The sequence below is a fragment of the Flavobacterium frigoritolerans genome, from assembly GCF_025847275.1.
Taxonomy (GTDB): Bacteria; Bacteroidota; Bacteroidia; order Flavobacteriales; family Flavobacteriaceae; genus Flavobacterium; species Flavobacterium frigoritolerans.
Window position 1 is genome coordinate 288358 of the sequence record NZ_JAOZEV010000002.1, and the last position, 185453, is coordinate 473810.

Annotated in this window: 148 protein-coding genes, 2 tRNA genes and 3 riboswitches (1 of these 153 running past the window's edge); of the genes, 73 read left to right on the plus strand and 77 right to left on the minus strand. The window is 32.3% G+C overall.

What is annotated here, in order from left to right; all coding sequences use genetic code 11:
* Positions 1-749 carry the 5' portion of a DMT family transporter gene (locus tag OIU80_RS03915; protein ID WP_264285744.1) on the minus strand. Its footprint begins 118 nt before the window's first position, so the window shows 749 of its 867 coding nt (coding positions 1-749); the start codon lies at positions 747-749; its stop codon lies off the left edge, out of view.
* 104 nt (positions 750-853) lie between these two features.
* On the opposite strand from OIU80_RS03915, the gene OIU80_RS03920 reads away from it, so the two are divergent.
* A complete protein-coding gene (locus tag OIU80_RS03920) occupies positions 854-1231 on the plus strand; it encodes a heavy-metal-associated domain-containing protein (protein ID WP_264285745.1) in 378 nt (125 codons plus the stop codon).
* 72 nt (positions 1232-1303) lie between these two features.
* Here the strand turns inward: OIU80_RS03920 and gldD are convergent, their stop codons facing one another.
* The 4 genes from gldD to mutY are packed head-to-tail and all read right to left on the minus strand — an operon-like array spanning position 1304 to position 4716.
* On the minus strand, positions 1304-1867 hold the full coding sequence (gldD, locus tag OIU80_RS03925; RefSeq protein ID WP_264285746.1) for a gliding motility lipoprotein GldD: 564 nt from the start codon (positions 1865-1867) through the stop codon (positions 1304-1306).
* A 5-nt stretch (positions 1868-1872) separates the two neighbouring features.
* Positions 1873-3168, minus strand: coding sequence for a gliding motility-associated protein GldE (locus OIU80_RS03930; protein WP_264285747.1), 1296 nt, complete (start codon positions 3166-3168; stop codon positions 1873-1875).
* A gap of 23 nt (positions 3169-3191) precedes the next feature.
* Entirely contained in the window at positions 3192-3632 is a 441-nt protein-coding gene (locus OIU80_RS03935; protein ID WP_129539872.1) for a single-stranded DNA-binding protein, read from the minus strand.
* A 49-nt stretch (positions 3633-3681) separates the two neighbouring features.
* Entirely contained in the window at positions 3682-4716 is a 1035-nt protein-coding gene (mutY, locus tag OIU80_RS03940) for an A/G-specific adenine glycosylase (RefSeq protein ID WP_264285891.1), read from the minus strand.
* Between the two features lie 131 nt (positions 4717-4847).
* Here mutY and OIU80_RS03945 point away from each other — a divergent pair, with 131 nt between their 5' ends.
* The 3 genes from OIU80_RS03945 to OIU80_RS03955 all read left to right on the plus strand — a co-directional run bounded on the left by OIU80_RS03945 (position 4848) and on the right by OIU80_RS03955 (position 8017).
* Entirely contained in the window at positions 4848-5138 is a 291-nt protein-coding gene (locus tag OIU80_RS03945; RefSeq protein WP_039112429.1) for an HU family DNA-binding protein, read from the plus strand.
* A gap of 389 nt (positions 5139-5527) precedes the next feature.
* The gene (locus OIU80_RS03950) at positions 5528-7072 is read left to right on the plus strand and encodes an Rne/Rng family ribonuclease (protein ID WP_039112430.1); all 1545 of its coding nucleotides are present in this window, start codon (positions 5528-5530) and stop codon (positions 7070-7072) included.
* A gap of 144 nt (positions 7073-7216) precedes the next feature.
* A complete protein-coding gene (locus OIU80_RS03955; RefSeq protein WP_264285748.1) occupies positions 7217-8017 on the plus strand; it encodes a hypothetical protein in 801 nt (266 codons plus the stop codon).
* A gap of 6 nt (positions 8018-8023) precedes the next feature.
* Here the strand turns inward: OIU80_RS03955 and pbpC are convergent, their stop codons facing one another.
* The 5 genes from pbpC to OIU80_RS03980 form a co-directional block, all read right to left on the minus strand.
* Positions 8024-10399 carry a penicillin-binding protein 1C gene (gene pbpC / locus OIU80_RS03960; RefSeq protein WP_264285749.1) on the minus strand — a complete coding sequence of 792 codons (2376 nt, stop codon included), beginning with the start codon at positions 10397-10399 and terminating at the stop codon, positions 8024-8026.
* Positions 10400-10548: 149 nt separating this feature from the next.
* Positions 10549-11139, minus strand: coding sequence for a transposase (locus OIU80_RS03965; protein WP_264285750.1), 591 nt, complete (start codon positions 11137-11139; stop codon positions 10549-10551).
* A 165-nt stretch (positions 11140-11304) separates the two neighbouring features.
* Positions 11305-16980, minus strand: coding sequence for an alpha-2-macroglobulin family protein (locus OIU80_RS03970; RefSeq protein ID WP_264285751.1), 5676 nt, complete (start codon positions 16978-16980; stop codon positions 11305-11307).
* A gap of 249 nt (positions 16981-17229) precedes the next feature.
* Positions 17230-17862: a hypothetical protein gene (locus OIU80_RS03975; protein ID WP_264285752.1), complete on the minus strand. Its 633-nt coding sequence runs from the start codon at positions 17860-17862 to the stop codon at positions 17230-17232.
* A 35-nt stretch (positions 17863-17897) separates the two neighbouring features.
* Entirely contained in the window at positions 17898-18341 is a 444-nt protein-coding gene (locus OIU80_RS03980; protein ID WP_264285753.1) for a nucleoside deaminase, read from the minus strand.
* A 38-nt stretch (positions 18342-18379) separates the two neighbouring features.
* Between OIU80_RS03980 and OIU80_RS03985 the strand changes: the two genes are divergently transcribed.
* Together OIU80_RS03985 and OIU80_RS03990 are read left to right on the plus strand one after the other, a co-directional pair.
* Positions 18380-20161, plus strand: a complete 1782-nt coding sequence (locus OIU80_RS03985) for a 1-deoxy-D-xylulose-5-phosphate synthase (RefSeq protein WP_264285754.1) — start codon at positions 18380-18382, stop codon at positions 20159-20161.
* A gap of 39 nt (positions 20162-20200) precedes the next feature.
* Entirely contained in the window at positions 20201-21196 is a 996-nt protein-coding gene (locus OIU80_RS03990) for a DUF3078 domain-containing protein (RefSeq protein WP_264285755.1), read from the plus strand.
* Between the two features lie 3 nt (positions 21197-21199).
* Here OIU80_RS03990 and OIU80_RS03995 read toward each other — a convergent pair whose 3' ends face one another.
* Positions 21200-22546 carry a deoxyguanosinetriphosphate triphosphohydrolase gene (locus tag OIU80_RS03995; protein ID WP_264285756.1) on the minus strand — a complete coding sequence of 449 codons (1347 nt, stop codon included), beginning with the start codon at positions 22544-22546 and terminating at the stop codon, positions 21200-21202.
* A 78-nt stretch (positions 22547-22624) separates the two neighbouring features.
* On the minus strand, positions 22625-23086 hold the full coding sequence (locus OIU80_RS04000) for an Lrp/AsnC family transcriptional regulator (RefSeq protein WP_264285757.1): 462 nt from the start codon (positions 23084-23086) through the stop codon (positions 22625-22627).
* Between the two features lie 157 nt (positions 23087-23243).
* Between OIU80_RS04000 and metE the strand changes: the two genes are divergently transcribed.
* The 5 genes from metE (at position 23244) to OIU80_RS04025 (ending at position 28676) form a co-directional block, all read left to right on the plus strand.
* Entirely contained in the window at positions 23244-25568 is a 2325-nt protein-coding gene (gene metE / locus OIU80_RS04005; protein WP_264285758.1) for a 5-methyltetrahydropteroyltriglutamate--homocysteine S-methyltransferase, read from the plus strand.
* A gap of 167 nt (positions 25569-25735) precedes the next feature.
* Entirely contained in the window at positions 25736-26149 is a 414-nt protein-coding gene (locus OIU80_RS04010) for a helix-turn-helix domain-containing protein (RefSeq protein WP_264285759.1), read from the plus strand.
* A 267-nt stretch (positions 26150-26416) separates the two neighbouring features.
* Positions 26417-27172 carry a hypothetical protein gene (locus tag OIU80_RS04015; RefSeq protein ID WP_264285760.1) on the plus strand — a complete coding sequence of 252 codons (756 nt, stop codon included), beginning with the start codon at positions 26417-26419 and terminating at the stop codon, positions 27170-27172.
* Positions 27173-27946 carry a toxin-antitoxin system YwqK family antitoxin gene (locus OIU80_RS04020; protein WP_264285761.1) on the plus strand — a complete coding sequence of 258 codons (774 nt, stop codon included), beginning with the start codon at positions 27173-27175 and terminating at the stop codon, positions 27944-27946.
* A gap of 61 nt (positions 27947-28007) precedes the next feature.
* Positions 28008-28676: a hypothetical protein gene (locus OIU80_RS04025; protein WP_264285762.1), complete on the plus strand. Its 669-nt coding sequence runs from the start codon at positions 28008-28010 to the stop codon at positions 28674-28676.
* 105 nt (positions 28677-28781) lie between these two features.
* On the opposite strand, the gene OIU80_RS04030 is transcribed toward OIU80_RS04025, so the two are convergent.
* Positions 28782-29360 carry a porin family protein gene (locus OIU80_RS04030; protein WP_264285763.1) on the minus strand — a complete coding sequence of 193 codons (579 nt, stop codon included), beginning with the start codon at positions 29358-29360 and terminating at the stop codon, positions 28782-28784.
* Positions 29361-29568: 208 nt separating this feature from the next.
* The gene (locus OIU80_RS04035; RefSeq protein WP_264285764.1) at positions 29569-30150 is read right to left on the minus strand and encodes a porin family protein; all 582 of its coding nucleotides are present in this window, start codon (positions 30148-30150) and stop codon (positions 29569-29571) included.
* A 146-nt stretch (positions 30151-30296) separates the two neighbouring features.
* Between OIU80_RS04035 and gldA the strand changes: the two genes are divergently transcribed.
* Positions 30297-31193 carry a gliding motility-associated ABC transporter ATP-binding subunit GldA gene (gene gldA, locus OIU80_RS04040; RefSeq protein ID WP_264285765.1) on the plus strand — a complete coding sequence of 299 codons (897 nt, stop codon included), beginning with the start codon at positions 30297-30299 and terminating at the stop codon, positions 31191-31193.
* A gap of 551 nt (positions 31194-31744) precedes the next feature.
* Positions 31745-33859, plus strand: a complete 2115-nt coding sequence (locus OIU80_RS04045) for a TonB-dependent receptor domain-containing protein (protein WP_264285766.1) — start codon at positions 31745-31747, stop codon at positions 33857-33859.
* A 351-nt stretch (positions 33860-34210) separates the two neighbouring features.
* Here OIU80_RS04045 and OIU80_RS04050 read toward each other — a convergent pair whose 3' ends face one another.
* The 18 genes from OIU80_RS04050 to OIU80_RS04135 all read right to left on the minus strand — a co-directional run bounded on the left by OIU80_RS04050 (position 34211) and on the right by OIU80_RS04135 (position 58477).
* Positions 34211-35383 (minus strand): PepSY-associated TM helix domain-containing protein, encoded by a 1173-nt coding sequence (locus OIU80_RS04050; RefSeq protein ID WP_264285767.1) that lies wholly within the window; start codon positions 35381-35383, stop codon positions 34211-34213.
* 111 nt (positions 35384-35494) lie between these two features.
* Positions 35495-36739, minus strand: a complete 1245-nt coding sequence (locus OIU80_RS04055) for a DUF4374 domain-containing protein (RefSeq protein ID WP_264285768.1) — start codon at positions 36737-36739, stop codon at positions 35495-35497.
* A 43-nt stretch (positions 36740-36782) separates the two neighbouring features.
* A complete protein-coding gene (locus OIU80_RS04060; protein WP_264285769.1) occupies positions 36783-39140 on the minus strand; it encodes a TonB-dependent receptor in 2358 nt (785 codons plus the stop codon).
* Between the two features lie 318 nt (positions 39141-39458).
* Entirely contained in the window at positions 39459-40868 is a 1410-nt protein-coding gene (locus tag OIU80_RS04065) for a pyridoxal phosphate-dependent decarboxylase family protein (RefSeq protein WP_264285770.1), read from the minus strand.
* 218 nt (positions 40869-41086) lie between these two features.
* A complete protein-coding gene (locus OIU80_RS04070) occupies positions 41087-42310 on the minus strand; it encodes a dicarboxylate/amino acid:cation symporter (protein WP_264285771.1) in 1224 nt (407 codons plus the stop codon).
* 76 nt (positions 42311-42386) lie between these two features.
* Positions 42387-43040 carry a class I SAM-dependent methyltransferase gene (locus OIU80_RS04075; RefSeq protein ID WP_264285772.1) on the minus strand — a complete coding sequence of 218 codons (654 nt, stop codon included), beginning with the start codon at positions 43038-43040 and terminating at the stop codon, positions 42387-42389.
* 235 nt (positions 43041-43275) lie between these two features.
* Positions 43276-44232: a methylenetetrahydrofolate reductase [NAD(P)H] gene (metF, locus tag OIU80_RS04080; RefSeq protein ID WP_264285773.1), complete on the minus strand. Its 957-nt coding sequence runs from the start codon at positions 44230-44232 to the stop codon at positions 43276-43278.
* 78 nt (positions 44233-44310) lie between these two features.
* Positions 44311-46986, minus strand: coding sequence for a methionine synthase (metH, locus tag OIU80_RS04085; RefSeq protein ID WP_264285774.1), 2676 nt, complete (start codon positions 46984-46986; stop codon positions 44311-44313).
* Positions 46987-47271: 285 nt separating this feature from the next.
* A complete protein-coding gene (locus tag OIU80_RS04090) occupies positions 47272-47766 on the minus strand; it encodes a hypothetical protein (RefSeq protein ID WP_264285775.1) in 495 nt (164 codons plus the stop codon).
* Positions 47767-47896: 130 nt separating this feature from the next.
* Positions 47897-48901, minus strand: coding sequence for a homocysteine S-methyltransferase family protein (locus OIU80_RS04095; protein ID WP_264285776.1), 1005 nt, complete (start codon positions 48899-48901; stop codon positions 47897-47899).
* 321 nt (positions 48902-49222) lie between these two features.
* A riboswitch (SAM riboswitch) is annotated at positions 49223-49335 on the minus strand.
* Between the two features lie 392 nt (positions 49336-49727).
* A complete protein-coding gene (locus OIU80_RS04100; protein ID WP_264285777.1) occupies positions 49728-50780 on the minus strand; it encodes an NAD(P)/FAD-dependent oxidoreductase in 1053 nt (350 codons plus the stop codon).
* Positions 50781-50883: 103 nt separating this feature from the next.
* Positions 50884-51465: a precorrin-2 dehydrogenase/sirohydrochlorin ferrochelatase family protein gene (locus OIU80_RS04105; protein WP_264285778.1), complete on the minus strand. Its 582-nt coding sequence runs from the start codon at positions 51463-51465 to the stop codon at positions 50884-50886.
* A complete protein-coding gene (gene cobA / locus OIU80_RS04110; protein ID WP_264285779.1) occupies positions 51465-52241 on the minus strand; it encodes a uroporphyrinogen-III C-methyltransferase in 777 nt (258 codons plus the stop codon). Before cobA ends, OIU80_RS04105 begins: the two co-directional genes overlap by 1 nt.
* A complete protein-coding gene (locus OIU80_RS04115) occupies positions 52234-54324 on the minus strand; it encodes a HEPN domain-containing protein (RefSeq protein WP_264285780.1) in 2091 nt (696 codons plus the stop codon). The genes cobA and OIU80_RS04115 overlap by 8 nt, the downstream gene beginning before the upstream one ends.
* A 126-nt stretch (positions 54325-54450) precedes the next feature.
* Positions 54451-55695, minus strand: a complete 1245-nt coding sequence (locus tag OIU80_RS04120) for a sulfate adenylyltransferase subunit 1 (protein ID WP_264285781.1) — start codon at positions 55693-55695, stop codon at positions 54451-54453.
* Positions 55696-55839: 144 nt separating this feature from the next.
* Positions 55840-56739 carry a sulfate adenylyltransferase subunit CysD gene (gene cysD / locus OIU80_RS04125; protein ID WP_264285782.1) on the minus strand — a complete coding sequence of 300 codons (900 nt, stop codon included), beginning with the start codon at positions 56737-56739 and terminating at the stop codon, positions 55840-55842.
* Between the two features lie 100 nt (positions 56740-56839).
* The gene (locus OIU80_RS04130; protein WP_264285783.1) at positions 56840-57550 is read right to left on the minus strand and encodes a phosphoadenylyl-sulfate reductase; all 711 of its coding nucleotides are present in this window, start codon (positions 57548-57550) and stop codon (positions 56840-56842) included.
* 24 nt (positions 57551-57574) lie between these two features.
* The gene (locus tag OIU80_RS04135; protein WP_264285784.1) at positions 57575-58477 is read right to left on the minus strand and encodes a sulfite exporter TauE/SafE family protein; all 903 of its coding nucleotides are present in this window, start codon (positions 58475-58477) and stop codon (positions 57575-57577) included.
* 282 nt (positions 58478-58759) lie between these two features.
* On the opposite strand from OIU80_RS04135, the gene OIU80_RS04140 reads away from it, so the two are divergent.
* Positions 58760-59542: a sulfite exporter TauE/SafE family protein gene (locus OIU80_RS04140; RefSeq protein ID WP_264285785.1), complete on the plus strand. Its 783-nt coding sequence runs from the start codon at positions 58760-58762 to the stop codon at positions 59540-59542.
* Positions 59543-59644: 102 nt separating this feature from the next.
* Here OIU80_RS04140 and OIU80_RS04145 read toward each other — a convergent pair whose 3' ends face one another.
* The 12 genes from OIU80_RS04145 to OIU80_RS04200 all read right to left on the minus strand — a co-directional run bounded on the left by OIU80_RS04145 (position 59645) and on the right by OIU80_RS04200 (position 74010).
* Positions 59645-60055 (minus strand): RrF2 family transcriptional regulator, encoded by a 411-nt coding sequence (locus tag OIU80_RS04145; protein WP_035619819.1) that lies wholly within the window; start codon positions 60053-60055, stop codon positions 59645-59647.
* 212 nt (positions 60056-60267) lie between these two features.
* The gene (locus OIU80_RS04150; RefSeq protein ID WP_264285786.1) at positions 60268-61440 is read right to left on the minus strand and encodes a trans-sulfuration enzyme family protein; all 1173 of its coding nucleotides are present in this window, start codon (positions 61438-61440) and stop codon (positions 60268-60270) included.
* 163 nt (positions 61441-61603) lie between these two features.
* Positions 61604-62029, minus strand: a complete 426-nt coding sequence (locus tag OIU80_RS04155) for an OsmC family protein (protein WP_264285787.1) — start codon at positions 62027-62029, stop codon at positions 61604-61606.
* A 16-nt stretch (positions 62030-62045) separates the two neighbouring features.
* A complete protein-coding gene (locus tag OIU80_RS04160) occupies positions 62046-62681 on the minus strand; it encodes a LysE family translocator (protein WP_264285788.1) in 636 nt (211 codons plus the stop codon).
* A 105-nt stretch (positions 62682-62786) separates the two neighbouring features.
* Positions 62787-63344, minus strand: a complete 558-nt coding sequence (locus OIU80_RS04165; RefSeq protein ID WP_264285789.1) for a hypothetical protein — start codon at positions 63342-63344, stop codon at positions 62787-62789.
* 34 nt (positions 63345-63378) lie between these two features.
* A complete protein-coding gene (thrA, locus tag OIU80_RS04170; protein ID WP_264285790.1) occupies positions 63379-65793 on the minus strand; it encodes a bifunctional aspartate kinase/homoserine dehydrogenase I in 2415 nt (804 codons plus the stop codon).
* Between the two features lie 27 nt (positions 65794-65820).
* Positions 65821-66783 (minus strand): alpha/beta fold hydrolase, encoded by a 963-nt coding sequence (locus OIU80_RS04175; protein WP_264285791.1) that lies wholly within the window; start codon positions 66781-66783, stop codon positions 65821-65823.
* 80 nt (positions 66784-66863) lie between these two features.
* Positions 66864-66971, minus strand: a riboswitch (SAM riboswitch).
* 188 nt (positions 66972-67159) lie between these two features.
* Positions 67160-67363, minus strand: coding sequence for a hypothetical protein (locus OIU80_RS04180; RefSeq protein ID WP_264285792.1), 204 nt, complete (start codon positions 67361-67363; stop codon positions 67160-67162).
* A 652-nt stretch (positions 67364-68015) separates the two neighbouring features.
* Positions 68016-69116 (minus strand): homoserine dehydrogenase family protein, encoded by a 1101-nt coding sequence (locus OIU80_RS04185; protein ID WP_264285793.1) that lies wholly within the window; start codon positions 69114-69116, stop codon positions 68016-68018.
* 126 nt (positions 69117-69242) lie between these two features.
* Positions 69243-70535, minus strand: coding sequence for an O-acetylhomoserine aminocarboxypropyltransferase/cysteine synthase family protein (locus OIU80_RS04190; RefSeq protein ID WP_264285794.1), 1293 nt, complete (start codon positions 70533-70535; stop codon positions 69243-69245).
* 62 nt (positions 70536-70597) lie between these two features.
* Entirely contained in the window at positions 70598-70786 is a 189-nt protein-coding gene (locus OIU80_RS04195) for a hypothetical protein (RefSeq protein ID WP_264285795.1), read from the minus strand.
* A gap of 377 nt (positions 70787-71163) precedes the next feature.
* Complete coding sequence (locus OIU80_RS04200) at positions 71164-74010, minus strand: TonB-dependent receptor plug domain-containing protein (RefSeq protein ID WP_264285796.1); 2847 nt, start codon at positions 74008-74010, stop codon at positions 71164-71166.
* 541 nt (positions 74011-74551) lie between these two features.
* On the opposite strand from OIU80_RS04200, the gene metK reads away from it, so the two are divergent.
* Both metK and OIU80_RS04210 read left to right on the plus strand, forming a co-directional pair.
* Positions 74552-75802: a methionine adenosyltransferase gene (gene metK / locus OIU80_RS04205; protein ID WP_129539910.1), complete on the plus strand. Its 1251-nt coding sequence runs from the start codon at positions 74552-74554 to the stop codon at positions 75800-75802.
* A 140-nt stretch (positions 75803-75942) separates the two neighbouring features.
* Entirely contained in the window at positions 75943-77718 is a 1776-nt protein-coding gene (locus OIU80_RS04210) for a DUF4153 domain-containing protein (protein WP_264285797.1), read from the plus strand.
* A gap of 67 nt (positions 77719-77785) precedes the next feature.
* Here OIU80_RS04210 and OIU80_RS04215 read toward each other — a convergent pair whose 3' ends face one another.
* Positions 77786-79990: a hypothetical protein gene (locus tag OIU80_RS04215; protein WP_264285798.1), complete on the minus strand. Its 2205-nt coding sequence runs from the start codon at positions 79988-79990 to the stop codon at positions 77786-77788.
* Between the two features lie 345 nt (positions 79991-80335).
* Here OIU80_RS04215 and OIU80_RS04220 point away from each other — a divergent pair, with 345 nt between their 5' ends.
* Both OIU80_RS04220 and OIU80_RS04225 read left to right on the plus strand, forming a co-directional pair.
* Positions 80336-81139: a hypothetical protein gene (locus OIU80_RS04220; RefSeq protein WP_264285799.1), complete on the plus strand. Its 804-nt coding sequence runs from the start codon at positions 80336-80338 to the stop codon at positions 81137-81139.
* Complete coding sequence (locus OIU80_RS04225) at positions 81139-81753, plus strand: deoxynucleoside kinase (protein ID WP_129539912.1); 615 nt, start codon at positions 81139-81141, stop codon at positions 81751-81753. Before OIU80_RS04220 ends, OIU80_RS04225 begins: the two co-directional genes overlap by 1 nt.
* A 312-nt stretch (positions 81754-82065) precedes the next feature.
* On the opposite strand, the gene OIU80_RS04230 is transcribed toward OIU80_RS04225, so the two are convergent.
* The 6 genes from OIU80_RS04230 to OIU80_RS04255 all read right to left on the minus strand — a co-directional run bounded on the left by OIU80_RS04230 (position 82066) and on the right by OIU80_RS04255 (position 90679).
* A complete protein-coding gene (locus tag OIU80_RS04230) occupies positions 82066-84621 on the minus strand; it encodes a sodium-translocating pyrophosphatase (RefSeq protein WP_264285800.1) in 2556 nt (851 codons plus the stop codon).
* A 111-nt stretch (positions 84622-84732) separates the two neighbouring features.
* Positions 84733-85263 (minus strand): inorganic diphosphatase, encoded by a 531-nt coding sequence (locus tag OIU80_RS04235; protein ID WP_195737094.1) that lies wholly within the window; start codon positions 85261-85263, stop codon positions 84733-84735.
* Between the two features lie 110 nt (positions 85264-85373).
* Positions 85374-85973: a DNA-3-methyladenine glycosylase family protein gene (locus OIU80_RS04240; RefSeq protein ID WP_264285801.1), complete on the minus strand. Its 600-nt coding sequence runs from the start codon at positions 85971-85973 to the stop codon at positions 85374-85376.
* 54 nt (positions 85974-86027) lie between these two features.
* The gene (locus tag OIU80_RS04245; protein ID WP_264285802.1) at positions 86028-87080 is read right to left on the minus strand and encodes an acyltransferase; all 1053 of its coding nucleotides are present in this window, start codon (positions 87078-87080) and stop codon (positions 86028-86030) included.
* Between the two features lie 48 nt (positions 87081-87128).
* Positions 87129-89630 (minus strand): DUF5686 and carboxypeptidase-like regulatory domain-containing protein, encoded by a 2502-nt coding sequence (locus OIU80_RS04250; RefSeq protein ID WP_264285803.1) that lies wholly within the window; start codon positions 89628-89630, stop codon positions 87129-87131.
* 68 nt (positions 89631-89698) lie between these two features.
* Entirely contained in the window at positions 89699-90679 is a 981-nt protein-coding gene (locus OIU80_RS04255) for a pyruvate dehydrogenase complex E1 component subunit beta (RefSeq protein WP_264285804.1), read from the minus strand.
* Between the two features lie 473 nt (positions 90680-91152).
* Here OIU80_RS04255 and OIU80_RS04260 point away from each other — a divergent pair, with 473 nt between their 5' ends.
* The 8 genes from OIU80_RS04260 (at position 91153) to porT (ending at position 97670) form a co-directional block, all read left to right on the plus strand.
* The gene (locus OIU80_RS04260; protein ID WP_264285805.1) at positions 91153-91899 is read left to right on the plus strand and encodes an electron transfer flavoprotein subunit beta/FixA family protein; all 747 of its coding nucleotides are present in this window, start codon (positions 91153-91155) and stop codon (positions 91897-91899) included.
* A gap of 73 nt (positions 91900-91972) precedes the next feature.
* On the plus strand, positions 91973-92941 hold the full coding sequence (locus tag OIU80_RS04265; RefSeq protein ID WP_264285806.1) for an electron transfer flavoprotein subunit alpha/FixB family protein: 969 nt from the start codon (positions 91973-91975) through the stop codon (positions 92939-92941).
* Between the two features lie 164 nt (positions 92942-93105).
* A complete protein-coding gene (locus OIU80_RS04270) occupies positions 93106-93735 on the plus strand; it encodes a bifunctional nuclease family protein (protein ID WP_039112487.1) in 630 nt (209 codons plus the stop codon).
* A 69-nt stretch (positions 93736-93804) separates the two neighbouring features.
* A complete protein-coding gene (locus OIU80_RS04275) occupies positions 93805-94656 on the plus strand; it encodes a thymidylate synthase (RefSeq protein ID WP_264285807.1) in 852 nt (283 codons plus the stop codon).
* A gap of 157 nt (positions 94657-94813) precedes the next feature.
* Positions 94814-95152: a 2TM domain-containing protein gene (locus OIU80_RS04280; RefSeq protein WP_264285808.1), complete on the plus strand. Its 339-nt coding sequence runs from the start codon at positions 94814-94816 to the stop codon at positions 95150-95152.
* Positions 95153-95163: 11 nt separating this feature from the next.
* Positions 95164-95646, plus strand: coding sequence for a dihydrofolate reductase (locus tag OIU80_RS04285; RefSeq protein ID WP_264285809.1), 483 nt, complete (start codon positions 95164-95166; stop codon positions 95644-95646).
* A gap of 580 nt (positions 95647-96226) precedes the next feature.
* Positions 96227-96958: a bifunctional demethylmenaquinone methyltransferase/2-methoxy-6-polyprenyl-1,4-benzoquinol methylase UbiE gene (ubiE, locus tag OIU80_RS04290; RefSeq protein WP_264285810.1), complete on the plus strand. Its 732-nt coding sequence runs from the start codon at positions 96227-96229 to the stop codon at positions 96956-96958.
* A gap of 1 nt (position 96959) precedes the next feature.
* Positions 96960-97670, plus strand: a complete 711-nt coding sequence (gene porT, locus OIU80_RS04295) for a type IX secretion/gliding motility protein PorT/SprT (RefSeq protein WP_264285811.1) — start codon at positions 96960-96962, stop codon at positions 97668-97670.
* A 9-nt stretch (positions 97671-97679) separates the two neighbouring features.
* Here the strand turns inward: porT and OIU80_RS04300 are convergent, their stop codons facing one another.
* Positions 97680-98408, minus strand: a complete 729-nt coding sequence (locus OIU80_RS04300) for an RNA methyltransferase (protein WP_264285812.1) — start codon at positions 98406-98408, stop codon at positions 97680-97682.
* Between the two features lie 37 nt (positions 98409-98445).
* On the opposite strand from OIU80_RS04300, the gene tamL reads away from it, so the two are divergent.
* The 3 genes from tamL (at position 98446) to accD (ending at position 103094) form a co-directional block, all read left to right on the plus strand.
* Positions 98446-100998 (plus strand): translocation and assembly module lipoprotein TamL, encoded by a 2553-nt coding sequence (gene tamL, locus OIU80_RS04305; protein WP_264285813.1) that lies wholly within the window; start codon positions 98446-98448, stop codon positions 100996-100998.
* Between the two features lie 60 nt (positions 100999-101058).
* Positions 101059-102126, plus strand: a complete 1068-nt coding sequence (gene fbaA, locus OIU80_RS04310) for a class II fructose-bisphosphate aldolase (RefSeq protein WP_264285814.1) — start codon at positions 101059-101061, stop codon at positions 102124-102126.
* Positions 102127-102239: 113 nt separating this feature from the next.
* Positions 102240-103094 (plus strand): acetyl-CoA carboxylase, carboxyltransferase subunit beta, encoded by an 855-nt coding sequence (gene accD / locus OIU80_RS04315; RefSeq protein WP_264285815.1) that lies wholly within the window; start codon positions 102240-102242, stop codon positions 103092-103094.
* Between the two features lie 1248 nt (positions 103095-104342).
* Here the strand turns inward: accD and OIU80_RS04320 are convergent.
* Together OIU80_RS04320 and tssD are read right to left on the minus strand one after the other, a co-directional pair.
* Positions 104343-104999, minus strand: coding sequence for a hypothetical protein (locus OIU80_RS04320; protein ID WP_264285816.1), 657 nt, complete (start codon positions 104997-104999; stop codon positions 104343-104345).
* A gap of 5 nt (positions 105000-105004) precedes the next feature.
* On the minus strand, positions 105005-106297 hold the full coding sequence (gene tssD, locus OIU80_RS04325; protein ID WP_264285817.1) for a type VI secretion system tube protein TssD: 1293 nt from the start codon (positions 106295-106297) through the stop codon (positions 105005-105007).
* Between the two features lie 486 nt (positions 106298-106783).
* Here tssD and OIU80_RS04330 point away from each other — a divergent pair, with 486 nt between their 5' ends.
* A complete protein-coding gene (locus OIU80_RS04330) occupies positions 106784-107176 on the plus strand; it encodes a helix-turn-helix domain-containing protein (protein ID WP_264285818.1) in 393 nt (130 codons plus the stop codon).
* A 276-nt stretch (positions 107177-107452) separates the two neighbouring features.
* On the opposite strand, the gene OIU80_RS04335 is transcribed toward OIU80_RS04330, so the two are convergent.
* Positions 107453-108703: an ABC transporter permease gene (locus OIU80_RS04335; protein WP_264285819.1), complete on the minus strand. Its 1251-nt coding sequence runs from the start codon at positions 108701-108703 to the stop codon at positions 107453-107455.
* A gap of 164 nt (positions 108704-108867) precedes the next feature.
* On the opposite strand from OIU80_RS04335, the gene purH reads away from it, so the two are divergent.
* The 6 genes from purH to rodA all read left to right on the plus strand — a co-directional run bounded on the left by purH (position 108868) and on the right by rodA (position 116111).
* A complete protein-coding gene (gene purH / locus OIU80_RS04340; protein ID WP_264285820.1) occupies positions 108868-110394 on the plus strand; it encodes a bifunctional phosphoribosylaminoimidazolecarboxamide formyltransferase/IMP cyclohydrolase in 1527 nt (508 codons plus the stop codon).
* A gap of 54 nt (positions 110395-110448) precedes the next feature.
* Positions 110449-111477, plus strand: a complete 1029-nt coding sequence (locus OIU80_RS04345; protein ID WP_026983887.1) for a rod shape-determining protein — start codon at positions 110449-110451, stop codon at positions 111475-111477.
* 107 nt (positions 111478-111584) lie between these two features.
* Positions 111585-112409, plus strand: coding sequence for a rod shape-determining protein MreC (mreC, locus tag OIU80_RS04350; protein WP_264285821.1), 825 nt, complete (start codon positions 111585-111587; stop codon positions 112407-112409).
* Positions 112402-112908 (plus strand): rod shape-determining protein MreD, encoded by a 507-nt coding sequence (locus OIU80_RS04355; RefSeq protein WP_264285822.1) that lies wholly within the window; start codon positions 112402-112404, stop codon positions 112906-112908. The genes mreC and OIU80_RS04355 overlap by 8 nt, the downstream gene beginning before the upstream one ends.
* Positions 112905-114857 carry a penicillin-binding protein 2 gene (gene mrdA, locus OIU80_RS04360; RefSeq protein WP_264285823.1) on the plus strand — a complete coding sequence of 651 codons (1953 nt, stop codon included), beginning with the start codon at positions 112905-112907 and terminating at the stop codon, positions 114855-114857. The genes OIU80_RS04355 and mrdA overlap by 4 nt, the downstream gene beginning before the upstream one ends.
* A gap of 18 nt (positions 114858-114875) precedes the next feature.
* Positions 114876-116111 carry a rod shape-determining protein RodA gene (gene rodA, locus OIU80_RS04365; protein WP_264285824.1) on the plus strand — a complete coding sequence of 412 codons (1236 nt, stop codon included), beginning with the start codon at positions 114876-114878 and terminating at the stop codon, positions 116109-116111.
* A gap of 16 nt (positions 116112-116127) precedes the next feature.
* Here the strand turns inward: rodA and OIU80_RS04370 are convergent, their stop codons facing one another.
* Together OIU80_RS04370 and OIU80_RS04375 are read right to left on the minus strand one after the other, a co-directional pair.
* Positions 116128-116952, minus strand: a complete 825-nt coding sequence (locus tag OIU80_RS04370; RefSeq protein WP_264285892.1) for a DNA/RNA non-specific endonuclease — start codon at positions 116950-116952, stop codon at positions 116128-116130.
* Positions 116953-117126: 174 nt separating this feature from the next.
* Entirely contained in the window at positions 117127-119316 is a 2190-nt protein-coding gene (locus tag OIU80_RS04375) for a carboxy terminal-processing peptidase (protein WP_264285825.1), read from the minus strand.
* 213 nt (positions 119317-119529) lie between these two features.
* On the opposite strand from OIU80_RS04375, the gene surE reads away from it, so the two are divergent.
* The 5 genes from surE to OIU80_RS04400 all read left to right on the plus strand — a co-directional run bounded on the left by surE (position 119530) and on the right by OIU80_RS04400 (position 124565).
* Entirely contained in the window at positions 119530-120309 is a 780-nt protein-coding gene (gene surE, locus OIU80_RS04380; protein WP_264285826.1) for a 5'/3'-nucleotidase SurE, read from the plus strand.
* The gene (locus OIU80_RS04385; RefSeq protein WP_264285827.1) at positions 120302-120595 is read left to right on the plus strand and encodes a hypothetical protein; all 294 of its coding nucleotides are present in this window, start codon (positions 120302-120304) and stop codon (positions 120593-120595) included. The genes surE and OIU80_RS04385 overlap by 8 nt, the downstream gene beginning before the upstream one ends.
* An 80-nt stretch (positions 120596-120675) precedes the next feature.
* A complete protein-coding gene (lpxB, locus tag OIU80_RS04390; protein WP_264285828.1) occupies positions 120676-121791 on the plus strand; it encodes a lipid-A-disaccharide synthase in 1116 nt (371 codons plus the stop codon).
* 24 nt (positions 121792-121815) lie between these two features.
* Positions 121816-122298, plus strand: coding sequence for a C40 family peptidase (locus tag OIU80_RS04395; protein WP_264285829.1), 483 nt, complete (start codon positions 121816-121818; stop codon positions 122296-122298).
* A 239-nt stretch (positions 122299-122537) separates the two neighbouring features.
* Entirely contained in the window at positions 122538-124565 is a 2028-nt protein-coding gene (locus OIU80_RS04400; protein ID WP_264285830.1) for a ComEC/Rec2 family competence protein, read from the plus strand.
* A 173-nt stretch (positions 124566-124738) separates the two neighbouring features.
* Here OIU80_RS04400 and OIU80_RS04405 read toward each other — a convergent pair whose 3' ends face one another.
* The 6 genes from OIU80_RS04405 to OIU80_RS04430 form a co-directional block, all read right to left on the minus strand.
* Positions 124739-125194 carry a thioredoxin family protein gene (locus OIU80_RS04405; RefSeq protein ID WP_264285831.1) on the minus strand — a complete coding sequence of 152 codons (456 nt, stop codon included), beginning with the start codon at positions 125192-125194 and terminating at the stop codon, positions 124739-124741.
* A 255-nt stretch (positions 125195-125449) separates the two neighbouring features.
* On the minus strand, positions 125450-125917 hold the full coding sequence (locus tag OIU80_RS04410; protein ID WP_264285832.1) for a thioredoxin family protein: 468 nt from the start codon (positions 125915-125917) through the stop codon (positions 125450-125452).
* Positions 125918-125972: 55 nt separating this feature from the next.
* Positions 125973-127457, minus strand: coding sequence for a peptide MFS transporter (locus OIU80_RS04415; protein ID WP_264285833.1), 1485 nt, complete (start codon positions 127455-127457; stop codon positions 125973-125975).
* A gap of 14 nt (positions 127458-127471) precedes the next feature.
* The gene (locus tag OIU80_RS04420; protein ID WP_264285834.1) at positions 127472-129130 is read right to left on the minus strand and encodes a peptide MFS transporter; all 1659 of its coding nucleotides are present in this window, start codon (positions 129128-129130) and stop codon (positions 127472-127474) included.
* A gap of 76 nt (positions 129131-129206) precedes the next feature.
* On the minus strand, positions 129207-130883 hold the full coding sequence (locus OIU80_RS04425) for a peptide MFS transporter (RefSeq protein ID WP_264285835.1): 1677 nt from the start codon (positions 130881-130883) through the stop codon (positions 129207-129209).
* A gap of 37 nt (positions 130884-130920) precedes the next feature.
* On the minus strand, positions 130921-133089 hold the full coding sequence (locus tag OIU80_RS04430; protein WP_264285836.1) for a S9 family peptidase: 2169 nt from the start codon (positions 133087-133089) through the stop codon (positions 130921-130923).
* A gap of 181 nt (positions 133090-133270) precedes the next feature.
* On the opposite strand from OIU80_RS04430, the gene OIU80_RS04435 reads away from it, so the two are divergent.
* Positions 133271-134587 carry a hydroxymethylglutaryl-CoA reductase, degradative gene (locus OIU80_RS04435; RefSeq protein WP_264285837.1) on the plus strand — a complete coding sequence of 439 codons (1317 nt, stop codon included), beginning with the start codon at positions 133271-133273 and terminating at the stop codon, positions 134585-134587.
* A 91-nt stretch (positions 134588-134678) separates the two neighbouring features.
* Positions 134679-135596, plus strand: coding sequence for a GYDIA family GHMP kinase (locus OIU80_RS04440; RefSeq protein WP_264285838.1), 918 nt, complete (start codon positions 134679-134681; stop codon positions 135594-135596).
* A gap of 379 nt (positions 135597-135975) precedes the next feature.
* Here OIU80_RS04440 and OIU80_RS04445 read toward each other — a convergent pair whose 3' ends face one another.
* From OIU80_RS04445 to OIU80_RS04470, 6 genes are all read right to left on the minus strand, one after another.
* Complete coding sequence (locus OIU80_RS04445) at positions 135976-138075, minus strand: peptidylprolyl isomerase (RefSeq protein ID WP_264285839.1); 2100 nt, start codon at positions 138073-138075, stop codon at positions 135976-135978.
* Positions 138076-138183: 108 nt separating this feature from the next.
* Entirely contained in the window at positions 138184-139443 is a 1260-nt protein-coding gene (locus OIU80_RS04450; protein WP_264285840.1) for a hemolysin family protein, read from the minus strand.
* 5 nt (positions 139444-139448) lie between these two features.
* Positions 139449-139640, minus strand: coding sequence for a hypothetical protein (locus OIU80_RS04455; RefSeq protein WP_264285841.1), 192 nt, complete (start codon positions 139638-139640; stop codon positions 139449-139451).
* Positions 139641-139652: 12 nt separating this feature from the next.
* Positions 139653-140207 (minus strand): LPS export ABC transporter periplasmic protein LptC, encoded by a 555-nt coding sequence (gene lptC, locus OIU80_RS04460; RefSeq protein ID WP_264285842.1) that lies wholly within the window; start codon positions 140205-140207, stop codon positions 139653-139655.
* A 47-nt stretch (positions 140208-140254) separates the two neighbouring features.
* Positions 140255-141508 (minus strand): hypothetical protein, encoded by a 1254-nt coding sequence (locus tag OIU80_RS04465; RefSeq protein ID WP_264285843.1) that lies wholly within the window; start codon positions 141506-141508, stop codon positions 140255-140257.
* Positions 141501-142235, minus strand: coding sequence for a type III pantothenate kinase (locus OIU80_RS04470; protein WP_264285844.1), 735 nt, complete (start codon positions 142233-142235; stop codon positions 141501-141503). Before OIU80_RS04470 ends, OIU80_RS04465 begins: the two co-directional genes overlap by 8 nt.
* A gap of 99 nt (positions 142236-142334) precedes the next feature.
* On the opposite strand from OIU80_RS04470, the gene OIU80_RS04475 reads away from it, so the two are divergent.
* Positions 142335-142407: transfer RNA gene (locus OIU80_RS04475), tRNA-Phe, on the plus strand.
* Positions 142408-142522: 115 nt separating this feature from the next.
* Positions 142523-142595: transfer RNA gene (locus tag OIU80_RS04480), tRNA-Phe, on the plus strand.
* A 212-nt stretch (positions 142596-142807) separates the two neighbouring features.
* Here OIU80_RS04480 and OIU80_RS04485 read toward each other — a convergent pair.
* Complete coding sequence (locus OIU80_RS04485) at positions 142808-144127, minus strand: DUF5074 domain-containing protein (RefSeq protein WP_264285845.1); 1320 nt, start codon at positions 144125-144127, stop codon at positions 142808-142810.
* 320 nt (positions 144128-144447) lie between these two features.
* Positions 144448-144639, minus strand: a riboswitch (cobalamin riboswitch).
* Positions 144640-144881: 242 nt separating this feature from the next.
* Between OIU80_RS04485 and OIU80_RS04490 the strand changes: the two genes are divergently transcribed.
* Positions 144882-146375, plus strand: coding sequence for an MFS transporter (locus OIU80_RS04490; RefSeq protein ID WP_264285846.1), 1494 nt, complete (start codon positions 144882-144884; stop codon positions 146373-146375).
* Positions 146376-146385: 10 nt separating this feature from the next.
* Positions 146386-146610 carry a DUF6814 family protein gene (locus tag OIU80_RS04495; protein ID WP_264285847.1) on the plus strand — a complete coding sequence of 75 codons (225 nt, stop codon included), beginning with the start codon at positions 146386-146388 and terminating at the stop codon, positions 146608-146610.
* 80 nt (positions 146611-146690) lie between these two features.
* On the opposite strand, the gene OIU80_RS04500 is transcribed toward OIU80_RS04495, so the two are convergent.
* The 4 genes from OIU80_RS04500 to OIU80_RS04515 all read right to left on the minus strand — a co-directional run bounded on the left by OIU80_RS04500 (position 146691) and on the right by OIU80_RS04515 (position 155612).
* Positions 146691-149570, minus strand: a complete 2880-nt coding sequence (locus OIU80_RS04500; protein WP_264285848.1) for an alpha-amylase family glycosyl hydrolase — start codon at positions 149568-149570, stop codon at positions 146691-146693.
* A gap of 79 nt (positions 149571-149649) precedes the next feature.
* The gene (locus OIU80_RS04505) at positions 149650-150738 is read right to left on the minus strand and encodes a SusE domain-containing protein (protein WP_264285849.1); all 1089 of its coding nucleotides are present in this window, start codon (positions 150736-150738) and stop codon (positions 149650-149652) included.
* 20 nt (positions 150739-150758) lie between these two features.
* On the minus strand, positions 150759-152600 hold the full coding sequence (locus OIU80_RS04510; protein ID WP_264285850.1) for a RagB/SusD family nutrient uptake outer membrane protein: 1842 nt from the start codon (positions 152598-152600) through the stop codon (positions 150759-150761).
* A gap of 36 nt (positions 152601-152636) precedes the next feature.
* Positions 152637-155612, minus strand: a complete 2976-nt coding sequence (locus OIU80_RS04515) for a SusC/RagA family TonB-linked outer membrane protein (protein WP_264285851.1) — start codon at positions 155610-155612, stop codon at positions 152637-152639.
* A gap of 237 nt (positions 155613-155849) precedes the next feature.
* Here OIU80_RS04515 and OIU80_RS04520 point away from each other — a divergent pair, with 237 nt between their 5' ends.
* The 9 genes from OIU80_RS04520 (at position 155850) to OIU80_RS04560 (ending at position 169071) form a co-directional block, all read left to right on the plus strand.
* Complete coding sequence (locus OIU80_RS04520; protein WP_264285852.1) at positions 155850-156881, plus strand: LacI family DNA-binding transcriptional regulator; 1032 nt, start codon at positions 155850-155852, stop codon at positions 156879-156881.
* A 176-nt stretch (positions 156882-157057) separates the two neighbouring features.
* Complete coding sequence (locus OIU80_RS04525; RefSeq protein ID WP_264285853.1) at positions 157058-158407, plus strand: MFS transporter; 1350 nt, start codon at positions 157058-157060, stop codon at positions 158405-158407.
* Positions 158408-158514: 107 nt separating this feature from the next.
* A complete protein-coding gene (gene pgmB / locus OIU80_RS04530; RefSeq protein WP_264285854.1) occupies positions 158515-159168 on the plus strand; it encodes a beta-phosphoglucomutase in 654 nt (217 codons plus the stop codon).
* A 239-nt stretch (positions 159169-159407) separates the two neighbouring features.
* Positions 159408-161708: a glycoside hydrolase family 65 protein gene (locus tag OIU80_RS04535; RefSeq protein WP_264285855.1), complete on the plus strand. Its 2301-nt coding sequence runs from the start codon at positions 159408-159410 to the stop codon at positions 161706-161708.
* Between the two features lie 47 nt (positions 161709-161755).
* Positions 161756-163870, plus strand: coding sequence for a glycoside hydrolase family 97 protein (locus OIU80_RS04540; protein ID WP_264285856.1), 2115 nt, complete (start codon positions 161756-161758; stop codon positions 163868-163870).
* A 224-nt stretch (positions 163871-164094) separates the two neighbouring features.
* Entirely contained in the window at positions 164095-165960 is a 1866-nt protein-coding gene (locus OIU80_RS04545; RefSeq protein ID WP_264285857.1) for a glycoside hydrolase family 13 protein, read from the plus strand.
* Between the two features lie 256 nt (positions 165961-166216).
* Entirely contained in the window at positions 166217-166894 is a 678-nt protein-coding gene (locus OIU80_RS04550; protein WP_264285858.1) for a glycerophosphodiester phosphodiesterase, read from the plus strand.
* Between the two features lie 72 nt (positions 166895-166966).
* The gene (locus OIU80_RS04555) at positions 166967-168175 is read left to right on the plus strand and encodes a BaiN/RdsA family NAD(P)/FAD-dependent oxidoreductase (RefSeq protein ID WP_264285859.1); all 1209 of its coding nucleotides are present in this window, start codon (positions 166967-166969) and stop codon (positions 168173-168175) included.
* Positions 168176-168324: 149 nt separating this feature from the next.
* Positions 168325-169071, plus strand: a complete 747-nt coding sequence (locus OIU80_RS04560) for a hypothetical protein (RefSeq protein ID WP_264285860.1) — start codon at positions 168325-168327, stop codon at positions 169069-169071.
* Between the two features lie 54 nt (positions 169072-169125).
* On the opposite strand, the gene OIU80_RS04565 is transcribed toward OIU80_RS04560, so the two are convergent.
* Positions 169126-169602, minus strand: a complete 477-nt coding sequence (locus OIU80_RS04565) for a TspO/MBR family protein (protein WP_264285861.1) — start codon at positions 169600-169602, stop codon at positions 169126-169128.
* Between the two features lie 106 nt (positions 169603-169708).
* On the opposite strand from OIU80_RS04565, the gene OIU80_RS04570 reads away from it, so the two are divergent.
* The 6 genes from OIU80_RS04570 (at position 169709) to OIU80_RS04595 (ending at position 174725) form a co-directional block, all read left to right on the plus strand.
* On the plus strand, positions 169709-170791 hold the full coding sequence (locus OIU80_RS04570; protein ID WP_264285862.1) for a diphosphomevalonate/mevalonate 3,5-bisphosphate decarboxylase family protein: 1083 nt from the start codon (positions 169709-169711) through the stop codon (positions 170789-170791).
* A gap of 30 nt (positions 170792-170821) precedes the next feature.
* Positions 170822-171055 carry a hypothetical protein gene (locus OIU80_RS04575; protein ID WP_264285863.1) on the plus strand — a complete coding sequence of 78 codons (234 nt, stop codon included), beginning with the start codon at positions 170822-170824 and terminating at the stop codon, positions 171053-171055.
* The gene (locus tag OIU80_RS04580) at positions 171042-171344 is read left to right on the plus strand and encodes a type II toxin-antitoxin system RelE/ParE family toxin (RefSeq protein ID WP_264285864.1); all 303 of its coding nucleotides are present in this window, start codon (positions 171042-171044) and stop codon (positions 171342-171344) included. Before OIU80_RS04575 ends, OIU80_RS04580 begins: the two co-directional genes overlap by 14 nt.
* A 4-nt stretch (positions 171345-171348) precedes the next feature.
* Positions 171349-172287: a mevalonate kinase family protein gene (locus OIU80_RS04585; RefSeq protein ID WP_264285865.1), complete on the plus strand. Its 939-nt coding sequence runs from the start codon at positions 171349-171351 to the stop codon at positions 172285-172287.
* A 434-nt stretch (positions 172288-172721) separates the two neighbouring features.
* Positions 172722-173678, plus strand: a complete 957-nt coding sequence (locus tag OIU80_RS04590) for a geranylgeranylglycerol-phosphate geranylgeranyltransferase (RefSeq protein ID WP_264285866.1) — start codon at positions 172722-172724, stop codon at positions 173676-173678.
* Positions 173679-173816: 138 nt separating this feature from the next.
* Positions 173817-174725, plus strand: a complete 909-nt coding sequence (locus OIU80_RS04595) for a pseudouridine synthase (RefSeq protein ID WP_264285867.1) — start codon at positions 173817-173819, stop codon at positions 174723-174725.
* An 88-nt stretch (positions 174726-174813) separates the two neighbouring features.
* On the opposite strand, the gene OIU80_RS04600 is transcribed toward OIU80_RS04595, so the two are convergent.
* The gene (locus tag OIU80_RS04600) at positions 174814-175413 is read right to left on the minus strand and encodes a DUF937 domain-containing protein (protein ID WP_264285868.1); all 600 of its coding nucleotides are present in this window, start codon (positions 175411-175413) and stop codon (positions 174814-174816) included.
* 519 nt (positions 175414-175932) lie between these two features.
* Between OIU80_RS04600 and OIU80_RS04605 the strand changes: the two genes are divergently transcribed.
* The 11 genes from OIU80_RS04605 to OIU80_RS04655 all read left to right on the plus strand — a co-directional run bounded on the left by OIU80_RS04605 (position 175933) and on the right by OIU80_RS04655 (position 184265).
* Positions 175933-176508: a TerD family protein gene (locus OIU80_RS04605; RefSeq protein WP_264285869.1), complete on the plus strand. Its 576-nt coding sequence runs from the start codon at positions 175933-175935 to the stop codon at positions 176506-176508.
* A 132-nt stretch (positions 176509-176640) separates the two neighbouring features.
* Complete coding sequence (locus tag OIU80_RS04610) at positions 176641-177303, plus strand: HAD family hydrolase (RefSeq protein WP_264285870.1); 663 nt, start codon at positions 176641-176643, stop codon at positions 177301-177303.
* A 5-nt stretch (positions 177304-177308) separates the two neighbouring features.
* Positions 177309-178115, plus strand: a complete 807-nt coding sequence (locus OIU80_RS04615) for a phosphoribosyltransferase family protein (protein ID WP_264285871.1) — start codon at positions 177309-177311, stop codon at positions 178113-178115.
* A gap of 3 nt (positions 178116-178118) precedes the next feature.
* Complete coding sequence (locus OIU80_RS04620; RefSeq protein WP_264285872.1) at positions 178119-178673, plus strand: TerD family protein; 555 nt, start codon at positions 178119-178121, stop codon at positions 178671-178673.
* 4 nt (positions 178674-178677) lie between these two features.
* Positions 178678-179286, plus strand: coding sequence for a TerD family protein (locus OIU80_RS04625; protein WP_264285873.1), 609 nt, complete (start codon positions 178678-178680; stop codon positions 179284-179286).
* A gap of 6 nt (positions 179287-179292) precedes the next feature.
* Positions 179293-180381, plus strand: coding sequence for a toxic anion resistance protein (locus tag OIU80_RS04630; protein ID WP_264285874.1), 1089 nt, complete (start codon positions 179293-179295; stop codon positions 180379-180381).
* A gap of 22 nt (positions 180382-180403) precedes the next feature.
* Positions 180404-181369, plus strand: a complete 966-nt coding sequence (locus OIU80_RS04635) for a hypothetical protein (RefSeq protein ID WP_264285875.1) — start codon at positions 180404-180406, stop codon at positions 181367-181369.
* A gap of 9 nt (positions 181370-181378) precedes the next feature.
* Entirely contained in the window at positions 181379-181930 is a 552-nt protein-coding gene (locus OIU80_RS04640) for a TerD family protein (protein WP_264285876.1), read from the plus strand.
* A gap of 7 nt (positions 181931-181937) precedes the next feature.
* Positions 181938-182597 (plus strand): TerD family protein, encoded by a 660-nt coding sequence (locus OIU80_RS04645; protein WP_264285877.1) that lies wholly within the window; start codon positions 181938-181940, stop codon positions 182595-182597.
* 216 nt (positions 182598-182813) lie between these two features.
* On the plus strand, positions 182814-183812 hold the full coding sequence (locus OIU80_RS04650; RefSeq protein WP_264285878.1) for a TerC/Alx family metal homeostasis membrane protein: 999 nt from the start codon (positions 182814-182816) through the stop codon (positions 183810-183812).
* A 234-nt stretch (positions 183813-184046) separates the two neighbouring features.
* A complete protein-coding gene (locus tag OIU80_RS04655; RefSeq protein ID WP_264285879.1) occupies positions 184047-184265 on the plus strand; it encodes a hypothetical protein in 219 nt (72 codons plus the stop codon).
* Positions 184266-184589: 324 nt separating this feature from the next.
* Here OIU80_RS04655 and OIU80_RS04660 read toward each other — a convergent pair whose 3' ends face one another.
* Positions 184590-185210, minus strand: coding sequence for a DUF2306 domain-containing protein (locus OIU80_RS04660; RefSeq protein ID WP_264285880.1), 621 nt, complete (start codon positions 185208-185210; stop codon positions 184590-184592).
* Positions 185211-185453 lie beyond the last annotated feature (243 nt).

The window sequence follows — 185453 nt, forward strand, 5'->3', positions numbered from 1 at the left end:
TAGGTCACTGAAGTTGCAAATACAGGAGATGACATTTGTATCAATTTAAAAAACAAGACATTTGCAATACCCGTTCCCACTACTCCAAGGATAATTATAAATAAAATAGAACATTGGACTTTTTCATCATACATCACTTCATGAAATCCTGTGAAACTCAGAATCACAATTGCTGGAACCAATAATACTGCAAAATTCCCTGTAGTAATGCTCAACGAATTCAAATCAGACAAATACCTCTTAATCAAATTTACATTTATTGCATAACAAAGCGAAGCTATCACAACTAAAATAGCATAATAATAGTTTTGTTCCGGATGACTCATTGCTCCATTAAAAACCAAAAGCAAACACCCTATTAAACCAATAAAAACACCCAAGATTTGCCGCCTCTGAAATTGAATTCCAAAAACAACTGCTCCTATTATTAATGTATTTAATGGTGTAAGCGAGTTTAAAATTGCCGTAATCGAGCTATCGATTTGAGTCTCGGCAATTGCAAAAAGGTAAGCAGGCGTGAATGTTCCAAAAATCGAGGTCAACACGATGAACTTCCATTGTTGTTTTGAAATTTTAGCCAGACTTTTAAACCCAACCAATAACAAAAATAAGGATGCAAAGATAATTCGCAAAGAACCCAATTGAATCGCAGTTAAACCTATTAATCCTTTTTTTATCAAAATAAAAGAACTTCCCCAAACCAAGGCCAATCCTATTAAATATACCCACTTTAATTGTTTCAAACCCATACCGCCTTTTTTGTAGCAAAATTGTAATAATTTTATGAATTCTCCATTCGTTTTTTATTAATTTTGCAAACAAATCCTGTTGTAAACTATTAAAACAAAACAATATGAAAATCGTAAAATCAATCGCAGCTTTAGCAATTGCCAGCCTTTTATTTATAAGCTGTAAAAAGAATGAAACAGAAGTTAAAGAAGTAGCCACAACTGAAACTGCTACTCCAAAAGAACATAAAGAAATTGCAGCTCAAAATGTACAAACCGCAAGTTTTAATATCGAAGGCATGACATGTGCAATGGGATGTGCAAAAACTATCGAAAGCGAATTAGCTGACCTAGATGGTGTACAAGATGCAAAAGTAGATTTTGAGAAAAAAACTGCTACTGTAACTTTTGACAAAACTATTCAAAATCCAGAAAACTTAACTAAAATTGTTCAGGCTACCGGAGACGGAAAAACATATAAGGTTTTAAATATGAAATCGTAATTCCAACGATTTTTACCATAAAAAAAAAGAGCATTCATAACGAATGCTCTTTTTTTTATAACTCTATTTTTTCTACTTCCACTTAATCGTTTCCATTAAATGCTGCATATCATTCTTAATATAACTTGCTGCTGGCATAATTGAATCAAAATTTGGCTTGGCATAAAAATAAACCGAACCTGTCACAAAATGTTTAATACTGTCTGTAATGTAAAATTGAGAGTTTGTAGCTGCATTTCCATCAACTTGATAAAACATACCGTATGCTTTTTTATCAGGATTTAAATACGGCTGTTCCAATATATCGTCAGCTTTTATAACATGCTCATAAGTTAATTTTTGAGCATCTTTCAACAATTTATTAATATCGTTATTTACTGGTTTGTAAGTAAGATAAATAGTTGCCTTCATTTTCGGGTATGAAATCATGAATCCACAATCTTTTTCACCTTTTATAACAGCATCCGCATTAATCTCAAAAGCAAATGGACATTGGTTTTCAAAATTTACATATTTAGCTTCTGCATAATCCAGCCTTAAATAACTCGCAGGTTTAGGCACAACATCATCTTTACAACTTACTACAGTCAACGTTATTATAAAAAGGACAGTTATGGCAATTGATTTTTTAAGCATTTTTGTTATTCTATTGTTACTTTTATTTGTTTTATTCTCTTACTATCAACCGATTCTATTGTAAAAATACAATTCTGGAAAGCTATTTTTTGATTCTTCTTTGGAAAGTTCCCTATGATTTCCAGAATAAAACCACCTAATGTTTCGGCTTCTCCTTTTTGTATTTCAAATAAGTCTTCATCAACATCTATAATTCTATAAAAGTCTTTAAGATTTATCTTTCCTTCAAACAGGTAATTCTTATCATCAATTTGAGAAAAATTAATATGTTCATCATCAAACTCATCACTAATATCTCCCACTATTTCTTCAATCACATCTTCTAAAGAAACTAATCCCGAAGTTCCACCATATTCATCAACAACAATTGCTAAATGGCTTTTCATACTCTGAAAATCTTTCAACAAGTTATCCAGCTTCTTATTCTCTGGTACAAAAAACGGCTCACGAATAAGTGTAGCCCAATCAAAATCTTTTTTATCTATATATGGAAGCAAATCTTTAACAAACAAAACTCCTTCAATCTGATCAATATTATCTCGATAAACCGGAATTCTAGAATATCCCTTCTCAATGATCTTAGGATATATAGCTTCAAAAGACTCTGAGATCTCTAATGCAAAAATATCAATTCTCGGACTCATTACCTGCTTTGTATCAGTATTTCCAAAAGAAACAATCCCTTCTAATATCTTTTGTTCTTCAGTTGAAGTATCTTCAGAATCAGTAAGCTCTAAAGCTTGAGATAATTGCCCTACTGAAAAACTAGTTTTTTGCTTCCCTAATTTATTATGCAAGTAAATAGTTGCTGAACGCATTGGCAAACTTATTGGGGAAAGCAATTTATCCAACAAAGCCAGCGGATACGCTACACGTTGTGCAAATTTAAGATTATTACGACTCGCATAAACTTTTGGCAAAATTTCACCAAACAACAATATTAAGGATGTAACCAAAATTACTTCCAGAATAAACTTTAACACTGGAGAAATCACTGCTCCAAAAATATCTCTACCCACAAAAGAGAATAGAATAACAACTCCAATATTAATAAAATTATTGGCTACAAGAAGTGTCGCTAAAAGTTTTTTGGGTTTGTCCAAAAGATTAGAGATAATTCTTCCTTTGGACGTGTTTTGCTGTAATGCCTCATCAATATCTTTTTGAGACAGCGAAAAAAATGCTACTTCGGCGCCAGAAACTATGGCCGAACAAAAAAGTAAAATAAAAATTCCAAGAGAACCAACAATCAGGTTGGTATCTAAGATGTTTGCAATGTGTAAACTGGGCTCTGGGTCCAAATTAAAAAGAATTAGTTAAACAATCAAAATGGCAAATCATTTATAGGTAAGCCATCATTCGAAGCGTCAAAGTTAGTGTTTTTTGAGGATTCTGAAGAAGGATTCTGCTTCTGCCCCTCAGTCTCTTTTTTGGTCGTCAAGAAAGTAAACTCGGTTACCTGAATTTCAGTTGTATGTTTCGTTGAACCATCTTCAGCTTGCCATTGGCGCGACTTTATCCGACCTTCGATATATATCTTATCTCCTTTTGACAAATATTTTTCACAAATCTCTGCGGCTTTATTACGCACTACCAGATTATGCCACTCTGTCGAAGTGATTTTCTCATTGGTAGTCTTATTTATATAAACCTCATTAGTTGCCAATTGAAATCGCCCTATGCAATTTCCACCATCAAAATAATGCATTTTTACATCGTCACCTAAATGACCTATCAACATCACTTTATTTAATGTTCCGTTCATGACTTACTATAGTATTTCTATCAAAGATACATTTTTTTGGAAACTTATTTTATTCTGTTTCGATAAAATTATGAATCACAATCGGAAATGGATATGTTTTTAAATCCTGAGCATTAATCCCATTTAAAATTGTCCCTTTTAGCTTTATCTTCCAAAATTTAATATACAAATGCTGATGCGACAATTTATGGATAATACTTTTCGGATTGCATTCTTCTATACCTATAACAGAGTACTCCTTAAAAAAATCATCCTTTATATGCATCGAAACAAAATCGAAGTTTTTTTCAGCATCAGTCTCTAATAATGGAAACTCATACAAATTATGCCAGATTCCTTTAGCAGTTCGTTTTTGTAAAACAGTATTACCAACTTCATCTTCAACAACCAGATAATTAAAGTAACGCATAGTCACTTTCAGTTTTTTAGATTTTACTGGCAATTCATTTACTTTCTTCTTCTGCAAAGCCGCACAACTATCATTAAACACACAAACCAAACAATTTGGGCTTTTAGGCACACATTGTAACGCTCCAAACTCCATTATTGCCTGATTAAAAATCGCAGGATTATCTTTTGGCATTAGTTCATAAGCCAAAGCAGTAAATTCTTTTTTAGCCGATGCTGCAGCAATATCAGTTTCTATATCAAAGTAACGCGACAAAACACGAAATACATTTCCGTCGACAACAGGTACTGCTTCGTTATAAGAAAAAGAAGCAATTGCCGCTGCCGTATACTCACCTACTCCTTTTAGTTTTAATAAATCAACATAACTCCCAGGAAAGACTCCATTTAATTCATTGGCTATAAATTGTGCTGTTTGATGTAGATTTCTAGCACGAGAATAATACCCTAATCCCTGCCAAAGTTTCAAAACTTGCTCTTCTTCGGCATTAGCAAGATCAAAAACAGTAGGAAATGTTTTTGTAAAAGACAAAAAATAAGGCATTCCTTGGGCTACTCTTGTCTGTTGAAGCATTATTTCTGATAGCCAAATAGGGTAAGAATCGGTAGTATTTCGCCATGGCAAATCGCGTTTATTTTGTAAATACCATTTTATCAATCGTTTAGAAAAACTCATCATTAAATATTAGACAACAAAAGTAAAAGTTTATGTAATTAAAATTTAACGAATTAGCTTGAATATTTGTTTTTTTAATTCCTATATTTGCAAACTCAAAAAATAGTATACCATTATAAATAGGAAAGAAAATGACGAAAGCAGATATCGTAGCGAAAATTTCAGAAAAATTAGGTCTTGAAAAAGGTGATGTTCAAGCAACTGTAGAGACTTTTATGAATGAAGTAAAAACTTCATTAGAAACTGGAGACAATGTTTATTTAAGAGGTTTTGGTAGTTTTATTGTAAAAACCAGAGCTGAAAAAACTGGAAGAAACATTTCTAAAAATACCACTATTAAAATTCCGGCACATAACATTCCTGCGTTCAAACCTGCAAAAGTTTTTGTAGAAGGAGTAAAAATAAATAACGAAGCAAAATAATACTATTAATTAATCATAAAATCGATCAGATATGCCAAGTGGTAAAAAAAGAAAGAGACATAAGGTAGCAACTCACAAACGTAAAAAAAGAGCGAGAGCTAACCGTCACAAGAAGAAAAAGTAGTTTTAAACTACTTTTTTCTTTTTAAACGTTCATTGAAATTGGAGTTTATTCTCAGCACCCAGATACAGTGTGCAGCTTAAAACTGCCCACTAATACTGGAAACTGTTTACTAAAATTCCCCCGGGTTCAATACCTGTTAAAAATATTGTTTAATCCATCTGTAAATAAGATTTTAGATTTTAGGTTTTAGACTCTAGATTTTTTTTAAAATCTATACTCTTCTCTCTCTTCTCTACTTTCTGAAAAAACAGATAAAAATTTACAAATGAATAAAGAATTAATCATTAGATCAAGTTCTGATTTCGTAGATTTTGCCTTATTAAAAGATGGAAAACTAATTGAATTACACAAGGAAGAAGAGAAAAGCAATTTTCAAGTTGGTGATATTTTTATAGCCAAAATACGAAAACCAGTTGCTGGACTTAATGCCGCTTTTGTAAATGTTGGCTTTGAAAAAGATGCCTTTTTACATTATCACGATTTAGGACCTAACTTAGCTTCCCAACTGAAATTCATAAAACTTGTAAGCGCAGGTAAATTAAAAGATTTCTCCCTAAAAACCTTTCAGTTTGAAAAAGAGATTGATAAAGACGGCACCATTACTGATATTTTAAGTGCTAATCAATCTGTTTTAGTACAAGTTGTAAAAGAACCAATATCTACTAAAGGTCCAAGAATTAGTGCAGAACTATCTTTGGCTGGACGTTTTATTGTTTTAGTTCCTTTTTCTGATCGTGTTTCTATTTCACAGAAAATAGAAGACAAAAAAGAAAAGGATCGCTTAAAAAAACTTGTATTATCGATCAAACCTAAAGGATTTGGTGTTATTGTTCGCACAGTAGCCGAAGGCAAAAACGTAGCCGAATTAGAAAAAGATTTGCAGAACCTGCTTAGCAGATGGACTGCAATGTGTAAAAAATTACCAACTGCTCATCATCCATCCAAGGTATTAGGAGAACTCAATAGAGCTTCTTCAATATTAAGAGATGTATTTAATGATACCTTTAGTGGTATTCAAATTGATGATGAAGAGTTGTACCATCAAACGAAGGATTATCTGCAAGAAATTGCACCTTCAAAACAATCGATTGTTAAGTTTTATCAATCAAATGATACTCCAATTTTCGAGAAATACAATATAGAGAGACAAATCAAAACTTCTTTTGGAAGAACTGTTTCCATGAGCAAAGGGGCTTATCTTATTATCGAACATACCGAAGCTTTACACGTTATAGACGTAAATAGCGGAAACCGTTCTAATAAAGCCACTAATCAAGAAGACACCGCCATGGAAGTTAATATGATTGCTGCTGCCGAAATCGCCAGACAATTGCGTTTGCGTGATATGGGTGGAATAATCGTAGTTGATTTTATTGATATGTCGAATCCTGAAAATAGGAAAGTCTTGTTCGACTTCTTGCGAGAAGAAATGAGCGACGATAAAGCAAAACATAAAATCTTACCGCCTAGCAAATTTGGATTAGTTCAAATTACAAGACAAAGAGTAAGACCCGAAGTAAACATTAAAACTAGAGAAGAAGATCCTAACAATGAAAATGGCGAAATTGAAGCGCCAATTTTAATCATTGATAAAATATCATCTGATTTAGACAGACTTTTAAAAACCCACAAAAAAGTTGTGCTTAATACACATCCATTTGTGGCAGCATACCTCTGTAAAGGTTTTCCATCAATACGTTCAAAATGGTTTTTTGAACATAAAAAATGGGTGAAAATCATACCTCGTGACGCTTACACGTACTTAGAATACCATTTCTATGATAAAGATGGAAATGTTATTAAAGAATAAAACAAGAAACCGCTTTTCGAAAGATTAGCGGTTTTTTTGTACCTATAAATCAAAGATTAAAATATTTATAATTACGTACTGACCCAACAAATTAAAGTGTTTTACTTACTTTTGAATCGTATCTAAAATGATAAAAACATTCAAATGCTTCCAACAAAACACCTACATACTTTTATAAAGAAGATTAACGCATATTCCTTTTTAATTGTTTTTATTTTATTTGCATCAAAAGTATCAGCACAAAATGACACCATTTATTTTGACCAAAACTGGAAAAAATCCAACAAAGAAACTGCTCTTTATTACAGAATCAAACCCATAAAAATAAAAACTAAAAGTGCTGTAGGATACAAAATAACAAACACAGACTCTCTTTATGTAATCAATGATTACTATTTAAAAAGCAATAAAATACAATTTCAAGGCTACTCCAAAGATTCCGAAGGCGAGTATTTGGTTGGTAATGCCAAATGGTATAATGAAAATGACGATAAATCAGAGACGAGAGTCTTCGATTACAAACCAAATAATTATACTCCTAAATTTAGAATTCCTGAATGGCCAATCCTTTACCTAGGCTATTCTATTGCTAGCAAAAGCCAATTTACTGGCGGATTGGAATTTTGTTTAGATTGCAAAGAAGAAAATAAACTCCTTCTAGGTTTAGGATACGGAATTACTAGTTATAATGGCAAATATTATGGCTTACCAGATATACATTTATCTTATAACATTCAGAAATCCATTTTTATAAAAGCTGGAGGATCTGATAAAAATGCGTATGCACTAGCTGGTCTTACTTTTTTAAATATGATAGATTTAGGTTTTGGTTATTCAGCACCTTTTGATAGCGAAAAAATACCTGTAATTAAAGGTTTTACTTTTGGGCTTACTTTTAGATTTACCAATAACAAAAATGTTTATGGTCGTTTAAGAATGTTTTAATCGTATTTATTCCGTTACAACCTCAACTCTTCGTTTTATTTCGTTTCCAAATTCGTCTACAACAGTAACATAATGAAAACCTGCTGTCATTACAATTGGTTTTTCATGAAAAACTTTAGTAACTCCTTTGTACACATTATCTACATACCAAAACAATTGACTTTCTCTTTGTGAATAAGCTACTTTAAAAATTACTGGTTGCACTTCACTATTGAAATTTTTAGTCAAATAAATTTTACTATTCGCTTTAGGATAAATGAAATCCATAGAAGCGGTTTGAGTGCCTGCACAATTATCTCTGAATGGAGGTAACGGCATATATTCGATATGCTTACTTTTATAATACCATGCCATTACAGGAGGCAGAACAAACCAATTTTTTACAATTATATTTTCAATACTTTCACAACTACTATTTACCTGAAATTTTTCGGTTTGGTCTAAATGTACTGTTTTATGATACGGACAAATTGAAGTTGTTTTCCCTTTTAGTGTAACCCATTGTTTTATTTTTGGACAGCCTTCTTTTGCTAAATATCCACTTAAACGACAAACTTCAACCTCATCCAAATCCCTGTATGGAGTAGCAAACCATTTTTGCCTTGGTAATAAATTAAACACATCAAATAAAATTGGCGCTGCACTTGTAACTCCTGTTAATGTTGGTCTTCCCTCTCCTGTTGCATTTCCTACCCAAATTCCAACTACATATCTTGAATTTGTTCCTATTGCCCAAGCATCACGATTACCGAAACTTGTGCCTGTTTTCCAAGCTATCTTAAGCGAGCTATCATAAAACTTCCAGGCTTCATCCCCTTCTGGTCTATTCACCTCTTCCATAGCGTTATACGTTAGCCAAATCGAACCTGCGCCTAATATATTCTTCTGAGTGCTTTCGTCTCCAAAATCAGGCTCAAAATCGTTTTCATAATTTAGCTCTGTAAATTCATTTGTTCGGTACTTACCATTACTTTTATTAAAATAATTTACTGTCGATGACATCCCCGCATAACTACGGCACAAATCCCATAGATTACTTTCGGCACCACCAAGAATAAGCGACAATCCGTAATGATCTGGCGGTTTAGAAATATTTCTTAGTTTGAATTTTTGCAGTTCTTCATAAAACTTATTCACTCCAAAATCCTGTAACATCAATACCGAAGGAATATTAAGCGACCTAGATAAAGCCCGATGTGCTGGCACTGCCCCATCAAATGTTAGGTTGAAATTTTGAGGCGTATAACCCGCAATTTGCGTCGGTACATCGGCAACTAAAGTATTAGGTAATAATTCGCCATCATCGAGCATTGCAGCATACAATAATGGCTTCAAAATACTTCCTGTACTTCTTGGAGCGTCTATAATATCAACATCTTTTTGATGATCGCTATTTGTTGGAGAATTACCAACATAACTTATCACGTTTCTATTAGAAACATCTATTACCAAAATAGCCAAATTACTAACCTCATTCTGCTTGTATTGATTGTAATAGTATTTTGCGATTTGATTTACTCTATTTTGCAAATCAAACCCTATTGTAGTTTTTACTCGAGCTCCTTCTTGATTTTTAGCGACACGTTGCAATAAATGTGGTGCTATTTGTGGCAAATCATATGGCTTTCTAGGCAAAGGCTCTTCTATCGAAAGTTCATAAGTTTGCCTATCAATAATTCCTTCCTGATTGAGCTTACGCAGAAGGCGATTCCGTTTCTCTAATAATTTTATCTGATTCTTTCCTGGGTAAATTAGACTCGGAGCATTTGGCAAAACTGCCAAAGTTGCATTTTCTGCCCATGATAACTGATTTGATTTCACTCCAAAATACCTCCACGAAGCCATTTCTAATCCTACAACATTCCCTCCAAAAGGAGCATGTGCCGCATATAATTCTAGTATTTCATCTTTAGAATATCCTAACTCTAATCTTGTTGCAAGAACAACTTCAACGAGTTTTTCAAAATAGGTTCTCCCTTTTCCCTTTCTTGATAATCGAATTACTTGTTGTGTAAGAGTACTTCCTCCCCTAACAACTTTACCTGCTTTCCTGTTTTGCTTAATCGCATTGACCATAGCAACGGGATTAAAACCAGGATGTTTATAGAAATATTCATCTTCAAAATAAACAATACATTTCTTGAATTTATCTGGAACACTATCCTGAGCCGGAAAACGCCATTGTCCGTCACGAGCAATCTTTGCTCCCAGTAATTCTCCTTCCTTACTCTCAATAACAGTAGAATACGGTTCCTGAAACAAAGTTCGTGGCAATGAAAAATAATAAATCACCACTAACAAAAATGCTAGTAGTGATTTTATTTCATTCTGTTTAATCCAATTTATAACGCGTTGAAGCAACGCTTTCAATTTATTTTTCAAGGTAATCTTGTCGTTTTTTTATATCCTAACAGGTTTCCAAAACCTGTTAGGTATGTTTTTTTTAGTTCTTAATATTAAAATACTTCCATGATTAAAGTTATAACCTAACAAGTTTCTAAAATATGTTAGAAGAGAGAAAATTATCTTGTTTACTCATCCATTTTATCAACATCATTAATTACTCCCTCGTAAATAATTTTTCTTTCATCATGAGAAAACTTAAAATTTTCTATCCCTCCAAATAATTCAAGAATAAAATCCCTATCAATATTTGACAACTTATTAGATAGATAAGAACGATATAAAGAATGCAAATAAGATTCAAAATCCTTTGCAAATTTATGCTTAACAGGATTCAGATGAACATATATGATTAATTGCTTTAAATAGGCTTCATTTTCTATTCTATTTCTTTGCAAATGCTCTTGAAACAAACTACCAGTCCTACCATAACCTTTATTTATACTTTTAGAATAAGAATTAAACAAATTCGAAAAAGGCAAATGTAATTTATCTTTAAATTTCTCAGGCAATTCCTTTTCATCTTTAATTCTCAATACTATGTGAAAATGATTTTTAAGCAAACAATAAGCATAAATATCCGCAATAGGCAAAAGATATTTTTTTACTTTTTCTAGAAAGTAATTATTATTCTTTTCTTCAATAAAAATATTCTCTTTATTATTCCCCCTATTGTATATATGATAATATTGACCTGATTCGAAAATATCTTTATCCATTACTAGTTTTACTTTTTCATAATCCCTTTTTATATCCTAACACGTTTCTAAAACCTGTTAGGCATCTTTAACTATCTTCAATTTTATATTTTTTTTATTCTAGACCCTTCATATAATACCTAACAGGTTTTAGAAACCTGTTAGGATACGAAATCCAGCATAAGCCTATTTCACCACTTCAACCCAAAACCCTTTAGTTCTTGCTAAGAATGTATTATCATACATTGCTTCACATTGTAATCCTGGCAAATAATAATTACCTAAATATGATGCATTCAACAAAATTTTAAACACTTTGGTTTCACCAGCTTTTAGCCCAAAATAGAAATTAGTTCTATCATCACGAATATCAATATAATCAGCGACATTATTGGTTGCATCTCCATAATCGGTAAAACGGGTATTTACAATTTCAAATCCTGAAGGCAAAATTTGTGTCAATGCCACATTTTCGACACGCTCGTTTCTTTGGCTTCTAACTGTTACCTCAGCAATAAACTCTGTTCCTTGCGTAATTCTTGAAACATTGATGACTCCACCTTTTCTGTTTTTGAAAACTATACCAGCCGAAACATCGCTCTGAACTACATTTTCCTGTCCTATTGGTAAAATTCCAGTATTTAATACGCGAACATAAATCGTATTCTTCTTATTGTTTTTTAAAGTGATACTGTTTGTACCTGTTTTGACTACTAAACTTCTGTCGGCAACTGTTTTTGAAGTTTTTATAACTTGACTTTTTCCATCTTTACTAAACTGTACATCTATTCCTTTTACTCCGTTGTTCAATGAGAATTGAGACATTGCATATAAAGAATAAGCCGTTGTTTGCGTGCTCATCCATTGGTCACTCGCCATACTCTTAGCTAATTTTGTAGCCATTGTGAATGCTTTTTGTTTCTGTCCTAGCAACAACATTGTTTCCAGAGCCATTGCACGATTTCTATCGCTTGAACCATAATAGTAATAATTATAATTTGACGATTCATCATCAATCTTACTAATTAATAACAAACTCGAAGCGGCGCTTTTTTGCCCTGCTAAAACATAAGCTGCAGCCAATCGTAACTTACTTTCGTTAGAAATCCCCTTGGTTTCACGCAATCTATTCATCGAAGATAGATCTGACGAACCTGCCAAAGCCAATGTGTACAAACGATACGCTTGTGCCATATCATTTCCGTAACGTGGCTCAAATCGCCATTGTTTGGCTTCTTTTTGTTGATATGACAACCATTTTGATTTAAAATTGATAGGTAATACAAATCCTTTCTTTTCTGCCTCAATCATGAAATGTCCTGCGTATGAAGTTCCCCAATCATCGGCAATTGAATTTCCTTGCCAATATGGAAGCCCTCCATTTGCCAATTGAAAACTTCCCAATCTCGTAATTCCTGCTGTAACATTCTTTTGAATAAGCTGTTGGCGTGTTGCATCAATATCAGCAACATCATTCAAAAATAATTGCGGAAATACCGATGAAGTTGTTTGCTCTACACATCCATGCGGATACTGAATAAGAAACTGTAATCTTCCGTTTAAATTAATCGTTGGCATCGACGACACTTCCAATTTTGCTTTATTACTTCCTGAAACTCCAAATGTTTTCCATACAATAGTCTTAGAGCTATTTGGTTCCAAAATTACATCTGTAAAAGTATTCGTTACAGGATTTGGATTCGTCATATCTATTTCGACATCATAAACTGATTTCTCTTTTCCTGATGTAGCGATAACTTGTACTTTGGCAATTCCTGTTGCACCTCCAACTTCTAGATTAAAATAAGCCATTTTTTCGTCTGGCTGTGTAAATGTCAATCTTTGCGCTGGGCTTCCTACAACTCTTAATCCATTGCTTGTTTTTATTTGTACAGTAACGTTTTTGATGTTTTTTTCCATTGCAAAAATCGTAACAGGAATTGTTACTTTTTCTGATGGAGAAATTTTTCTAGGCAATGAAGCTAATACCATTAACGGACTACGTACAGGAGTTGCTTTTTCGACACTTCCGTATGCACTTGTGTTCGCATCACCGGCAACTACCATTGTTCTTACTGAGCCAATATATTTTGGCAATTTTACTTGGTGTGTTTTCGTTTCTCCTTTTCCTAATTTAAATGGTCCGAGATAAACAACTACTGGCTTAAAACGATTGGCTTTCTTCGCTTTTCCTCCACCTAAATCCTGATCTCCACCAATACTAAAAATTTGATTTACTTTACCTCCATACGCTCCAATTACATCATCATAAACATCCCATGTTTTTACTCCTAAAGCTTCTCTAACATAAAAACTATCCCAAGCATTTGGTGTTTTAAAACGAGTTAAATCAAGCAACCCTTCATCGACAACTGCAATTGTGTAAGTCATTTCTTTCCCTGATTTCTCGCTTACTTTTATAGGAAACGTTTGTTCTGGTTTTAGCACATCTGGCATCGAAATGCTGGGAGCAAGAATCGTAGTTTTATCAATTACTTCGATTGGAACGATTCCGTACATACGAATTGGCGAATCATTTTTGGTCGATGCATGCGGTTGCAAAAGTGTAATATTAAAATATACATTGGGTGCCATCGCTCCCGTAATAGGAACTTCGACTTTAGTTTCTCCTTTTTGGGTTTTTACCCAAAGTGTCTGTACTACTTTCGAACCATTTTCTATAGAGACCAAAGCACGACCACCTTCACTCGAAGGGAAAGATATTTGTGCTTTTTCGCCTACAGCATAATTCTTTTTATCTGTAGAAAAAACAAGCATATTTGCTGTAGATGCATCTGTGTTTCTTGTTTTTCCAGACCATATTGGCCAATCAATATTTACAGTTAATGCCGATGCGTGTCCGCCAACTTCATCCGAAACACGTATTAAGTAACGTCCCCATTCTTCATCGGTCAATGCAAACTGAAAACTTCCTTTTCCGCTAGAATCCGTATTTACAACAAATGTTTTATATGATGTTGTAGCGTTCGACGAATTATAATTGGATAAATTATCACTCGAAGCATCCCACCACCAGCGCCATTCTGTTTTATATACTTTTACTTCTAAGTTTCGTACTGATTTTGGTCTTCCATTTTCATCAACAGTAACAATATCAAATCGGTTTTGCTTACGGGTTTCTAGCATTCCGTATTTAGTAGGTTCAGGCGATTTTACTCCTACATAAGTATTGTAAGGCGAATATGTTGTTGAGATAACATCGGTACTAAAATCTCCACCTTCTTCATAGACTTTTGTAATAAAAGCTGCTCTTAACATTCCTGGTGCCTGCCCTTGTAACTTAGGCTCAATATTTACAGTTGCTCTTCCGTTGGCATCTAGCTTCCCTGAAAAGATATTAATTTCCTCTGTACTAAATTGACGTACCAAATCATCAAAAACATATTTCTCATAGCCTTTAAAAGTTGTGCTTTGCTGAGAAAATTTTGCCTGCATTTCTACATTCAGATTTTTAGCAATAGCACCATGAAGCCATGTAACTTCAAGATTACTTGTATTTGGGTAAGATGAAGACAATATTGCTCTTCTGAAAGTATTCTTAATTTTTAAACGATTCGGTTTAATCGTTTCAATTTTTATACTCTTGTAATATTTAGCCCCACCTACGCTTACCATAGCTTCCCAATTTCCTGTAGGTGCTTCTGCATCTGTAGGAACTGTAAACGCATAATGGTTTAGGTCATTCGATTTCTGAACAGTTTGATACGTAACTTTTCCGTTAGGATCAGTTAATCTAAATTTTATCGGATGTGCTTTTGGTAATTTATTTGCTGCATCATTAAATATAAATGATAAATACAAATTATCCCCTGGGCGCCAAACTCCACGCTCCCCATAAATATATCCTTTTAGTCCTTTCTGCAAGGTTTCGCCCGCTACATCAAAATTACTTACCGACAATGAATTTCCATCATCCAATTTTACATAAGTCGATTGCGTTCCTAAAGTAACAATAGCAAAATAGGCAAATTTATCTAACTGAAAAGAAGCAATTCCTTCACTGCTTGTTGTTCCTGTTGTTAGTTTCTGTTGCTGAAAACTATACAAATCTACTCTTGCATTCGAAACTGGTTCTGTGGTGATTATGTTATTTACTACAAATAAATAGGATTTGTTCTCTCCTCGTTTGGCTATTACTCCAAGATCTGAAGCTAAAATATTAGTTCCAATTTTTGCATTATAATAATAGGAACCTGTACAAGGATCTTGACTTTCTCTCCATTCATAATCATCGTAATAATAGTCATCGTATGAATTACCACTGTAGTTTACATCATTCTCATCTACCTCTTCTTCTTCAGTTTGATCTGTATCTGGTTCGCTAGTTTCGCATTTATATAATGAGTATGCTTTTTTATACGAGAACTCGACTCTATAAATTGCCCCTGGTTCTGGCGTTATAATTTTGGATAAATCCAAAGCATATGTATTCCACTTAGTTGGATTAATTAAAGTATTTTCTTTAAGATTAATTGTTGTTTTAGCAACAGGTTGCGCCACTCTTTTTAAGTTTTGAGCTCCGTTTAATTCATTGTTCTGAAGAAACTGTAAGATATTATTTTTATATATCTTATATACTTTTACATCTACCGCACTAAGATTTACCGCTTCAAAATTTAATTTCAAATTATTAGAACTTGGTAAAATCGTTCCGTTTTTTATAAACTTAATATTTGGTTTTATCTGATCGAAAGAAATCTTCTCCGTGTAATTTTCGCTCATCTTTCGACCATACTGACTTTCGATTCCTTGGAAAACTTCCAACAATAGTTCGCCAGTAACCGTTTGATCAGATACTGGCTCCGATTCTGGTTCTTCTACTACTTCTTGTACAGCTACAGCAGCACTATCTACTGATACACTTGTAGAATCTACAGCAACACTTGCTGTATCAACAACTGCAACAGCAACCTCATGTACCACTTCCTGAACCGGTTTTTCATTACTAAAATAAACTTTTAACGTATTTCCTTGTGTTGAGAATTTCAGGTTATTGGTGTTTTGTATGGCAACCAATCCTTTAAAATCCTGCCCTTTCTCTAATGGTTCTGAGAAATTAATTAATACCGATTGATTGTTTTCATCTGGAATTTCGACTTTTATAATTTTAAACTCGTTTATTGATGTAATCGGAAAATCCATTTTTCCTTTTTGTTCAATGTCAAAATCATTTCCATCATAAGAAATCTCAAGATTACTTTCTTCTGGTAAACGCTGAATACTATCAATGATAAACTTAAATTCTTTTCCAGAACTTGCCGCTTTATCAAATTTGATAGTAAGATTTTTTCCGTTATGACTCGCTAAAACTAGTTTTTTTGCTGTTTCTAAATCTATAACGTCAGCCGTTTTTAATACACAATTTAGGTATTGATATTCTTTGCTATACGATTGAACATCTAGCGTATTAACAATAAAATCCTGTTTGACTGTTTTAACGGTAAAATTGAATTTAGACAAATCTTTATCATCATCTCCTTTTTTAGGAAGCGTAATTAGTTTATCTAAATTTAGGGTTACCTGATATTCGGTTCCAGCTTTTAACTTCTTTTCGGGAATAAAGGCAATTGTATTACTCGAAAGTGCGACAACTTTACCATCGACACTTGGAGAAATATCAAATAAATTATTGTCTAAAACCTCATTGATTTTCCATTCTTTTTTTTCAAAAGCCAAAACAACGCGTATATCCGATTGAGACGAAACTATCCCGCCTGTAAAACTCGTTATATACTCTTTGAATAATGAAAAATCAGAATTAAAATCAGAAGCAGATTTTCTGCCACAACTCTGAAAAATAAAAAACACAATCAACACGTAAACTAATCCTCTTGTTTTCAATTGAGTATCAAATTAATGGTTACAAAATAATATAACATATAAAGATTATACCATTTCACAATCAAATTTACGATTGATTAAATGCTCTTTATATGTAATAAAAGTACTGTAAATTTTAATTACTTTTTAGAAGAAAATTCAGTAATGCTAATTATTTTTGCCTTTTAGCAAAAAATGATTTATTAAATGTGAAGCTCAATCAATGATTACGTTATTATTAAGATTCTGGCAAAGACTCCTCAATCATTTTTAAAATTCTACTCCAAGCTTAGACAATACATCATCTAATTCCGTAAAATGTTCTTCTGTATTTGCAGCATAAAACAATTGGTTATTAGCCATAATTACAATTACATCATCCTCATAATTACCATAAAAGTTTATTCCTTCTAGCCATTGCCTGAATGAAACTCCTTTATTTCGGAAATTTTCGATAACAAAATCCAATTCATGTTGTTCTAATTCATAAAATGTGTTACATGGAAATCTCAATGCATAACAAGCCTGAAGCAACGCCATTGCAGTAAAAAATTCCGTTAAGGTTTCTGTTTCCAAATTCCATTCTTTTTCATCTGTACTCCCGAAAACTGGCGGATTAGGTTTTGACAAATCCTCTTTATGAATTCCCCAAACACATGATTTCTGATTTTCGGAATAAAATATCAAATAATCATTCTGTTTATAATATTGAAATCGCTCTGGTATAATTAATAAATCTTGGGTTTGATTTAAGCTTTGAATCTTACCTAATTCACTATAGTAATCAACAAATACTTCAGGAAGTTGCCCGAAGATATTTTTAACAATTTGAATTTCATCATTAGTAAAACCATTAGGTTCTGTAATATGAAATAGCTTTTTTATTATTGAAAAATCAGTCATAATAACTTTTTAATAAGAATGAAACTGCGATAAAATTATTTTCGCCTTTTAGCAAAAAAACGTTTCATTAAATCCGAAGCTTCATTTGCCATAACTCCACGAACAACAACAGTTTTAGGATGTAGTTGTGTTCCCATTTTTTCGTAACCACGATGTTCATCGCTTGCTCCGAAAACAATTTTAGAAATCTGACTCCAATATAAAGCACCAGCACACATCTGGCAAGGTTCCAGCGTTACGTAAAGCGTACAGTCTTTTAGATATTTTCCGCCTAAAAAATTAGCTGCAGCTGTTATTGCCTGCATTTCGGCATGAGCCGTAACATCATTTAGTAATTCAGTTAAATTATGGCTTCTTGCAATGACTTTATTATCAATTACAATTATGGCTCCAACAGGAATTTCATCTTTATCAAATGCCATTTCAGCTTCCTGCAAAGCCTTTTTCATAAAATACTCGTCGGTGAAAATATCTATCATAAAACAAAAATAAGAATTCAATTCGTACATTTGCTTTTATGTCAGTCAATTTACTTCCCAACATATATAATCCCGCCGATTTACGCTTACTTTCCGAAGCGCAACTCCCTCAAGTTGCTCAGGAATTACGTGATTTTATTATTGATATTGTTTCTGTAAAAGAAGGACATTTGGGTGCAAGCCTTGGTGTTACTGAACTTACTATTGCACTGCACTATGTATTTAATACTCCCGACGATTTATTGGTTTGGGATGTAGGTCATCAAGCTTACGGACATAAAATATTGACTGAAAGGAGAGAAATTTTCCATACCAATCGCCAGCTTAACGGAATTTCAGGTTTCCCTAAAAGAGCCGAAAGCAATTATGATACTTTTGGCGTAGGCCACTCTTCTACTTCTATCTCGGCAGCTTTAGGAATGGCAATTGCTTCTAACTTAAAGGATAATTTCAACAAACATCATATTGCTGTAATTGGCGATGCTTCAATTGCATCTGGAATGGCTTTTGAAGGCTTGAATCATGCTGGTGTGACTGATGCTAATTTATTGGTAATCTTAAACGATAATGCCATCGGGATTGACCCAAGTGTAGGTGCGCTGAAAAAATATCTTACTGCTGTAAAAGAAGGAAAAAATCCGAAGAAGAACAACATGATCAAATCATTGAATTTTGATTATTCGGGTCCTATTGATGGTCATGATATCTTTGCTTTGATTAAAGAATTAAAACGTTTAAAAAACATAAAAGGCCCTAAATTTCTGCATATTGTTACGACCAAAGGGAAAGGATTACAACAAGCCGAGGAAAATCAGGTTCAATATCACGCTCCTGGAAAATTTAATGCTTCAACTGGAGAAATCATTCCTAAAATTGAAGATAATCTTCCGCCAAAATACCAAGATGTATTTGGGTTAACTATTTTAGATTTGGCTCAAAAAAACGAAAATATCGTTGGTATCACGCCTGCAATGCCTTCAGGAAGTTCTCTTAAATTTATGATGGATGCTTTTCCTAAACGCGCCTTTGATGTAGGGATTGCCGAACAACATGCGGTAACACTTGCTGCTGGTATGGCTACTCAGGGAATGATTGTTTATTGCAATATCTATTCTACTTTTTTGCAACGTGCTTACGACCAAATTATACACGATGTAGCATTACAAGATTTACCTGTTATCTTTTGTCTCGACAGAGCTGGTTTAGTTGGAGAAGATGGCGCAACTCATCATGGCGTTTTTGATATTGCTTATTTGCGTTGCATTCCTAATATGATAATTTATGCTCCTTTAAATGAGATAGCCTTACAAAACATTTTATATACTGCACAACTGGGATTGAATCATCCTATTGCTATTCGGTATCCTAGAGGTCGCGGCGTAATTACCGATTGGCAAAAGAATTATTTTAAGAATTATGCTACAATCGAAATTGGAACTGCAACTTGCCTTAAAGAGGGTAGCAAAACCGCTGTTTTGTCTTCTGGAACTATTGGAAATAATGTAATAACTGCTTTAGAAAATAGTAGTAATTCAAACACTATTGCTCACTACGACTTCCCATTTATCAAACCATTAGACGACAAATTATTACATTCCATTTTTGAAAGATTTACAACTATAATTACTATTGAAGACGGTGCTATAAATGGTGGTTTTGGAACTGCAATTTTAGAGTTTTCGGCTCTTCATAATTACAATGCTAAAATAAGAACATTAGGAATTCCTGACACTTTTATTGAACATGGAACTGTTACCGAATTGCAACAATTATGCAATATTGACGTTAAAAGTTTAGAAAATCTTTTTTCTCTTGGTTAAAAAGAATTATTTTGCAGACCCAAAACAAAAAATGCCATAATGAAATTATCCCATTTACCTTTTTTAGTACTTTTTTTATTTTGTTCATCTAAAAATTTCGCTCAGAAATCTTTAATTCAAACTCAATTAACGCCAGTAATTCAAACTCAGTTACCAGATGTACATTCTAACTGGACTAAAAAGAACAAATTAGGATTTGATATTACACAAATTGCTTTTGTTAACTGGAGTGCTGGGGGAACCAGCTCTATTTCGGGGCTTTTTAAAGGTGAATTTTCAAGAGTATACGTAAAAGACAATCACAAATGGGCAAATGAACTTCTTTTAAAATATGGTTTAAATAAACAAGATGGAATCGAATTACGTAAAACCGATGATGCCTTTCAGTTTAACTCTACTTATGGTTTTAGAAGAGATACGTTGTCAAATTGGTATTACTCAGCAAAATTTAATTTAAACTCTCAATTTACCAATGGATATTCTTATCCAAACACTGACATTCCTATTTCCAAGCTTTTTGCTCCAGCTTACGTATTCTTAGGAGCAGGGGCTGAAAACGCTAATAAACAAAAAAATCGTACTTTTTATTTCTCACCGATTACTTTAAAGACTACATTAGTTTTAGACCAAACTTTAGCAAACCAAGGAGCCTTTGGTGTTAGAAAAGCCATTTATATTGATGATCCTCTAGATCCTAACAATAAGATTCTTGTTGATGAAGGTCAAAAAATAAAAGCTGAATTTGGTATTTTACTTACTGCTTATTCGAAAAACGAGATTTTCAAAAATATATTTTTCGAAAACCGTCTAAGCCTTTATACCGATTACCTCAACAGATTCGGAAACATCGACATCGATTATGACACTCGCTTAGATCTTGTTGTAAATCAATATGTAAAAGCGAATGTTGGCGTACACTTTGTTTATGATGACGACATCAAATCTAAAAAAGAAATTGCTGGAGTACAAGTTACACAAGGACCAAAAGCACAATTAAAACAGGTTTTAGGTGTTGGTGTTGTATACGCCTTTTAACAACTAAGTTGTCTTTCTTCCATTTATAGTTTCAAACAATTCTAAGGCATTTCCATCGGTTAATAATGAAACATAATGGCATATATGCAGTAATCTTTCATATAATCCTTCTTTTTCTAAATGGTGTTTCTCTGGCAACATCTTTAAAATTAAAGTATCATAGTTTGATGTTTTTCCGTCGTATTTATTATTAAAAGCTGTTATAAATTTATCCAGAAGTGTTTGGATGATTTGATAACCAACTATTTCTTTTTCAATCACTTCACGACTTTGATATATATTTTGAACACTAAGATTTATAATATCGTTCATTTGTGCTTTATATTGACTTTTATCCATTAATGCGTAAGGAAATTTACCCGCAAGGATGGCTTCTTCATTATCAATAAAAACTTTAACTGCATCATTTATCAAGCTTCCAATTGCTAGAGCACGTAAATAACTAATTCTATCTTCTTTAGTCGTTAACGTTTTATATTTGGCAACACCAATATTGTCTTTCACCAATTTTATCAGATATTCTAAAGCATAATCCTCTGAAACTAATCCTAGATTTATTCCATCTTCAAAATCAATAATAGTATAGCAAATATCATCGGCAGCTTCTACTAAATAAGCTAGAGGATGCCTTTCAAAACCAATATCGTTTCCTGATTTATTAGGTAACATACCCATATCAACAGCTACCTTATTAAAAAAGTCTTTATCTGTCTGGAAGAAACCGTATTTTTTATCAGCTATATTATTAGTCGGTTTTTTGGGTAAACTTTCTTTCGGGTATTTCATAAACGCTCCTAATGTAGCATATGAAATTCTGAGTCCTCCTTCTATTCCTGGTCGACTTGCTGTTAGTACAGAAAACCCATTGGCATTACCTTCAAAATCTATTAAATCCTGCCATTCTTTATCCGACAAATGCTCTTTGTATTGTTGTCCTTTTCCTATAGAGAAATATTCACCAATTGCTTTTTCTCCCGAATGTCCAAAAGGAGGATTCCCAATATCGTGTGCCAAAGATGCAGCTGCAACTATAGCACCAAAATCGTTCATATGGTATCCGTGAACTTCTTTTAGATATGGATATTTTTCGATTATTTTTTTTCCTACCAAACGCCCTATTGAACGCCCTACAACCGAAACCTCTAAGCTGTGCGTTAATCGGGTGTGCACAAAATCTGTTTTAGAAAGCGGAATCACCTGCGTTTTATCTTGTAAACTTCTAAACGCCGACGAAAATATTATTCGATCATAATCTACTTCAAATCCCAATCGCGTATCATCTTGTTCTACACGTAATCTTTTGCTAGTATCGCCTTGGCGTTTGAGTGATAAAAGTTGTTCCCAGTTCATTGTGATTTTAGATTGAAGATTAACGATTTTAGGTTATGAAAGGCAAAAATACATTTTTATTTTAGGACTTTGCACTGATTAAAACTCTAATGCGGTACTGTGTTTAATTTCTCCCATTACAAAAATACTGTTTGTATTGCCTATGTTTTCGATGGTAGATAATTTATTCATTACAAAATCCTGATAACTAGCCATATCCTGAACAAGGATTTTTAGCATAAAATCATAATCTCCAGCAATATTATAACACTCTATAATTTCGGGAAGCGCAACAATATCTTTCACAAAATTGCTCCCTACATTTCTTGCATGTTCTTTTAATCGAACGTTACAAAAGACGGTCATACCACAATTCATTTTTTTCTTATCTAACAGAGCAACATATTTGGTAATATATCCATCTCTTTCCAATCTTTTTATGCGCTCATAAACAGGTGTAACAGTCAGGAATAATTTGCTTGCTAGGTCTTTTGTATTGATATTTGAGTTTTCCTGAAGGTGTCTCAGGATCTCTAAATCGGTTTTATCTAAATTTTCCATAGTAATTTTTACGGCTAAAGTTCGTTTTAAAACAATTAATCAGTATTATAATCTTCAAAAATCAACTTAATAAAGTTTATTTACTTAAATAAAAACCAAATATAAGTTTTAAAAACCAATACAATAAATTTGTTCAGTAAAAAATACTGAAACAAAAATGAAAACAAATAATTTAGGTTATCCTCGAATTGGCAGCAACAGAGAATTAAAAAAAGCTAGTGAATTATACTGGGCAGGGCAACTTTCGGCTGAAGAACTTTTGGCTGTCGGAAAGAACATCCGTAAAGAAAACTGGCAATTACAGGCTGAATCTGGTATTGATTTAATTCCGTCAAATGATTTCTCATTTTACGATCAGGTTCTGGATTTAACATTGACATTAGGAGCAATTCCTGAACGTTACAATGATTTTGCAAAAACCAATTCTTCTATCGATTTGTATTTTGCAATGGCAAGAGGTTCTCAAAAAAAAGGACAAGATGTTGTTGCTATGGAAATGACAAAATGGTTTGACACCAATTACCATTATATTGTTCCTGAATTTACAAAAAACCAAAAGTTTACTCTATTTTCAGAAAAAATAATCAACGAGTTTAAAGAAGCTAATGATTTAGGTATTGCTACAAAACCTGTACTTATAGGCCCTATCTCTTACTTGCTTTTAGGGAAAGAGAAAGAAGAAGGCTTTCACCGAATTGATCTTATTGAATCATTACTTCCTGTATATTTTGAAATTTTCAAAAAACTAGAAGCCGAAAACGCAACTTATATTCAATTAGACGAGCCTTTCTTGGCTTTAAACTTAACTGATAAAGAAAGAAACGTTTTCACGAAAGTATATACCGAAATCAACAACCGTTTCCCGAATATCAAAATCATTCTTGCCAATTACTTCGATTGCTTTGGCGAAAACTTAGCTACAGCATTGGCTCTGCCTGTTGATACCTTGCACTTAGACTTAGTTCGTTGTCCTTTACAACTAGATGATATTTTAGAATCGAAACAATTATCTCCAAACGCAAATCTTTCACTTGGTTTAGTAGATGGGAGAAATATCTGGAAAAATGACTTTAAAAATTCATTAGCAATTATTGAAAAAGCGGTAACAGCTCTTGGCGAAAACAGAATATTAATCGCTCCATCTTGTTCATTAATTCATAGTCCTTGCGATTTAGAATTAGAAACAAACAATGAGACTCTTACTCCCGAAATTAAACAATGGCTGGCTTTTGCCAAACAAAAAATACAAGAAGTCGTTTTATTGAAACAGTTTGCTACCAAAGAAATAGATACTATAAACTCTATTCAATTTGCAGAAAATAATTTGGCAAACGAAAACAGAAAAACATCAAAATTAATCCATAACGAATCGGTTAAAAATCGTGTAGCAAACATTGCTGCTGGTGATGATAAACGTAAAAACACTTTTGCTATTCGTCGTGAGAAGCAAATCGATGCTTTAAATCTTCCTTTGTTTCCAACTACTACAATTGGATCATTTCCGCAAACTCCTGAAGTGAGAAGCTGGAGAGCAAAATTCAAAAAAGGCGAATTAACGCAACAACAATACGATGATTTAATAAAGAAAGAAACGGAAGAAACAATTCGTTTTCAAGAAGAAACCGGAATCGATGTTCTTGTTCATGGTGAATTTGAACGTAATGATATGGTGGAATATTTTGGCGAGCAATTGGCTGGTTTTACATTTACTAAAAATGGTTGGGTACAAAGTTATGGTAGCCGCTGTGTGAAACCTCCTGTAATTTATGGGGACGTTTCTAGACCAAAACCAATGACTGTAAAATGGTCGAAATATGCCCAATCGCTAACTTCTAAATGGCTAAAAGGGATGTTAACCGGACCTGTAACAATTCTGCAATGGTCATTTGTTCGTAATGACCAACCGCGTTCTCAAACCTGCACACAAATTGCATTGGCAATAAGAGATGAAGTTGTAGATCTTGAAGATGCTGGAATAAAAATCATCCAAATTGACGAACCTGCTATTCGTGAAGGATTGCCATTACGCAAAGAAGAATGGGCTACTTACTTGGATTGGGCCGTTAAAGCATTCCGAATTTCGGCTAGTGGCGTTAAAGACGATACTCAAATTCATACACATATGTGTTACAGCGAATTCAATGATATTATCCAAAATATTGCCGATATGGATGCCGATGTAATCACTATCGAATGTTCGCGTTCGCAAATGGAATTACTTGATGCTTTTGCTGATTTTAAATATCCTAACGAAATAGGTCCTGGAGTTTATGACATTCACTCCCCACGCGTTCCTTCTAGCCAAGAAATGGTGAAATTATTAGAAAAGGCTTCGGCAGTTATTCCTGTAAACCAACTTTGGGTTAATCCTGATTGTGGTTTAAAAACCCGTCATTGGGATGAAACAAAAAAAGCATTGATTGAGATGGTTGCTGCAGCTCAGGAAATGAGAGCAGCCGTGGAAACCGAAATAAGCTTATAATTTTTGTTTAGCTATATTTTTTTTTATGTCAATTATGTGAAGTCGATGCTCTTGTAGTTATGAGTTAGTTTTCGACTTCACTTATGTTGGCTTTATTTTTTGAAGTAGAAAATTTATATAATTATTATCTATTTTTTTATAACTTGACTTTTTATTATCTTTGAACTATGAGCACAGCAACAAAACCAAGACATATTGGCAGAAATATAAGCCGAATTAGAGAACTTCGAGGTATAAAACAAGAAGCGCTAGCAGATGCAATTGGCGTTAGCCAACAATCTGTATCTAATATTGAATCAAGCGAAACTGTAGATAAAGAAAAACTTGTCGAAATTGCAAAAGCTCTTGGTGTAACTGTAGAGGCAATCAAAAACTTTTCAGAAGAAGGTGTTATAAATTATTTTAATAACTTTAATGATAATATTGTTACCACTGGAAGTATTTTTGCAAATAATTGTACCTTCAATCCTTTAGATAAATTAATTGAAGCTTACCAAGAAAACAAAAATCTTTACGAACGTTTGTTACAAGCTGAAAAAGAAAAAATTGAATATTTAGAAAATTCACTAAAAGGAAAATAGCCTTTTACAAAAAATATATTAATTCCAAAAAAGAGACTCTAGAGTCTCTTTTTTGTTTTATAAGATTAATTGTAGTTGCAAGTCTCAAAAGACATTTTGTATTAATTAAGATGCTTTTGTATTTTATTAATTTACATGTTCTCTTTGGGTATATCCGAGTAAACAGGTTAACTGCTTCCTAAACAAATAAGGTGAATATTTATTGTAAGTAAGACAATTTATATGTATTATTACACCAAAAGATGTAATAACCTACAAATAAGTATTGTGTTTAGAAATTTTGACAACTTTAATAATTTAGCAAAAGAGGATGATCTTGGGCAGTATTTTTCATATTCGGCCTATAACAACGATTTATTACAATTAGCTGATTTTTATGGACGAACTCCATTTGATTGGTACAGAAATAAAAATACTGGTCAAATAATTTGGCTTGACGGACGTGCTCAAATTGACCACTATTCTAATTTAGGACATACCTGGGGAAAGACGTTTATTAATGGTAATCGAATATTATTAGATGGAGACACCAAACTAATAACTTATAACGGAAAAGTTATTCATGATTTCAGTAAAAAGTCATTTAGTTTTGGAGAAATTCCAAAATCATTCCGTTTTGGAGGAATTGCATTTTCTGACAGAGGAAACAATCAAGATCCAAGCTCCTTGCGCCGAGGCACGAGAGATGCTACATGGATTGATTTTAGAGGTGCTTTTGAAGCTCTTACTATTATAATGGGATTTGAAAGAAGAGGTAGCATTTCAAAAGGAAAAGGAACTAATGGAGGAAAACCAACAAAGGAAAACAAAACTGATGATTTTATTACTGCAACCGATCATAGTGCGAATGCTATAAAGGCAGGGAAATCTACATATGAAGAGGCAGGCAAGAAAAGAGATAATACAACTCCAGCCTCTGCTCAAAAAACAGAATATATTCAAATATTTAATAATCCCAATGACCCGAATAAAAATGAATATATGAGAAGAGATATTTATGAAAAACAACAAAAAAAGAAATAAATGAAAAATAAAATAATACTAGTCGTAATTTCTGTTACACTTTTTGGGGTACTACTATTTCATTTTTGTTTTAAAGATGATAGAGTACATACTTTAAAGCAATATTTCCCAGATACAAAAACAACAGATATATCAGAATATATTATTAGAAATGGAGATACTATTTTTGAAGGCAAGTACTCACGATACAATAAAAAAGGAATAAAAATAGCAGAAGGTCAATTCATAGATAATGAGCCAAATGGTATCTGTTCTTACTATTACGATGATGGTAAAATAGAATCCACTCACTATAAAGAAAATAGTAAAATCACTTTAGAAAGTACTTTTTATGACACAATAGGATTGATAAATAAATATGTTATGTATAATGATTTTGGAAAATCTTGCTTTATTATCAGCTATGATGAAAAAGGAGTGAGGGAATATAGAGGATATCCAATATTAGAAGTATATCAATATAAGTTTACTCATAAAAAACAATATAATATTAAAACTGAGCAGCTGTTAAGAGTTGGTGATACCTTAAAATATCAATATTTACTAGCTAATTTACCGAATACCAAACGTAGTTTTAAAGTGGAAAATATGAGTATCGATGATAGAGATATTAAAAGAACCACAAAACATAACGCGCCAACAAGGGTTAATGTGGAAGAAATTTTAATAAAAAAAGGAACAAATACAATTAGAGCAATTGTTAAATACGAATTTGTAGATAAAATTACTCCTGTTTTTAATGACACACTTACTTTTGATGTAAATGTGAACTAATTAATATCGCACAATCAGTACAGAATAGAAGAAATATTTAAGAATCTTAATAAAAGAAATAATGAAAAAGAAATATATGATAGTAGTGTTCAATGTGATACTTGGTTTGATCGTCCTATTTTTTTATTCTAATTATAAAAAAGCTTACACATTAAAAGAATATTCTCCTGATATAAAACATGAAAAAGAGATATCTGAATATGTTATTAAAAATGGAGAGTCTGTTTTGCATGACAAATTAGTGCGTTATAATGAAAAAGGAAATGAAGTCGTTGAAGAAAGGATTGATAACTTTCCATCAGGAAAAATTATGCGTTATACATCATACGATGATTCAGGCATACAAGCTTTTACTATTCTTTATGATGAAAAAGGAAATGTCGAAAACTTTAAAGGACATCCATTAATAGAAACCTATCAAAATAAAATAGCAAGCAAAAGACGACTTAAAGAAGATGTTAATCAATATTTGAAAGTTGGAGACACCTTAAAACATCATTATTTAATAGCAAATATACCTAATGCTAAACGTACTTTAAAGATTGAAAATATAGATAATACAAACGCTAAACGGACATTAAAGAAAACATCTCAGATAGGCATTGAAGTAAAAGAAGTATTAATTAAAAAGGGAATTAATACAATACAAACAGTTGTTAATTATAAATTTAATGATAAAGAAAAAACTTCCATTACTTATACAGAATCTTTTGAGGTTGAGGTTCATTAAGCAAAACTCATTCGTAGAGCTGTTCATTTGAACACATTTAAGTCTTGAAAAATAAAAAAAGCACCCTAATTTGGGTGCTTTTTAAAATTGAGAACCAATCTAAAATTAGAAGTTTTTAGAAATTCCGATATTAACAGTTTTACCAAAATTAAAGTAGAATTTACGAACATCAGTACCATTAATCTCATAATCAAATGTTTCATAGCCTAAACCACCAATACTGAAGTTTAAACCAAAACCTTTTTTCATATTGATAAAAAGAGCTGGAGTTATTCCAACATAAATTCCATCAGCTTTATATTTTTTAGTAATTGCGCCATCATAAGTTTTTGTTTGCTGGTTCTGAAAACCTGCTCCTAAATCAGCAAATACAGAAAAAGTTTGGCTTAATGGCACAGAATAACGTACAAATGCTCCATATTTAAATTCTTTGTATTTACCAACTGATTCACCGTTAGTTTCTTTTGAAGATGATACTGCAAATTCTCCTCCTATAGTCCAATTATCATTAAATTGATACCCAATTTTAGGAGAAAAACTAAATAGATCAGACTTCCTTTTAACCAAATCATTATCTGCAGTTTGAGAAGAATACCCAATGTTTCCACCAACTAAGATTGTTCCCTTTTGGGCATTTGCAAAGCTAAATGTAGCTAATGCAAGAATAAGTAGCATTTTTTTCATATTAATGTTTATTAAGTTATTACAGCTACTCAACAACAAAAATACCATCATTTAACCTCAACAGGTTTAATAACAATTTGTTAAAAAAACACATTAAATAAAGCTTTTGAAATCATGGTTTAATAACATAAGAAACGAAAACGTTACTTCTAAGCACAAAAAAAGCACCCTAATTTGGGTGCTTTTAAAATTGAAAACTAATCTAAGATTAGAAGTTTTTAGAAATTCCAATACCAACTTCTCTACCGAAATTAAAGAAGAAATTACTAACATCAGGACCGTTGTTATCGTAGCTTAATGTTTCGTAACCTAAACCACCGATATTGAAGTTTAAACCAAAACCGTTTTTCATGTTAATGAAAAGAGCTGGAGTAATACCTACGTACATACCATCAGCTTTAGATTTTGAATAAGCATTTCCAGGACCGTATTCTTTATTTTTAGCATTTTGAAAACCTGCACCCATATCAGCAAAAACAGAAAAAGTTGCACTTAATGGCACAGAATAACGTACAAATGCTCCTATTTTGAAAGCATTGTTTTTTTCTTCTGTAATTCCATTGTCTTCATTAGATGATGCTACAGTAAATTCACCCCCAACTGTCCAGTTATCGTTAAATTGGTAACCTACTTTAGGAGAAAAGCTAAAAGTATTTGTTTTTTCTTCACTAAATTTGAATTCTGATTTTTCAGAAGTGTACGAGATGTTTCCACCAACTAAGATTGATCCTTTTTGAGCATTTGCAAAGCTAAAAGTAGCTAATGCAAGAATAAGTAAAAATTTTTTCATTTTATTTGTTTGTTTAATTTGATATTCCTTTAACAATAACGGTGCCGCTGCTGTTGAGCTTTAAGTTTTTTTTATGATTTCTTTAAAAGACAAAAATTTAGTAATCAAGCAGATTTCTGTTTACTTTTGCAACAAATAAAAAAGTCATGTCGATAGAAGTAAACAGCATATCAAAAAGTTACGGCACTCAAAAAGCATTAGACGAAATCTCATTTTCGATTAAAAAGGGTGAAATCGTTGGGTTTCTTGGTCCTAACGGGGCTGGAAAATCAACTTTGATGAAAATCTTAACTACTTACTTACTAGCCGATTCGGGTACAGCACTTGTAAACGGTCATGATGTCATGACTGATACCAAGGCAGTGCAATTATCTATTGGTTATTTACCAGAGCATAATCCATTGTATTTGGATTTGTATGTTCGTGAGTATTTGGCTTTTAATGCCGATGTTTATAAAGTGGCGAAATTCCGTATCGAAGAAGTTATCCAACTGACAGGGCTGTCAGCCGAAAGTCATAAAAAAATAGGACAATTGTCTAAAGGATATCGTCAGCGTGTAGGGTTAGCAAATGCTCTATTACACAATCCTGATGTTTTAATTCTTGACGAACCAACAACTGGTCTGGATCCTAATCAGTTAATAGAAATCAGAAACGTAATTAAGAATGTAGGTGAAAATAAAACGGTTTTTTTATCGACACATATTATGCAAGAAGTAGAAGCAATTTGTGACAGAGTTATTATCATTAACAACGGAAAAATTGTTACTGACAAAAAACTAGACAAATTAATTTCTGAAGATAAAGAACAAATTATTGAAGTAGAGTTTGATTATCAGGTAGAAGAACAATTACTTGCCAAACTAGAAAACATTAGTTCATATAAAAATACGCATGACATGATTTGGGAACTGACATTTGTCACTGAAAAAGATATGCGCCCTGCTATTTTTGACTTTGCAACTGCCAATGGTTTAAAAACATTACAGCTTAATCAAAAAAATAAAAACCTAGAGGCTGTTTTTAGAGAAATCACTAAATAAGTCTACGGTATCAGTATTCGGTTTACATTTCAACAATAATAAATTTGTTCACTTATAAAAAATCCAATTCTTTCTATTGTATAGAGCGAATTGGATTTTTTTATTAAACAAAATCACCCTAAACCAAGCTCTTTTGGGTATTCTTACCTTAATATCATTCTCAAAAAGAATTAAAAACAGGAGTTTTACTGCGGTTTAATACTTGGTAGTAACTAATTACCAATAGATTATCATTTACAATAAAATTTAAATTATTTTTATTTAGACTTGTTATAAATAATACTATATTTGAAGTTTAAAAATTTAAATAATATACAATCATGTTTTTATTTTATTCATCAAAAATCTCCTCCTCTGCACATTCAAGTAACTTATTTTATCTTGAAAAAAAATACTCCGATGAAATTTGCTAAAATGGATTTCATTTCAATTAAAATCTCAGTTTGTTTATTTCAGATTTCATTTTTTAAACAAAGATTACTATAGTCCAACTGTACTTTAGGCTTAATTCAAAAGCCATTTTATTATTCCCATAAATTAAAACAAATAATATGAAAAATATTATAACATCCCTTATGCTTGCATTTTCTGTTTATGCCTATTCGCAAACAGAAAAAGAAAAAGATAGTATTATCGAAACATCAGTAAATGCATTAGATGAAATTATAATTGTAAAAAGGAAAGTTCTTTATACTCAAAAATCAGATCGCATGGTCTTTAATGTTGAGAACAGCATTGTTGCTGAAGGCGGAACTGCTTTAGATGTACTAATGCGTGCTCCAGGTGTTGTAGTGTCTCAGGATGGAGAATTATCTATTAGAGGACAACAAGGTGTCGGCGTTATGATTAATGGCAAACTAACGCAGCTTTCACAAAAAGAACTTGCTAATTATTTAAAATCAACAACCTCATCTAATATTAAACAAATAGAAGTAATTACTAATCCTTCGTCTAAATATGATGCAACTGGTAAAGCGGGAATGATTAATATTATATTAAAAAAACCAAGTACTTCTGGAATAAAAGGAACCGTATTCTCTAGTTACGGAAGAGGTCGAAAAAACAGAACAAACTCTGGTATGAGTTTAAGCTACAACAAAGACAAATTTGGTGTTTTTGGTAATTATAGTTATACTTTTAGAGGCGAAGAAGAACGTAAAAAATTTGAACAAATTCAACACAAAGACATTAGCATACAGGAAGTTGCAACAACAAATTACCAACATTCGACAACAAGCGAACCTCTTACTTCAAACAATTTTAAAATTGGAACTTCATATGAAGTTTCTTCAAAAACAAATTTGGAAGTTTCGCTTGACGCAAAAATTGGTCGCTACCAAAATATTGCCAATGGTGGAAATGCTTTATTTAATAACTTAAATCAATTAGAATTTGATGCTTTAACCTATAATGATAGCAAGGAAAAGTGGTTTGATTATACCTATGCTTTTTCGGGGGTTCATAAATTTAATACTGAGGGTAAAAATATGACCTTTGATTTTGAATATGAGACATCAAAATTTAGATCTAATCAATTTCAAAGTGCACAAAATTTAATCGCTGGCGCTCCAATTAATGACAGAAGAGGATATATCCCTTCACATTTAAAAGTTTTTACTGGTAAAGTAGATTTCACAAACCCTATAAAAGAAAAGCAAACTCTGGAATGGGGATTTAAAGCAAGTATAAAGAATAATGACAATCCCTCAGTTTATGAGTACTATAATAATCAATGGATAATTGATCTTAATTCGACAAATCATTTTGTATACGATGAACAGATTTATGCCGCTTACGCTAACTATAAATACAAACTAGAGAATCTTAGTATTCAAGGAGGGGTAAGAACAGAATATACTGCGATTGATATTAACCAAAAAACGCTGAATGAAAATCATAAAGATGATTACTTAAAATGGTTTCCTAGTCTTGCATTAAAATACGAAATGAACAGTAATCATTCAGTACACGCTTCTTATAGCAAGAGAATCAACAGACCAAGTCAGTTTGATTTAAATCCATTCCGTTTTTATGATGACTCGTTTAATTATTCACAAGGTAATCCTGATCTGGTTCCAGAAATTACTCACTCAACAGAAATAGGCTACTCTTGGAAAAGTGCATTTATGGCTTCTGTGTATTTTAACCAAACCAAAGACGTTTTTACAGAAATTTATGTTTATAATCCTGCAGATAATACAACGGTAACTTCTCAAATCAATGCCAAAAAATCTTTTAATTATGGTGTAAATATTACCAATACAACCGATATTTATAAATGGTGGTCTGTAAATACGCTGATGAATGTTTTTGAGAATAGATTTGAAGGAAACATGATTAATACAAATACAATTGACCCAATAGTAACATTAAATTTAAATGTTCAAAACTCATTTACAATTACTGACACTTGGAAAGCTGAGGCCAATGCGCAGTATCAATCAAAATCGAATGTTGGAATTTATGAGAGAGATAGTTTCTTTGATTTTAGCATCGGATTATCAAAACAGGTTCTTGCTAACAAAGGCAGTATAAAGTTTAATGTTACCGATATTTTTAATACTAATAAATACAATATCAATTCGGTTATCGGACAAACCAGTATTGACAAAAGATATAATCTTGATAGCCGTGTAGCAACAATTTCCTTTACTTACAGAATTTAATGCTTTAAATCTTTAGTTCCACCTCTTATTTTTGTTTACTTGATGTACTATAGCCTGCTTGTTTAAGCAGGCTATATCTGTTTTTATTCGATAGTAATGAATATTTAAATTGTTCCTTGCAATTAATTCCAACATACTAATGTCAGACTGAGCGGAGTCGAAGTCCCGCAAAGTGATTCAGCAAATGAGACTTCGACTCCGCTCAGTCTGACAATCGAACTTTACTCATCAAAACAATCATATTGGTTTTGGATTGATTCTTTATTTATTTGTTAAACATAAAAAAGTCTTTTGAAGAATGGGAACTCTTTCAAAAGACTTTAACTAACTAAAATATGTAAATGGGTAATATTAAATCTTAACTGTAGGTTTTTGCTTTTTTTTCCTTCCCCACCAAATATAAAAACCTGTAACTGGTAAACTGGCACATATTAAACTACCAGCGAAATATAAAATCTTAGTTGACATTCCTCCTATAGTTCCTATATGTAAACTATAATTAGATCGCATAAGCCATTTTGAGAAACGTTCGTCATCAATATACTTTTGTGAATTTGGCTTTAATTCCAATGTTTGTTGATCAAAGTATAAATCCCTCCAAACTCCTTTATTCATATCTGTGCAAGCATAAAAATCATCTTCTGGCTCATCTGGAAAATGAATGATTACTGCTTCTTTATTTTCTTTGGCAATTTCCTTGCGTACTTTGTTCCAGATAAAATCGGCTGTCGCGAGTTTGTCTAATTGCTTTTGGGACAAAGTATCTTTTTTAACAGCAACAACTTGTTCCTTTTTGTCTTTTTCATCAGCCCAACCTCCACTTATCCAGTAAGTGCTTGATCTGACCCATTGAAAACTCATAATTAATCCTGTAAAAGAAATAAGTAATGCCAATATAATAGTGTAAAACCCCATTACATTATGCAAATCATAATTTATCCGTTTAAACTTCGCACTCCATTTTATCTTAAAACTAGCATCTCTAGTTGTTTTGTTCCATTTTTTTGGAAACCAAAGAACAAGTCCACTTATAAGCAAAAAGAAGAAAATTAGCGTTCCCCAAGCCGTAACTTGCGAACCAACATCTCTATCTAACCATAAATAACGATGTCCTTCATCCATGATGTGAAAAAAGTCTTCGTGATCTACCATTCCTGTAATAGCTCCGTTATATGGATTTACATATATCAAAGAATCTGATTCGACATCAACTTTAATCGTTTTATCTAAACCATTGTACCATAAACCATGAATTTCTTTATTAGGCAATGCTTTACTAACTGCTTCATATATCTTAGAAGGTGGTAGTACTTTTTCTGATTCTTGCGCTTCGACATTTAACCAAGGAGATGTTGCATGTTTGATTTCTTGTTCAAAAACCAAAATACAACCTGTAATTCCCATTATAAACACCACAATTCCAGAAGCGAGTCCCAACCATAAATGCAACCAAGCATTAATTTTACTGAAACGTGATTTCCCTTTATTTGGTGGCTTATTTGTACGGCGTTTAATAGTAGTCATTTGGCATTATAATTTAATAGTAATGGTATGTTATGGGCAAAAAAGGTCTATATATAAATGGCTTGAGGAATTACTTTATTAAAAATAATTCTCAAGCCATTAAAAATTGTATTAGTATGTAAGTTTTCCAATTGCAGGCAAGTAAAGCCCCTCTTTAAGAAGCGCACCAGCTTTGGCATTACCAGTTGCGATATCTATTTGGTAAACACGAGCTTCTTTACCTGTAACAAAACTTTTGTATGCTTTTCCATCTTCTACAAACATACTCCCTAGTCCAAAAAACTCATCTCCACCATGATCAGGTAAACCTGTAACTGGTAAAACAGTTTTGGTAGCTAAATCAAGAATAGCCGATTTAAAAATTGGTTTGCTGTCAAGAAAACTATAAACTGGACTATTCGGATCAACATCGTTAGGAATATAAGATATAAAAACTTTCTCCCCTACTAATGGATATGCTGCAATGACTTTACCTTTAAGTGTACTTGTTTCAATGTTAAAGAAATAGTTTGCATCAAACTTGTCTTCTCCTTTTTTAATACGTAACACTCCCGAAGAAACTGCTGTAACAGGATAACCACCAGCACGAGCATTAGATGAAAATGTAAAAATATCCCCAGATTCTGTTTGTACAATTCCTGTATTAGTGTAATAAAGACCAATCGCAGCTGTTCTAGTATCTTTTATTGTAGTTACATATTCCAAAGATGGGTATTTATAAACTCTTACAATAGCATCAGATGATAATACTTTATTTGTTCCATCAGTAACATCTTTAATATATACAGGCACAAAAAGTTTATCACCAGAAACTGCTGCTCCTGTTGGCCAATACAAGATTTTTTTGTTTTCAGAGCTAACCGCAAAGTCGTTAAACTTACGACCATCGATTGAAACCGTTTTAGGATTATAAATCATAAGCTCATAATCTGAAGAACTACCATCCCAAGTAGCGCCAATATTAATCATTCTTTTATCATCTGTGTAACCAACAACATAAGATGATTCTAAAGCAAGTTTGTCTCCAGCCACTAATTTCCCTGTATTATTAAGATGGAATGAAACCGACCCTTCATCTTCTGTGCTTAAGGCAAAAAAAGTATTAGCTACAGGAAAACAACTTCCTCCAAATTCAATACCAACTCCTTTTGCACTAATTTCTCCAGTCATTAATCGATCTACAGAATTAAAATCTAATATATACTGTGTATAATCTGCCAACCAATAAGAAGCAACATATTTGGAATTAGTTGTGTTAGGCTCTTGAACTGGAGCAGCATCATCACTACTACAAGAAAAAGTAGCTAACGACAGCATTGCTAAAGCAAAGCCTTTTTGAAATTTGTTTATAAACATGATTTATAATTATTTAAGGGTTATTATTAAAGTTTAATTTTTGTTATTGAATGAAGTATCTCAACTTAACTGAAAAAGCACGACCTGGCTTTTGAACTTTAAAGTAGTCGTATACCTTAACATCTGTAATATTTCTACACTCAAAAGCAACGTTGTATTTTCCGTTTAAAAAGGAATAAGAAGCCATTATATTTTGAGTAAACTGCTCTGGAATGGCTTTTTTAGTTTCAAGTCCCCCTAAAACGGGCCAGGTCAAATAAAAAGCATCTAAATAATTTGCACTAACATTAAGAGTAAGTCTGTCGTGTTTATATTTAATATTTTTGAATGAAAAAGCTAAATCAGCATTACCAAAAAAGATAGGTACATTTGGTAATTGTGCATTATATAGTGCATCTGGAACCTCCAAATCTTCTCTTTTAATAAATTTATTTGTATTTACTTGCTTTTGATAGGTCGCATTTACTTCAAAAGTTAATAAATCATCATATCCATAGCGAAGCACTCCATCAATACCTGTAACACGAACACTTTGTAAATTTTTGTAACTAGATGTATTTCCAACACGAGTTATCTGTATAAAATCTTTAGCATTTCTGTATATTAAGCTACTTTCGGCTCCAAAATGATGTTTGTTTTTTTGAGTAATTAAAACAAGTCCAAAATTTACATTATCACTACTCTCAGGGGTTAATCCTGTATTACTAGTAATTGTTACCCCTCCATCTCCATACATTTCGGCTGACGAAGGCAAACGATAAGCATGCTCATAAGATGCTTTTGTTTGTAATTTATCCGTTAGATGGTAGGTAGCTGTAGCTCCATAACCATAATTTGTTGATGATGTCGATTCAGTTTCGCCCTTATTAGCTGTACTCGTACGAAAACCAAACATCTTACCAAAAGCCGAAGCTGAAAATCGATTTTCAAAACCACTTACATTATATACCAGACCTAAAATATTTTTATCAAAGGATGGCTCACCTAAATCAATAACTTCTTTATATTCTTCTGTTTCTTTACGCTTATAGCCCGTGTATGTATGATTAAATGCAACAGATTGATGATCATCAATTTCATATTTTATATTAGTTATTGCCAATAAATTCCTCTCATCATATAGATAAAATGTTTTTCTGTCACTTAATTCTCCTTTATCACTAGCTCCTCCAAAATTTCTATAAGTGTAATTTCCTGCCCAGTCATAAACTCTTGAAGAAGTATCAATTGTACGGTTATTTACTAAACTATATGTTGTATTAAAATTTAAAGACAGCCCTTTAGTAAAAAGATTATCTTTCTTGTATTTCAAAGAAGATATAAAAGCCTCCCCGTCCTTAAAAGCCTGACCTGCAACTTTGTCCATTGTTCTTCCTTGTTGGATTTCTTTCTTGTTTCCAGACATTACAAAACCAACAAGTAAATAATCGGCAAATGATTTATCCTTAAACCCTGTTTCTGCCATTATTGTCCCAGATTTATAGGCATCATGAAAATGACGGTACTTTTGTTCTGGTAAAAACTTTGAAGTTGTTTTATCTGCAATACTTACATCTACTTTATAATCGTTATCTGAATAGTTTCCAAAAGCATTTAAATTTAAAATAAGTCCGTCTTTATTTGTAAAACGCGTATTTACTGCCATTCTATGCGTATTAAACGAAGCATAAGTATATGAAGCATCAATGTAACGGTTTACACTTTTATTAGTTATAATATTTACTGCTCCTCCTAATGCATCTGCTCCCAATTCAATAGGAACAACTCCTTTATATACATCGATTCTTTCTGCCATATTTACCGGAATGTTATTCAATGTAAGCGAAGAACCAAAGCTCTCCATTGGGACTCCGTCTAAAAAGAACTTTACTTGGTCACCCGAAAATCCATTCAATGTAAAATTGAAATCAGACCCCATTCCTCCAGATTCACGAACACGTACTCCTGTTGTTTTGTTTAAAATCTGATTTAAATCTGCATTGCTATTGTAGGTCTTTTTAAGATCTACAGCTGTAATATTATAAGCCTGTTCTCTTACTCGCTGAACTTTAGATTTACCTTTTACTGCTACTTCGTTTAAAGCCGCAATATCCTCTTGCATAGTAATATCAGAAACTATTTTGCCTTCTTGCTTTACAGTAATTGAGGTATGTATTGTTTTATAACCAACATAAGTAATCGCTAGAATATAATCGCCAGGCTCAACATTCATCTTATATTCTCCCTTATTATTTGTGAGAGTAGCATATGTAGTCCCCTTTAAAGCTACTGAAACTGCTTCACCAGGCTTATAATTGCTTATCAAAACAATTCCCGATATAGTTGATTTATTTTTTTGTGAAAAGACCTGTATTGTGGTCATTAAAATCAGTAATAGAATTCCTGTTTTATGTAGTCGCATTAACTTTTAATTAAAAATGAACAATTGATATGAAAATTAATTTATGACAAAATTAACTCTTAGACACACAAGAATCAAAACTATTTTTAATTATTCTAAATAAGTATAATATTTAACTTTTATAGTGGCTTTTTTTCAAAGAAAGGAATCTTTTTTAGAATTATTCTAAATAGAATGAGGTGAAAAATTAACAAAAAAGATCAAATTCCTTTAAACCACTGAAAGGTTCTTATCCTATTTAACTTTTAATCCATAAAAAAAGTAGCCCATTTAAAAATTAAACGGGCTACTTTCAAAAAAATCTATTGTGTCTTTTACTTAAATTTTCAATTCCAGAATTGTATTCTTCATTTCTTCTATTATAATTTCAATATCTTTTTCACTTGTTCTCCAATTCACAAATGAAGCTCGAATTCCTTTACGATTTAGATATACAGTTGGTGTCATAAATACTTTCCCCTTATCATTTAAAAGGGTTAAAAACTGACTTACATTTTCCTGATTATGATCTCCTTTTAAAGTAAAACATACATTATTTAATCTTGTTGGCGCTAGTAACTCAAAGTTTTCATTCTCTGCAATAAAAGTATCAAATTGCAATGCAAGATTTACACTATTCTCAACTATATCCTGATATCCTGCTTTTCCATAAGCTAATAAAGAAAACCAAACTGGTAATGCTTTTAATCTTCTTGAATTTTCGGGTAAGAAATTTAGGAAACTAAAATTCTCTAATGGATCTCCTAAATATGGTGCATTAGAATTCTGAAACGTTTCTATCTGTAATAATTTATGTTCTTCCTTTATCAAATAAAAAGCACTTTCGTAAGGTACATTAAGCCATTTATGACAATCGATGGTAATACTATCGGCATTTTCCCAACCGTTAACCAAATGTTTGTATTTAGAAGAACAGGCTGCAAATCCTCCAAACGCAGCATCAATATGCCACCAGAATGTATATTTGTTTTTCAATTCATTTAGAGCTACAAAATCATCAAAATCGGCAGTGTTAACCGTTGCTGCACTTGTTATTACAATAAATGGTTTTCCGTTTAAAACTTCAATATTTTTTTCTAAATCAGCTACATCTATTGCTTCTCGATTACCTTCAATCGTTTTTATCTTAATAAAATTTTGACTTCCAATTCCTAACATAGCCAGACATTTTACAGAAGAAGAATGCGGAGTAGCAGAGAAAATTGTAATTGGTTCTGAAATTCCATTCTTAGCAAAGTCTTTTCCTAGTTGCTTACCAAACCATTGTCTGGCAACTGCCAATGAAGTAAAATTAGACATTGTTGCCCCAGTTACAAATCCGCCGAGAAATGATTTTGGCAAATCGAGCAATTGCAATAATAGATTAATCGTTTCGATTTCTATTAAGGCCGAAACTCCTCCTTGTGCTTTTACAGCCTGAGTATTCTGGTCATAAATAGTCGTTAACCAATCGCCAACTATAGAAGCAGGCGTACTTCCTCCTGTTACAAAGCCTAAGTATCTTGGTCCTGGCGATGCAATCATTAATGGTGCTAATCGCTGGTTGAATTCTTCCAAAGCCGATAATACGCCCAAACCTGTTTGATTTAGATCTCGGTCGGCTGTTATAGTTTTTCCATTTGAAGTTGGAATGGTATCCAAAGAATTTAAAAACTCAATTCCTTGTTGTTTTACTTTTTCAAGTATATTTTCAATATCGTTTAAATCTTGTTGAAGTATTGTATTCATTTTAGATATTATAGTTTAAAATTAAAAGTTTGCTGTTTTAATTTAAAATTGCAATAAGAAAGCAAACCATATAAGTGATATAAGTTCATTTAGGTTTTACGCAAATTACTCACGCTTATATATTTAAAATAATTTTATTGAATCAGATTGTTTGATGATGCAGAAACTTATAGGTTCTTAAACAACTTATAGGTTTAAAAAAATCAAGAATTATATTTCTACCATTTCGTTTTTTCTGAAAATCGGGAGACCATCATCGACGAAATCACATCACCATTGGCATTTAATAAAGTGGCAATTGGGTCAACAAGTGTACCCAAAATCATAGCAACAGGTAAGGCTTCTGCCATTGGTAAACCGTAAACTGTTATCGCCAAAACTTCGCCTATGTATCCTCCGTTTGGAATTCCGCCTTCTACAATAGAAACGATTACAGTAATTCCCAACGCCAAAAGTATTGTACTTGGCTCAGTAAAATCTTTCCCGAACATCGTAAATAATACTGTGATTTTTAAGATAGATGACATACTCGAACCGTCTTTATGTAGCGGTGCTCCTAGCGGAATAACCACGTTCCGGACATGAGCAGGAATATTCATTTTCTCAGCTGCCAAAAGATTGGCAGGTATTGTTGCAATACTACTACAAGTTCCTATAGCTGTAAGTGCTGGTGTAGCATTATTACTCCAGAATACAACAAAGGCTCTTTTTCCTCCTGCAATAAAAGCATACAGACTAAAAAACACAAAGAAATAAAACACACAAGCTCCATAATAAATCCCTAATGGTTTGGCATAGACACCAAATAATTGAGGTCCATAAAAACTAACCTGATAGGCAAAATAAGCTCCCAAACCAAGTGGAGCCATTTTCATAATCATGTTTAAAAGTTGTTTCATGACTTCATTTCCTGAATCCAGAAAGCTTCTGAAAGCACTTCCTTTTTCGCCTGATTGCAAAGTCGCAAATCCTATTAGAAATGAAAAGATAATAAGTGCCAACATACTTTTTCGAGACAATAATTCGTAAAAATCATTGGTTGTAAGCAGTTGCGCGATTTGATCACCAACATTGCCTGTTGCAATATTCTCTAACGGAACTTTAGAAACTATAATGTTCTGATGAATTGGAAAAAGATAAACCGCTATAATCATTACTATAGCCGAAATAAGAAGTGTTCCTAAAAAAACAACAACCATTACAACAAATAATCTTCCTAGTTTTTCTGTTTTTTCTAAATTGGCAATAGATGAAGTGATTGTAAAAAAGATCAATGGTATAATTGCAGTAAAAAGCAAATTCAAGAAAATATCTCCTACTGGTTTTATAATCTCTACATCTTTACCAAAGACTAATCCTAAAATACTTCCTGCAATAATACCCCCTAGAAGTAAAAGAATACTACTGTAATTTTTTATAAAATTGATTTTTTTAGTCTCCATAATTAAAAAGCATTAGTATTTTAAAAATCAATTAAATTACGCTAAAAAGAATTCAAAATTAATATCGTTTACATTTTTATTTCATCAGAACAATTGTAGTAAACTCTCTATCAACAAACTCACCTGTCTTACTTTTTACTTTTTCAGTCAGTGTTTCCGAGTTAATAATTTTAAAAGGCGTTTGACTAATCAATTTTTCGACTTTTTCGGTGTTATAAAGTTCGAATTCAAATTCGGTGAATGGAAGTTTTTCCATAAAACTTTCCTGTGCAAATGTTAGGCAAAAGATTCCTTTATTATCCAACACTCGGTATATTTCCATAAGTAACTTTACAGGTTCTTGCCAAAAATATAAGGTATTCACAGTAAATATTTTATTGAAATGAGCGTCTGAAAACGGAATTACATTTCCATCATAAAGCGAAAAGAAGGCTTGTTTTTGAGAAACATAATTTCTATTAATCTGGCGTGCCTCTTGAAACATGAGTTCTGACATTTCAAGTCCGTAGTACTTTAAATGGTTGCATTGCTGCATTAAATGCTCTAAATGAGCTGCATTTCCATGACCTAATTCTAGTATATTATCCCCTTGTGAAATATGTAGGTTTCGGATTGCGCTTAGCGTCATATTGATGTTTGTTTCATGCATCATATTTGCCATTTCAATTCCTTTTTCTCCTTCAGGTTTTTTTAATTGAGATGCGATCGATTGTAATTCTTCTTTTTTCATAAGTTTAAATTATTACAAATTGAAATTAAAATACCTAATGCCCTAGCCCAGATGGAAGCGGCATCCTTTTTATTTTTTCTTTAAAAATAAAAAGATATAGCGCACAGCTGGAAAAGCTCCTACCTCCGACTCTTCTTAAAATAAAACATTAAGAACAATTATTCTTTACCATTAAGAGATTAAGCTAAATTAAGTCTTACTTAATCTCTTAATGGTGAGAATTTACAAAGTAAATTTAGAAAACTTTACTTGCTATTTGACGAATGTTTTCGGATTTTCCCATAGAGTAATAATGCAAAACCGGAACTCCAGCAGCTTTAAGCTCTAATGATTGTTGGATTGCCCATTCGATTCCTACTTGTCGTATCTCTGCGTTGTTTTTACATTTATCTACTTCATGAATTAAATCTTCGGGTAAATCGATACGGAAAATCTGAGGTAAAACCTGTAAATGTCTTTGAACTGCTATTGGTTTAATTCCCGGAATGATAGGAATTGTAATTCCCATTTCTCTAGCTTTATCTACAAAATTAAAATACTTTGAATTATCAAAAAACATTTGCGTTACAACATAATCTGCACCAGCATCTACTTTTTCTTTCAGTCTTTTTAAGTCTGATTGCAACGATGGAGATTCTAAATGTTTCTCTGGATAACCCGCAACACCAATACAAAAATCAGCTTTGTTATCGACATCCATTACTTCATGAAGATATTTTCCTTGATTCAATAAACTGATTTGCTTTACTAAATCAACAGCATAATCATTTCCTCCCGCTTTTGGAATAAAATATTGTTCATCTTTCATGGCATCTCCACGTAAAGCCATAACATTATCAATTCCTAAATAATTACAATCTACCAAAAGGTACTCTGTTTCTTCTTTAGTAAATCCTCCACAAAGCACATGAGGAACTGTATCTACGTTGTATTTATGTTTTATAGAAGCACAAATCCCTAATGTTCCCGGACGCATTCTCGTTAATTTTTTATCTAAAAGTCCGTTACCTTTATCAATATAAATATACTCTTCGCGAGAAGTTGTAACATCAATAAATGGTGGTTTAAACTCCATTAACGGATCGATATTATCGTATAATTCCTGAATACTTTTTCCTTTTTGAGGTGGGATAATCTCAAATGAGAATAATGTATTCCCATTTGCCTTTTCTATATGTTGTGTTACTTTCATTATTAAGTCTTAAAGTTGTAAAGTCGAAAGTCGAAAGTCTTTCCTTTCGGACTTTAAGACTTTTGACTTTAGACTAATTTAATCTGCTATATTAGGATTCAGCCATTTCATGGCTTTGTCTGTTGAAATACTTCGGCGTTTGGCGTAATCTACAACTTGATCTTCTTTTATTTTTCCTAGTCCAAAATATTTACTTTTCGGGTTTCCAAAATAATATCCTGATACTGATGATGCTGGCCACATTGCCATACTCTCCGTTAGGGTAACTCCTATTTCTTCTTCTACATTTAAGAGTTTCCAGATTGTTGGTTTCTCTAAGTGATCTGGACAAGCAGGATATCCTGGCGCAGGACGAATCCCTTTATAATTTTCTTCGATTAAATCTTCTGTCGAAAGTGATTCTTCAGCATCGTAACCCCAGAAATCTTTACGAACTTCTTCGTGAAGATATTCGGCGAAAGCCTCAGCAAAACGATCAGCCAATGCTTTTACCATAATCGAATTATAATCGTCTAAATCTTTTTCAAATTCCGCTGCCCATTCGTCTACACCAAAACCAGTTGTTACACAAAATGCTCCCATGTAATCGGTAACTCCTGAGTCTTTCGGCAAGATAAAATCCGACAATGCTATATTTGGTGCTCCTTTTGTTTTTTGTGATTGCTGTCTTAAAGTCAAAAACTTCTCCAGCAATTTTCCGTTTTCATCACGTAATTCGATATCGTCATCATCTACCTGATTCGCAGGGAAGATTCCGTAAATACCTTTAGCGGTTAGTTTTTTCTCCGCCAAAATTACTTTCAACATTTCATGAGCATCTGCAAAAACCGAAGTGGCTTGTTCTCCAACTACCTCATCAGTTAAAATTGCTGGATATTTCCCGAACAATTCCCATGTTCTAAAAAAAGGTGTCCAGTCGATATACGGAACCAAAACATCTAGTTCTACTTCAATTACTTTTGCACCTACAAACTTTGGTTTGATTGGTGTGTATTCCGTCCAATCCAATTGTAATTTGTTTTTACGTGCTTGCTCAATTGTCAGGAAGTTTTTATCTCTTGAACGATTTAAAAACGTTTCTCTAAACGCATCATAATCTGCACGAATGTCGCTTGCATATATTTTACGGTTATGATCTAATAGGTTTCCAGCCACAGTCACAGCTCTTGAAGCATCGTTTACGTGAATTACAGTTTCTCTATATTGTGGTGCAATTTTCACGGCGGTATGCGCACGCGAAGTCGTTGCTCCACCAATCATAATCGGAATTTTAATTCCTTGTTTGTCTAATTCTTTTGCCAAATACACCATTTCGTCAAGCGAAGGAGTAATTAGTCCGCTTAAACCAATAATGTCAACATTATGTTCTATAGCAGCTGCAATAATTTTTTCTGGAGGCACCATTACACCTAAATCTACAATCTCATAATTATTACAAGCCAATACCACCGAAACAATATTTTTACCAATATCATGAACATCACCTTTTACAGTAGCCATCAATATTTTTCCATTCCCTTGTTTGTCTCCGGCTTGTTTACTTGCTTCAATATAAGGTAACAAATAAGCTACGGCTTTTTTCATTACACGTGCCGATTTTACCACCTGAGGCAAGAACATTTTTCCGCTTCCGAATAAATCACCTACGACATTCATTCCTGTCATTAAGTTAATTTCGATAACTTCAATAGGCTTTACCGCTGCTTGGCGAGCTTCTTCGACATCTATTTCTATAAAGGCATCAATACCTTTTACCAATGAATGTGTGATACGTTCCTGAACGGTTCCTAAACGCCATTCCTGAATCGCTTTTTCATCTGATTTTACTTCGCCTTTTACATTCTCTGCAAAATCCAAAAGTCTTTCGGTCGCATCGTCACGTCTGTTTAAGATAACATCTTCTACGTGTTCTAATAAATCTTTAGGGATATCATCGTAAATCGAAAGCATCTCTGGATTTACAATTCCCATTGTCATTCCGTTCTGAATAGCATGGTATAAAAACACCGAGTGCATCGCTTCACGAACGTGATCGTTTCCTCTAAATGAGAATGAAACGTTACTTACTCCACCACTGATATGTGCATGTGGCAAGTTATCACGAACCCATTTTGTCCCTCTAAAAAAGTCCAAAGCATTCAAGCGGTGCTCTTCCATTCCGGTTGCAACGGGGAAAATATTTAAATCGAAAATAATATCCTGAGGTGGAAAACCAACTTTATCTACTAATATATCATACGAACGTTGACAAATCTCAACTCTACGCTCAAAATTATCTGCCTGACCTACTTCGTCAAAAGCCATAATAATTGCTGCAGCTCCGTATCGTTTAATTAATTTGGCATGGTGAATAAAGGCTTCTTCGCCTTCTTTTAAAGAGATTGAGTTTACAACACTTTTACCTTGAACTACTTTTAGACCTGCTTCGATGATTTCCCATTTCGAACTGTCAATCATAATCGGCACTCTCGAAATATCAGGTTCAGATGCTATTAAATTCAGGAATTTTGTCATTGCCTGAACTCCATCAAGCATTCCTTCATCCATATTAATATCGATGATTTGTGCTCCTCCTTCTACTTGTTGTCTTGCAATATCAAGTGCCTCGTCATACTTCTCTTCCTTGATTAGACGAAGGAATTTTCTTGAACCCGTAACATTTGTACGTTCACCAATGTTTACAAAAACACTAGTTGGCGTAATAATTAATGGTTCTAATCCTGCTAATACAAGGTCTCTTCTATTTTCTGCCATTTCTTTTTTTAATTTTCAACGGAATAAATTCCGTAGCTACAAATATGTTGTTCCTATGGAACTTTTATTTTAACGTCTTGCTTGTCCTTGCGAGGAACGAAGCAATCACATTCTACTATTTCACAATCTTACTTTGGGCGTGTCCCTCTGGGTCAGGCTATCCGCTATTAGTCCTCGCTCTTCCTTTGTCAGGCTGTGGGCTAACCGCTTCTATCCCTCACGCAAATTTCGGTTTGATGAATTCTTTTATAAATTCATTTTCATCACTCAATAGATAGCGTAGATTTACCAAAATTTCCACCAAGGTTTTACGCTTTCTACATTATTTGTTTTTTTTCCTATATTCCAAAAACTATCATCAAACTTTTCTGGAATATATTCTTTTGTTAATTCATAACCATAAGGATAAACACCATCCTCAAGTCCATTTTGTATTCTTTTAATTATTCTTTGACCAGGCCAACAAACCATTCCATTAGGAAATTCAATAGAAAAATTAATTTCTCCATGCGGGTCTTTATCATCCGTAATCAATTTAGAACCTGAAACATTTTTAATTAAAGTTTCTGCAACATAAGAAGAAATCGAAAATATAATACCACCATAGTTTTTCGACAATCTTCCTCTACGTTTTGGTCTACCATCGACTAAATTTTTTTCAAAAAAAAGATCAATTTCCATTAAGCTTGCGATTGAAAAATCTAATTTGTATCCATCAACTTCAAATGCCTTAATGATCCAGTCCGATTGTTTTCTTATGTCCTCCTTTAATGTTCCCATTTATTTTTAAGTTACCGAGTTACTTTAAAACATCTATCTGTAATCTATACAGCATAAATTAAAATACCATGCTATCGTGTTAACATTTATACCTGCAAGGTTTTAAAAACCTTGCAGGAAATGAAACGTTTTACACCAAAACCGGCGCTACTCTCGGTTTATAATCTTTTGCTACTTCGGCAATTAATCTAATATGCTCTGGAGTTGTTCCGCAACATCCTCCGATGATGTTGATTAAATTATCTTCTAGATATTCTTTAATAAATGCTTGTGTTTGTTCTGGTGTTTCATCATACTGTCCGAATGCATTTGGTAATCCTGCATTGGGGTGTGCCGAAACATTAAAGCTCGTATGTTGTGCTAAGGTTTTAAGGTAAGGTTTCAATAAATCGGCTCCTAAAGCGCAATTGAATCCTACACTCAATAACGGAATATGTGATACCGAAATCAGGAAAGCTTCAACCGTTTGCCCTGAAAGTGTTCTTCCTGAAGCATCGGTAATCGTTCCCGATACCATGATTGGAATATCGATATTACGTTCTTCTTTTACCTCTTCGATTGCAAAAAGTGCTGCTTTAGCATTTAAGGTATCAAAGATGGTTTCTACCAATAATAAATCACAACCTCCATCCATTAAGGCTTCTACTTGTTGCTTGTATGCAATTCGCAAATCATCAAAAGTTACTGCTCTGTATCCGGGGTCGTTTACATCTGGGGACATACTTGCCGTACGGTTTGTTGGCCCAATTGAACCTGCAACAAAACGTGGTTTATCTGGATTTTTGGCTGTAAATTCATCAGCTACTGCTCTCGCAAGTTTAGCCGATTCGTAGTTTAATTCGTAAACGTACTCTTCCAGAAAATAATCAGCCATCCCGATTGTTGTTCCCGAGAATGTATTGGTTTCTACGATGTCGGCACCCGCTTCATAGTAAGCGGCGTGGACATCGCGAATTGCTTGTGGTTGTGTTATGGATAGTAAATCGTTGTTTCCTTTTAGGGGATGTGGAAAATCTTTGAAACGTTCTCCTCGAAAATCTTCTTCAGAAAAATTATAGCGTTGCAACATGGTTCCCATTGCTCCATCAAGGATTAGGATATTTTTTTTTATTGCTTCTTGAATTGTTATCGACATATGTTTTTATCTTTTAGCTACTAAGGCACTAAGGCTCTAAGTTGCTAAGTTTTTTATTAAATTATAATTTCGATTTTAAACCCTGTCGGGTTTATTACGATATTTTGATTCACATTAACTCCAAAAATTCACTATCACAGCTTTTTAGCCCCGAGTGCAGCGGTATCCTTTTTTTCTGGGGTTCAGAAAAAAAGATATAGCGGAAAGCGGGAATGTTATGGGCAAAAATGCGCCAATAATTCGCTTCTGATACTGAAATTCATTCAGTTAATATCGATAAGTTTGTCAAGAAAAGTTTTGAGAAATACATTGCTGTATTATGTGTTATCTATCTTTAATACTGTAAATGTATAAAGTAGAATGTAGCACCTTCTTTATGATAAAGGGTTGCTAAGGTTTCAATGGGTCTATCCCTCCGCCTTTCGTGATAACTTTCAATAAATATATGAACAGTGCAAAGTAAAGACATAGAGTCAACAATTGCAAGTATTTTTTAAAGATTCTGAGGGACTAAGTAACTAAGGCTCTAAGTTTAATGCTTTGCTTATATTAAAAGCTCCAGCATTGCTTAATATTTATAGAAACGAATATCCGTTAAACCAAAGCTCCATTGGCGCGATATCTTATTATGGTAATACAATATATCACCCCGCTGGGGTTTCTCTCCATAAATGTCTTAATTTCTATAAATATAATATCCCTCTGGGATTACACATTTTTAACTTCTCAATCTACTAACAAAAAAGCCCAAACTAAAAATAGTTTGAGCTTTATTTTTTTTTTGATCTAAGAACCTCAGTTACTTAGTCCCTTAGCAACTTTAAGATTAAACTATTGCTTTAACAACAGCTTTTGGAGCTTCTTTACGAGTTCCGTCAAATCCGTCTACACCTGAAACAGTAGTATATTTAAGTACATATTTTTTACCCGGATTGATAATTTGATATGCAGCCTGACACATTAAAGTTGCTTCGTGGAATCCACAAAGAATCAATTTTAATTTTCCTGGATACGTATTAACGTCTCCAATGGCAAAAATTCCCGGAATATTGGTTTGATAATCTAATGCATTATTTACTTTAATTGCATTTTTTTCGATATCTAATCCCCAGTCTCCGATTGGACCTAATTTTGGTGTTAATCCGAAAAGTGGAATAAAATAATCGGTTTCGATAGTTCGGTGTGCTCCGTTTTCTTCGATAACAAGTGACTCAATATGCTCTGCACCATTGATTCCGATAACTTCTGCTGGAGTAATTAATTTAATTTTCCCCGCTGTTTTTAATTCTTGTACTTTTTCTACTGAATCAAGAGCTCCTCTAAATTCATTTCTACGGTGAATTAAAGTCACTTCTGAAGCTACATTTGAAAGGAATATACTCCAGTCTAAAGCTGAATCTCCTCCTCCTGCAATTACAACTCTTTTATCTCTAAATTTCTCTGGGTTCTTGATGAAGTATTTTACTCCTTTATTTTCATAAAACTCAATATCTTCAATAAGTGGCTTACGTGGTTCAAAACTTCCTAAACCTCCTGCAATAGCAATAACTGGCGCATGAAATCTAGTTCCTTTATTTGAGGTTACGATAAAACTTCCATCTTCTTGTTTCTCGATTGTTTCTGCTCGTTCTCCTAATGTATAACCTGGTTCAAATTGCTTAATTTGCTCTTGTAGGTTATCAATTAAGTCTCCTGCTAAAACTTCTGGAAATCCAGGAATATCATAAATAGGTTTCTTTGGATATAATTCTGAAAGTTGCCCACCTGCTTGTGGTAAAGCATCTAATATATGGCATTTTAATTTTAACAATCCTGCTTCAAAAACGGCAAATAAGCCAGTCGGCCCTGCTCCTATTATAAGTATGTCTGTTTTAATCATTTTATTGTTGTTTATAATCATTCTTAATAAATACAAAGAAACAAATAATTTATACTATTTTCAATGATTTTTATCATTGATTTCTTTCTTTGCTCAAAAAAATCTATTGTGTGTTTTTTAGTGAGGCTGTAATCTCATTCATTCTTTTAACCTTTTCTTCAAAATCACCTTTTAGGGTTTTCCTATAGTCATTTAGGTTTTCAACCATTTTATTAATATCTTCAGGAATAACTTCTTCGAAAAATTCTCGAAGCCTTTTGGCTGTTGTTGGTGATTTTCCATTAGTAGAAATAGCAATCTTTACATTTCCTTTGGTTACGATTCCACCTAAATAGTAGTCACATAAATCTGGCGTATCGGCAATATTACAAATGAGATATCTTTTTTGTGACAAATCATATATCCTTTTATTTACTAACAAGTCGTCGGTACAAGCAATAACCATATGCCGTTTCTTTAGCATCTTTTTCTTAAACTTTGATTCTGTTAATTTAATCGAAGAATGCTGTTCTGCCAATACTTTAATATCAAGATGAAAGTGTGGAGCAACAACCTCAACATTAGCATTGGGGCTTGATTTTAATAAAAAAGAAAGTTTCTCTAATCCCACATTTCCACCACCTACAATAAGCACATTCAGCTTATGCAGTTTTAAAAAAATAGGATATAATTCGTTTCTTTCCATTACAATTGAATTTTATTTGATACAAATTCCTCGTAAAACCCTTTTAACTTACTGCTTTCTCTAACTACTTCTCCAATGATAATGATCGCTGGTGAACCTAGTTTGTTTTTGGTAGCTATTTGCTGAATTGTGTTTATAGTTCCAATTCCCACTTTTTCTTCTGGAGTTGTTCCGTTTTGAATAATCGCAATCGGAATTTCTCCTTTTGATTCTTTTTGAAACAAAGCTACTATTTGTGATAGTTTACTCATGCCCATCAAGATAACTACTGTGGCTGATGATTGTGCTGCAAGAGCAACATCTGATGATAGTTTTCTATCTGATGTTGTCCCTGTAATTGCCCAGAAACTCTCTGAAACTCCTCTTTTGGTTATCGAAATTCCCTGATATGCAGGAACTGCAATTACCGATGAGATGCCAGGCACAACAAATGTAGGGATTCCAAAACTCTCCACGTATTCTATTTCTTCGCTTCCACGACCAAACACAAACGGATCTCCTCCTTTTAGTCGTACTACATTTCCATAAGTTAATGCATTGTCGACTATTAATTGGTTAATCTGGTCTTGTGTGTAGGCATGATTTCCTATTCGCTTGCCAACAAAAATTCGGATTGCATTTTTAGGTGCATACTCCAAAATTTCTTCATTTGCCAAAGCATCATACAAAACCACATTTGCTTCAGCAAGTGCTTTTACACCTTTTAAAGTTATCAAATCCGGATCTCCCGGACCTGCTCCAACTAAAGTTACTTTGGGTTTTACTGTATTAAGCATTAGCTAAATCTTTGGCTCTATATTTTTCGATGGTATCAAAAAATGAAATTCCTTCTTGGATGTATTGTTTTGCAAATGCTTCTGAAGGCTCCACTTTATTGATTTGATAAACTAATTCTTTAAATGTTGTTGGCAATTCTATTTTAGAAGTTGCTACAAAAACAGTATCAAACAAATCAACAATTCCTGCGTGATTGTTAGTTTTTTCATCTTCTGAAAGTAACAATGCTTTAGCACCATTTACAAATCCTGCGTAAGCATGATAAATAGCATCTGACCATTTATTTTCGTCGAATGATTCTTGTGCAAACGTTAATTTGTCTTTTGCTTCTAATAATAAAGTGGCAACTAAATCGATAACAACTCCTGCACATTCTCCTACTCCAACTGCTTTTACGTAGTTATCGGCATTACCCCAATCTACAAAATCAGCTTCGGTTAGATTGGTTACATCTGCGAAAGGTTTTAAAATTTCATAGAAGTATTTTTCACCTTTTGCATCGTAATAATTCAAGAATTTTTCTCCGTTTGCATTGGCATCAAAATCATTTAAGATGGTACGCAATGCATCTGGTCCTCTACGGCTTGGAATTTTGATTACTTTATCAGCAAAACGTCCTGCTCCATTTCCTAATTTTCCTCCTCCCAATAAAACTTGTAACGCTGGCGCTACTAATTTTCCTGAATTGATTGACATTCCCTGAAACCCGATTGCTGACATATTGTGTTGTCCACAAGCATTCATACAACCACTAATTTTTATTTCGATTTCGTGATTATTGCTATATTGAGGATATTCGGCATTTAAAACTTTTTCCAATTCTTCGGCAATTCCGGTACTACTTGCAATCCCAAGATTACAAGTATCTGTACCCGGACAAGCTGTAATATCGGCAGTTGAATTATACCCTAGATTTACAAAACCTAGCTTTTCTAATTCCTGATAAAAGAAGGGCAGATTTTCTTCTTTTACGTGACGTATTACAATATTTTGACGCAATGAAAAACGCAATTCATTTGCCGCATAATTTTTAATTAAATCAGCTAACAGTCTCGCTTTATCAGTATAAAAATCTCCTAATAAAACTTTGATACCGATAGCATAATAACCATCTTGCTTTTGAGCAATTACGTTTGATTTCTTCCAAACTTCATAAGCTGCTGTATCTTCAATAGTAACGGATGGAACTGTTAATAACGGCTCTGGAATTGGTGCATCAAAAGCGGTTGTATCAATTTCATACGTTTCAAAAGCGATTGCTTTTTTCTCTTGTTCAACCAAATTCATAAAAGTATCTCTACCTATTTCTTTGATTAAAAATTTTAAACGTGCTTTCATTCTTTTGGCGCGTTCTCCGTATCTGTCAAAAATACGAATCACTCCTTCTGCTGTTGGAATAATTTGGTTAGCAGGTACAAATTCCGAAAGTAATTCAGCATGTGCTGGTTGCGAACCTAATCCTCCACCTAACATTATTTTGAAACCACGAACGCCATCTACAATTTTTGGAATAAATCCTAAATCGTGTAAATAACTCAAAGCGGTATCTTCATCTGATGATGAGAACGAAATTTTGAATTTACGTCCCATTTCCTGACAAATAGGATTTCTTAGTAAATACTGAAACAAAGCATGTGCATAAGGCGAAACATCAAATGGTTCGTTTACATCAACACCTGCCAATTCGCTTGCAGTAATATTACGAACGGTGTTACCACAAGCTTCACGCAAAGTAACATCGTCTTTGGCTAAATTTGCCCAAAGTTCTGGAGTTCTGTCTAAACTTACATAGTGAATCTGAATGTCCTGACGTGTTGTAATGTGCAAACGTCCTGTAGAATATTCATCAGAAACTTTAGTAATACGTACTAATTGCTCGCTGGTAACTTTACCAAAAGGCAATTTAATACGAATCATTTGAACGCCTTCCTGACGTTGCCCGTAAATTCCACGTGCTAAACGAAGACTACGAAAACGTTCATCATCAATTTTTCCTCCACGGAATAAGTGAATCTTTTTTTCTAAATCGATAATCTCTTTCTGAACTATCGGATTTTCTATTTCTGTTCTAAAACTTTCCATTTCTTTTTTTGCTTTAGGCTTTTTTTATTTTCTTGCTTTAGGCTGTAAGCTATATGCTATAAGCTTTTAAATAACTCGTTATACATTTTCGCTTAAAGCTTACAGCCTAAAGCATATTGCAGGAAATTATCGAATAAACCCTACTCCTGCAGTTGTATTGGTTGCGGTATCAATAAGGATAAAAGCTCCGTTTGATTTATTGTCATTGTATGCATCAAAATACAAAGGCTTGCTTAATTTAATACTTACTTCTCCTATTTCGTTTATTGCTAACTGAGTTGCTGGTGTTGTACCTGAATAATCGGTTGCGATTGTATTTTTGATACTTTCTACTTTTGCCAAAACTCTGTTTGTATTATGCTGAACGATATATTTTGTTCCCGGAACTAACTTTTTAGAATCCATCCAACAAACTGTTGTTGTTATATCCTTTTCTATTTTTGGAAGTTCAGATGATTTTACAATCATATCTCCTCTGGTAACATTGATATCATTTTCTAATTCAATTGTGATTGATGAACCTGCAATTGCTTCGTCAAATTGTTTATCAAAAAAGTGAATATTCTTTACTTTAGATTCTGTTAAAGAAGGTAAAACTGTTACTGCATCTCCTACTTTAATTGAATTTCCATATAGTTTACCAGCATATCCTCTAAAATCATGGTACTCTTCTGTCTTTGGGCGAATTACTGTTTGAACTGGAAAACGGGCTTGTCCTTTTTCAAAAACATCTGTTGGCTCTAAAGCTTCTAAATGTTCCAAGACAGTTTGACCTGTATACCAAGGCATATCTTTAGATTGATCAACTACGTTTCCTCCGTTGATTGCACTTAATGGAATGTAACTTACGTTTTGTTCCTTAAAAGTACTTTTAGCATTTAATGCCTGAAAATCGGCTTTGATTTTATTATAAACTTCTTCTGAATAATCGACTAAGTCCATTTTATTAATCGCCACAATTACCTCTTTTACTCTCAATAAATTATTGATAAAAAAGTGACGGTAAGTTTGCTCGATTACTCCTTTTCTAGCATCAATTAAGATGATTGAAACTTGCGAAGTCGAAGCTCCCGTAACCATGTTACGCGTATACTCTACGTGACCCGGAGTATCTGCAATAATGTAACTTTTCTTTGCTGTCGAAAAATAAATATGCGCTACATCAATCGTAATTCCTTGTTCTCTTTCTGCAACTAATCCGTCAGTTGCAAGTGAAAAGTCTAAGTAATCGTATCCTTTTAATTTGCTGCTTTTTTCTATTGCTTCTATTTTATCTGTAGTCAATGACTTTGTATCATACAATAATCTTCCGATTAAAGTACTCTTTCCGTCATCTACGCTTCCTGCTGTTGCTATTTTTAAAACTTCCATTCTATATTTTTTGTTTCAGGTTTTAAATTTTAGTTTAAAGTTGACTCCCTTTAAGCTAAAGTTTAAATCTGTATTTTTTTTGTTTTTCCGATTTCGTTTTTAATTACTATCTGAATTGCATTTATAATTCACAATTGATAATTATTAAAAGTATCCTTGTTGTTTTCTTTTCTCCATTGCTGCTTCAGAACGTTTGTCATCGATTCTGGCTCCTCTTTCAGAAATTGTTGATGTTCTGATTTCTCCAACTACTTCTTTAATTGTTGCTGCATACGAATCAACAGCTGCGGTACATGTCATATCTCCAACAGTTCTAAAACGAACGATTCTTTCTTCAATTTGTTCGTCTTCTTCTTGATATACATATGGAGAATGTGACCAGATTAATCCGTCTCTCAAGAAAACTTTACGTTTGTGTGAAAAGTAAATAGATGGGATTTCGATTTTTTCTTGTTCGATATAACTCCATACATCCAATTCTGTCCAGTTAGAAATTGGAAAAACGCGTACGTTTTGTCCATTTTCAATTTTTCCATTCAAAATATCAAATAACTCTGGACGTTGGTTTTTCTCATCCCATTGACCGAAATCATCACGAACTGAAAAAATACGTTCTTTTGCTCTTGCTTTTTCCTCATCTCTACGTGCACCACCAATACAAGCATCAAACTTAAATTCTTCGATTGCATCCAAAAGTGTGATTGTTTGCAAGCTGTTTCTACTAGAATACTTACCTGTTTCTTCTACCACTTTTCCTTCATCGATAGCATCCTGAACATTTCTTACGATTAATTCTAATCCTAATTCTGCAACCAATTTATCTCTAAATTCTATTGTTTCAGGAAAATTATGTCCTGTATCAACGTGCAATAGTGGAAAAGGTATTTTTGCAGGAAAGAATGCTTTTTGTGCTAAACGCACTAAAGTAATCGAATCTTTACCTCCCGAAAAAAGTAAAACCGGTTTATCAAATTGAGAAATTACTTCTCTAAAAATGTATATCGCTTCGCTTTCTAAAGCATTTGTTTTTAATACTGAACTCATTGTTTTTTGTTTCAAAGTTTAAAGTTTAAAGTTTCAGGTTTAACAACCTCATCTAAAAACTTTTAACCATTATTATTTTTTATTCTATTCTCTTACCTCTCTATTCTTTCTTAGCACTATGCAAACCACATTCTTTATGACTTGACTCCCACCACCATCTTCCGGCTCTAATATCTTCATCTGGCAAAATTGCTCTTGTACATGGTGCGCATCCTATACTTACAAAACCTTTTTTATGTAATGCATTTTGAGGCACACTATGTTCTTGTAAGTAAGCTTCAACTTCTTGTAATGACCATTTTAATAATGGATTGAATTTTATTATTTCGAAGTTGGCATCGTATTCAAACAATTCCAAATCATTTCTATTCTCTGATTGTTCGGCTCTTAATCCTGTTATCCAAACTGCATTTCCTGCCAAAGCTTTTCTAAGAGGAACGACTTTACGGATAAAGCAACATTCTTTTCTGTTCTCTACCGAGTCATAAAAACTATTTGGCCCTTTTTCTTTTAGTAAACTCTCTACAGCAGTTGCTTCTGGAAAATAAACCTCAATTTGTTTTTTATACTTTTTTAATGTTCTATGAAAAACATCGTATGTTTCCTGAAACAATCTTCCTGTATCTAATGTAAAAATGGTAATTGCGATATTATTTTTAGCTATAAAATCGGTAATAACCTGATCTTCCTGACCAAATGAAGTCGAGAAAACCACTTTGTCTTTGTATTCATTAGCCAAAAATTCTAATGTTTCTTCTAGAGAAAAATCTTTTGTTTTAGCTAATAAAGTTGTAATATTTGTTGCACTCATATTCTTAGTTTTTCTAAAAAATTATTACAATAATTTAGATAATGTTTTTAAACTCAAAAGGATAATTAATATTCCTACCGCCACCATCATTGGTTTTCTTTTTATTTTATTCACTAAAAAAGCAGCAAGAGGAGCCGCAATTACGCCACCTAAAATTAAACCTATAATAACTTGCCATCCGTGGATTCCTCCAAAAAGCATAAATGTTACACCACTTGCAAATGAAACTGCAAACTCGGCTGCATTTACCGATCCAATTGTATAACGAGGATTTCTTCCTCTACCTAACAATGTCGAAGTTACGATTGGTCCCCAACCACCACCTCCTACAGCATCCATGAATCCTCCGAAGGTTGCCAAGATTCCAAGACGTTTGGTTTTCTTTTTAATTATTGTTTTATTTAATGCTTTTCTAATAATTATTACCGCCAACACTATCATATAAACCGCTATGAATGGTTTTATAACATCTCCGTCGATTACATCTGATAGTAAATAAGCTCCTGTAATCGAACCTAAAACCCCTGGAATCAATAAATTCTTGACTAATTTTTTATTGATATTCCCAAACTTATGGTGTGATATCGCCGATGCTCCTGTTGTAAACATTTCTGCTACGTGAACTCCTCCACTACTAATTACTGGAGAAACTCCGTAAGCTAATAAAAAAGAGGTTGATGTTGCTCCGTAACCCATTCCTAATGTACCATCTACCAATTGTGCAAAAACTCCAATTAAGAAAAATATTAAAAATTCTTGGTTGAATCCATCTAGAAAACCTTGCCATGAAAATTCGGCATGATGATTATAAATAAGTACCAAAATCAAACCCAACAATAAGGCAGCAGGAATTATAACCCATAATTTTTTTGAAAACGACTCACCTGATTTTATTGCTACGGTATCTAACTTCAGCTCTTTCTCCATACACCTAATTTATTCTTTTTTAATTTTAAAATCCATTACCCTATCGGGTTAGTAGATTACAATGCAAAATTACTACTTATTTCTAAATATCAAAATAATATTTGATTTTTTTACATCTCTAATTATCTATAAGTTACACATAATACCTTTAAAAAAAATCTATAATCCCTCACAGTATATTATAAACCAAGTTTCACTGCCCATTTGTGATATTTCTCTTAAAGTCTACCATATCTATAGGATTATCGTGAAATTGTTATTATTTTTACCCAAATTTTATTTATGGATTTCCAAATAGGTCTTGTTATTGCAGGTTTAGTCGTTGGTTTTATAGTGGGATTAACAGGTGTAGGAGGTGGCTCATTAATGACTCCTATTTTATTATGGTTTGGTATTCCCCCTACAACAGCAGTTGGTACTGATTTACTATACGCAGCTTTTACCAAAATGGGAGGCGTATTTGTTCACCATAAAAAAGGAAATATCAACTGGAAAATTACAGGTTGGCTTACCTTGGGTAGTGTTCCTGCTTCTTTACTTACTTTGTGGATTTTAAATAGTATTAAAACGGATATCACAACAATAAATGCAGTAATAAAATATAGCTTAGGATGGGCATTACTTTTTACATCGATTGCTATTTTATTCAAAAAAAAATTATTGGTATTTTCTCAAAAACACGCTGGCGATAAATTCCACAACGAAAGCGATACACAAAACATGTTAACCATTGGGATTGGTGTATTATTAGGAGCAACCGTAACACTAACATCAATCGGAGCTGGAGCTTTAGGTACCGTTACTTTATTTTTCCTCTACCCTCTTTTACCTACACCACGCTTGGTAGGTACTGAAATTGCACATGCTGTACCTTTAACTCTTGTTGCTGGAATAGGTCATGCCTCAATGGGGAATTTAGATTTAACTTTATTAGCTCAGTTATTAATGGGATCACTTCCTGGGATTTTCATGGGAAGTATGTTGAGCGGGAAAGTGCCTGATTTATTTCTTAGAAATGCTATTGCAGTAATGCTTTTTTTAGCGGGATATAAATTAATTTTTTAATTTCTTCAAACATATAAGTGATATAAGTTCACTTAAAAAAAACTTATATTTTTAAGGTAACACTCATATTGCCTTACATGACTTATGTGGTTAAAATTTTCTTTAAAACGCAATATCTGCCAATGAGTTATTCTCTAAAACTTTTAGTGTATTATCTCTAACTTCTGTCATTAAACGTCTTGCTGCACAAGTAGTTTCATCATCGCAGTCGTCACATTTTTCATAAAAGTTATGACTCGCACACGGTAGCAATGCAATAGGTCCTTCGAGAATACGATATACTTTGGCCATACTGATATCTTTTGGGTCTTTTATCAGATAATAGCCTCCACCTTTTCCTTTTTTAGCACCAAGGAATCCCGAATTTCTAAGTAATAACAAAATACTTTCTAAAAATTTAATCGAAATATGTTCGCTTTTAGCGATTTCAGCAATTTGCACAGGCTCGTTATTTTCACGCCTGGCCAAATATGTTAAAGCCTTGATTCCGTATTTAGTTTTCTTTGAAAGCACTTATATAAATTTTAGATTGTAGACACTATATGTTTTTCTGCAACAAAAATAGGTTTTTTGAACGAGAAAAATAACTGAATGAATAATCAAGTCCTACTAAATTAGTGTAGTATAAATAAAAAACGATTTTTAACTGCATAAAAGCTACAGTTGAAAATCGTTTTTTTATGTTATAATCAATTGCAGACTTTAAAATCCACAATCTAAAACTTTTAAGAAAGTGCTTGCTCTAAATCGGCAATTACATCTTTTACGGTTTCTAAACCTACAGAAACACGCACTAATCCTTGTGTAATACCAACAGCTAATTGGTCTTCTACAGACAATTTACTGTGAGTAGTTGATGCAGGATGCGTAACAATTGTTCTTGTATCTCCAATATTAGCCGATAGTGAACATAATTTTATTTTATCCAAAAACTTTCTACCTGCTTCTATTCCGCCTTTTATTTCAAATGCAATAATATTACCTCCTAAAAGCATTTGCTTTTTAGCAATTTCATATTGTGGGTGCGATTTTAAGAACGGGTATTTTATACTGTTCACATTAGGATGCGCTTCTAGAAACTCAGCAACTTTAAGTGCATTCTCACAATGTTTCTCCACACGTACAACTAATGTTTCTAAGCTTTTTGATAAGATCCAAGCATTAAATGGTGATAAAGCCGGTCCTGTATTTCTTGAAAACAAATAAATTTGTCTGATTAAATCTTCTCTCCCTACTGTTACTCCTCCTAAAACACGTCCTTGACCATCGATTAATTTAGTAGCAGAATGTACTACCAAATGTGCTCCGTGTTTTATAGGCTGTTGAATATATGGCGTTGCAAAACAGTTATCGATAATTAAAATCAAATTGTGTTTTTTTGCAATTGTTCCAAGTAACTCCAAATCGATTACATCTACACCAGGATTTGTAGGCGACTCAGCATATAATATTTTTGTATTCGGTTTAATAAAACTCTCAATAGTTTCTGGTTTATTAATATCAAAATATGAAGTCTCAATATTCCATTTTGGAAAATATGTCACAAACAAGGCATGAGTTGAACCAAAAACACTGCTTGCAGACACAATATGATCTCCTGCATTTAATAAAGCTGCAAAAGTAGAATATACAGCTGCCATTCCTGTTGCAAAAGCATAACCAGCTTCTGCTCCTTCCATTTTACAAATCTTATCTACAAATTCTGTTGTATTAGGATTGCTAAAACGGCTATAAATATTTCTGTCTTTCTCTTCTGTAAAAGAAGCTCGCATATCTTCGGCATCTTCAAATACAAAACTTGATGATAGGTATAATGGCACCGAATGCTCTAAATACTGTGTTCTTTCTAATTGTGTTCTTATGGCTTGGGTTTCAAAACCAAATTCTTGTTCGTTCATTTTTTTTGTTTTTTGTAAAGAGCTATTACCCAAAGATTCTCAAAGGGAGCGCAAAGATTCGCTAAGCCTTTTGATACAAACTTAAACTCAACAGTTCTTTTACTATTTTATAATAGCTAGTCAAAGAATTATCTCATTCTCTAATTGACTAATTTTCTAATTCTTATAATTCCTCATTGTTTAAAACCACTTTGTATTTTATTGTGGCTGTTGGCTCGACTGTTTTACCAACTGAACAGTATTTCTCAAAAGAAAGTTGTGCTGCTCGTTGTGCTTTTTCTGGATTGATATCTCCTTCTAAATAAAAAACCACAAAAATTTCTTTAAAAGGTTTTGCCTCTCCTACTTGTACACGTTCTCCTTCAACCTCAGCTTTAAATGAAGTTATTTCCTGACGTTGCTTCTTCAAAATCGAAATCATATCAATAGCGCTACATCCTGCAACTCCCATCAATACTAATTCCATCGGGCTTGCACCTAAATCGCTTCCGCCAAATTCGGCTCTGCTATCTACATCAACTACATGACCACGTTCGTTTTTGAGCTTAAAATGAAACGCGTCGTTTACTCTGTTTAAGGTTACTTTCATGTTTTTTGTTTTTATTTTATTTTGCTTTCGAAAAAGCTATTTTTATTGCCATTGAAGTTAAAACTCCAGCCATAACCCATTTTTGAACTTTTAACCATGTTGGCTTTGTTGCAAAAAATACTGCCATTCTTGATGCTGTTAATACAATTACAAAGTTTACAGTAAAACTTATGGTCGCCTGAGTGATTCCTAATTGCAAACTTTGTGTCATTATTGAGCCATGCTCAGGTTTAATAAACTGAGGGAAAAAAGACAAATAAAACATTGCTATTTTAGGATTTAGAACACTTGTTAAAAACCCAATACCAAACAGTTTACTTGGTTTATCGATTGTCAATTTATCGTTTACTTCAAACATATTTTTTCCATTTGGCTTAATTGCCTGAAAAGCCAGATACAGAAGATAAGCAACTCCTAATATTTTTAAGATTAAATACGCAAAAGGAACGGCAAATAAAAGAGCCGTTATTCCAAATGATACCAATACGATATGAAATAAAAAACCAAAGACTATTCCGGTTAACGAAATTATTCCAGCCTTTTTACCTTGAGTAATTGACCTTGAAATTAAATAAAGCATATTTGGCCCTGGAGTCAATACCAGAAGAAATGCTGCTAGCATAAAACCTATAAGCTCATTAAATGGTACCATTTTTTGTTTATTAAATACTGATTGCACGAATCTTCAAATGCAAATTCAGCTGATTATAATTTATTCGAATGTTTGTCTTCTTTAGAAAGATAAAAGTGATTCCGCTTATTTATCTTTTTTATCTAATTTACCCCAATATTCCAGAATTTTGCTCTTATAGATTTCACTCAAAGAATCAAAATTAGAGGAAAATTTATCTGTTTTAAAATCATCCAAAACACTGGATTCTATAGTATAAAGTTGGTCTTTTTGCGAAAAAATTAAATGAACTGATTGCTGTTTGAAATCAGCATCATAAAGTCCATAAATAAAAAGACCTTCAATACTTTTATCTTTATCAAAATCCCAAAATGCTTTTCTACTTCCCCAAGCCGAAATGATTCCTTTATGGTTTACTTCAAGAATAGATTTTACTATCCATTTATCATTAACTTTTGTAAACCGTTGAAAATACATTTTGTCAGGATTTGCATTTTTTTCAATCTTCGAAAAAATAAATACATTTTCCTCGTTTTCTGGAGAGTTAACCTCATCTATTTGAATTGCTCTAACTCCTTTATAAGGAAAAACTTCTTGGGTATAACTGTCTTTGTTTCTAACAACATTCGAAACTTGAGCTGTAATTACATTAGTAAATAATAAAAGTAAAAAAAGTTTTTTCATCTTTTTAATATGTGAATTTAATGATTCTCGCAAACTATTCTTTATCCGATAATCTCAAGATATCCCCAAAAACTCCTCTTGCTGTTACTGCAGATCCTGCTCCAGCACCTTGTATTACAATTGGTCTGTCTCCATAAGATTCTGTATAGATTTCGAAGAAAGAATCAGAGCCTTTTAATCCTCCCAATGCTGTATCCGAAGGTACCGAAACTAATTTTACTTCCAAAACTCCTTTGTCATTTTGTAAATCACCAGACAACTCGCCTATGTATCTTAATACATGATTTGGTTTTTGATCCTTTTTTATCTTGTCATAAATTGGGTCAAACTCTTTTAATTTTGTCAAGAAATCAGTAACGTTTCCTTCACGTAAATGCTCCGGAATTAAATTCTGAATTGAGATTTCTTCAAATTCATTTTGCAAATCTAGTTCTCTAGCTAAAATTAGTAATTTTCTACCAACATCGTTACCACATAAATCCTCACGTGGATCAGGTTCTGTATAACCATTATCAATTGCTTCTTTCAGTATTTCGCTAAACGGAGCGTCTTTGGCAGAGAAATTATTGAATAAATAACTCAACGTTCCAGAGAAAACTCCTTTTATTTTGGTGATATTTTCACCTGAAAGATGTAATAATTTTATAGTATCAATTAATGGTAATCCTGCTCCAACATTAGTTTCATACAAATAATTCTTTTGATTGTCTGCCAATGCTTTTCTTAGCTCTTTATAAAAACCATAACTAAGTGTATTCGCTACTTTATTTGATGAAATCAAATCAAAACTACTTTCTATCAACGAAATATAATTTTCTACAAAAGTTGCGCTTGCCGTATTATCAATCGCAATTAAATTCTCTAAGTGATGCTCATTTGCGTAAGCAATAACATCATTAATTGTGTAAGCAACTCCGTTGTTTTCAATATCTTTTTTCCAATCTGTTGTAACTCCTTTTTTATTTAAAAGTACTTTTTTAGAATTGGCAATTGCAAAAACATTCAGCTTAATGTCTTTACGTTTTTCGATGCTTGCTGCCGAAGCTAAGATTTGGTTTATCAAAGTTCCACCAACCAATCCATGACCAAAAACAGCAATATTAATTTTCTTTGAAACTCCAAAAATCTCTCCGTGGATTACATTTAAAGCTTTATGAAGTTCTGATTTTTTAACTACCAAACTCACGTTTTTACCCGTAACAGTATTATTAAACAAAATCGGAACAATTTTATTTTTAATTAAAGCGGTGTATGGTTTATGGAACGTACTTAAATCTTGTCCTATTATAGAAATTACAGAAACATTATCTGTAACTGTAATTTGATTTACGTCTTTAGAATAAAAGTCATTTTCAAACTCTTTTTCCAATTCTATCATTGCTGTTGTCGCTTTGTCTGTAGCAACTACAAGTCCAATTCCTCTTTCTGAAGAACCTTGAGAAATAATACTTACACTAATATCATTATCTCCCATTACTTTAAAAATACGAGCATCAACACCTGCTTTACCAAGTAATCCACGACCTTCAAGATTAACTAATGATAAATTCTCTAATACTGATAGTGTTTTAATTCCCTCTTTGGCAGAATCTGATGTGATTAATGTTCCGCGGTTTTCATGATTAAATGTATTCAAAATACGAAGCGGAATACTTTTCTCGATTAAAGGAATTATTGTTTTTGCATGCAAAATAGTAGCTCCAAAATTAGCTAGCTCATTTGCCTCATTAAAGGATAAATATTCAATTTTTTTAGCATCACTTACCAAATCTGGATTTGCAGTATATATTCCATCAACGTGTGTGAAATTCTGAAGCTCTTCGGCATCTAAATAATTTGCCAATAACGAAGCGGTATAATTACTTCCGTTTCTACCTAAAGTCGTTGTATCGTTATTGTTGTTTGAACCAATAAACCCTGTAACAACATTTACAGTTGAACCGTTATGTTGTTTAAAATAGTTGATTACATTTTTCTTTGATAATTGTTCCAAAAGTTGTGCATCTCCAAATTTAGAATCTGTTTTAAGCAATTCTCTAGAATCAGCAAAATTTGCAGGAACTCCTTTTTCGATCAAAATAGCTGTTAATAATTTAGCCGAAAGCAATTCTCCTTTTGAAAGGATTTGATCTTTTATCTTCTTGCTATAATCTCCAATTAAACTAACACCTTCAAAAAGCTTGTCCAAAACGCCAAACTCTTCTGAGAAATCAACGTTTGAATACTCCGAAATCTGATATGTTTTAAAACTTTCTAATAACGGTTTGTAATTTCCATTTTTAGACGCAATCGTTAATATATCTTCTAGTTCATCTGTTGCGTTACCACGAGCAGAAACTACTACAGCAATTTTTTCTCCTTGATTTATTTTATCAATAATTATCGAAACTACTTTATTAAGTCCTTCTCCGTTTGATAATGATTTACCTCCAAATTTTAATATTTTCATTGTATGTGTGTTGTATTTTATGTCGCTCTAAAAAATAGACGCAAGCAAATTATCTAATTGTTTGTACTCGATTAAAAAAGCATCATGTCCGTGAACAGAATTTATTTCGTTATAAGAAACATTTTCTTTGAACTTTTTCAATTCCTGATAGGTCTCCTGATTTTCCTTTGCCGTAAAAAACAAATCCGAATTAATTCCTATGATATGAATATCGGCAGTTGTTCTTGATAGCAAAGTTTTAAAGTCAGCAGTATTTCTTGTAATATCAATTGTTTTAAGCAATTGATTCATTAATTTATATGATGAGATTTGATACCTTTTTTGCAATTTTTTTCCATGATGACCCAACCAGCTTTCTACATTAAAAATAGCTAATTCTTCATTTTTGGTTCTCTGAAATTTTTCTTTAAAAGAATCTGGCGAGCGATAGCATAACATGGCATGAATTCGCGCATCTTCTATTGGTCTTGAAGAATTGTTTAATATTTGCTCTTGCAAATAACAGTTTGCAATTAACCAATCAGTAGCTTTCCAATCGGTTGCAATCGGTATCAAATGTTTAGTGATTTGAGGTTCTAATGCTAATATTTCCCATGCGATGCCACCGCCTACAGAACCGCCTATAATTGCATATAACTGATTGATTTTTAAGAATTCAATTCCTTCTATAAAAATTCGAGCAATATCTCTTGCCGTAAAGTCAGCATGATTTTCAATAGAATTACCATTATATCCATTTCCTGGAACATTAAAGGCTAGAATTGTATATTTAGCAGTATCAATAGTTTTGGTATCGCCAATTAGATCATTCCACCAACCGTTTTCGCCCGTAACCTGAGCATTTCCTGTTAATGCATGATTTACCAAAACTATAGGTACAGTGTGTAACGGCAAACCAAAAAGTTCATAACTTAGGTTAATCGTTGCATACGATGCGCCACTTTCGGTGACAAAATTGTGTAATATAATCGGGTTGGTTTTATTTTCCAATTTCAAATCTTTTGTAATTTTTGATTTGTACATGGAAATATTAAAAAGAAAAAACTAGAGCTAGGCTAGAGAAATTCTTTGTGTTATCTTTCCACGTTGGGCGTGGTAGAATGCAGCACCTTCTTCGATTTACCGAAGGGTTGCTAAGGATTCATAGGGTCTAATCCCTCGTCCTTTCTTTATAACATTTCAATACGTTTTTGAACTTAATGGCACAAATAAACTACTATTTTCTTAAACGACCAAATTTTTCATTCATTTGATTTTGGCTCGTTTACAAAATAGTTCAAACAAAACAATCACGTACAAGCAATCGCTGGACATATATATCCAGAAAAATTTTATTGTTGGCTTGTATTTTATTTAAAGTTTTAATTTAAATAAATAATGTTTCATTCTCTGTAGAATACATCAAGAAAAGCAAAGAATTAGGCGCTTTTTTAGCTGCAGTCTCATCTGTAGTTTCCATCCCAAATCTTGGATGTGCCAATTCATTTGTTGTTTGAATGATTATACTTTTTTTAGCTCTAAAGAATTTGAAGAATCCGAACCTTTTTGCGAAGTAATTTTGTGTGCTCATAACGTAAGTTTTTATAATTGTTTATTTGTGTGTTTTTATTTGTGTTTGCTTTATTAAATGAATTTCGATGTAAAAAAAAACCCTTTTGGATAATTATACCAAAAGGGTTTAAGTCGTTTAAACTTATAATACTTTTGGAAATCAATGGACACGTACGCAAATAAGCGCGACATTCTGCATCATCTTAAACTTCGAGTTATTATTCATTTTAATAGTATTATTTATTTTTAAAAATTTCAATATTTGTATAATCCAAAAAAAAAGCCCTCCAAGGTTATTGGAAGGCTTTGCTATATAATTGTATAGATATAATTCTAAGCAACAGACTTCCCAACGGATTTCTCCGACATGACCTTATTCGTTTTACAAATATTAAAATTCATCTTTGGTATCTTTTTGGTTTAACAAATATGCGACATATTTTCGTATTAACCAAGCCAGAATCCTTATTTTAATGATAAAATCACGTTAAATTCGCATTAAAAAACAAAAAAACGACGAAATGTTACTTTTTAACGACTAAATACCTCGCAATAGGCTATAAATTTAACTCTCAGCTGTTTGAAAACTCCTTTCACTAAACATAAATTTCAAAGAACATCAGATTTTAAATCAAAAAAAAATTGAATATAAAATTCAATTTCAAAAATTTCTAAGCCCAAATAGCTTCTTTATTTTTTATTTTTTCGGCAACTTTTAGAATGTCTGTTATAACTCCTCTGGCTATAGCTTCTCTTCCTGCAGCTGCGCTTTGAATGACTATCGGAATGTTTCCGTAAGATTGTGTGTAAATTTCAAAAATGGTATCCGATCCTTTTAATTGTCCGATTGCTGTTTTAGTAGATTCTGAAACTAATTTTACCTGTAGTTTATTCTCCAAAACATTATACTCTCCAACATATCTCAAAACATGATTATCGGCCTGTGTGATTTTTGCAATTTTAAAAGACTTATCCAATATCTCCTTATTAAGTACTCTTTTTGACTTTGCGTTTAACTCATATTGATTATGATCTAAAAGCGGTGTGGTTTTTATATCCGATAATTCAAAATCTTTCCCAATCTCTCTGGTTAGAATAAGTAATTTCTCTGCCACATCATTGCCTGATAAATCTCTTTCATAATCTGATGTTACTAACTGAAGTTTTTCGGCTTCTTTTAGAACTTCAGAAAAACAAATGTCTTCCGACGAAAATCGATTAAAAACATAACTTAATGAATCTGAAAAAACACCTCGTATTTTTGTTATTTTTTCTCCTGAATTGTATAAATCTCTAATCGTCTGTAATACAGGAAATCCAGTATCTACAGAGGTCTCATATAAAAACTCTTTATCATGTTTTTTAAGATTTTCTCTTAACTCCTTATAAAAATTAATTGGTAACGTATTGGCTTTTTTATTTACTGCCACTATATTAAATCCGTTTTGAATTAATGGGATATAATGATCTACCAGTTCATCGCTTGCTGTAGCATCAACAGCAATTAGATTTTCGAATGCATTTTCTTTTGCAAAAGCAATGATATCATCCACTTTAAATGGAATTGCGAGATGCACAAAATTAGCCTCCCATGCATTTTCTGCACCTTCCTTTTCAAAGAATGCTAATGTTGAATTGGTTATGATAGGAAATCTTAAATCAATGCTTTTGTTTTCATTAAAAAACGCTTGACTTTCAATGATCTGATTGATTAAAGTACTACCTATATTTCCTATTCCAAAAAGTATGATATTTATTTTAAGCTTTGACATAATTTCTTTTTTTATGATATTCTGAGGCAGATTGATAATACATGTTTTTGGAAATTACCTTTAACCCTGCTCACGTGGTTAAAGGCAATTTTCCTAACAAAAAACAAAAAAACCTAACTTTCTAACTTATGCTAATTGAGCACTTTTTATATTTTTAAAAACTGCCTGTAAATCGGCAATTAAATCGTCTATATCTTCAATTCCTACTGAAAGTCGAATCAAGTCTTTTGAAACTCCTGTCGAGAATTGTTCTTCTTCTGATAGTTGTTGGTGTGTGGTACTTGCTGGATGAATAATCAATGACTTGGTATCACCGATATTAGCAAGAAGTGAAAATAACTTCGTTTCGTCGGCTACTTTTTTGGCAGCTTCAAAACCTCCTTTTAATCCAAAAGTTATGATTCCACTTTGCCCTTTTGGTAAATACTCTTGCCCTAAGTCATAATATTTATTTGATTTAAGACCTGGATAATTTACCCAAACCACCTCATCTTGCGCCTCTAACCATGATGCTAGAGCTAATGCATTTTCGCTATGTTTTTTGATACGAATTGGCAATGTTTCTAATCCTTGAATAATTTGAAAAGCATTGAAAGGACTCAATGCCGAACCAAAATCCCGTAATCCTTCTATACGTGCTTTGGCTATGAACGCCGCATTTCCTAACGCTTCGTTATATATTAATCCGTGGTACCCTGCAGATGGCTCTGTAAACTCAGGAAATTTTCCATTTGCCCAATCAAAAGTCCCTGCATCGATAATTGCTCCTCCTAAAGAAGTTCCGTTTCCTGAGATATATTTGGTCAGGGAATGAATTACAATATTTGCTCCATACGCTATTGGATTAAGTAAATATGGTGTTGGAACAGTATTATCAACTATAAATGGAACCTTGAATGCTTTGGCTTCTGTCGAAATTGCTTTTAAATCCAATACATCTAATTTTGGATTCCCTAATGACTCTACAAAAAACACTCTGGTATTTTCTTTAGCTGCTTTGGTAAAATTTTCTGCATTTGATGGATCTACAAATGTCGTTGTGATTCCTAATCTTGGCAAAGTGACTTTTAATAAATTATAAGTCCCGCCATATAAACTATTAGATGCTACGATATGATCTCCAGCTTTGAGCAACGTCAACAAAGTTGTTGCAATTGCCGATGCGCCAGATGCTGTAACAACTGCTCCGATACCGCCTTCTAGCGCTGCAAGTCGTTGTTCCAGGACATCATTTGTTGGGTTGTTTAATCGAGTGTAAATAAAACCCGCTTCGGCTAAACCAAATAAATTGGCTGCATGGTCGGAATTATTAAAAACATATGAAGATGTTTGGTAAATAGGCACTGCTCTTGTGTTACCGTTTTTAGTTACATCATGTCCTGCGTGTAGTGCGTTTGTTGCGAATTTTTGTGTGCTCATGGGTTCTGTTTTTTTAATTAGTTAAATGATTGTGTGTTTATATTTTTAATTATTTTTCTGTTTTATATAAAAAGATCTTCATCTTCGTGGGCATACATCTGAAACAATAATGAGTTTGATTCTGTCGAATATAATTTTCCTTTTATTTCATTTGTATTAATTCTTTTGGTTTGTATTATGCCCAAAATTCTTTTAACGTCTGTTTTCAATAAAGTTTGAATTGCTTTTGAAATTTTATAGAATGTTTTCATGATTTCTAAATTTTAATTATGGAATAAAAAAAAGCCCTTTCGGATGGCTACCAAAAGGGCTTATAGTTTTAACTATAACAAAGATTTTATCTTTCACTTTTGGCAATAGCAAATTGGGATGCACATACGCATCATACAACACATCATCATTTTATTTGCTATTGAATTCATTTTATAAAATTTGTTTTACTTGTATTTTTTAACTCTACTAATTTGATAGGGTAAATGTAATAACTATTTTTTAAACTACCAAACCAAAAATTACTTTTTTACCTATATAATATTTCCTAACTGAATAATCTCTTTATAATTAGGGTCATTATTTTCTTTGAAACCTATTAAATAGTCACTAATAGGTTTCAAAGAAGTTGTATAAATTATATTTTAAAGCTTAAACGAGCAAAACCAAATCTACCGTTTAATCCAAATTGCGATACTGCTCTAGAATAAGCAAATTGGTTTGCGTTACTTAAATCTGTACTTGGTGCAGGAGACAATGTTGGGGTTGTATTCGTAAAGGTTGGAGTTGCCGGATTATTTCTATCTGGATAAACATCTCCAATATTATTTACTCCAAGTGTTACTCTTAGATGTTCATTTATTTGATATCCTAAAGATAAATCGGTAACTAGTTTTGCACTATATTCTGGGTGCTCATAAACAGAAGAAAAACCATCTAAATTAACATCTGTCGCTCCTGGATCTGTAACTTTTCCGAAATAACTATTTCTTAAATAAATATCTAGTTTCTTAATACTAAAAGTAGTCATTAAGTTTGCTTTTAATTTAGGAATTGCTTCTTCAAGATAAATTCTACTTGACTCAGGAAAGAATGAATATACGTATGGGTCTCCACCAGCATTAACAATAGATTGAGGAACATTTAATGCGCCAACTCTTTTTGTTGTATTATAACTTAAAGCAAAATCATTTTTGATTGTAAAACCTTCAATAACATTATATTTCTGAGAAATCACTAAGTCAATCCCTTTCGTTTCTGAGTTGATTCCGTTTGTCCAGAATGAAGCTCTTTCTACTCCTTTTAAATCAAATGCTTGTTGAAACAATGTTAATGCATCTTTTTGCTCTGGAGATGTTGCTCCATTTATTTGCGCATCTGTAGGTCTTGCATATTGTCCTGTTAAAACAACTCTATCATCAATTCTTGTGAAATAAGCATCTGTAGCAATTGTTATATTAGCTTCAGGAATTTTAAATGTAAACCCTGTACTTATACTTTTAGAAGTTTCTGCTTTTAGATTCTCAACACCAATACTTTTGGCTGCTGGTGAATCATTTGTAAAATATCCTACTTGATATGGTGAACCATTAATAAATTGTGTAGAGCTGCTCTCAAAATATTTTTGCTGTAACGATGGCGCTCTAAAACCTGTTTGTCCAGAAATTCTCCAGTTAATGTTATCTGTAAGTTTTAAAAGAGATGCTAATTTAAAAGTAACGGTACTACCAAAATCTGAATAGTTTTCATAACGAGCTGCACCATTTAAAAGCCAATCTTTTGTTACATTTAATTCTAAATCTATATAAGCTGCACCACTTTTTCTGTCCTTTTCTTTAGCATCCGATGGTTGAAATCCTGAGAACCCTTGTGCTCCTGCTCCACGTTTGTTACCAAAAAAGTCAGTTACTATTAATGGTGAATTACTTGGTAAAATTCCCGAAACTAGATTTCCGTTTACATCGTATAAACCATAAGACTCAACATCTCCTTGTTTTATTTGATAATTTTCATATCTAAATTCTCCTCCAAAAGCAACATTCAATCCTCCTAATACATCATATTTTTTACTTAAATCTAAATTGGTTGTGCTTTGCAGAAATGAAACTTTACCTGCATAAAAACGGTCTGCAGAGTTTGTTCCTAAAGTAGCATTAATAGTATTGTTGACATCATATTTAAAAGAGTTTGTTCCAAGGTTTGTACTAATATCAGTATCAAATCCAAATAATTGAGTTGTAAGTCCAACTGCCGAAGATAAATCTAAAATATCAGATTCTATTTCTGGCAAAAATCCATTTGCATATACTTGCGTAAATGTGCCTGCACCATTAGGAAGACGGTTAAAAGCATATGATTTTCCATTTCTGTACGAAGCTCCTCCAAAAGAGTACAATGAAGTAATTTCAGTCAAAGGATATTTTGCATTATAATACAGTTGTCCTGAAGCTAGTTCAGATTGACCAACACTCATGTTGTAATCACTTCTTTCTTGTCCTCTGTAATTGATCTCATTATTGGTTGCATCAAAACTTAAAGCATTTTGCAATTGATTAATATTTGTTGCCGATGAAATTGCTGTTTGTTGTGCAGGTGTAAAATAACCAACTTGTGGAGCATATTGTTGTAATGTACTTATAATTTGAGCTGAGTTCGGAGTCGTATTAATATTACTAAACAAAGAGTTCACATTTACACCATTCTGAGCTGCTCTATATTCAACAGCATTATAAGCATTAAAAATAGCATTACTTCTAATACCAGCTCTACTAGTTGCCTGTCTTGTAACGGCACTACCTGTAACACTCAAGAAACTTCCTTCCTTACCCAAAGATGTTCCGTAGTTTAAGTCTACTTGTAAAGATTGCCCGTCTGTTCCTCCTTTAAAGTTATTTGATCCAGAAGAAATGTTTGCTCCATATTGCACCTCTCCTGAAAGGAAATTAGCATTCTTTTTCAATACGATATTAATTACACCCGCAATGGCATCTGATCCATATTGAGCTGCTGCTCCATCTCTTAAAACTTCAATTCGCTCAATAGCAAATGACGGAATCGCATTTAAATCTGTTCCAACAGAACCTCTCCCTGGAGCTCCATTGATATTAACTAATGCACTTGTATGCCTTCTTTTACCATTTACTAGTATTAAAACCTGATCCGGTCCTAATCCTCTTAATTGTGCTGGATCGATATGATCGGTTCCATCTGCTGTAGAAGTTGGATTACTGGTAAACGACGGCGCAACATAATTTAATATTTGTGTCACACTGGTTTGTGGGGCTCCTTTTGTTATTTCAGAAATATTAAAAATATCGATTGGAACTGGCACATCAGTCTTTACTCTATTTTTACTTCTAGAACCAATAATTGTTACTTCTGATAATTCATTATTTTGTAAAGTATCTTTCTCCTTTTTATTTTCCTGAGCATAAATACCTGAAAATGTCAAAAGACCTAAAACTAATGCTACATTTTTTTTCATTACTTTTTACTGATTTGTTACTATTTTGGTTTTAAATGATATGCTGTTTTATTTTCTTCTTTAAACAAAAAAACCCCTGCAATTTGCAGAGGTTCTATATATATTTTTGAAAAAAAACTACAATAGTATCTCTGCGGAATATTCCGGCATCTTACAAGACATCATATTGTTAACAGTGAATTTCATTTTTCTTTTTTGTTTTGTTGGGGCAAATTTGCGAACTATTTTTTAGTCTACCAAACAAATGTCGATTTATTTTCTAAAGTCTATAGAATAAGTCGAATATGTTAAATTTCTCTTTATTAAATTAAAAAACCAAAAGATTAATTTGCAATTCAAAATGGTTTTATACCTTTGCACCCAAATACAGAGGAAAAATTTGAACTGATTGCAACCTCTTCATAATGAAAACATTCATTATGGATGCTGAATGATTTTCATTTCAGTATTAAAAAATGCTAAAGCAGGAATCCTCCTTTAGCATTTCCAGCAATTATTTTTTTTCCTCGCTTAATTTTATAATTTTAATTTAATAAATATTATGGCTTATTTATTTACGTCAGAATCTGTTAGCGAAGGACATCCGGATAAAGTTGCGGATCAAATCTCGGATGCATTAATTGATAATTTTTTAGCATTTGATGCTGATTCTAAAGTAGCTTGTGAAACTTTGGTAACTACTGGGCAAGTAATTTTGGCTGGTGAAGTAAAATCAAACACCTATTTAGATGTACAACAAATCGCTCGCGATGTAATCAGAAAAATTGGTTATACGAAAAGCGAATATATGTTTGAGGCAAACTCTTGCGGAATTTTATCTGCAATTCACGAACAATCTGCTGATATTAACCAAGGTGTTGACAGAGCTAATCCTGAAGAACAAGGAGCTGGTGACCAAGGAATGATGTTTGGTTATGCAACTAATGAAACTGAAAATTATATGCCTTTGGCACTTGATTTATCTCATAAATTATTACAAGAATTAGCTATTTTAAGACGCGAAAATAAAGAAATCACTTATTTACGTCCTGATGCTAAATCTCAAGTAACATTAGAATATAGTGATGACAATAAGCCAACTCGTATTGATGCAATTGTAATATCTACTCAACACGATGATTTTGATGAAGAGGCTGTAATGCTTGCTAAAATCAAAAAGGATATTATCGAAATTCTTATCCCAAGAATTATTGCTAAAAACCCAACTCACGCACATTTATTCAATGATAAAATTCAATATCATATTAACCCAACAGGAAAATTCGTAATTGGAGGTCCTCACGGAGATACTGGATTAACAGGAAGAAAAATCATTGTTGATACTTACGGTGGTAAAGGTGCTCACGGTGGTGGTGCATTCTCTGGAAAAGATCCAAGTAAAGTAGATAGAAGTGCTGCTTATGCAACACGTCATATCGCTAAAAACTTAGTTGCTGCTGGTATTGCTGATGAAATCTTGGTACAAGTTTCTTATGCAATTGGTGTTGCTAAACCAATGGGTATTTTTATTGATACTTATGGAACATCTAAAGTAAACTTAACTAACGGTGAAATCGCTAAAAAAGTAGAAGCTATTTTTGATATGCGTCCTTACTTTATCGAACAACGTTTAAAATTAAGAAATCCAATTTATAGCGAAACTGCTGCTTACGGACACATGGGACGTAAACCAGAAACTGTAACTAAAACTTTTTCTGCTCCAGGTGGAAACGAGAAAACAGTTACTGTAGAATTGTTTACATGGGAAAAACTTGATTTTGTTGATCAGGTAAAAGCTGCTTTTGGATTATAATTTGAAGTTCTTTTTAGAATCTTATAAATAAATCTTAGTATATATTAAACCCCGAAATTTGCAAATGCAGACTTCGGGGTTTTTCTTTGGCTATGTGCTTCGATTTTCTTTCCTTCGCACAACAAAACCTACCAAAAAAAATGGCTAAATTCCCTTCATTCCAGAACGTTTTAAACACAACGCAAAGAACAATTCTTAGATTTCCATTAGAATTTTTAATCTCGATTACAGGAACTATTCTGGCTATTTTCCTCAACGAAGCAGAATATGACGACCCTAACAAAGAACTTTATGTAAAAGCTTTAATGAGTTCTTCTTTATGCCTGGTTTTATTCCTTTCTGCTAGTTTATTCTTTATAGCTGCAAAGAAAAACAACCTGCTACGCTACTTAACCAGCATCATACTAGGATCTTTGATCTTTCTATTTGTTTTTAACTTTCATGAAGATATTACAGACATCGAAATACAACAATTTATAGTTCTAAACATTGCGCTCCATTTATTAGTTTCATTTGCAGGTTTTTTACCAAGAGCATACAATCAGGATGAATTTTGGGAATTTAACAAACAACTTTTTCTCCGAATTTTAACAGCTGGCTTATACAGTATTGTGCTATACGCTGGTTTAGCTTTGGCAATATTAGCTATTGATAAATTATTTCATGTAGAATTTTATAACCATATTTATTTTCATATCTTTTTTATCATCAGCGGAATTTTTAATACTACTTTCTTTTTAAGCGGAGTTCCTGAAACCAATAATGAGCAAGTCCCTTTAATTCTTAATTACCCAAAAGGGCTTAAAAACTTTACTCAATATGTCTTATTACCTTTAATAAGTTTATACTTGGTGATTTTGATATGTTATGAAGCAAAAATTCTTGTAACACTGTCTTTGCCTGTTGGGTGGGTTTCTTATCTTGTTTTGGTATTTGCTATTTTCGGAATTCTTTCTTTTTTATTGGTTCATCCTATTGCAACCGAAAAAGCTAATCTCTGGATAAGAACTTTCAATCGTTTGTTTTATTTTCTATTAATTCCGCTATTGGGATTACTTTTTTGGGCAATTTTGTACCGAATAAATCTTTACGGATTTACACATGAACGTTATTATGTTTTGTTATTATCGATATGGCTTACAATAGTTGTAGCCTATTTTTTAATTCAGAAACAGCCTAAAATAAAATTCATTCCAATAAGTATGTGTTTGGCAGCTTTACTTTCGTTAGTTGGTCCTCAGAGCGCTAATTCTATTTCAAAATACAGTCAATTATCAAGATTTGAAATGTATATAGAAAAGGGTAAAAAAGAAAAACTAGCTTTTGAGCACGAAAAGGCTTTAAGTAGTATTGTTTCATTTTTACAAGACAATTATGGTATAGAAGTTATGGTTCCTTATGCTAAAACTAAATTAGAAGCTTTACTTAAAAAAGATAAATTTCCTAGTGATCAGGAAATAATGAATAGTCTGGGGTTTGAATATCGATATGAATATGACCGAAAAAATGATTTAGATACTAATTTCTACTATTATTTATATGAAAATGAAGATAATCAAGTAACAAACATTCACGGGCAAGACTTTTTGTTTACACTATCTTATAACAATACTTTTAAATGCGACAATTGCACTTCAATAGATGGAAAGAGTTATACCATAAAATCTAAAAAAACCGATTATGGTTTGGATTTACAAATCAATCAGGACATAGTTCCTTTAAAAATAAATGATTTTGTAAATGCAAATTCTAACTTTAGAAGAAATAATCATACAAATGAAAAAGTGATTCAAAAAGTAGATAATCCAAAATACACGATCACTTTAACTTATGTTAGTGCTAATGGTAACATTGTAAAGGGAAAGAAAATCTTAACCAATTGCCTGATTAAAGTAATGGTTGGTATTAAAAAATAAAAAGGCAAACCCGACAGGATTAAAATCTTGTCGGGTTTGCCTTTTTATTTCAGATGAATAACGAAATCTAATAGGTCCCGTTTTGCATTTTAACCAATGTTTCCTGAATTTCTATCTTAGTTTCTTCCTCAACATCCTTGAAAAACTGTACAGCTAATTGTTGTGTTTTAATTGCTTTATCTTTTTGTCCGTCTTTATAATATAATTGTGCTAATGTATCCAGATAATAAGGATCATTCTTTTTAACGACTAAACTATATTCTGACCATTTAATTGCTTTCTTGATAAAAGCAGCATCGGTAGAATGTAATACTGTAAACCAAGCAACATCATTACAAAGATTCGTATGGTATTCTTTAAACTCTCTCCAGCCGTAATAAGAGGTAGAGACATCTGCACTATACATTTCGTCTAGTCTTTGGATTACATTCTCCTGCGTTACCAACATCTTATTGAAATAAGCGTCAAACTCTTTTAAATATAAATTATCAGGATCTCCATTAGCTGCATTAGCTGCCAAATAAGAGAAGTAACTTCTATAAGATTCAAAATTGCCTTTTCCGCCAGAGATTAATTTCCGATATGTTTCCATTACTCTTTTCTCATCAGATTTTTCCACAACTCCACCATCAGCATACAAAATGGCATTATTTTGTAAAGTACTCGAGATTTCTGAGCTTATATCTCCTATTGCAACACGTGTATCATCTTTGGCATTGTATTCTTGACTTTGCGCTTCGATAGCATCATAATGTTTCAGCAAGTAATCTATCGATTTAAAATCGGTATCATTTAAAACTTTATCTGTTTTAAAAATTACTTTATTAAGCCCTGCACTCTTAATTTCTGCCAGAATAGATTCTACAAGCATCATATTAGGTTTTGTATCTTTCTGATGCGCTATAATAATTTTTTCCCAAACTGACTGTACTTGTTTTTTATCCAAAGTAGATTTAGCAAATTTAAAATCCCCTTCAACTGGCTCATCACTATAATAATCATCTGATATACCCACAAATACCGAAACAGCATTAAACGCTTTTATCAAATCAGCATCACTAGCCTTTTTATTGGTAATGACTTTACTAAAATCAGCCAAAGCGCTTGCTTTTTTAAGCTTAATATAAAGAACATCGTAATACGTAAACTGATATTGTTTATCGACTAAATTTGATTTTGCAGTCGCAAGAATAGTATCATTCCCATCCAATATAATTATACTTGGTGAGTCTGACATATTATTTTTCTTCAACCAGCTTTTATCATTCTTGTTAGTCAAATAGTAATTATAAACATCATATTTAGGATCATATGCTTCATAAAAATTATATCCTATAGCCTCTTGTTGACTTATAATAAAGGCATCAAAATAGGCTTGAGCCGATTTATTATCGATATCATTATAAACAATCAAAAATTTATTGTCTGCAGCCTTAGTTACTTTTATAGCATCTGCCAAAGAACTCTCTACTTTAAGTTTAAAATCTACTCTTGGGGCAACATCATAAACTTCTGGTGCAACACCATCAACAGTAATACCCTCATCTTTTCCTGGATAGGTCCAATCTTTAATATTTTTACTCTCCAGAGGAAGCAACTTTGTTTTTACTAATTCCTGATTGAGCAATTTTGCGTTTTGAAAAATCAACGGATTTTTACCCGATATTTCAAAAACTGTCAACTCATTTGTCTTTTTATCGAAGAACCCTTTTAGCTCTGGATTATCCGAATATGGCTGGTATTCTATAGTTACTTCTGTGGCTTTATCTGGCACTGCAAATTTTAATATTTTACTTGGCGTACCGCTACTATATCCTTCATAAACAAGATATAAAAATTGTTCATGGTCAATCTCAAAATTAAGACCTGAGTCTGCTGTTTCATCATCTACTAATTGAATATCAGAAATTCTCTGATACTTAACAGGATCAGTTCCGTTCTGAGTACCGATGTAGAAACCATAATACAAAGATTCCATGAATTTTACTTTAATTTTCCCCACACTCACAGGTGTATCGTAAGCATAATCAACATTAAAAATAACTCCATCTCTATTTTTACCTTTCAGCAATAAAGAATCATTTTTCACTTCATAATCACCTTCCAGAAATACAAGTTCATACTTATTGTTTTCAAGTAAATTCAATTTTAGATTCAGACCTTGGTCATTATCTTTAGATAAATAAGACCCTTTCTCGATAGTTTGAGCTTGAACAAATGAAAATGATGTTACAAAAAAAAGGACTAAAGTATTCAACAAAAAATTTCGCATATAAATTATATTTTGTTAATAATAAGCTACACAAATATATCCTCTTTTTTAAAACAAAAAATGATTCGTAATTAAAAAACTACAAATTATTTTTCACCAAAAAACAATATACATAAAGACCGAACAATGTACTACTATTACTTATAGCACACAGGAAAAACTATCATCATTAAAATATTATCATCTACCCAAATAGATAGACAAATAAGTATTTAAATAAGATTATCATGAAAAAGCCGTTCTATACATATTAACTACCCAAATAATTAGACTAAAACAAATAGCAATTAAGTATTTTTGTAATTTGGCCTATTCAAAATCTGAGTTATTAAAACCAAAACGACAATGTATAAAAATTTGATCTTTCTGATTCTTATTAGCTCATTTTCAGCAGCTTTTTCGCAGGATAAGAAAATACAGATTACTACAATAAATAGTATAAACTTTGATGCCGATCAATTTTCAGGGATTGATTCTTTTGGTTTCTCTTATTTAATAAAGGACAATCGATTTATTAAGACCAACGGCAAAGATGCTTACGAATATAAAAATATCTCTTTAGGAAAAATTACTAAAGTTGATATAGAAAACCCTCTTAAAGTGGCTCTATTTTATGAAGATTTTAATACTGTAATTTTACTTGACAATCAGTTTAACGAAACAAATAGAATTAATTTTTCAAAAAACACAACTCCTATCCTTGCTTCTGGAATTGGAATCGCCTCACAAAACCAACTTTGGATTTACAATACATTAAACCAACAAATAGGTCTTTATAATTATTTAAAGGATGAGTATAAAACCGTTTCAACACCTCTCTCGGGAAACATAAAATACTACCAATCGAATTTCAACGTTTTTTATTGGATAGACGAAAAGAACAATTGGTTTTCATGTGATATCTTTGGAAAAGTAGTCGCTTTAGGAAAAATACCCGATTTTGATGATTTAACTATTTTGAACAATCATCAATATATTTTTAAGAAGACTAATTTGTTGTTTTTTAAAGACATCAGTAAGCACGAAATAGGAAATCCATTGCAAATTGAAATTTCAGAAAAAACGTTTGGGAATTTCTACTACAAAGACCAAATTTTATCTATTTTTACATTTGGAGGAATTACAAATTATAAAATCATAATACCGTAATGCACATAGCAATAGCAGGAAACATAGGCGCAGGAAAAACAACTCTAACGAAATTACTAGCCAAACATTTCAAATGGGAGCCCCATTTTGAGGATGTGGTTGACAATCCATATTTGGATGATTTTTACCATCAAATGGAGCGTTGGTCGTTTAATTTGCAAATTTATTTCTTAAACAGCAGATTTCGCCAAGTGCAGCAAATTCGTGAAAGTGGTAAAAAAATCATTCAAGATAGAACCATTTATGAAGATGCTTATATTTTTGCTCCAAACTTGTATTCGATGGGCTTAATGACAAGTCGTGATTTTCAAAATTACACTTCTTTGTTTGAACTAATGGAAACATTGGTAAAACCACCCGATTTATTAATCTACCTAAGAAGTTCTATTCCAAATTTAGTAGGGCAGATACACAAACGTGGCCGTGAATATGAAAATTCTATTTCTATTGATTATTTGAGCCGTCTGAACGAGCGTTACGAAGCTTGGGTACAAACTTATACTAAAGGAAAACTTTTAATAATTGATGTTGATAATATAAATTTCGTAGATAATCCAGAGGACTTAGGAGATATCATTAATAGAATTGATGCTGAACTAAACGGATTATTTTAACATAAAAAAATGCCTCTAAATTATCTAGAGGCATTTTTTGTTTCTACACAGTATTGTCAAAGTGCAAGACCAAAAGTGTAAGAAACTTTAGTTTTACGCAAAACAATCCAAAACTTGTCATTTCAACGAAGAAGAAACCTGCACTGTAAAATCGACAAAGATTGATATTTGCTAACGGAGTTTCTTATGAAGATTTCTCCTTCGTCGAAATGACAAAAATGCGCAGGCCAACATTAAACTTGAGCTTTTATCAAAGTTCTTCACACTCTTTGTGCAAGACCTTGATAATGTTAATTGGGCTAAGTCAACTACTTATTTCAAGGCATCTATTTGTGCATTTACTTCTGCTTCGGTTCCTTTAAATGTTTTAGTATCAACTTTTCCATTCTTTGTGGTTATAACCGTTCCTACAACCTGACCATTTACGTTTACAATTTCTACACGAACTGCATCTGTTTTGGTATATTTAGTTGTATCAAAACAATCGGTTCTTTTGTGAAGGTATTTTCCTTTTGCATCATAATTTGCCAAGCATTTTGCTGTTTCTTCTGGACTGCATCCTTTTTCTTTACACATTTGTGCACATTCTTCTCTGGTCATTGTTGCCATTTTAGACATATCACATTTAGAATGTCCATCATGCATTTCTGTTTTTGCACAACAAGAGCCCCCTGTTGCCATTCCCGAAACCGAATGCCCTTCTCCTAATATTGGTGCAATTACCAACCCTATCAAACAAGTTAGCTTTATCAAAATATTCATTGATGGCCCTGAGGTATCTTTAAATGGATCTCCAACTGTATCTCCTGTTACTGCTGCTTTATGAGCATCTGAGCCTTTATAAGTCATTTCTCCATTAATAAGTACTCCTGCTTCAAAAGATTTTTTTGCGTTATCCCAAGCTCCTCCTGCATTATTTTGAAAAACTGCCCAAAGAACTCCCGAAACAGTAACTCCAGCCATATAACCTCCAAGCATTTCGGCGATCAGTTGGTTATTACTTCCGTAAACTAATTTTCCTAAAAGTACAATTGCAATAGGAAAACCAATTGTTAAGATTCCTGGAAGCATCATCTCGCGTAAAGCGGCTTTAGTCGAAATATCTACACATTTTGCATATTCTGGTTTTCCAGTTCCTTCCATGATTCCAGGGATTTCTCTAAACTGGCGACGTACTTCATATACCATGTCCATCGCTGCTTTTCCAACAGAGTTCATAGCCAAAGCTGAGAAAACTACTGGAATCATTCCACCCACAAAAAGCATTGCTAAAACTGGTGCTTTAAAAATATTGATTCCGTCAATTCCTGTAAAAGTTACATACGCTGCAAACAATGCTAATGAAGTTAATGCTGCCGAAGCAATTGCAAATCCTTTTCCTGTTGCTGCTGTAGTATTTCCTACTGAGTCTAGAATATCTGTTCTTGTACGTACCTCTTTTGGTAATTCGCTCATTTCAGCGATTCCTCCTGCATTATCCGATATTGGACCAAAAGCATCAATTGCTAATTGCATCGCAGTTGTAGCCATCATTGCTGATGCTGCTAATGCTACTCCGTAAAACCCAGCTAACGCATAAGAAATCCAAATTGCTGCAGCAAATAGTAATACTGTTGGAAAAGTAGAAATCATTCCTGTTGCTAAACCTGCAATTACGTTTGTCCCAGCACCTGTAGATGATTTTTGTACTATTGCCAATACTGGTTTTGTACCTAATCCTGTATAATATTCCGTAACAGAAGAAATAGCTCCTCCTACAATTAACCCAACAATAGTCGCATAGAAAACACGCATTGAAGAAATATCTTTCGAACCTTCACCAAAGAAACTCATCGTCATCGTTTCTGGCAACATATATTGCACTAAGAAGAAACAGGCAATTGCTGTTAAAACAATCGAAACCCAGTTTCCTATATTCAATGCTTTTTGCACTTGTGCTTCCTTTGCATTATCATCGGATATTTTTACCAATGTCGTTCCTATAATAGAGAATAAAATTCCGAAACCTGCAATCGCCATTGGCAACAAAATTGGTCCTATACCTCCAAAAGCATCCTGAATGTTTCCACCCATATCCTTTATCACATAATTACCAAGAACCATTGCGGCTAAAACTGTTGCAACATACGATCCAAATAAATCAGCTCCCATCCCTGCAACGTCACCAACATTATCACCCACATTATCGGCAATTGTTGCTGGATTACGAGGGTCATCTTCTGGAATTCCTGCTTCGACTTTACCAACTAAATCGGCACCTACATCAGCAGCTTTGGTATATATACCTCCACCAACTCTTGCAAATAATGCAATCGATTCAGCTCCTAATGAAAATCCTGCTAATGTTTCCAGAACTTTGGTCATATCTTCAGATGAAGTCCAAACTCCATTCATAAATACCTGAAAAAATACTATAAAAAAACCGGTCAACCCTAAAACAGCTAATCCGGCAACTCCTAATCCCATAACGGTTCCACCGCCAAAAGATACTTTTAATGCTTGTGGCAAACTGGTTCTTGCCGCTTGCGTTGTTCTAACATTGGTTTTTGTTGCTATCTTCATTCCCATATTTCCTGCTAATGCCGAAAAAAATGCTCCGAAAATAAAAGCTACAACTATTAATATATGTGTGGTAGGAACTATAAATGAAATTCCCGCTAAAACAATACTTGCTCCAATTACAAAAAAAGTAAGCAATCGATACTCGGCTTTCAGGAAAGCTAATGCTCCTTCATAAATGTGGTCTGAAATAGCTTTCATCTTGCCATCGCCAGCATCTTGTTTTAACACCCAAGTCCTTTTTATTGCCATGAAAAGTAATCCTATAATTGCCATAACAATTGGCAAATAAATCATAAATGCATTCATAATATTTTAATGGTTTTGGTTAATAGTCAATAAACTAACAAAACGAATTTAAACAAAAAAGCAATACTCTTAACAGAGTATTGCTTTTTTTATAAAATATGAAGGCAAAAATTATTTAATGCTAAATAATCCTTCTGGTTTGTTTTCGATATCATCAAAACGTTTAGTACATTCTGCAATAATAGCGTATGCTTCGTTTACATCTCCCCAACCACCTACATCTACTTTTTTGTTTTCCAAATCTTTATAAACTTGGAAGAAATGCTCGATTTCTTTTACTAAGTGAGGATTCATATCTGATAAATCATTTAATGAATTCCAGATTGGATCAGAAACTGGTACACAAATAATTTTCTCATCTGGTCCTTTATCATCTGCCATATGGAAAACACCAATTGGTTTTACTTCCATAACACATCCTGGGAAAGTTGGCTCGTTTACCAAAACCAATACATCTAATGGATCACCATCAAGAGCTAAAGTTTCAGGAATAAAACCATAATCAGCTGGGTACATCATTGAAGAGAACAACATTCTGTCGAAACGCATTCTTTTAATTTCAAAATCGTACTCATATTTATTTCTGCTTCCTCTTGGTATTTCGATTAAAACATCGAAAGTTGTTAGTTTGTCTGCGGTCATTTTTATTGTTTATTATTTTTCTTAATTTCGATTGCAAAAGTAGTCAAAGTATCCCTTTTTACAATAAAAAAACACTGTTATATCATCATTAAGTTTTAATAAACAAGCAATTAATAGGTAATTGTTCTTTTTCTTTTCTTTAAATAATAATGCCAAAGCAAATATGTAGCATAGGAACGATATGGACTCCATTGTGTAGTATAATTTTCCATCTCTTCTTTGTCATGAATATCAAGTAATTCTTTGATTGTATTTACAACTGCGATATCACCAAGTGGAATTAAATCGGGTTCTTGAAGGCAGAACATCAGATAAATATCGATAGTCCAATTCCCAATTCCTTTTAGTTTTATAAGCTCCTCACGAACTTCTTTAGCCGATTTGACAGCTAAGCTTTCGATATTGATTTCGTTATTTAATATTGCCGAAGCTAATATCTTAATGTAAGTTGTTTTTTGTCGGCTTACGCCTAATGCACGGAACTCTTCATCAGACAAAGACACCATTGTTTCTGGTGTACAAACTGTGTACGCTTTGATTTTTAAAAAAGTGGCCTTAGCTGAATCTATAGATACTTGCTGTTCCAAAATAAGCAAAACCAATGTTTCGAAACCTTGTGGACGTTTCGGAATTGGAGGTAATCCATATTCTTGGATGATTCTCTGAAAAATTGGGCTCTTCTCTGAAAGAAAATCGATTGCTTCTTGCATAATATGATTTTATAAACTTCAACAAAACAATTTACATCTTATTCTTTAAACTATTTATCCTGATATATATTTACCGTAAGGCAATCTATTTATAGAATAGATAATCAAAGTAGAAAGCAATAGACAAACTATAGTTGTAATGGGAATTGCAAATACAGGGTGTATAAAATCATAATCTATTCCCAGATCATATATAAACCGTAAGATTAAAACATGAACGAGATAAATCCCATAGCTGTATTTACTAATCAGATTACTGATTTTGATTACTATTGGATTAGAAATTTCGATGTTCTTAAAAAACAGAAAAATCCCGACCGAAAACATCAAAACATTTATAGTATTATAGTTATAAAAATACTCGTCAAAATTATTATTACGCAACGATAAATAATAGGTGCCAAATATCGTAATGATAGCGCCAAAGAACATTAAAAGAACAGCTATTATCTTAAGTATTCTTTTGCTACAAGCGAAAGATTTTGTCGATAAATAATACCCTAAAACTACATACCCAATAAATCCTGAAAAATAGGTTAGATCAATATTAATTCTGAATTCAGAAAAAATTGGCTTATTAATAACCAGAGTAAATATCCAGATGGATATAAAGTATAACATTTCTTTTTCGGTAGCATTCTGAGCCCATTTACTCAAGATTGGAATAAAAAGATATATTCCGATAATCATATAGATATACCATAAATGGAATGAACTACCATCTCTTAAAGATTCGAATACCCATCTAATGATTTCAAAAAAAGACATTACTTCGCCTGCAGAAATTTTCTTGTTTAGCGAGAAAATCACGTAAATAAAACTCCAAAATAAGAAGGGTAAAACTATCCGAGAAAATCTTTTTTTCAAGAAATCATTTAGTTCATACGTTCTGCTCAACATTAATACTCCTGTAAGCATCACAAATACCGGCACACAAAAACGTACTAAACTATCATAAACATTTCCTGTCCACCAAACAAAATCAGGGATACAGCCATACTGATATAAAACATCTGCCGCAACATGCAAAAAAATAACACTAATTGTTGCTACAACCCTCAAATAGGTTGTCCAAATCATTTTATTACCGTCTTGGCTTCCACTCATAGATTATTATTTATTAATTATAATTATGAAAGTAGAGAATCTAAATGATTAAAAATAAAATCCAAAAGATCCTTTTACTGCAAATTTATTAGCATCGGGTGTATTTAAATAACTTCCTCTCCAAGAGAAATCTATACGGAATACTTTGAAGATATTCCCAATTCCAGCGCTATACTCCCAATATACCTTTTCGGGTGCATTGTATTCTAATCCCGAAGCATTAATGGCTCTATTAGCATCTGTGATGGTTCCATAAACTGCTTTTGCTCCAATAATCTCCCTCCAGTTAAGTTTACGCATAAATGGGATTCTTGCAAAAAGTCGTCCTCCAAAATTATGATCCCATTGTAGAGTCGTGTATTGATCGGTAACAAACTCATAGAAGTTTAAGTTACTAAATGTATTCTCGATTGTAAAATAAGTCTGATTTCCTGGAATCACACTCATTAATCCTAGCGGTATTGTTCCGAATGTTTTTCCTGTTTCTAAGATAAGATTTGTACGTCCTAGAGGTCCTATAATTATAGGTTGTTTATAATACAATTGAACTTTCTCGTATTTAAAATCACTATCCAGTACTCCTTTAAATCCATGACTATAATTAATAAAGAATCTACTGAATGGACTATCCACATTATTTCTTTCGACACCAAAACCAATTGTTTTACGATTTGGTGTGTATTCTATCTGAATATTTGCCTCCGATTGTTTTACTCCATTTGCAACAACTCCTGCTGGATTTGTTACTGAAGGCAGAGTTGTGTAATAATCTAAACTAAATATATTCGAAGCAGATTCTAATGTACGATATGATACCCCTAACTGAAATGTCAAATTCTTGATTGGCTCTATTTCGGCAGCAACGTTGGTTAAATTAATATTGGTTAATTTCCCGTTGTTTCCAGTTGTAAACAAAGCCGATGAGGCAAAGCTTCGCCCTAAAACATCATTAGTAGTAGTTAAACTAGCTCCAATTTGTTCAACATCACGCCTATTTCCACCAGAGATAATAAGTCGATTCTTTTTATCGACCATCCATTTTCCTGACACTCCATATTTAAATTTATTATCATCAAAACCATATGCTGTATACGCTTGTATACGCCATGGATCATTTGGTCCAAAATATGTTCTCCCTCCTACTCGTACACGAACTCCTTCGACCTCATTGTATCCAAATGTTGAGAATATAGGTCCATAATCGAATTTCGGAAATTCTATATAACCACTTCCTAATATTGAAACTAAATTATACAGTTGTTTAAATCGCTTGACAGTTTGTAATGTATCAAGCATTTTATAAACCCCTTGTTCGTCTTTGGTCAATTTTTCGAAACGGTTTTCTTCCCAATATTCATCAGGCCTATTATATACTTCGTTATCTATATAATTAACTTCTTCTTTATAAAAAGCTGCTGGTTTTGGTATATTAAACTTATGATCTCTATAGGATGTTGTTCTTTTTCCATAAACTCCTTTAGAACTTTCTTTTTTGTTTAAAGCAAAATCCGACATCATATAATCTCTTGTAAGAAGAAAAATCGAATCACTTACAACGTCAAATTCTTGTTCAATATAAATATCTTTTACCCAGTTAATATTGGCGCTTTTTGTAACTGCCATATTAATTTTCTTGATAGCAAATGTGGTATCGTTTACCCAAAAATCTCCTTTAAAAGTCAATTCGTTTTTACGTCTTGGATAAAACACGATATTATAGCACCATTTATTATCTACAAATGTACTGTCTTTTAAAACATAGTTATACACATCTATTCCTGTTGTAGACAACGGGCTTGTAAAACTTTTATCAAAAAATGTAAGGTGATTATTGTATATATTATAATCTGAATACAGGTCTTTTACAAAAGATAATATTTGCTGATTATTATTAAATCCAGAAGTTTTACTCCCTTTTATTATCTCTTTTATTTTCTTTATATTATTATCTCCATATACATCATACAAAGATTCATTTATAAAAATTGGTAAATATGTTTTCCCTGTAATTTTAGAAGTATCTACTTGTTTAAAGATGAACTCCATTCCTTTAAAAATCTTGTTCTTCATGAAGGCACTATCGATGGTATTCATATCGAATTCCACTTTTTCGTACTTCTCCATTTGGTATTGCTTAAACTGATACAATCCATTTTTACGTTTTCTTTCCCAGATTTTTCTAAGAATGTCCAACGCTGGATTATTTTTTTTTGAAGTTTTACCAGTATAAATCACTACTTCATTTAAACTTTCGGCTTCGTTCAGAACAACTTTAAAATTGTAATTAACTGCCTTTTCTAATGTAATTTCTTTTTCAGAAAAACCTGCCGAAGCAATGATGATGGTAGTATAGGTATTTGGCGATTCTAAATAAAAACGCCCATCCTCGTTAGAAACGATTCCGATGTTGGTTCCTTTAAAAACTACATTTGCAAAAGGAATCGGCTGGTTGGATTTATCTAAGACGATTCCACTCACTTTTGTTTGTGCAAAAATGCTATTTACAAATGCAAATAAGAAAAACAGACTGAGTACAATAATTCTTTTCATAATCCTCCCCAAAAAAAAACTTCATCAATTAAGAAAATGATGAAGTTTTATTAGCATTGATAATTTTCTTACTTTTTATACATTACCTTCTTTACTGCTTTAACTACATCACCAGCATTTGGCAACCAGTCCTTAAGCAATACTGGAGAGTAAGGTGCAGGTGTATCTGCAGTTGTAATACGTTGTATTGGCGCATCAAGAAAATCGAAAGCTTGTTCTTGTACGATATATGTAATCTCTGAAGATATACTTGCAAATGGCCAAGCCTCTTCAAGAATTACCAAACGATTTGTTTTCTTAACAGAAGCTAAGATAGCATCTTTGTCCATTGGACGAACTGTTCTTAAATCGATAATTTCGCAAGAAATTCCTTCTTTAGCCAATTCATCTGCTGCTATAAATGCTTCTTTAATAATTTTTCCAAAAGATACAATTGTAACATCTGTTCCTTCACGCTTCACATCAGCAACTCCTAGAGGAATTGTATATTCTCCGTCTGGAACTTCACCTTTATCGCCATACATTTGCTCAGACTCCATAAAAATTACTGGGTCATTATCACGAATAGCTGATTTTAAAAGACCTTTTGCATCATAAGGTGTAGATGGTACTACTACTTTAAGTCCTGGTGTATTTGCAAACCAGTTTTCTAAAGCTTGAGAGTGTGTTGCTCCTAATTGTCCTGCCGAAGCAGTTGGTCCACGAAAAACGATAGGCACATTAAATTGTCCTCCTGTCATCTGACGCATTTTAGCAGCATTATTTATAATTTGATCAATACCAACTAAACAGAAGTTGAAAGTCATATACTCTACAATTGGACGACAACCATTCATTGCAGATCCAACTGCAATTCCTGTAAAACCAAGTTCTGCAATTGGAGTATCAATTACTCTTTTTTCACCAAACTCAGCAAGCATACCTTTTGATGCTTTGTATGCACCATTATATTCTGCAACTTCTTCGCCCATTAAATATATGGATTCATCGTGACGCATTTCTTCGCTCATAGCTTCACAAATGGCCTCTCTAAATTGTATTGTTCTCATATTTTTTATTGTTGTTGTAATTTTCTGAAAAGCAAAAATAATTATTTTAAATTACTTAAGAGCATAAATTTAGTTTAAAAAACAAGAAGTCTCGTATCTATTCCTATTTCGCTAGCCTATTAACTTTTATCCTTTGAAACTGGTAGCTCACGAAATCGATGTATTAGGCTTCAAAATAGTTATACAGCTCTTGTTTAAATTTTATTTTGTTAGAAATACCAGTTTACAGAAATAAAATACATCAAAAAAAAGCCTAATAATTCCACTTTTTATCAATTCTTAATTCTCCCTAAGACACAAAATATTGCCTAAAAACCACTTTCACAGCTATAAAAGGTAAGATTATTCAAAATTCAAGCGCCATTTTACGAAATCGTAATAGTTTTCAAAATTATTATGCGTGCATAGTAAATTATTCAGATTATATTTCTAAATTTGTGGAAACGTATTTAGAAATATTAAAATATATACTTATGAAAATATTAGTTTGCATCAGTCATGTACCTGATACTACTTCAAAAATTAACTTTACCAATGGTGATTCAGAATTTGATACTAATGGCGTACAATATGTAATTAATCCTAACGACGAATTTGGCTTAACACGTGCAATTTGGTTTCAGGAACAACAAGGTGCTACAGTTACTGTAGTAAATGTTGGAGGTCCTGATACTGAACCAACTTTACGTAAAGCTTTAGCAATAGGTGCAAACGAAGCAATACGTGTAAATGCTAATCCAACTGATGGCTTTTTCGTAGCAAAACAATTGGCAGAAATTATTAAAAATGGTGGCTATGATTTAGTTATCGCAGGAAAAGAATCATTAGATTATAATGGCGGAATGGTTCCTGGTATGATTTCTGGAATCTTAGGATACAACTTTTTAAACTCATGTACTAACATAACTGTTGATGGTACTAATGTAAAAGCTGTTCGCGAAATTGACGGTGGAAAAGAAACAGTAAATACTACTTTACCATTAATTATTGGTGGTCAAAAAGGATTGGTTGAAGAAAAAGATTTACGTATCCCAAACATGAGAGGAATCATGACTGCAAGAACAAAGGCTTTGGCAATTGTAGAACCAGTTGATGCTCCTGTAAACACTAAAGCTGTGAAATTTGAAAAACCAGCTCCGAAATCTGCAGTGAAATTAGTTTCACCAGACAATTTAGATGAGTTAATCAATTTATTACACAACGAAGCGAAAGTAATCTAGTAATCAGTTTTCAGTGACAGTTTTCAGTCTAAGAACTTGAAACCTCAAACTCTAAACTTCAAAACAAAAAACTATGTCAATATTAATATATGCAGAATCTGCAGAAGGAAAATTTAAAAAGGTAGCTTTTGAATTGGCTTCATACGCTAAAAAAATTGCCGAATCATTAGGAACAACTGTTACAGCATTAACAATAAATACAAGCGACGTAAGCGAATTATCGAAATACGGAGTTGATAAAGTTCTTAAAGTAACTAACGATAAATTAGCAGGTTTTACTGCTAAAGCTTATGCTGATGTTATCAAACAAGCAGCTCAAAAAGAAGGCACAAAAGTAGTTTTGTTATCTTCTAGTACAGACAGTATTTATCTTTCATCTTTGGTTGCAGTTGCTCTAGAAGCTGGATTTGCATCAAATGTTGTAGGATTACCTGTAAGCACTTCTCCTTTTCAGGTAAAAAGAAATGCTTTTTCTAACAAAGCTTTCAATATTACAGAAATTGCTACTGATGTAAAAGTACTAGCTCTTGCTAAAAACTCTTACGGAATTTACGAGAGTGCTGGTGCAGCAACCGCAGAAGATTTTAACCCAACAATTGGAGACAATGACTTTGGAGTAAAAGTAGAATCTGTAGAAAAAGTAACAGGAAAAGTATCTATTGCAGATGCTGATATCGTAGTTTCAGGAGGTCGTGGATTAAAAGGGCCAGAAAACTGGGGATTAGTAGAAGATTTAGCTGCGGTACTTGGCGCTGCAACTGCATGTTCTAAACCAGTTTCAGATTTAGGATGGAGACCTCATAGTGAACACGTAGGACAAACAGGAAAGCCAGTTGCAACAAATTTATACATTGCAATAGGAATTTCTGGTGCTATACAACACATTGCAGGTATCAACTCATCTAAAGTAAAATTAGTAATCAATAATGACCCTGAAGCTCCTTTCTTTAAAGTAGCAGATTATGGTGTTGTTGGTGATGCTTTTGAAATTGTTCCTAAATTAATTGAAAAATTAAAAGCTTTTAAAGCACAACATTCATAGATTTAAAAATTCTATACTAAAATAATGCTACCTAAAAATAAGATAATCGTATCTTTGCTTTAGGTAGCTTTTTTGTTCCATATTTTTTGATTAAAATTGCACTTTTATTTTTTACACAAATTCTAATTAAAACGAGGTAGTAATACCTTATACGTCTGCATCTTATGAGCTTAGTTAAATTATCAATAAAAGGAATTTCATACAGTCAAACTCAAAATGGCGCTTATGCTTTGATTTTGAATGAAGTTGATGGCGAACGAAAGTTACCAATTGTAATTGGGGCTTTTGAAGCACAATCAATTGCTATTGCTTTGGAAAAAGAGATAAAACCACCTCGCCCATTAACACATGATTTATTCAAAAACTTTGCAGAACGATTTGATATTGTTGTGAAGCAGGTTATTATTCACAAATTGGTCGATGGAGTATTCTACTCGAGCTTAATTTGCGAAAGAGATAAAATTGAAGAAATAATAGACGCAAGAACATCTGATGCAATAGCATTGGCATTGCGTTTTAATGCTCCAATATTTACTTATAAAAACATTTTGGATAAGGCTGGTATTTATTTAAAGTCAAATTCTATGGAAAGTGATAAAGATTCTCAAGAAATTGACGATGTCCTTTCTAACCCAGAAACATTTGGCCGCGAAGAAGAATCTAATCAATCTGGCGAAACCTATTCCAAACACACAACTCAAGAACTTAACGAATTACTAGAACAGGCTGTACTTCAAGAAGATTATGAAAAAGCAGCTAAAATTCGTGATGAAATTTCAAAAAGAGAATCATAAAGCTTTGAGCAACAAACTTTAGGCAATAAGCTTAAAGCCCACAGCATAAGACATAAAGCCAAATCAAAAATGAAACAATATTTAGACTTAGTACAACATGTTCTTGAGAATGGTTGTCAAAAAGGAGATAGAACCGGAACCGGAACAAAAAGTGTTTTTGGATACCAAATGCGTTTTGATTTAAGCGAAGGATTCCCAATGGTTACCACAAAAAAATTACACTTAAAATCCATCATATACGAATTACTTTGGTTTCTAAAAGGAGATACAAATATTAAGTACCTTCAAGAAAACGGAGTTAAAATTTGGGATGCCTGGGCAGATAGCAATGGCGATTTAGGTCCTGTTTATGGACATCAATGGCGTAATTGGAATAGTGAAGAAATAGATCAGATTTCAGAATTAATTACTGAGCTAAAAACCAATCCAAATAGTCGCCGAATGTTAGTTTCTGCTTGGAATCCATCGGTACTGCCTGATACAAAAAAATCATTCGAAGAAAATGTAGCCAATAATAAAGCTGCGCTACCTCCTTGTCATGCTTTTTTCCAATTTTATGTATCTAGCCCTGACCTTGAAAAAGGTGAAACAAAAGGAAAATTATCTTGTCAATTATACCAACGAAGTGCTGATATATTCTTAGGAGTTCCATTTAATATTGCATCATATGCCCTATTAACTATGATGATTGCACAAGTTTGTGACCTCGAAGCAGGAGAATTCATCCACACTTTTGGAGATGCACATATCTACAACAATCATTTTGAACAACTAGAATTACAATTAAAACGTGAACCAAAACCATTACCTAAAATGGTTTTAAATCCCGATATAAAAAACATTTTCGACTTTGATTACAACGACTTCACTCTTTTGGATTACGAACCTCATGCAGGAATCAAAGGAAGTGTTGCAGTATAAAACACATAAATCCGCTTTTACAAGCGGATTTTTTTTCTTTAAAAATAAACACAAATCTCAGATTTAAAGAATGAAGCTCTTTTCATAATAAATATTCAACTCTCAAAACTGTCCTATTTCAAAATAAATTTTATCTTTATAATCTAATATTTATCTCATGGAAAAGGAATTACACGAGCAGTATGAATACGCAAGAAGAAGGATAAGACAAAAAAAAACATTATATTTTCATTTTGTTTTATTCCTTTTAGGAAGTTTATTTTTATTTGTTGCTGATAGATTTTTAAACATCTCATACGGACAAAACTGGTACATCTGGATAATTACAGTCTGGTTTTTTATTTTTATTTTACATTTTATAAAAGTATACATCACCGATCGTTTTATGAATAAAAACTGGGAAAGAGAACAAATAGATCGACTTGTTGCATTACAGCAAAAAAGAATCACTCAATTGGACTCAAGCATAAATGACAATACCGAAAACAAACTTTAGTTCGAAACAAAATGATTATAATGATTGCGGCTGTCGCCGAAAACAATGCGCTTGGAAAAAACAATGAAATGATTTGGCATTTATCAAATGATTTTAAAAGATTTAAAGCGCTTACCACTGGACATCATATTATAATGGGCCGAAAAACTTTTGAAAGCTTCCCTAAACCTTTACCAAACAGGACTCACATTGTAATAACACGTCAAGAAAACTACCAACCAGAAGGATGCATTGTTGTAAAAAGTATAGAAGAAGCAATTGCTAAATGTCCTAAAGATGAGGATTCATTTATTATTGGAGGTGGAGAAATATATAACTTAGGAATGCCTTTTGCAGATATTTTAGAAATCACTAGAGTACATCATAGCTTTGAAGCGGATGCTTTTTTTCCAGAAATCAACAAAAAAGAATGGCAATTAGCAGAAGTAGAACCTAACAAAAGAGACGAGAAACATCTTTACGATTACACTTACGAAACATACATCAGATTATAATACAAAAAAAAGACCCTCAAATATTGAGGGTCTTTTTTTTGGCAAACCAATGATTAGAGAAATGACCTACTCTAGAAAGAGTATTTGATAACATAAAATAAAAATTACAAATATTAAAAATACACCAGAAAAGAATATTATAATATTTGAGATTTTTTGAGAGTACATCTCAAAAAAGCCTTTAATACCAAATACCACGAAGGTACTAAAGACAAAGAAAATTAAAATTTCCAAAAACAAATTTAATCCTAAGAACGTATTTTGCGCTTTAAAAAGAATACTGCTCTCAAAAACAGTACTTTCAAAACAACTTACTAGAACAAACGAGATGATAAGCGCAAGTAGCACCCATTTGATTTGGGTCATTAATTCTCTATTAATCATTGAAAAAATATAATCATTTTTACAAAGTAAATTTCTATAATAAATAACTTCCCCACAATACCCACTTTTAGTGATTTTTGCAAATCATTAAAAGTGGGTATAACAGCTAATAAAACCAAAAATAATTTCATCTCGTAATTAAAGAAACGGAATAACAGTTAATACATATTGTATTATATTTGTACAAATTAAAAAAATGTCAGAGAAAATAACCCCTTATAAAAATTCGTCCTTAGGAAAGAAAGAACAAGTTGAACAAATGTTCGATACAATATCTGGAAATTACGATAACTTAAATCGTGTAATTTCATTTGGTATTGATATTAAATGGCGTAAAAAAGTCCTAAAAATAGTTTCAGACAAGAAACCAAAGATAATTCTAGACATTGCAACAGGTACTGGTGACTTGGCTATTTTAATGGCTCAAACAAATGCCGAAAAAATTATTGGTTTAGACATTTCTTCTGGAATGCTTGAAGTCGGAAAAAAGAAAATTGCAGCAAAAAACCTGAGCCAAACTATCGAAATGGTTTTAGGAGATTCTGAAAACATGCCTTTTGAGGACAATCATTTTGATGCAATTACTGTAGCATTTGGTGTTAGAAACTTCGAAACTCTGGAAAAAGGTTTATCTGAAATTTTAAGAGTTTTAAAACCAAATGGAGTTTTTGTAATTCTTGAAACTTCGGTTCCAGACAAAACACCTTATAAACAAGGTTACGGATTCTACACTAAAAATATACTTCCACTAATAGGAAAAATGTTTTCAAAAGATGATGCCGCTTATGGATATCTATCTGAATCTGCAGCAAATTTCCCTTATGGTGAAAAACTAAACAATATTTTGCGAAAAATCGGGTTTATAGATGTGAAAGCCATGCCACAAACATTTGGTGTAGCAACTATTTATTCAGCTTCTAAAAAATAGTATGAAAAAAACTGTAATCTTAATTTTATTTATCTTTACGACAAAGGGATATACTCAATTTACTAAAAGTATGTTTAGTAAAGATCCTATTATCAATTTAGAAACTTGGCAAAAACAACGCCTTTATTTCGGATATTACTTAGGTTTCAATAGCTATGGTTTTAAGATAGACTATAAAACTGTTGGTCCTGACATTCAGATAAAAAAAACAACTGGGTTTAACGTTGGGGTTGTAGCCGATTTAAGATTACAGGAATACATTAACCTTCGTTTTGAACCAGGACTATATTACACCAAAAGAGACTTATATTATCCTAATCCCGAACTTACTTCGAAAACCGATTATTTAAGAGAGGTAAATAGTACTTACATCAATTTCCCTTTACTCTTAAAATTCTCCGCGTTAAGAACAGGAAACGTACGCCCTTATCTAGTTGGAGGAATGTCTACCACATTAAACTTATCTAGCAACGCAAAATCTATAGATGACAACTTAGAACAACGTTTTAGGGTAAAAGCCTGGACGATGAATTATGAATTAGGTTTTGGTATTGATTTTTTCTCAGAATATTTCATTTTCTCTCCTTCTATTAGAGGGTCATTTGGTATCAACGATGAATTAATTCGTGATAAAGATCCAAACAGCCCTTGGACAGGTAATATAGAATCTATGAAATCAAGAGCAATTTTAATTAACTTTACTTTTCATTAATATACAGAACTAACTATTGCGCTTAAATTCACTAAGTATAATTGCGGTTGCAGTAGCCACATTTAAGCTTTCGGTTTTTTGAAGATCTCCAAATCTAGGAATAGTAAGTCTGTTTTGGATGACTTTTTCGATTTCATCAGAAATACCATTGGCTTCATTGCCCATTATAATAATCCCTTCTTGTGGTAAAACAGTTTGGTAAATATTGGAACCATCCATAAAAGTACCAAAAACAGGAAGTGACGTTTGAGTAAGAAAGCTTTTTAAATCAATATAATTTACATTAACCCTAGCAATTGACCCCATAGTCGCCTGAACTACTTTTGGATTATAAATATCTACTGATTCTTTAGAACAAAGCAATTGCTTAATTCCGAACCAATCACAAAGTCGTAAAATAGTTCCTAAATTCCCAGGGTCACGAATATCGTCAAGAGCAAGGATTAAACCAGATTCTATTATTTTTTTATCAGCAGGTATTTTAAAAACTGCTAAACAGGAATTCGGAGTTGATAACGCACTTATTTTTTTTAATTCTTGTGCATTAATTAACGTTTTCTTAGAGACTAAAACGGTCTCAAAATCGTTTTGAGTAGTATATAGGTGCTCTAATTCAAAATTGGATTGTAACAATTCTTGAATTACTTTTACTCCTTCGGCAAAAAACAAACCATTAACAAAACGTTGTTTTTTTTGAAGTAAACCTGATATAAGCTTTATTTGGTTTTTACTAACCATAAAATAATGTACTTTTGAATTAAATATTTTAGAACACTTGAGAAAGATTTCCACAAAAATAGTAGCATTTATTCTAATAGCAATATTTATTTCAGCTTGTAATTCTGTAAAAAGAGTTCCTAACGGCAAAAAACTCCTTACTAAGAACGAAATCATAGTAAATGACAAGCCTATTAATGATGAAAATATATTCAACCAATTATACCAAAAACCCAATAGCACACTTATTGGCGGATATAAGCTACGCTTGAATTTATACAATTTAGCCAATCCAAATCCAGATTCTACTTTTCAGGCGAAATACAAAAGTAATCCAAAAAGATATGAAAGATTATCTAAACTATTATCTGCAAAACAGGTAGATCGCCTTGGACAATCTTTTTTATATAAAGGAATAAATGATTTTTTTAAAACAACTGGAGAGCCTCCAGTAATTATTGATACCAGTAAAGTAAAAAAATCATCTATGCGCTTAAAATACCATTATTTTCATAATGGCTATTTTAATACAAAAACTGCTTTTACAATTGATAGTGTAGGCACTAAGAAAGCCAAGATACGCTACACTGTAACAACAGGACAACCATTTATTTTAGATACTATTAGCACCAGCATATCATCACCCGATGTAGATTCCTTGTACAATAAAAGTATTGAAAACACAGTCCTAAAATCTGGAAACCAATACAAAACAAGTGACTTGGAGGATGAAAAAAACCGTATAACAACGTATTTTAGAAATCATGGTGTATATTATTTCCAATCCAACAATGTAACTTATAACATTGACACCATAAACAAAAAAAACAAAGCTAATATAGACTTGATTATAAAGGACTATAGTTATCAGGATAAAGATTCTAGTAGAACTATGCCCTTTAAAATTTACAAAATTAGCGACGTTAACATATACACCGATTATTCTGCTGCAAATGCTAAGTCAGAAATCAGCGACAGTACAACTTATAAAAATTTTAATTTATACAGTTACAAAAAATTAAAATACAAGCCTTACGCTATAACCGATGCTATTTTCATTACTAAAGGAACAGTATTTGCTGATTTTAAAACAACTCTTACAACTCGATATTTAAACAACCTAAAGGTATTTAACTATCCATCTATTCATTACGAAGTAGACAAAAGAGATTCGACAGCACAATCTTTGATTGCCAAGATATACTTAACTCCGAGAAAAAAATACAGTTTCGGAACTACATTAGATGTTACTCATTCGAATATTCAAGATTTTGGAATAGGATTTAGCCTTTCGCAAACAATTCGAAACGTCTTTAATGGAGCAGAGACTTTAGAAATAGCTGGTCGTGTTAACATTGGTTCTTCACAAGATTTAGCAAATCCAAACGGAACTTTCTTTAATGCTTCTGAATATGGAGTCGACATTAAATTAAATGTTCCTAGGATTTTGATGCCTTTTGGAACCGAAAAAATCATTCCTAAAAGTATGATTCCGTCAACAATAATGACTGCAGGTTTTGCTAAACAGCGAAATATTGGTCTGGACAAAGAAAACTTCACAGGTGCTTTTACCTACAATTGGACTCCTAAAAGAAATAATACTGCTCGTATTGACCTTTTGAATGTGCAATTTGTACGAAATTTAAATCCGCAAAATTATTTTAAAGTATACCGATCCTCCTATAATGCCTTGAATGATCTTGCACAAAAGTACAATACAAATACAGAATACGTTGATGAATCTGGTAATTTAAAAATCGAAGAAGGAACAAATGGATTTACCCAAGAAGTATTAAATAAAGCAATAACAATTCCAAACAATGATTACCAATCGGTAGAAAGTATTGAAGAAAGAAGAGTTAGGCTTACTGAAAATGATTTTATTTTAGCCTCAAATTACACCTTTACCAAAACAACTAAAAAAGATTTATTAGATAATACTTTCTATCTGTTTAAAGCAAAAATAGAAACAGCTGGATCATTACTGTCATTAATCTCCAAGGCTGCTAATTTGCAAAAAAACACAAATGGAAACTATCAAATTTTTAATTTAGAATATTCTGAATACTTGAAAACTGAGTTTGAATACATTAAACATTGGGATTTAACAAAAGAAAAAGTACTTGCTGTACGAACATTTTTTGGTATTGCAGTTCCATTTGGCAACTCTGATTACATCCCTTTTTCTAGAAGTTACTATTCTGGAGGATCGAATGACAACAGAGCTTGGCAACCCTATTCATTAGGACCTGGAAGCACTGGAGCTGTAAATGATTTTAACGAAGCTAATATGAAAATTGCAATTAGCGGTGAGTTTAGATATAAAATTTTAGGTAAACTAAAAGGAGCCATTTTTGCAGATGCTGGAAACATCTGGAATGTTCTAGATAACGTAACAGATGAAAAAGCAACATTTAAGAATTTTAGCGATCTTAAAGACATTGCACTAGGAACAGGAATAGGGTTTCGCTATGATTTGAGTTTTTTCGTAATCCGTTTTGACTTAGGATTTAAAACCTATAATCCTGCTTACGAAATGAACAAACGCTGGTTCAGAGATTACAACTTCGGACACTCGGTTTTAAATTTTGGAATAAATTATCCTTTCTAATGCTAATTAATTCTTATTTTTGCAAACTAAAAACTAAAAAACAACTAAAAAAGAATTACAATGGCACACAATATTAAACCAGGAGTAGCTACAGGGGATCAAGTACAAGAGATTTTTAATTATGCAAAAGAAAAAGGATTTGCACTTCCTGCAGTAAACGTTACTGGATCAAGTACAATCAATGGAGTTCTTGAAACTGCAGCAAAACTGAATGCGCCTGTTATTATTCAATTTTCTAACGGTGGAGCTCAATTTAACGCCGGAAAAGGTTTATCTAATGCTAACGAAAAATCAGCAATCGCTGGTGGAATTGCTGGAGCAAAACACATTCATACTTTAGCAGAAGCTTACGGTGCAACAGTAATTTTACATACTGATCACTGTGCAAAAAAATTATTACCTTGGATTGATGGTTTGTTAGATGCATCTGAAAAACATTTTGCTGAAACAGGAAAACCATTATACAGTTCTCATATGATCGATTTGTCTGAGGAGCCAATCGAAGAAAACATCGAAATCTGTAAAGGTTATTTAGCTAGAATGAGCAAAATGGGAATGACTCTTGAAATCGAACTTGGAATTACAGGTGGTGAAGAAGATGGTGTTGACAACTCTGATGTAGACAGCTCAAAATTATACACTCAACCAGAGGAAGTAGCTTATGCTTACGAAGAATTATCTAAAATAAGCCCTAAATTTACAATTGCTGCTGCATTTGGTAACGTTCACGGTGTTTACAAACCAGGAAACGTAAAATTGACTCCAAAAATCTTAAAAAACTCTCAAGATTTCGTTCAAGACAAATTTAAAACTGGTCATAACCCAGTAGATTTCGTTTTCCACGGAGGTTCAGGTTCTACACTTGAAGAAATTAGAGAAGCAATTGGATACGGAGTTATCAAAATGAACATCGATACTGATTTACAATTTGCATATACTGAAGGAATTCGTGATTATATGGTTAAAAACATTGACTATTTAAAAACTCAAATTGGTAACCCAGAAGGTGCTGATGTTCCTAATAAAAAATATTACGACCCAAGAAGATGGGTACGTGAAAGCGAAGTAACATTCAACGCAAGACTTGAACAAGCTTTTGCTGACTTGAATAACGTAAATACACTATAAAAGTATTCAGTTTTTAGTTCAAGTGTTCAGTTAAAACTAACGGAACACTTGAAACTAAACTATTAAAAAACTGAACACTGAAATTTGATTACTGAACACTGAACACTACACAAATGGCTTGGTTTAAAAGACACGAAAAAGGGATTACAACTGCTACCGAAGACAAAATGGATGTCCCAAAAGGACTTTGGTACAAATCTCCAACAGGAAAAATTATTGATGCTGATGAGTTGGCTCGTAACTTATTTGTAAGCCCAGAAGATGATTTCCATGTTAGAATTGGAAGCGCAATCTATTTTGAAATTTTATTTGACAATAATGAATTTGTTGAATTAGATAAAAACCTTACTTCTAAAGATCCGTTGCATTTTGTTGATACAAAAAGATATGCAGACAGATTAAAAGATGTTATGGAAAAAACCCAACTTAAAGACGCTGTGCGTACTGGAGTTGGAAAATCAAAAGGAAAAGACGTAGTTATCTGCTGTATGGACTTTGCCTTTATTGGTGGTTCTATGGGAGCTGTTGTAGGTGAAAAAATCGCAAGAGGAATTAACCATGCAATCAAAAACAGAATGCCTTTTGTTATGATTTCAAAATCAGGTGGAGCACGTATGATGGAAGCAGCTTACTCTTTAATGCAGTTAGCTAAAACATCTGTAAAACTAGCTCAACTTGCTGAAGCGGGATTACCTTACATCTCTTTATGTACTGACCCAACAACAGGAGGAACAACTGCATCTTATGCCATGCTAGGAGATATCAACATTTCTGAACCAGGCGCTTTAATTGGATTTGCAGGACCAAGAGTTGTAAGAGATACTACAGGAAAAGATTTACCTGAAGGTTTCCAAACTGCTGAATTCCTTTTAGAACATGGTTTTTTAGACTTTATAACGCCTAGAAAAGAATTAAAAGACAAGATTAACTTGTATATCGATTTGATTCAAAACAATACAATTAGATAGTTTTAAAACTTCTAATTACCAAAAATCCCATTCGCTTCGGCAAATGGGATTTTTTTATATCTTTATTTCAAATACTAGTTTATGAAAAGTGCTTTTATCGGTTTTTCATAAGCATTTGAATCTTTTTTAAATCTTTAATTTTTAGATTTTTGGTTAATTTATTTTTATTAATATGAATCTCTATTTTATCAGTTATTTTGATACGTCGTATAAAGACTATTTTTTCAATATTGGTGTAACTAAAATCAAAAAAATCTGAATAGATTGTATATACGTTGTCTATATCTCTAAAATTTTCAAACGGAACATCAGCATATTTACCTGGTGATACGGTAGCATTCGCTTTCGAATCATCAATATATTTTTTTATTTTTTTAAAATTTGTATAGAAATTATTTCCATTAAATTTTAAATCATAAAATGAAATTGTATCGATTTTACTGCTTTGACCATAACAAAAACTAGTATGAATATCAATAGTATAATTATCTTATTTTTCATTTTCTTTCGGTTTAATAATATCGACTTCTTTCCAAAACATAGTCAACCCATATTGAGCAACTGATTTCAATCTTATTTTATTCTTATTTTTCATCCCTCCGTAATTATTAACAGCATACTTTTTTTGAGGTACATTAAAAGGTATGTTTATTGGAATGCTTTTTATTGAATTACAATCGAATAGGAATAAATTGTAATCATCATCTTTATAAATGATTAGCTCATTTTTTTAATCAAACTTCACTTATAACCCATGTAACGATTGGATGTGGTTTGTTTTGTCTAATAACCAAAATTTAGTACTTGTTCCTCCACTTTGTTTGATTGCGAAAAAATTGCTAAAATCACTACCGTCAAAATAAGCTGTTTTTTTATAGAAATAACATCATACTTAATTATAGTATCAATGTTCTTACCTAAGAGAGCAAAATTAATTTGATTGTCATTTTCTTCATTTTTGGTTGAAAATACAATAAGCTTAAAATTGTTCTTTAATAAAAAAGTGTTCTTTTTTAGTGTATCGTTGCTTTCATCATAAAGAATAACTTCATTATTAAATTGTTCTTTTGATTTGTAATTATCATTAATAATAACTGTTTCAGTAGTCTTATCTTATTTTAATAATCTACTACAGCTACTTATTAAAAATATAATTATTAATATTTGAATTAGTTTTTTATAAAATATTTCCATGCATATCTCTTATTGTTTTTACGATTTTTTTATTATAAAAATACTTGTCAATAATTAATCTTTATCCAAAATATTCCTAATAGAATCTATATCGGTTCGCTTATATTTTGATAATTTAAAAGTTTTGTTTTTGAATTGTATTGTTTTTTTGTATTGTTTCCAACCCCAAGACTCAGCACTTATGCTATCTACATAAAAATCATTAGTCCTAAATGAAACATATGTTTTTGTATAAAAACCGTTATTTCCTATAAGATCTTTAGATATAACAAAGCCACTTTTATTAATTTTTATTTCTTCATAATAAACAGGAGTATTACATTTTAAAACGTTATTGTAAATTTTAAAAATTTTACTCTTTTTATTTATGGTTTTGCTTATCAAAAGCACAGGAAAATCAGAATCAGAATTTTCAGGATAACAATCACCGATTCCATTTTCGTAAGATGATTTTAAAACAGCAATCGTATCTATCGTTTTATTATTATCAAAATCAAAACTTAAAGGTTCGTCTTGGTAATAGTTAGAGAATATAATTCCATATCTATCTTTATATCCTTGAATTTGTTCTAAACAATTTTTCTTCTCTATAAAACTATTTTTTGGAGCCTTAATAGTATCTTTTTGATTGTCACCTATATTCTTATTTGTATTTTTGGAACAAGAAATAAAGAATAAAATTGTTATAAATATGTAAAAGATGAATTTCATAGTTTCTAAATTTTAAAAGTTGTCCAAAACATTGTTCCGGACTTAAATCCAGTTGATTTTAAGCTTTCATGCACAGCGCTATTATTTTGAGAATTTATTCTAGCTCCAGAAAAAACACCATTCTCATTTAAAATTGATCCATCTGTAACATTTTTAAGAGTATATTCTTCTTTTGAAAAAATAGAATTAATTTCGGCATTCTTATTGACTTTTGCTTTATTTGAGCTAATAGACCAAAAATCAATTGCTAAATCTAGATGATCTTTTGAAATTGTTACGCTTTTATATTGTTTAAATTTAGGATGTTCTAACTCTCCAATTCTTGTGAATAAATCTAATCCATCCCAAAAATATGAAACATTTGTAGGGTCTTCATCTCCTTTTAAAACACTTATCATTGCTGAGCGTGCAAAACAATGATTTATATTATTTGATGTTATAGGAATGGTTTTGAGTTTATCCGATTCTTTTACCGAAGAATAACCTGTTCGGAACAATTCATTGAATGTTTTTTTTCCTCTTTTATATTTGGAATTTAAAGCATTATTCACTGTATGAGCTATCCATAAAGCTGTTTCTTTATTTCCTGTTACTGAAGCTTCATGATGAATTAAATATGAGTTATTTATAAACTTTTCATGAGTAATATTTACATTATTCTCTTTCAATAATTTGGTATTATTATAGGTTAAGCTTTCATTTCCGTTTTTATCTTTTTGAGTAGATTTTCCATCACAAACATAAACATCATTTATACTTCCTTCAAAATCTGGCTCATTTACCTTACCTTCAAAAGTACCATCTTTATTATAAAAATGTCCATTTATATATACAATACGATCTTCTTCATCCTTTTTTGGTATGTAATAAACTGATTCACTTGGCGGAATCCAAGATTTATTCCAGTATTTCACCATTTCTGCCCCATAATCCTGAATTGCAGGAGATATGGTTAAAACAATGTGCATACTTTCTGTTTCATCAGTATTAAATACTTCTGAATACTCTATCAAATACACATCACTAAATTTATATTTTCTTATCGAAATATCCTCGTCACCTTTGTTATAAAAATGTACTTCTCCTTTTTCCATTCTGTCCGTTTCTTTTTCAACGGTCTTTGTCATGTTATGCCAAAATGCATCATCGTTTTCTTGTGATACAAAACTTAAAGTAAGAAAACCCCCTTCGACATCACTAGTTGGTGAGCAATCAGCTCTCGTACTTCTATAATAATTGGTGTTTATCCACAGTAATTCTCGTTCTTCTCCTAAAATAAATAATTTGGCAGAGGTCATAAATCTATTTCTTTTTATTATTCTAATATCTATAAATATAAGTAAAAAGCTATAATTATTATAATTAAATAATAATTTTAAAAGATAAACCTTTAATAATGTATTTGCTAATTATCAAAAAGCAAGATTTGTTCCATAAAAACGCAGTAAAACCTATTTTCTACTACGTTTTTTTTAAGTATAAATGAATAGTTAAGAATAAGATGCTGTTTGAAGTTTTTTGACTTCGTAACCACGGCTATTTATTTTCTTATATTTTATTGTTTATCACAGTGGGTACGAAATCAGGAAACCTCGCCCACAGCATAATAAAAAACATAAATTACATAATTAATACTTGTCTGAAAAATTGTATTTTTGTTTACTCGACAACAGTAGATAATAATTTTGCACAAAGCAAACTACCTGGAAATGTATCGAACATAAATTGACTTGTTTTTTACCGAAACTGGTTTTTTTTTAAAGGAATATAAATATCTTTGAACTATGAGCATAGCAATACAATCAAATCATATAGGGCGAAAAATTAGCCGTATTCGTGAACTTAAAGACATGAAACAAGAAGCCTTAGCACAAGCTTTAGGAACATCTCAACAAACTGTATCTGCAATAGAGAACAGCGAAACTATTGATGATGAAAAACTTTTTGAAGTCGCAAAAGCACTTGGAGTAAGTCCTGAAGCTATAAAAAACTTTACAGAAGAAAATATGATTAATTATTTCAATAACTTCTATGATAATAGTACTGCTAATGGAATAAATAATCCAATCAATTGCACATTCAACCCATTAGATAAAGTTGTTGAGCTTTACGAGCGTTTAGTTCAGGTAGAAAAAGAAAAGAATGAATTTTTAGAAAAATTATTAAAAGAAAAATAAGATTTCAAAAAACATATTGGTTTCAATAAAAAATCCTGAGAAATATTTCTTGGGATTTTTTTTATAATAGCTTCTTGTAAATTGACAAAGTATGAATTAAAATTATTTGGCTAAAGACGGAAACTATTCAACATAAAAAACATTTCAACGGAATTATATAAAAAATAAAACTACTTTTCGGAACTTCGAAATAAGGCAACGAATCTAAATAAAGAACTCAGAACCTCTAAGAAACCTTTGAACCTTTGTCCCTTTGTGTCTTTGAACCTCAAGAAACTACATTCCTGTCCTAATTGCTTCAACAGGATCTAATTTAGAAGCTGAGATTGCAGGAAGAATTCCAGCTATCAAACCTATTAATGCAGCAAGCCCTGTTCCGAGAAGAATATTCCCCATTCCAAGAACAAACTCAAAATCGAGTGCTTTGGTAAGAATTACAGAGATTATCCAAACTAGAATTAATCCGATTGCTCCACCAATTACCGAAAGAATTATTGCTTCGAACAAAAACTGAAACAAGATAAATTTATTTTTAGCTCCTAAAGATTTTTGAATTCCGATAAGGTTCGTTCGTTCTTTTACAGAAACAAACATAATATTCGCAATTCCAAAACCGCCCACAAGAAGAGAGAAACCACTTATTATCCACCCCATTATATTCATCTGACCTATAATACCATCTATAAAATCAGTAAATCCAGAAAATACATTAACAAAGAAATTATCAATTTCTCCTGCTTTTAATCCTCGAAAAGCTCTTAGTTTTTGGGATATTTCAGCTTTATACGCATCCATATCAATTCCTTTTTCGGGTTTTAAAACAATTACAGGAGTCATTCCGTCATTATTATCTCCATACATACGACGTAAAAAATTTGCTGGAAAATATACCGATGTATCATCACTATCTCCAAACAAGCCTGCTCCTTGTTTTTTTATGACACCAATAACTGTAAAACGCTGCCCATACAAACGAATGTTTTTTCCTAGAGGTTCTGAATCTCCAAAAAGTCCTTCGGCAATATCATGTCCTAAAACAATAACTGGCGCTCCAGAATTTGATTCTGATTCATTATAAAAACGACCTTTCTCAAAATCTAACCCTTGAATTTCCATAATTTCATACGAAACCGGAACAACATTTACATCACTTACTGTTTTGGAATCGTATTTTAAACTCTCGCTTTTGACAAAAAGTTGGTATCCGACTTGATTTGTATTTGTTAATGAATTTTTTAAGTAGGTATATTCATCATATTTTACATTGGGAAATTGCTCTCTTTTCCATTGTGGAATATCCGACGGTCCGAATGGAAATTTCATTAAATAAATAGTGTTTTTATCTAAACTACTTAAATCCTTAGTAATTTTTCTATTCAAAGAATCTACTGCTGCAAGTACGGCAATAATCGAAAAAATACCAATTGTAACACCCAGCAAAGACAATAATGTTCTCAGTTTGTTACTTCGCAAAGCATTCATCGCAAAACCAAAACTTTCTTTTAACAATCGAAAATAAAGCAGCATAGATTTTAAATTTACATTAAAGTAAAATTCAATAAATTTTAGTCAAAAACCTAATAAAAATTCACTTACTGATAGGTAGTTATTTTTAAGATAATGTTACATAAAATGTTGATTTTTATAATCAAAAAAAACTATTTTTGCATTTTTATAATCATAACTACACAATGAGCACAACAAAAACTATTCAATCTGCATTAATTTCAGTCTTTTCGAAAGAAGGCCTTGAACCTATTGTAAGAAAATTACATGAGCAAAAAGTAACACTTTACTCGACTGGAGGAACAGAAGATTTTATTAAAAACTTAGGAATTCCTGTAGTTCCTGTTGAAGACATAACTTCATTTCCTGAAATTCTTGGTGGAAGAGTAAAAACCTTACACCCGAAAATTTTTGGTGGAATTTTAAATCGCCAAGACAACGAGAGTGATGTGCAACAAATGAAGGAGTTTGACATTCCTCAAATTGATTTAGTAATTGTTGACTTATACCCGTTCGAAAAAACGGTTGCATCTGGCGCTAGTGAAACAGACATCATCGAGAAAATCGATATTGGTGGAATTTCATTAATTCGTGCTGCTGCTAAAAATTTCAAAGACACTGTTATCGTTGCTTCAGTAAACGAATACAGCCTATTATTAGACTTAATTACAGAGCAAAACGGAGCAACCACTCTTGAAAACAGAAGATTGCTTGCTACAAAGGCTTTTCACGTTTCATCTCATTACGATACTGCAATTTTTAACTATTTTAATACTGACGATACTATCTACAAAGAAAGCATTGCCGAAGGGCAAGTATTACGATATGGAGAAAACCCACATCAAAAAGGATTTTTCTTTGGAGATTTTGACGCAATGTTCAAGAAATTACACGGAAAAGAACTATCTTACAACAACTTACTTGACGTAGATGCTGCCGTGAACTTAATTGCAGAGTTTAAAACTGATGGTCCTACGTTTGCAATTTTAAAACACAATAATGCTTGTGGCCTAGCTACACGAAAAAATATCAACGAAGCTTATTTAGCAGCTTTAGCTTGCGATCCAACATCGGCATTTGGTGGAGTTTTAATTTCTAACACAAATATTGATTTAGCTACTGCTCAAGAAATAAATAAATTGTTTTGCGAAGTTGTAATTGCTCCAAGCTATGACAATGAAGCTATTGCAGTTCTGGAAGAAAAGAAAAACAGAATTATATTAGTTCAAAATGAGGTGGAATTACCTACAAGACAAGTTAGAACTTGCTTGAATGGACTTTTAGTTCAAGATAAAAACAATATCACCGACAATAAAGCGCATTTAAAAACCGTTACAATTACAGCTCCTACAGAACAAGAAGTTGAGGATTTACTATTCGCTTCAAAAATTTGTAAGAACACAAAATCGAACACAATCGTATTTGCAAAAAACGGAACTTTAATTTCATCTGGAACGGGACAAACCTCTCGAGTAGACGCTTTAGTTCAAGCAATTGACAAAGCAAAAGCATTTGGATTTGATTTAAATGGAGCTTCGATGGCAAGTGATGCATTTTTCCCTTTTCCGGATTGTGTTGAATTAGCCAAAAAAGCAGGAATTACCGCTGTAATTCAGCCAGGTGGATCAATAAAAGACGAATTAAGCATAAATTATTGCAATGAAAATAAAGTTGCAATGGTATTTACAGGAACACGTCATTTTAAACATTAATTTGTTTAACTTTGTGCGTTACTAATTTATAACTTTTAAACCCCTAAAAAACTTATGGGATTTTTTGATTTCATGACCGAGGATATTGCGATAGACCTTGGTACCGCAAACACTTTAATCATACATAATGATAAAGTAGTTATTGACAGTCCTTCAATCGTGGCACGTGATAGAATATCAGGCAAAATCATTGCTGTTGGTAAGGAAGCCAATATGATGCAAGGTAAGACCCATGAAAACATTAAGACCATAAGGCCACTTAAAGACGGTGTTATTGCTGACTTTGATGCTTCAGAAAAAATGATCAATATGTTCATCAAAAGTATTCCTGCATTAAAAAAGAGAATGTTTACTCCTGCATTGCGTATGGTAGTATGTATTCCTTCTGGAATTACTGAAGTTGAGATGCGTGCCGTAAAAGAATCGTGTGAAAGAGTAAATGGTAAAGAAGTTTATTTGATTCACGAACCTATGGCTGCCGCAATTGGTATTGGTATTGACATTATGCAACCAAAAGGAAACATGATTGTAGATATCGGTGGTGGAACAACTGAAATTGCTGTAATTGCATTAGGTGGAATTGTATGCGACAAATCGGTAAAAATTGCTGGTGACGTATTTACAAATGACATTGTTTATTATATGCGTACGCAACACAACTTATTTGTTGGAGAAAGTACTGCAGAAAAAATAAAAATTCAAATTGGAGCTGCTATCGAAGATTTAGATGGTCCTCCAGAAGATATGTCAGTTCAAGGTAGAGATTTACTTACTGGTAAACCAAAACAAGTAGATGTATCTTACCGTGAAATTGCAAAAGCATTAGACAAATCGATACAACGAATTGAAGATGCTGTAATGGAAACATTATCTCAAACGCCTCCTGAATTAGCAGCTGATATATACAATACAGGTATTTATCTTGCAGGTGGAGGATCTATGTTAAGAGGTCTTGACAAAAGAATTTCACTAAAAACAGATTTACCTGTTTACATAGCTGAAGATCCATTAAGAGCAGTAGTTCGTGGTACTGGAATGGCACTAAAAAACATTGCAAAATTTAAAAGTATCTTAATCAAATAAGATACTTAATTACTATACATTTCTTCAGAGCTAAAACATACAAAATTTAGTTCTGAAGAAATTTTGAAACTTTAAGCATATCCTGAAACAAAATAACCAAGCAAGAAATGCAGCAAATATTTAATTTTATTATAAAAAACAGTAATCGGTTGCTGTTTTTGCTGCTTTTAGGTATTTCGTTGGGTCTCTCTATTCAATCCCATTCTTTTCACAAAAGCAGAGTAATTAGTTCAGCTAATTTCTTAAGCGGTGGTGTTTATGAAAAAATAAACAACATAAATGAGTATTTGAATTTAAGAAAAGAAAACGACGAATTAGTACTTGAAAACGCAAGACTAAAAAGTCTTTTATTCAATGCCGAAGACACCTCAAAATTACCTCTTCCAGACAGTATCAAAGGTGTTAAACCTGCCGACATTATTGTTTCGAAAGTGATACATAACTCATATAATGTACATGAAAACTACATTACAATAAACTCCGGTTCTAATGATGGGGTTAAACCTGATATGGGAGTAATTAACAGCTTAGGAATTATTGGTATTGTAGATAAAACATCACCAAGATATGCTACTGTTGTTAGTATTCTTAACATCAAATCTCAGATTAATGCCAAAATAAAGAAATCAAATCACTTTGGTTCATTAATTTGGAATGGAAAAAGTACTGGCTTTGTTCAATTAATAGATGTTCCTAGATTGGCTTCTGTTCGTAAAGGAGACACAATTGTAACTGGTGGTCAGTCTGTAATTTTCCCTGAAAATATTGGAATTGGTACTGTTGATAAAATTTACACCTCAAAAGAAACAAATTATTACACTATCAATGTCAAATTATTTAATGACATGACGAATTTAGGACATGTATATATTATAAAGAGTAGAGATAGAGAAGAGCTTATTAAACTAGAAAAAAGAGAAAAAGATGAATAGCGCATTGTTAATCAATATTTCTCGATTTATCCTGCTATTAGCAATTCAAATTGTTATTTTTAATAATATGAATTTCTTAGGCTACATAAGTCCGTTTCCTTATATATTGTATATAATTTTATACCCTGTAAACGGAAACAAATCTGGACTTTTAGCATCTAGTTTTTTACTCGGTCTTGTTATGGACATGTTTTGTAATTCGGGAGGAATACATGCTACAGCCTGCCTAATCCTTGCCTATTACAGACCATATATCTTTAAATTTTCATTTGGTTTAAGCTATGAATACCAAACTATCAAACTAAATGATTCTTTAACTCCTGAGCGATTTTCATTCCTATTGGTATCAGTATTACTACATCATATAATACTGTTTACATTAGAAGCATTTCAGTTTAACTTCATTTTAGATGTTTTACTACGAACCTTGTTCAGTACAATATTTACTATTATAACTTGTATCATAATAATATATCTTATTAAGCCCAACAGAAGATGAGAAAAGTTCTGCTGCCCTCTTTAATTATCATTGCAGCATCTTTGCTAGTAATTCGCATATTCTATTTACAAATTATAGACGATTCTTTTAAACTAAAATCAGAGAATAACGCTATAAAGATAAAGTATGACTATCCCGAAAGAGGCTACATATATGACAGATACGGTAAATTATTGGTTGCCAACCAGGCTTCTTATGATATCATGGTTATCCCAAGAGAGATCAAAAACATCGATACTTTAGAGTTTTGCGAACTCTTAAATGTTACTAAAGAAGATTTTATTAAAAAAATTGAGAAAGCTAAAGTATACAGCCCTCGATTACCGTCTGTATTCTTAGCTCAGTTGAACAAAAGTGAATTTGCTGCTTTTCAAGAAAAGATGAGAAAATTTGAAGGGTTCTATTTTCAAAAAAGATCTTTACGTGATTACGAAGTAGATTATGGTGCTAATATTTTTGGAGGTATTACTCAGGTAAACGAAAAATTAGTAGCTAGCAACCCCTATTACAACAGTGGTGATTTGATTGGAAAACAAGGTGTTGAAGAAAGCTATGAGGTGACTTTACGCGGGATCAAGGGAGTAAAATACATTCAAAAAGACAAATACAACAGAGAGATAGGTTCCTATAAAGATGGAAAGTATGACACAATTGCCGTACAGGGAGAAGACATCACCTTAACAATTGATGCCGAACTTCAGAAGTATGGGGAACAATTAATGATTAATAAAAGGGGTGGAATTGTTGCTTTAGAACCAAAAACCGGTGAAATTTTAGCATTAGTTACTGCACCATCTTATGACCCTGGTATATTAGTAGGAAGACAACGTTCTAAAAATTACACCTTACTGTATCATGACTCAATTGCAAAACCATTATATGATCGTGGACTGCTTGCAGAATACCCACCTGGATCCCCATTTAAAATCCTAACAGGCCTTATTGGATTACAAGAAGGAGTGATTAACGAAAACACGACGTTTTTTTGCCATCATGGATTCAGCTATGGAAGAGGTCGTTTTATGAAGTGTCATAATCACCCACCAGCCCAACAGTTGCATAACGGTATTTACAATTCATGTAACACTTATTTCGCCCAGACTTATATGCTTACTATAAACAAATACAACAACCCTGCTTATGCAGTTGATGTGTGGAGTAATCACGTAAAAAGCTTTGGTTTAGGTCAGTATATGGGATATGATTTACCAACAGGTAAAAGAGGAAATATACCAACCTCTAAAACATATAAAAAGATCTATCCTAACGGAGGTTGGAGAAGTACAACAATTGTATCCAACTCAATAGGACAGGGTGAAGTTTTAATGACCCCAATTCAATTAGCAAATATGATGGCTACAATAGCCAATCAAGGGCATTATTTCACACCTCATATCATTAAAAAAATTGAAGGAGAAAAAATCGACCCTAAATTCACAGTTAAACACGAAACAACCATAGACAAAAAGTATTTTCCTCCTATAATTAGTGGATTATTTGACGTTTATAACAAAGGAACTGCTAGCAGATTACGTGTTGAAGGTATCGATATTTGTGGAAAAACGGGTACTGCTGAGAATTTTGCTAAAATTAATGGTAAAAGAACACAACTAAAAGATCACTCTATATTTGTAGCATTTGCGCCTAAAGACAATCCGAAAATTGCTATAGCAGTAATGATTGAAAATGGTGGATTTGGAGCAACAATTGCTGGACCTATTGCTAGTTTAATGATTGAGAAATACCTTCGTAAAAAAATCACACGAAATGATTTAGAAATTCGTATTTTAAACATAAGCTTAAAAGATCAATATGCAAAATTAGGCGGAATGGCAGCAGCTAGTTTAATAGAAACGACACCTAAAGATTCTGTTATGAAGGCTAAAATGAACAAGCCTATACCTAAGGAGGTTAAAATAACAAAAGCAGACACAACTCAAGAAAATTAATAAAGAGATTCATTTCAAATGAAAAATCAAAGTGTAAAAAGTAATATTGACTGGATAAGTGTAATCATCTATATCGCATTAGTGGTAATGGGATGGTTAAACATATACTCTTCTTCCCTATCCTCTACAGATGGTACTTATGAGAAACAGTTGATTTTTATTTTACTAACGATTCCTTTAATTTTCATCGTTCTATTTGTTGATGGTAAATTCTATGAAAAATATGCGAGTATCATATTTGGTGTTGCTCTCTTATCTTTAGTTGGATTATTTTTCTTTGGGAAAACTATTGCCGGTCAACGTTGTTGGTACGCAATTGGAAGTTTTACTCTGCAACCCTCAGAATTCACTAAAGCAGCAACTGCACTTGCATTAGCAAAATACCTAAGTGACACACAAGTAAACTTAAAAGACGTTAACAGGCAAGTACAAGCGCTTGCAATTGTGTTTTTACCTGTACTATTAATACTTCCTCAACCTGACCCTGGAAGTGCCTTAATATACTGTATCTTCTTACTGGTTTTATATCGTGAAGGACTTCCTTCTTGGTATATATGGACCGGTTTTATTGCAATAGCATTATTTGTATTAACATTAGTTCTGGAACCTGAATACGTAATACTTATAGCATTGTTAGTTCTTATAATAATGCATTTTAAAGGCAGAGCTGTTGATAGAAATCTAATTTTAAGTGCCATTCTATTAGCGCTTATATCTGGATTCGTACTATCTGTAGATTATGTTTTTGACAACGTATTTAAGCAACATCACCGAGATCGTTTTAATATTTTACTGGGAAAAACAGTGGATATGAAAGGGATTGGATACAATACCAATCAATCTGAAATTGCTATTGGATCTGGTGGATGGATAGGAAAAGGTTTTCTGGAAGGAACTCAAACCAAAGGAGGTTTTGTACCTGAGCAACATACCGATTATATCTTTACTACTGTAGGTGAAGAATGGGGTTTTGCAGGCTCAGTTGTTGTTATTGCATTATTTGTTGGACTCTTCTTAAGAGTCATCTATTTAGCCGAAAGACAAAAAACAAAATTTAGTAGAGTATATGGTTATTGTGTTGCCAGTATTTTGTTTATCCACTTTTTTGTAAATATCGCAATGGTAATTGGTATTTTCCCTACTATTGGAGTCCCTCTTCCTTTCTTCTCCTATGGAGGTTCTGGATTATGGGGATTCACTATTTTGCTCTTTATTTTCCTAAAAATGGATGCTAATAAAGTAAATGAGTGGTAATTTCAATCTCATTAAATTAAAAAATCCAAAACTTATAATCTGTATTTTTCTCTAAAGCATCCTCAATTTTATCATCTAAATGTGGAAAGAAATCTATGCCTGTTAGTTTCTCGATACTATCTACCGAAACCACAAAGTCATACAAAGGTCTTTCGCTTTTTTCATTTGGAACCAAAAAAGCAATCATTTTGTGTTTTCCATCACTCTCATCTAATAGTACTTTATAAAAATATTTAGGCACTAGTACTTTTTCTTTTCCTATAGTAACATTAGCATCTGTAAGCACTCCGCCAGTTACTACATAAATGCCATCATATTTTACAGCCCAATAGCGTACTTTCTGCTCTAGCCTGTTCCATACTCCATCATTAAATTCGTGCACTTGAGGTGAAATATTGGAAGTTAAAAAAGTATCTTCGTATGCTTTTTTATCAAACTCCATATCTCCAGCTGGGCAAAGATGTCCTTTATCATAACCTGATTGTTTGTAATTGCGCCAATCTGCAGAACCTGTGGTTACTTTTGGATCCTCATTAAAGTAAGGTCTTTTAAAATCATTATTCTTGATATAATCCTTCTTTAACTCGTAGGCAACCCATTCTGCCTGTTCAAACTTTTCATTATAAGAAAGCGTATAATAATCGTGTTTTACGATTTGATTGGTTGTAGAGGTAGGCAAGTAATCAAACTCAATATTATCGTCTCCATATAAAGCTGTTTGCCCCTTTAAACTATCTTTTGTATTAGAATCAGAGCTATTACTAACATCATCAAAATCCTTTTTACAAGAAAAGAAAAACATAACAATAAAAGCCGCCAATAATCCTCTCATTATAATCATCATAAAATCATCATTTTAATTCTTAAACACTTTTGTATTATAATTGATTTCCTTAAAACACAAATTCAAAGTTAACTAAAAAGATTCCAATAAAAAATGCTCCAAGAATCATCATGATTTTTGGAGCATTTAAATTATTGATTAAAAAGCTTTACCTTTTTTTTTGCTGACCTCTTATAATTTAGAAGCTAGTTTATCTTTTTTTGATCTAGCTGGTACTGAATTTTGTCTAGCTGTACTTTGTGACTGCAAATCATCTAATACATTTATAGCCTCTTCAACATATATATCTTTAGATAATGCCTGATGCCAACTTTCTCTTTTTTCTTTTAAAGTAGGATCCTTTGCCATCTCTGCTATTTCATATGGTAAAGAAGTAAATTCTAAACTATTTTTATAATCTGTAATTGGCTTATATTTTTTAGCCTCAGCCTCAACCTCTGTTTGAGCCTTTTTAAAATCAGCAATATTCAAACTATAGCTATTCTCTTTACTCTTAGTATCAATCCATTTTGCATTATCCTCTATCAATTTAAACTGAGGATTTTGAGCAATACGTGCTTTACTATTTGCAATGGCTTGATTAAAACTTGAATTATTATTCCAAGTAGTATACTCAGCTGGATCTATTTTATCCCATGGCATTGCGTTATCAATGTCACGTTCGCCCATCTTTAAATATGCATAACGATCTGGCGCAACAATATCACTACGTACACCTTCTAATTGTGTAGATCCTCCATTGATTCTATAAAACTTTTGAGTAGTTATTTTTAAAGCTCCCAGGTCTCCGAAATCACTACTGCGAACGAACTGATTTAGATCGATAACATTTTGAACAGTACCTTTCCCATAAGTTTGTTTACTTCCTATTATGACACCTCTTTTATAATCTTGAATCGCAGCTGCAAGAATTTCTGAAGCCGAAGCTGAAAAACCATTTACCATGATTACTAAAGGACCATCCCATTCTATTTTTTTATCACGATCATAAAGAACTTCTTTTTTTCTTCCCGCAGATTTAATCTGTACAATAGGTCCTTGCTCTATAAATAACCCTGCAATGTCAACTACTGTAGATAGAGAACCTCCTCCATCATCACGAACATCAAGGATGATACCGTTTACATTTTCTTTTTTAAGTCTTTCAACTTCAAGAGCTATATCTTTCCCAGCATCTCTACCATCTTTGTTTTCAAAATCAATATAAAATTTAGGCAAATAAATCACCCCGTATTTTAATCCATTTTTATCTACAATACTAGATTTTGCATACGTTTCTTCTATCTCTACAATATCTCTAATAATAGAAATTACTTTAATTGTTCCGTCAACTTTTTTAACTGTAAGACGAACTTCTGTTCCTTTATGTCCTTTGATTTTTTTAACAACATCATCAAGACGCATACCAACAACATCTACAGGTTCATCGGTTCCTTGTCCTACTTTTATAATTAGATCACCTGCTTCTAATTCTTTACCTCTCCAAGCTGGTCCTCCTGAAATAAGCTCAGAAATTTCGGTAAAGTCATTTTTCTTTTGCAGTTTAGCACCAATACCTTCAAGTTTACCACTGATATTAACATCAAAACGTTCTTTTTCTTCTGGTGCAAAATAACTTGTATGCGGATCAAAACGAGCCATAATTGAGTTTACATAAACCGAAAACCAATCGCTTCTTTGTAAATCTTTAATAAAACCAAAGTATTCATCTAATGATTTCAAAGAATTATCTCTTGTTTCTTTCTCTAAAACTTCAAAAGTTTTTTCTTTATAAGCTGGATCTTTTACTTTCTTTTCGGCTTCGATATTCTCTTTGGTAACTAGAGAAGACAATGTAGACAGCTTAATTTGCTTTCTCCATTTCTCAACCATTTCGGCAGAAGTTTTTGCATAAGGCGAATTTTCATAATCTGTACTGAAAGTCTCGTCTACTTTATAATTGAATGGATGAGCCAAAATAAGTTTATATCTCTTTTTGCCTTCTTCCATTCTTTTCATTAAACGAGCATAAGTAAGATTGAAAAATGTCAAATCTTTATTTACAAATTGATCATCTAATTGCAATTCATACTTTGCAAATTCATCAATATCTGATTGCAAGAAAAATCTTTTAGATGGATCTAATGCTTCTATATAATCTTTATAAACCCCTTTTGAAAATTCATCATTCATTACAGGAGGGCTATAATGTCCTTTCTCGATTACAAAAGCAAGTAATTCCAAAAGCATCTTATCTTTATTCGGGTCTGGGTCAATTCCTTTATCGCTATTAATTTTAAATGCAAACAGTGTAGCAGATAAACAAATAACGGCTAGGATAATTTTATAATTTCGTTTCATAAATTTAATAATAGCATTCATCAATTTTTTAATCTAATTTACGGTAAAAACTATGCCAACAAAATATGGACCGCATAATTTTTTGTTAAAGATATAAATATAGTTTTTCTTTCAATTGATTAAAAGGTCCAACTTCGCAAATTTAAGATATTTTGTTACTATTTTAAGAAATTCAGTTACTACATTTGCTAATAAAAACCCTACATCCCTATTTTTCCATTATATTTAAAAAAAATGAATTCAAAAAAACCTTTGATCTTAGTAACCAATGACGATGGTGTTTCGGCACCTGGAATTAGAGCTTTAATTAGTGTAATGTCGCAAATTGGTGAAGTTGTTGTTGTTGCACCAGACAAACCTCAGAGCGCAATGGGTCACGCCATTACCATAAACAGTACTTTATATCTTAACAAATTATCCAAAGAAGGCGATTCAATAACAGAATATAGCTGTTCTGGAACTCCTGTTGACTGTGTAAAACTGGCTGTAAATGAGATTTTAAAACGCAAACCTGACTTATGTGTTTCGGGAGTAAACCATGGGTCAAACTCCTCTATAAATGTAATTTACTCTGGAACTATGAGTGCTGCTGTCGAAGCTGGTATTGAAGGAATTCCTGCAATAGGTTTTTCTTTATTAGATTATGATTGGAATGCTGATTTTGACAGTATAAAATCTTTCATCAAAAAAATTACTCTAGAAACACTAGAAAATAAATTACCTGAAGGTGTTGTTTTAAACGTGAATTTTCCGAAATTAAAAGAGAACGAAATTAAAGGAATTAAAATCTGTCGTCAGGCGAAAGCACAGTGGATGGAGAAATTCGACAAAAGAAAAACTCCTTCTGGAAAAGATTACTATTGGCTTTCTGGCGAATTTGTAAATCAGGACAAAGGAGAAGACACTGACGAATGGGCTCTTGAAAACGGATATGTATCAGTAGTACCCGTACAATTTGACTTAACGGCACATCATACTATGCAACAACTTAATAACTGGAAGTGGAATGAATAATACAAAAAACAGAAAAGATTTACTTATTGGTTTTGTTATAGGACTGATGGCTTCAGTATTAGGTAGTTTTCTCTTTCTTACTTTACTTACTGATTTTGACGTTTCAAACGGAATGGAAAGCATTCGAATCATAAAAAACTATGGATACCTTAGTAAGGTTATTACTCTTGGTTCAATTTTATCCTTAGTAGCATTTGGTGTATTTTTAAAACAAAACAAAGAATTTAGAGCTAGAGGTGTTGTTTTGGCTGTTATTATATTAGCCCTTCTCACTTTATTAATTTAATTTATCTTTGCAATTATAACAAAGTTCTCGTTTCTGATTTAACGACAACTTAAATAACTTCCATTCTCAAAAACAAAAACATGAAATACTACATTATTGCTGGAGAAGCCTCAGGCGATTTACATGGTTCAAATTTGATGAAAGCCTTATATAAAGAAGATCCTAATGCCGAAATTCGTTTTTGGGGAGGTGATTTAATGCAAAAAACTGGCGGAACATTAGTAAAACATTACCGCGAGCTGGCTTTTATGGGATTTATTGAAGTTATCTTTAATTTAAAAACGATACTTAGTAATATTTCTTTTTGCAAGAAAGATATTTTACAATTTAAACCAGATGTTCTTATTTTTATAGATTATCCTGGTTTTAATATGCGCATTGCTAAATGGGCAAAAGCACTAAATTATAAAACCCATTATTATATTTCGCCACAAATCTGGGCTTGGAAAGAAAGCCGTATTACAAGTATTAAACACGATATCGATAAGATGTTTGTAATCTTACCTTTCGAAAAAAGTTTTTACGAAGACAAGCATCATTTTCCTGTAGAATTTGTCGGCCATCCGTTAATTGATGCCATTCATAACCAGCCTCCATTTGATGAAGTAACATTCAGAAAAGAAAACAACTTAAGCGAAAAACCTATTATTGCGATTTTGCCTGGAAGTCGAAAACAGGAAATCACTAAAATGCTTTCGGTAATGCTTAGTGTTGTAAATGATTTTAAAGAGTACCAATTTGTTATTGCTGGTGCTCCTAGTCAGGATTATTCTTTTTACCAACATTTCGTAACCAATGATAATATAAAGTTTGTATCTAACAAAACCTATGCTTTATTGCAATCTTCGACTGCTGCTTTAGTTACTTCTGGAACAGCAACATTAGAAACTGCTCTTTTTAAAGTCCCTGAAGTCGTTTGTTATAAAGGAAGTTGGGCTTCTTACCAAATAGCAAAACGTATTATTACCCTTAAATATATTTCGTTAGTAAATTTAATCATGGATAAAGAAGTAGTTACTGAACTTATCCAAGATGATTGCTCTCCAAAACGAATTAAAGAAGAATTGGCGAAATTATTAGAACCTAATTATCGTAAAACTCTTTTACACAGCTATGATTTATTAGAAGAAAAACTTGGTGGAATTGGTGCCAGCGAAAAAACGGCAAGATTAATCGTAGCAGATTTACAAAAATAATTCATCAGCTTAAAAAATATTGTCTTGAAAAACATATTATCCATACTAGTCTTATTACTGTTATTTGCATCATGTAAATCGACATCGCCTGTCACTACAACTAAAAAAGAAGACAATCCCAAAACAATCGTAAAAGATTTGATTTATACGGCTTCTGAAAATATTGGTGTACGTTATAAAGCTGGCGGAACTACAAATAAAGGATACGACTGTTCGGGATTGGTATTTACTACATTCAACTCTGAAAATATTAAATTACCAAGAACCTCATTGGAACAATCAAAAATTGGAGAAGTTATCAATCGAAACAAAGCCAAAAAAGGCGATTTGATATTTTTTAAAACCAACAGAAGTTCACAAATAAACCATGTTGGATTAATTGTAGAAATTAGTAGTGAAGAAATTAAATTCATACACTCCTCCACATCAAAAGGAGTAATAATCTCTTCTACTAAAGAACCTTATTATCGGGACTCCTATGCGCAGGTTAATCGCATAGTGGAATAATTTCTAATCGTTTTTTATTTTTTTTTAAATTTTAACCTATTTTAATCATAGCTCACGGTTTCAACCGTGTGAGACTGATTGTGATAATACATTGCTCTCCAACGGTTAAAACCGTTGGCAATATTTATATGTCTCCCATTAGTTTGGTTTACATTATTTGAGTTTCCTCAAATCAAAAGGCAAAGTAGAAATTAAAAATAACCAAGGTTATTTCTTACAAATTATTGTATTTTAGCTACATGAAAGTACTAGAATTCCCTTTGGCAAGAATAACAATTAGTTTTATGATAGGTATTTTACTTGCTTATTGTCTAAGTCTCTCTATTACTTTTACCTATATATCACTTTTTGCTTCAATACTCCTATTTTGTAGCTGTTATTATTATTCAATACATAAACCGAAAAGAGTAACTTACTTTGGGATTGCTACTTATTTATTAGCCTGTTGCATCGGTATCACAACCCAAACTCTCCATACCGAATCATTTCAAAAAAGTAATTATACTAATTACGACAACATCTATGATAAACAACATTTAATAGATTTTATAATTAGTGCAAAATTAAAAAGTAACAATTACAGCGACAGATATATTGCTACTATAAATCAGATTGATCAAAAACCTGCTTCTGGAAAAATAGCACTAAACATAAAAAAAGACAGTACTAAATTAAATCTGGAAATAGGGAATTGTATTCGCGTTAAAGGAGAATTATCAAAAAATAGCTCTCCAAAAAATCCTAATCAATTTGATTACAGTAAATATTTAAACAAAAAACATATTTATGCTCAATTATATATTCAAAAAAATGAAATAACAATTAGCCCTACGATTGAGAAAAGCATTTGGTACTATGCTGCGCGAATGCGAACAAAAATTGTTAAGAATCTAGAGAAAAATGGCTTCAATAAAACCGAAATGAATGTAGCCCTTGCTCTAATTCTAGGTCAGCAACAAGACATATTGCCTGAGATAATCAAAGACTATCAATATGCTGGTGTAACCCATATTTTATCTGTTTCAGGCCTTCATGTGGGCTATATATTAATTTTCATGACTTATATACTAAAACCTATTCCTAACACTAAAAAGGGATCTCTAATAAAGCTCATTATATTAATAATATCTTTATTTGCCTTTGCAGTTATTTCAGGGTTTTCTCCTTCGGTATTACGAGCTGTAGTTATGTTTTCTTTTATAGCAGTTGGGATTCATTTAAGAAGAAGTCTAAATATCTATCACACCTTATTAGTTTCAATATTATTTTTACTTCTCTTTGAACCTGCTTTTATATTCAATGTAGGATTTCAATTAAGCTATTTAGCCTTATTTTTTATTATTTGGTTCCAACCAATATTAAAAAAAATATGGGCTCCAAAAAATAAATTCGCAACTGCAATATGGAATGCATTAACGGTATCCTTTGCTGCACAAATTGGTACGTTACCAATATGCTTATATTACTTTCATCAATTTCCAGGATTATTTTTTGTTGCCAATATAGTAATTATACCATTCTTAAGTGTTATCATGATTTTAGGCATTGTAGTAATGATTTTAGCTGCATTTGATAGTGCACCTATGCTTCTTGTACAACTTCTAGAAAAAAGTATTTTCTATTTGAATAAAATAATAAACAGTATTGCTTCATTTGAAAGTTTCATCATACGAGATATTTCCTTTAATACATTCTTGCTAATCTCTTCGTATCTATTAATAATATCAGGAATTATCTGGTCTAAAAAGCCAACCTTTACTATGCTGTCAATAACTCTGAGTTCAATAATTCTGTTACAGATTACTTTTATTATGAATAGAAAAAATACTGAAACACAAAATGAATGGATTGTATATAATGTAACAAAGAATTCTCAAATTACAGAAAGAACTGGTAACTCTGTTACTTTATTTGCAACTGATACTACTTCGAATAATAATTACTCTTTAACTTCTTATTTGGTAGGCAATTTTGGAAATCTAAAAAATAAAGAAAAGCTAAAGAATGTTGCTTATTTTAATGGTTATAAAATCTTAATTATAGATAACACTGGGATATATCCTAAAAAAATAAAACCCGATATTTTGATAATTACGCAATCCCCTAAAATGAATTTCGAAAGGGTATTAAAAACAATACAACCCAAGATGGTCATTGCTGACGGCACAAACTACAAATCGATACAGCAGTATTGGAAAAAAACTTGTATAAACGAAAAAATCCCTTTTCATTTTACCAATGAGAAGGGATTTTATAAATTGAATTAATAGAGCAACATCCTATTTTTAAATTTCAAAAACGATGATTTCACAAACTTTATTTATTAAAGAATCTAAGTACATCTAGGTTTATATACACAGATATGAACTTACACAACTTAAATATCTAGCTTTCTTAATTAGTCTGCAATACAAAACAATGATTGCTTTAAAAACAAAACTTAAAAATCACTTGGATGCAAAATAGCATTTGACTCAACAATCCATGCCTTTACTCCACCTGATTTATAAGTCATTTTACCTAATGCCTGAAAAGTTGTTTTGCTTTTTCTAACTATAGCATTCGCATAACATATTTCTGGTAAATCTTGAACTCCAAAAGCATTTTTAAGCTTTATATTTTGTTCTTTATCACTATCCGAAGCTTGGCTGTCAGACAAATCTAATTTTACCAAAACAACATTATCTCTTGACCAAAGCGCAAATTCTAAAGTTCTGATTATTTCATTTTGCAGATTATCAGACAAATTATTTGCTGTAAACAAAATTAACATTGGTTTCTTTAATTTATTACTTGCTTCAATACCATCAGTAATATTAGTTTTCCAAACTAAATTTTGCGATTGCACAGTAAAAAATCCTAAAAAGAATAGGGAGAGAAGTAGTTTTTTCATCATAATAAATTGGGGGTTGGTTAATTAAAACAAACGAAATTAACATTTAATTCTAATTATCCAAATTATTTTACAACTAAAAGTATATTTTACGTTTCATTACAAACAATACCCTGTCAATATTATAAAAAAACCAGCATTTAAAGTCAAAATAAAAAACAGAATTACCTTAATAAACTACAAAAAGCTCTTTCCGTATAAAACGAAAAGAGCTTCTTTTATTTATTAATAGCTACTTAAGCTAGCTATTATATTTAATTACTTTTTAACCGGATTAACAATCCCGTCTGCAACTGCAAGCCAAGCCGATGGGCCTCCTGCAACATAGCCTGTAGTACCAAGTCCCTGAAAGTTAACTTTCCCATCCTTGTTCTCTGCTTTTGTAAAATAAACGGTTGGAAATCCTTGAATTCCAAAAACTTGCTGCAATTCATTATTTTGAGCTTTTACCTCTGGAGTTTGTGCTGTTCTTCTTGGAAAATCTAACTCCACCAAAATAACATTATCTTTTGCCCATTTGTTAAACTCAGCAGTTTTTAGGACTTCGCTTTGCAAACGAATACACCAACCACACCAATCACTTCCTGTAAAAAACAATAACATAGGTTTTTTCTCCTTATTACTAACAGCTATAGCCTCTTTTACATCTGTATACCATTTTAGCTCTTGCGCCTGAACCGCAAAAGAACCTAATACTAGCAACAATGCAATAAATATATTTTTCATTTTATTCTTATTTTATTTTCCAAATTTAATGAAAAAATAAACTAGAAAATATTTTCTATTTTACTTCTTGCATTAATTTTTTAATCAATGGCGTACTTACTATTAAAACAATACCAGCTATAAGCGAATAAATTGCCAAATGATAATATCCGTCTGTATAAGCTATCAACTTAGACATAAGTGTAGTTCCAGTATTCGCATTCGACATTTCAGAACCCAATTTCCCTGCTGCAAATTGTCCAAAAGCGCTCGATAAAAACCATAACCCCATCATCATTCCGAAAAGTCTTTTAGGTGATAATTTAGTAATAACAGACATTCCGATTGGTCCAATACATAATTCTCCAAGTGTATACACTAAATACCCTAGGGCAAAAACGTTAAGAGAACTTAATCCATTTGCATCAACAAAGAAACGAGCACTATAAAAGATAAAGAATCCTGCTGCAAGAAGAATAAATGAGAATCCAAATTTTACAACTGTATTAGGCTCAATTTTTCTTTTATAAAGGAATATCCATAACAATCCAATTAGAGGACTAAAAATAATTACGTATAAAGAGTTTATACTATTATTAACCACATTAGGATCTATATTAAAGAATAACAAATTACTTGTTAGATTATCTTTTGCAAACAATGATAACGATCCTCCTGATTGCTCTGAAATAGCCATAAACATGAAATATCCGAAGATAAATATAAATGCCGCCAATAATTTATATTGCTGTTTACGATCTTTAATTCTTAACAGTTCGTACAGAAAATACAATAGAGCAACTGCTCCAATTGTGTACATGAAATATTCTGTAAAATCAGAATTTATCACCATTATATAAATAAGCGGAATTGCTAATAAAGAACCAACGTAAACTCCAATCTCATACATATTACGTTTTTTTGGAGTATGCTTTTCTAATGGTGAATTACCAATAGGTGCTAAATGTTTCTTTGTTAAAAGAAATGTAATGACACCAATAATCATAACTATCGCAGCAGAAAGGAAACACAAGCTCCAAGAGTAATTCTTCCCTAAATAAATAGGAATCGCTCCTCCTAACATTCCACCGATGTTAATACCAGCATAAAACATACCGTAACCAGCATCTCTACGTCCATCATTTTCATGATAAAGTTCACCAACCATCGAAGAAACATTAGGCTTAAAAAATCCAGTTCCAATAATAGACAGCGTAATACCGTAATAGAAAAAATCATGAGGAGAGGCCGCAATGATAAGATTACCTATAATCATAACGATTCCACCAAAAAGCAAAGATTTTTTAAATCCCAAAATTTTATCAGCAAAAATACCTCCAATAAAAGTAAAAGCATATACAAATGCCTGTATGGCTCCATATTGCAAATTTGCTTTCCCTTCTAATAATCCTAATTGGTCGACCATGAAAAATGCCAAAACACCTCTCATACCGTAAAAGCAAAAACGCTCCCACATTTCGACTAAAAACAAATACCACAATTGCTTTGGGTACTTGCCTTTAAAATTTTGTATTTCGTCTAAAGTAATACTATGTTCCATTTATTTATAAATAATTAATTGATACCGTGATCTTTCATCACTTTGTTTAAGTTTTTTACCAAAGCAAACATCAATACTGTTGCAAACATCAATAAGCCAAAGTTCACCCAAAAAAAGTTTATTTTGTCATCATATTGATCCCACATACTAGCTAAAACGCCGCTTAATTTATTTCCGATTGATGTTGATAAAAACCAGCCTCCCATCATTAAGGCTGTAATATTTTTTGGAGACAGTTTAGATACGATTGACAATCCCATGGGACTCAAGAATAACTCTCCTATCGTTATAATTCCATAATTAGCAACCAACCACCAAACCGATACTTTCTCGGCTCCGTTACCACCTATATGAACTGCAGCAATCATTACTAAAACGGATAATGCCGAAATCAATAACCCGAATGCAATTTTAGTTGGTGTACTTGGTTCTTTTTTTCTACTACGTAAAAATGTAAAAAACGCCACTACCAAAGGTGTCAAAATAATTACCCAACCAGGGTTTATTGACTGACTTAAATTAGTCGCCCAAATAGAAACTGTTGCTCCTTCAGCAGGTTTTTTGTCCTCGGCTACGTTTCTAAAATAAACTGGATGATCTACTGTTTTAACCACTTTCCCGTTTTCTTTTTGAAGCCTAAAACTAGCATCATATAATTCTGTTGAATCTTTCGTGAACTTAACCTCTTTAGCCAATTTTAAATTATTGAAAACAGTTTGTGTCGTTCCAGTAATTTCTCTATCTGTATAACGATCTGCCCATGTAGTTAGCGCTGATCCGTTCAACTTAAAAACTGCCCAAAATAAAATAACTACGGCAAAAATAGAAAGCAATGCCCCTATTTGTCGCTTATCTTCTACTTTGGCTTTAAAATATAAACTTCCGTAAAAATAAATCACAGGAATACATGCGAAAATAAATGCATCTGTACTGTCTGAACCAAAAATTGAACTATCTAAATTCATATCAGATTGTACTCCTTTTAGCAACCAACCTATAACTCCAAATACAATAGATGGAACAAGAATATACAATACAATTTTTGAAAATGGCATATCTCCTTCTTGAATTCCTTTTTTATCAGTTTTATTACCATAATGTTTTGTACCTAAAACAAAAACAATTACACCAATAAACATTCCTAATCCTGCAGCCATAAAAGCAAAATGCCATCCTAGAAGTATTTGTAAAGCTGCACCAAAGAAATTACAAATGAAAGCTCCCACATTTATTCCCATATAGAAAATATTGTATCCTTCATCTTTCTTATCCTTGTATTTATCTTCATCATAGAAATTTCCTAGAAGTGTAGAAATATTAGGTTTAAAAAAACCGTTACCTATAATAACCAGCGTCATCGCCATATATAGCATTGTTAAACTATGAATTCCCATCATAAAATAACCTACTCCCATCATTAAGCCTCCAAGAATGATTGAGTTTTTATATCCTAAATATCTATCCGCAACCAAACCACCAATAAAAGGTGTCAAAAACACAAGTGCTATAAAAGTTCCATACAAATCAGAAGCTTCTTTCTCGGTCATAGCAAACCCAGCCTCTACATCTTTTAGATATAAAGTAAAAATTCCAATCATTAAATAATAACCAAAACGTTCCCACATTTCAGATAAAAACAAAAAAGGCAATGCTTTTGGATGATTTTTCCACATAATAAAATAGGTACAAAATTAAAAAATTACCTACCCAAATAAATCGGATAGGTAATACTATTTAAGGCTTCAACTTTTAACGAACACCGTGCATCATTTTTTTCAAAAATGGGGTCAAAGCAAACAATATAATTGCGGCAATACCAGTAAGCACAACAAATACCATAAAGAATTCATATAAGTTATGAATTTCAAACCCTGCAAAGAAATGATTTGCAGCACTAATTTGATGTTTGTCTAAAAGAGCAAGCTGCTCAGCTGTAGGTGTTATAGTTTTATCTAAAACCCCCTGAAGATCAATACCTAATTCTTTTGCTTTTGCAAATTTATCCCCAGTAGCTGGCAAGATAGAACCTAAAGTACCTCCTAAAGCATAACCTGATGCATTAGACAAGAAAAATACTCCATACAGCAATGAAGCAAAACGTTTTGGAGATAATTTACCTACCAATGACAAACCTATTGGAGATAAACATAACTCAGCACATGTATTTAAGAAATATAATAATATCAACCACTTAACTAATAACAATCCAGAAGTTCCAATATAAGAAACTTGAGTCGCGATCATAAAGAAACTCAAAGAAATAACTACCAATCCAACAGCTAGTTTTACAGTAGAAATAGGCTCTTTTCCTTTTGATCTTAAAGTATCCCATAATACACTAAAAGGAACAGCTAATATTACTACAAATAGTCCGTTAAAAATCTGCACCATTGATGCAGGCATTTGGAAACCAAAGAAGTTTCTATCCGTTTGGTTATCTGCGATAAAAGTTAATGATGAACCAGCTTGTTCAAAAGCTGCCCAGAAGAAAATAATAAAAAAAGAAACGATATAAATTACAAAAATACGATCTCTCTCTATTTTAGTTAATGAAGAATCTGAAATGATCAATCCAGCTAAAGCCAATCCACTTGAATAAATTAATGTATAAATTAGATTCTGTTCAATTACATAATGAAAGAATAAACCTAAAACAAAGAAACTAACTCCAGCAATTATTAAAGCTTTATTAGAAAAATTAGCTTTTTGAGCCTCTCCTTCTTCAAAATCAGAAGCATCATTTTTAGACGGTAAGCCTCCTAAAGGTTTTCCTTCTGGAGTAACCACATATTTATTTTTTAAAAAGTAAAAAAGTAAAGTTCCTAAAAGCATTGCAATCGAAGCTGCTAAAAATCCCCATTTAAAAGCGTGAATATCTCTAAGACCACCAATCTCTTTAACATCTCCTAAAATCGGACAAATAGACTGCCCTAAGAAAGCACCAATATTAATTCCCATATAGAAAATAGTGAAGGCAGAATCTAATTTGGTTTTTTCTTGTTTTGGATACAAACTCCCAACCATACTAGAAATATTCGGTTTAAAGAAACCGTTACCAAAAACGATAATTCCTAATCCGCTATACATTACAATTTTAGCCAAGCTTAAATTTGCTTCAAAAATACTACCACTGGCAAATAAAAATAGTTGCCCCACTGCCATCATGAAACCTCCAAGAAGAATACAGTTTCTGTTTCCGAAAAAACGATCGGCAATAAACCCACCAAGCATTGGTGTTAAGTAACAAAGTCCAAGAAAACCTCCATAAATCAATGAAGCTTCTTCTTCTTTCATCAATAATGAATTTACAAGAAATAAAGTCAATAAGGCACGCATGCCATAAAAATTAAATCGCTCCCACATCTCTGTTCCAAACAATACCCAAAGCCCTTTTGGATGCGCCGTACTCACTTGTTTTTCTTCCATATTATTCATTATTATATTTAGGTTAATTAGATTTTAATTAAAGATTTTCCTTGATAAAGTTAGTCATTTTAGTATAAAGCTGAACTCTTGTTTTTCCGCCATAAATACCGTGATCTTTATCTGGATAAATTTGCGAATCAAATTGTTTATTAGCTTGTATTAACGCCTCCATCATTTGCATTGTATTTTGCACATGCACATTATCATCTGCTGATCCATGAATTAAAAGAAACTTACCTTTTAATTTATCAACATGATTAATAGGAGAGTTATTATCATAACCACTTGCGTTCTCTTGAGGAGTCTGCATATATCTTTCTGTATAAACCGAATCATAAAATCTCCAATTAGTAACTGGAGCGACAGCTATAGCCATTTTAAAAACGTCGTTCCCTTGGAAGATACAGTTTGAAGCCATAAATCCACCATAACTCCATCCGAAAATTCCAATTCTCGAAGCATCAACATAAGGATAATTACCAATAACTTTAGCTGCATCAATTTGATCTTCAACTTCGTATTTTCCTAATTGTAATTGTGTTACTTTCTTGAATTCAGCTCCTTTAAACCCAGTTCCTCTACCGTCTACACAAGCAACGATATAGCCTTGTTGCGTTAGCATTTCGAACCAGTAATCATTAGAATTATTCCATTGATTCGCCACTTGCTGAGAACCTGGTCCTGAGTATTGAAACATAAAAACAGGATATTTTTTGGCAGGATCAAAATCTTTAGGCTTTAAGATCCATGCATTCAACTCATTTCCTTTAGCTGTTTTTAGGACTAAAAATTCTTTTGTAGCAAGATTGTATGCTTTTAAACTAGAAGCTAGTGCTTCATTATTCTCTATAACTTGTAATTCTTTTCCAGCTTTTGCATCGTTAAGAGTAAAAGTTGTAGGCTGAGATGCACTTGAGAATGTATTAATGTAGTATTGAAAATTCGGGCTGAAGGTTGCCTTACTAGTACCTACGTTTTTAGATAAACGTACTTTATTTTTTCCGTCAAGAGCAATTCGGTAAATATCACGATTGATTGACCCATTTTCTGTAGATTGATAAAAAACAGTTTTTGTTTTCTCATCAAATCCGTAATATGAAGTTACTTCCCAATTTCCTTTAGTAACTTGATTTTTGAGCTTTCCTGTTTTATCATATAAATAAATATGATTAAAACCATCTTTTTCACTAGTCCAGATAAAACTATTGTCTTTTAAGAAAGTTAAGTTATCTGTAACATCAATGTAGGCTTTATCTTTTTCATTAAGGACTACTTTTGAAGCTCCTGAAGTACCATCAACAAACAATAAATCTAAATTATTCTGGTGACGATTTAACACCTGAGCCGACAATGTATTAGTATCATTTGTCCACTTCATCCTTGCAATATAAAAGTCGTTATAATTTCCTAACTTAACTTCTTTAGTAGCATTTGCAGCAGCATCATATATATGTAACGAAACTAATGCATTTTTTTCTCCTGCCTTAGGATATTTAAAAGTCTCAATTGTAGGATACAAGTCTGTTTTAAAAATCGACATTGAGAATTCTGGAACTAAGCTTTCATCAAAACGAATGTAAGCTAGTTTCTTACTGTCTTTGCTCCAATCGAAAGCCCGCACAAAAGCAAACTCTTCTTCATAAACCCAATCAGTAATACCATTGATAATAGAATTTTTCTTTCCATCAGTTGTAATCTGAGTCGATTTTTTAGAAGCTAAATCATATACATATAGATTATTTTCTTTTGCGTAAGCTATTTTCTGTCCATCTGGCGAGAAAGTTGGCTCTTGAACCTTAAAGTCAAACAGCTTTGTTAACTCTTTTGTGTCTATATTATATAAATAATAATCTGCTGTAAACGAGTGACGGAAGATTTTGGTAGAATTACAAGCCAATAAAATCATTTTTTCTGATGCATCAAAAGTATAACTATTGATCATCGGTAACTCTCTGTGATTTTTTGTATCAATTAAAGTTGTTACTTTTTTTAACGTAGCATAATCGTACAAATCAATTTGCATGCTCCTACTTGCCCTATCAAAATTAAGTACAGTATACTGGTTGGCATTTTGTAGTGATTGTAGTTTAAACATTTCTTTGGTTCGAAATATCCCGCTAAAAACGTCATCTACAGTGATTTTTTGTTGACCAAAAACAGTGAAACAAATAAATAAAAGTAATGCGGTAAGTTTGCTTGTATTCATACAAATGAGTTAAATATAAAAAAGAGCCCAATTTTAGTGAAAAAAATACACATAATATACATTCCAAGTGTTAAATGTTAAGAAATTGGTTTTTTATATTATTTAATGTCCGTAATTACATTACAAACAAAACCGTTAAAATGGTATCTTTGCAGCAATACTACTATTTAATCAATTGAGAATGAACAACGCCGTTGCTGGATTTTCTAAATTATCCAAAGAAGAAAAAATAAACTGGATTGCAAAAAAGTACTTTTCTACACCAGAAAAAGCAGTTTTCTTACTTAAAAGTTACTGGAATACCGATGAAAAATTACAGAAATTACATGATGAATTCATCGAAAACACCATAACCAATTTTTATATTCCGCTTGGTGTAGCTCCAAATTTCCTGATAAACGACAAATATACCACAATACCAATGGCAATCGAAGAGAGTTCGGTTGTTGCGGCAGCTTCAAAAGCAGCCAAATTTTGGTCAACTCGTGGTGGGTTTAAAGCTACAGTTATCAACACCGAAAAGATAGGCCAAGTACATTTTACTTTTAATGGTGATGTTTCAAAACTGAACTTATTTTTCGCACAAACAAAAAGTAAATTCTTTAGCGATACCGAAAGCATAACCAAAAATATGCAACAACGTGGTGGTGGGATCCTAGACATTGTTTTAAGAGACAAAACCAATTTATTGCCAAATTACTTTCAGCTTCATGCCACCTTTGAAACCAAAGATAGCATGGGAGCTAATTTTATAAATTCATGTTTAGAGCAATTTGCCAAAACATTAAAAGAAGCTTCTCAGGAATACGAATTATTCACAGAAGCTAATGAAGAGGTAAAAGTCATCATGAGCATACTCTCTAATTATGTTCCAAACTGCATTGTAAGAGCCGAAGTTTCATGTCCTGTAGATGAATTGGCCGAAAAACACATACCAAATCCTCAAGAATTTGCCGAACGATTTGTTCAAGCTGTACAAATTGCAGAAGTTGAACCATTCCGAGCTGTAACCCACAACAAAGGAATCATGAATGGAGCCGATGCTGTAATACTTGCCACAGGAAATGATTTCCGTGCTGTAGAAGCAGGAGTTCATGCCTATGCATCCAGAAACGGACAATATTCAAGTTTGTCACATGCTAAAATCGAAGATGGAATTTTTACATTTTGGCTAGATATGCCTCTAGCTTTAGGCACTGTTGGTGGACTAACTTCTTTACATCCGTTAGTCAAATTTTCATTACAAATGTTAGAAAATCCATCAGCTCCGCAGTTAATGCAAATTGTAGCTGTTGCTGGTTTAGCACAAAACTTTGCAGCACTGCGTTCATTAACCACTACTGGAATTCAGGAGGGACATATGAAAATGCACATTAATAATATCATCAATCAATTTGCTGCCGATGACAACGAACGTCATTTAATCAAAAACCATTTTAAAAATCATACCATATCGCATAGTGCAGTAGTCGATTTTATTGAAAACCTAAGAAAATAATAAGGAGCCATTCCCGCTGTACGTTATATCTTTATGTTTTTAAAGACAAAACACAAAGGATACCACTGCCATCGGGGCTAAAAATAAATGCATGAAAACAACTTTTTATAGTAACGGAAAACTTTTAATAACCGGAGAATACTTAGTATTAGATGGAGCAAAAGCATTTGCATTACCAACAAAATTTGGACAAAGTTTAATTATTGCTAAAGGAGAAAATCAAGAAATACAATGGAAAAGTTACGATGCCGATAATAGTATTTGGTTTGAAGACACTATAACTTTTAAAGAAATAATAGATAATCCTGAGCCCAAAACAGAAACAATAAAAACTACATTAGTAAATATTCTACACGAAGCTTATTTATTAAACCCTGAGTTTTTAACTCAATCAGAAGGATACCAAATAAGCACACAACTTACTTTTCCTAAAAATTGGGGACTAGGCACATCATCGACATTATTAAACAATATTGCTCAATGGACAAAAATTGATGCTTTTACGCTTCTTAAAAACAGTTTTGGAGGGAGTGGATATGATATTGCCTGTGCACAAAACAATACTCCTATATTGTATCATCTGCAACAAGATTTACCAATTGTAGAAACCATAGACTTCAATCCTGAATTCAGTCAGAATCTACACTTTGTATACTTAAACAAAAAACAAAGCAGCAAAGCAGCCATAACAGCCTATTACAACAACAAAAACAGTCACCTATCAAAGATAATTGCCAATAACGACAAAATAACGCAAGCCGTTATACATGCCAAAACTGGAAAAGAATTTGCTAAAACATTAGCCATCCACGAAGCCGAAATGAGCAATATTCTAGAAATGCAAACCATCAAGGAAAGACTCTTTCCAGATTTTGATGGCGTTATAAAAAGCCTTGGTGCTTGGGGAGGCGATTTTGTAATGGTAATATCAAAAGATAACCCAACAGAATATTTTACCGCCAAAGGATATAAAACAATAATTCCTTATAATGAAATGATACTGTCTTAAACATCAAATTCTAAAAAACACAAACCTTGCTATACTTTAGCAAGGTTTTTTTTTGACTCTTTAGTCAACACAATATAATCAATACAAGATGACAAGATACCTAACAGGCTTTAAAGATCTGTTAGGATAACAACACACAATCTTATTAAGCCTCTTTATATTTCATAAGTAATCTTACTTTACCTATAACAAACTATACCTTCGGTTGGGTTGGGTTGGCCGAGCAGAATAAAAACCTAATCTTTAATTAGTGGCAAAAAAATTACTCCTCAAGACTTCAAACACCTTGCATGGTAAAATCTCAAACTATAAAACAAAAAAATCCCGAAATAAATATTTCGGGATTTTCAATTTAATCTTTTATCTAAGTCGTAATAAACTAGTAGCTAAAGTGAGCTCTGTTATCAACGATTTTAGCATTATCTTTCAATGCAGGAAGAATTCTGTTTACATCCTGTGCACTTTGAGCTTTAACTTGAGCAACATAAGCTGCGTGGTCTTTTAAAGCTGGTGCTTTTATAGTGCTTATATTTTTAACAACATATACACCTGTATTACCTTCAATTGGAGCAGACAATTTACCTGCTGCCAAAGCAAATGCATTACCTACAACTTTTGGCTCTTGACCAACTCCACCAGGTAAAACTGGATTATTCATAGTAACATCTGTTGCTTGTTGTACAGCTACTCCAGCACTCTTAGCAATTGCTTCGATAGTAGTACCATTCATTTTAGCTTTAAGTATTTCAGCTTTTTTCTTGTTTTTAAGAATTGGCTCTACATAAGGTCTTGCAACATCTACAGATACTAAACCAGTTTTGTTAATACTCTTAAGTTGTGCAATAACGTGACCGATATTAGCTACCTCAAAACGTTTAACATCTCCTTTACTTGTTCCTTTTTCAAAAGCCCATCTTACGATAGTTCTTTGATTTCCTAATGGTCCGAAATTTTCATCCATTGCTTTTACAGTAACTGCAGGAGAAACGGTTAATTTCATATCTTTTGCAACTTTATTAAAATCTTTATCAGCTGCATCCATTTCAAATTTAGTTGCCTGAGTAAATACTCTATCTGAAGTTGCTTCAGATGCTTCGATTTTTTGAGCTACAGTTGCTAAACGAACACCATCTTGTTTGTCTGTAATTTTGATAATATGGAAACCAAAAGGAGTTTCTACCAATCCTACTTTCCCAATTGGGTTATTGAAAACGAAATCATTAAATGGTTTTACCATTTGATTTTGACCAAAATATCCTAAATCACCACCTTGCTGTGCAGATGAATCATCTGAAGCTGTAAAAGCCAACATCAAGAAACTATCTGGATTTGCATTAACTTGAGCCAAAACTTCTTCTGCTTTAGCTTTAGCTTGTTCTTTAGTTCTTCTTTCTTTTTGGTTTGGAACCTGAGTTCCTTCATAACTAATTAAGATATGACTTGCTTTTGCATTAACTCCTGCTTTAAATCCTAAAGATTTAGAAATACAGTAGTAGTTACCAAAAATGTAAGGTCCGTAAACTTCACCTGGTGCAAGACTAAATAATTTATCAGCATCTACAGCTGGCAAATCTTTCTTAGCTACATAAGTTGAATCGTAAGGTACATCTGAATTTGAATTAACAAAGTCTGCAATATTCTTAGCTGATTTAAATCCTGGCAAAGTATCATTTTTACCTGTTTTTTGGTTGTAAACAACACTTCCAGATAATAACGCTGTTACTTTTGCTTTAATTTCTGCTTCATCTTCTTTAGATGCTTTATCTTCAATTAAAACATACTGAATCTCACGAGTTTCATCTGCTTTAAATTTCTTTTCGTCTTTTTTCATGAAATCAACGATTTCAGAATCTGAAACTTTTACATCGCTATCTTTGATAGAAGAATATAAACCAGCTGCAAATGCAAAGTTAACTTTGTTTGCTTCCATTTCATATTTCAACTTACCTTCTGCTACAGTTGTATAAAGACCTGCTTTAATCAACGTATTGTATATTTGGTATTTTGCATTCAAATCTGCATCTTTCTCTCTATCTTTTAGATATTGAGCTTGCTCTGGATTTGCTTTAAAATATTCTTTAAATTTTGCTACGTCAAAAATCCCTGCTGCATTTAAGAACATTGGGTTTTTCCCGATATTTTGGTCAGCTTTTAAAACCTCAAGTAAATGCTTCTCACCTACTCTTAATCCTAATTTATCAAACTCTGATGATAACAAAGCAATAGAAACCTCTTGATCCCAAACTCTGTTTGCAGCTTCAGTGGAAGTTATTCCTTGTCCACTTTTTTCAACACTACTAACTTTGATTCTAAAATCTTCAAATGAAATATCTTTCCCATTGATGCTTCCTACGTCTTTTGAACTCTCACCAAAATTTCCACTACTGAAAAGATCTTGAATGATAAATGCAAATAATGCAAGTGCAATAGCGCCTATCAATAAAGCGGAACGTTGTCTAATTTTTGCTAAAACTGCCATTTTTATTGTTGTTAATTTTATATTCAGTTTGCGAAAATACAATTATCTAGCTAATAATAATACTAGTAGCAATTTATTTTCCAAGATTTTTTATTTTTCTAAAAAAAATCACTCTTTTATAGTCATTTTGACTAATTCTATTTTCTTATTTGTCGCCTCTTCTATCACAAAATGATAGTTTCCTATGGTAATTTCTTCCCCAATTTGCGGAATTTCTTTTGTATGATCTACAATAAAGCCTCCCAAGGTACCATAAGAATCACTTTCTGGAATATTCAATTTATATGTCTCATTTAAATACTCAACATCAAATCGAGTTGAAAAAATATATTTCCCTTCTCCTAATTCTTTTTCTATTAATTCTTCATCTGAATCATGCTCATCTTCAATCTCTCCGAACAACTCCTCTACAATATCTTCAACAGTTATTATTCCAGAAGTTCCTCCATATTCATCCAATACAACAGCTACACTTTTTCGTTTTTTGGTAAGCAAGTTCAAAACATCTTTTATGTAAACTGTTTCTGGAACAAACTCTACAGGAATCAATACCGATTTTATTGTTTCTGGCTTTTTGAATAAATCAAAAGAATGTACATATCCTAAAATATCATCTAATGAATTCTGATAAACAAGTATTTTAGAATACCCTGTTTCTACAAATAAAGCCTTAAGCTCATCTATAGTATCAAATAATTCAACTGCATCTATTTCAGTACGAGGCGTCATTATATCTCTTGCTTTCACGCCCGAAAACTCTAAAGCATTCTGAAATATTTGTATCTCCGAATCAACTTCTTCATCATCTTCCACCGTACTCATTTGCTCTGAAATATAATTCCCAAGTTCAACTTTACTAAAGAAAAACTGAACCTGATCTCCCTCTGTCTTAAAAAATCTACGTAAGATAAAATCTGAAATCCAGATAAAGAAAGTAGAAATATAATAAAAAAGCCAGTAAAAAAAATATGCTGGAATTGCAAAAAATTTAATTAATGAATTCGCATAAATTTGAAAAAATACTTTTGGAAAAAACTCTGCTGTAATTAAAATAAAGAAAGTTGAAATCACAGTTTGAACAAGCAAACTAGTAACATTCGAAAAATGATACCCAAAGCCTATAAGCGTCCTTAAGAGCAAGTCACCCATAAAAAAACTATAAACAACTATTGCAATATTGTTCCCAATAAGCATAGCTGCTATAAATTTTGAAGGTTTTTCGGTAAGCTTAGTAAGAATTTTAGATAAGAAGTTCTCTTGCTTCTTCTCTATCTCTAGATAAATTTTATTCGAAGATATGAATGCAATTTCCATACCCGAAAAAAAGGCTGATAGTATTAAACATAGTATTATAATACTAATCTCCATTTTTATTATTTTTTATTACGATTGTCTAGTTTGTTGGCAAATTTTCTCCTAAAAAAGAACATAAAGATTCCCATTCCTGCAATCAAAAAACTTAACCAAGGAGTAGCTTCACCTGCACTTATTTTCATTATTGCCTCATAAAGAAAAAGAATTGCAACTATTAAATAAGCGTATTGTGTATATTTTAAGTAACCCATAATTATTATTTTTTATTCTTCGGTTTCTATCTCTCCGTTTATTCGTTGAGAGTTTATTATTTTAAAATCTTTGCTAAAATCAATTCCTTGACCGTATGAAACTCCTTTTGCATCTGTAAATTTAAACTTTCTTTCGGTATAAAACCATTCGTTTTTCTGATCAAAATACAACTGCTCTGTCTCTAACATCTGGCCATCATCTGTAGTGATTTTTACTTTTCCTTGTAAGTCGATAACAGAAGTTTGTTTATACGAAATAGCATAATTTGCTCTTACATAGGTACGTTTGCGTTTTTTATCATACAAAGTAACATCTATACCTTTGGGAAAATCAGTAAAAGGAAAACTAACATTAGAGTAATCCAACATCTTGGGACTTATTAAAATTCCTGAAATAAGCCCAGAATCGGTATATTTTATATTGACATTGTCAGCATCACTGGCAGGAACAAACTCTACAAAATTACTTCTTTGTACGTCTTTGAAATTGCCTTCACATCCTAGAAAAAACATCGTAATAAAAATTACGAGCCCAGGAATGACACTATATTTTTTAAGTAAATTCATTCACTAAATAAGGTATTAAACCCTAATTAAAGAGTTTATAATCTGGATTAATTAAACTTGCTTCTTTCGAACCATTTATCGTTTAATGAGAAACCAAGACTAAAATTAGCATAATTCTCTTGAATTAAACCTGCTGATGTAGTTCCTCTTTTCCCAAACTCCATTCCGAAATTGATATTCGAAAATGTTCCTGAAATTGGAAATCCAGCCCCAAGTGTAAGTCCAATATCATTTACACGCTGTGAATTAATTATCAAGGCAGTTCTTTCGTATTTAAGACCTGCTCTATAAGTAACTCTATTAAAGTATCCTGAAAAAGAGCTATAATTAGGAACAAAATAACCTCCCAAGCTTGCACTTGCTGATTTTCCATATCCTACATTTGGCGCAGCATTATATATACTTGATTGATCAACTGAGTTTTGATATGAAACTTTTCCTCCAATTAACCACTTTCTTGCCTCTCCTACACCTGCACTCAAAGCTAGTTTGAACGGCATATTTACATCAACTTTATCTTTTATATCTTCTCCTGGATCTAAAACAGTAAAATTAAGCCCTGAACCAAGCATTCCTGTCGAAATATTTCTTGTGTTTTCAGAAGTCAATTTACTTTGTATAGTATATGTTGCGCTACTAAAGAAAGACAACTTTTTATTTATTTTATACTGATACATTGCTCCCAAGTTAAAATTAACTCCTGACAAATAAGTCGTATTTAATTCTCTAGTTCCAACCGGAACATCAGTAACAAACTCTAAACTAGTCGTTTCAATTTTACCAAAATCATATTGAACATCTGCTCCAATACTTAAATTCGGTTTAACTTTATATGCAAGTCCAAAATAAACTTTATTCAAACCTCCTGAACCATCAAATCTTTTATTATTAAGCCCATTATTTGCTGCAAGTGATTCAATTTGATATCCTACAGATGAATATGGAATTAACCCAAAACCTACTCCAAACTTTTTACCTAAAGGCAAACCTACAGCTATATAATCTAAGGTTGTTCTTTGCGCTTTTGCCGATTCTTTAGAAGTTTTTAATGTACTTGAATTAAATGTTCCTCCTACTGTAAAACTTGTTAGTTTTAAATTTGCATAACTCGCAGGATTCTCCAAATTAATATGAATACTATCTTGCTCTACTGCAATACCCGACATAGAACGACTTTCGACAGTTCCTTTAAACCTTACATCACCAATTCCGTAAAAAGAATAAGGGGAAGATGTTCCTTGCTGAGCAAAAGACACGAATGACAAAAGTAAGCATGCGCTTATTATAATTTTTTTAATCATTGTTGATTTTATATTGAAATGTTTGGTTCAAACTTTCTAATAAGAAATTTGAATTGGCAAATATGGTATTTTTTAATCGTTTAGCCAAAAAAAGTGCATCACCACCCGTTAAAATTATTATAAAATTTAAGTAGTCTGTTTTGTATTGATCGATAAAACCGTCTATTTCATAGACGAATCCATTGACAACCCCTGAATGCATTGATTCGGGAGTTGAATTACCAATATATCTTTCAGGTTCTTCAAATGTTAATAACGGAAGTTTTGCTGTATAATTATGGAGCGCTTCATATCTTAATCGTAGTCCTGGAGATATGGCTCCCCCTAAATAATTATCGTTTTCGTCGACAAAATCGTATGTTATACAAGTTCCTGCATCAATAACCAATCTATTTTGATTAGGATATTGCAGCGTTGCTCCACTAGCAAGCACAATTCGATCTATTCCTAAAGTTTTTGGCGTAGCATATTTATTTTTAAACGGAAAGCAATCTTCATTTGTCAAAAAACAAACATTTACTACATTATTAAAAACTAAAAATGAATCTTTTCCAATATTTCCAACCGAAGCAACAACCAAATCTGTTACTTTTTCAAATTTATTTAAAATATTTTTGATTCTTTTTTCGAGCTCATTTTTATCAAAAACAAAAAACTCCAAAGCAGTATTATTCTCAAAAACAGCACCTTTAATACGTGTATTTCCAACATCGATTGTTAAAACCATAACTTCTTATTTACTGCTGCGAAGATACGAATTGATTTTTTTTTAAAATTGTTTTGGAGAAACTAAAAAACATTCTATATTTGCACCCGCAATATGCACGGTACCTTAGCTCAGATGGTAGAGCAATGGACTGAAAATCCATGTGTCCCTGGTTCGATCCCTGGAGGTACCACAAAACCCACTCAAACGAGTGGGTTTTTTGTTTTTTCTTGACAAATACAATTCTTTCTTCGAATTTACCTTGGATAAACTAAAAAACATTCTATATTTGCACCCGCAATATGCACGGTACCTTAGCTCAGATGGTAGAGCAATGGACTGAAAATCCATGTGTCCCTGGTTCGATCCCTGGAGGTACCACAAAACCCACTCAAACGAGTGGGTTTTCTGTTTTTAATACTTTCCTGATTTTACTACCAAAAAAAATTACCGTAAAGTGCGTAAAGTAATAAACACAAATGTTCGCAAAGTTTTATGATAAAGCTTTGCGAACATTTGCGTTTTTAAACATATTCTTAAGTAAAAATATTAGCGACTTTGCGGTAATATTTTACGGTTAAAAAACAAAAAAATTATTGATGAAACACAGAAACTGCAGGGAAATAATATCCTGAATAATTTACAGATGCTGTTTTTGCTCCTGAATCGGCGTTGAATAAATAAAGATTATTTATGGAGAAATTCACACCAAAACCTGAATTTAAGGTATTTACCACCAAAGTATTTTTCTTTCGGTCATAACCAATTCCTGCACCATATAAAATATTTGAATTTGTTAATGTAATGAATGGCGTAGCCAATGACTCTGAAGTACCTGTGTATTTGTAAATTTCTTTACCACCACTCCAACTGCCATTTTTAGCAATGAAAACATTATTTTTAGCAGCCGTAATAGAACCCGGATGCCAAGCTCCCCAGCTTCCATAAGCCTGAAAACCTAACGCTATTTCTTTTACTTCAAGAGTATTTGAATCTATACTTATAAGATTTTTACCTCCTGCTACCCATACTTTTTTATCATCAGTAACAGCAAATCCTAGAACCATACCTGGAATAGTTTTTTCGACTGCCAATGTTGAAGCATTTATAACAATAACACCTTTTGAAGCTGACAATGCAAAAATATAACCGTTGGTCTTAACAACATCTCCAACCTGACCTGTAACGCCTTCGATTTGTCCATTAACCTCCATCGTATTAAGATTAAGCTTAAATATCCCTTTACTAGAAGTCAAAAGAGCTTGATTTTCATCAACACCTACTACTGCACGCCAGTCGTTTCCGCCTTTAGCTGGAATTCTTTTCTCTTCTTTTAATGAATATGCATCGGCTACCACAACAGGTCCGCTAACTTTAGAAACTAAAAATAGTTTTTTACTAATGATGGTTCCAAATTCTAATGTAGATGATGCCGGTTTTAAATCTTTATCTGGATTTACTTTTACAAAAACACTATCTTCTATAGCTCTTGTATCGTATCTATAAAACCCTACCGTTCCTGTTCCGTGACCAAACCATCCTTCGTTAATCATAAAAAAACCGTTTTCATATGCTCCCCACGCATGAATATCATAAGTAAGAGAAACTTTTCCGCCATCATTTTTGGCCGTCATCGTAATTTTAAAATCTCCTCTTGTTTCTGGTTTAAAGATATAGGTCGAATCTGACCCTACTACTTTTCCGTCTACAGCCCATTCAAAAGAAACATTCTTTCTTTCTGCTAATTTTGAGTTTAATTGAAGCGTTTTTCCAATGGTTAAAGTATCTTTTAATTGCTGTTCGCCTTTTATTACTGGAGGCGCTGTAAAATCGTCATCATTATTACACGAAACTGTCAGCATCATCAAAGAAGCAATTACAATTAATTGCCTAGAAAAAAATTGGTTTTTCATTATTAAATATTTAAAAATTATATTACTTAAATTTTTAAATCGAAATACAATTTACCCTTGCAAAAGTTGTACAAATAAACTTTTGTAAAAGCACAGCATATTGTAAAACGATACGTTTTAATGATTTTTTTAGTGGAGAAAAAGAAAACATCGAAAAGGGAAACTTCCAGAAAAAGATTGCTTTTACAATATCATATTTGCAGAAAAAAAATCTCATAAATTCCATTTTTGGCTTACGAGAATAGAATAGATAAACAATACCATTATCACACAAGGTGAAAAGTATTACTCTTAATTCAAGCTTCAATCCCCGAAAGCTATTTATTACTATAAAAACGGCAGGTCTTCTGACTTACTCCCTACACCCAGCCTTCCCTTTCTAAATGAAAAGTGACGTATTAAAGGGTTTCGGTTAATGAGCTTACAGCTGCGGGACAGTTTTGGATTTACACCAAATTCCCTTTTAATGTCAATATTATAACAATATGACAACCATTTTTTGTTTTAAAATTTGAGCTGCAAAACTAGTGTTTTCTTTCGTAACAAAACAATAGTTCTTTATTTTAAAGGCCTTGAGCATCTCTGCAAACTATAATTTATTTTAAACTATCAAGCTTTTATTTACTGAATAAATACTAAATCAACAAATAAGCACTATTTGTTAAAAAAGCATCAAATAAATAAAAAATTATCTTTTATATTCGTTAAAAAATATTCAATGCTATTAATTACTACCAAGTACACAAATTAACTCATGAGTAAAACTTCTACAAAAGGCATCTGGAAAGTAATTTCGGCCTCTTCTATGGGGACAATGATAGAATGGTATGATTTTTATATTTTTGGAAGTTTAGCTGTGGTTATTTCTACCAAATTCTTTCCTTCCGACAATCCAACAACATCTTTCTTGGCTACTTTAGCCACTTTTGCAGCAGGGTTTGTTGTTAGGCCTTTTGGCGCTTTATTTTTTGGACGTCTTGGAGACTTAATCGGACGGAAATATACTTTTATGGCAACTCTATTATTAATGGGATGCTCCACTTTTTTAATCGGTTGTATTCCTAGTTATGAAACCATTGGCTTCTTGGCACCATTATTAGTTTTGATTTTACGCTTACTGCAAGGTCTTGCACTTGGCGGAGAATATGGCGGTGCTGCTACCTATGTTGCTGAACATGCTCCTGTCGGGCAACGCGGTTATTGGACTTCATGGATTCAAACTACAGCAACCGTCGGGCTTTTTATTTCTTTAATGGTCATTTTAGTTACTAAAAACACTCTTTCAGCAGAAGCTTTTGATTCTTGGGGATGGCGTGTTCCTTTCTGGGTATCTATTGCAATGGTCGGGGTTTCGTATTTGATACGAAAAAACATGGATGAATCTCCTGTTTTTGCTAAAGCTAAAAAGGAAGGAAGCATAAGCGTAAACCCTTTGAAAGAAAGTTTCGGAAATAGATATAACCTGAAATTTGTTTTGCTTGCTTTGTTTGGCGCAACAATGGGACAAGGTGTTGTTTGGTACACCGGACAATTTTACGCCATGAGCTTCATGAAAACAGTAATGAGTATTGAATCTTCTCAAGTAGATGGCTTACTAGGAATTGCTCTACTACTTGGCACTCCTTTTTTTATAGTTTTCGGATGGCTGAGCGATAAGATAGGACGAAAATATATTATGATGGGTGGAATGCTACTCGCAATCCTACTCTACAGGCCTATATATAAACAAATGTATGAAACCGTAAACCTAGACAACAAAATTATCTCAAACACATATACAACTGAATCCGATAACAATGACAAAAAAGAACATTACGTTATTATAAACAATGAATACTCAGATGGGACGATTGCTGCAACTAAACAAATAAGTCATGCTGAAAAAATTAACCCCGAAACACAAACTACAATCACTATCAATTCTCAAGATAAATGGATATTGATTTTTCTAGTTTTTGTTCAGGTTTTATTTGTAACAATGGTTTATGGCCCTATTGCGGCTTTCTTGGTAGAGATGTTTCCTGCAAAAATACGATACACATCAATGTCACTACCCTACCATGTTGGAAACGGAATCTTTGGTGGTTTGCTTCCTGCAATTTCAACCTATTTTGTAACCCACTCAAAAGAAGCTGGCAAATCTGACTTTTATCTTGATGGACTTTGGTATCCTATTATTATAGCTTCGGTATGTTTCGTCATAGGAATGATTTATATTGACAATAAAGACAAAAACACTCACATCTAATTCTTTTACAATGAATCTACTAAAACGAATACTGGGAATACTATGGATAATATTATCTATTGCGGCTGCTTACTTTTGTATTTTTGAATTTGGATTACCAAAACTTGTTTCCGACAAACAGGATGATTTAGTCTTCGGAATTATAATCCTATTTATCCTCACTCCCCTTATCGTTTTAGGACTTGGCACTTTTGGTTATTTTTCATTGATCGGAGAGTATGATAAAAGAAAATAAATTACTGTTGTCTATTACTTAAAAACAAAAAACTGCCTGTTGCAATAACAGACAGCTTTTCACACTAACTAACCAATAATTTATTTTTTCAAGAACTTCAATACTTGTGTATCGTTATTTTCGTTTGTAACTTTCACGATATATAAACCTGCATTTAAGTCACTTACTAAGAATTCTGAAGTCATCTTACCATTTCCTGTAAAACTTTTTACTAATTGTCCTGACAAAGAATAGATAGCCACTTTTGAAACTGATTTATTTAAAGTAAAATAATCAGAAACAGGATTGGGATGCAAAGTAATTGCACTAGGTTTTTCAAAATTTTCAATAGCCAACAAAGCTTCTTTATTTCCATAAATTCGAAATTCTCCAGGCGGAATTACCATTGTAGCAGTTACATTAGTTACATTAATTGATGTATTATCCATTAAGTTATACCAAACGCCTATATACGGAAAACCTGTAGCAACACTCTGATTTGTTACATCAAAATTTGCCAGAATCAAGACGTCTTTTAGCTTTGTCGATTCCAATGCACTATTCGTAATTTTTATATTTGGAGATAATGAGTTTGTATTAGATATCGTTACTGTTCCTGAAAAAACAGGCTCAACAGTTTTCATGGTAATCATTTTTGCCCAATCGTTATATATTTTGCTTCGGTTTGAATTTCCTAACCAATTACTTGCCCACTGTGGCTGTTGTTTTGTATCAAGTTTGCAATCGCCAGGAATTGTCCCTGACTCGTCATTAACAGTTCCGTTATTACATGCAAATATAGAAGCATCCCAACCTAAATCTCCAAAATGCCAAATCATTTTTGGTCCAGGAATTAGTAATGATACTGCTCCAATTGCCGACATTCTAGACAAAGCAACATTTAAGTTCTTAACATCATGACTTACATTATTGCTATTACCATATTGTATGTTCTTGTACATTAATCGTTCTTCATCGTGACTTTCAGCATATCCCATTAATCGATTTGCAGTAAAACCATGACTATCGCTTGTCATTCTAGAAATATTACTTTCTGTTGCATACCCCATTGATAATTGATTGTATTCTTTAGTCATTTTCCCCCACATCATGACTCCTTTACTTACAGGATCATTGATTCTATAATTTGCCCATTCTTTTTCTTCAACATCACTTCCTAAATGCTCAAAAATTGTATAATGTGTCGGGTCAAGACTCCAAGAATAATCGGCATACGTTTTCAATACGTCTACCCTATCTTGCTGAAAATTATTTGTACACGATTCATCACCTGCAGTACAATTTTGCGTAAAACCTTTGGTTAGATCCCAACGAAATCCATCAATTTTATATTCTTCAACCCATTGCTTGATTACTCTTTTAACATAATTCTGAGTCATGGCTTGTTGATGATTAAAATCTTCTCCTACATTGTAGCTATGTTTAGCTACTGTATTAAAATATGGATTATCTGCCGATGGGGAACCCCAACCATCGTTGTCTGGATCATTCATCCACATTCTTACCATTGGATTTCGGCCAAAAGCGTGATTTAAAGCTACGTCTAATATAACTGCAATCCCGTTTTGATGACATAAATCAATAAATTCTTTAAGCTTATCTGAAGTACCATAGAACTTATCTAAAGCCATATGAAATGAAGTGTTATACCCCCAGCTTTCATTGCCTTCAAATTCCATAACTGGCATTAATTCGATAGCATTTACTTTTAGATTTTTAAAATAATCTATCTTATCTATTAAACTTTGATAGTTTCTGTTTGCATCAAAATCGCGTACCAAAACTTCATAAACTACTAATTTCTCTTTTTCGGGTTTAACAAAATTTGTTACTTGCCAAGGATATGGTGTTTGTCCTGTTTTCAAAACAGTAACTTCACGTTCTTGTCCTGCAGGATAAACTGGCATGTTTGGATAACTTGTTGCTGGAATTCCAGAATCGTCAAAAGGCGATAACACCAATGTAGAATAAGGGTCGGCAGTTTTTACCAATGAAGGTGAATTAGCAATAGGCGAATTAGCAACTACCCAATATTGATACATATTATTTTCTCCCGAAACTAATCCTGTTAGTTCCAGCCAAAACTTACCCGAAACAGGGTCTTTCTTCATTGCATAAGAACTTGTAGGCAGCCAATTATTAAAACTTCCTGCAACATAAACAAAATCTTTTAGCGGAGCATCTAAAACCAATGTTGCTTTAGTTGCATCTGAAGTATTATAATTTATTCCATCTACTAATCCTGCCGGCATTGCTTCAAGAACAATTGTAGGATTTACGATTGCTGTAAATTTTTTAATAATTGTTGTTCCACTCTGAGTTATACTTAATTCATAATTTTGATTACCCAAAATATTAGCATGATTAAATGAATAACTTGTTGCACTTGCATTTGTATTAATTACTATGCCATTTGATTTCAAGCTATAACTTGCAACTCCATTTGTATTTGTAGCGGTAATATTTAGATTTCCTCCACTTGCTACGATAGTATTACTATTTTCTAATGGTGAAGTTAAAGCGGCTTGAAAAACACCAACCTTCAAAAAAAAGTCAGAACATGATGGGGCTGATTTTAATGTTTGAGAACCTGCAGCGTTTCTAAACACAATTCCCATTTTTGCAGCTTCGGTTTGTTGTATTGCTGTTAATCCGAAATAAATACTTGGTGTAATAACAATGCTCCATGTGCCATTTCCATTATTAGTCATTAAACCAATGTTATCATCTGCACCCCAATTTCCTTTTGCAGTTGCCCATGGATTTGCTTCTGAACCAATTCCTGAATGCATATAAACTTTGGTAGGGTTTACTCCCATTTCATTACAAGTTGGCGATGTAAATGAAGCAGTAATAGTTATAGGTTCGTTAACCTGAAATACCGCAGGCGAAACTGTTATTTGCTGTGCATTACTACTAATAGACAGCAGAAATAAAAATAATAGTATAGTTTTTTTCATAATCTGGTTGGTTTGGTTGGTTAATTTTATAAAAAAGGGCTATCCGTAGATAGCCCTCATTAATTTCAATAAAAAATTACTATTGATTTGGAATCATTAAGTAGCTTCCATCTAAATCATTGAAGTAAACAACATATTTAGATTTTTCAACTGGTATATTATCACCAGTACCACCTCCTGAGAAAGCAGTATTACCTCCCCAACCAACGTCCCAATTATTGTTTGCTCTAAATTTAAGTCCTCCATCATTTAAGGCAGTTACACCTAAACTCCATGCATGAGAATCAAAAGAAGATTTATCCATAGCTGTAGATGCATCCCAACCTCCTGGCGTACTGTCTCCAATAATACCAACTGTTCCAAAAGCTTTTGCTGCAGAAGCATCGTAGCTTACTAATGTATATTTTAAATCCTTAGTATTAAACTCAAAAGAATAATATCCATTTGTTGGAATTACAAATTCACCTGCATTATTTTTAATTTCAATAGCTCCACCTCCAGCATTCCCTAATTGAGAATCCCAGCTGCCTTTTACTGAAATCAACTTAAAATTACCTGCTTTAAAATAACCAACAAATTTATATTGATTAGCATCTTTACCATCTCTGAACATTGGCTGATGCTTAGTGTCTGCATTATTTTCCCAATCACCAGCTACAGCACCTCCTATTAAATACCAATCTGTAAAATCATAAGCAACTCTACCTGCATAAGGAGTTACACTTATTGTTATCAGCGTTTTTGATAATTGAGGAACTCCTCCAGAAACATTCGAAGTTATCTTTATATCAAACTCTGAAGCAACACCCGTAGGTCCTCCAAGATCAATCGCCGCCTGATTTAAATTTTTAACAAGAATTGAAGCTTCAGTAACCTGAGTAGTCGTTGCAAGAGTTAATGCTTTTGCAAAATCGCCTCCTTTTTTATCAATTAACAACGTATAATTTACAACTACAGTATTAGAATATTCCGCAGCTGACCAAGTAAATTTAGCAGCTACATCTGAGGCTTGCTCTTCTTCAAAAACAAACACTTTACCTGTTGCAGGAGCTGTTATTTCTGGTGCAGAAACAGCATCAATAATTGGTCTATTATCGACCGCATCAGCATTACATGACACCGCCAATACACCAATAAATGCGATTAAAATTTTATATATATTTTTCATTTTACTGTTTTATAAAGGTGTTAGTATCCTGGATTTTGCTTTAATGTTGGATTTGCCTGAATATTTCTTGCTGGAATAGGCATTAAATCTCTAAAAGACTCTGTTGTACCGCCATTTTGCGTTCCACCTTTCCATTGCCAAGTTTTAGATCCTCCTGTAAATTTCCCGAAACGGATTAAATCAGTTCTTCTATGACACTCCCAATATAACTCTCTTCCTCTTTCGTCTAAAAGAAAGTCAAGGGTTAATCCTGCTGTTCCAATAGGTGCAACATTTGCTCTAGTTCTAATTTGGTTTACATAACCTAAAGCTGTTGCCATATTTCCTGTTGATGCACCTCTAACAGTTGCTTCTGCATACATTAAATACGCATCAGATAATCTAAACATAGGAAAATCAGTATCTGGTATGTCATTTCTTTGTGCAGCGCTTCCATCAGAATTTACGTTTGTAAATTTAGTTATAGCATAACCTTCTTTAAACACTCCTACATTTAAAATATCTAATGTTTGTCCAGGTGTATAAGAGTATAATCTTTTATCAGTCCATACTTTTTGTTTTCCCAAAACAACTGGCTTATTAGATCCAGATGGAGCATCAACTTCAATACCGTTTAAAGTAATTTTACCATTAACCAAATTAAACAAATAGGTCTTACTAGAATCAAAACCAGCTTCTCCCTCAACTTTGTCGTTTGAATCAATAGCTTTAGCATTCTTGTCAACTAGAATTCCTGTGTTAGCAGCTAAATTCTTACTTTTTGTTTGATAAAAATCAAATTCACCAGCTGGCGCTCCAAAACTAGAAACAAATTCTTTTCTTGTTCTAATTCCTTCCCATCCACCAATCATTCCTTGTGCAGCTGCATCCATGCTTCCACCAATAGATGCGTGAATAATAAAACTCATTCCTCCACCATTCGCTCTAATAGCATTACCATCACCTATAATCGGGAAAATAAATTCACTTTGAGCACCATTTCTATCATTATCCGCAGAGAATAAATGACGATAAGGCACATTCGCAAATGTATATCCTGAACCAGTAATAATTTCATTACACAATGTTGCAGCTTCATTGTTTCTTTCTACTCCTGTATATACTTTAGAGTTCAAATAAATTTGTGCTAATAAAAACTTAGCTGCCGTTTTATCAACTCTACCATATTCATTTCCTTTTGAAACAGCCAAACTATTATCTAAATCTTTTAACTCTGATTCAATAAAAGCAAAAACTTCAGCTCTTGATTTCTGCACTGGATAGAAGAATCCAACTGGATCTGCTTCAGTTGTAATTGGCACATTTCCAAATAAATCCATTAGATTATAGTATGAAAATGCTCTTAAAAAACGAGCTTCCGCTCTAAAAGTAGCGATTTGAGCTTTCAAATTAGCATCAACCCCTCTAGCAGCTAACTTATCATCTGTAGTTTGTCTTAAAAACTCATTAGCAACACTAATTTCATAAAATGCTCTTGAAAATGTTCCTGCCAAAAAATCATTTGCAGGAGACCATGTTTGCGAATTTAATGTTGGTAAAGTACCATCAGCCCAACCAATAATTGCCTCATCTGTAGGAAACTCTTGTGTTACAAAAAGTAATCTTAAGTAACTGCTAAAGTCTCCACCAAGTCCAGAGATATCAGGTTTGCCATCTCCGTCGTTACCTCCTACATATAAACCTGCGTATAATTTTGCTAATACTTGCTTATATGAAGTTGGATCTTTAAAAAAATCCTCAGATAAAAACTCATTTTCATCACGTGGCGTCACATCAAGATCACTCGTACACGAAATAAGTGTCATATTCAATCCTAAAATGAATAGGAAGAAATAAGATATATGTTTAAATGATATTTTCATTTTGTTTATTTTAAAATTTTATTTTTCAGTATACTTTTAGAAATTCGCATTAACCCCAAACAAGAATGTTCTAGCACGCGGATAAACATTATTATCTATCCCGTTGAATTTCTCAGGATCTAGACCGTCATATTTGGTAAGAACAAAAACATTTTGAACTCCCAATGTAAATCTTAATGAAGCCGCTTTTAATATTGATTTATCAAAAGTATATCCAATAGTAACATTATCCAGTTTTATATAAGAAGCATCTTTTATAAAATAATCAGATAAATAACGTCTTGTTCCATTATCCTCAGAAGTAAAACCTGTATTAAAATAATCTGAACTTACATTAGACAAATCTGAGTCTCTTCTTAAACCTGCATTTGAATATCCTAAATTAGAACTTACGTTATCAAAAATATAATTTCCTAAACTTGCTCTCCAGTTCATTGTAAAATCAAACTTTTTATAGTTTAAAGTAGAGAAGAAACCAAAAGTATAGTCTGGTGCTGGTTTATGAGCTCTATAACGATCTCCATCATCAATTTTCCCATCTCCATTTCTATCTACATAAGCTCCTTGAATAGGTCTTTTGTTAGCATCATATAATTGCTCAAATACGAAAAATGAATTTGGCGCATATCCTACAGAATTAATTTGAACTTGATTTCCATTTCCTCCTGCAATATTATCTCCAGAAAGATAACCTCCAAAGCCTGGCACAGTAATACCTAAATTTGTGATTTTTTGATCAATATAGGTAGCATTAAGAGCAACATTCCAAGTCAGGTTATCATTTTTAATAATGTCTGATTGAACATTAAATTCAAATCCTTTAGTTCTTACACTACCAATATTATATGTTCCTGAGTTTCTAATATTTGCTCCGTCTGGCACTACAACATCAGCTAATAAATCGCTTGATTTTTTATCAAAATAGTTAATTGACCCAGTAATTTTATCATTTAAGAAACCGTAATCAATACCTACATTCTTTTCTGCTAACTCTTCCCATTTAATATTATCATTATACCCTTCTGGTCTTGCTGTTTTATAAACAGTATTTCCAAAAATATATTGAGAATTAATAGTACCAAGTGTTACTCTTCGTAAATAATCATATTGAGCTGAAATATCTTGTTGTCCAGTTGTACCGTATCCAAATCTTAATTTCAAACTTGATAGTGTTTCATTTCCTTTCAAGAAATCTTCTTCAGCAACATTCCAAGCTAAAGCAGCTCCACCAAAATTCCCCCATCTGTTTTCTTTAGAAAAACGTGAAGTACCATCTCTTCTATAATTTAATGTTATTAAATAACGGCTATCATAATTTAAAATCAAACGTCCAAAATATGATTGCAAGTTAACATCTGGTTCAATTGTAGTCAATCTATTAGGGTTAGGCTGTCTAGTTTCTCCTGATTGAAATTTCTCTCTTTGAAACATCTGATAGTTATATCCTGCAGTAGCATCAATTTTAAATTTCCCTAAATTCTTAGTATAATTAAAATAAGCATTTAAGTTTTTATTTTGAAGAGACTCAGTATAGCTACTGTAATTTCCGTAATTTACCCATTCTCCAGAGTTAAAAGGCTTTGGCTGAAAACCTAAAGCACTTTCAGTACTTTGTTCAGTATATCCATTACTATCAAATCTATCAATACCTGCTTCAACAACAGCTCTCAAATCTTCAAGGAAATGAAATTTATAGTCTACTCTAATATTACCCCATTTTCTGGTAGAAGTAGATCTTCTTTCTTCTTGATTTAATCTAGCTACAGGATTTCTTGCTGGCAATAATGGTAAATTCTCTGTTGGCTCTAACCATTCAAAATAACCACCATAACGAGAACCTGCTTCATAAACAGATTGTGTAGGATCAAAACTTATTGCACCACCTATAACTGCACCTTCGTCTTGAAATCTATTTTTACCAAAAGATAAATTTCCGTTAATATCAATTTTTAAATGATTATCCAATAAAACTGGATTTAACGATATCGATGTCGTAGTTCTCTCAAAAGAAGTGTTTCTTAAGATTCCTGGATTATTAACATTACCAACAGATAATCTTACTGGTAATTTATTAAATAATGAACCACTTGCAGATATATTATTATTAGCCGTTAAAGCTGTATGAAAAATTTCATCTTGCCAATTTGTATTCGCAGTTCCCAACAATGCTTTTTGCGCTGGAGTACCTTTTGCATTTACCAAAGTTCTAAATTGATCTGCATTCATTACATCAACTGTATTTGCTACAGTATTAACACCAACTTGAGAACTAAAGTTAACTTTTACCCCACCTTTAGTACCCTTTTTAGTTGTAATAACAATTACACCATTTGCTGCTCTAGAACCGTAAATCGCAGCTGCAGAAGCATCTTTCAATACTGTAAAAGACTCAATGTCATTAGGATCTATTGTAGATAAAATACTAGTTGCTCCACTAGGAACAGCATTACTTAAAGGAAGACCATCCAAAACAATTAATGGCTCATTAGAAGCTGTTAACGAAGATCCTCCACGAATTCTAATATCCGCTTTGGCCCCTGGCGCACCTCCTCCAGTTACATTAACACCCGAAATACGACCGCTAATTAAACTCTCTGGAGTTACATTGATTCCTTTATTAAATTCTTTCGCAGAAATTTGCGATACAGATCCTGTTGCATCTTTTTTCTTAACAGTACCGTAACCTACTTGTACTACAACTTCCTTAAGCTGATTTGCATCTTCGTCTAGAGAAATACTTATTGTTTTTTGACCACTAAAGCTTACAGTAGTACTAACATAACCAATGAAGGAAGCGATAATTTTATCACCACTCTTCAAATTAGATAGCTTAAATTTTCCATCAAAATCTGTCGAAGTACCATTGGTACCACCTTGTACATTTACGTTTACTCCGGGAATTGGTTGCCCTGTCGCTTTGTCTAAAACGACACCGTCTAATGTGCTCTGAGCAAACACACTAAACGGAAGGAGTAAGAATAAAAATAACAACTTTTTATAAATTGCTTTCATACTTTTTGTTTAAATTAAAATTGAGTTTTGGTTTATTTATTAACTTTTATTTTTACTTCGAATCTCAAAATTAAGGATTTATTAACGTGCCCGACACATACCAATTTTTAATGGTTTACGAAAACGTGATAGTGTTGAAAACTTTCTAGATAATATAAGTTTTTAGGCATAATACTGTCATTTTTAAAAATAAACCATATCTTTATTAACAAAACAATTATTTCCATATCAACAGCTATGAAACGCAAAATAACCCTTAAACAAATTGCTAAGGAGCTTGATGTATCAATTTCTACCGTCTCAAAATCATTACGTAACAGTCTGGAAATCGGAGAAGATACCCGATTAAAAGTTCAGGCTTTTGCCAAATTTTACAACTACAAACCCAACAATATTGCACTTAGCCTTAAGAATCGTAAAACCAAAACAATTGGTATTATTATTCCCGAAATTGTGCATCATTTTTTCTCAACAGTCATTAATGGAGTCGAGGAAGTTGCCAACGAAAATGGCTATAGTGTTATCATCTGTTTATCTGATGATTCATTTGATAAAGAAGTACTTAACATGGAAATGTTAGCCAACGGAAGTATCGATGGTTTTATCATATCACTATCTAAAGAGACACAATTTAAAGGCGATTTTCATCATATAACCGAAGTCATAAATCAAGGAATGCCTGTTGTTATGTTTGACAGGGTTACCAATGATATTTTATGCGACAAAGTAATTATTGATGATAAATCCGCAGCTTACGAAGCTGTTCAAAGTTTAATCGATAAAGGACGTAAAAAAATAGCCTTAGTTACTACTGTTGATTATGTTAGTGTTGGAAAACTCAGAACAGATGGATATACAAAAGCACTATTAGATAACGACATCGCTTTTAATGAAAACCTTATTATTAAGATTGAAGATGTAGATACTTGCGAAATAATCATTAGTCAATTATTAGAAGACCGAGCAATAGATGCTGTCTTTGCAGTTAATGAACTTTTTGCAGTTACTATAATAAAAACAGCCAACAAAATGGGACTTCGAGTTCCCGAAGATTTAGCCGTTATAGCCTTTACAGATGGGATTATATCCAAATATTCGACTCCAACTATTACAACAGTAAGCCAAAGTGGTAACAAAATGGGGAATAAAGCTGCCAAAATGCTAATCGATCGTTTAGAATTAGAAACCGAAGAAGGAGAAGATGAAGAAGAGAACTATAAAACAGAAGTCATTGAAACTCACCTAATAGAAAGAGAATCTACAGATTAATATTCTTACAATCCTAAATAAAAAACCCCTTTATTAATTTTAATGGGTTTTTTATTTGCTTCTTTAGAAAAATAATTTATAAATTTACGCCAGCTCAAAACTTTTACTTTTACTTCGAAAAATAAGTTAAGTTTTGATAAGCAAAGCGCTTATCGTACATTCATTAAATTACGATAATGGAAAAGCGTAAATTAAGTTTCTGGGAAATTTGGAACATGAGTTTCGGTTTCTTAGGAATACAAATGGGGTTTGCTCTACAAAATGCAAATGCCAGCAGAATTCTTCAAATTTTTGGTGCTGACGTACACGAACTTTCATGGTTTTGGATAATTGCTCCTTTAATGGGATTAATTGTTCAACCTATCATTGGACATTATAGTGATAAAACCTGGGGTAAATTTGGACGAAGAAAACCTTTTTTTCTTGTAGGTGCCATTCTAGCTTCGGTTGGATTAATATTAATGCCACAAGCAAACATATTTATTTCTATCTTACCCGCATTATGGGTCGGAGCGGGAATGCTTATGGTTATGGATGCTTCGTTTAATATTGCCATGGAGCCATTTCGCGCTTTAGTCGGTGACAATCTAAGAACAGATCAACGCACAGCAGGGTTCAGTATTCAAACAGCACTTATTGGTTTTGGAGCCGTAATTGGTTCTGCATTACCATATGTATTAACCAAATGGTTTGGAGTTTCTAACAGTACCGTCCCAGGAAGCGTTCCTTTAAATCTTACACTTTCCTTTATTCTAGGAGCTGTTGTTTTAATTGGATCTATCCTAGTAACTTTATTTACAACCAAAGAATATTCTCCCGAAGAATTAGCCAATTTTGAAGATCCACAAAGTGAAATTGATGTACCTTCTGAAGAAAAATCAAGACTTACAGACATTTTTACGGATTTTGCAAAAATGCCAACCACTATGCGCCAGCTTAGTTGGGTACAGTTTTTCTCTTGGTTTGGTCTTTTCGGTATGTGGGTGTTTAGCACTCCTGCAATTGCACATCATATTTACGGATTACCTCTAGACGACAATTCAAGTCAAACCTATCAAGATGCTGGAGATTGGGTTGGAATCCTTTTTGGAGTTTACAATCTTGTTTCGGCAATTATAGCCTTGTTTTTTCTTCCGATGATTGCAAAAAAAATTGGACGAAAATCAACTCATGCGCTTTCTTTAGTTATAGGTGGAATAGGTTTAATCTCTATTTATTTTATGCCTGACGAAAATTGGATTATCCTCTCGATGGTCTTAATTGGGGTGGCTTGGGCTAGTATTTTGGCAATGCCGTATGCTATTTTGGCCGGATCTATTGCTCCAAAAAAGATGGGAGTTTATATGGGAATTTTCAACTTCTTCATAGTGATTCCTCAAATAATAAACGCAATAATCGGAGGGCCAATCGTAAAATATCTTTATAACGGTGATGCTATGTATGCCTTAATTACGAGTGGAGTCAGCTTTTTGATAGCCGCAGTTTTAGTATACAAAGTGAAAGATGTAGATGATATTAAAATCTAAAAAACCCATCTACAAAATTTCTCATTCTGATGAAATGAGAAATGGTTTTCTGATAATCAAAATTTAAATACTTTTTAGAAAGAAATACAAAATAAGCATATTATTAAATGAATACAAAAGCGTTTATATTCGACCTAGACGGCGTAATTGTTGACACTGCTAAATATCATTATCTAGCATGGCAAAAAATTGCAAATGCATTAAACATTGACTTTACACACGAACACAACGAACTCTTAAAAGGAGTAAGTCGTGTGCGTTCTCTAGATATTATCCTAGAATTAGGAAACATTCAAGCTTCACAAGAAGACAAAGACAAATGGCTCATCCAAAAAAATGAAGACTATCTAACCTATTTAGTAGATATGAATGAAAGTGAAATTCTTCCTGGAGTTTTACCTATTCTACAATTTTTAAAAGAAAAAAAACAAGCCATTGCATTAGGTTCAGCGAGTAAAAATGCCCGTCCTATTCTCGAAAAAACAGGAATCATATCCTATTTTGATGTTATTGTTGATGGAAATGATGTTACAAATGCCAAACCAGATCCAGAAGTTTTCTTAAAAGCGGCTCGATTATTAAATATAAACCCAGAAGATTCTATCGTTTTTGAAGATTCAGTTGCTGGAGTTCAAGCTGCTAATATAGGAAAAATGACTAGTATCGGTATTGGTTCTAAAACAGTCTTGCATGAAGCAAAATACATCTTTGAGGATTTCACCTTAATAGATACACATTTTATCGAAGAGTTGATTGGCTAATATTCAAATTAGGAAATGTGCCAATTAGAAAATGAGATAATGACTAATGACACAACTAAGATGAACTCAATTATACAATTTGATAATGAGAAAATTTAAAATTTAAAACAGCAGAACAAACGCAATTCTATAATAAGCACACTAGAAATCATCAAAATGAGTAATTATCTCATTATTAAATTGACGAATTATCTAATTACCTAATTATCCAATTGCCTAATTATCTAATTAAAGAAGAAATGAATCAAGATTATATAAAACCAGACAATTGGTCAATAATAGAAGAAGGCTTTGATGTCGAGAGAGTTAAATCATCGGAAAGTCTTTTCAGTATCGGAAACGGTGCTATGGGACAACGTGCCAATTTTGAAGAAAAATACTCTGGAGAAACTTTTCAGGGAAGTTATATTGCGGGAATCTATTATCCAGATAAAACCAAAGTGGGCTGGTGGAAAAACGGATATCCAAAATACTTTGCCAAAGTACTTAATGCTCCAAACTGGATTGGTATCAATATTGAAATTAATGAAGAAACCTTTGATTTAAATTCTTGTACCGAAGTAAAAAACTTTCGAAGAGAATTAAACATGAAAGAAGGTTGGTACAATCGTTCCTTTGAAGCGACATTAAAAAACGGAACCGAAATCGCTGTAAACGTACGTCGTTTTCTTTCTTTGAATCTGGATGAAGTTGGCTTTATTAAGTACGAGATTACTCCTTTGAACAAAGATGCAAAAATACTTTACAAACCATATATAGATGCAGGTGTTACCAATGAAGATGCCAACTGGGAAGAAAAATTCTGGGAACCCCTTGAAGTAAAAAAAGCGACAAACGAAGCCTTCGTTACAGCTCAAACCTACAAAACACATTTTAAGGTTACAACATTCATGCACAATAGTATTTTTGCTAATAACGAAAATATTAATATTTCGCCTTCAACAATCGATTCATCATCAGATAAAGTAGAATATACGTATGGAGTAATTATTGCAAAAGGACAAACTTCATCTATACAAAAAATTGGAGGATATACGGTTTCATTAAACCATACCAACACACTTGCTGCTGCCGAAAAAGCAATTAAAGAAGCATTAAGCAAAGGATATGACCAACTATTGCAAGAACAAATTGATGCTTGGGCAAAAGTTTGGGAAATGTCAGATATCACTATTGATGGCGATGTAAAAGCACAACAAGGAATTCGTTTTAATATTTTTCAGTTAAACCAAACCTATTCAGGAAAAGACAACCGATTAAATATTGGACCAAAAGGTTTTACTGGAGAAAAATACGGAGGGTCTACTTATTGGGATACTGAAGCCTACTGTATTCCGTTTTATATGGCTACCAAAGACCAGCAAGTCGCTCGAAATTTATTGACTTATCGCTACAATCAATTAGATAAGGCAATTGAAAACGCTAAAGACAATTTAGGTTTTAAAGATGGCGCTGCTTTATACCCAATGGTAACTATGAATGGTGAAGAGTGCCATAACGAATGGGAAATCACACACGAAGAAATTCACCGAAATGGTGCAATAGCTTTTGCTATTTTCAATTACAACCGTTACACAGGAGATTACTCTTATATCCCAGAAAAAGGATTAGAAGTATTAATCGGAATTGCTCGTTTCTGGCATCAAAGAGCGTCATTCTCTACTGACAAAAATCAATATGTCATTTTAGGAGTTACAGGTCCAAACGAATATGAAAACAACATCAACAATAATTTCTACACCAACTATATTGCCAAATGGTGTATTGATTATGCCGTAGAACAAATTACAAAGGTTGCTACCGAATATCAAACTGACCATAAACGAATAATCGAAAAAGTCCAACTTACTGAAAACGAAGTTCAAGAATGGAAAAAAGTAGCTGGTAATATGTACTTCCCTTTCTCTAAAGAACTTAATGTTTATTTACAACAAGATGGATTCTTAGATAAAGATTTAGTTCCTGTAAAAGATTTAGACCGTTCACAGCGCCCTATAAACCAAAAATGGTCTTGGGATCGTGTATTGCGTTCACCATATATCAAACAAGCCGATGTTTTACAGTGTTTTTACTTTTTTGAAGAGCATTTTACAAAAGAAGAACTATTGCGTAATTTTGAGTTTTACGAGTCATTTACTGTACATGAAAGTTCACTTTCGCCTTGTGTACACTCTATTCAAGCAGCTGCTTTAGACAAAATGGATATGGCATATACATTCTATCTGAGAACTTCACGTTTAGACTTAGACGATTACAACAAAGAGGTCGAAGAGGGTTGCCATATTACATCAATGGCAGGAACTTGGATGAGTATTGTAGAAGGTTTTGGAGGAATGCGTGTAAAAAATGACACCTTGCATTTCTCTCCTAAAATTCCAAAAGAATGGACAGGATATTCATTTAAAATAAACTTTAGAAATCAAATTCTAACTGTATCAATAAACCATAACGAAACAACGTTTTCAGTAGATGGAGATCAAGAATTAGCCATTGTCGTTAATGGCCAAACCGTAGTAGCTAATAAATATGCAACCGCATAAAGTAAGAGTTTCTATATATTTTTTATAACATTTTTTAATTTAACAACATGAAGAATTTCATTTTCACAGCCTTCATTCTAGTTGCTTTTTGTAACGTTACAAAAGCACAACAACTAAAATCGCCTGAAGGAAAATTTGTCATGGAGTTTTCGCTACAAAGCGATGGAACTCCAACTTACAATCTTAAATACAAAAACAAAGAGGTTGTAAAATCCAGTAAGTTGGGTCTTGAGCTTAAAGATGATAAAAAATCATTATTGAATGACTTTACAATTATTGATACAAAAACAGCAACTTTCGACGAAAACTGGAAACCAGTTTGGGGAGAAGTAGCTACGATTCGTAATCATTATAATGAATTAGCTGTTACATTAAACCAAAAAGGAACAGATAGACAAGTGTTAATCCGTTTTCGTCTATTCGATGATGGACTAGGATTCCGTTATGAATTTCCAACACAAAAAAACCTAACGTATTTTGTAATCAAAGAAGAAAAAACACAATTTGCAATGACAGGAGATCATACTGCATTTTGGATTCCTGGTGATTATGATACACAGGAATATGATTACACAAAATCAAAATTATCTGAAATTCGTGGATTAGCTGAAAAAGCATATACTGCAAACGTTTCTCAAAAATCTTTTTCTCCAACAGGAGTACAAACTTCACTTATGCTAAAAACTGCTGAAGGATTATATATCAACCTTCACGAAGCTGCTTTAATTGATTATTCATGTATGCACCTGAACCTGGATGATAAAAACATGATATTCGAATCATGGTTAACTCCAGATGCAAAAGGTGATAAAGGACATATGCAAGCGCCGAATCATTCTCCATGGAGAACAATTATTGTTAGCGATAATGCAACAGAAATTCTTGATTCAAAAATGACATTAAACTTAAACGACCCATGTAAAATCGAAGATACGTCTTGGATAAAACCAGTTAAATACATAGGTGTTTGGTGGGAAATGATTACAGGAAAAAGCTCTTGGTCATACACAAATGATTTTCCTACAGTACAACTTGGTGTTACAGATTTCTCAAAAGCAAAACCAAATGGTACACACGGAGCAACTAATGCTAACGTAAAAAAATACATTGACTTTGCAGCCTTAAATGGTTTTGATGCTGTTTTAGTTGAAGGTTGGAATGAAGGCTGGGAAGACTGGTTTGGACATTCAAAAGACTATGTTTTTGATTTTGTAACTCCTTACCCAGATTTTGATGTAAAAGGATTACATGCTTACGCAAAATCAAAAGGTGTAAAAATAATTATGCACCATGAAACTTCAGGTTCAGTTCGTAATTATGAGCGTCATATGGACAAAGCATACAAATTCATGAACGACAATGGATACGATGCAGTAAAAAGTGGTTACGTAGGAGATATTTTACCTAGAGGTGAAAATCATTACAGCCAATGGATTGTAAACCATTACCAATATGCGTTAGAAAAAGCAGCTGAATACAAAATTATGGTTAATGCTCACGAAGCAGTACGTCCTACAGGTATTAGTAGAACATACCCTAACTTAATCGGTAACGAATCAGCAAGAGGAACAGAATACCAAGCATTTGGAGGTTCAAAAGCAAATCACGTAACCGTTTTACCATTTACAAGATTAATTGGAGGACCAATGGATTATACTCCTGGTATTTTCGAAATGGATATCAGCAAACTTAATCCAGATAACAAATCGCATGTAAATAGTACAATTGCAAATCAATTAGCATTATATGTTACAATGTACAGCCCATTACAAATGGCAGCCGATCTTCCTGAACACTACAACAAATTTGCAGATGCTTTCCAATTCATCAAAGATGTTGCTATCGATTGGGATGAAAGTAAATACCTTGAAGCAGAGCCAGGAGATTATATCACGGTAGCTCGTAAAGCAAAAGGTACTAATAATTGGTTTGTAGGTAATGTAAACGGAGACGTAAGCCGTACATCAAACATTAATTTTAACTTCCTTGAAAAAGGAAAAAAATACACAGCAACAATTTATGCTGATGCAAAAGATGCACATTACAAAACAAATCCGCAAGCATACACTATTAAGAAAATAGCGGTAACAAATAAATCAAAACTATCACAGTTATCAGTTCCAGGTGGCGGTTATGCAATTAGTATAATCGAAACCAAATAAATTCTCTAAAAAGACAAGTAATCCTTTAGATTGCTTGTCTTTTTTTACAAGAGTCAAGATATTTTATCCTACAAGGTTTTAGAAACCGTGCAGAAAAATAAAGAATCAACATAACCCCTCTTAATCTGTAAAATTTGCATGCTGAAAAATTACTCTCAAAGTAAATTTTAAAAGACTTACAGAAAAAAATCGATATTGTTTTAATCGAATTTAAAAAACAAATTATGAAAATACCACTTCAAACAAACCAAACATTATATAGAATCCTTCTAGTTGTTCTATTATTTTCTGCTTCTGCAAAAGCACAAATTCAAAAAACAGAACCACCATTTTGGTATGCTGGCATGAACAATCCAGAACTTCAAATAATGTTCTACGGTAAAAACATTGCGCAATACGAACCTACTGTTTCTAACAATGTAGTCATTAAAGACATTAAAAAAACTGAAAATCCTAACTACATTTTCGTAACAATCGACACTAAAAATATACCTGCTTCAGAGTTAGTTTTTTCATTTAAAAACAAAAACAAAGTTGCATACACACAAAAATATTCTTTAAAGAAAAGAAGAGAAAATTCTGCTCAACGCAAAAGTTTTGATGCATCAGATATGATGTATTTAATCATGCCTGACCGATTTGCAAACGGAAACCCAAAAAACGACAGCGATCCATCATTAGTAGAGAAAGCAAATCGTTCAATCCCTGGTGGACGTCATGGTGGTGATATAGAAGGAATCATCCAAAACTTAGATTATATTTCATCATTGGGCGCAACAACAATCTGGAACACGCCATTAAACGAAGACAACGACAAAGAACATTCGTATCATACGTATGCACAATCTGATGTTTACAAAATCGATTCTCGTTATGGAACGAATGAAGATTATGTACGTTTATCAAATGAAATGCATAAAAGAAATATGAAATTGGTTATGGATTACGTGACCAATCACTGGGGAATCACACATTGGATGATGAAAGATTTACCAACAAAATCATGGATTAATCAATTCGAAAACTACACACAAACGCATCACAGACGTGAAGTAATTACAGATATCCACGCTTCAAAACTAGACAAAGAAGTTTGTATCGATGGATGGTTTGTACCTTCAATGCCAGATTTAAATTTAAAAAACCCATTAGTTGCAAAATACCTAACCCAAAATGCAATCTGGTGGATTGAATATGCAGATCTTGATGGATTTAGAGTAGACACTTACAACTATTCAGATCCAGCAGCAATGGCAAATTGGGCAAAATCAGTTACAGATGAATATCCAAACTTTAATATTGTTGGAGAAATCTGGATGCACAATCAAGCTAATTTAGCCTATTGGCAAAAAGACAGTAAAATTGGTGCAATCCAAAATTACAATTCAAATTTACCAAGTGTAATGGATTTCACATTACACAATCAAATCGGGTCAGCTTTTAATGAAGACGAAGCAACTTGGGATAACGGAATGATTAAATTTTACAACAATTTTGCCTTAGATTATCTGTATCCAAATACAAATAACATTCTCGTTTTTGCAGAAAATCACGACACAAGCAGAATTAATGATCTATACAAATATGATATTGCTAAATACAAATTGGTAATGACATTAATGGCAACTGTTCGTGGAATTCCTCAATTGTATTATGGCTCAGAAATTGGAATGGGCGGAGACAAAAGCCAAGGTGATGGAGGAATACGTCTAGATTTTCCTGGTGGATGGAAAGGTGATACAAACAATGCTTTTACTGCAGCAGGTAGAACAGCCAAACAAGCTGAATATTTCGATTTTACATCAAAATTATTCAATTGGAGAAAATCAAATGAAGCTGTACATTTCGGAAAAATGACACATTATATTCCAGAAAACAACACTTACGTTTATTTCAGATATACAGATGCTAAAACAGTAATGGTAGTTTTTAATAACAATGCAAAAGAGCAAACCATTAAAACAAATCGCTTTAAAGAAAATATTAAAAACTTTAAATCAGGGAAAGACGTCCTTACAGGAAAAACGTTCGATTTAACATCTGAAATTACTCTAGAACCAAAATCTGCAATAGTATTGGAACTCGAATAAAAAGGTAAGTTTTACATTCTTTGTAGCTAAACCACAATATATTTAGCCACAGATTATAATGATTAAACGGATTTTTTAAATCTGTACGAGTTATTATAATCTGTGGCTATTCTTTTTTAAGTTATGAGTAAAATAAGTCCCAGCGGGACGTTATATTAATAGAAATTTATTAATCCCACTAATAGATTAACGCGTCTTTATGGTTCACTTTTAAAATCGACATCATTTTGTTTACTTTTGTAAAACTATGAGTAAAATGCTAAAAATAGCCCATCGTGGTGCAAGAGGATATGAACCCGAAAACAGCTTACGAGCTTTTCAGAAAGCTATCGAAATGAAAGCTGATGGTATTGAACTAGACGTACATCTTAGCTCAGACGGTCACCTAATAGTAATACATGACGAAACGATTGACAGAACTACCAACGGAAAAGGTTTTGTAAATACATTATCTTTGCAGCAATTGAAAGAGTTCCGAATAGAAAACAAACTACAGATTCCAACATTACCAGAAGTCTTTGATTTAGTAAATCAGCAATGTTTTATTAATATAGAATTAAAAGGTCAAGGAACTGCCGATGCTGTAGCTGCATTAATCGAATTATATGTTACGGAGAACAACTGGAATTATGATTCTTTTATTGTATCAAGTTTCGAATGGGATTTTTTACAACGAATTAATAATCTGAATTCAGAAATTCCCATTGGAGTTTTAACCGAAACTGATATTGCTTCAGCTATTACCTTTGCAAAACAAATAAAAGCCAAGGCAATACATCCCGATTTTAATTTGCTAAACAAAGAAAACACAATACAAATACAAGAAAAAGGATTTCAGGTTTTTCCTTGGACAGTTAATGAAACTGCAGATATTGCAAGAGTAAAAACATACAACGTAAACGGAATCATTAGTGATTTTACAGATAGAATATAACAACCAATTCTTATATGATCTTTTCAAAAATCTAGAACTTTGACAAAGATACTTAGAGGTTAAAATAAAAATATGACTCAAAATTTTGATATAATAATAGTAGGTGGCGGAGCAGCAGGATTTTTTACAGCAATTAATATTGTAGAGAGAAACTCAAAATTAAAAGTTGCTATTTTAGAACGAGGATCCGAAGTACTTACAAAAGTTCGTGTTTCTGGTGGAGGTCGTTGTAATGTAACCCATGCATGTTTTGAACCTAATGAATTAGTTAAATTTTATCCGCGTGGCGAGAAAGAACTACGAGGACCTTTTCATCAGTTTTGTTCAGGAGATACAATCGAATGGTTCGAAAAACATGGTGTGGAACTAAAAATCGAAGATGATGGGAGAATGTTCCCTGTATCTAATTCGTCTCAAACTATCATTGATTGTTTTCTAAAAGCCACTGCAAAATTAGGCATTACAGTTCTTACTGGACAAAGTGTACAATCAATCTATAAGAAAGAAAATTTCTGGAAAGTCGAAACACAAAACCAAAATTACATAGCCGAGAAATTAGTACTAGCAACCGGAAGTAATCCTAAAATATGGGAAATGCTACAAACATTTGGTCATGCCATAATTAGCCCTGTCCCTTCCCTATTTACATTTAACATAAAAGACCCGAGAATAAAAGAATTACCTGGTGTTGCTGCGCAAGTAACGGTAAAAGTAAAAGATACCAAACTCGAATCTACAGGCCCATTATTAATTACACATTGGGGAATGAGTGGACCAGCAATCTTGAAACTTTCAGCTTGGGGAGCACGCATTTTGCATGATAAAAATTACCAATTCACCATTTTTGTAAATTGGTTAAATGATGTTGATACCGAAGATGCCGAAAAAATACTAAAAGAATTAAAACAGGAACATGCCAAAAAAGCTGTTTCCAAAAAATCCCCTTTTGACTTCCCAAATCGTTTATGGGAAAGTTTAGTTTTAGCATCTACTATCGAAGCTGAAACTAAATGGGCAGATTTATCTAAAGTTCAACTTCAAAATTTAGCCAATCAACTAACAAATGGTACTTTCCAAGTAAACGGAAAAAGCACTTTTAAAGAAGAATTTGTAACCGCTGGTGGAATCGATTTAAAAGAAATCAACTTTAAAACCATGGAAAGTAAATTACATGAGAATTTATATTTTGCTGGAGAAATTGTAAATATTGATGCTATTACTGGAGGATTCAACTTCCAAAATGCATGGACAAGCGGTTTTATTGTAGCCAATGCTATTTAAAATTTAGTATTCAGTACCCGTCACAGTTTTCAGCACTTGTACTGGCTACTGCAAACTGCAACTAAAACCGAATTAACAAGAGTTTACGAATTCTATAAGTTTTACTTAAGATAATTATAATAATTTTACTTTCAACTAATTAACCACATATGAAAGTAAAATTACTTACAACAATTTCATTATTAACCTATCAGATTGGTTTTTCTCAAACTGAAAAATTATTAAACGGTAAAGTTATTTCACAAAACCACACACTCAAAGATGTAGAAGTAATTAACAAAACCGCCAAAACAAGTACCAAAACAAATGCTTCGGGAGAATTCTCAATTCTAGTCCGCGCAAAAGACAGCTTGATATTTTTTAAGCAAGACTATTTTTTCACAAGACTAAAAGTGTCTCAGGAAAATATCCGTAAAAACAACATTTCAGTAGATCTTGTTTCAAAACCAGAAGAACTAAACGAAGTAGTAATTACAACAATGAAACTCCCACATATAGGATCTACAGTAGAATCATCTAATGAAATAGCATTGGCAAAAAATACTAGTTCATTACAAAAATACACAGGCGTTTATAACGGAACAATTACAAATGGAATGGATTTTATTGCCATGGGAGAAGGACTAATAGGCTTATTTAAAGGAAAAGAAGATAAAAAATCTAAAAATAAAACTCCTGAATTAGATTTTAAAAAATTAGTAAACACAACTTGTCCCTCTTCTTTTTTCACAAAAGACTTAAAACTAAGTCCAGAAGAGAAAGAGCTTTTTCTTGAATTTTGTGATGCCGACCCAAGATCCAAAGCACTCATAGAAAATAAAAACATTCTTTCTACAATGGATTTTTTATATGCTAAAAATGAAGAATTTAAAAAAGTAAAAATCAACGAAAAATAAAAAATAAATTCCAGTATTCAGAACAATATTAGCCTGAATACTGAAACGGTAAACTTATTTGTTAAGCCACCAAATACTAGCATTTAAGATTGTTGCAAAACTTACCCAAAGCAAATAAGGAACAAGAAGATAGCCAGCAACTTTATTTATTTTAATAAACTTCAAAAGTGTTTCATAGATCATTAACCAAAGCACAAAAATTTCTATAAGGGCCAATAACGGATTCATTAATCCAAAAAACAAATACGACCACAAAGCGTTTAAGGCTAATTGTATAGCAAAGAAAACCAATGCATTCTTAACAGCTTCTTTTTCATATTCTATTCTATCCCAAACTAATCCGGCAGCAACTCCCATCAAAAGATAAAGTAGGCTCCAAGCAGGAGCAAAAACCCAATTAGGAGGATTAAAACTTGGTTTAATCAAAGTTGGATACCAAGTATCAATACTAGTTCTTGTAACTATTCCAGAAAAATACCCAATAGCAAGACACGTAACAACAACCGCTAAAATTCGAGTGATTTTATTCATTTTATACTATATTTTTGAGTTAATAAAGGTAAACATTTTTATAGGCTATCAAAAAGTGTAAAAGGTATAATTCAAAAAAAGTATCTTTGCGTAAATTTTTTATTTTATGTTTACAGCAAACGATTTTATTCCAAAAAAATATACTTCAGATATAACAAAAGGCAACTTCGAGTGGAGCGCACCAAGTAACATTGCTTTAGTAAAATATTGGGGAAAAAAAGACAATCAAATTCCGGCTAATCCATCAGTTAGTTTCACATTAAATAACTGTAAAACGATTACCAAACTAGCTTTCGACAAAAAAGACTTTTCTGATAATTTTACATTCGATTTACTTTTTGAGGGAAAACCAAAAGAAGACTTCAAACCTAAGATTCAGAAATTCCTAGAGCGTGTTTTTATATATCTGCCTTTCTTAAAAGACTATCATTTTACAATTGACACTCAAAATACATTTCCGCATAGTTCAGGAATAGCCTCTTCGGCATCTGGAATGGCAGCTTTGGCAATGAATTTCATGAGCCTAGAAAAAGTATTAAATCCAGAAATGACAGAGGAATACTTTTATCAAAAGGCTTCTTTCCTTGCACGTTTAGGATCAGGAAGTGCCTGCCGAAGTGTAAAAGGAAATGTTGTAGTTTGGGGAAATCAAGCAAATATAAAAGGAAGCTCTGATTTATTTGGAGTAGAATTTCCAAATGCAATTCATAAAAACTTCAACAATTACCAAGATACTATTTTACTAGTTGACAAAGGTGAAAAACAAGTTTCGAGCACCGTTGGACATGATTTAATGCACAATCATCCTTATGCCGAAAGACGTTTTGCACAAGCCCATGAAAATCTAGATAAACTAATTACTGTTTTTGAAAATGGAAATCTAGACGAATTCATCAAAGTAGTCGAAAGTGAAGCATTGACACTACATGCTATGATGATGACCTCTATGCCCTATTTTATACTAATGAAACCAAACACATTACAGATTATTAATGCAATTTGGAAATTTAGAAATGAAACTCAAATCCCGGTTTGTTTTACTCTGGATGCAGGAGCAAATGTTCATGTTTTATATCCCGAAAACGTTACAGAAAAAGTACTGCAATTTATTCAAGACGAATTAGTTGTATTTTGCCAGAATGGTCAGTACCTTTGCGACAAAATTGGAGATGGTGCAATTGCATTATAATTTTACGTATCTTTAATTAAAATTTAGATTATGGACATTCAATTAGAAAAACTTGAGTTAATAAAAATGTTAACCGAGATTGACAATCCTAAAATCATTGAGTCGATCAAGAAAATTCTAATGAAAGAAAAAAAAGATTGGTGGGATGATTTAACTGATGCACAAAAAGAAGAAATCGAACTTGGTGTTGAGCAATTCAAAAACGGACAAGTAATAAGCTACGAATCAGTTATGAAAAAACATTTTGATTTTGAGAGAAGTTAAATTCACTTTAAATGCTGAAAAATCTTTTGATTCAATTGTAAACTATATAGAAAAAAAATGGTCGTTAAAAGAGAAAATATCTTTTTTGAAAAAATTCAACAAATCAGTTTCAGTAATTATTTTAAATCCTGAAAGTTTTCCTCTGACCGAAAAAAATAAAATAGTTAGAAAATGTGTAGTAACAAAACAAACAACCATTTTCTATGTTTTTACTAGTAAAGAAATAACAATTGTCTCAGTATTTGACACTCGGCAAAACCCAAATAAAATTAAGAAAGACATTAAATAAATATATGAAAGGACCATTATTTTACTCAAAAATATTACTTTTTGGAGAGTACGGAATAATCCGTGATTCAAAAGGACTTTCTATTCCTTATAATTTTTACAATGGCGCATTGAAGAGAACTGAAAATCCTTCGGCAGAAGCCATTGCCTCTAATGCAAGTTTACGCAAGTTTACATCGTACCTTGAAACATTACAAGCAGAACAACCAGAATTGGTAACTTTTGACTTGGCTACTTTAAAGAATGATGTTGAAACAGGAATGTATTTTGACTCAAGTATTCCCCAAGGATACGGAGTTGGTAGTAGCGGAGCACTTGTTGCTGCAATCTATGATAAATACGCTCAAAACAAAATCACCGTTTTAGAGAACTTAACTCGCGAAAAACTATTACAGCTAAAAACTATTTTCTCTCAAATGGAAAGTTTTTTCCACGGAAAAAGTTCTGGTTTAGACCCATTAAATAGTTACTTAAGCATTCCGATTTTAATAAATTCTAAAGATAACATTGAAGCAACTGGAATTCCCAATCAAAGTTTTGACGGAAAAGGTGCTGTATTTTTATTAGACTCAGGAATTGTTGGAGAAACTGCTCCAATGGTAAACATTTTTATGGAAAACCTTAAAGACAAAGGTTTTCGTACGATGCTAAAAAACCAATTTGTAAAATATACTGATGCTTGTGTAGAGAATTTTTTACATGGCGACATGAAGTCATTATTCAGTAATACCAAAAAATTATCAAAAGTAGTTTTGAATAATTTCAAACCTATGATACCAGAACAATTTCATAGCATCTGGCAAAATGGTATTGATACTAATGATTATTATTTAAAACTATGTGGTTCAGGCGGTGGCGGTTATATTCTTGGTTTTACACAAGATTTAGAACGCGCTAAGCAATCATTAAAAGACTACAAACTAGAAGTAGTCTACCAATTTTAAAACAAAAACCAAAATTCTAAAATTTTAGAATCTTAAATAGTTACAATTTTTAGAGTCGAAAAATTCGGCTCTAAAAATTAAACAAACCAAATTCTTAATTTTAAATAGAAATTGGCATCTTAAATCTTATTTTATTTCCGAATAACTGTCTTATGAAAATAAACATTGGAATAAAAATCAAAAGATTAAAAACAATCCTAAACATATTGACAACAAGAGGTATTTTTTAATGTTACTAAAGCTACCATGCTAAATTATATGAGATAGTCTATTTATTTCATAAAAAAGAAAACCCAATAAAAATTGTAATATCGCAAAAAAGAGTGTGCTACATATAATAAAAATTGAAACATAGCTCTTAAAGACTATTAAAAGATGTACTTTAGTCATTTTAAAACCAATGTATAATCTCAATAATCTATAATAAAAAAGAAATGTTAAGCCGTCAGAATAAAATTTTAGCGATGAAAGTTATAAGTTTGTTCTCAGTAGTGAGAGGCTACAACATCCCTATTATAATATTAGCCCAGTACTTATCGGCAATATTTATACTCGCTCCCGAAAAAAGAGCACTCGATATTTTATTGAACTTTCATTTATTTTTAATTGTATTTGCATCGGCAATTACAATTGCATCTGGTTATATCATAAATAATTTTTACGATAGTCAGAAAGACTTAATTAATCGTCCAAACAAATCAATGTTAGATCGATTGGTTAGCCAAAAAACTAAACTTAGCGTTTATTTCTCTCTCAACTTTATTGCTGCATTGATGGCTTTAATTGTTTCCTGGAGAGCTTTTTTGTTTTTTTCAGTATATATTTTTCTAATTTGGTTTTACTCACATAAAATTAAAAAATACCCATTAATAGGTAATCTTATGGCAGCACTATTAGCCGTTTTACCATTCTTTGCAATTTTATTATATTTTTACAACCAAATATCATTTAATGATTTAGAAAACCAAAGAGGTCATTTTGCAGTTATATTTGCTCATGCCATCTTTTTGTTCCTACTACTGCTGATACGTGAAATGATAAAAGATTTAGAGAATTTAAAAGGAGATCTGGTTAACAACTACAAAACTATTCCAATTCTTTATGGCGAAAGAACTTCGAAGAAAATCATCACCTTTTTAACTTTTTCAACGATTGTACCAGTATATATCTTAATCGAAATATATGACATTGGTTATATGGATATTTATTTCTATTCTTGTTTTATAATTCTAATATTTTTCTTGCTTTACCTTTGGAAGTCAAATTCTAAAACACAATTTTTGTTACTACACAATGTCTTGAAATTTCTTATTGTTTCAGGTGTATTTTGCATTGTACTAATTAATCCAAGTGTTTTGTGGCATGGAAAAACTTTACTTTTAAAAATTTAATTACATTAAAAATTTCAGCTTTTTTTGATAATTTTCACTTTTAAAGCTGGTAATAGTATTAAAAGCTAGTAATCTAACAACAATCAAGTTACTGCTATTAACCAATAATAAACTATCTTTGCACAAATTACAGGATTTATGAATAATAAGGAAGGCAATAATAAAGGAAAAGGACCGAGAGCGAATAGCTCAAGACCTAACTCAAATAAGCCAAAACCTGCCATGCAAAAGCGTGCACAAGGGCCAAAAAAAGCGAAACCGATTACTAAGGTAGAGGAAGAAGCTGCTGCAAAAGCTGCCAAAAAACCGAATCAAGCACCAAAAAGACAAAAGGCTGCCGATGAGATTCGTTTAAACAAATATATTGCTAATTCAGGCGCATGTTCTCGTCGTGATGCAGATATTTACATCCAATCTGGGAATGTAAAAGTAAACGGCGTTCCTGTTGTAGAAATGGGATACTTGGTAAAACCAGGTGATGTCGTTAATTTTGACGGAGCAGTTTTAACTCCAGAAAAGAAAGAATACATCTTATTAAATAAGCCTAAAAACTTTACAACAGCTTTTGATGAAGGTCAGGAATACCGTAATGTTTTAGAATTAGTTCGTGGTTCGACTAATGCAAAAATTGCAGCAGTTGGTAGAATGGATAAAAACACTACAGGTTTATTGTTATTTACAAATGACACTGATATGCTTCGTAAGTTTACATTACCAAGTCAAAAATCATCTAAAATATACCAGGTTTCATTAGATAAAAACTTGAAATTTGAAGATTTAGAAAAAATAAACAAAGGACTTGTTCTTGATGGGCATCGTGTTTTTGTTGAAGACATAAGTTATATCGACAATGAACCAAAAAGTGAAATTGGGTTAAAATTACGTTCATCAAATGTAAAAGTAGTTCGTGCTATCTTCGAACACTTTGAATACGATGTTCTACGTATTGACCGTGTGTCGTTTGCTGGTTTAACCAAAAAGAATTTACCAAGAGGTAACTGGCGTTTCTTAACAGAACAAGAAATCATCAATTTGAAGAACGTATAATCTCCAAATTAATACAAAAGAGAAAATCCTATTTTACACATTGTAAAATGGGATTTTTTTTTTGATTAAAAACAAAAGCGAATCTTAACTAAGAACCGCTATTTGAAAAAATATGATTGAAAATTGAATTAGAAAATCTGGATTTGCTTTTTTCTTCAACAACTTCATGTGATGAAAATCCTAAGATAATTTTGATTCCAAGAGGAATACTATTTAAAATACCCCTTTTTTGCTCTTCAAGCGTCGATTGGAGATCTTCTTGTACTTGTTTTTTGTAATTGAAATAAGAAAAAACTAATAGAGCCGAAAAATTTAATACTTCGCGTGCAGTTTCACTTTTTATACCTACCTCGTTTGAAACCATTTCGGTAATTCTTGACTTTTTATTATCAAAAATTCGCTTTAACAACTTATTCCCTTCGTCTTTATAGCAATCATCAACAGATAATAATCTTCCCGATTCAAAATCTATTTCTTTATAAAATTCTGTAACTTCTACAATCTCTACTAACTCATTGTACAAACTGGCCTCATGTATTTTATTATATGCTCCAATTAAAATAGTTCCAATAGATGCATCAATTGCTTTAATTAGTAAAGCATCATTTTCGAAGTAAAATTTATTTAGTTTTGAAACAACATTTGAAGAAATAAAACGCCTAAGTTCAATTTGTAAATTTGGATTCATGAATACTGGATTTCTTTAATTAAAAAATAATTTATATCAATTATAAATAATCGATAAAGTGTGGTATTTTATCGTTTATGTGATAAATATATATAAAATAATAACATATCCAAAAAAAACGTTAAAAAAAAATTTAACACAATGTTCAAAAAAATCTTATTTTTAATGAGAAACCCAACAAAACCATTAGCTTCATAAATATTAACAAAAATAAACAAAAAACCAAAAATAAGAAAAACCTTATACTGAAATTAACTTATTTAGTCTTTTATTTACATTTAACAAGGCGTCTCAATATTAATAAATTGACTATTGAAACTGCAACAAAAATGAATAAACTAGATATTAAAAAGACTCAATCCCAAGTCATAAGTCATACATAAACCCATAACCCTACAAAACAATTTTAATACATGAATAATATAAATAAAACCTGTTTTTTGCATATTTAAAATAGTTTTATGCAAAATTATATTTTAATTTTAACCCTTTAAATTAGGTTTCACTTTATACCACACTATGGCAATTAACTTACAGAAAGGGCAAAAAATAAATATTGGCTTATTAAATATAACAATTGGCCTAGGTTGGGATCCAAATGAAGGCACAGGAAGTAATTTCGATCTAGATGCTTCTGCAATTATGATTAATTCTGAAAGAAAACTTTTAGATGAAGATTATTTCGTTTTCTACAACAATCTAAAATCTCCCGACGGATCTCTAGAACATACAGGTGATGATCCCGACGGAAAAAACAGTGATGGTGATGATGATGAAGCTATAAAAATTGACTTGACAAAAGTCGACCCAAGAGTAAAAGAAATTTTATTTGTGGTTACAATTGAGGATTACGAAAGAAGAAAACAAAACTTCGGACAAGTTAGAAATTCATACATAAGAATAGTTGATAATTCAACCCGTGAAGAAATTGCAAAATATGAATTAGACGAAGACTTCTCGATAGAGACAGGAATAGAATTTGGAAGGCTTTATAAAAGAAATGAACAATGGAGATTTGAAGCATCCGGAATAGGATACAGAGCCGACTTAGGTTACTTTTTAGAAAAATATTATTCTGGCGAAATCATTAAATAATTTCTAATACTTAACAAAACCCATTCGTTTCATTAATAATTACAAAAACAAACTGTTTTACCATTCGAAAAAGACTCCTTTGAGATATTTTGAAACATTAAAACAAATTTGTTTTTAATTAAAATCACAAGCTTGAAAATAAATTTCGCAAACCACAGTCACCTTTCTTTTGATTTATGGCTAACATTAATAAAATCAAATCCCGAATTTAAAAGTAAAAGGAATTTATTATTCAAAGATTTTTTTGATGTAGATGCTACAATCGAAAAAGTTAATGATGTTGTACGTTATTATGATGTTTTATGCAATAATATAAACGAGAGAACAGGATTGAATATCGATACTTACGAAATTTATTACCTAATTCTTAGCGCACTAAATGTTAACATTAATGACATCGACACCACGAAATTAGAATTATTTTATAAAGAGACAGAGTTGTTATTTTTAAAATACAAACCTGAGCTTCTTTATGCCAATATTCCACAACTTTTTAAAGAAATCACTGAACAAGAAAAGACGATTAATTTATTAAGCAATACTGCCTTTATAAAAGGAAATACGCTGAGAAAAATCCTTTCTTATTACGAATTGGATTCTTACTTTCAATTTCAGATTTATTCTGATGAAGTAGGACTCTCAAAACCAAATAATGAAATATTTCAATTAGTATTTAACCAAGCAAATAAAATTAAACCAATAACCAAAAAAGAAATACTGCATATAGGAGATAATATTGTAGCTGATTACAACGGAGCTATTAATTTTGGATTTGATGCACATCTATTAAAATAACAAAAGTGAATAAAAACTATAGTTTACATAAAATTCTTGAAAAAGATAACTGTCCATTTCAAGAAAAAGAATACAGCCGATTTAAGTTTGGAGATAAGTTTTATGCAGAGAAATTTGCAAAAGAATTATTTGATGGCTTTGTAAATGAATATCATGATTTACTATTATCAAATCAGGAAATTGTCATACTACCAAGTCCGTATTTATCTATCCCTACTGCTTCTAACTTCTTGTGTTATTACTTCAAGAAACAATTAAACAGTTTTTTATTTAAAAACAACAAGAAAGCATCTATTGAATCAAAAATTTACAGAAATCAAACCTATGTTACCGATTATGGAAATTTAGATTTCGAGGAAAGAGTAAAATTGATATCTAATGATACCTATTATATCGATAGGAATTTTATTGACGGAAAACTTTGTATTTTCGTAGATGACATTAAGATAACAGGAAGTCATGAACATACGGTAAATAAAATACTAAATCAATATAATGTAAATGGAGATTTTATATTTCTGTATTTTGCTGAATTAACAAACAAAGAGATTCATCCAAACATAGAAAACCATTACAATTATTATTCGGTTAAAACTGTTGAGGATATTGTAAACATTATAAATAGCGACCATTTTCAGTACAACACTAGAATAGTGAAGTTTATACTAAGTCTTAATGAAGATGAATTTTCTTTTTTAGCAAACAATATTTCTTTAGAGAAAAGCAACGATTTATTTCATCTTGCGATAAGTAATAATTACCATCAGATTTTAGAATACAAGAACAATATTAACGTAATAAAAATAGATTAAACTATGGCTATCAATTTACAAAAAGGGCAAAGAGAAAACATAAATGCTCCAAAATTCACAATTGGTTTAGGATGGGATACAAACAACAGTTCAACAGGATCTGGATTTGATCTTGATGCATCTGTGTTTATATTGGGGGAGAACAAAAAAATAATTTCTGACTCACATTTTATCTTTTATAACAATTTAAAATCACCAGATGAATCTGTAATACATACTGGAGACAACTTAACCGGAGATGGAGATGGAGATGATGAACAAATAAAAATAGACTTAACCAAAATTGATGCTTCTGTAAAAGAAATTTGCATTGTAGTAACGATTCATGATGCTGTAGCTAGAAAACAAAACTTCGGACAAGTTCGCAATTCATTCATCAGAATTGTAGATGACAGCAATAATACTGAAATGCTGAAATATGAATTAGAAGAAGATTTTTCTATAGAAACAGCAGTAGAATTTGGAAGAATATACAATAAAGACGGACAATGGAAATTTGAAGCTATTGGCGCAGGAATGAAAGGTGGATTAGAAGATTACTTAAATAAATATAACTAAGATTATGGCAATTAATTTAGAAAAAGGACAACGTATCAATCTTGAGAAAAGTAATGGTACAAAATTACAAAACATTTGTGTAGGAGTAAATTGGGGTGCAATCGAAAAAAAGGGACTTTTTGGAACAAAAAAAGAACCTGTTGATCTTGATGCAAGTTGTGCCGTTTATGATGACAAAAAAAATCATATTGACTCTGTTAATTTCAGAAAACTACAATCAAACGACCAAGCTATCAAACATAGTGGTGATGATTTAACTGGAGATATTAATGGTGATGACGGTTTAGACAATGAGGTTATTACACTAGATTTTTCTAGATTATCACCTTCTGCAAATCACGTTGCTTTTTTTATCAATAGTTTTAGAGGTCAGGATTTTAAAGATATTCCTTTTGCATCTATTCGTATCTACGAAGGAACTCCAACAAAAGTGAGCCAGGAATTTGCTCGTTATGATATCGCAAACGATACTTCTTTCTCTGGTAATGTATCTATGGTTCTTGGAGTTTTTTACAAAAGAAACGAAGAGTGGAAATTTAGTGCAATAGGCGCTCCAACAAAAGATAAAAAACTAGAAGAAACAATTCTTACAATTCAACAAAACCACTTATAAAATAACATGATAGATAATCAATTAGTTACACAGGAAAATCTTGCGTTAATTGACAAAGATGGAAATGTAAACTTGGCTACAATTACTGAAGCTGAAGTAAATAGTTACAAATCGATTTCAAATCAGTTAAATGAAAACGACACCAATTCTATCTTGAATTATGGTGCCGAAATTCAAAACTCTATCGCCAAACAAAGTGATACCTTCTTAACCAATGTTAGAACATATAACTCTGGAGAAGTAGGAACTTTGATTAACGATTTATTGACAGAATTAAATTATGTAGATATTGACCAACTAGATCAAGGTCCGTTTAAACGATTTCTTTCTAAAATTCCAGTCCTTAATAAGTTAGTTACTGATGTAAAGAAATTATTTCAGCAATACGATAAAATTACTGTAAACATCGATAAGATCAGTAATAAAGTAAAAGCAGGAATGATTAACTCTGTTAAAGACAATAGTGCACTTCAAACCATGTTTGATGGTAATGTTGGACTTATCAAAGAAATGGAAAAACACGTTATTGCAGGACAAATTCGTTTTAAAGAACTAAACGAAGAACTTGCGGTAATGGAAGCTAATACGGCACAATACCAAGATTATCAAATTTCGGACAAAAGAAATTTCATAAATCGTTTGGATAAGCGTTTGGCCGATATGAAAATTGTTCGTTTCATTATGTTGCAATCGCTAGCGCAAATACGTGTGGTTCAAAACAACAACACCTCTATTGCCGAAAAAGCGCAATCTATCTTAACGACAACAATGCCAGTTTGGAAAAACCAACTTACATTAGCGGTCGCTTTACAAAGACAAAAACAGAATATCGAAATTCAGCGTAAAGTATCTGAGACAACAAATACCATTTTGCAGAAAAATGCCGAAATGCTAAAACAAAACAGCATCGAAGTAGCCAGAGAAAATGAAAATACAATTGTCTCGTTAGAAACATTGAAAATGACAACAAAATCGTTAATCGATACGTTGACAGAAGTAAAACAAATTCATGAACAAGGTACAGAAACCAGAAGACAACTTGACGCTGGTTTACAAAGTCTTGAAACTGAATTAAAAAAAGGTGTTATAAGCTAATTGAACATAAGAAATCAATTAAATGCAAGAGGAAGAGGAACGGTTCGTTCAAATAATAAAAGATAGTAACAGAAGACTTGTGATTTTAGAATTGTTAGCCAATTTCTTTAATCACAAGGACCTTGTTAATACCTTAATAAAAACAAAAATAATCCACTCTCTTTTTCAAAACAACCGAACATTAGACATTAATAAATTAGAATTATTTCACATTCAGTTTACAAATAGTCTTATTGATTTGTTTCAAAAAATCAAGAAATCAAAAGAGCAACAGTATCTTTTAATTACGGATGAAATATATATTAATGATGACATTGTTTCTAAATTAAAAGTCGAAATCGGAGAAGCCAAATTTGCTAAGCAAACACAAGTGCATTCTCAAAATATGTCTAAAAAAATTGAACAGCTCTATCAACTATTTGCAACAGAAAAAGAAGATTTTTTTAACTGGAATGAGATTACGATATTTTCAGATACTGTTCAATCCGAATATTATCGAGAAATAAATACAGAACAATACGAGCAACTCACTCAAATTAATACTAGTTTGTATGAAAACTCGTTTGTTAAGTTTGAAAGAAAACTTTTAGGAAGATTAAACATTCTTAAATTTAAAATTAAATTCATGTGTGGCTTAGTTTACAATAATGATATTGTCGAAGCGTATGAATTTAGAGATTCAAACGACAAATTTATTTTTATTGCTAAAGACAAATCTTTCTATTTTCTGGATCATGAAAGAGCAAAAGGAATTGATTTTTCCAAAAACCATTCTTCCAAAGAAGAAATTGTAATGGAATTAACAGCTAAAAATGCCGATTTAAAATTAGAGCTTAGTACAATAAAAACAATACTACCAGATACAGTTCAAGAAGTATTAAAAGAGTATCTGGACAAAATTTCATCTGTAGATTTTCTTGATGAGTTGCAAAATGTAGATGAACAGACCAATATTTTAAAAACAATGTTAAATATTAATATTAATTAAGAACATAGAATGGCAATTAATTTAGAAAAAGGACAAAGACAAAGCATCGACGCTCCTAAGTTTACTGTAGGATTAGGATGGGATAGTAATTCTAGCAGTACTGGAGAAGGTTTTGACTTAGATGCATCAATATTTTTAATTGGAGCAAATGGTAAAATTCCTAGCGACAATCATTTTGTTTATTACAATAACTTAAAATCACCTGATCAGGCAGTAATTCATACTGGAGACAATTTAACTGGCGCTGGTGATGGAGACGATGAAAAAATACAAATCGACTTATCAAAAATAGCTCCTGAGGTTAACGAAATATCGTTTGTTGTTACAATACATCATGCCGATACAAGAAGACAAAACTTTGGTCAAATACGTAATTCATTTATCAGAATAGTAGATCAATCGAATGTAGAATTAGTAAAATACGAACTAGACGAAGATTTCTCTATAGAAACTGCTGTAGAATTTGGAAGAATTTACAAAAGAAACGAAGAGTGGAAATTTGAAGCTGTAGGTATTGGAATGAAAGGTGGTCTTCAGGATTATTTAAACAAATACAATTAAAAAACAGATGGCAATTAATTTAACCAAAGGGCAAAAAATTGATTTAAGAAAATCAAGCGGAGAATCATTAACCAGCTTTTGTGTTGGTGTAAACTGGGGAGCAATAGAAACCAAAGGGTTCTTAGGTTTATCAAAAAACGTAAAAGACGTTGACCTTGATTTGAGCTGCATATTAATAGACAATCAAAATAAACTTTGCGATCATTTATATTCTCCATTATACCGACTTGAAGCTTTACAACAATTTGGGTTAACCAAAGGTAAATTATTAAGCAACGATGGCGCATTAAAACATACAGGAGATGATCTTGCAGGTGATAAAGGTGGCGATGATGGTTTGGATAATGAAATCATAACCGTAGATTTGTCAAAAATTGATGCAAAAGTTACCCAGATATTTTTCTTTTTGAATAATGCTGGAAAAGAAGACTTTTCGCAAATACCGTATGCCAAAATAAGAATGTACGAAGGAACACCAACAAAAGTAATTTCCGAGTTCGCATCATATAACGTTTCTGCAGATAGACAATACACAAACAAACGTTCTATCATCATGGGGAAATTATATAAACGTGATAACGAATGGAAATTTAGTGCTATTGGTGACCCAACCGAAGATAGTTTCTTGGGACAAACAGCTCAAAGAATACTTCAATCGTATCTATAATTCATTTTGCGTGTAATTTTAAAAAAAAAGAAAACAAAAAGAAATTCATTTCTTTAACGTAGCTAGCTATGTGCATGTAAAATAAGTGGAGCGCCTATTTTGAGAGTACAAAACTTATGTTTCTATGCGTTAAAATAAATTACAGCCAATGAGTTATCTATAATAAAGAAACAAATAAATCTAAATAAATAATAAATTTCAACTTAATAAACAATAATGAACGAACATCCCATTTTCTCAGAACATCCTGGATTAATAGCAATATTTGCAATCGCAGTAGTTATAATGCTATTACTAGATTTAGGTATCTTCAACAAAAAAAGTCATGTCGTAACCAATAAAGAAGCTATATCCTGGTCATTAGTATGGATCAGTTTAGCAATGGGTTTCAGTGGTTTAGTTTACTATTACGCAGGTTCTGCTAAATTTTACGAATTTCAATCAGCATATTGGATCGAGAAAGCACTTTCTGTAGATAACCTTTTTGTGTTTATCCTAGTATTCAAATTTTTTGATGTACCAAATACCAACAAACATAAAGTCTTATTTTGGGGTATTATAGGAGCATTAGTCCTAAGAGCAATATTTATATTCTCTGGCGCTTTTTTAATCGAATTAACCTATTTAAACAAGCTTTTAAGCCTAGTTGGTGTAGAAGGATTTAAATACGATATTAACCTAATCATGACAGCCTTTGGATTATTCTTAGTTTATGCAGGAATAAAATCATGGTCTGCAGGAAATGAGGACGAAGACGAAGATTACAACAATACAAGAGGAGCCAAATTAATTAGAAAATTCTTTAGCGTAAGCGATAAGTATGACGGAGATAAATTCTTTACATACGAAAACGGGAAAAAACTAGCAACACCTCTTTTGGTTGTTGTAGCAGTTATAGAATTTACCGATTTACTTTTTGCAGTAGATTCAATCCCTGCGATTTTTGCAATCTCTAATGATCCGTTTATTCTTTATACATCAAACATTTTTGCAATATTAGGTTTAAGAGCATTGTTCTTTTTACTTGATAATTTCATCCACTTGTTTAGCAAATTACAATATGGTTTGGCAATAATTCTTGCTTTTATCGGGGTTAAGATGATTATTTCTCCATTCTATCATATAGAATCTCTTTATTCATTAATTGTTATTGCAGGTGTTTTAATAATATCTGTATTATTATCGGTTATGTTTCCAGAAGCAAAGGAAGAATAAAACCAATATTTTAAATACTAAAAAAGACCTCAATTGAGGTCTTTTTTTATGTCTTATAGTTTCGATTTAAAGATGCTTATTAAACAAATAACATTAACCTTTTATAATTGATAAGCCATTTTGTATAAGGAAATATAAAATAGAATTGAACTCATATATGCCTCCAATTACAAAATAACTTTTATGAGTTTTGCTACTATAATATTTTCATAGTCCTTCATAAACTTTTAAATCATGAGCGAAAACAAACTTTCAAAAGAAACAGAAATTAGGTTAACAGATTTTTTCAATAAATCAATTGACCCTAAAAGCATGGCAAAAGCAATACGCCAAGTAAACCACACACTTTCTTTATCCTTAATGAGAGGATCTGAAATAAAAGACATTGAAGATGATTTTTATTGGCTCAATAAATTAGCCGAAGCTCTAGATCCTTATTTGGATGTGGAGTGAAACTATCCGTTTACACACAAACCAACCGTAAACTTGTCAAGCTGAGCGGAGTCGAAGCCTCGCTAGTAACTCGACAATCAGGAAACCTTTGTGTTAGTTTCTTATGGAGACCCTTCGACTCCGCTCAGGGTGACAATATTGGGCAGAAAATCGTAATAGATACATTTTGGCTAAAGCCTTTTTTACTACTCCATTATAAACCTCCAGCTAAAGCAGGAGCCAATTCAAAAAAACTGTTGAAGTCAGGTTCAAAACATTTGCAAACTTGCCATTTTGAGGAACGAAGAATCACATACAGCAGCTTAACAATCTGAAAATATTATATTAGTTTACCATTCTTTGCTTCTCCATCTTTTTTACAATTAGCAAGGCAACCAATAAATTGGGCACCCAACAGAGCCAAGCAACTATTTTATATGCAGTCATAAATTCATTAAAAAGAATAACTAAAATCGGAAGCCAAATTCTAAGAGTAACCGCAGCAAAACATAAAGCATAACTGTAAATCATCATTTTTTTGTGGCTATTAATCATTCCTTTTTTAATGTCAAGATAAGCTCTTAGAGTTGTATAAAACCATAAAACACCTAAACAAGTAAATCCCAAAGCTGTAGTGAGTCCCCCAGTTGCATAAAAAGCAACGTATAAACTTGCCAAGGCACTTAATATTGATGAAATTACATAAACCTTACCTATTTGTCTATGCAATATTATTCTTCTTGTTCTCATTTTTGGGCTAAATTGTACCCATCCGATAAGTAACGCAAGTCCTCCTAAAACTATGTGAATATAAAATGCATAGTTCCAAAAAATACTATTCAATAATTCATCACTTTTTGAACTTAGCAACCCGAAATTTTTCTCTAATAAAAAATAAAGAATCGGATACAGCCCAATAATTATTGCAAAAGTTGCAAATAATACCCAAAGTGTTTTTTTAGCCATTGTTTATTCCAATTTTCTTTATTACCACTAACTTGTATAAACAACACAAACACTCATTACTGGAAATATTGATAAATATTTGTCTCACTTGATGTTACTACCAAATATATAACTCTTTTTATACAAAATAAAAAAATTACTTACTGAATGTTTCTTCAATGTGAAATCAGTAAATGAGTTAAATTTTAAAATTTGGATAATAAACATGTCTTTCCTGAAAAAGAAACCAGAAAGCCAAAAATG

Excerpts from the sequence above, each read along its gene's own strand:
- mutY (WP_264285891.1), bottom strand. The coding sequence starts at position 4,716 with ATGAGTTTTTCTAAACGATTGATAAAATGGTATTTACAAAATAAACGC.
- OIU80_RS04375 (WP_264285825.1), bottom strand. The coding sequence starts at position 119,316 with ATGAATGCTATTATTAAATTTATGAAACGAAATTATAAAATTATCCTA.
- OIU80_RS04160 (WP_264285788.1), bottom strand. The coding sequence starts at position 62,681 with ATGGTACCATTTAATGAGCTTATAGGTTTTATGCTAGCAGCATTTCTT.
- OIU80_RS04555 (WP_264285859.1), top strand. The coding sequence starts at position 166,967 with ATGACTCAAAATTTTGATATAATAATAGTAGGTGGCGGAGCAGCAGGA.
- OIU80_RS04010 (WP_264285759.1), top strand. The coding sequence starts at position 25,736 with ATGAGCACAGCAACAAAACCAAGACATATTGGCAGAAATATAAGCCGA.
- OIU80_RS04520 (WP_264285852.1), top strand. The coding sequence starts at position 155,850 with ATGAAACGCAAAATAACCCTTAAACAAATTGCTAAGGAGCTTGATGTA.
- OIU80_RS04450 (WP_264285840.1), bottom strand. The coding sequence starts at position 139,443 with ATGGAGATTAGTATTATAATACTATGTTTAATACTATCAGCCTTTTTT.
- OIU80_RS04130 (WP_264285783.1), bottom strand. The coding sequence starts at position 57,550 with ATGAGTGCAACAAATATTACAACTTTATTAGCTAAAACAAAAGATTTT.
- OIU80_RS04410 (WP_264285832.1), bottom strand. The coding sequence starts at position 125,917 with ATGAAAAATATATTTATTGCATTGTTGCTAGTATTAGGTTCTTTTGCG.
- OIU80_RS04140 (WP_264285785.1), top strand. The coding sequence starts at position 58,760 with ATGGATTTCCAAATAGGTCTTGTTATTGCAGGTTTAGTCGTTGGTTTT.
- tssD (WP_264285817.1), bottom strand. The coding sequence starts at position 106,297 with ATGACCTCTGCCAAATTATTTATTTTAGGAGAAGAACGAGAATTACTG.
- OIU80_RS04100 (WP_264285777.1), bottom strand. The coding sequence starts at position 50,780 with ATGATTAAAACAGACATACTTATAATAGGAGCAGGGCCGACTGGCTTA.
- OIU80_RS04510 (WP_264285850.1), bottom strand. The coding sequence starts at position 152,600 with ATGAAAATATCATTTAAACATATATCTTATTTCTTCCTATTCATTTTA.
- cobA (WP_264285779.1), bottom strand. The coding sequence starts at position 52,241 with ATGCTTAATACAGTAAAACCCAAAGTAACTTTAGTTGGAGCAGGTCCG.
- OIU80_RS04195 (WP_264285795.1), bottom strand. The coding sequence starts at position 70,786 with ATGAAAACATTCTATAAAATTTCAAAAGCAATTCAAACTTTATTGAAA.
- porT (WP_264285811.1), top strand. The coding sequence starts at position 96,960 with ATGAAAAAAACTGTAATCTTAATTTTATTTATCTTTACGACAAAGGGA.
- OIU80_RS04185 (WP_264285793.1), bottom strand. The coding sequence starts at position 69,116 with ATGTCAAAGCTTAAAATAAATATCATACTTTTTGGAATAGGAAATATA.
- OIU80_RS04630 (WP_264285874.1), top strand. The coding sequence starts at position 179,293 with ATGATAGATAATCAATTAGTTACACAGGAAAATCTTGCGTTAATTGAC.
- accD (WP_264285815.1), top strand. The coding sequence starts at position 102,240 with ATGGCTTGGTTTAAAAGACACGAAAAAGGGATTACAACTGCTACCGAA.
- OIU80_RS04565 (WP_264285861.1), bottom strand. The coding sequence starts at position 169,602 with ATGAATAAAATCACTCGAATTTTAGCGGTTGTTGTTACGTGTCTTGCT.
- OIU80_RS04115 (WP_264285780.1), bottom strand. The coding sequence starts at position 54,324 with ATGGAAAGTTTTAGAACAGAAATAGAAAATCCGATAGTTCAGAAAGAG.
- OIU80_RS03955 (WP_264285748.1), top strand. The coding sequence starts at position 7,217 with ATGCTTCCAACAAAACACCTACATACTTTTATAAAGAAGATTAACGCA.
- OIU80_RS04155 (WP_264285787.1), bottom strand. The coding sequence starts at position 62,029 with ATGAAAGTAACCTTAAACAGAGTAAACGACGCGTTTCATTTTAAGCTC.
- OIU80_RS04210 (WP_264285797.1), top strand. The coding sequence starts at position 75,943 with ATGGCTAAATTCCCTTCATTCCAGAACGTTTTAAACACAACGCAAAGA.
- OIU80_RS04405 (WP_264285831.1), bottom strand. The coding sequence starts at position 125,194 with ATGATGAAAAAACTACTTCTCTCCCTATTCTTTTTAGGATTTTTTACT.
- OIU80_RS04270 (WP_039112487.1), top strand. The coding sequence starts at position 93,106 with ATGAGCTTAGTTAAATTATCAATAAAAGGAATTTCATACAGTCAAACT.
- OIU80_RS04055 (WP_264285768.1), bottom strand. The coding sequence starts at position 36,739 with ATGTTTATAAACAAATTTCAAAAAGGCTTTGCTTTAGCAATGCTGTCG.
- OIU80_RS04150 (WP_264285786.1), bottom strand. The coding sequence starts at position 61,440 with ATGAACGAACAAGAATTTGGTTTTGAAACCCAAGCCATAAGAACACAA.
- OIU80_RS04190 (WP_264285794.1), bottom strand. The coding sequence starts at position 70,535 with ATGAGCACACAAAAATTCGCAACAAACGCACTACACGCAGGACATGAT.
- OIU80_RS04575 (WP_264285863.1), top strand. The coding sequence starts at position 170,822 with ATGGACATTCAATTAGAAAAACTTGAGTTAATAAAAATGTTAACCGAG.
- OIU80_RS04045 (WP_264285766.1), top strand. The coding sequence starts at position 31,745 with ATGAAAAATATTATAACATCCCTTATGCTTGCATTTTCTGTTTATGCC.
- OIU80_RS04430 (WP_264285836.1), bottom strand. The coding sequence starts at position 133,089 with ATGAATACAAGCAAACTTACCGCATTACTTTTATTTATTTGTTTCACT.
- OIU80_RS04550 (WP_264285858.1), top strand. The coding sequence starts at position 166,217 with ATGCTAAAAATAGCCCATCGTGGTGCAAGAGGATATGAACCCGAAAAC.
- OIU80_RS04000 (WP_264285757.1), bottom strand. The coding sequence starts at position 23,086 with ATGGAAAATTTAGATAAAACCGATTTAGAGATCCTGAGACACCTTCAG.
- OIU80_RS04235 (WP_195737094.1), bottom strand. The coding sequence starts at position 85,263 with ATGACCGCAGACAAACTAACAACTTTCGATGTTTTAATCGAAATACCA.
- OIU80_RS04490 (WP_264285846.1), top strand. The coding sequence starts at position 144,882 with ATGAGTAAAACTTCTACAAAAGGCATCTGGAAAGTAATTTCGGCCTCT.
- OIU80_RS04620 (WP_264285872.1), top strand. The coding sequence starts at position 178,119 with ATGGCTATCAATTTACAAAAAGGGCAAAGAGAAAACATAAATGCTCCA.
- OIU80_RS04455 (WP_264285841.1), bottom strand. The coding sequence starts at position 139,640 with ATGGGTTACTTAAAATATACACAATACGCTTATTTAATAGTTGCAATT.
- OIU80_RS04330 (WP_264285818.1), top strand. The coding sequence starts at position 106,784 with ATGAGCATAGCAATACAATCAAATCATATAGGGCGAAAAATTAGCCGT.
- OIU80_RS04355 (WP_264285822.1), top strand. The coding sequence starts at position 112,402 with ATGAATAGCGCATTGTTAATCAATATTTCTCGATTTATCCTGCTATTA.
- OIU80_RS04240 (WP_264285801.1), bottom strand. The coding sequence starts at position 85,973 with ATGCAAGAAGCAATCGATTTTCTTTCAGAGAAGAGCCCAATTTTTCAG.
- OIU80_RS04165 (WP_264285789.1), bottom strand. The coding sequence starts at position 63,344 with ATGAAAAAACTTTTTTTACTTTTATTATTTACTAATGTAATTACAGCT.
- OIU80_RS04320 (WP_264285816.1), bottom strand. The coding sequence starts at position 104,999 with ATGAAATTCATCTTTTACATATTTATAACAATTTTATTCTTTATTTCT.
- OIU80_RS04255 (WP_264285804.1), bottom strand. The coding sequence starts at position 90,679 with ATGAGAACAATACAATTTAGAGAGGCCATTTGTGAAGCTATGAGCGAA.
- OIU80_RS03995 (WP_264285756.1), bottom strand. The coding sequence starts at position 22,546 with ATGAACTGGGAACAACTTTTATCACTCAAACGCCAAGGCGATACTAGC.
- pgmB (WP_264285854.1), top strand. The coding sequence starts at position 158,515 with ATGAATACAAAAGCGTTTATATTCGACCTAGACGGCGTAATTGTTGAC.
- mreC (WP_264285821.1), top strand. The coding sequence starts at position 111,585 with ATGCAGCAAATATTTAATTTTATTATAAAAAACAGTAATCGGTTGCTG.
- OIU80_RS04660 (WP_264285880.1), bottom strand. The coding sequence starts at position 185,210 with ATGGCTAAAAAAACACTTTGGGTATTATTTGCAACTTTTGCAATAATT.
- OIU80_RS04345 (WP_026983887.1), top strand. The coding sequence starts at position 110,449 with ATGGGATTTTTTGATTTCATGACCGAGGATATTGCGATAGACCTTGGT.
- OIU80_RS03990 (WP_264285755.1), top strand. The coding sequence starts at position 20,201 with ATGAAATTATCCCATTTACCTTTTTTAGTACTTTTTTTATTTTGTTCA.
- OIU80_RS04485 (WP_264285845.1), bottom strand. The coding sequence starts at position 144,127 with ATGAAAAACCAATTTTTTTCTAGGCAATTAATTGTAATTGCTTCTTTG.
- OIU80_RS04440 (WP_264285838.1), top strand. The coding sequence starts at position 134,679 with ATGAAAACAACTTTTTATAGTAACGGAAAACTTTTAATAACCGGAGAA.
- OIU80_RS03985 (WP_264285754.1), top strand. The coding sequence starts at position 18,380 with ATGTCAGTCAATTTACTTCCCAACATATATAATCCCGCCGATTTACGC.
- OIU80_RS04245 (WP_264285802.1), bottom strand. The coding sequence starts at position 87,080 with ATGAGTGGAAGCCAAGACGGTAATAAAATGATTTGGACAACCTATTTG.
- OIU80_RS04250 (WP_264285803.1), bottom strand. The coding sequence starts at position 89,630 with ATGAAAAGAATTATTGTACTCAGTCTGTTTTTCTTATTTGCATTTGTA.
- OIU80_RS04465 (WP_264285843.1), bottom strand. The coding sequence starts at position 141,508 with ATGATTAAAAAAATTATAATAAGCGCATGCTTACTTTTGTCATTCGTG.
- OIU80_RS04650 (WP_264285878.1), top strand. The coding sequence starts at position 182,814 with ATGAACGAACATCCCATTTTCTCAGAACATCCTGGATTAATAGCAATA.
- fbaA (WP_264285814.1), top strand. The coding sequence starts at position 101,059 with ATGGCACACAATATTAAACCAGGAGTAGCTACAGGGGATCAAGTACAA.
- OIU80_RS04225 (WP_129539912.1), top strand. The coding sequence starts at position 81,139 with ATGCACATAGCAATAGCAGGAAACATAGGCGCAGGAAAAACAACTCTA.
- gldD (WP_264285746.1), bottom strand. The coding sequence starts at position 1,867 with ATGCTTAAAAAATCAATTGCCATAACTGTCCTTTTTATAATAACGTTG.
- OIU80_RS04560 (WP_264285860.1), top strand. The coding sequence starts at position 168,325 with ATGAAAGTAAAATTACTTACAACAATTTCATTATTAACCTATCAGATT.
- OIU80_RS03935 (WP_129539872.1), bottom strand. The coding sequence starts at position 3,632 with ATGAACGGAACATTAAATAAAGTGATGTTGATAGGTCATTTAGGTGAC.
- OIU80_RS03920 (WP_264285745.1), top strand. The coding sequence starts at position 854 with ATGAAAATCGTAAAATCAATCGCAGCTTTAGCAATTGCCAGCCTTTTA.
- purH (WP_264285820.1), top strand. The coding sequence starts at position 108,868 with ATGAGCACAACAAAAACTATTCAATCTGCATTAATTTCAGTCTTTTCG.
- OIU80_RS04370 (WP_264285892.1), bottom strand. The coding sequence starts at position 116,952 with ATGATTATAATGAGAGGATTATTGGCGGCTTTTATTGTTATGTTTTTC.
- metF (WP_264285773.1), bottom strand. The coding sequence starts at position 44,232 with ATGAAAGTAACACAACATATAGAAAAGGCAAATGGGAATACATTATTC.
- OIU80_RS04020 (WP_264285761.1), top strand. The coding sequence starts at position 27,173 with ATGAAAAATAAAATAATACTAGTCGTAATTTCTGTTACACTTTTTGGG.
- OIU80_RS03975 (WP_264285752.1), bottom strand. The coding sequence starts at position 17,862 with ATGACTGATTTTTCAATAATAAAAAAGCTATTTCATATTACAGAACCT.
- OIU80_RS04090 (WP_264285775.1), bottom strand. The coding sequence starts at position 47,766 with ATGGGAACATTAAAGGAGGACATAAGAAAACAATCGGACTGGATCATT.
- OIU80_RS04590 (WP_264285866.1), top strand. The coding sequence starts at position 172,722 with ATGTTAAGCCGTCAGAATAAAATTTTAGCGATGAAAGTTATAAGTTTG.
- gldA (WP_264285765.1), top strand. The coding sequence starts at position 30,297 with ATGTCGATAGAAGTAAACAGCATATCAAAAAGTTACGGCACTCAAAAA.
- OIU80_RS04425 (WP_264285835.1), bottom strand. The coding sequence starts at position 130,883 with ATGGAAGAAAAACAAGTGAGTACGGCGCATCCAAAAGGGCTTTGGGTA.
- OIU80_RS04505 (WP_264285849.1), bottom strand. The coding sequence starts at position 150,738 with ATGAAAAATATATATAAAATTTTAATCGCATTTATTGGTGTATTGGCG.
- OIU80_RS04070 (WP_264285771.1), bottom strand. The coding sequence starts at position 42,310 with ATGGAGACTAAAAAAATCAATTTTATAAAAAATTACAGTAGTATTCTT.
- OIU80_RS04595 (WP_264285867.1), top strand. The coding sequence starts at position 173,817 with ATGAATAATAAGGAAGGCAATAATAAAGGAAAAGGACCGAGAGCGAAT.
- OIU80_RS04095 (WP_264285776.1), bottom strand. The coding sequence starts at position 48,901 with ATGTCGATAACAATTCAAGAAGCAATAAAAAAAAATATCCTAATCCTT.
- OIU80_RS04655 (WP_264285879.1), top strand. The coding sequence starts at position 184,047 with ATGAGCGAAAACAAACTTTCAAAAGAAACAGAAATTAGGTTAACAGAT.
- cysD (WP_264285782.1), bottom strand. The coding sequence starts at position 56,739 with ATGAGTTCAGTATTAAAAACAAATGCTTTAGAAAGCGAAGCGATATAC.
- rodA (WP_264285824.1), top strand. The coding sequence starts at position 114,876 with ATGAAAAATCAAAGTGTAAAAAGTAATATTGACTGGATAAGTGTAATC.
- OIU80_RS03945 (WP_039112429.1), top strand. The coding sequence starts at position 4,848 with ATGACGAAAGCAGATATCGTAGCGAAAATTTCAGAAAAATTAGGTCTT.
- OIU80_RS04400 (WP_264285830.1), top strand. The coding sequence starts at position 122,538 with ATGAAAGTACTAGAATTCCCTTTGGCAAGAATAACAATTAGTTTTATG.
- lptC (WP_264285842.1), bottom strand. The coding sequence starts at position 140,207 with ATGAATTTACTTAAAAAATATAGTGTCATTCCTGGGCTCGTAATTTTT.
- OIU80_RS04050 (WP_264285767.1), bottom strand. The coding sequence starts at position 35,383 with ATGACTACTATTAAACGCCGTACAAATAAGCCACCAAATAAAGGGAAA.
- OIU80_RS04415 (WP_264285833.1), bottom strand. The coding sequence starts at position 127,457 with ATGGAACATAGTATTACTTTAGACGAAATACAAAATTTTAAAGGCAAG.
- OIU80_RS04135 (WP_264285784.1), bottom strand. The coding sequence starts at position 58,477 with ATGGAGAAAGAGCTGAAGTTAGATACCGTAGCAATAAAATCAGGTGAG.
- OIU80_RS04180 (WP_264285792.1), bottom strand. The coding sequence starts at position 67,363 with ATGAGCACACAAAATTACTTCGCAAAAAGGTTCGGATTCTTCAAATTC.
- OIU80_RS03965 (WP_264285750.1), bottom strand. The coding sequence starts at position 11,139 with ATGGATAAAGATATTTTCGAATCAGGTCAATATTATCATATATACAAT.
- OIU80_RS04605 (WP_264285869.1), top strand. The coding sequence starts at position 175,933 with ATGGCAATTAACTTACAGAAAGGGCAAAAAATAAATATTGGCTTATTA.
- OIU80_RS04275 (WP_264285807.1), top strand. The coding sequence starts at position 93,805 with ATGAAACAATATTTAGACTTAGTACAACATGTTCTTGAGAATGGTTGT.
- OIU80_RS04500 (WP_264285848.1), bottom strand. The coding sequence starts at position 149,570 with ATGAAAAAAACTATACTATTATTTTTATTTCTGCTGTCTATTAGTAGT.
- OIU80_RS04120 (WP_264285781.1), bottom strand. The coding sequence starts at position 55,695 with ATGGAAGTTTTAAAAATAGCAACAGCAGGAAGCGTAGATGACGGAAAG.
- OIU80_RS04065 (WP_264285770.1), bottom strand. The coding sequence starts at position 40,868 with ATGAATACAATACTTCAACAAGATTTAAACGATATTGAAAATATACTT.
- OIU80_RS04220 (WP_264285799.1), top strand. The coding sequence starts at position 80,336 with ATGTATAAAAATTTGATCTTTCTGATTCTTATTAGCTCATTTTCAGCA.
- OIU80_RS03950 (WP_039112430.1), top strand. The coding sequence starts at position 5,528 with ATGAATAAAGAATTAATCATTAGATCAAGTTCTGATTTCGTAGATTTT.
- OIU80_RS04265 (WP_264285806.1), top strand. The coding sequence starts at position 91,973 with ATGTCAATATTAATATATGCAGAATCTGCAGAAGGAAAATTTAAAAAG.
- OIU80_RS04515 (WP_264285851.1), bottom strand. The coding sequence starts at position 155,612 with ATGAAAGCAATTTATAAAAAGTTGTTATTTTTATTCTTACTCCTTCCG.
- OIU80_RS04385 (WP_264285827.1), top strand. The coding sequence starts at position 120,302 with ATGAATAATACAAAAAACAGAAAAGATTTACTTATTGGTTTTGTTATA.
- OIU80_RS04025 (WP_264285762.1), top strand. The coding sequence starts at position 28,008 with ATGAAAAAGAAATATATGATAGTAGTGTTCAATGTGATACTTGGTTTG.
- lpxB (WP_264285828.1), top strand. The coding sequence starts at position 120,676 with ATGAAATACTACATTATTGCTGGAGAAGCCTCAGGCGATTTACATGGT.
- metK (WP_129539910.1), top strand. The coding sequence starts at position 74,552 with ATGGCTTATTTATTTACGTCAGAATCTGTTAGCGAAGGACATCCGGAT.
- OIU80_RS04230 (WP_264285800.1), bottom strand. The coding sequence starts at position 84,621 with ATGAATGCATTTATGATTTATTTGCCAATTGTTATGGCAATTATAGGA.
- OIU80_RS03980 (WP_264285753.1), bottom strand. The coding sequence starts at position 18,341 with ATGATAGATATTTTCACCGACGAGTATTTTATGAAAAAGGCTTTGCAG.
- ubiE (WP_264285810.1), top strand. The coding sequence starts at position 96,227 with ATGTCAGAGAAAATAACCCCTTATAAAAATTCGTCCTTAGGAAAGAAA.
- OIU80_RS04300 (WP_264285812.1), bottom strand. The coding sequence starts at position 98,408 with ATGGTTAGTAAAAACCAAATAAAGCTTATATCAGGTTTACTTCAAAAA.
- OIU80_RS04420 (WP_264285834.1), bottom strand. The coding sequence starts at position 129,130 with ATGTGGAAAAATCATCCAAAAGCATTGCCTTTTTTGTTTTTATCTGAA.
- OIU80_RS04625 (WP_264285873.1), top strand. The coding sequence starts at position 178,678 with ATGGCAATTAATTTAGAAAAAGGACAACGTATCAATCTTGAGAAAAGT.
- OIU80_RS04525 (WP_264285853.1), top strand. The coding sequence starts at position 157,058 with ATGGAAAAGCGTAAATTAAGTTTCTGGGAAATTTGGAACATGAGTTTC.
- mrdA (WP_264285823.1), top strand. The coding sequence starts at position 112,905 with ATGAGAAAAGTTCTGCTGCCCTCTTTAATTATCATTGCAGCATCTTTG.
- OIU80_RS04645 (WP_264285877.1), top strand. The coding sequence starts at position 181,938 with ATGGCAATTAATTTAACCAAAGGGCAAAAAATTGATTTAAGAAAATCA.
- OIU80_RS04060 (WP_264285769.1), bottom strand. The coding sequence starts at position 39,140 with ATGCGACTACATAAAACAGGAATTCTATTACTGATTTTAATGACCACA.
- OIU80_RS04470 (WP_264285844.1), bottom strand. The coding sequence starts at position 142,235 with ATGGTTTTAACAATCGATGTTGGAAATACACGTATTAAAGGTGCTGTT.
- OIU80_RS04435 (WP_264285837.1), top strand. The coding sequence starts at position 133,271 with ATGAACAACGCCGTTGCTGGATTTTCTAAATTATCCAAAGAAGAAAAA.
- OIU80_RS04030 (WP_264285763.1), bottom strand. The coding sequence starts at position 29,360 with ATGAAAAAAATGCTACTTATTCTTGCATTAGCTACATTTAGCTTTGCA.
- OIU80_RS04585 (WP_264285865.1), top strand. The coding sequence starts at position 171,349 with ATGAAAGGACCATTATTTTACTCAAAAATATTACTTTTTGGAGAGTAC.
- metH (WP_264285774.1), bottom strand. The coding sequence starts at position 46,986 with ATGGCAGAAAATAGAAGAGACCTTGTATTAGCAGGATTAGAACCATTA.
- OIU80_RS04035 (WP_264285764.1), bottom strand. The coding sequence starts at position 30,150 with ATGAAAAAATTTTTACTTATTCTTGCATTAGCTACTTTTAGCTTTGCA.
- OIU80_RS04445 (WP_264285839.1), bottom strand. The coding sequence starts at position 138,075 with ATGGCAGTTTTAGCAAAAATTAGACAACGTTCCGCTTTATTGATAGGC.
- OIU80_RS04540 (WP_264285856.1), top strand. The coding sequence starts at position 161,756 with ATGAAGAATTTCATTTTCACAGCCTTCATTCTAGTTGCTTTTTGTAAC.
- OIU80_RS04545 (WP_264285857.1), top strand. The coding sequence starts at position 164,095 with ATGAAAATACCACTTCAAACAAACCAAACATTATATAGAATCCTTCTA.
- OIU80_RS04260 (WP_264285805.1), top strand. The coding sequence starts at position 91,153 with ATGAAAATATTAGTTTGCATCAGTCATGTACCTGATACTACTTCAAAA.
- OIU80_RS04570 (WP_264285862.1), top strand. The coding sequence starts at position 169,709 with ATGTTTACAGCAAACGATTTTATTCCAAAAAAATATACTTCAGATATA.
- OIU80_RS04335 (WP_264285819.1), bottom strand. The coding sequence starts at position 108,703 with ATGCTGCTTTATTTTCGATTGTTAAAAGAAAGTTTTGGTTTTGCGATG.
- metE (WP_264285758.1), top strand. The coding sequence starts at position 23,244 with ATGAAAACAAATAATTTAGGTTATCCTCGAATTGGCAGCAACAGAGAA.
- OIU80_RS04640 (WP_264285876.1), top strand. The coding sequence starts at position 181,379 with ATGGCAATTAATTTAGAAAAAGGACAAAGACAAAGCATCGACGCTCCT.
- OIU80_RS04200 (WP_264285796.1), bottom strand. The coding sequence starts at position 74,010 with ATGAAAAAAAATGTAGCATTAGTTTTAGGTCTTTTGACATTTTCAGGT.
- OIU80_RS04075 (WP_264285772.1), bottom strand. The coding sequence starts at position 43,040 with ATGAAAAAAGAAGAATTACAATCGATCGCATCTCAATTAAAAAAACCT.
- thrA (WP_264285790.1), bottom strand. The coding sequence starts at position 65,793 with ATGAAAATATTAAAATTTGGAGGTAAATCATTATCAAACGGAGAAGGA.
- OIU80_RS04600 (WP_264285868.1), bottom strand. The coding sequence starts at position 175,413 with ATGAATCCAAATTTACAAATTGAACTTAGGCGTTTTATTTCTTCAAAT.
- OIU80_RS04535 (WP_264285855.1), top strand. The coding sequence starts at position 159,408 with ATGAATCAAGATTATATAAAACCAGACAATTGGTCAATAATAGAAGAA.
- surE (WP_264285826.1), top strand. The coding sequence starts at position 119,530 with ATGAATTCAAAAAAACCTTTGATCTTAGTAACCAATGACGATGGTGTT.
- OIU80_RS04495 (WP_264285847.1), top strand. The coding sequence starts at position 146,386 with ATGAATCTACTAAAACGAATACTGGGAATACTATGGATAATATTATCT.
- OIU80_RS04105 (WP_264285778.1), bottom strand. The coding sequence starts at position 51,465 with ATGGAAAGAAACGAATTATATCCTATTTTTTTAAAACTGCATAAGCTG.
- OIU80_RS04285 (WP_264285809.1), top strand. The coding sequence starts at position 95,164 with ATGATTATAATGATTGCGGCTGTCGCCGAAAACAATGCGCTTGGAAAA.
- OIU80_RS04635 (WP_264285875.1), top strand. The coding sequence starts at position 180,404 with ATGCAAGAGGAAGAGGAACGGTTCGTTCAAATAATAAAAGATAGTAAC.
- OIU80_RS04215 (WP_264285798.1), bottom strand. The coding sequence starts at position 79,990 with ATGCGAAATTTTTTGTTGAATACTTTAGTCCTTTTTTTTGTAACATCA.
- OIU80_RS04280 (WP_264285808.1), top strand. The coding sequence starts at position 94,814 with ATGGAAAAGGAATTACACGAGCAGTATGAATACGCAAGAAGAAGGATA.